The sequence below is a fragment of the Pseudomonas chlororaphis subsp. chlororaphis genome, from assembly GCF_003945765.1.
Lineage (GTDB): Bacteria > Pseudomonadota > Gammaproteobacteria > Pseudomonadales > Pseudomonadaceae > Aquipseudomonas > Aquipseudomonas chlororaphis.
In genome coordinates, this window is the sequence record NZ_CP027712.1 from 2,671,250 (window position 1) to 2,895,401 (window position 224,152).

General features: G+C 63.7%; 208 protein-coding genes and 5 pseudogenes (1 of these 213 only partly in view). 115 read left to right on the plus strand and 98 right to left on the minus strand.

Features of this window, described 5'->3' with window-relative positions; translation table 11 throughout:
- Positions 1–138, plus strand: the 3' portion of a protein-coding gene (locus tag C4K27_RS12340) for an OprD family porin (protein WP_053260659.1). The gene continues 1,116 nt to the left of window position 1, outside the view; 138 of the gene's 1,254 nt are visible here — the last part of the coding sequence; the start codon falls outside the window, past its left edge; its stop codon occupies positions 136–138.
- 59 nt (positions 139–197) lie between these two features.
- Here the strand turns inward: C4K27_RS12340 and C4K27_RS12345 are convergent, their stop codons facing one another.
- Positions 198–2,150 carry a M48 family metallopeptidase gene (locus tag C4K27_RS12345; RefSeq protein WP_053260660.1) on the minus strand — a complete coding sequence of 651 codons (1,953 nt, stop codon included), beginning with the start codon at positions 2,148–2,150 and terminating at the stop codon, positions 198–200.
- A gap of 24 nt (positions 2,151–2,174) precedes the next feature.
- The gene (locus tag C4K27_RS12350) at positions 2,175–2,771 is read right to left on the minus strand and encodes a LemA family protein (RefSeq protein ID WP_007925037.1); all 597 of its coding nucleotides are present in this window, start codon (positions 2,769–2,771) and stop codon (positions 2,175–2,177) included.
- A gap of 275 nt (positions 2,772–3,046) precedes the next feature.
- Between C4K27_RS12350 and C4K27_RS12355 the strand changes: the two genes are divergently transcribed.
- The gene (locus C4K27_RS12355; RefSeq protein ID WP_053260661.1) at positions 3,047–4,690 is read left to right on the plus strand and encodes an ABC1 kinase family protein; all 1,644 of its coding nucleotides are present in this window, start codon (positions 3,047–3,049) and stop codon (positions 4,688–4,690) included.
- 98 nt (positions 4,691–4,788) lie between these two features.
- On the opposite strand, the gene C4K27_RS12360 is transcribed toward C4K27_RS12355, so the two are convergent.
- Positions 4,789–5,145 (minus strand): DUF6572 domain-containing protein, encoded by a 357-nt coding sequence (locus C4K27_RS12360; RefSeq protein ID WP_053260662.1) that lies wholly within the window; start codon positions 5,143–5,145, stop codon positions 4,789–4,791.
- A 10-nt stretch (positions 5,146–5,155) separates the two neighbouring features.
- Entirely contained in the window at positions 5,156–6,424 is a 1,269-nt protein-coding gene (locus tag C4K27_RS12365; protein WP_053260663.1) for an S-type pyocin domain-containing protein, read from the minus strand.
- Between the two features lie 269 nt (positions 6,425–6,693).
- Here C4K27_RS12365 and C4K27_RS12370 point away from each other — a divergent pair, with 269 nt between their 5' ends.
- Positions 6,694–7,032: an FKBP-type peptidyl-prolyl cis-trans isomerase gene (locus tag C4K27_RS12370; RefSeq protein ID WP_037034481.1), complete on the plus strand. Its 339-nt coding sequence runs from the start codon at positions 6,694–6,696 to the stop codon at positions 7,030–7,032.
- A 127-nt stretch (positions 7,033–7,159) separates the two neighbouring features.
- Here C4K27_RS12370 and C4K27_RS12375 read toward each other — a convergent pair whose 3' ends face one another.
- From C4K27_RS12375 to C4K27_RS12380, 3 genes and pseudogenes are all read right to left on the minus strand, one after another.
- Entirely contained in the window at positions 7,160–7,399 is a 240-nt protein-coding gene (locus tag C4K27_RS12375) for a pyocin S6 family toxin immunity protein (RefSeq protein WP_053260664.1), read from the minus strand.
- A gap of 8 nt (positions 7,400–7,407) precedes the next feature.
- Entirely contained in the window at positions 7,408–7,572 is a 165-nt protein-coding gene (locus C4K27_RS31435) for a colicin E3/pyocin S6 family cytotoxin (protein WP_238437597.1), read from the minus strand.
- A gap of 101 nt (positions 7,573–7,673) precedes the next feature.
- Positions 7,674–8,525 (minus strand): annotated as a pseudogene (locus C4K27_RS12380) (S-type pyocin domain-containing protein); the annotation flags it as partial.
- A gap of 2 nt (positions 8,526–8,527) precedes the next feature.
- On the opposite strand from C4K27_RS12380, the gene C4K27_RS12385 reads away from it, so the two are divergent.
- From C4K27_RS12385 to dmeF, 3 genes are all read left to right on the plus strand, one after another.
- A complete protein-coding gene (locus tag C4K27_RS12385) occupies positions 8,528–8,815 on the plus strand; it encodes an FKBP-type peptidyl-prolyl cis-trans isomerase (protein WP_081002259.1) in 288 nt (95 codons plus the stop codon).
- A 218-nt stretch (positions 8,816–9,033) separates the two neighbouring features.
- Complete coding sequence (locus C4K27_RS12390; protein ID WP_053260665.1) at positions 9,034–9,306, plus strand: metal/formaldehyde-sensitive transcriptional repressor; 273 nt, start codon at positions 9,034–9,036, stop codon at positions 9,304–9,306.
- Positions 9,307–9,320: 14 nt separating this feature from the next.
- Entirely contained in the window at positions 9,321–10,277 is a 957-nt protein-coding gene (dmeF, locus tag C4K27_RS12395) for a CDF family Co(II)/Ni(II) efflux transporter DmeF (protein WP_053260666.1), read from the plus strand.
- Between the two features lie 2 nt (positions 10,278–10,279).
- Here dmeF and C4K27_RS12400 read toward each other — a convergent pair whose 3' ends face one another.
- The 3 genes from C4K27_RS12400 to C4K27_RS12410 all read right to left on the minus strand — a co-directional run bounded on the left by C4K27_RS12400 (position 10,280) and on the right by C4K27_RS12410 (position 12,835).
- Complete coding sequence (locus C4K27_RS12400) at positions 10,280–11,254, minus strand: alpha/beta fold hydrolase (protein ID WP_053260667.1); 975 nt, start codon at positions 11,252–11,254, stop codon at positions 10,280–10,282.
- A gap of 91 nt (positions 11,255–11,345) precedes the next feature.
- Positions 11,346–11,693: an antibiotic biosynthesis monooxygenase family protein gene (locus tag C4K27_RS12405; RefSeq protein ID WP_053260668.1), complete on the minus strand. Its 348-nt coding sequence runs from the start codon at positions 11,691–11,693 to the stop codon at positions 11,346–11,348.
- On the minus strand, positions 11,693–12,835 hold the full coding sequence (locus C4K27_RS12410; protein ID WP_053260669.1) for a cytochrome P450: 1,143 nt from the start codon (positions 12,833–12,835) through the stop codon (positions 11,693–11,695). Before C4K27_RS12410 ends, C4K27_RS12405 begins: the two co-directional genes overlap by 1 nt.
- 81 nt (positions 12,836–12,916) lie before the next feature.
- On the opposite strand from C4K27_RS12410, the gene C4K27_RS12415 reads away from it, so the two are divergent.
- From C4K27_RS12415 to C4K27_RS12440, 6 genes are all read left to right on the plus strand, one after another.
- The gene (locus C4K27_RS12415) at positions 12,917–13,690 is read left to right on the plus strand and encodes an ArsR/SmtB family transcription factor (RefSeq protein ID WP_053260670.1); all 774 of its coding nucleotides are present in this window, start codon (positions 12,917–12,919) and stop codon (positions 13,688–13,690) included.
- 68 nt (positions 13,691–13,758) lie between these two features.
- Positions 13,759–14,256, plus strand: a complete 498-nt coding sequence (locus C4K27_RS12420) for a P-loop nucleotide/nucleoside kinase family protein (RefSeq protein WP_053260671.1) — start codon at positions 13,759–13,761, stop codon at positions 14,254–14,256.
- 988 nt (positions 14,257–15,244) lie between these two features.
- Positions 15,245–16,654 (plus strand): circularly permuted type 2 ATP-grasp protein, encoded by a 1,410-nt coding sequence (locus tag C4K27_RS12425; protein WP_009043313.1) that lies wholly within the window; start codon positions 15,245–15,247, stop codon positions 16,652–16,654.
- A gap of 3 nt (positions 16,655–16,657) precedes the next feature.
- Positions 16,658–17,608, plus strand: a complete 951-nt coding sequence (locus C4K27_RS12430) for an alpha-E domain-containing protein (RefSeq protein ID WP_007925069.1) — start codon at positions 16,658–16,660, stop codon at positions 17,606–17,608.
- Positions 17,605–18,402, plus strand: coding sequence for a transglutaminase family protein (locus C4K27_RS12435; RefSeq protein WP_007925070.1), 798 nt, complete (start codon positions 17,605–17,607; stop codon positions 18,400–18,402). Before C4K27_RS12430 ends, C4K27_RS12435 begins: the two co-directional genes overlap by 4 nt.
- 232 nt (positions 18,403–18,634) lie before the next feature.
- A complete protein-coding gene (locus tag C4K27_RS12440) occupies positions 18,635–19,519 on the plus strand; it encodes an N-acetylmuramoyl-L-alanine amidase (RefSeq protein WP_053260672.1) in 885 nt (294 codons plus the stop codon).
- Between the two features lie 92 nt (positions 19,520–19,611).
- Here the strand turns inward: C4K27_RS12440 and C4K27_RS12445 are convergent, their stop codons facing one another.
- The 5 genes from C4K27_RS12445 to C4K27_RS12465 all read right to left on the minus strand — a co-directional run bounded on the left by C4K27_RS12445 (position 19,612) and on the right by C4K27_RS12465 (position 25,914).
- Positions 19,612–20,631, minus strand: a complete 1,020-nt coding sequence (locus C4K27_RS12445; protein ID WP_053260673.1) for a branched-chain amino acid aminotransferase — start codon at positions 20,629–20,631, stop codon at positions 19,612–19,614.
- A 293-nt stretch (positions 20,632–20,924) separates the two neighbouring features.
- Positions 20,925–22,316 (minus strand): dihydrolipoyl dehydrogenase, encoded by a 1,392-nt coding sequence (gene lpdA / locus C4K27_RS12450; protein WP_053260674.1) that lies wholly within the window; start codon positions 22,314–22,316, stop codon positions 20,925–20,927.
- Positions 22,317–22,319: 3 nt separating this feature from the next.
- Complete coding sequence (locus C4K27_RS12455) at positions 22,320–23,618, minus strand: dihydrolipoamide acetyltransferase family protein (protein ID WP_053260675.1); 1,299 nt, start codon at positions 23,616–23,618, stop codon at positions 22,320–22,322.
- Positions 23,619–24,677 (minus strand): alpha-ketoacid dehydrogenase subunit beta, encoded by a 1,059-nt coding sequence (locus tag C4K27_RS12460; RefSeq protein ID WP_053260676.1) that lies wholly within the window; start codon positions 24,675–24,677, stop codon positions 23,619–23,621.
- 1 nt (position 24,678) lies between these two features.
- Positions 24,679–25,914: a 3-methyl-2-oxobutanoate dehydrogenase (2-methylpropanoyl-transferring) subunit alpha gene (locus C4K27_RS12465; RefSeq protein ID WP_007923100.1), complete on the minus strand. Its 1,236-nt coding sequence runs from the start codon at positions 25,912–25,914 to the stop codon at positions 24,679–24,681.
- Positions 25,915–26,111: 197 nt separating this feature from the next.
- On the opposite strand from C4K27_RS12465, the gene bkdR reads away from it, so the two are divergent.
- Complete coding sequence (gene bkdR / locus C4K27_RS12470) at positions 26,112–26,600, plus strand: Bkd operon transcriptional regulator BkdR (RefSeq protein WP_009048410.1); 489 nt, start codon at positions 26,112–26,114, stop codon at positions 26,598–26,600.
- 193 nt (positions 26,601–26,793) lie between these two features.
- Here the strand turns inward: bkdR and C4K27_RS12475 are convergent, their stop codons facing one another.
- On the minus strand, positions 26,794–27,735 hold the full coding sequence (locus tag C4K27_RS12475; protein ID WP_053260677.1) for a polysaccharide deacetylase family protein: 942 nt from the start codon (positions 27,733–27,735) through the stop codon (positions 26,794–26,796).
- Between the two features lie 442 nt (positions 27,736–28,177).
- On the opposite strand from C4K27_RS12475, the gene C4K27_RS12480 reads away from it, so the two are divergent.
- Positions 28,178–28,807 carry a helix-turn-helix transcriptional regulator gene (locus tag C4K27_RS12480; RefSeq protein ID WP_053260966.1) on the plus strand — a complete coding sequence of 210 codons (630 nt, stop codon included), beginning with the start codon at positions 28,178–28,180 and terminating at the stop codon, positions 28,805–28,807.
- A gap of 167 nt (positions 28,808–28,974) precedes the next feature.
- Here the strand turns inward: C4K27_RS12480 and C4K27_RS12485 are convergent, their stop codons facing one another.
- The 4 genes and pseudogenes from C4K27_RS12485 to C4K27_RS31640 form a co-directional block, all read right to left on the minus strand.
- Positions 28,975–29,349, minus strand: coding sequence for a RidA family protein (locus C4K27_RS12485; protein ID WP_053260678.1), 375 nt, complete (start codon positions 29,347–29,349; stop codon positions 28,975–28,977).
- A 101-nt stretch (positions 29,350–29,450) separates the two neighbouring features.
- Positions 29,451–30,716 carry a dicarboxylate/amino acid:cation symporter gene (locus C4K27_RS12490; protein ID WP_053260679.1) on the minus strand — a complete coding sequence of 422 codons (1,266 nt, stop codon included), beginning with the start codon at positions 30,714–30,716 and terminating at the stop codon, positions 29,451–29,453.
- Positions 30,717–30,850: 134 nt separating this feature from the next.
- The gene (locus C4K27_RS12495; protein WP_053260680.1) at positions 30,851–31,816 is read right to left on the minus strand and encodes a threo-3-hydroxy-L-aspartate ammonia-lyase; all 966 of its coding nucleotides are present in this window, start codon (positions 31,814–31,816) and stop codon (positions 30,851–30,853) included.
- A gap of 298 nt (positions 31,817–32,114) precedes the next feature.
- Positions 32,115–32,416, minus strand: a pseudogene (locus tag C4K27_RS31640) (diaminopimelate epimerase); the annotation flags it as partial.
- Between the two features lie 230 nt (positions 32,417–32,646).
- Here C4K27_RS31640 and C4K27_RS12505 point away from each other — a divergent pair.
- Positions 32,647–34,320: an MFS transporter gene (locus C4K27_RS12505; RefSeq protein WP_053260681.1), complete on the plus strand. Its 1,674-nt coding sequence runs from the start codon at positions 32,647–32,649 to the stop codon at positions 34,318–34,320.
- Positions 34,317–35,462 (plus strand): HlyD family secretion protein, encoded by a 1,146-nt coding sequence (locus tag C4K27_RS12510; RefSeq protein WP_053260682.1) that lies wholly within the window; start codon positions 34,317–34,319, stop codon positions 35,460–35,462. Before C4K27_RS12505 ends, C4K27_RS12510 begins: the two co-directional genes overlap by 4 nt.
- Positions 35,463–35,616: 154 nt before the next feature.
- Here the strand turns inward: C4K27_RS12510 and copD are convergent, their stop codons facing one another.
- The 3 genes from copD to C4K27_RS12525 form a co-directional block, all read right to left on the minus strand.
- Positions 35,617–36,477, minus strand: coding sequence for a copper homeostasis membrane protein CopD (copD, locus tag C4K27_RS12515; protein WP_053260683.1), 861 nt, complete (start codon positions 36,475–36,477; stop codon positions 35,617–35,619).
- Between the two features lie 3 nt (positions 36,478–36,480).
- The gene (copC, locus tag C4K27_RS12520; protein ID WP_007922200.1) at positions 36,481–36,843 is read right to left on the minus strand and encodes a copper homeostasis periplasmic binding protein CopC; all 363 of its coding nucleotides are present in this window, start codon (positions 36,841–36,843) and stop codon (positions 36,481–36,483) included.
- 93 nt (positions 36,844–36,936) lie between these two features.
- A complete protein-coding gene (locus C4K27_RS12525) occupies positions 36,937–37,377 on the minus strand; it encodes an acetyltransferase (protein WP_053260684.1) in 441 nt (146 codons plus the stop codon).
- A gap of 239 nt (positions 37,378–37,616) precedes the next feature.
- On the opposite strand from C4K27_RS12525, the gene C4K27_RS12530 reads away from it, so the two are divergent.
- Positions 37,617–38,237 (plus strand): TetR/AcrR family transcriptional regulator, encoded by a 621-nt coding sequence (locus tag C4K27_RS12530; RefSeq protein WP_007922198.1) that lies wholly within the window; start codon positions 37,617–37,619, stop codon positions 38,235–38,237.
- Positions 38,238–38,492: 255 nt separating this feature from the next.
- On the opposite strand, the gene preA is transcribed toward C4K27_RS12530, so the two are convergent.
- The 3 genes from preA to hydA form a co-directional block, all read right to left on the minus strand.
- On the minus strand, positions 38,493–39,767 hold the full coding sequence (gene preA, locus C4K27_RS12535; RefSeq protein ID WP_053260685.1) for an NAD-dependent dihydropyrimidine dehydrogenase subunit PreA: 1,275 nt from the start codon (positions 39,765–39,767) through the stop codon (positions 38,493–38,495).
- Positions 39,768–41,135, minus strand: a complete 1,368-nt coding sequence (locus C4K27_RS12540) for an NAD(P)-dependent oxidoreductase (protein ID WP_053260686.1) — start codon at positions 41,133–41,135, stop codon at positions 39,768–39,770. It abuts the gene before it with no gap.
- Between the two features lie 194 nt (positions 41,136–41,329).
- Complete coding sequence (gene hydA, locus C4K27_RS12545; protein ID WP_053260687.1) at positions 41,330–42,766, minus strand: dihydropyrimidinase; 1,437 nt, start codon at positions 42,764–42,766, stop codon at positions 41,330–41,332.
- Positions 42,767–43,389: 623 nt separating this feature from the next.
- Here hydA and C4K27_RS12550 point away from each other — a divergent pair.
- The 6 genes from C4K27_RS12550 (at position 43,390) to msrA (ending at position 51,249) form a co-directional block, all read left to right on the plus strand.
- Positions 43,390–44,877: an NCS1 family nucleobase:cation symporter-1 gene (locus tag C4K27_RS12550; protein WP_053260688.1), complete on the plus strand. Its 1,488-nt coding sequence runs from the start codon at positions 43,390–43,392 to the stop codon at positions 44,875–44,877.
- Positions 44,878–45,019: 142 nt separating this feature from the next.
- Positions 45,020–46,303: a Zn-dependent hydrolase gene (locus C4K27_RS12555; RefSeq protein ID WP_053260689.1), complete on the plus strand. Its 1,284-nt coding sequence runs from the start codon at positions 45,020–45,022 to the stop codon at positions 46,301–46,303.
- 266 nt (positions 46,304–46,569) lie between these two features.
- A complete protein-coding gene (locus C4K27_RS12560) occupies positions 46,570–47,538 on the plus strand; it encodes an aliphatic sulfonate ABC transporter substrate-binding protein (protein ID WP_053260690.1) in 969 nt (322 codons plus the stop codon).
- A gap of 125 nt (positions 47,539–47,663) precedes the next feature.
- Positions 47,664–49,730, plus strand: a complete 2,067-nt coding sequence (locus C4K27_RS12565; protein ID WP_053260691.1) for an ATP-binding cassette domain-containing protein — start codon at positions 47,664–47,666, stop codon at positions 49,728–49,730.
- On the plus strand, positions 49,727–50,782 hold the full coding sequence (locus tag C4K27_RS12570; protein ID WP_053260692.1) for an ABC transporter substrate-binding protein: 1,056 nt from the start codon (positions 49,727–49,729) through the stop codon (positions 50,780–50,782). Before C4K27_RS12565 ends, C4K27_RS12570 begins: the two co-directional genes overlap by 4 nt.
- 17 nt (positions 50,783–50,799) lie before the next feature.
- Complete coding sequence (gene msrA, locus C4K27_RS12575) at positions 50,800–51,249, plus strand: peptide-methionine (S)-S-oxide reductase MsrA (protein WP_053260693.1); 450 nt, start codon at positions 50,800–50,802, stop codon at positions 51,247–51,249.
- 948 nt (positions 51,250–52,197) lie between these two features.
- Here the strand turns inward: msrA and C4K27_RS12580 are convergent.
- From C4K27_RS12580 to C4K27_RS12590, 3 genes are read right to left on the minus strand one after another with little or no spacing between them, the layout of a single operon-like run.
- A complete protein-coding gene (locus tag C4K27_RS12580) occupies positions 52,198–53,637 on the minus strand; it encodes an efflux transporter outer membrane subunit (RefSeq protein ID WP_053260694.1) in 1,440 nt (479 codons plus the stop codon).
- Positions 53,621–54,787 carry an efflux RND transporter periplasmic adaptor subunit gene (locus C4K27_RS12585; RefSeq protein ID WP_053260695.1) on the minus strand — a complete coding sequence of 389 codons (1,167 nt, stop codon included), beginning with the start codon at positions 54,785–54,787 and terminating at the stop codon, positions 53,621–53,623. Before C4K27_RS12585 ends, C4K27_RS12580 begins: the two co-directional genes overlap by 17 nt.
- Positions 54,777–57,998, minus strand: coding sequence for an efflux RND transporter permease subunit (locus C4K27_RS12590; RefSeq protein WP_053260696.1), 3,222 nt, complete (start codon positions 57,996–57,998; stop codon positions 54,777–54,779). Before C4K27_RS12590 ends, C4K27_RS12585 begins: the two co-directional genes overlap by 11 nt.
- Before the next feature lie 221 nt (positions 57,999–58,219).
- Between C4K27_RS12590 and C4K27_RS12595 the strand changes: the two genes are divergently transcribed.
- From C4K27_RS12595 to C4K27_RS12615, 5 genes are all read left to right on the plus strand, one after another.
- On the plus strand, positions 58,220–58,630 hold the full coding sequence (locus C4K27_RS12595; protein WP_053260697.1) for a PA0061/PA0062 family lipoprotein: 411 nt from the start codon (positions 58,220–58,222) through the stop codon (positions 58,628–58,630).
- Positions 58,631–58,753: 123 nt separating this feature from the next.
- Complete coding sequence (locus C4K27_RS12600) at positions 58,754–59,758, plus strand: PDDEXK nuclease domain-containing protein (protein WP_053260698.1); 1,005 nt, start codon at positions 58,754–58,756, stop codon at positions 59,756–59,758.
- A gap of 100 nt (positions 59,759–59,858) precedes the next feature.
- Complete coding sequence (locus C4K27_RS12605) at positions 59,859–60,299, plus strand: carboxymuconolactone decarboxylase family protein (RefSeq protein WP_053260699.1); 441 nt, start codon at positions 59,859–59,861, stop codon at positions 60,297–60,299.
- A 2-nt stretch (positions 60,300–60,301) separates the two neighbouring features.
- Positions 60,302–61,186 (plus strand): RNA polymerase sigma factor SigJ, encoded by an 885-nt coding sequence (sigJ, locus tag C4K27_RS12610; RefSeq protein ID WP_053260700.1) that lies wholly within the window; start codon positions 60,302–60,304, stop codon positions 61,184–61,186.
- Positions 61,187–61,558: 372 nt separating this feature from the next.
- On the plus strand, positions 61,559–62,602 hold the full coding sequence (locus tag C4K27_RS12615; RefSeq protein WP_053260701.1) for a restriction endonuclease: 1,044 nt from the start codon (positions 61,559–61,561) through the stop codon (positions 62,600–62,602).
- Positions 62,603–62,723: 121 nt separating this feature from the next.
- Here C4K27_RS12615 and C4K27_RS12620 read toward each other — a convergent pair whose 3' ends face one another.
- From C4K27_RS12620 to C4K27_RS12630, 3 genes are all read right to left on the minus strand, one after another.
- Positions 62,724–65,426, minus strand: coding sequence for a DEAD/DEAH box helicase (locus C4K27_RS12620; protein WP_053260702.1), 2,703 nt, complete (start codon positions 65,424–65,426; stop codon positions 62,724–62,726).
- Positions 65,427–65,584: 158 nt separating this feature from the next.
- Entirely contained in the window at positions 65,585–66,967 is a 1,383-nt protein-coding gene (locus tag C4K27_RS12625; protein ID WP_249040642.1) for a site-specific DNA-methyltransferase, read from the minus strand.
- 595 nt (positions 66,968–67,562) lie between these two features.
- Positions 67,563–67,853, minus strand: a complete 291-nt coding sequence (locus C4K27_RS12630; RefSeq protein WP_053260704.1) for a hypothetical protein — start codon at positions 67,851–67,853, stop codon at positions 67,563–67,565.
- 550 nt (positions 67,854–68,403) lie between these two features.
- Between C4K27_RS12630 and C4K27_RS12635 the strand changes: the two genes are divergently transcribed.
- Together C4K27_RS12635 and C4K27_RS12640 are read left to right on the plus strand one after the other, a co-directional pair.
- Entirely contained in the window at positions 68,404–69,378 is a 975-nt protein-coding gene (locus tag C4K27_RS12635) for a hypothetical protein (protein ID WP_053260705.1), read from the plus strand.
- Complete coding sequence (locus C4K27_RS12640) at positions 69,378–70,064, plus strand: hypothetical protein (RefSeq protein WP_053260706.1); 687 nt, start codon at positions 69,378–69,380, stop codon at positions 70,062–70,064. Before C4K27_RS12635 ends, C4K27_RS12640 begins: the two co-directional genes overlap by 1 nt.
- Before the next feature lie 98 nt (positions 70,065–70,162).
- On the opposite strand, the gene C4K27_RS12645 is transcribed toward C4K27_RS12640, so the two are convergent.
- The 9 genes from C4K27_RS12645 to C4K27_RS12685 all read right to left on the minus strand — a co-directional run bounded on the left by C4K27_RS12645 (position 70,163) and on the right by C4K27_RS12685 (position 77,957).
- Entirely contained in the window at positions 70,163–70,633 is a 471-nt protein-coding gene (locus C4K27_RS12645) for a GNAT family N-acetyltransferase (RefSeq protein WP_053260707.1), read from the minus strand.
- Positions 70,634–70,697: 64 nt separating this feature from the next.
- Positions 70,698–71,117: a DUF6691 family protein gene (locus C4K27_RS12650; RefSeq protein ID WP_053260708.1), complete on the minus strand. Its 420-nt coding sequence runs from the start codon at positions 71,115–71,117 to the stop codon at positions 70,698–70,700.
- Between the two features lie 17 nt (positions 71,118–71,134).
- A complete protein-coding gene (locus C4K27_RS12655; RefSeq protein WP_053260709.1) occupies positions 71,135–71,569 on the minus strand; it encodes a YeeE/YedE family protein in 435 nt (144 codons plus the stop codon).
- Positions 71,570–71,778: 209 nt separating this feature from the next.
- The gene (locus tag C4K27_RS12660; protein WP_053260710.1) at positions 71,779–72,435 is read right to left on the minus strand and encodes a DUF2931 family protein; all 657 of its coding nucleotides are present in this window, start codon (positions 72,433–72,435) and stop codon (positions 71,779–71,781) included.
- A gap of 75 nt (positions 72,436–72,510) precedes the next feature.
- Complete coding sequence (locus tag C4K27_RS12665; RefSeq protein WP_081002260.1) at positions 72,511–73,164, minus strand: DUF2931 family protein; 654 nt, start codon at positions 73,162–73,164, stop codon at positions 72,511–72,513.
- Positions 73,164–74,741 (minus strand): phospholipase effector Tle1 domain-containing protein, encoded by a 1,578-nt coding sequence (locus C4K27_RS12670; protein WP_053260711.1) that lies wholly within the window; start codon positions 74,739–74,741, stop codon positions 73,164–73,166. The genes C4K27_RS12665 and C4K27_RS12670 overlap by 1 nt, the downstream gene beginning before the upstream one ends.
- 198 nt (positions 74,742–74,939) lie before the next feature.
- Positions 74,940–75,764, minus strand: coding sequence for a sulfite exporter TauE/SafE family protein (locus C4K27_RS12675; protein ID WP_009043357.1), 825 nt, complete (start codon positions 75,762–75,764; stop codon positions 74,940–74,942).
- Complete coding sequence (locus tag C4K27_RS12680; protein WP_053260712.1) at positions 75,761–77,038, minus strand: NAD(P)/FAD-dependent oxidoreductase; 1,278 nt, start codon at positions 77,036–77,038, stop codon at positions 75,761–75,763. The genes C4K27_RS12675 and C4K27_RS12680 overlap by 4 nt, the downstream gene beginning before the upstream one ends.
- A 34-nt stretch (positions 77,039–77,072) precedes the next feature.
- Complete coding sequence (locus C4K27_RS12685) at positions 77,073–77,957, minus strand: MBL fold metallo-hydrolase (protein ID WP_053260713.1); 885 nt, start codon at positions 77,955–77,957, stop codon at positions 77,073–77,075.
- Between the two features lie 382 nt (positions 77,958–78,339).
- Here C4K27_RS12685 and C4K27_RS12690 point away from each other — a divergent pair, with 382 nt between their 5' ends.
- From C4K27_RS12690 to C4K27_RS12705, 4 genes are all read left to right on the plus strand, one after another.
- Positions 78,340–79,662, plus strand: coding sequence for a sigma-54 interaction domain-containing protein (locus C4K27_RS12690; RefSeq protein WP_053260714.1), 1,323 nt, complete (start codon positions 78,340–78,342; stop codon positions 79,660–79,662).
- Positions 79,663–79,934: 272 nt separating this feature from the next.
- Entirely contained in the window at positions 79,935–81,434 is a 1,500-nt protein-coding gene (locus tag C4K27_RS12695; protein ID WP_053260715.1) for a helix-turn-helix transcriptional regulator, read from the plus strand.
- 135 nt (positions 81,435–81,569) lie between these two features.
- The gene (locus tag C4K27_RS12700) at positions 81,570–81,821 is read left to right on the plus strand and encodes a CsbD family protein (RefSeq protein ID WP_053260716.1); all 252 of its coding nucleotides are present in this window, start codon (positions 81,570–81,572) and stop codon (positions 81,819–81,821) included.
- Between the two features lie 11 nt (positions 81,822–81,832).
- Complete coding sequence (locus C4K27_RS12705) at positions 81,833–82,081, plus strand: DUF1652 domain-containing protein (protein ID WP_081002271.1); 249 nt, start codon at positions 81,833–81,835, stop codon at positions 82,079–82,081.
- A gap of 48 nt (positions 82,082–82,129) precedes the next feature.
- Here the strand turns inward: C4K27_RS12705 and C4K27_RS12710 are convergent, their stop codons facing one another.
- Together C4K27_RS12710 and C4K27_RS12715 are read right to left on the minus strand one after the other, a co-directional pair.
- A complete protein-coding gene (locus tag C4K27_RS12710; RefSeq protein ID WP_053260718.1) occupies positions 82,130–83,524 on the minus strand; it encodes a sensor histidine kinase in 1,395 nt (464 codons plus the stop codon).
- Positions 83,502–84,185: a response regulator transcription factor gene (locus C4K27_RS12715; protein WP_007930717.1), complete on the minus strand. Its 684-nt coding sequence runs from the start codon at positions 84,183–84,185 to the stop codon at positions 83,502–83,504. The genes C4K27_RS12710 and C4K27_RS12715 overlap by 23 nt, the downstream gene beginning before the upstream one ends.
- A gap of 183 nt (positions 84,186–84,368) precedes the next feature.
- Here C4K27_RS12715 and C4K27_RS12720 point away from each other — a divergent pair, with 183 nt between their 5' ends.
- The 5 genes from C4K27_RS12720 to hcnC all read left to right on the plus strand — a co-directional run bounded on the left by C4K27_RS12720 (position 84,369) and on the right by hcnC (position 88,515).
- The gene (locus tag C4K27_RS12720) at positions 84,369–84,707 is read left to right on the plus strand and encodes a YdcA family protein (RefSeq protein WP_053260719.1); all 339 of its coding nucleotides are present in this window, start codon (positions 84,369–84,371) and stop codon (positions 84,705–84,707) included.
- Positions 84,708–84,797: 90 nt separating this feature from the next.
- Positions 84,798–85,337 (plus strand): hypothetical protein, encoded by a 540-nt coding sequence (locus tag C4K27_RS12725; RefSeq protein ID WP_053260720.1) that lies wholly within the window; start codon positions 84,798–84,800, stop codon positions 85,335–85,337.
- Between the two features lie 205 nt (positions 85,338–85,542).
- Positions 85,543–85,860 carry a cyanide-forming glycine dehydrogenase subunit HcnA gene (gene hcnA / locus C4K27_RS12730; protein WP_007930720.1) on the plus strand — a complete coding sequence of 106 codons (318 nt, stop codon included), beginning with the start codon at positions 85,543–85,545 and terminating at the stop codon, positions 85,858–85,860.
- Positions 85,857–87,266, plus strand: coding sequence for a cyanide-forming glycine dehydrogenase subunit HcnB (gene hcnB, locus C4K27_RS12735; protein ID WP_053260721.1), 1,410 nt, complete (start codon positions 85,857–85,859; stop codon positions 87,264–87,266). Before hcnA ends, hcnB begins: the two co-directional genes overlap by 4 nt.
- Positions 87,259–88,515, plus strand: coding sequence for a cyanide-forming glycine dehydrogenase subunit HcnC (gene hcnC / locus C4K27_RS12740; protein WP_007930723.1), 1,257 nt, complete (start codon positions 87,259–87,261; stop codon positions 88,513–88,515). The genes hcnB and hcnC overlap by 8 nt, the downstream gene beginning before the upstream one ends.
- A gap of 130 nt (positions 88,516–88,645) precedes the next feature.
- Here hcnC and C4K27_RS12745 read toward each other — a convergent pair whose 3' ends face one another.
- Positions 88,646–89,251, minus strand: a complete 606-nt coding sequence (locus tag C4K27_RS12745; protein ID WP_053260722.1) for a glutathione S-transferase — start codon at positions 89,249–89,251, stop codon at positions 88,646–88,648.
- 385 nt (positions 89,252–89,636) lie between these two features.
- Positions 89,637–90,104 (minus strand): NUDIX hydrolase, encoded by a 468-nt coding sequence (locus C4K27_RS12750; RefSeq protein WP_053260723.1) that lies wholly within the window; start codon positions 90,102–90,104, stop codon positions 89,637–89,639.
- Between the two features lie 543 nt (positions 90,105–90,647).
- On the opposite strand from C4K27_RS12750, the gene C4K27_RS12755 reads away from it, so the two are divergent.
- Positions 90,648–91,514, plus strand: a complete 867-nt coding sequence (locus tag C4K27_RS12755; protein WP_053260724.1) for a patatin-like phospholipase family protein — start codon at positions 90,648–90,650, stop codon at positions 91,512–91,514.
- A 3-nt stretch (positions 91,515–91,517) separates the two neighbouring features.
- On the opposite strand, the gene C4K27_RS12760 is transcribed toward C4K27_RS12755, so the two are convergent.
- Positions 91,518–92,438, minus strand: a complete 921-nt coding sequence (locus tag C4K27_RS12760) for a MurR/RpiR family transcriptional regulator (protein WP_053260725.1) — start codon at positions 92,436–92,438, stop codon at positions 91,518–91,520.
- A gap of 87 nt (positions 92,439–92,525) precedes the next feature.
- Positions 92,526–92,762, minus strand: coding sequence for a hypothetical protein (locus C4K27_RS12765; protein WP_125738015.1), 237 nt, complete (start codon positions 92,760–92,762; stop codon positions 92,526–92,528).
- Between C4K27_RS12765 and C4K27_RS12770 the strand changes: the two genes are divergently transcribed.
- The 16 genes from C4K27_RS12770 (at position 92,761) to C4K27_RS12845 (ending at position 111,745) form a co-directional block, all read left to right on the plus strand.
- On the plus strand, positions 92,761–94,716 hold the full coding sequence (locus C4K27_RS12770) for a bifunctional 5-dehydro-2-deoxygluconokinase/5-dehydro-2-deoxyphosphogluconate aldolase (protein WP_053260726.1): 1,956 nt from the start codon (positions 92,761–92,763) through the stop codon (positions 94,714–94,716). The two genes, C4K27_RS12765 and C4K27_RS12770, sit on opposite strands and share 2 nt — an antisense overlap.
- 223 nt (positions 94,717–94,939) lie before the next feature.
- Positions 94,940–95,833: a myo-inosose-2 dehydratase gene (gene iolE, locus C4K27_RS12775; protein WP_053260727.1), complete on the plus strand. Its 894-nt coding sequence runs from the start codon at positions 94,940–94,942 to the stop codon at positions 95,831–95,833.
- Positions 95,830–96,654 (plus strand): 5-deoxy-glucuronate isomerase, encoded by an 825-nt coding sequence (gene iolB, locus C4K27_RS12780; RefSeq protein WP_053260728.1) that lies wholly within the window; start codon positions 95,830–95,832, stop codon positions 96,652–96,654. The genes iolE and iolB overlap by 4 nt, the downstream gene beginning before the upstream one ends.
- A gap of 44 nt (positions 96,655–96,698) precedes the next feature.
- Positions 96,699–98,198 carry a CoA-acylating methylmalonate-semialdehyde dehydrogenase gene (locus tag C4K27_RS12785; protein ID WP_053260729.1) on the plus strand — a complete coding sequence of 500 codons (1,500 nt, stop codon included), beginning with the start codon at positions 96,699–96,701 and terminating at the stop codon, positions 98,196–98,198.
- Positions 98,199–98,233: 35 nt separating this feature from the next.
- Complete coding sequence (locus C4K27_RS12790; protein WP_053260730.1) at positions 98,234–99,055, plus strand: TIM barrel protein; 822 nt, start codon at positions 98,234–98,236, stop codon at positions 99,053–99,055.
- Positions 99,056–99,201: 146 nt separating this feature from the next.
- The gene (gene iolD, locus C4K27_RS12795) at positions 99,202–101,136 is read left to right on the plus strand and encodes a 3D-(3,5/4)-trihydroxycyclohexane-1,2-dione acylhydrolase (decyclizing) (protein ID WP_053260731.1); all 1,935 of its coding nucleotides are present in this window, start codon (positions 99,202–99,204) and stop codon (positions 101,134–101,136) included.
- 61 nt (positions 101,137–101,197) lie between these two features.
- The gene (locus C4K27_RS12800; RefSeq protein WP_053260732.1) at positions 101,198–102,208 is read left to right on the plus strand and encodes a bifunctional inositol 2-dehydrogenase/D-chiro-inositol 1-dehydrogenase; all 1,011 of its coding nucleotides are present in this window, start codon (positions 101,198–101,200) and stop codon (positions 102,206–102,208) included.
- Positions 102,209–102,464: 256 nt separating this feature from the next.
- The gene (locus C4K27_RS12805; protein ID WP_053260733.1) at positions 102,465–103,325 is read left to right on the plus strand and encodes a sugar phosphate isomerase/epimerase family protein; all 861 of its coding nucleotides are present in this window, start codon (positions 102,465–102,467) and stop codon (positions 103,323–103,325) included.
- A 226-nt stretch (positions 103,326–103,551) separates the two neighbouring features.
- A complete protein-coding gene (locus tag C4K27_RS12810; RefSeq protein WP_053260734.1) occupies positions 103,552–104,610 on the plus strand; it encodes a Gfo/Idh/MocA family protein in 1,059 nt (352 codons plus the stop codon).
- Positions 104,611–104,752: 142 nt separating this feature from the next.
- On the plus strand, positions 104,753–104,950 hold the full coding sequence (locus C4K27_RS31450) for a hypothetical protein (RefSeq protein ID WP_081002261.1): 198 nt from the start codon (positions 104,753–104,755) through the stop codon (positions 104,948–104,950).
- 54 nt (positions 104,951–105,004) lie between these two features.
- Entirely contained in the window at positions 105,005–105,931 is a 927-nt protein-coding gene (locus C4K27_RS12820) for a sugar ABC transporter substrate-binding protein (RefSeq protein ID WP_053260735.1), read from the plus strand.
- A gap of 85 nt (positions 105,932–106,016) precedes the next feature.
- Positions 106,017–107,597: a sugar ABC transporter ATP-binding protein gene (locus C4K27_RS12825; RefSeq protein WP_053260967.1), complete on the plus strand. Its 1,581-nt coding sequence runs from the start codon at positions 106,017–106,019 to the stop codon at positions 107,595–107,597.
- 70 nt (positions 107,598–107,667) lie between these two features.
- A complete protein-coding gene (locus C4K27_RS12830) occupies positions 107,668–108,690 on the plus strand; it encodes an ABC transporter permease (protein WP_007923642.1) in 1,023 nt (340 codons plus the stop codon).
- Positions 108,691–109,149: 459 nt separating this feature from the next.
- Positions 109,150–109,554, plus strand: a complete 405-nt coding sequence (locus C4K27_RS12835) for a TraR/DksA family transcriptional regulator (protein WP_007923643.1) — start codon at positions 109,150–109,152, stop codon at positions 109,552–109,554.
- Between the two features lie 215 nt (positions 109,555–109,769).
- Entirely contained in the window at positions 109,770–111,395 is a 1,626-nt protein-coding gene (locus tag C4K27_RS12840; protein WP_053260736.1) for a methyl-accepting chemotaxis protein, read from the plus strand.
- Between the two features lie 131 nt (positions 111,396–111,526).
- Positions 111,527–111,745: a hypothetical protein gene (locus tag C4K27_RS12845; protein WP_053260737.1), complete on the plus strand. Its 219-nt coding sequence runs from the start codon at positions 111,527–111,529 to the stop codon at positions 111,743–111,745.
- 20 nt (positions 111,746–111,765) lie between these two features.
- On the opposite strand, the gene C4K27_RS12850 is transcribed toward C4K27_RS12845, so the two are convergent.
- Both C4K27_RS12850 and C4K27_RS12855 read right to left on the minus strand, forming a co-directional pair.
- Positions 111,766–112,158, minus strand: a complete 393-nt coding sequence (locus C4K27_RS12850; RefSeq protein ID WP_169834596.1) for a hypothetical protein — start codon at positions 112,156–112,158, stop codon at positions 111,766–111,768.
- Positions 112,159–112,223: 65 nt separating this feature from the next.
- Positions 112,224–112,454 carry a hypothetical protein gene (locus C4K27_RS12855; protein WP_007923647.1) on the minus strand — a complete coding sequence of 77 codons (231 nt, stop codon included), beginning with the start codon at positions 112,452–112,454 and terminating at the stop codon, positions 112,224–112,226.
- A 545-nt stretch (positions 112,455–112,999) separates the two neighbouring features.
- Between C4K27_RS12855 and C4K27_RS12860 the strand changes: the two genes are divergently transcribed.
- The 3 genes from C4K27_RS12860 (at position 113,000) to C4K27_RS12870 (ending at position 114,796) form a co-directional block, all read left to right on the plus strand.
- On the plus strand, positions 113,000–113,449 hold the full coding sequence (locus tag C4K27_RS12860; protein ID WP_007923648.1) for a hypothetical protein: 450 nt from the start codon (positions 113,000–113,002) through the stop codon (positions 113,447–113,449).
- Positions 113,446–113,643 carry a hypothetical protein gene (locus C4K27_RS12865; RefSeq protein ID WP_007923649.1) on the plus strand — a complete coding sequence of 66 codons (198 nt, stop codon included), beginning with the start codon at positions 113,446–113,448 and terminating at the stop codon, positions 113,641–113,643. Before C4K27_RS12860 ends, C4K27_RS12865 begins: the two co-directional genes overlap by 4 nt.
- Before the next feature lie 118 nt (positions 113,644–113,761).
- A complete protein-coding gene (locus C4K27_RS12870; protein ID WP_053260739.1) occupies positions 113,762–114,796 on the plus strand; it encodes an ABC transporter substrate-binding protein in 1,035 nt (344 codons plus the stop codon).
- A 120-nt stretch (positions 114,797–114,916) separates the two neighbouring features.
- Here the strand turns inward: C4K27_RS12870 and C4K27_RS12875 are convergent, their stop codons facing one another.
- Together C4K27_RS12875 and C4K27_RS12880 are read right to left on the minus strand one after the other, a co-directional pair.
- Positions 114,917–117,052, minus strand: a complete 2,136-nt coding sequence (locus C4K27_RS12875; RefSeq protein ID WP_053260740.1) for a TonB-dependent receptor — start codon at positions 117,050–117,052, stop codon at positions 114,917–114,919.
- Positions 117,053–117,143: 91 nt separating this feature from the next.
- Positions 117,144–117,533 (minus strand): DUF2946 domain-containing protein, encoded by a 390-nt coding sequence (locus tag C4K27_RS12880; RefSeq protein WP_053260741.1) that lies wholly within the window; start codon positions 117,531–117,533, stop codon positions 117,144–117,146.
- 98 nt (positions 117,534–117,631) lie between these two features.
- On the opposite strand from C4K27_RS12880, the gene C4K27_RS12885 reads away from it, so the two are divergent.
- Positions 117,632–118,069 (plus strand): DUF3995 domain-containing protein, encoded by a 438-nt coding sequence (locus C4K27_RS12885; RefSeq protein ID WP_053260742.1) that lies wholly within the window; start codon positions 117,632–117,634, stop codon positions 118,067–118,069.
- 8 nt (positions 118,070–118,077) lie between these two features.
- Here C4K27_RS12885 and C4K27_RS12890 read toward each other — a convergent pair whose 3' ends face one another.
- Genes C4K27_RS12890 through C4K27_RS12915 form a run of 6 tightly spaced genes read right to left on the minus strand, consistent with a single transcriptional unit; the run spans position 118,078 to position 124,132 of the window.
- Entirely contained in the window at positions 118,078–118,446 is a 369-nt protein-coding gene (locus C4K27_RS12890) for a Na+/H+ antiporter subunit G (RefSeq protein ID WP_053260743.1), read from the minus strand.
- On the minus strand, positions 118,443–118,721 hold the full coding sequence (locus tag C4K27_RS12895) for a K+/H+ antiporter subunit F (RefSeq protein WP_007932799.1): 279 nt from the start codon (positions 118,719–118,721) through the stop codon (positions 118,443–118,445). Before C4K27_RS12895 ends, C4K27_RS12890 begins: the two co-directional genes overlap by 4 nt.
- A complete protein-coding gene (locus C4K27_RS12900) occupies positions 118,718–119,206 on the minus strand; it encodes a Na+/H+ antiporter subunit E (RefSeq protein WP_053260744.1) in 489 nt (162 codons plus the stop codon). The genes C4K27_RS12895 and C4K27_RS12900 overlap by 4 nt, the downstream gene beginning before the upstream one ends.
- Complete coding sequence (locus C4K27_RS12905; protein ID WP_053260745.1) at positions 119,203–120,888, minus strand: monovalent cation/H+ antiporter subunit D; 1,686 nt, start codon at positions 120,886–120,888, stop codon at positions 119,203–119,205. Before C4K27_RS12905 ends, C4K27_RS12900 begins: the two co-directional genes overlap by 4 nt.
- Positions 120,885–121,229: a Na+/H+ antiporter subunit C gene (locus tag C4K27_RS12910; protein ID WP_003202835.1), complete on the minus strand. Its 345-nt coding sequence runs from the start codon at positions 121,227–121,229 to the stop codon at positions 120,885–120,887. The genes C4K27_RS12905 and C4K27_RS12910 overlap by 4 nt, the downstream gene beginning before the upstream one ends.
- On the minus strand, positions 121,229–124,132 hold the full coding sequence (locus C4K27_RS12915) for a monovalent cation/H+ antiporter subunit A (RefSeq protein WP_053260746.1): 2,904 nt from the start codon (positions 124,130–124,132) through the stop codon (positions 121,229–121,231). Before C4K27_RS12915 ends, C4K27_RS12910 begins: the two co-directional genes overlap by 1 nt.
- A 244-nt stretch (positions 124,133–124,376) precedes the next feature.
- On the opposite strand from C4K27_RS12915, the gene C4K27_RS12920 reads away from it, so the two are divergent.
- Complete coding sequence (locus tag C4K27_RS12920) at positions 124,377–124,820, plus strand: hypothetical protein (RefSeq protein ID WP_053260747.1); 444 nt, start codon at positions 124,377–124,379, stop codon at positions 124,818–124,820.
- Between the two features lies 1 nt (position 124,821).
- Here C4K27_RS12920 and C4K27_RS12925 read toward each other — a convergent pair.
- Positions 124,822–125,839, minus strand: a pseudogene (locus C4K27_RS12925) (DMT family transporter).
- Between the two features lie 15 nt (positions 125,840–125,854).
- Here C4K27_RS12925 and C4K27_RS12930 point away from each other — a divergent pair.
- The 11 genes from C4K27_RS12930 (at position 125,855) to C4K27_RS12980 (ending at position 137,151) form a co-directional block, all read left to right on the plus strand.
- Entirely contained in the window at positions 125,855–126,418 is a 564-nt protein-coding gene (locus tag C4K27_RS12930) for a helix-turn-helix domain-containing protein (RefSeq protein ID WP_009043403.1), read from the plus strand.
- 172 nt (positions 126,419–126,590) lie between these two features.
- The gene (locus C4K27_RS12935) at positions 126,591–127,793 is read left to right on the plus strand and encodes an SfnB family sulfur acquisition oxidoreductase (protein ID WP_053260749.1); all 1,203 of its coding nucleotides are present in this window, start codon (positions 126,591–126,593) and stop codon (positions 127,791–127,793) included.
- Between the two features lie 10 nt (positions 127,794–127,803).
- Positions 127,804–128,280: an acyl-CoA dehydrogenase gene (locus C4K27_RS12940; RefSeq protein ID WP_053260750.1), complete on the plus strand. Its 477-nt coding sequence runs from the start codon at positions 127,804–127,806 to the stop codon at positions 128,278–128,280.
- Positions 128,280–129,698, plus strand: a complete 1,419-nt coding sequence (locus tag C4K27_RS12945) for an LLM class flavin-dependent oxidoreductase (RefSeq protein WP_053260751.1) — start codon at positions 128,280–128,282, stop codon at positions 129,696–129,698. Before C4K27_RS12940 ends, C4K27_RS12945 begins: the two co-directional genes overlap by 1 nt.
- A gap of 166 nt (positions 129,699–129,864) precedes the next feature.
- Entirely contained in the window at positions 129,865–130,854 is a 990-nt protein-coding gene (locus C4K27_RS12950; protein ID WP_053260752.1) for an AMP-binding protein, read from the plus strand.
- The gene (locus C4K27_RS12955) at positions 130,851–131,627 is read left to right on the plus strand and encodes an ABC transporter ATP-binding protein (protein ID WP_007923895.1); all 777 of its coding nucleotides are present in this window, start codon (positions 130,851–130,853) and stop codon (positions 131,625–131,627) included. Before C4K27_RS12950 ends, C4K27_RS12955 begins: the two co-directional genes overlap by 4 nt.
- Positions 131,627–132,508, plus strand: a complete 882-nt coding sequence (locus C4K27_RS12960) for a branched-chain amino acid ABC transporter permease (protein WP_053260753.1) — start codon at positions 131,627–131,629, stop codon at positions 132,506–132,508. Before C4K27_RS12955 ends, C4K27_RS12960 begins: the two co-directional genes overlap by 1 nt.
- Positions 132,509–132,512: 4 nt before the next feature.
- On the plus strand, positions 132,513–133,562 hold the full coding sequence (locus C4K27_RS12965) for a branched-chain amino acid ABC transporter permease (RefSeq protein WP_053260754.1): 1,050 nt from the start codon (positions 132,513–132,515) through the stop codon (positions 133,560–133,562).
- Positions 133,563–133,588: 26 nt separating this feature from the next.
- Positions 133,589–134,929, plus strand: coding sequence for an ABC transporter substrate-binding protein (locus tag C4K27_RS12970; RefSeq protein ID WP_053260755.1), 1,341 nt, complete (start codon positions 133,589–133,591; stop codon positions 134,927–134,929).
- Between the two features lie 3 nt (positions 134,930–134,932).
- Positions 134,933–135,700, plus strand: a complete 768-nt coding sequence (locus C4K27_RS12975; RefSeq protein WP_053260756.1) for an ABC transporter ATP-binding protein — start codon at positions 134,933–134,935, stop codon at positions 135,698–135,700.
- A 14-nt stretch (positions 135,701–135,714) separates the two neighbouring features.
- Complete coding sequence (locus tag C4K27_RS12980) at positions 135,715–137,151, plus strand: FAD/NAD(P)-binding protein (RefSeq protein WP_053260757.1); 1,437 nt, start codon at positions 135,715–135,717, stop codon at positions 137,149–137,151.
- Positions 137,152–137,257: 106 nt separating this feature from the next.
- Here the strand turns inward: C4K27_RS12980 and C4K27_RS12985 are convergent, their stop codons facing one another.
- The 6 genes from C4K27_RS12985 to C4K27_RS13010 all read right to left on the minus strand — a co-directional run bounded on the left by C4K27_RS12985 (position 137,258) and on the right by C4K27_RS13010 (position 146,709).
- Positions 137,258–138,364, minus strand: coding sequence for a Gfo/Idh/MocA family protein (locus C4K27_RS12985; protein ID WP_053260758.1), 1,107 nt, complete (start codon positions 138,362–138,364; stop codon positions 137,258–137,260).
- Positions 138,365–138,561: 197 nt separating this feature from the next.
- On the minus strand, positions 138,562–142,293 hold the full coding sequence (locus C4K27_RS12990) for an autotransporter domain-containing protein (RefSeq protein WP_053260759.1): 3,732 nt from the start codon (positions 142,291–142,293) through the stop codon (positions 138,562–138,564).
- Between the two features lie 502 nt (positions 142,294–142,795).
- On the minus strand, positions 142,796–143,563 hold the full coding sequence (locus C4K27_RS12995; RefSeq protein WP_053260760.1) for an SDR family oxidoreductase: 768 nt from the start codon (positions 143,561–143,563) through the stop codon (positions 142,796–142,798).
- A 37-nt stretch (positions 143,564–143,600) separates the two neighbouring features.
- Positions 143,601–144,668, minus strand: coding sequence for a phosphotransferase family protein (locus C4K27_RS13000; RefSeq protein ID WP_009043417.1), 1,068 nt, complete (start codon positions 144,666–144,668; stop codon positions 143,601–143,603).
- A 282-nt stretch (positions 144,669–144,950) separates the two neighbouring features.
- Complete coding sequence (locus tag C4K27_RS13005; protein ID WP_053260761.1) at positions 144,951–145,901, minus strand: 2-hydroxyacid dehydrogenase; 951 nt, start codon at positions 145,899–145,901, stop codon at positions 144,951–144,953.
- 268 nt (positions 145,902–146,169) lie between these two features.
- Complete coding sequence (locus C4K27_RS13010; RefSeq protein WP_053260762.1) at positions 146,170–146,709, minus strand: cysteine hydrolase family protein; 540 nt, start codon at positions 146,707–146,709, stop codon at positions 146,170–146,172.
- Positions 146,710–147,164: 455 nt separating this feature from the next.
- Here C4K27_RS13010 and C4K27_RS31220 point away from each other — a divergent pair, with 455 nt between their 5' ends.
- The 14 genes from C4K27_RS31220 (at position 147,165) to C4K27_RS13075 (ending at position 161,881) form a co-directional block, all read left to right on the plus strand.
- Positions 147,165–147,314 (plus strand): hypothetical protein, encoded by a 150-nt coding sequence (locus C4K27_RS31220; protein ID WP_155500338.1) that lies wholly within the window; start codon positions 147,165–147,167, stop codon positions 147,312–147,314.
- Positions 147,315–147,327: 13 nt separating this feature from the next.
- The gene (locus C4K27_RS13015) at positions 147,328–148,404 is read left to right on the plus strand and encodes a nucleotidyltransferase family protein (protein ID WP_081002262.1); all 1,077 of its coding nucleotides are present in this window, start codon (positions 147,328–147,330) and stop codon (positions 148,402–148,404) included.
- Positions 148,405–148,464: 60 nt separating this feature from the next.
- A complete protein-coding gene (locus tag C4K27_RS13020) occupies positions 148,465–149,379 on the plus strand; it encodes a hypothetical protein (protein WP_125738017.1) in 915 nt (304 codons plus the stop codon).
- Positions 149,357–150,328 (plus strand): phosphoenolpyruvate carboxykinase (ATP), encoded by a 972-nt coding sequence (locus C4K27_RS13025; RefSeq protein ID WP_249026050.1) that lies wholly within the window; start codon positions 149,357–149,359, stop codon positions 150,326–150,328. Before C4K27_RS13020 ends, C4K27_RS13025 begins: the two co-directional genes overlap by 23 nt.
- Entirely contained in the window at positions 150,321–151,043 is a 723-nt protein-coding gene (locus C4K27_RS31455; RefSeq protein ID WP_238437511.1) for a sulfotransferase family protein, read from the plus strand. The genes C4K27_RS13025 and C4K27_RS31455 overlap by 8 nt, the downstream gene beginning before the upstream one ends.
- Entirely contained in the window at positions 151,033–151,881 is an 849-nt protein-coding gene (gene kdsA / locus C4K27_RS13035) for a 3-deoxy-8-phosphooctulonate synthase (RefSeq protein WP_053260763.1), read from the plus strand. The genes C4K27_RS31455 and kdsA overlap by 11 nt, the downstream gene beginning before the upstream one ends.
- A 44-nt stretch (positions 151,882–151,925) precedes the next feature.
- On the plus strand, positions 151,926–152,579 hold the full coding sequence (locus C4K27_RS13040; protein WP_053260764.1) for a class I SAM-dependent methyltransferase family protein: 654 nt from the start codon (positions 151,926–151,928) through the stop codon (positions 152,577–152,579).
- Entirely contained in the window at positions 152,579–153,202 is a 624-nt protein-coding gene (gene cysC, locus C4K27_RS13045) for an adenylyl-sulfate kinase (protein WP_125738130.1), read from the plus strand. The genes C4K27_RS13040 and cysC overlap by 1 nt, the downstream gene beginning before the upstream one ends.
- 47 nt (positions 153,203–153,249) lie before the next feature.
- A complete protein-coding gene (locus C4K27_RS13050; RefSeq protein WP_053260765.1) occupies positions 153,250–154,395 on the plus strand; it encodes an MFS transporter in 1,146 nt (381 codons plus the stop codon).
- A 693-nt stretch (positions 154,396–155,088) separates the two neighbouring features.
- A complete protein-coding gene (locus C4K27_RS13055) occupies positions 155,089–155,571 on the plus strand; it encodes a formate dehydrogenase subunit gamma (protein WP_038579753.1) in 483 nt (160 codons plus the stop codon).
- Positions 155,565–157,124, plus strand: coding sequence for a formate dehydrogenase beta subunit (locus C4K27_RS13060; RefSeq protein WP_053260766.1), 1,560 nt, complete (start codon positions 155,565–155,567; stop codon positions 157,122–157,124). Before C4K27_RS13055 ends, C4K27_RS13060 begins: the two co-directional genes overlap by 7 nt.
- The gene (fdhF, locus tag C4K27_RS13065) at positions 157,121–159,997 is read left to right on the plus strand and encodes a formate dehydrogenase subunit alpha (protein WP_053260767.1); all 2,877 of its coding nucleotides are present in this window, start codon (positions 157,121–157,123) and stop codon (positions 159,995–159,997) included. The genes C4K27_RS13060 and fdhF overlap by 4 nt, the downstream gene beginning before the upstream one ends.
- Positions 159,994–160,215 carry a formate dehydrogenase subunit delta gene (locus tag C4K27_RS13070; protein ID WP_053260768.1) on the plus strand — a complete coding sequence of 74 codons (222 nt, stop codon included), beginning with the start codon at positions 159,994–159,996 and terminating at the stop codon, positions 160,213–160,215. The genes fdhF and C4K27_RS13070 overlap by 4 nt, the downstream gene beginning before the upstream one ends.
- 385 nt (positions 160,216–160,600) lie before the next feature.
- On the plus strand, positions 160,601–161,881 hold the full coding sequence (locus tag C4K27_RS13075) for a serine/threonine transporter (RefSeq protein ID WP_009043431.1): 1,281 nt from the start codon (positions 160,601–160,603) through the stop codon (positions 161,879–161,881).
- On the opposite strand, the gene C4K27_RS13080 is transcribed toward C4K27_RS13075, so the two are convergent.
- From C4K27_RS13080 to acnB, 4 genes are all read right to left on the minus strand, one after another.
- A complete protein-coding gene (locus C4K27_RS13080; protein ID WP_053260769.1) occupies positions 161,863–162,522 on the minus strand; it encodes an acyl-homoserine-lactone synthase in 660 nt (219 codons plus the stop codon). The genes C4K27_RS13075 and C4K27_RS13080 overlap by 19 nt on opposite strands.
- Before the next feature lie 30 nt (positions 162,523–162,552).
- Positions 162,553–163,278, minus strand: a complete 726-nt coding sequence (locus tag C4K27_RS13085; protein ID WP_053260770.1) for an autoinducer binding domain-containing protein — start codon at positions 163,276–163,278, stop codon at positions 162,553–162,555.
- A 341-nt stretch (positions 163,279–163,619) separates the two neighbouring features.
- Positions 163,620–163,889, minus strand: a complete 270-nt coding sequence (locus C4K27_RS31740) for a hypothetical protein (RefSeq protein ID WP_053260771.1) — start codon at positions 163,887–163,889, stop codon at positions 163,620–163,622.
- A 358-nt stretch (positions 163,890–164,247) separates the two neighbouring features.
- Entirely contained in the window at positions 164,248–166,848 is a 2,601-nt protein-coding gene (acnB, locus tag C4K27_RS13095; protein ID WP_007923866.1) for a bifunctional aconitate hydratase 2/2-methylisocitrate dehydratase, read from the minus strand.
- Positions 166,849–167,255: 407 nt separating this feature from the next.
- Here acnB and C4K27_RS13100 point away from each other — a divergent pair, with 407 nt between their 5' ends.
- Positions 167,256–167,726: a DUF1289 domain-containing protein gene (locus C4K27_RS13100; protein WP_009043436.1), complete on the plus strand. Its 471-nt coding sequence runs from the start codon at positions 167,256–167,258 to the stop codon at positions 167,724–167,726.
- A gap of 116 nt (positions 167,727–167,842) precedes the next feature.
- On the opposite strand, the gene C4K27_RS13105 is transcribed toward C4K27_RS13100, so the two are convergent.
- Positions 167,843–168,706: a universal stress protein UspL gene (locus tag C4K27_RS13105; protein ID WP_007923862.1), complete on the minus strand. Its 864-nt coding sequence runs from the start codon at positions 168,704–168,706 to the stop codon at positions 167,843–167,845.
- 239 nt (positions 168,707–168,945) lie between these two features.
- On the opposite strand from C4K27_RS13105, the gene miaE reads away from it, so the two are divergent.
- From miaE to C4K27_RS13120, 3 genes are all read left to right on the plus strand, one after another.
- On the plus strand, positions 168,946–169,551 hold the full coding sequence (gene miaE, locus C4K27_RS13110) for a MiaE family protein (protein WP_007923860.1): 606 nt from the start codon (positions 168,946–168,948) through the stop codon (positions 169,549–169,551).
- A gap of 172 nt (positions 169,552–169,723) precedes the next feature.
- Entirely contained in the window at positions 169,724–170,431 is a 708-nt protein-coding gene (locus C4K27_RS13115) for a winged helix-turn-helix domain-containing protein (protein WP_053260772.1), read from the plus strand.
- Complete coding sequence (locus tag C4K27_RS13120; protein WP_053260773.1) at positions 170,432–171,706, plus strand: ATP-binding protein; 1,275 nt, start codon at positions 170,432–170,434, stop codon at positions 171,704–171,706. It abuts the gene before it with no gap.
- Between the two features lie 44 nt (positions 171,707–171,750).
- Here C4K27_RS13120 and C4K27_RS13125 read toward each other — a convergent pair whose 3' ends face one another.
- The 3 genes from C4K27_RS13125 to C4K27_RS13135 form a co-directional block, all read right to left on the minus strand.
- A complete protein-coding gene (locus tag C4K27_RS13125) occupies positions 171,751–172,566 on the minus strand; it encodes a MipA/OmpV family protein (protein WP_053260774.1) in 816 nt (271 codons plus the stop codon).
- A gap of 5 nt (positions 172,567–172,571) precedes the next feature.
- The gene (locus C4K27_RS13130) at positions 172,572–172,817 is read right to left on the minus strand and encodes a hypothetical protein (RefSeq protein ID WP_053260775.1); all 246 of its coding nucleotides are present in this window, start codon (positions 172,815–172,817) and stop codon (positions 172,572–172,574) included.
- A 104-nt stretch (positions 172,818–172,921) separates the two neighbouring features.
- Positions 172,922–173,407, minus strand: a complete 486-nt coding sequence (locus C4K27_RS13135; RefSeq protein WP_053260776.1) for a GFA family protein — start codon at positions 173,405–173,407, stop codon at positions 172,922–172,924.
- 147 nt (positions 173,408–173,554) lie between these two features.
- On the opposite strand from C4K27_RS13135, the gene C4K27_RS13140 reads away from it, so the two are divergent.
- Positions 173,555–173,845 (plus strand): double zinc ribbon domain-containing protein, encoded by a 291-nt coding sequence (locus C4K27_RS13140; RefSeq protein WP_081002264.1) that lies wholly within the window; start codon positions 173,555–173,557, stop codon positions 173,843–173,845.
- Positions 173,846–173,852: 7 nt separating this feature from the next.
- On the opposite strand, the gene C4K27_RS13145 is transcribed toward C4K27_RS13140, so the two are convergent.
- Both C4K27_RS13145 and C4K27_RS13150 read right to left on the minus strand, forming a co-directional pair.
- Positions 173,853–174,419, minus strand: coding sequence for a GNAT family N-acetyltransferase (locus C4K27_RS13145; protein ID WP_053260777.1), 567 nt, complete (start codon positions 174,417–174,419; stop codon positions 173,853–173,855).
- A 134-nt stretch (positions 174,420–174,553) separates the two neighbouring features.
- Positions 174,554–175,441, minus strand: coding sequence for a LysR family transcriptional regulator (locus C4K27_RS13150; RefSeq protein ID WP_053260778.1), 888 nt, complete (start codon positions 175,439–175,441; stop codon positions 174,554–174,556).
- A gap of 136 nt (positions 175,442–175,577) precedes the next feature.
- Between C4K27_RS13150 and C4K27_RS13155 the strand changes: the two genes are divergently transcribed.
- The 5 genes from C4K27_RS13155 to C4K27_RS13175 all read left to right on the plus strand — a co-directional run bounded on the left by C4K27_RS13155 (position 175,578) and on the right by C4K27_RS13175 (position 181,217).
- Positions 175,578–176,417, plus strand: coding sequence for an HTD2 family dehydratase (locus tag C4K27_RS13155; RefSeq protein ID WP_053260779.1), 840 nt, complete (start codon positions 175,578–175,580; stop codon positions 176,415–176,417).
- Between the two features lie 40 nt (positions 176,418–176,457).
- Entirely contained in the window at positions 176,458–177,621 is a 1,164-nt protein-coding gene (locus C4K27_RS13160) for an acyl-CoA dehydrogenase family protein (protein ID WP_053260780.1), read from the plus strand.
- Positions 177,622–177,631: 10 nt separating this feature from the next.
- Positions 177,632–178,981, plus strand: coding sequence for an MmgE/PrpD family protein (locus C4K27_RS13165; protein WP_053260781.1), 1,350 nt, complete (start codon positions 177,632–177,634; stop codon positions 178,979–178,981).
- Between the two features lie 20 nt (positions 178,982–179,001).
- Positions 179,002–180,207 (plus strand): CaiB/BaiF CoA transferase family protein, encoded by a 1,206-nt coding sequence (locus C4K27_RS13170; RefSeq protein ID WP_053260782.1) that lies wholly within the window; start codon positions 179,002–179,004, stop codon positions 180,205–180,207.
- Between the two features lie 194 nt (positions 180,208–180,401).
- Positions 180,402–181,217 carry an HpcH/HpaI aldolase/citrate lyase family protein gene (locus tag C4K27_RS13175; RefSeq protein WP_053260783.1) on the plus strand — a complete coding sequence of 272 codons (816 nt, stop codon included), beginning with the start codon at positions 180,402–180,404 and terminating at the stop codon, positions 181,215–181,217.
- A 19-nt stretch (positions 181,218–181,236) separates the two neighbouring features.
- Here the strand turns inward: C4K27_RS13175 and C4K27_RS13180 are convergent, their stop codons facing one another.
- The gene (locus C4K27_RS13180) at positions 181,237–182,643 is read right to left on the minus strand and encodes a DUF1173 family protein (RefSeq protein WP_081002265.1); all 1,407 of its coding nucleotides are present in this window, start codon (positions 182,641–182,643) and stop codon (positions 181,237–181,239) included.
- 194 nt (positions 182,644–182,837) lie between these two features.
- On the opposite strand from C4K27_RS13180, the gene dctP reads away from it, so the two are divergent.
- The 6 genes from dctP to C4K27_RS13210 all read left to right on the plus strand — a co-directional run bounded on the left by dctP (position 182,838) and on the right by C4K27_RS13210 (position 189,232).
- Entirely contained in the window at positions 182,838–183,827 is a 990-nt protein-coding gene (dctP, locus tag C4K27_RS13185) for a C4-dicarboxylate TRAP substrate-binding protein DctP (RefSeq protein WP_053260785.1), read from the plus strand.
- 89 nt (positions 183,828–183,916) lie between these two features.
- Positions 183,917–184,549, plus strand: a complete 633-nt coding sequence (locus C4K27_RS13190) for a TRAP transporter small permease (protein ID WP_007931261.1) — start codon at positions 183,917–183,919, stop codon at positions 184,547–184,549.
- Entirely contained in the window at positions 184,549–185,832 is a 1,284-nt protein-coding gene (gene dctM, locus C4K27_RS13195) for a C4-dicarboxylate TRAP transporter large permease protein DctM (protein ID WP_007931262.1), read from the plus strand. Before C4K27_RS13190 ends, dctM begins: the two co-directional genes overlap by 1 nt.
- A 187-nt stretch (positions 185,833–186,019) precedes the next feature.
- Complete coding sequence (locus tag C4K27_RS13200) at positions 186,020–186,907, plus strand: LysR substrate-binding domain-containing protein (RefSeq protein ID WP_053260786.1); 888 nt, start codon at positions 186,020–186,022, stop codon at positions 186,905–186,907.
- A gap of 100 nt (positions 186,908–187,007) precedes the next feature.
- On the plus strand, positions 187,008–188,132 hold the full coding sequence (aguA, locus tag C4K27_RS13205) for an agmatine deiminase (RefSeq protein WP_053260787.1): 1,125 nt from the start codon (positions 187,008–187,010) through the stop codon (positions 188,130–188,132).
- A gap of 2 nt (positions 188,133–188,134) precedes the next feature.
- Positions 188,135–189,232: an extracellular solute-binding protein gene (locus C4K27_RS13210; protein ID WP_053260788.1), complete on the plus strand. Its 1,098-nt coding sequence runs from the start codon at positions 188,135–188,137 to the stop codon at positions 189,230–189,232.
- Here the strand turns inward: C4K27_RS13210 and C4K27_RS13215 are convergent.
- The 4 genes from C4K27_RS13215 to C4K27_RS13230 form a co-directional block, all read right to left on the minus strand.
- Entirely contained in the window at positions 189,216–189,488 is a 273-nt protein-coding gene (locus C4K27_RS13215) for an Ada metal-binding domain-containing protein (RefSeq protein WP_053260789.1), read from the minus strand. The genes C4K27_RS13210 and C4K27_RS13215 overlap by 17 nt on opposite strands.
- Positions 189,489–189,542: 54 nt before the next feature.
- Entirely contained in the window at positions 189,543–190,157 is a 615-nt protein-coding gene (locus tag C4K27_RS13220; RefSeq protein WP_053260790.1) for a DNA-3-methyladenine glycosylase family protein, read from the minus strand.
- Between the two features lie 87 nt (positions 190,158–190,244).
- Positions 190,245–190,979: an arsenical resistance protein ArsH gene (arsH, locus tag C4K27_RS13225; protein WP_053260791.1), complete on the minus strand. Its 735-nt coding sequence runs from the start codon at positions 190,977–190,979 to the stop codon at positions 190,245–190,247.
- The gene (locus tag C4K27_RS13230) at positions 190,979–191,449 is read right to left on the minus strand and encodes an arsenate reductase ArsC (RefSeq protein ID WP_053260792.1); all 471 of its coding nucleotides are present in this window, start codon (positions 191,447–191,449) and stop codon (positions 190,979–190,981) included. Before C4K27_RS13230 ends, arsH begins: the two co-directional genes overlap by 1 nt.
- 253 nt (positions 191,450–191,702) lie before the next feature.
- Between C4K27_RS13230 and C4K27_RS13235 the strand changes: the two genes are divergently transcribed.
- Positions 191,703–192,413, plus strand: coding sequence for a methyltransferase family protein (locus C4K27_RS13235; RefSeq protein WP_238437512.1), 711 nt, complete (start codon positions 191,703–191,705; stop codon positions 192,411–192,413).
- Between the two features lie 54 nt (positions 192,414–192,467).
- Here the strand turns inward: C4K27_RS13235 and C4K27_RS13240 are convergent, their stop codons facing one another.
- The 7 genes from C4K27_RS13240 to C4K27_RS13265 form a co-directional block, all read right to left on the minus strand.
- Complete coding sequence (locus C4K27_RS13240) at positions 192,468–192,803, minus strand: hypothetical protein (RefSeq protein ID WP_007931271.1); 336 nt, start codon at positions 192,801–192,803, stop codon at positions 192,468–192,470.
- 58 nt (positions 192,804–192,861) lie between these two features.
- Positions 192,862–194,937, minus strand: coding sequence for a hypothetical protein (locus C4K27_RS13245; protein WP_053260794.1), 2,076 nt, complete (start codon positions 194,935–194,937; stop codon positions 192,862–192,864).
- Positions 194,930–195,697 (minus strand): copper chaperone, encoded by a 768-nt coding sequence (locus C4K27_RS13250; protein WP_053260795.1) that lies wholly within the window; start codon positions 195,695–195,697, stop codon positions 194,930–194,932. Before C4K27_RS13250 ends, C4K27_RS13245 begins: the two co-directional genes overlap by 8 nt.
- A 10-nt stretch (positions 195,698–195,707) precedes the next feature.
- The gene (locus tag C4K27_RS13255; protein WP_053260796.1) at positions 195,708–197,192 is read right to left on the minus strand and encodes a tyrosinase family protein; all 1,485 of its coding nucleotides are present in this window, start codon (positions 197,190–197,192) and stop codon (positions 195,708–195,710) included.
- Positions 197,193–197,452: 260 nt separating this feature from the next.
- Positions 197,453–197,770: a DUF7693 family protein gene (locus C4K27_RS13260; RefSeq protein ID WP_053260972.1), complete on the minus strand. Its 318-nt coding sequence runs from the start codon at positions 197,768–197,770 to the stop codon at positions 197,453–197,455.
- A 190-nt stretch (positions 197,771–197,960) separates the two neighbouring features.
- Positions 197,961–198,095 carry a hypothetical protein gene (locus tag C4K27_RS31585; RefSeq protein ID WP_016702627.1) on the minus strand — a complete coding sequence of 45 codons (135 nt, stop codon included), beginning with the start codon at positions 198,093–198,095 and terminating at the stop codon, positions 197,961–197,963.
- A gap of 140 nt (positions 198,096–198,235) precedes the next feature.
- Complete coding sequence (locus C4K27_RS13265; protein WP_053260973.1) at positions 198,236–199,174, minus strand: alpha/beta hydrolase; 939 nt, start codon at positions 199,172–199,174, stop codon at positions 198,236–198,238.
- 628 nt (positions 199,175–199,802) lie between these two features.
- On the opposite strand from C4K27_RS13265, the gene C4K27_RS13270 reads away from it, so the two are divergent.
- Positions 199,803–201,134: an MFS transporter gene (locus C4K27_RS13270; RefSeq protein ID WP_053260797.1), complete on the plus strand. Its 1,332-nt coding sequence runs from the start codon at positions 199,803–199,805 to the stop codon at positions 201,132–201,134.
- On the opposite strand, the gene C4K27_RS13275 is transcribed toward C4K27_RS13270, so the two are convergent.
- Positions 201,131–202,033, minus strand: coding sequence for a LysR family transcriptional regulator (locus C4K27_RS13275; protein ID WP_053260798.1), 903 nt, complete (start codon positions 202,031–202,033; stop codon positions 201,131–201,133). The genes C4K27_RS13270 and C4K27_RS13275 overlap by 4 nt on opposite strands.
- Before the next feature lie 118 nt (positions 202,034–202,151).
- Between C4K27_RS13275 and mdlC the strand changes: the two genes are divergently transcribed.
- The 6 genes from mdlC (at position 202,152) to C4K27_RS13305 (ending at position 210,525) form a co-directional block, all read left to right on the plus strand.
- Positions 202,152–203,738 carry a benzoylformate decarboxylase gene (mdlC, locus tag C4K27_RS13280; RefSeq protein ID WP_053260799.1) on the plus strand — a complete coding sequence of 529 codons (1,587 nt, stop codon included), beginning with the start codon at positions 202,152–202,154 and terminating at the stop codon, positions 203,736–203,738.
- A gap of 92 nt (positions 203,739–203,830) precedes the next feature.
- Entirely contained in the window at positions 203,831–205,264 is a 1,434-nt protein-coding gene (locus C4K27_RS13285) for an MFS transporter (protein ID WP_053260800.1), read from the plus strand.
- A gap of 9 nt (positions 205,265–205,273) precedes the next feature.
- Complete coding sequence (locus C4K27_RS13290) at positions 205,274–206,212, plus strand: ketopantoate reductase family protein (protein ID WP_053260801.1); 939 nt, start codon at positions 205,274–205,276, stop codon at positions 206,210–206,212.
- Between the two features lie 75 nt (positions 206,213–206,287).
- Positions 206,288–207,763 carry an aldehyde dehydrogenase family protein gene (locus tag C4K27_RS13295; protein WP_053260802.1) on the plus strand — a complete coding sequence of 492 codons (1,476 nt, stop codon included), beginning with the start codon at positions 206,288–206,290 and terminating at the stop codon, positions 207,761–207,763.
- A gap of 131 nt (positions 207,764–207,894) precedes the next feature.
- Complete coding sequence (locus tag C4K27_RS13300; RefSeq protein WP_053260803.1) at positions 207,895–209,148, plus strand: OprD family porin; 1,254 nt, start codon at positions 207,895–207,897, stop codon at positions 209,146–209,148.
- Positions 209,149–209,811: 663 nt separating this feature from the next.
- Complete coding sequence (locus C4K27_RS13305) at positions 209,812–210,525, plus strand: GntR family transcriptional regulator (protein WP_007932043.1); 714 nt, start codon at positions 209,812–209,814, stop codon at positions 210,523–210,525.
- Between the two features lie 6 nt (positions 210,526–210,531).
- Here C4K27_RS13305 and C4K27_RS13310 read toward each other — a convergent pair whose 3' ends face one another.
- Entirely contained in the window at positions 210,532–211,482 is a 951-nt protein-coding gene (locus C4K27_RS13310; RefSeq protein WP_053260804.1) for a PDR/VanB family oxidoreductase, read from the minus strand.
- A 120-nt stretch (positions 211,483–211,602) separates the two neighbouring features.
- Entirely contained in the window at positions 211,603–212,664 is a 1,062-nt protein-coding gene (locus C4K27_RS13315) for a Rieske 2Fe-2S domain-containing protein (protein WP_053260805.1), read from the minus strand.
- A gap of 246 nt (positions 212,665–212,910) precedes the next feature.
- Between C4K27_RS13315 and C4K27_RS13320 the strand changes: the two are divergent.
- From C4K27_RS13320 to C4K27_RS31650, 4 genes and pseudogenes are all read left to right on the plus strand, one after another.
- Positions 212,911–213,012, plus strand: a pseudogene (locus C4K27_RS13320) (tautomerase family protein); the annotation flags it as partial.
- 105 nt (positions 213,013–213,117) lie between these two features.
- Complete coding sequence (locus C4K27_RS13325) at positions 213,118–214,212, plus strand: alpha/beta hydrolase (protein ID WP_053260806.1); 1,095 nt, start codon at positions 213,118–213,120, stop codon at positions 214,210–214,212.
- A 56-nt stretch (positions 214,213–214,268) separates the two neighbouring features.
- Complete coding sequence (locus C4K27_RS13330) at positions 214,269–215,315, plus strand: alpha/beta hydrolase (RefSeq protein WP_053260807.1); 1,047 nt, start codon at positions 214,269–214,271, stop codon at positions 215,313–215,315.
- Between the two features lie 53 nt (positions 215,316–215,368).
- Positions 215,369–216,635: pseudogene (locus tag C4K27_RS31650) on the plus strand ((R)-mandelonitrile lyase).
- A 20-nt stretch (positions 216,636–216,655) separates the two neighbouring features.
- On the opposite strand, the gene C4K27_RS13345 reads toward C4K27_RS31650, so the two are convergent.
- The 7 genes from C4K27_RS13345 to C4K27_RS13375 all read right to left on the minus strand — a co-directional run bounded on the left by C4K27_RS13345 (position 216,656) and on the right by C4K27_RS13375 (position 222,153).
- Positions 216,656–217,549 (minus strand): LysR family transcriptional regulator, encoded by an 894-nt coding sequence (locus C4K27_RS13345; RefSeq protein WP_053260810.1) that lies wholly within the window; start codon positions 217,547–217,549, stop codon positions 216,656–216,658.
- Between the two features lie 100 nt (positions 217,550–217,649).
- Positions 217,650–218,330 carry a phytanoyl-CoA dioxygenase family protein gene (locus C4K27_RS13350; RefSeq protein ID WP_053260811.1) on the minus strand — a complete coding sequence of 227 codons (681 nt, stop codon included), beginning with the start codon at positions 218,328–218,330 and terminating at the stop codon, positions 217,650–217,652.
- Between the two features lie 5 nt (positions 218,331–218,335).
- Positions 218,336–219,409 carry an NAD(P)/FAD-dependent oxidoreductase gene (locus C4K27_RS13355; protein WP_053260812.1) on the minus strand — a complete coding sequence of 358 codons (1,074 nt, stop codon included), beginning with the start codon at positions 219,407–219,409 and terminating at the stop codon, positions 218,336–218,338.
- Positions 219,410–219,517: 108 nt separating this feature from the next.
- Positions 219,518–219,817 (minus strand): hypothetical protein, encoded by a 300-nt coding sequence (locus tag C4K27_RS13360; RefSeq protein WP_007932027.1) that lies wholly within the window; start codon positions 219,815–219,817, stop codon positions 219,518–219,520.
- A 154-nt stretch (positions 219,818–219,971) separates the two neighbouring features.
- On the minus strand, positions 219,972–220,373 hold the full coding sequence (locus C4K27_RS13365) for a GFA family protein (protein WP_053260813.1): 402 nt from the start codon (positions 220,371–220,373) through the stop codon (positions 219,972–219,974).
- Positions 220,374–220,624: 251 nt separating this feature from the next.
- A complete protein-coding gene (locus C4K27_RS13370; protein ID WP_007932023.1) occupies positions 220,625–221,233 on the minus strand; it encodes a hypothetical protein in 609 nt (202 codons plus the stop codon).
- A 383-nt stretch (positions 221,234–221,616) separates the two neighbouring features.
- Positions 221,617–222,153, minus strand: a complete 537-nt coding sequence (locus tag C4K27_RS13375) for a P-loop NTPase family protein (RefSeq protein ID WP_053260814.1) — start codon at positions 222,151–222,153, stop codon at positions 221,617–221,619.
- Positions 222,154–222,409: 256 nt separating this feature from the next.
- On the opposite strand from C4K27_RS13375, the gene C4K27_RS13380 reads away from it, so the two are divergent.
- Positions 222,410–222,754 (plus strand): cupin domain-containing protein, encoded by a 345-nt coding sequence (locus tag C4K27_RS13380; protein ID WP_037004663.1) that lies wholly within the window; start codon positions 222,410–222,412, stop codon positions 222,752–222,754.
- Positions 222,755–222,809: 55 nt separating this feature from the next.
- Here C4K27_RS13380 and C4K27_RS13385 read toward each other — a convergent pair whose 3' ends face one another.
- Both C4K27_RS13385 and C4K27_RS13390 read right to left on the minus strand, forming a co-directional pair.
- Positions 222,810–223,295, minus strand: coding sequence for a MaoC family dehydratase (locus C4K27_RS13385; protein ID WP_053260815.1), 486 nt, complete (start codon positions 223,293–223,295; stop codon positions 222,810–222,812).
- Between the two features lie 75 nt (positions 223,296–223,370).
- Entirely contained in the window at positions 223,371–223,988 is a 618-nt protein-coding gene (locus C4K27_RS13390) for a LysE family translocator (RefSeq protein WP_053260816.1), read from the minus strand.
- Positions 223,989–224,152: the final 164 nt, after the last annotated feature.

Consider the following 224,152-nt stretch of genomic DNA (forward strand, 5'->3'; position numbering starts at 1 on the left):
GAACTGGCCTATGTGGTGCAGCAAGGCCGCTTCAAGGGCCTGGGGGTGAAGCTGCGCAACTATGTGTACCGCTCCGACTTCGCCCGGGGGCGCGACAGCAACCGCCTCTATTTCACCTACGAGGTCGCGCTCTGGTAAGGATCGCGACGCCTGCCCGGGCTGGCGTCAGCCGCTGGGCAGGGGTCGCGGGTCGTGGCTCAGAGCGTGGCGGCCTGGGGGGCGCTGGCAGATGCCTGGGAAGGCGCGGGCTCGGCGACTGCCGGGGGCAGCAGCGGCGGCATCGGGCAATCCAGCACATCGGCCACGGCGCGCATCAGCTCGGCTTCGGCCACGGTGACCTGGCCGTCGTAGCAGACGCAGCGGGCCATGGCCTGCAGCAGCGTCGGCCGTTCCTCGGGCATCAACTGGCGCAGGCGCACCAGGGCGGCATCCAGGTGTTCGAGGTCGACCTCCGCCGGTTGCGGCTGGGCGAAGGGCAGGCCGCTCCAGGCATGAGCCAGGGCCAGTTGGGCCTGCTGCGCGGTCTTTTGCCCGGCACTGGCCAGGGCGCCGAGCAGGACCGCCAGTTCTTCGCTGCGCTGGAACAGCCCCCATTTGTACTCGGGCGCCGGCAGGCCTTCGACATTGCGTTGCACGATGCGCAGCAGCGTCCACTCCAGCAGCTCGACCTGATCGTCGGCGTCGATCAGTTGCCGCAGGTTGTCCATGAACAGCTTGCAGGCTTGCTTGTCCAGCTGCTGCAGGGCCGGTATCGACAGGTCCAGCAGCGGCAGGCGCAGGTTCGGGTCGAGGGCCGCCAGTTGTTTTTGCAGGGCTTGCAGGCAACCGAAGACCTCGGTGGGGCTGTTGGCGTCCAGCTGCGCGAGTTGTCGACGGCGCATCGAGTCGTTGGCGGACAGCAGCAGGCCATAGACCAGCGCCTGGGCGCCGGTGGTGCTGTGGGCGCTGCGCTGGAGCGCCGGGTCGAGGCTGACCAGCGTTGCCTGTGCCGCCAGCAGATGTTGCGCGTTCGGGCTGCCGATGCTGGCAATCGACTGCTTGATCGCATTCAGGTCGAAAACCAGGGCGCTGGTCGCTTGCGACTGGCGGCTGAACACCCCGGAGCTGTCCAGGCCGGAGCGGGCGGGTTCGGCCGGCAGTTCGATGGCTTCGATGGTGGGCAAGCGGCCGTCCCAGCCCGGTTCCAGGCGCCGGATCCGCGCCGAGAGGGGCGGATGGGTCGCGGACTGGCCATAGACGGAGAGGGTGGCCCCTTCACTGAAATACAGGTGGCTGTATTCAGCACTGAAGGCGCTGTCGAGTTTCGAGCTGGCGGCGTAACCGCCGATTTTTTTTAGCGCGCCGGCTAGGCCCACCGGGTTGCGGGTGAATTGCACCGCCGAGGCATCGGCGAGGAACTCGCGCTCGCGGCTGATGGCGCCCTTGATCAGGTTGCCGAAAAAAGTCCCGACCGAGCCCAGCAGGATCAGCGCCAGGCCACTCCACATCGCCAGCCCGCCGACCCGGTTTTGCGCCAGCCGGCCAGCCTGGTTGACCCCTTCGGCCATCGCCTCGCCGGTCAGGCCGATGACCAGGATGCCGTGGACAATCGCCACCAGCCGGGTGTTGAGGCGCATGTCGCCGTTGTAGATGTGGCTGAACTCATGGGCGATCACCGCCTGCAGTTCCTCGCGGTTGAGCACCATGATGGCGCCGCGGGTGACCCCGATCACCGCCTCCTGTGGCGTGAAGCCGGCGGCGAACGCATTGATCCCGGCATCGGGCAGCACGTACACCTGTGGCACCGGCGTGCCCGAGGCCAGGGCCATTTCCTCGACCACATTGAGCAGCCGTTGTTCTTCCAGGCCGTCCGGGTGCAGGTTGATCAGCCGGCCACCCAGGCGCTTGGCGACCACCTTGCCGCCGGCCTTGAGTTCGGCGTGCTTGCCCATGCTGCTGCCGATCACCACCAGGAACACCACCGCGGCGATCATCGCGCTCAGGTGCCAGTCGAAGCTCGGCGACTGCTTCATCTCCTTGAGAAATTGCAGCCAGAGCAGGTTCAGCGCCAGGCTGGTGACGGCCACCAGACACAGCACGGCCAGGGTCATCAGCAGCACCAGGGTGCCGGTACGCCGTTTGGCCCGGGCCTGGTGTTCAAAAAAATTCATCGGACCATCCAGGGTGACAGAAGGTTAGAACGCGACCTTGGGGGCTTCCTGGATCAGGGCGCTGTCGGCGAATTGCAGCAGGCTGGCATCGGCGCCATGGCCGAACAGGCCGGCCAGGATCACCGGTGGGAAACTCTGCTTGTAGCTGTTGTAATCCATCACCGTGTCGTTGAAGGCCTGGCGGGCGAAGGACACTTTGTTTTCGGTGCTGGTCAGCTCTTCGCTCAGCTGTTGCATGTTCTGCGACGCCTTGAGGTCCGGGTAGGCCTCCATGCTCAGGTTCAGCCGGCCCATGGCGCTGGACAGTACGCCTTCGGCCTGGCCCAGTTGCGCCATGTGCTGCGGGTTGCCGGGCTCGGCCGCGACGGCCTTGAGACCCGCCAGCGCGGCATTGCGCGCCGCGGTCACGGCTTCGAGGGTGTCGCGCTCGTGCTTGAGGTAGGCCTTGGCGGTTTCCACCAGGTTGGGGATCAGGTCGTAACGGCGCTTGAGCTGGACTTCGATCTGCGCGAAGGCGTTCTTGAAGCGGTTCCGGCGGGCCACCAGGCCGTTGTAGACGGTGATGACGTAGATCACCAGCAGGGCCAGAACGAGCAGAATCACAATAGTTGAAACAGCCATACGGATGTCCTTATCGGCGTGCGGATTTCAGGGGGCGCCATGGTAACCGAATTCATGGCGGGCGCAGCCATGGGGAACCGTCGGCATGCGCTCTTCGGCAGCGCCTCGCACGCGCAGGCGCAATCGGCGCCAGCGCGTTGTGAATGATTGCCGGCCGCTGTGGTCGGACCTTGCATGGCGTGTCGTCGATCCCGGAGTCCGCGGCAGGCGCGCCACCCAACCCTGGGCCCGCCAGCCACGCCGCGGGCGTCACCTTGTGAAGGATCATCCCGACCATGCTCGAACCCACCTGGACGGCACTCAAACACCATAAGCGGGTGCATCAGATTGTCGCCGTGCTGGCGGCCTTCGGTGCCCAGGACGTTTTGCTGCGCCTGGGCCTGGGGCGCCTGCTGGGCGAGTCGCCAGCCGCTGGTGAAGCGCAGCCGCAGGACTCGACGCCGCAACGGGTGCGCCTGGCCCTGGAAAAGCTCGGGCCGACCTTTATCAAGCTCGGGCAGATCCTCGCCAGCCGCAGCGACATCCTGCCGCCGCACTGGATCAGCGAGCTGGAGGCGTTGCACAGCAGTGCCGCGACCTTGCCCTGGAGCGAGCTGGAAGATCAGGTACGCGACGACCTGGGCTGCGAGCTGGACCAGGTGTTCGCCGAGTTCGACAGCGAGCCCCTGGCCGCGGCCTCCATCGCCCAGGTTTATCGCGCGCGCCTGCTCAGTGGCGAGGCGGTGGTGGTCAAGGTCCAGCGCCCCGGCCTGCGGCGCAAGATGAGCGCCGACCTGCAATTGCTGGAAGGCGTGGCGATGCTGGTGGAAGAGAACGCCACCCTGGCCCATTACCAGCCACGGCAGATGGTCCGGCAACTGGCCCGGGCGATGCTCGAAGAACTGGACTTCACCCAGGAAGGCCAGCACTGCGACGCAGTGGCGGCGAATTTCGCCGAGCATCCGCAGATCGCCATTGCGCGTATCCACTGGCTGCACAGCAGCGAGCGCCTGCTGGTCCAGGAATTTTTACCCAGTCACACGCCGCTGGAACGCCAGGCCCTGATCGAGCAGGGCCTGGACCCGAGCCTGCTGGCGCAGCGCGGGGCCCAGGCGTTCATCAAGATGCTGCTGGAGGACGGCCTGTTCCACGGCGATCCGCACCCCGGCAACCTGCGGGCCATGGATGACAATCGGGTCGGCTTCATCGACTTCGGCATGGTCGGGCGCCTCGACGAACGCCGGCGCCTGGAGGTCATGAGCTTCATGCGGGCCATGACCGAGGGCAGTACCGAAGCGCTGGTGGCGGTGCTGATCGACTGGAGCGGCGAGCAGGTGCGCGACCTGTCCGCCATCGAACAGGCCGCCCGGGAGTTCATGGGCCGACACGGCGGCAAGGCACTGAACATGAGTGCGATGATCGAGGACTTCCTCGGCCTGATGCGCGAATACCAACTGCTGTTGCCGGCCGACCTGCTGGTGCTGTTCAAGGCGCTGATCACCGCCGATGGCGTACTCACCCGGCTCGACCCGCAACTGGACCTGATAGCCACCGCGCGCCCGGCCATCAGCAAGATGCTCAAGCAGCAGTTCAGTTGGAAACTCGCCCGCCGCCTGGGCCTCGACGGCCTGGAACTGGGCCGTGGCGTCGCCGTCGAACTGCCGCAACTGACCCGCCTGCTGATCAACCGCCTGAAACACGGCGTGGTCGACCTGCGCCTCGACATGCCGGGCATCGAGCGCCTGGAAAAATCCCTGCGCCTGGCCTCCACCCGCTTATCCCTGGCCCTGCTGATCAGCGCGCTGCTGATCGCCTTCGGCCCGCAGATCGCCGCGGCCGGCCCGGCCTGGCAGGGGTTGTCGGTGGTGGGCTGGCTGGCGGGAGTGGCGACCGTGGGTGGGGTGGTGGCGTTTGTCTGGAGTTTGTTCAAGCGGTCTTGAGGGGGGAGTGGGGGATCAGGGCTTTGCCAGATCCCATTGGCACTCTTTCAACCGATTGACATTGGTGTCGCTGTCTTTCATTTGGGCGTGGCCCTTGTTCACATGTTGCGTATTTTTTCATCCGCTTTAAGGATGAACTCTAGCCCGATACCAACGTCTTTCAGCACCTCGGTAACGCGGTCAATGAAGAGTTCGCCTTGTTCTGGTAGTTCGTACAGACCGTTGATACGAATGATGGGGGCTTTGTCTTTGGATGGTGGATAGCTCTCTAGGATTTCACCGCTTTCGATGAATGCGATGTAAGTGTTGATCTTCTCTTGCAGCAATAATAGGTGTTCACCTTGTTGGGTTTTATCACCCCATTCAAGGTGGTCCGTGATAACCAGAGTCACGTTATCGGGTTCCCACTCTGGCACTGCAATAATATCTACGACTTTCGTGTCTACGATGGACATGTCTGTTCCCTCAGAGGGCCGGGTCAGGTCGGATGATTTCGACTCTGGTGGATGGAATAGTGGTGCCTCCGGGGAAGCCGGGTTTACCTTTGCCTACAACGGTCGCACCGGTTTTCTCAATTTCCGGGAAAGCCTTTTTCTGGTTCTTGGTCAATGGTGCGATTTCAGAAGATTTGCATTCAACACATGAGATTTCGCCATCAGCATTCCTGCCCATCATATCAATACGTGTGCGCACTCCACTGTCGGTTTTCACTGTGACTTCACGGGCACTTTCGGGCTTGGTCTTGCTGTACTCGTCATAAGACATGTCCTCAAAAGCCTTACCCTGTTTCCTGTTCTTCTCTAGCTGGACATTGAACACGATGTACAGGGGCTGGATTCCAGACCCTGGCGGGAAGACCAGAATGAAGTCTTTGTAATCAGGCGGGTAGAGCGGGTTGACGATGATGCTATCCGCCTGTTCGGTGGGCGGATAAATCCATATCTGGGGAGCTTGTGGTGCAGCTTCTAGCGGGGGAATTCCTGACGTGCTGGATGGGTCAATGGCTGGTGTCCAGGTCAGGGTGATCCCGTCTCCGAAATCGGCCACCTGCTGAGAGCCCTGAGCCTCGAACCGGGCAACAGGGATCATTTCCCAGTCGCTGCGCTTCTCAGTGTTGTATCCGTAGCCTTTCAGCGTGCCGTCAGCCTGCTGTTCTATGTGCAACCGGACACGTGTGCGGCCTTCCTTGAGCGCTTTGAGCTGTTCGGGTGTGTACAGGCTGCTGTCGCCCAAGCTCGATGGCCAGAGCAATGCGGCTATGCCCGCCAATCCACCAGCAACAACACCCGTGGTAAAAAACGTGGTACCCGCACTCGCGCCCGTTGCCGCAGTACCCGTGCTGATTCCAGCACCGGCCCCAGTGCCAACCCCTGTAGCAGCACCAGCAGTAGCAGCCACTCCACCTAATAGAAGTGTTCCAAGTGCAGCAGGTAACGCGTGACCACTGATTTGCTGGAGAGGGATTTTCCCCGTTGCATCCGCTTCGCGTCCGCCCAGCAAAACGAGCTGCCCGTATTCGCTGATGGCATTGGTGGGGATGACACGAGTTGCGTAGTTGATAACCCCATCAGGGAGCTTGCAAGGCTTGGTAAAAGTGCACCCAGCTGTCTGGGGTTTGGCTTCTGCCTTCGGTGGCAGGTCCTTGTATTGCGCCCAGCATTGGGCGCCCAGATCGACGGGCTCTACCCCCTTGTTGCGATAGCCCTTCGGGGCGTTCGGTACGTAGCCACTCATCCGTGTTTGCGTCCACATTGTCCATAAAGAAGCCCCCGTCAGAGGGGGAGCAAAGAGCATTTGCAGTTGGCTTAGGGACGCTATTGGATTTGGCTATGGAGGGTCTGTAGGGACAATCTGAAAAATGGTGGCTGGGCCAGGAGGCATCGATAATGTGCTCTGCCTCAGCCCCCTCCAGGAGCATGCCTTACAAGTCGCGAGGGCGAAAATTTGTTATTTTCCGCACCCTCGGTGGCCACTGCCGGCCGCCGTCAATAGAGAGTGAGTGGATGAGCGATTCGTTGCAGGTGATCGATATCGAAGTGGGCGAGGGCAAGGCGGTGGTCAAGGGCGCTTTGATCACCACCCAGTACCGCGGTTTCCTGGAAGACGGCACGCCCTTCGATTCTTCCTGGGAGCGCGGTAAGCCTTTCCAGTGCGTGATCGGCACCGGACGGGTAATTAAAGGCTGGGACCAGGGCCTGATGGGCATGCAGGTCGGCGGTAAGCGCAAGCTCTTGGTGCCGGCGCACCTGGGTTATGGCGAGCGGTCGATGGGCAAGATCCCGCCGAACTCCAATCTGGTGTTCGAGATCGAGCTGCTGGAAGTCCTGACCCGCGACGACTGATTTCGCCCATCGCCCAGGCCGGGGCTCTGCCTGACCTGGGCGCGTTACGCTTTCTGGTCTGAAAACTCACGCTCTTGTAAACGTGTATCGATTCTCTGGCGCGCGGGTGGGGCTAGAAAATATGTCCCTATGTTTCAACGCCAATGTACAGTTTCAAATCAGTTGGGAGTGTTTGCCCTATGATTTCTGATAGTGCTGTTATTTGCTCATTGGTTAGCAGCCATTCGCCTTCCGCCATGGCGTTAAGGCTGGTATGGCCGAGAGTTTCTACAATTTGCTTGTTATAGATGCTGTCTACATCAAGCTCATATTTGAGCGAGTCATCTTCTGTGCTGTTGAGCAAAAAGCCGGTAATACACAAGTACATAAGTACCTCTATCTTTCTACTGTTCGACCGGGTTTGGCAGGCTTGGTCTGCTCACCCGTTTCAGGGGCGAATTCGCCAAGATGCTTCCCTTGTTTATCGTATATTTCGACCGCGCCATGCTGGCTGTCCCACTCATAAATACGGCCTTTACGATCCTTCCAGCGTTTACGCATTGCCCCCCGCCCTGAACCCTGGTTTTAGAATCCGCTCTTACCGCGTCAGGAAAAGCTGTCAGGTTTTTAGGTGGTGGATAATAGCTATGGTCTCCCGGAACGCTCAGCGAAATATAAATCGGCTGAACATCGGTGCTGGGAAACCAGATAATCGCGTCTTGGTAGTCGGGCGGATGCACTGGGTTGAGCAGTATCTTATCGGCCTGCTCAGTGGGAGGGTAAACCCACACAGGTGGTAGTTGCGGGGCACCTTCCAGAGCAGGAATACCTAGGGCACTGTCAGGGCTCGCCGCTGGCGTCCAAGTGAGTCCAATCCCGTTACCGATGTCTGCGACGTAGTTTTCGCCGTCCTTCTTGGCTTCGATGACTGGAACATTTTCCCAGTCCGTTTTACCGCCTGTGTAGAACCCATAAGCGCTAACGGAGCCGTCCGGCAAGGTCTTTACATTGACTCGCACACGAGTGCGGCTAGCATCAAGCGTGGCGTATTGCTCCTTCTTATAGAAAGCACTGTCAGGTGAAATGTTGGTGTTTGGTATCAACAGGGCAATTGTGCCCCCAACAGCGCCAGCCGCGACGGTTCCGGCACTTTCTAGCAGTGTGAGTAAAATTGATCCGCCAAGACGTTTGGCAATGGCGCTGCCAGCGGCAGACCCGCCCACCAATTGAAGAGAGGCGCCTTGCGCTGTGATTGCAGTCCCGATAGCTAATACAGCCCATAGCCCGTAATCAGCCAGCTTCTCAACAGGCACAAATCCGGCCGGGTTCTTGTGATCGATCACACCGTCAGGCAGGTTGCAACTTTTGGCAAAGACACAACCCATGGTGGCAGGCTTGTCTTGTGTCTTCGGTGACAGGTCCGGGTATTGCGCCCAGCGTTGGGCGCCAAGATCGACGGGTTCCACACCCTTGTTGCGATAGCCCTTCGGGGCGTTCGGTACGTAGCCACTCATCCGTGTTCGCGTCCACATTGTCCATAAAGAAAGCCCCCGTCAGAGGGGAGCGAAGAGCATTTGCAGTTGGCTTAGGGACGCTAGTGGATTCGGTTATGGAGGTCTGTAGGGACAATCTGAAAAATGGTAGCTGGGACCAGGGCCTGATGGGCATGCAGGTCGGCGGCAAGCGCAAGCTGCTGGTGCCGGCGCACCTGGGTTATGGCGAGCGGTCGATGGGCAAGATCCCGCCGAACGCCAATCTGGTGTTCGAGATCGAGCTGCTGGAAGTCCTGACCCGCGACGATTGATCCCGCGTACTGGCCAGGTCGAGGCGCTGTCTGATCTGGCTGCCTTCACGGTCCTCTTCGGTAAATCCCTCCTTGAAATCGTGTCTCCGTGCTTCGCCTGGCGGGGCTGGGCCGTGGGTGATCGACATGCAGTGGCGGACGACCGGTGTCATCAAGCCCTTGCGTAGGCCCGTGGCATCGGCCAGGATAGGTGCCATATAGGTATAGGGGGTATGGGTATGTCGCACACGCACGCACAGAAAGACGATCTGCTCAAACGGGTCCGGCGCATCCAGGGCCAGATGCAGGCCGTAGAGCGGGCCCTGGAGTCCGGCGCGGAGTGCGCCAAGACCCTGCACCTGGTGGCGGCCACCCGTGGCGCGATCAACGGCCTGATGGGGGAAATCATCGAGGCCCATGCCCTGGAGCATGTGGCCCATCCTGAACTCAGCGATGCCGAACGGGCCAAGGGCGTGAACGAACTGCTCGAAGCCATTCGCCGTTATTCCTGACTGGAGGCCACACCATGCGCCCGACCTTGCCAGCGGCAGGCTTGACCCACGACCACCACTTCCTCGGTGCCGCCCACGATGAAAACGCCCGTCGCACCCTGTGGGTGGTGGCGCTGACCTTCGTCATGATGATTGGCGAAATCGCCGCCGGTTATCTCACCGGTTCCATGGCCTTGCTCGCCGATGGTTTCCATATGGCGACCCACGCCGGGGCCCTGGGCATCGCGGCGGCGGCCTACGGTTTCGCCCGGCGCAATGCCGACAATGCGCGTTTCAGCTTCGGCACCGGCAAGGTCGGCGACCTGGCGGGGTTCGCCTCGGCGCTGATCCTCGGCCTGGTGGCCATCGGCATTGCCGGCGAGTCGTTGCTGCGGCTGTTGCAGCCGACCCAGGTGGCCTTCACCGAGGCGACCGTGATCGCCGTGGCCGGGCTGCTGGTGAACATCGTCAGTGCCTTGCTGCTTTCCGGCGGCCACGCCCATCACGACCACGGCCACGTTCATCAGCAGGCTCATGAGCATCCGCACGAGCACTCACACGGGCATGGCCATCACCACGACAACAACCTGCGCTCGGCCTATGTCCATGTACTGGCCGATGCTCTGACCTCGGTCCTGGCCATCGCCGCGTTGCTGGCGGGGCGTTACCTGGGATGGGTTTGGCTCGACCCGGTGATGGGCATCGTTGGCGCGGTGGTGATCGCCCGTTGGGCGTATAGCCTGATGAAGTCCAGCGCGGCGGTGCTGCTCGACACCACGGATGAACAGCTGGCCGGCGAGATTCGCCAGTCGGTGGAAGCCGCCGGCGATGCGCGCATCACCGACCTGCATGTGTGGCAGGTCGGCCCGCAGGCGCGGGCGGCGATCGTCAGCGTGGTGGCGGCCGCCGGTGTCAGCGCCGAGACCATCCGCCAACGCCTGGCGCCGGTCCACGAACTGTCGCACCTCACCCTCGAATATCGCAGCCTGTAACGCTAGGCCCCTGTCTGCACCATAGGCGGGCAGGGGTAATGCCGGCGCAGAAAATCCAGCAGCCGCAGATTGACCTCCTCGGCCTTTTCACTCTGGATCCAGTGCCCGCAATCCGCCAGTCGATGCTGTTCCAGGCGCGGCACCTTGCCGGGCATGCGCTCCATCGTGCGGGCTTCCAGCTGGCCCACCGGGTCGCGGTCGCCGATCATGAACAGAGTGGGTTGGCTCACCTGGCATTCGCCCAGGTGTTCGGTCCGTTGCCAGTTGCGCTCGAAGTTGCGGTACCAGTTCAAGGCGCCGCGAAAACCTCGCCCTGTAAAGGTGCGCCGGTACACTGCAAAATCCTCCGGCGTGCACCAGGCGGGCGGTGCGTGGCGCGCAGGCATGCCCTCGAACAGCAGGGCCGACGGGCTTTTTTCATCCAGCAGGTGTTCGCAGTCGTGCATGAAATGCAGCAGGCTGCGGTCGATGTCGGCGTCCAGTTCCCGCTCGGCGACGCCGGGTTCCTGGAAGTACAGGATGTAGTTGAAACGCTCGGCGAACAGCTCGCGCATGATCTCCACGGCCGGGCGTTTCGGGCGGCCGGCGAACGGCACCGACAGGGTCACCAGGGCCTTGACCCGCTGCGGTTCCAGCAGCGCCAGGTGCCAGGCCACCACGGCGCCCCAGTCGTGACCGACGATACAGGCCTGCTCCTGGCCCAGGGCATCCATCGCCTGCTGGATATCGGCGCACAGGGTCAACACGTCATAGGCCGCCACCTCATCGGGGGCGCTGCTGTCGCCGTAGCCGCGCATCTGCGGGAGCAGCACCCGGTAGCCGGCGGCCGTCAGCGGCGCGACCTGCCGGCGCCACGAATACCAGCACTCGGGAAACCCATGCAGCAGCCACACCGGCGGTCCGTCCAGCGGGCCAGCGGCATGCAGGTGCAATTCGATGCCATTGAGCTTCAGGGCATGTTGGGTGATCTGGCTCATGAGCTTGTCCTCCCGGGTCCAAGCATGACCCTAGCAGAAGCCCGCTGACCCTCTGAGCACCATTCATTGTTCGAATAGGCGCCCAGCAGTGTTACCCGGCATGGGCCCGGCGGCTGTCTGCCGGCGCCTGGTCGCGCCGGGTCAGCCCGTAGTCGCGCGCCACCTCGGCGACCCGCAGCCGGTAGTCGGCGAACACCTGGGTCCGCCCCAGGGCCTGGGCCGTGCGATGGCGTTCCAGGGTGCGCCAGGCTTCCACCGCTTGCTCGTCGCGCCAGAACGACAGGGACAGCAGCTTGTCCGGCTCGCTCAGGCTCTGGAAACGTTCGATGGAAATGAAGCCGTCGATCTCCAGCAGCAGCGGTTTCAGCGCGGCGGCGATGTCCAGGTAACGCTGGCGATGTTCCGGGCGGGGCAGGGCTTCGAATATCACGGCGATCATCAGTGCGACTCCGGCAGGCTAGTGAACAAGGGGATGCGCCCGTTGAGCGAGGGTTTGTAGGTCCAGGCGATGGGCTGGTCGAGGGCCGATTGCCGCAGCAGTGCACCGACCACCGCGCCGGCTATGGCCAGGGCCAACTCTTGGCCGGGGCATTGGTGGCGACCGCTGCCAAAGCTGAAACTGCGCCGCGCCTCGCGTTCGAGCAGCAGGCGATCCGGCTGCGGGTTCAACTGCGGGTCGCGATTGGCCGAGGCCAGCAGCACCAGCACCACTGCGCCGGGCTCCAGCGTCACCCCGGCGATGCGGCAAGGGGCGGCGACGAAGCGCCGGGTGTTCTGCACCGGCGGATCGTGGCGCTGCACTTCGGCCAGCAGGTCGGCGACCCGCTCAGGGGCCGCTCGCAGGTCCGCGAGCAACCGGCGATCGCCCAGCAGGGCGCAGAGGGTATTGCCGATCAGCCCGGCGCTGGCCTCGAAGGTCTGGGACAACAGGCCGATCAGGTTGGCGATCAGGCTGTCGCGATCTTGAGCGCCGAAGCCTGTGACGATCCGTTGCAACAGCGGGCTGAGGGGCGGCTGATCGAGCAGAACCTCAAAGCGTCGAGTCAGCTGTCCGGCTGCCCGGTGGGCGGCATCCCGTTGTGCCCGGTCGCTGGCTGGCGACAGGCAGGCGACAAAGTCCCGGGTCAGCTCGGCAATTGCTGGCAACTGATGCGCGGCAAAGCCCAGCAGCCCGGCGACCACCGCCACCGGCAGGTGGAACTGGCAGTCATGCAGCCTGGCCGCGGTATCGCTTGGCAGGCCCAGCAGCAGGGCGGCGACCCGCTGGCTGGCTTCCTCGGCATGCACCTGTTGCAGGCCCGGCTCGATGGCGGCCCGGGGGCAACGCTGGCGCTCACCGTCGTTCATCCGCATCAGGCGGCCGAATACTTGACCGGCGGCGCCGTCGACTATCGCCCGCGGTACTGGCTCGTGCGCAGGACGTACCCGACACTCGGGATGGGCCAGCACCGCGGCCACCGCTGCGGCGCTGCTGGCCAGCCACATCCCCAGTCCGGGGTCGAAGGCCAGCCCGCCCCGGGCCCGCAGGCTGGCGTAGTAAGGGTAGGGATCGGCGTGGGTAACGGCGGTGATCGGGTCCATGGCGTGCGGCCTTATTCGCGGGGGAGAAGTGTTGCTACTATCGGCAACCTGCGAGGGGCACGATTCGTTCGGGAGCGAAATATGAATGCACAGCAGCACGACAACGCCGTATCCCAGGTCGCCGCGGCCATTGCCGAGCCGGCGCGGACGAAAATGCTCTGCGCGCTGATGGACGGCCACGCGCGCACCAGCACCGAACTGGCAGCGATCGCCGATGTCAGCGCCTCCACCGCCAGCGCGCACCTGGGCAAGCTCAAGGAACTGGCCCTGGTGCGCCTGCATGTGCAGGGCCGCCATCGTTACTACAGCCTGGCCGACAAGCGCGTGGCACAGGCCCTGGAAGCGCTGATGGTGATCGGCCGCAACGCCACGCCCGCGTTCAGTCCGCGCACCCCGGACCGCCTGCAGTTCGCCCGCACCTGCTACGACCATATGGCCGGCACCCTGGCGGTGCAGCTGCATGACCGCCTGCTCGAGGCCGGCTGGTTGCAGGAGCCGCAGGAGGGCGCCCAGGAGTACGTCCTGAGCCCGGCCGGCGAAGGGTTTTTTGTTGGGCTGGGCATCGATGTGCAAGCTCTGGCCAGCCTGCGCCGGCGCTTTGCCTGCCCGTGCCTGGACTGGAGCATGCGCCGCCCGCACCTGAGCGGGGCGCTGGGGGCTGCGTTGTTGCAGGAGGCGATCCGGCGCAAATGGCTGACCCAGGACCTGGACAGCCGGGCGCTGGGCTTGACCGCCCTGGGGCGCAAGGAGCTTGCCAGTCGGTTCGACGTCCAGCTCGAAGAACCGGACAGCCCGGCCCGGCGTGTCGGGAACACTGGCAAACCGGGGCGGCCGGCCGTTACCCAGGCTTCATAGCGGTTATCAACCCCAGGGCTGGCGTTACCGTCAGCCTCCGAATGCAGTCCTGGCTTGGAGTCTTCCGCATGCTCATCGTCTTCAGTGGCCTGCCCGGCAGCGGCAAGACCACCATCGCCCGGGCCCTGGCCAGCCATCTGCGGGCCACCTATCTGCGCATCGACAACATCGAGCAGGCACTGCGCAACGGCGGGCTGGTGGAAGTCGGCAAGGCCGGGTACGACATCGCCAATGCCCTGGCCCGCAGCAACCTGGCCCTGGGCAACCGGGTGGTGGCCGATTGCGTCAATCCGGTCGCCGAGAGCCGCCAGGCCTGGCAGGGCATAGCCGAAGCCGAGCAGAGCCCGCTGCTCAACATCGAGGTGGTCTGCACCGATGTCGCCGAGCACCGGCGCCGGGTGGAAAACCGTGAGGCGGATGTGCCCGGGTTGCGCCCACCCAGCTGGCAGTCGGTGCTCGATCACGATTACCAGGCCTGGAGCGGCGAGCGCTTGACGCTGGACAGTTCGCTGTTGTCGCCGGCGGAGGCGGTGCGGATCATCGTCGGGCATCTGGAAGCGCTTTAACGTCGGTGTGCCTGGTCTGTCGCGGCGCCTGCATCGCGAGCACGCTTCGCTCCTACGGGGTTTTGCGGGGTTTATGGAATAGCGCGGTATGCCCGGTTTTTGTAGGAGCGAGCTTGCTCCTACAAGGGTAGGCAGTAGCAATAATCGATAAACACTGGAATGAAGACTTTGGCGGATAACGTCGGCGAACGTTATTCCTTCGGGCGCGAACCGTGCACAGTCGGAAATGCCCGGTTCAATCCTGTCCGACACTTTTACAAACTAGCGCTGGCGAAAAGCTGGAATTGCGCCAATAGTTGGCGCTATTGGGTGTTTCGTTCGCCGTTGGTGCGTTTTCCGGACCGCTAATGGTGCGCTGTTCTTTCTCTCGGCAGGCCGCGTCAACTCTTGCTTTGTGCAAAGCGATAACAGCTGCTTTGCCAAAAATCCCCGTGTCAGGGCAAAAAAACCTTCCTCGACAGTTTCTGCACTTTTTTCGTTCGCGCCAGTGTTGTGCAAAGCCGTTCAGGCGGCTTTCCGGATAAAACGTTTCAGCGTCAACCGGGGGTGGGGCCCCGTGGTTGAGTGAAAAATGCCGTCAAGCGGGTGTTTTTTCACCCTTGGGGACTTTATTCGCAAGGAGGCGGGGTTTGGGCACAGCGATTGCTACAGCAGATAAACAGCCTTCGGATTCCAGTGAAGTGTGCTGTCGAAGTTTCGGAAAACTTTCAGATTGAAAGTTCACATTAAAACGAAAAAGGAGGTGACGAGTTCCACAACCAATGGACGTCATCGCGGGCGCTCCATTGCCGAAAATCCATACGGGAAGTTTCGCCAGACAACTGGCGTCAATAAGTGGGGGGTATTTCCGCCAGCATCGAGCGGAATATTCAAGCCGCACAATGAGGTGCTCAACAGAACAGTTTCTATCGCACAGCGTAAGGCCCGATTTATTGAAACAGAGAGTTTAAATAAAAAAGCCGTTTAAACCACGGCGAGGAGTTGGGGTATGTCCCGTGCTTTTTTTAACGAAATGTATGATGCGAGTGGTGGCTGCCGCCCACATTACCAGGAGTTCGCCCGCTGGCTGGCGGACACCCCAGTGGAGCTGCTGGACCAGCGTCGGCGCGAAGCCGACCTGCTGTTCCACCGCGCTGGCATCACCTTCACGTTGTACGGTGACGAGCAAGGCACTGAACGGCTGATTCCCTTCGACATCATCCCGCGCAGCATCAAGGCCAGCGAATGGCGGAACGTCGAGCGCGGCTGCATCCAGCGGGTCCAGGCCCTGAACATGTTCCTGGCCGATATCTACCACGGGCAACGCATTCTCAAGGAGGGCATCATCCCGGCCGAGCAGGTGCTGGCCAACGAGGGTTACCAGGTGGCGATGCGCGGCCTGGATTTGCACCGCAATATCTATTCGCACATCTCCGGCGTCGACCTGGTGCGTGACGGCGACGGCAGCTACTACGTGCTGGAAGACAACCTGCGCACCCCCAGCGGCGTGAGCTACATGCTCGAAGACCGCAAGATGATGATGCGCCTGTTCCCCGAACTCTTTGCCGCGCAACGGGTGGCGCCCATCGACCACTACCCGAACCTGTTGCTCGATACCCTGAAAAGCTCCAGTCCGCTGGACAACCCGACGGTGGTGGTGCTGACCCCGGGGCGCTTCAACAGCGCCTATTTCGAGCATGCGTTCCTGGCCCGGGAGATGGGCGTGGAGCTGGTGGAAGGCGCCGACCTGTTCGTGCGCGACGACCGCGTATTCATGCGCACCACCTCCGGTGCCCAGGCGGTGGATGTGATCTACCGCCGTCTCGACGACGCCTTCCTCGACCCCTTGTCGTTCAACCCCGATTCCATGCTCGGCGTGCCCGGGCTGATCGCCGCCTACCGTTCCGGCAACGTGGTGCTGGCCAACGCGGTGGGCACCGGGGTGGCGGACGACAAGTCGATCTACCCCTATGTCGACGAGATGATCCGCTTCTACCTGAGCGAGGAACCGATCCTGAAGAACGTGCCGACCTGGCAATGTCGCAAACCCGAGGAACTGTCCCACGTACTGGCCAACCTGCCGGACCTCGTGGTCAAGGAAACCCAGGGCTCCGGCGGCTACGGCATGCTGGTGGGGCCGGCGGCCACCGCGGCGGAGATCGAAGACTTCCGCGCCCGGCTCAAGGCCCGCCCCGAGGCCTATATCGCCCAACCCACCCTGTGCCTGTCGACGTGCCCGACCTTTGTCGAGAACGGCATCGCCCCGCGACATATCGACCTGCGTCCGTTCGTCCTGTCGGGCAGCGAAACCCGCCTGGTGCCGGGCGGCCTGACGCGCGTGGCCTTGCGCGAAGGCTCGCTGGTGGTGAACTCGTCGCAGGGCGGCGGCACCAAAGACACCTGGGTCGTGGAGGATTGACCGATGCTTTCAAGAACCGCTGCAGACCTCTACTGGATGTCCCGTTACCTGGAGCGCGCCGAGAACCTGGCGCGCATGCTCGAAGTCAGTTACTCGCTGTCGCTGATGCCCCAGGCGGGGCGTAGCGACGGCCATGCCGAGCTGGCGATGTCGCTGCTGGCCGCCGGTACCCTGGACGACTACAACCAGCGTTACGGCGAGCTGAATACCGAACGCATGCTGCATTTCTTCGCCCTCGACGAGACCAACCCCGGCAGTATCTATTGCTGCCTGCGGGCGGCGCGGACCAACGCCCACGCGGTGCGCGGGCGCATCACCGCCGACATGTGGGAAAACATCAACGCCACCTGGCTGGAGATGCGCAACATCGCCAAGAGCGGCCTGGGGCGCTACGGCATCAGCCATTTCTGCGAGTGGGTCAAGGAGCGTTCGCACCTGTTCCGTGGCGCGACCTCGGGCACCATCATGCGCAACGACGCCTATTGCTTCATTCGCCTGGGCACCTTTATCGAGCGGGCCGACAACACCCTGCGCCTGCTGGATGCGCGCTACGAAATGTTCGGCGAGGAGTCGGAGGAGGTCAGCGACAACTCGGCCCGCGGCTACTACCAGTGGAGCGCCTTGCTTCGCGCCTTGTCCTCGTTCGAGGCGTTCAACGAGATCTACCGCAATGCGCCGGGGGCCGAGCAGGTGTCCGAGATGCTGCTGTTGCGCGCCGACGTACCACGCTCGCTGCATGCCTGCGTCGAGGAGCTGGACCAGATCCTCGCCAGCCTGCCGGGCAACAACGGCCGTCCGGCCCAGCGCCTGGCCGCCGAGCTGAACGCGCGCCTGCGCTACACCGGGATCGACGAGATCCTCGCGTCGGGCTTGCACCTGTGGCTGAGCGACTTCATCGCTCAGATCCGTCACCTGGGGCAGACCGTCCACGAATCCTATCTGGAGGTTGTATGAAACTTTCCATACGCCACGACACCACCTACAGCTACGCCGACGAAGTCTGCACCAGCATCCAGTTCCTGCGCCTGACCCCGCAGAACAGCGAGCGCCAGCACATCCTCGAATGGCACCTGGAACTGCCGCGCCTGGTGCGCAGCCAGCTCGATCCCTACGGCAATATCCTGCACGTGCTGACCATGGACGAACCCCATGGCGCCCTGGTCCTGAGCGCCTATGGCCAGGTGGAAATCGACCAGGCCCGGGAGGTGGAACACGACAGCCAGTCGCCGCTGCCGTTCCTGCGCAGCAGCCCGCTGACCAAGGCCGACGCGGCCCTCGGCGCCTTTGCCGCGCAGCATTGCGGCACCCGGCGCGACCGCGCGGCGCTGATCGAGCTGATGCATGCCCTGGCCGCGCACATGGTCTACAGCCCGGGCGCGACCACGGTGGACACCACCGCGGCCGAGGCTTTCGCCGGCCGGGTCGGGGTCTGCCAGGACCACACCCATGCGTTCCTGGCCTGCGCCCGCGGCCTGGGGATTCCCGCGCGTTATGTCTCCGGCTACCTGTGCACCGAAGACGAAAACCACCTGGCCAGCCACGCCTGGGCGGAGGCCTGGATCGACGGCGGCTGGTACAGCTTCGACGTGACCAACCGCCTGGCGCGGCCCGAACGGCACCTGAAGCTGGCGGTCGGCCTCGACTACCTCGACGCCTGCCCGGTGCGCGGCATGCGTCGCGGCGGTGGCGCCGAACACATGCTGGCGCGGGTCCAGGTGAACTCGATGTTCCAGGTCCAGCACCAGTAGCCGCGACCTTTCCCGCACTATCGGGCATGCCGGCCCCGGCATGCCCCACCCCTTGGGGCGCAGTAGCCCTGCGTGGCCCATCATTTGTGCTCTCTGTCGTCGGACTTTCTCAGCGACTTTCGGACTTTTCCTAAAGACAGTCTTTCCCCCCGGTCCCTAGCATGCGCCGCTCCGCAGGCCTGCAACGCAGCAAGCCAGGCTGGGAAAGGAAAGCAACGTTCAAGGGCAAGTCATGAAGAAATACACCACGGTCTTAAGCCTCTTGCTGGCGATGACCGGTTGTACCAGCAGCAACCAAGACACCTCCGAGGCCAGGCTCACGGAGAAAGAGGGCTACGTCCTTTCGAAAGGCGAAAGGGCGGTGGCGAAGAACCATCGGATCCGTTTCCTGGTCCTGCACTACACCGCGCTCGATCAGGCGCAGTCCTTCGAAACGCTGACGCGATCGGAACACGTCAGCGCCAACTACCTGATTCCCGACCGGCCGAAGACCTACAAGGGCCTGCCGGTGGCCGACCAGTTGGTCGATGACCACGACCGGTCCTGGCATGCGGGAGTGAGCCAGTGGAAGAACCGCAGCAACCTGAATGACACCTCGCTCGGGATCGAGATCGTCAACGCTGGCTGGGACCAGGACACCGGCCAGTTGCTGGGCGAGCCCTACAACGAGCGCCAGATAGAACTGCTGATCAGCCTGACCCGGGACCTGGTCAGGAAGTACGACATACAGCCGACGGACATCGTCGGGCACTCGGATATCGCCCCCGGGCGCAAGATCGATCCGGGGCCGTTCTTTCCCTGGAAACGGCTTGCCGAAGCCGGCATTGGCGCCTGGCCCGACGAGCACACCATCGACGACTACCTGACTCGCTTCAGCGTGTCGCCGCCGAGCATGGTCCAGGTCACGAAGGCGCTGCAAACCTATGGTTATGGCTATCTGGACCAACAACCGGAAAGGGTGGTGGAAGCCTTCCAGATGCGCTTTAACCAGGAGAATGTCAGCGGGATCGTGGATATCCGCACAGCGGCCATCCTGTTTTCCCTGATCGACAAATATCACGGCAAGGACAAGGCGAGCGCCATTCTGCTGCCGCCGGAAGTGGCGGCTCTCGGCTAGGGGCACAGGTTTTCAGAGCCGTGTGGCCATCATGAAAAAGCCCGCCGATCACGCAAGTGAAAGGCGGGCTTTTTGCTGCCGGGGGCGTCAGGTCAGACCTTGACGATCCAGCCGGCTGGCGCTTCGACGTCGCCGGTCTGTACCCCGGTCAGCTCTTTGTAGAGCTTCTGGGTGATCGGGCCGACTTCTTTTTCGCTGTAGAACACGTGCAGCTTGTCCTGGTACTCGATGCCGCCGATCGGCGTGATCACCGCGGCGGTGCCGCAGGCGCCGGCTTCCTTGAAGTCCGACAGCTTGTCGATCAGCACATCGCCTTCGATCACTTCCAGGCCCAGGCGGGTCTTGGCCAGTTCGATCAGCGACAGGCGAGTGATGCCCGGCAGTACCGACGGCGACTTCGGCGTGACGAATTTGTTATCAAAGGTGATGCCGAAGAAGTTGGCCGAACCGACTTCCTCGATCTTCGAGTGGGTCAAAGGGTCCAGGTAGATGCAGTCGGCGAAGTGCTTCTTCTTGGCTTCCGAACCTGGCATCAGGCTGGCGGCGTAGTTGCCACCGACCTTGGCCGCGCCGGTGCCCTGGGGCGCCGCGCGATCGTAGGTGGAGATCAGGAAGTTGTGCGGGGTCAGGCCGCCCTTGAAGTAGGCGCCGACCGGAATGGCGAAGATCGAGAAGATGAACTCGGGGGCGGTACGTACGCCGATGTTGTCACCCACGCCGATCACGAACGGGCGCAGGTACAGCGCGCCGCCAGTGCCGTAAGGCGGGATGAAGCGTTCGTTGGCGCGTACCACTTGCTTGCACGCTTCGACAAACTGCTCGGTGGACACCTGCGGCATCAGCAGGCGCGCGCAGCTGCGCTGCATGCGGGCGGCGTTCTGGTCCGGGCGGAACAGGTTGATCGAACCGTCCTTGCAGCGGTAGGCCTTTAGGCCTTCGAAGCACTGCTGGCCATAGTGAAGGGCGGTGGAGCCTTCGCTGATGTGCAGCACGTTATCTTCGGTCAGGGTGCCTTTGTCCCACTCGCCGTTCCGCCAGTGCGACAGATAGCGCTTGTCTGTCTTGATGTAGTCAAAACCCAGCTTGTCCCAATTGATGCTTTCGTTACCCATGACACCCTCTATCGCTTAACAACCGTCGCAACGGCTCAAGGCTTCTGACGTTTTTTGGATGGGCACAACAATACTGCATTCCGGGGGGGCACCGCATCCCGGGCGATGGGAGGGGCAGCAAAAAAACCTGGCCTGCTCATGAACCCTCCTGTCGTCCCGTGGAGCGCCCTGTAGCCGCTGCCGAAGGCTGCGATCGGCCTCGAAGAGGACGTGCTCTTGAGATCCTTGAAGGCCCTGCGGGCCTTATCGCAGCCTGCGGCAGCGGCTACAGGGGTTGCCTCCCGGTGTGGCGTTTACAGATGCAAGGCGTGGCCCAGGGCCCGCAATGCCGCTTCCTGCACCGCCTCGCCCAGGGTCGGGTGGGCGTGGATGGTGCCGGCGATATCTTCCAGGCGCGCGCCCATTTCCAGGGACTGGCCGAAGGCCGTGGACAGCTCGGACACGCCGACGCCCACCGCCTGCCAGCCGACAATCAGGTGATTGTCACGGCGTGCCACCACCCGCACGAAACCGCTTTTCGATTCCAGGGTCATGGCGCGGCCGTTGGCGGCGAACGGGAAGCTCGAGACGATGCAATCCAGGCCGGCGGCCTTGGCTTCGTCCGGGGTCTTGCCGACCACTACCAGTTCCGGGTCGGTGAAGCACACCGCTGCAATGGCCGTCGGGTTGAATTCCCGATGCTGGCCGGCGATCAGCTCGGCGACCATCTCGCCCTGGGCCATGGCCCGGTGCGCGAGCATCGGTTCGCCGGCGAGGTCGCCGATCGCCCAGACATTGCGCATGCTGGTCTGGCAGCGCTGGTCGATGCGCAGGGCCGAGCCGTTCATCTCCAGGTTCAGCGCTTCGAGGTTCCAGCCCTGGGTGTTTGGCTTGCGCCCGACCGCCACCAGCACCTGGTCGGTTTCCAGGTTCAGGCTGTCGCCGTTCGGGTCACGCACCTGCAAGGTGTTGGTCCCGGCATCGAAATCTTCGACGCTGTGCTTGAGGTAGAGCTTGATCCCCAGTTGCTTCACCGATTCGAGCACCGGTTGGGTCAGCTCGCTGTCATAGGCCGGCAGGATGCGCTCCTGGGCTTCGACCACGCTGACCTCGGCGCCGAGCTTGCGGTAGGCGATGCCCAGCTCCAGGCCGATATAGCCGCCGCCGACCACGATCAAGCGCTTGGGCAGGGCCTTGGGCGCCAGGGCTTCGGTGGAGGAGATGATCGGCCCGCCAAGCGGCAGCATCGGCAGGTTGACGCTTTTCGAACCGGTGGCCAGCAGCAGGTGCTCGCACTGGATGCGGGTGTCGGCGCCTTCGATGTCCACGGTCTTGCCGTCGACGACCTTGGCCCAGCCATGGATCACCTGGACCTTGTGCTTTTTCAGCAGGGCGGCGACACCAGTGGTCAGGCGGTCGACGATGCCATCCTTCCATTCCACGCTCTTGCCGATGTCCAGGGTCGGCGCGGCAACGTTGATGCCCAGGGCCGAGCCCTGGCTGTGATGGCGGGTCTGCTGGAACTGTTCGGCGACATGGATCAGCGCCTTGGACGGGATGCAGCCGATGTTCAGGCAGGTGCCGCCCAGCGCCTGGCCTTCCACCAGGATGGTCGAGATGCCCAGCTGGCCGGCGCGGATCGCCGCCACATAACCGCCAGGGCCGCCGCCGATGATCAGCAAGGTAGTGTTCAGAGTCTGTTGCATGAGTTACTCCAGAAACAGGCTGGCGGGTTGTTCGAGCAGGCCGCGAATGGCCTGGATGAAGAGCGCCGCGTCCATGCCGTCGACCACCCGGTGATCGAAGGAACTGGAGAGGTTCATCATCTTGCGGACCACGATCTGGCCTTTGATCACCATCGGCCGTTCGACGATCTTGTTCACCCCGACGATCGCCACTTCCGGCAGGTTCAGCACCGGCGTGCTGACGATGCCGCCCAGGGCGCCGAGGCTGGTCAGGGTGATGGTCGAGCCGGACAGTTCGTCGCGGGCCGCCTTGCCGCTGCGCGCGGCTGTAGCCAGGCGAGAGATTTCCGCGGCGCTGTCCCACAGGCTGCGGGCTTCGGCATGACGCACCACCGGCACCATCAGGCCGACGTCGCTTTGCGTGGCCACCCCGACATGCACCGCGCCGTGGCGGGTGATGACCTGGGCTTCGTCGTCGTAACGCGCGTTGATCTGCGGGAAGTCGCGCAGGGCCACGACCAGGGCCCGCACCAGGAATGGCAACAGGGTCAGCTTGCCGCGGGTGGCGCCGTGTTTTTCATTGAGGTGCGCGCGCAGTTCTTCCACGGCGGTGACGTCGATTTCCTCGACATAACTGAAGTGGGCGGCGCGCTGGGTGGCTTCCTGCATGCGCTGGGCGATCTTGCGGCGCATGCCGATCACCGGGATCTGCTCTTCGTCGTGACGCTGGGCATAGCCGGACGGCGCCGAGCCGCTCTGGGCGCGCTGATTGCCCTGGGCCAGGTAGGCGTCCAGGTCTTCGTGGAGGATGCGGCCGGCCGGGCCGCTGCCTTGCACCAGGCGCAGCTGGATGCCCAGGTCCAGCGCATGCTTGCGCACGGCCGGGGAGGCCAGCGGGCGCTCGTCGGCGTCGCGGGCTACTGGCATTTGGGGCGCTTGTGGCACGGGGCGGCAAGCGGCGGCGGGTTTGCTTTCGACCACTGGCGCGGCTTCGACCTTGGGCGCTGCTACCGCGGGTGCTGCTTCTTTAATAACCGCGGGTTCCTTGACCAGTTGATCGGAGGCCTTGAGGTTGCCGGCGCCTTCGACCTCGATGCTGATCAACACACTGCCCACCGCCATCACTTCGCCGGGCTGGCCGCCCAGGGATAGGACCTTGCCGTGCACCGGGGAGGGGATATCGACCATGGCCTTGTCGGTCATGACGTCGGCCAGCACCTGGTCCTCGACCACCAGGTCGCCGACCTTGACGTGCCACTGCGCCAGTTCTACTTCTGCGATGCCTTCGCCGATGTCCGGCATCTTGATTACGTGCGTGCCCATTCAGACCTCCATGACCCGTTGCAAAGCCGCGCCCACTCGGGACGGGCCAGGGAAATACGCCCACTCCTGCGCGTGCGGGTAGGGGGTGTCCCAACCGGTCACGCGCTCGATAGGCGCTTCCAGGTGGTGGAAGCAGTGTTCTTGCACCAGCGACACCAGCTCGGCGCCGAACCCGCAGGTGCGGGTGGCTTCGTGGACCACCACGCAGCGGCCGGTCTTTTTCACCGACTTGACGATGGTCTCCAGGTCCAGCGGCCATAGGCTGCGCAGGTCGATGACTTCGGCGTCGATCCCGGTTTCCTCGGCGGCCACTTGCGAGACATACACCGTGGTGCCGTAGGTCAGCACGGTGACATCCTTGCCCGGCCGGGCGATGGCGGCGACGTCCAGCGGCACCTTGTAGTAGCCGTCCGGCACCTGGGCCAACGGGTGCTTCGACCAGGGGGTTACCGGGCGGTCGTGGTGGCCGTCGAACGGGCCGTTGTACAGGCGCTTGGGCTCGAGGAAGATCACCGGGTCATCGTTTTCGATGGAGGCGATCAGCAGGCCCTTGGCGTCGTAGGGGTTGGATGGCATCACGGTGCGCAGGCCGCAGACCTGGGTGAACATCGCCTCGATGCTCTGGCTATGGGTCTGGCCGCCGTAGATGCCGCCGCCGCAGGGCATGCGCAGGGTCATGGGCGCGGTGAACTGGCCGGCGGAGCGATACCGCAGGCGCGCGGCTTCGGAAATGATCTGGTCCGAGGCCGGGTAGACGTAGTCGGCGAACTGGATTTCCGCCACCGGGCGCAGGCCGTAGGCGCCCATGCCGACGGCGACGCCGACGATGCCGCTTTCCGAGATCGGTGCGTCGAACACCCGCGAGGTGCCGTACTTGGTCTGCAGGCCCTCGGTGCAACGGAACACGCCGCCGAAATAACCGACGTCCTGGCCGAACACCACCACGTTGTCGTCACGCTCTAGCATCACATCCATGGCCGAGCGCAGGGCCTGGATCATGGTCATGGTGGTCGTGGTCATGGCGGTTTCCAACTGGATATTGTTGTTGTGGTCGTTCATGTCAGATTCCCAGTTGCTGGCGTTGGCGCTTGAGGTGCTCGGGCATTTCCTTGTACACGTCCTCGAACATGGTCGCGGCGCTGGGGATCTGCCCGCCGGCGAGGGTGCCGTACTGCTCGGCCTGTTTCTGCGCGGCGATGACTTCGGCTTCCAGTTCGGCGCTGACCGCGGCGTGTTCCTCTTCGGACCACTGGCCGATCTTGATCAGGTGTTGCTTGAGGCGGGCGATCGGGTCGCCGAGGGGGAAGTGGCTCCAGTCGTCGGCCGGACGGTACTTGGACGGGTCGTCGGAGGTGGAGTGCGGGCCGGCGCGGTAGGTGACCCATTCGATCAGGGTCGGGCCGAGGTTGCGCCGGGCGCGTTCGGCGGCCCAGCGGGACGCGGCGTAGACCGCGATGAAATCGTTGCCATCCACCCGCAGCGAGGCGATGCCGCAACCGACGCCGCGTCCGGCGAAGGTGGTGGCTTCACCGCCGGCGATGGCCTGGAAGGTGGAGATCGCCCACTGGTTGTTGACCACGTTGAGGATCACCGGCGCGCGATACACGTGGGCGAAGGTCAGGGCGGTGTGGAAGTCCGACTCGGCGGTGGCGCCGTCGCCGATCCAGGCCGAGGCGATCTTGGTATCGCCCTTGATCGCCGAGGCCATGCCCCAGCCCACGCCTTGCACGAATTGGGTGGCCAGGTTGCCGGAGATGGTGAAGAAACCGGCCTCTTTCACCGAGTACATGATTGGCAGCTGGCGGCCCTTGAGCGGATCGCGCTCGTTGGACAACAGCTGGCAGATCATGTCCACCAGCGGCACGTCGCGGGCCATCAGGATGCTTTGCTGGCGGTAGGTGGGGAAGCACATGTCGTCGATGTTCAGCGCCAGGGCCTGGGCGCTGCCGATGGCTTCCTCGCCGAGGCTCTGCATGTAGAACGACATCTTCTTCTGGCGCTGGGCGACCACCATGCGGTTGTCGAAGGTCCGGGTCTTGAGCATGGCGCGCATGCCCTGGCGCAGGACCTCGGCCGGCACGCCTTCGGCCCATTCGCCCAAGGCATTGCCCTGGTCGTCGAGCACGCGAATCAGGCCACGGGCCAGGTCGGCGGTGTCGGCGGGTTCTACATCGATTGGGGGTTTGCGCACCGTGCCGGCGTCGGTCAGACGCAGGTAGGAGAAGTCGGTTTTGCAACCGGGACGGCCTGAGGGTTCAGGCACGTGCAGGCGCAGCGGTTCGTACGCTTGGGTCATGGCTTGTCTACGCTCGATCTTGTGAATTTCTTGTAGTGGGCGCGCTTAGCTGACAGTCATTCTTTGGGTAAAAGAAATCTTGTCCTACAACAATCATAGGCCGGGCCAAGGAGAATATTTATCTCTGTTTCGTTGCGCTCAGGATGATTTGCAGATAAAAAATCTGCATAAACATAAAAAACAGGTTGATTTGTCTCATGCGCAAACTGGACCGTACCGACATCGGCATTCTCAACAGCCTCCAGGAGAACGCCCGCATCACCAACGCCGACCTCGCCCGTTCGGTGAACCTTTCGCCCACCCCGTGCTTCAACCGCGTGCGCGCCATGGAGGAGCTGGGGCTGATCCGCGAGCAGGTGACCCTGCTGGATGCCGACCTGCTGGGGCTGCACGTCAACGTGTTCATTCACGTCAGCCTGGAGAAGCAGGTGGAAGAGGCGCTGCAGCATTTCGAAGAGGCCATCGCCGACCGCCCGGAAGTCATGGAGTGCTACCTGATGGCGGGCGATCCGGACTACCTGATCCGCGTGCTGGTGCCAACCATCCAGGCCCTGGAGCGCTTCATGATGGACTTCCTGACCAAGGTCCCCGGCGTGGCCAACATCCGCTCCAGCTTCGCCCTCAAGCAGGTGCGCTACAAGACCGCGCTGCCGCTGCCGGCCAATGGCTTGACCCTGGGGAATTGAGCTTTATTGAGGGCGGGCAGGGCGGGACCGGCCTCATCGCGGGCAATCGAGCGTCGACCGGCCGCTCCTACAGAAGCACGCATATCTTCTGTAGGAGCGAGCGGGCGGCGATCCGACTTGCCCGCGATAGCAATCGACAGGTCGCCATCACTCCCGGAGCGACCCACCGAACTTTCGTTCAACACATAACGCCTCAGTCGTTGTACGCCGCCTCGCTGTTGTCGATCAGCGGGTTGCTCTCCGTCAGCACGATCTGCGCGATCCGGTCCTTGCGCATAAAGCTGACCTTCGGATGGGACTGGGCGTAGCGGATAAAACGCTCCACCGCTTCGACCATCGCCGGCGTGCCGCCGATCCGGTCGTGCAAGCTCACCGACATCATCCGCCGCCGGCTCGCGCCTTCGGCGTACAGGCGATCGAACTCCAGCACCAACTGCTGATAGAACTGCTCGGCGGAGAAGTGCCGGCCCTCGATCAGCACGATGTCGTTATTGCGCAGGGTGTAAGGCACCACGGCGAATTTCTTGCCACGCACCAGGGTAACGAAAGGTTCGTCACGGCTGACATCGTCGATGTGGTAGGTGAAATTCAGCTCCTGCAAGACCTTCAGGGTGTTGGGGCTGCGCCGCAGCCAGTTGGCGTTGTAGCCGACCGAGCGCTGGCCGGTGAGCTTTTGCACTGCGTCCACGCCATCGCCGATGAACTGTTTTTCCTGGGCGTAGCTCATGTTGTAAGAGTCGGCCCAACGCATGCCATGAGCCGCCACCTCGTGGCCACGCTCGGCGATGGCCTTGACCAGCTCCGGGTGTTTCAGCGCGGCTTCGCCGACCACATGGGAGGTGACCTTGATGCCGGTGCGGTCCCACAGATCGAGCAGGCGCCACAGGCCTTCCTTGTAGCCGTAGTCGAACCAGGTGTTGGCCGGCAGGTCGGGGTAACCCTTGGGCAGCGGGGTCCCGGAAAACGGGCTTTCGGCGCCCTCCGGCTGGCCACCGGTCTCGAACTGCATGGAAAACGACAGCACCAGTTGCGAGCCGTCCGGCCAAGGGCGCTCCTGGGCGAACGCCAGGGCCGGCGCCAGCAGGCTGAGGGCGAGCAGGCGCTTGAGCCAGCGCGAGTGTTTGTGGGGGGACATGGTGGCACTCCTTGAGGAAAAAGTGCCGATAGGCTGGCATCAGGCTTTTTCCTGAAACATCCCCTCGAAGCCAGATCACCTTTAAAGAAAATTTACCAATCGAGTCGGGATGGAGCTTCCTGTGCGTGTTCAAGTTCAAGCGCGATGAGCTTGCCCGTTGAGTCGCCCACCGAGCCATAGCCGAGGTCTGGTTCTCCGTTCACAATGGGCCGTGGTCGACTCAATTGCGCAAGGAACACGGGGCCGCGTATTGGCGGACTGGGCGTTTGAGAACGCTCCGATTCTTCTGCTGCTACCGACCAGGAAAAACAGGTCCCGTAAAATACAGGCGCTTGCCTCTTTCTCGAGCGAATCATTCAAAGCCCAAGGCACTGATAAAAGCCATGCATAGGCTGTTATTGTCTTCTCATTGAAATCTTCTACTTTGCTGGACATCTTCGCTATGAAGAAAAACACGACCCCCGAGCAACAGGCGCTGATCAGTCAGCTGGAGCAAATTGCTGAAGGCTTGAGCCAGACCTTCAGCCCATTTTGCGAAGTGGTACTGCACGACCTGCGAGATCCCGAGCACGCCATACTGGCGATTCACAATAATCTTTCCGGCAGGATGGTTGGACATCCCGCTACCGAGTTGGGACTTGCTCGAATTGCCGACCCTGCTTATCCCCAGGTAATTGCCAATTATCCCAATCATTTCAAAGATGGCCGCCAGGCCAAAAGCACATCGATTGGCATCAAGGATTCCACAGGGCGCTATGTGGCCGCGCTCTGTATGAATATCGACCTGACCCTGTTCAGAAGCCTGCAGGGCATGCTCGATCAGTTCGGGGCCTTCAGCGGCGAACGTCCCCATGAGTCGCTTGAGTCGAGCGGGGCAGAGTCGATTCGAGCGCGCATCGATCAGTTTGCCGCACGCATGGCCACCACTCCCCGTGCCCTGAAGGCCGGCGATCGAAGGGCTCTGCTCCAGGAACTGAAGGAGTGCGGTCTGCTGGACATCAGAAAAGCCATGGAGACGGTGGCTTCACACCTCGGCGTATCGCGCGCGACGGTGTATAGCGATACGAAGTGATTGACACCTCATGCGCTCCTGGCCACACGGGGCAGCGTTGACCCGATCGGTAGATTGAAGCGATCGGCGTCAGACGTATCGTCCTCAATCCTGTGGGAAGTCGGCGCTTCCCGATCCAGCGATTGGCGCCAGGCATCGAGGTGCCTTTGCACCTCGACCCCGGTGGGTTACATGCGGGCCACAGCCTCAATCTCGACCAGATAGCCATGGTGCAGTTCTGGTACCGGCACTACGGCGCGCGCCGGACGATGGCTGCCCAACATTTCGCAATAGATCTCGTCGAAGGCTGGCCAATGCTTTATGCCCGCCACATACACAGTGACCTTGACCAAGTCAGAGGCAGTGCGGCCTGCGGCATTGAGAATCGCCAACAGATTGCTGAGGGCTATGTGTGCTTGTTCGGTGAACGAGGCTTCGATGTTGTGAGTGCCATCGGGACTGACGGGAAGCTGACCCGAAATGTACAGCGAGTCTTGGTGAATGACCGCTTGCGAGTAATGGCCGGCAGGAGGGGAAGCGGCATCGGTGCTTACAATTTTCATGAGTAACCTTATGTAGAGGGGAGCCGATGCGGTAGGCGATGCAACCCATCCGCTCCCGGTGTTCGATTGAATGGCGGGGTATGGTTTTTTGTAAGGGGCGGTTAAACGGCTTGCAGGCTTTTCTCGGTATCGTTTGCTGTCTCGATCGGGTCCTCATTACCCTGTCGCCCGATGACAGCGGTAGCGACGCCGCAGCCAAAGACGTTGGTGGCGGTGCGCCCCATGTCCAGGACTGGATCAACGGCGAGGATGAGCAGCAGGCCCGCTTCCGGAAGGCCGATCATCGGCAGGCCCGCAGCCAGGACGACCAGCGAGCCGCGCGCCACCCCTGCAGTTCCTTTACTGATAACCAGCAGCGTCAACAGCACCATGATCTGGTGGGAGAACGTCATTTCGATGTTGTACGCCTGGGCGATGAACATCACGATGAAGGATTGGTACATCATCGAGCCGTCCAGGTTGAATGAGTAACCTAGCGGCAGGACGAAGCTGCTCACGCGCTTGTTGGCGCCGAACGTGTCCAGGGCGGCAATGGTTTTCGGGTACGCGGCCTCGCTGCTAGCCGTGGAGAACGCGATCAGCAGCGGTTCACGCAGGTGCTTGAACAGGTCCTTGATACGGGGCCCGAGGGCCAGATAGCCGGCAAGCGTGATCAGCGTCCAGAGTAGCGCCAAGCCGAGGAAATACTGCCCCACCATCTTGCCAAAGGTCACGACCATATCCAGGCCATGCACGGTGATAGTGGCGGCGATGGTTGCAAAAACGGCCAGGGGAGCCACATACATCACGTAGTCAGTGACCCTGAACATGACATTGGCCAGCTCTTCGAGGATATCCACGATGAACTGGCCTTTGCCCTTGACGAACGCCAGTGCGGATCCGAAGAACAGGGAAAACACAACGATCTGCAGCACTTCGTTGCTACCCATTGCCTCAATGATGCTTCGAGGGAATACATGGGTGAGAAAGAGCGGCAGGCTAAAGGCGGAAGTGTTCAGGCCGCTATTCACTGCGTCACCGCTAACCGCCAGGTTCAGACCCGTTCCAGGCTGGAAAAAGTTGGCAAGGAGCAAGCCAATGGACAGCGATATCAGGGAAGCGATCATGAACCAGGTAATGGCTTTGAAGCCAACGCGACCCATCGAACCGTTTCCCGACATGCTCGCCACGCCGGTAACCAGTGTGGCGAGCACCAGGGGGGCGATGACCATTTTGATCAGGCGTAAAAACACGTCAGTGACCAGGTTCAGGTATCCGGCAACTTCTTTGGCGGCCGCCGTATCGAGTTGACTATGAAGCATGCCCCCCAGAACGACGCCGGAAATCATCGCAATGACAATTGCTTTAACGAGAAGACGGCTTTTCATGTGCACCTCTTTCTTATTGTGGCTATATCTATAGCCATGTTATCGGGCTGAATATGTTCATCGAATTTCGGCAAGACGATGCCGTCAGGCGCTGTTGAACGCCTGATGTTCTTCAATGGATAAAGCGCGCTGTCTTAAAGCTGGAGAAACTTTCCAAACTTGTCGATATCAATGTTGCCGCCGGTAATGATGATGCCGACACGTTGACCTTGAAGTTCATTCCTTAACTTTCTTGCGGCGGCAAGCCCCAGGCATCCGGTGGGTTCAACCACAGTTTTCATGCGCTGGGCAAAGAACTTCATTGCACAAATAAGCTCTTCGTCGGTAACGGTTACAATTCGGTCAACGCCATTCAGGATTATTGGGAAAGTGTAATTTCCAAGGTGCTGGGTTTGCGCCCCATCAGCGATGGTGTCGGGGGTGTCGATGTGAACAATCGCACCTGAATTGAACGATTGTTGGCCGTCATTACCGGCTTCAGGCTCGACCCCGATCAAGGTACAGCCGGGTGACAGCGCGCGTGTGGCAAGGGTTGTTCCAGAGAGCATTCCTCCACCCCCCAGGCCCACAAACAACGTATCCAGTTGGCCCACGCTTTCGAACAGTTCCTTGGCGGCGGTTCCCTGGCCGCAAAGCACGTCCGGATGATCGTAGGAGGGGATCAACGTCATACCGTGCCTGGCGGCCAGGGCTTTGCCGATGGCCTCGCGGTCTTCGGTGTAACGGTCATAGAAGACCACCTCGGCGCCATAGCCTTTGGTCGCCGCGACCTTGGCGGCAGGCGCATCAGTGGGCATGACAATAGTGGCCGGAATTTTCAACAGGGATGCTGCTAATGCGATGCCTTGCGCGTGATTTCCAGAGGAGAACGCCACAACACCGCCTCGGCGTTGCGCTTCGCTGAATTTCGCGAGGGAGTTGTATGCCCCCCTGAATTTGAAAGAGCCGGTACGTTGGTAGTTTTCACATTTGAAAAAAACCTTGGCACCGATTTCATCATCGATCGTGCGCGAGGTCAGGACTGGCGTAGCGTTTGCTACTCCCTCAAGTCGCGTCGAGGCATCGACTACATCTTGATAAGTGGGCAGAGTGATTTGCATAACAAAATGTCCTCAAAGAATTACCACGGCCAAGAAATATCATGGCCAATACCTTCGATATTGGCTTGCTTGAACAGCAATTGAGCACCTGTCAGGTCTTGTAGCGCTAACCCCGTCATAACGAAAAGAGTGATGTCGTTCGCCCTGCGGATGAGTTCGACTTGCCCGTCAGCAGGTCACCCATTTCCGCTTGCGTGGCTGGCACTCTAAAGGGTTAAGACAAATTATCCAGCTTTGGACTATTTGTAAAGTTCTGCTGCAAACCGTCTGTCATCGCGACAGCTCCGTCCAGGCACCATCAGCCGCAGAGCGTTCCGCTGAACACCCGCTCCACCACACCGGCCAGCCGCACCTTACCCTGGCCGTCCCAGCTGACGGTGACCGGGCGGGTGCGCCTCGATCCGCGGACCGAGTGTGGCCACATCGATGGCTTGCACATCCTCGACGAAGAATGTGCAGTGCGGGTTGCCCATGCTGCACGCCGCCGGCTCGCCGGGCAGGGGGCAGGGCCAGGCTGTCGAGGGCCTTCGCCAGCGGAATGTCCTGCCAGGCAAATTGCGCCACGCCCATCTCCACCGCTACCGACTGATCGTTCAGGCGCCAGGGGTTATTTCGTCAGGCTGCGGGCAGTGGGATGAAAAAAAGCCGCAGCGTGATTAGCGGTAAATAAAGTTCGTCAATCGAGCCCCGGGGCTTGCCTGAATCCCCGGGTTTTCCGGCAAACTGCCGGGCAACCCGGAACAACTCTGGATCGTCCATCGTCTGGGCGGACATAGGACAAACTCACCGAATGGCAAGGTCAATAAGTCAATAAATGGCAAGGTCACTGAATGGATAGTTACGCCCCGCGCAACTGGCAACCCCACGAAAAGCCCAGCTTGCCCGGCTCCCCCTCGACGCCGCTGCACCCCACGCACAAGCGCCTGGCCTATGCCCTGGTCGGTCTGCTGGTGGCGATCACCGGCGGCCTCGGCAACTCGCTGGTGATCGCCAACCTGCCGTACCTGCAAGGCGCCCTGGGCGCGACCACCGCGGAAATGGCCTGGCTGCCGGCCGCCTACGTGATGACCAACGTGTCGATGAACCTGCTGCTGGTGAAGTTTCGCCAGCAGTTCGGCCTGCGCGCCTTTACCGAAGTGTTCCTGGTGCTCTATGCGCTGGTGACCTTCGGCCACCTGTTCGTCAACGACCTGAGTTCGGCCATCGCCGTGCGCGCGGCCCACGGCATGGTCGGCGCGGCCCTGAGTTCCCTGGGCCTGTACTACATGGTCCAGGCGTTCCCGGCCAAGTGGCGGATGAAAGCCCTGGTGCTCGGATTGGGTGCCTCGCAACTGGCCTTGCCCCTGGCCCGGCTGTTTTCCGAAGACTTGCTGCAGATCGCCGAATGGCGCGGCCTGTACCTGTTCGAACTGGGGCTGGCGCTGGCGTCCCTGGGCTGCGTGTTCCTGCTCAAGCTGCCGCCCGGCGACCGTTTCCGCACCTTCGAAAAGCTCGACTTCCTGACCTTCGCCATCCTCGCCAGCGGCGTCGCGCTGCTCTGCGCCGTGCTGTCCCTGGGGCGCATCGACTGGTGGCTGGAGGCGCCGTGGATCGGTTACGCCTCGGCCGGCTCCATCGTGCTGATTCTCGCCGGCCTGGCCATCGAACATAACCGCAGCAACCCGATGCTGATGACCCGCTGGCTGGGCAGCGGGGCGATGATCCGCCTGGCCCTGGCGGTGATCCTGATCCGCATGGTGCTGTCCGAGCAGTCCACCGGCGCCGTGGGTTTTCTCCAGGCGCTGAACATGAGCAGCCAGCAGATGCGCCTGCTGTATGGCGTGATGCTGCTGGGCAGCATCGCGGGCCTGGCCACCAGCGCCCTGACCATCAACCCGGCGCACCTGTTGATGCCGCTGATCATCTCCCTGGCGCTGATGGCCGTGGGCTCGGTGATGGACAGCTTCTCCAGTAACCTCACGCGCCCGGCCAACATGTATGTCAGCCAGTTCCTGCTGGCCTTCGGCGGCACCTTCTTTCTCGGCCCGACCATGGTCCTGGGCACGCGCAACGTGCTGACCAACCCGCGCAACCTGGTGAGCTTCTCGGTGCTGTTCGGCATCTGCCAGAACCTCGGCGGGCTGATCGGCTCGGCGCTGCTGGGGACCTTCCAGATCGTGCGCGAGAAATACCATTCCAGCCATATCGTCGAGCAACTGGTGCTGATGGACCCGCGGGTGCTGGGCCGGGTGCAGAGCGGCGGGGCGGCCGTCGGCCGGGTGATCGCCGACCCACAGGCCCGTGAGCTGCAAGGCATCCGCAGCCTGGCCAGCGCCGCCACCCGCGAAGCCAACGTGCTGGCCTACAACGATGTGTTCATGCTGATCGCGGTGATCGCCGTGCTGACCATGATCTGGATCTTCATTCGCAGCCTGTGGCTGATGAGCACGACCAAGGCGGTCGCGCCAGCAACTGCAACCCCAGCCCCGACTCCCGTCCAACCCAGCGGTGCCATTTCTTCATGACCGAACCGACCATCACCACCACCAACGCCATAGCCTCGACCCCGGAAGGCAGCACGCCGCCGTCGATGCCGATCACCGAGCCGCGTTCGCTGCGGGTGCGGATCATCTCGTCCCTGGGGTTCGCCGCGATCGCCATCACCGGCGTATTGATCGTGCTCTATGCCTGGCAGCTGCCGCCGTTCAGCAGCCCCATCGAAAGCACTGAGAACGCCCTGGTGCGCGGCCAGGTGACGATCATCGGGCCGCAGCTCAGCGGCTATGTGTTCGAGGTGCCGGTGCAGGACTTCCAGTTCGTCAAGGCCGGCGACCTGCTGGTGCGCCTCGACGACCGCATCTACAAGCAGCGCCTGGAGCAGTCCCTGGCCCAGCTGGCGGCGCAGAAGGCGGCGCTGGCCAATGTGGTGCAGCAACGCAACAGCGCCGAAGCCACCATCAAGCTGCGCCAGGCGGCGCTGGCCGACAGCCAGGCCCAGGCGCGCAAGAGCGCCGCCGACCTACGGCGTAACCAGGAACTGATCGCCGACGGTTCGGTGTCCCAGCGGGACCTCGACGTGACCCGCGCCGCCAACGCCCAGACCCTCGCCGCGGTGGCCCAGGCCCAGGCGCAGCTGGACATCGCCCGCCAGGACCTGCAGACGGTGATCGTCAATCGCGGTTCGCTGGAGGCCGCGGTGGCCAATGCCGAGGCGGCGGTGCAACTGGCGCGGATCGACCTGTCCAACACCCGGGTCACCGCGCCGCGCGACGGCCAGCTGGGGCAGATCGGCGTGCGCCTGGGGGCCTACGTCAATTCCGGGGCGCAACTGATGGCGCTGGTGCCGAACCAGCTCTGGGTGATCGCCAACATGAAGGAGACCCAGATGGACAACATCCGCGTTGGCCAGCCCGCAAGCTTCACCGTCGATGCGCTCGACCACCGCAAATTCCACGGCCATGTGCAGCGCATTTCGCCGGCCACCGGCTCGGAGTTCGCCTTGTTGCAGGCCGATAACGCCACCGGCAACTTCGTCAAGATCGCCCAGCGGATACCGGTGCGCATCACCGTCGACCCCGACCAGGCAGAAAGCGAACGCCTGCGTCCGGGGATGTCGGTGGTGGTGAGTATCGATACGGCCGCGGAGGGCGACGCCCAGGTCGAATGACCCGACGCTTGTGTAGCCGCTGCCGAGCCCCAGCGAGGCTGCGATCGTCTGCGAAGCAGACGCCAAACCAGGAACCGCGCACAGTCAGTTACACCACGCCGCCAGGTCTACGGGGCTGCGCCCCGATCGCAGCCTGCGGCAGCGGCTACAGGGCTTAAGCGGTGAGAGGCGGCAGGGTGCCGAGCAGCGACACGGCCGTCACCGCGGCGATGCCCAGCAGCCATTCCAGCAGCACGCTGCGGCGCAGGGCGCCCAGGCGCTGCTGGCAGTCCTCGATCCGCAGGCGGTTGAACAGGGCCAGGGCGAACATGCCGAGCACCAGCAGCACCTTGATCAGCAGGATCAGGGCAAAGCCGGACAGCAGCGGCGTCGGCCACAGCTGGCCGGTCAGCACTCGTACATTGATCAGACCCGTGACCAGCAACCCACCTACCAGCCCGTAACCCACGCCGCTGAAACGCCGCAACAGCGGGCCCAGCGGCAGGCCGTCGGGCTGGCGCAGAATCATCAGCAGTACCAGCAAACCGCCCAGCCACAGGCTGACGCAGCCCAGGTGGACGATCTGGTTGAGGATCAGCAACTGGCCGCTGAGGCCGTCGAGCATGGCGCCGTGGCCCACGGGGGCGAGGGTGGCCAGCAGCAGGGCGGCGAGGACCAGTCGTAGCGCCAGCCGCTCACCCAGGCGGGTCAGCAGCAAAACCAGCAGCGCGCCATTGAGCAGCAGATGCCAGCTCCATACCTGGCCGAAAAAAGTCTTGCCCAATACCAGTCGCAAGGTCGCCGGGTCCAGGGCCGCGGCGCCGCTGCCAGCCATGCTGGCGGTGATCAGCAGCAACCAGCAGATGCCCGTGGCCAGGGCCGTCCAGGCCAGCCCGCGGCCGAGTCGGGTCAGGCGGCGATCCAAAGCGGCAACGGGCTCGCGCCCCAACAGCAGGGGCCTGAACACCCAGGCCCCGAACAGCAGCAGGACGGCCGCGAAATGCACAAAGCGGCAGAGCACCAACAGGGTCGACATCGGTTACTGGCCGACCTTGAAGCTGTAGCTGCCTTCGCTAGTGTGGGTATCCACCGACACCGCGTGCCACTCGACCTTGTAGGCGCCCGCCGCCAGCGGTGCCGCCGGGGTCACGACCAGGGTCTTCTTGTCCGCGCCTTCGGTGGCCAGGGCCTTGACGGCGACCGCCGCGCCATCCTTGCTCAGGCTGACTTTAGTGAAGGCCGCCTCGACGCCTTCGGAGAACACCAGGCGCAACTCGCTCGGTGCGCTCACCGTGCTGTCGGCGGCCGGGACCTGGCTTTGCAGGTGGGCGTGGGCGAAGGCCGAGGAAGCGGCAACGAGAGAGGCCAGCAGGGCGCTGGTGGTCAGCAGTTTTTTCAACATGGGAAATACCTGTTCAATGAGTGTCGGGTAGTCGCTGCGCCGATGAGTATAAGGACCGCGGCCGGGTCGCTGGATGAAACATCGGCGCGCTGTTCAAGCGCTTTTCAGGCGCATATGGATGATCGGGAACGGCCGTCCCTGGCCGTCGGTTGCCGAACGGCCGATGTCTTCGAAACCGTAGTGCCGATAAAAACCATGGGCCTGGGGGTTCTGCTCGTTGACGTCGACGCTGAGCCGCGGATGCCGGCTGCGCACATGGTCGAGCAGTTGCCGGCCGACGCCCTGGCCACGGCGGGCCGGTTCGATAAACAGCATTTCCACCTTGTCGCCGGCGGTAGCGATAAAGCCGGCCGGGGTGCCGTCGGCATCCTCCAGCAACCAGGCTTCGAGGGCTGGCAGGTAGGTGTCGCGCACCAGGGGGTAGAGCAGCTGGATGTCGTCTTCGGCGATAAAGTCGTGGGTGGCCCGTACCGAGCGTTCCCACAGGGCGGCGAGCTGCGGATCGTCCGTGGCCCGGCGTTTGCGAATGTTCATGGATAAGCTCCATAGCGGCGTTGCAGGATGGCCGAAACGCTTTGGGTTCGGCGGCGAAAGTCCTGCCTGCATGTCCGTGTCGCGAATCAACGCCTGGACGGAACACTTCAGGTGCCCGGGAATAAGGCGGGAGGGATCCTACCCAATCGGTTTTGCCGGGGAAAGCCGGGCGCAGGAAGTTTCGTTTTTGTACGAAGGCCGATGGTAGTCTTGCAGCAGACTGTTTTCAGGGAGCCCTTATGGGCAATCACAAGATCGAGATCCGTCGCAGCAACGTCGAAAAAATCCTCCTGGCGGCGGAAAAGGTGTTCGCCGAAAAAGGCTTCAGCGGCACGGCCATGGCCGATATCGCCGCCGAGGTGCAATTGCCGCGCTCCAACCTGCATTACTACTTCAGCACCAAGAGCGAGCTGTACAGCGCGGTGCTGCTGGAGCTGCTGGAGCTGTGGAAGCAGGATGCGCTGTGCTTCGAGATGTTCGACGACCCGCGGGTGGTGCTCAGCAGTTATATCCGCGCCAAGATGAACCATTCGCGCAGCCGGCCCTATGGCTCGAAAGTCTGGGCCAATGAAATCATCCACGGCGCGCCGACCCTGGGCGAGGCGCTGGACGCCAGCCTGTACGACTGGGCGAAGATGAAGGAAGCGAAGATCCGCCAGTGGGTCGAAGACCAGCGCATCCTGCCGGTGGAACCGTCGAGCCTGCTGTACATGATCTGGGCCTCGACCCAGCACTACGCTGACTTCGACCACCAGATCATGATCATCAACGAACACCAGCCGCTGTCGGACATGCAGTTCGAAAAGGCGGTGCAGACGGTGACCAGCGTGATCCTGCGCGGGATCGGGCTGGAGCCCTGATACGGCAGCCCCCCTGAGCGTTCGCGTGTAGCCGCTGCCGAGCGCAGCGAGGCTGCGAACGGCAACGCAGTTGTCGCAAAACCTGAATTCGCGGTTTGTCAGATCTTGCGCGTTATCCGGGTTGCGGCCGCTTCGCGCCCGATCGCAGCCTCGCTGCGCTCGGCAGCGGCTACAGGCAGGCGTCAACGTTTACGTCCATCGCGAGCTTGCTCGCGATGGACGTCAGTCCAGCTAATGCTATTTCCCCGGCGAACCTCACACCGCCTCGCGATACGGATTGCGCGGGTCGTGCTGCCAGTCGAGGAACGGCTTGCCGGTGTCCTGGGGCACCATCTCGATGCAGTCCTGCACCGGGCAGGTGATCTGGCACAGGTTGCAGCCCACGCATTCGGCGTCGATCACTTCATATTTATGCGTGCCGTCGGCCTGCTTGAGGCTGGCGATGGCCTGGTGCGAGGTATCTTCGCAGGCGATATGGCAGCGGCCGCAGCCGATGCAGGCGTCCTGGTCGATCCTGGCGATCACCTGGTAGTTGATATCCAGGTACTTCCAGTCGGTGGTGTTGCCCACCGCGCGCCCGGAGAAGTCCTGCAGGCTGTGATAACCCTGGCTGTCCATCCACCGCGACAGGCCGTCCTTCATCTCCTCGACAATGCGAAAGCCATGCAGCATCGCTGCCGTGCACACCTGCACCGCGCCGCAGCCCAGGGCGACGAATTCCGCGGCGTCGCGCCAGGTGCCGATGCCGCCGATACCGCAGATCGGCAGGCCGCGGGTCTGCGGGTCACGGGCGATCTCGGCGACCATGTTCAGGGCAATCGGCTTGACCGCCGAACCGCAGTAGCCGCCGTGGGTGCTCTGGCTGCCGACCATCGGGTTGGCCACCATGCGCTCAAGATCGACGCTGGTGATCGAGTTGATGGTATTGATCAGCGACACCGCGTCGGCGCCGCCGCGATGGGCCGCGCGGGCGGCCATGCGGATATCGGTGATGTTCGGCGTCAGCTTGACGATCACCGGCAGCGAGCAATAGGTCTTGCACCAGCGGGTGACCTGTTCCACGTACTCCGGCACCTGGCCGACCGCCGCGCCCATGCCGCGCTCCGGCATACCGTGGGGGCAGCCGAAGTTCAGTTCGATGCCGTCGGCGCCGGTGGCTTCCACCAGCGGCAGGATGTTTTTCCACGACTCTTCGATGCAGGGCACCATCAGCGACACGATCAGCGCACGGTCCGGCCAGTCCTTCTTGACCTGGGTGATTTCCCTGAGGTTGATCTCCAGGGAGCGGTCGGTGATCAGTTCGATATTGTTGATGCCCAGCACTTCGCGGTTGGCGCCGAAGTGCGCCGAGTAACGTGACGACACGTTGACCGCCGCCGGGTCCTCGCCCAGGGTTTTCCAGACCACGCCACCCCAGCCGGCCTCGAAGGCGCGGACCACGTTGTAGGCCTTGTCGGTCGGCGGCGCGGAGGCCAGCCAGAACGGGTTGGGGGCTTTGATACCGGCGAACACAATCGACAGATCGGCCATTTACGCAGCCTCCACGTTGAGCATGAGTTGGGCATGCATGGCTTCGGCGGCCCGCTTGCCGTGTTGCACCGCCTGGACCGTGAGGTCCTGGCCGAGGCTGACGCAGTCGCCGCCGGCATACACCCCGGGGATGCTGGTGCGCAGCTGTTCGTCGACTTCGATGCGTTCGCCGGCGCGCTTGAGCTCGCGGGCCAGCGGGTCGCTCAGGGCCGCACCGTCGAACGCCTGGCCGATAGCCTTGAAGATCGCGTCGGCGGCCAGCTCGAAGGTTTCCCCGGTGGTTTGCAGGCGGCCCTCCACCAGCCAGGTGCGGGCGAAGCGCATGCCGCGCACCTGGCCCTGGGCGTCGAGCAGCACTTCCTCGGGCGCGGCCCAGGTCAGCAGGCGTACCTGATTGGCCTTGGCGATGTCCTGTTCATGGCGAGTCGCGCCCATGTCCTCGATGCCGCGGCGGTACACCAGGTTGACATCGCGGGCGCCGAGGCGGGCCATCTGCACCGCCATGTCGATCGCGGTGTTGCCAGCGCCGAGGACGATGCAGCGGTCGGCCAGGGGCAGTTGCGTGAGGTCGTCGGCCTGGCGCAGTTCGCGGATGTAGTCGGTGGCGGCCAGCAGGCCGGGGGCGTCCTCATGGGGCAGGCCCAGCTGTTTGCTGGCGGCCAGGCCGAGGCCGAGGAACACCGCGTCGAATTGCTGGTGCAGTTCGGTGAGGCTCAGGTTGTCGCCGAGTCTGTGCCCGTGGCGGATTTCGATGCCGCCGATCTGCAGCAGGAAATCCAGTTCCTTCTGGGCGAAGTCGTCCACCAGCTTGTACTTGGCGATCCCGTATTCGTTGAGGCCGCCGGCTTTTTCCCGGGCCTCGAAAATCACCACCTCATGGCCGTGCATGGCGCAGCGGTGGGCGCACGACAGCCCCGCCGGCCCGGCGCCGACCACGGCGATGCGCTTGCCGCTGGCGGCGGCGCGCTGGAACGGGTGCTGGCTGAAGTGCGCGTTGTCCACCGCGTAGCGCTGCAACAGGCCGATCAGCACCGGCGCGCACTCCTGGGCGTTGTTACGCACACAGGCCTGCTGGCACAGGATCTCCGTCGGGCACACCCGGGCGCAGCTGCCGCCGAGGATATTGGCCGAGAGAATCTTTTGCGCCGCGCCCTGGACGTTGTCGGTGTGGATATGGCGGATGAACGAGGGAATGTCGATCTCGCTGGGACAGGCGTTGACGCACGGCGCGTCGTAGCAATACAGGCAGCGCGAGGCTTCCAGGTGCGCCTGGCGGTCGTTGAGCGGCGGCGCCAGGTCGCTGAAGTGGCCGGCGAGGGTGGCGCCATCCTCCTGGGGATGGGGCAAGTGGTTCAGGGTCTTGATCACGGTTCAGGCCTCACGGTTTTTTGTCGATTGCCTCTGACGGGCATTGTGTTCACATCGAACGCTGTCGCTGTCGCTGTCGCTGTCGCTGTCGCTGTAGCCGCTGCCGAGCGCAGCGAGGCTGCGATCGGCAGCGGCTACAGGGATCGCAGGGACCGCGGGATCACGGGGATCGCAGGGATCATGGGTCATCGGGTTCAGCGTTTGACGGCGGTCGGCTTGTGCGCCTCGGCGCGCTTGCTCAGCAGGTCGAACACCGCCGGATAGGCCGGGCGCTCGATGTAGCGGCCGGCACCGCGTTCGGCGCGCAGGTCGCCGTCGGCCCAGACCAGCTTGCCCTGGCTGATGGTGTGGCTGGGCACGCCGCGCACGGTCTTGCCTTCGAAGATGTTGAAGTCCACCTGCTGGTGGTGGGTCGCAGCGGAGATGGTGCGGCTGCCTTGCGGGTCCCAGAGCACCAGGTCGGCATCGGCGCCGACGCGGATCGCGCCCTTGCGCGGGTAGAGGTTGAAGATCTTCGCCGCGTTGGTGGAGGTCAGGGCGACGAAGTCCTGCATCGACAGGCGCCCGCTGTTCACCCCTTCGTCCCAGAGCACGGCCATGCGGTCTTCGATGCCGGCGGTGCCGTTGGGGATCTTGCTGAAATCGTCGCGGCCGGCGGCTTTCTGTTCGGCGCAGAAGCAGCAGTGGTCGGTGGCGGTGGTGTGCAGGTTGCCCGATTGCAGGCCGTGCCACAGCGCGTCTTGATGGCCGCGAGGGCGGAAGGGCGGGCTCATCACGTAGCCGGCGGCGGTCTGCCAGTCGGGGTGGCGGTACACGCTGTCGTCCAGCAGCAGGTGCCCGGCCAGCACTTCGCCGTACACCGGCTGGCCCTTGCCGCGGGCGTAGGTGATTTCGTCCAGCGCCTCTTGGGTCGAGACATGCACCAGGTACAGCGGCGTGCCCAGGGTTTCGGCGATACGGATCGCCCGGCTGGCGGCTTCGCCTTCGACCTGGGAAGGGCGCGACAGCGGGTGCGCTTCCGGCCCGGTGATGCCCTGGGCCAGCAGCTTGCGTTGCAGGTGGTAGACCAGCTCGCCGTTCTCCGCGTGCACCGTCGGCACCGCGCCGAGTTCCAGGCAGCGCTCGAAGCTCGCCACCAGGGTGTCGTCGGCGGCCATGATCGCGTTCTTGTAGGCCATGAAATGCTTGAAGCTGTTGACCCCGTGCTGGTTCACCAGCTCGGCCATTTCCTCGCGCACCTGCTCGCTCCACCAGGTGATGGCCACGTGAAAGCCGTAGTCCGATGCCGACTTCTCGGCCCAGCCGCGCCACTGGTGAAAAGCCTCCAGCAGCGATTGCTGCGGGTTGGGAATCACGAAGTCGATGATCGAAGTGGTGCCGCCCGCCAGGCCCGCCGCGGTGCCGCTGAAGAAGTCTTCGCTGGCCACGGTGCCCATGAAGGGCAGTTGCATATGGGTGTGGGGATCGATGCCGCCGGGCATCAGGTATTGGCCACTGCCGTCGAGCACTTCGCAGCCTGCGGGGTCCAGATTCTGGCCGATGGCCTTGATCACGCCGTCGGCGCACAACACATCGGCTTTATAACTTTCATCATGGGTAATAACGGTGGCGCCACGGATCAACAGAGACATTCCGAGTTCCTCGCAGGCATGACCGGCTTATGCCGGTTCTAGTGTTTTTGTAATACGCAGGCTGCGGAATGTTTATTCCTGTCAGCGGTGTCAGGAATAAAGACTAGCTGGTGTTCAATCAATCGGCAAGATTATTTTTTATAAGCATATATCGATATTAAGTTATTGAAATATAACGATTTAAATATCAAATCCGCAAAATGGTGCAGCCTTTCACCATTTTGACGCACTTGACAGGATCGAAATATGAGCAAGATTTCCTATGTGAAATCAGCCGCTTGAAGGAGGCCTGTGGCCCATACAAAAGTTTGAAAAAAGTTTGCGTGCACCAGATTGAGTCCTGACTTGATGGACAACTTGCCCGGCATTCGGCCTGAGTGAACCGGCACCTTATCTCGGACAGGAAGTTGTTCAGAATAAAACTGAAGAAACATCAGTTGTTTACATGGATTTTACCGACTGTGGAGCACCGTCGACGGGCAAGCCGGCACGCTTATTGAGTGCCGCCGTCGACAGGATGGCCGGTCGGTAAAAGTCGTCAGTTCTCCGGCCATCGCCGGGCTGGCAGCGCGTCTGCCGGCCCGTTTGATGAGCAAAAATAATCAGAAAAAAGTGGAGCGGCCATGCAACAGAACAGATCCCAAGTGACCGAGCGTGCCGGCCTGTACGAGCTGGACGCCGGCAGCGACGTGCTCGACAGCCCCCGTTACAACCACGATATCGCGCCGACCAGGGTCCATGAGCGCACCTGGAACAAATGGCACATCACCGCGCTGTGGGTCGGCATGTCGATCTGCGTGCCGACCTACACCCTGGGCGGTGTGCTCACCGCCTATTTCGGGCTGACGGTGGGCGAGGCGCTGCTGGCGATCCTGCTGGCCAATATCGTGGTGCTGGTCCCTTTGACCCTCAACGCCTTCGCCGGCACCAAGTACGGCATTCCATTCCCGGTGCTGCTGCGTTCGTCCTTTGGCGTCATTGGCTCCAACGTACCGTGCCTGATCCGCGCCCTGGTGGCCTGCGGCTGGTTCGGCATCCAGACCATGTTCGGCGGCCTGGCGATCCACCTGTTCCTCGGCTCGATCTTCGAGGGCTGGAAGGCCCTGGGCGGCACCGGCGAGGTGATCGGCTTCATGCTGTTCTGGACCCTCAACCTGTGGGTGGTGCTGCGCGGCGCCGAGTCGATCAAGTGGCTGGAGACCCTGTCGGCGCCGCTGCTGGTGGCGGTGGGTGTCGGGCTGCTGGTGTGGGCCTTGCCCAATGTGTCCCTGAGCGAGTTGCTGGCGATTCCGCCCAAGCGTCCGGAAGGCGCCAGCGTCTACAGCTATTTCTTCGCCGGGCTCACGGCGATGGTTGGGTTCTGGGCCACCCTGTCGCTGAATATCCCGGACTTCAGCCGCTACGCGAAAAGCCAGAAGGACCAGATCCTCGGGCAGATCTTCGGCCTGCCGCTGACCATGTTCCTGTTCGCCGCGCTCGGGGTGGTGATGACCGCCGCCTCGGTGAAACTGGTGGGCGTCACCGTCTCCGACCCGGTGAGCCTGATCGGCCATATCCAGAGCCCCGGCTGGGTGGCCCTGGCCATGGCGCTGATCATCATCGCCACGCTCTCGACCAACACCGCGGCGAACATCGTCTCGCCGACCAACGACTTCCAGAACATCGCCCCCAAGCTGATCGGCCGCACCAAGGCGGTGATCCTCACCGGGCTCGTCGGCCTGGCGCTGATGGCCCATGAGCTGCTGAAAAAGCTCGGCCTGCTGGTCTCGGACGTCAGCCTGGAGACCGTGTATTCCAACTGGCTGCTGGGTTACTCCAGCCTGCTGGGGCCCATCGCCGGGATCATGGTGGTGGATTATTTCATCATCAAGAAACAGCGCCTGGACCTGGCCGGGCTGTACCGCGATGACGTGTACCCGGCGTGGAACGGCTACGGCTTTATCGCCTTTGGCGTGCCGGTGGCGCTGACCTTGCTGTCCCTGGGCAGCGATGCGTTCAGCTGGTTCTACAGCTACGGCTGGTTCACCGGCTCGGCCCTGGGCGGCTTGCTCTATTACGGCCTGTGCAGCATGGGCCGCCCGCAGAGCGTGAGCGTCAAGACGCCGGTGTAAAGCGCAAAAGCCTCGCGGGCCAGAAGCGACGCATACCCCGTAGGAGCGAGGCTTGCCCGCGATGCGATCCGCCAGACACCACAGCACTCCAAGACGAGCCCGACCTCGTCAACGACAACCAGAAAAGCCTAAGGAGATCACCATGAACGCTGCCGTCGACGTTCTGCAATCCAGCCACCGGCACATCAACCGCGACCGCCTGTGGCAGTCGCTCATGGAGCTGGCGAAGCTCGGGGCCACGGTCAAGGGCGGGGTCTGTCGCCTGGCCCTGACCGACCTCGACCGCCAGGCCCGCGATCTGTTCGTGCAGTGGTGCGAGGCGGCCGGCTGCACGCTCATGGTGGATGGCATCGGTAATATCTTCGCCCGCCGCCCCGGGCGTAACCCGCAGCTGCCGCCGGTGATGACCGGCAGCCATATCGACACCCAGCCCACCGGCGGCAAGTTCGACGGCTGCTTCGGCGTGCTGGCCGGGCTCGAAGTGCTGCGCACCCTCAACGACCTCGGGGTGGAAACCGAGGCGCCGCTGGAAGTGGTGGTGTGGACCAACGAAGAAGGCTCGCGCTTCCCGCCGTGCATGATGGGCTCCGGGGTGTTCGCCGAGAAATTCACCCTCGAGGAAACCCTGGTCAAGACCGATGCCGAAGGCGTGAGCGTCGGCGATGCGCTGAACGCCATCGGCTATGCCGGCAGCCGCCAGGTCAGCGGGCACGCGGTGGGGGCCTACTTCGAAGCCCATATCGAGCAGGGGCCGATCCTCGAGGACGAAAAGAAAACCATAGGCGTCGTACTCGGCGCCCTCGGCCAGAAATGGTTCGACCTGAAATTGCGCGGCGTCGAAGCCCACGCCGGCCCGACCCCGATGCACCTGCGCAAGGACGCCCTGGTCGGCGCGGCGGCGGTGGTGGCCGCGGTCAACCGCGCCGCCCTCGGCCATCAACCCCATGCCTGCGGCACCGTGGGTTGCCTGCAGGCCTATCCCGGTTCGCGCAACGTGATCCCCGGTGAGGTGCGCATGACCCTGGACTTCCGGCACCTGGAACCGGCGCGCCTGGACTCGATGATCGCCGAGGTGCGCCAGGTGATCGACAGCACCTGCGAAGAACATGGCCTGACCTTCGACATGGTGCCGACCGCGGACTTTCCGCCGTTGTATTTCGACAAGATCTGCGTCGACGCGGTGCGCGAGGCGGCGCAGGGGCTGGGCCTGTCCCATATGGATATCGTCAGCGGCGCCGGGCACGACGCGATCTTTGTCGCCGAGCTGGGCCCGGCGGGGATGATCTTCGTGCCTTGCGAAGGCGGCATCAGCCACAACGAAATCGAAAACGCCGACCCCGACGACCTCGCCGCCGGCTGCGCGGTGTTGCTGCGGGCGATGCTGGCGGCGTCCCAGGCCGTCGCCAAAGGACAGCGCGTTGCTTGACGACATGCGCCTGTAGCCGCTGCCGAGCCTGCGAGGCTGCGATAAGGCCGAAGGCCTTCAGCGGTCTTGAGATCCCCGCGCCCCCTGCGGGGTCGATCGCAGCCTCGCGGGCTCGGCAGCGGCTACAGGGCGATGGGTGATCGGCCAGCACATGCACCTCGGGCCTGCCAGCCGAACCTAAGCTAATGCTTAAAAAGTATTTATATTTGAATTCTTAGATCGATTAGCTTTTAGCGACTTTCCTGGCTCCCAGAAGGTCCGCCCCCATGCGCCTGCCCTTTGCTTTGCGTCGTAGCTTGTCGATCACCGCCCTGGCCGGTCTGGCGCTGGGCATGGCCTTCGATGTGCAGGCCGCTAGCGACCTGCGCATCGGCTACCAGAAATCCTCGACCCTGCTGGCGGTGCTCAAGGCCCAGGGCACCCTGGAAAAACAGCTGGCGGGGCAGGGCGTGAAGATCTCCTGGCATGAATTCACCAGCGGCCTGCCCCTGGCGGAGTCGCTGAACGTGGGCAACGTCGACATCAGCGCCGACGTTGCCGACACCGTGCCGGTGTTCGCCCAGGCCGCCGGGGCCCAGTTGACCTACTTCGCCACGGAAACCCCGTCGCCCGCCGCCCAGTCCATCGTCATTCCCAAGGACTCCACGCTCAAATCCCTGGCCGACCTCAAGGGCAAGCGTGTCGCCGTGACCAAGGCCGCCGGCAGCCATTACCTGCTGATTGCCGCGTTGCGAGAGGTCGGCCTGGGTTTCGCCGATATCCAGCCGGTATACCTGACCCCGGCCGATGGCCGTGCCGCCCTGGAAACCGCCAAGGTCGATGCCTGGGTCACCTGGGAACCCTTCGTCGCCAGCGCCCAGCGCCAGCAAGGCGCGCGGGTGCTGCACGACGGCCAGGGCCTGGCCAGCTACCGGCGCTATTACCTGGCCTCCAACGATTACGCCAAGGCTCACCCCGAGGTGCTGAATCAGGTGTTCGCCGAGCTGCAGAAGACCGGCACCTGGGTCAAGGCGCACCCGACGGAGGCGGCAAAACTGCTCGGCCCGCTGTGGGGCAACCTGGACGTGAGCACGGTGGAACTGGCCAACAGCCGTCGCACCTACAAGGTGGAAGCGGTGCAGCCGGACGCCCTGGGCGAGCAACAGAAAATCGCCGATGCCTTCTACCAGGAAAAGCTCCTGCCCAAGCCGGTGGACGCCCGCGCGGTGCAGCTGTGGAGCCCCAAGCATCTGTAACTGAGCCTTGGCTCGCCTGTGTCGGCGAGCCCCTTCCCACGGGGTAGCCGCCTGGTCGGCCCCAGCCATTTTTCTTCTTTATCACTGCCGGTGACGCGGCTGCGCGTCCGGCGTCAGGAGTTCCCGTGTCTGCCGTTTACCCCCAAGAGGCCTTTGCCGTCCCAGCCGCGTCCGCCCCGCAACCGGCCAGCGCCGAGGTGGTGCTGGAGCTGCGCAACCTGACCAAGCACTACGGCCGCGGCTCGTCCGCGCCGGCGGTGGAGCAGGTCAGCCTCAGCGTGCGCCGTGGCGAAGTGCTGTGCCTGATGGGCACCTCCGGCAGCGGCAAGTCCACCTTGCTGCGGCACATCAACCGGCTGATCGAGCCCAGCAGCGGCGAGGTGCTGATCGATGGCGCGGCGATCAGCCAGCTTTCGGCCAAGGACCTGCGCACCCTGCGTTCGCGGCGCATCGGCATGGTCTTCCAGCACTTCGGCCTGCTGCCCCATCGCAGCGTGCGCGACAACGTCGCTTTGCCCCTGGAACTGCGCGGCGAACCCGAGGCCCTGCGCCAGGCCGCGGCCGATGTGCAACTGCGGGCCATGGGCCTGGAGGGCTGGGGCGAGCACTATCCCCATGAGCTGTCCGGCGGCATGCAGCAGCGGGTCGGCCTGGCCCGCGCGCTGGTCAGCGAGCCGGACATCCTGCTGATGGACGAACCCTTCAGTGCGCTGGACCCGACCATCCGCCGCGACCTGCAAAGCCACTTCCTGCGCCTGGTGCGCGAGCGCGGCATCACCACCTTGCTGGTCACCCACGACCCGGCGGAGGCCTTGCGTCTGGCTGACCGCATCGCGGTGCTGCGCCAGGGCCAGCTGATCCAGCTCGGCACGCCCGGCGAACTGCTGGAGCAGCCGGCGGACGCCGAGGTGGCGGACTTCTTTCAGGAGCACGGCGCGCGCAGCGACACGCTGGCCGTGGCGCCCGTCGCTTCGGCTAAAACAACAATCACTCCGGCGCCCGTGGCCCCGGGGTTTTCCTTCTGGCAGGCGCTGTTGCTGGGGCCGGCGGCCTTGGCTGCCAGCGGCCGTGGCGCCTTGTATTGGCTGGGGTTCGCCCTGGAGTTGGCGGCGGCCAGTGCCCTGGGCCAATGGTTGGCCAGCGCCAGCCTCGGTTGGGCTGGGTTGGCGGTGCTCGGCCTGTCGCTCAGCCGCCTGCTCAGCGTAACCCTGGCCCGCCGTCTGAGCCGCCAGGGTCGTTCCGACTGGCGCTTGCCGTGGCTGGTCCTGCTGCTGTGCCAGGGCCTGGTGCTGTGGCGGGTGCTGGCGGTGGATGCCAGCGGCCCCTGGCTGCAATTTCCCGCCGACCGCCAGGCGCTGCTGGGCACCGCGGCGGCCATCGACCAGTTGATCGGTTGGTCCCAGGTCACCTTCGAAAGCACCTTTGTCGGGGTGATTGTCGCCGTGCGCACGGTGATCGAAAGCATCGAAAGCCTGCTGGGCTGGCTGCCCTGGCCGGTGCCGGCGCTGGCCCTGGTGCTGCTGGCCTGGCGCAGTGCCGGCGCGGCGTTGGCCCTGACCAGCGCGGCGGCCTTGCTCTATATCGGCCTGTTCGGTTTCTGGGAACGCACCATCGCCACCCTGGCCCTGGTGGGTTCCTCGGTGCTGCTGTCGCTGCTGATCGGCGTGCCCGCCGGCATCCTCCTGGCCAAGCGCGCCCTGGCGCGGCGCCTGATCACGCCCTTGCTGGACGTGATGCAGACCCTGCCGACCTTCGTGTACCTGATCCCGGCGGTGGCGTTCTTCTCGGTGGGCAAGACCCCGGCGGTGATCGCCACGGTGATTTTCGCCCTGGCGCCGATGATCCGCCTCACTGCCCTGGGGATCCGGGAAGTACCCAAGACCGCCGTCGAAGCGGCCCTGGCCCATGGCGCCACGCCGTGGCAGATCCTGACCAAGGTCGAGCTGCCCCTGGCCGCCGGCTCGCTGCTGCTGGGGATCAACCAGACCCTGGTGATGAGCCTGTCGATGGTGGTGGTCGCGGCGCTGATCGGCGCCGGCGGCCTGGGCTACGACGTGATGACCGCGCTGCGCAATATCAAGGGCGGCGAGGGCATGTTGGCTGGCGCGGCGATCGTGTTCTGCGCATTGATTCCCGACCGCATCATTCAAGCGACCCTGCGTCAGCGGGATCGCGCTTTCCATCAGCAATGAGGTGTCTCTTGAACAAGTTGTTTTCCCGCACCCTGGGCGCTGCCGCGCTGCTTTTGGGGCTGGCTCTGCCAGCCCTGGCCAAGGACAAGATCGTCATCGGCGAACAGAACTGGACCGGCGCCATCGCCATCCAGAACATCCTCGGCGAGGTGATCAAAAGCCGCCTCGACGGCGACGTGTCTTACCTGGCCGGTGACATACCGGTGCTGTTCGCCGCCGCGGCCAAGGGCGACGGCTCGGTGGATGTGCTGACCGATATCTGGCTGCCTAATCAATCCGCCGCCTGGGCCAAGTACGTCACCGGCGGCACCCGCTCCCTGGTGCCGAACAAGCAGCCGTACCTGGGGGTGCAGGGCTTCTATATCCCCGGCTACCTGCAAGACCAATACGGCGTGAAGTCGGTCTACGACCTGCAGAAGCCTGAAGTGGCCAAGCTCTTCGAACCCCTGGGCGGCGGCAAGGCGCAATTGCTGGTGGGCCCGGCGGGTTGGGAGTCGACCTATATCGGCCAGATCAAGGCCAAGGACTTCGGCTTTGCCGACAAATTCGAATCGGTGTCCACCGAAGCCTCGGTGACCTACGCCAAACTCGCCGCGGCCTACAAGGCCCGGCGCGGTGTGGTGTTCTACGCCTACACCCCGGACTGGATCTTCTCCGCCTTCGACCTGCGCCGCCTGGACGAGCCGGCGTTCGACGGCTATGCCCAGGACAACAAGAAGGGCGACCCGCTGTACAAGGCCGACGGCTGCTGGAAATTCATCAGCCCGACGGTGGACGCCGACTGGCTGAACAAGAGCACGATCACCTGCGCCTACCCGGACGCCCGGGTCTATGTCCTGGCCTCCAGCGCCTTGCAGAAACGCGCGCCACGGATCGCCGCCTTCCTGGAAAATTTCAGCATCGACCCGCAGGTGTTGAACGACCTGATCCTCAGGATCGAGAAGGAACAGCAACCGGCGGCGGAAGCGGCCAAAGCCTGGGTCCAGGCCAACCCGGCGATCGTCGATCAATGGCTGGGCGCCAGCGGCGAGAAAGTCGGAGCGGTGCAGTGAACGAGGAGCTTCGGAACATGAGCGGGATCAAGCAGGCGACCTTCGGCGCGGGTTGTTTCTGGGGCGCGGAAACCGCGTTCCGGGCACTGCCGGGGGTGGTGGAGACACGGGTGGGCTACGCGGTGGAGGCGGGCGATGAGTCGTTGCGGATCGAGGTGGTGCAGGTGGATTTCGATCCTCGGGTGTTGGCTTATCCGAGCCTGATCGAGCACTTTTGGGGGCTGCATGATCCGACTTCGGTGGATCGGCAGGGGGAGCATGCTGGGGGGAAATATCGCTCGGCGATCTTCCACACCAACGCCCTACAGGCCGAACAGGCACGGCAGGCCAAGACGGCCCTGCAAGACTCCGGCCGCCTCAATAAACCCGTGGCCACGGTGATCGTGCCCCTGGGTCGGTTTGAACTGGCGGATGAAGCGCACCAGCGCTACCTGGAAAAGAATGGCTTGAGCAGTTGCCATATCTGAGGCGCTGGCCGCAGGTGGTTTGCTCTTGCTGCAGGTCGGCTTCTGTAGGAGCAGCCGGTCGACGCTCGATTGCTCGCGATAGCGTCGGCTCTGGCGCTGGACTTTTTGGACGGGGTACATATCCGTTCCTGCGGTCACGGCGGCTTATGGTTTCGCCCTTACGGCGAGTCCCTTTTTTTCAAACGCCAAAAAAAGGAACCAAAAAACGCTTGCCCCACCACTCGGTGCCTCGCTAAGGCTCGGCATGCCCTCACTCCGGCATTGATCCGTGGGCCGCCGCAATGGGCCATCCCTGGCCCAGTGCGGCTAACCCGGCGTCCTGCCGGGTTACCCACGGCTCAATGCCTGCGTTCGGCCATCGTGGTTAACGGGGCCAATAGATCAAAAGCCAAAACTAAAACCAAAACAGAGCCAAAGCCAAGCCAAAGCTTGCTGCCTTCGCCACGCTGCAACTCTTGTGTCTGACACGCTTTGTGTAGCCGCTGCCGAGCGCAGCGAGGCTGCGATCGGCCCGCAGGGCCGCTAAACCTGGCGCCTCGCAGGATCTGGGGAAACGCGGTGCCCGCCTGGCGAGTCCTTCGGCCTCGATCGCAGCCTCGCTGCGCTCGGCAGCGGCTACAGAGACCGCATTCCCAGCCAGGCCGGCCGGTAGGCCGCCTCGCGTTGTTTTTGATGGTTTGCCCCATCGGGAGGCCGAGTGGAGGTTCTGCGCAGTGGGCAACTCGGCAGGGATGCCGGGTTAGCCGCCCCAGGCCATGGATGGCCTGTGGCGGCGGCCCACGGATCAATGCCGGAGTGAGGGCATGCCGAGCCTTAGCGAGGCACCGAGTGGTGGGGCAAGAGCGTTTTGCTTACTTTTGCGCTCTTCAAAAGTGAGCCGCCGTAAGGGCGGAACCCTAAGTGGCCGTAACCACAGAAACGGATATGTACACAGGAGCATCGAGCTTTCTATAGCCCTGCCTCTGGCATCAGGCCCCCACTTTTCCACCCCCCACCCAACGCCACCACCAACCCCACACTCGCCTGCAACCGCCGCGTCTGCAGCGCCTGCAACCCCCGCTGCGCCTGCAACGCCGCGGTCTGCGCCGTCACCACCTCCAGATAACTCACCGCCCCCGCCTGATAACTGTTCATCGCCAGGGCCTGCGTATGCTCGGCGGCATTCACCGCCGCTTGCTGGTCCAGGGCCTCCTGCTGCAAATCCCGCAGTTGCCCCAGGTTGTCTTCCACTTCACGTACCGCCCGCAGCACCTGGCCGCGGTAATGGGCGGCGGCTTCCTCGAATTCGGCGTGGGCCTGGCGTTCGTTGGCGCTCAGGCGGCCGCCGTCGAAGATCGGCAGGTTGACCAGAGGCCCCAGCGCCCAGTAGCGATTGCCCGCTGCCAGCAGGTTGCCGCTGCCCTGGGTCTGCCCGCCGAGCAGGCCGGTGAGGCTGAAGTCCGGGTACCAGGCGGCCCGGGCCACGCCGATGTTGGCGTTGGCGGCGAACACCCGGCGTTCGGCGGCGGCGATGTCCGGGCGGCGTTGCAGCAGGGCGCTGGGTAGTTGTTGCGGCACGCTGGGCACGGCCAGGGTCTGCTGGGTGGCGGGCAGCTGGAACTGGCTGGCCGGTTCGCCCACCAGTTCGCCGATCGCGTGTTCGGTGAGATTACGTTGCCCGCGCACTTCGTCCAGTTCGGCCTCGGCGCTGGCCAGCTGGTTTTGCGCGCGGGTCAGGTCCAACTCCGAGGCGATCTGCCCCTGGTAGCGGCTGCGGGTCAGTTGCAGGGCCTGGGCGTAATCGTCCAGGGACTGGCTGAGGATCGCGCGCTGCGCATCCAGGCCATTGAGCTGCACATAGAGCGCCGCCAGCTGCTGTTGCAGGCTCAGGCGCGCCACCGCCAGGTCGTCGGCCGAGGCTTCGGCCTGGGCGTCGCCGGCGGCCACCTGGTTACGAATCCGCCCCCACAGGTCCGGGTCGAAGCTCAGCGAGAAACCGGCGCTGTTGCTGTTGTACACCGAAGGCTGGCTGCCGCCGCGCAACGGCCGGTGGTCCGACTGGCGCTGGCGCAGCGACTGGCCGCTGGCGCTGATTTGCGGGAACAGCCCGGCATGCAGCTGGCTGGCATAGGCCTGGGCCGCGTCGAAGTGCGCCAGCGCCGCCGCCAGGTCCGGGTTGGCCTTGAGCAGGCGTTGTTGCAGGTCATCCAGGCGCGGGTCCTGGTACAGCCGCCACCACTGGCTGGCCAGCTGATCCGCCGGTTGCGCCGGATGCCAGGGGCCGTCGCTGGTCTGTTCGCGGTAGTGGGCCGGCAGTTCCACGGTTGGCACCTGATAGCCGGGCGCCAGGGAGCAGCCTTGCAGGGCCAGCACCAGCAACACCGCAAGCGGTTCAAGCCTTGGGCGCATGTTCACCTCCGGCGTCGGCCAGTTGCACCAGGTCGCCTTCGCGCAGGGCATCGGGCGGGTTGTCGATCACCCGGTCGGCGGCTTGCAGGCCCTGGTCGATCACCAGCCGCGCGCCGAGGTCGAGGCCGATATGGATGTCCCGCAGGTGCACGTGGTTGTGCTCGTCGAGCAGCGCCACCTGGGTGCCCTGGGCGCGGAAGATCAAGGCGCTGGCCGGGATGCTTACGCCCCGGGTGTCGGCGGGCAGGGCCAGGGCGGCCTCGGCATAGTCGCCGGGCAGCAGCGCGCCGTCGGGGTTGTCGGCGACGAACTGGGCGAGCAGGGTGCCGGAGCGCTGATCGATGGCGGTGGAGTCGCCGATCAGCCGCGCACTGAAGTGCTGGCCGGGGTGTTCCGGTACCGTCAGCTCGGCGCTGAGGCCGGGGCGGATCACGCTGGCGTAGTTCTGCGGCACCGGCACGTAGAGCCGCAGCTTGCGGGTGTCGGCCAGATCGAACAGCTGCGGATCGCTGTCGTTGTCGGCCTTGATCAACTGGCCGATATCGGTGTGGCGCGCGGTGATGGTGCCGGCGAAGGGCGCGCGGATGGTCTTGTAGTCCTCCAGGGCCGAGAGCCGCGCGTAATCGGCAGCGGCTGCTTCGGCATTGGCCTTGGCGGCCGCGGCGTTGGAGGTTTTTTCATCGGCCTCCTGGCGCGACACCGAGTGGCTGGCCAACAGGTTCTGCCAGCGCACGGCGGTGGTCTGCGCCAGCCGCGCATTGGCCTGTTCCTGCACCAGCCGGGCATGGGCCTGGGCCAGTTGCTGGTCGAGGTCGGGGCTGTCGATTTCGGCGAGGACTTGCCCGGCCTCGACCCTGGTGCCTATGTCGCTGTTCCAGCTTTTCAGGTAGCCGCTGACCCGGGCATGGATCGGCGCCTTGCTCCAGGCTTCCAGGTGCGCCGGCAGGCGCAGGGTGTCGCCCTGGCGGTTCTGCTGCGGCTGCAACACCAGGACCTGGGGCACGGCGGCGGTTTCGGTCCAGGCGGCCACCGCGCGTTCATGGCGGGTGCGCGCGGCCAGGCCGTTGGCCACCAGCAGGGCGGCCAGGGTCAGGCCGCCGATGCCGAGCCACAGCAGGCGTTTGCGCGAGGGGGTGTGTTCAGGCGACATGGGTACTTTCTCCAGCGACAGCGCGAGTGGGGTGACGCCCGTGGACCAGGCTGAACACCACGGGAACGAACAACAGGGTGGCGGTGGTGGCGAGGATCAGGCCGCCGATCACGGCGCGGCCCAGGGGCGCGTTCTGCTCCTCGGACAGGGCCAGGGGCAGCATGCCGATGATCATCGCCAGGGCGGTCATGCACACCGGGCGAAAGCGCGTGTAGCCGGCCTCCCGCGCGGCCTTCAGGGCATCGCCGTGTTCCGCCAGGCGTTCGCGGCAGAAGCTCACCACCAGGATCGAGTTGGCCGTGGCCACGCCCATGCAGAGGATGGCCCCGGTCAGCGCCGGCACCGACAGCGAGGTGCCACTCAAGAACAGCATCCAGACGATGCCGGCCAGGGCCGCCGGTAGCGCGGTGATGATCACGAACGGGTCGAGCCAGGACTGGAAGTTGACCACGATCAGCAGGTAGATCAGCACCACCGCGCCCAGCAGGCCCAGGCTCAGGCCGCTGAAGGCTTCGTGCAGGGCATCGATCTGCCCGTGCAGGCTGATGGTCGCGCCCTTGGGCCGCAGCGCCTGGCTGTCGTCGAGGACGTGCTGGATATCCCGGGCCACGCCGCCCAGGTCGCGGCCCTGGACGTTGGCGTAGAGGTCCAGGGTCGGCTGGATGTTGTAGTGGGTGACCACCGCCGGGCTGTCCACCCGCGAGATGCTGGCCAGGCCGCCGAGGATCTGCGACTGGCCGTTGCTGCCGGTCACCGGCAGCGCCTCCAGGGACGGCAAGCTGTCCAGGCGGTACTGCGGGGTGGCGGCGACGATGGAATAAGACACGCCGTTCTGCGGGTTGAGCCAGAAGGTCGGCGCCACCTGGGAGCTACCAGCCAAGGAGGCCACCATGCTGTTGGTCACGTCGCGCTCGGTAATCCCCAGGCCATTGGCCCGCAGGCGGTCGACCTTGACCGCCAGCGAGGGGTAGCCGGTGGACTGCTGGATACGCAGGTCGGCGATGCCCGGCACATGTTGCAGGCGCCGTTGCAGTTCCAGGGCATAGGCGCGGTTGGCGGCGCTGTCGGGCCCGGAGATTTTCACATCCAGCGGCGCCGGCGCGCCGAAGTTGAGGATCTGGCTGCTGATGTCCGCTGGCAGGAAGGCGAACTGGCTGCCGGGAAAACTCTCCGGCAGGGCTTCGCGCAATCGCTTCACGTAGTCGGCGGTCGGCGCGTGGCCGGGCTTGAGGGTCACCTGGATGTCGCCATCCTGCGGGCCGATGGTGCCGCTGCTGCTGTAGGCCATGTCGATGCCGCTCAGGGGGATGCCGATATTGTCGATCACGCTGTCCAGCTGCTCCGGCGGAATCACCTCGCGAATCCGCGCCTCGATGCGGTCGAAGGCCGCCGCGCTTTCCTCGATCCGCGTGCCCAGGGGCAGGCGCACATGCAGGGCCAGCGCACCGGCATCGGTGGCCGGGAAGAAGTCCTGGCCGAGGCTCGGCAGCAGGGCGAAGGAGGCCAGCACGCAGGCGAGAAAACCGAGCAGGAAGCGCTTGCGGTTGGCCAGGGCCAGGGTCAGCAGGCCGTGGTAGGTGTCGCGCACGTTGGAGAAGCGCCGCTCGAACCCCTGCTGGAACCCCAGCAACCCGCGCACCAGGGCATGCCGTGGCCGGGCGTGCTGTTCGCCCTCGTGGTGGTTGATGAAGGCGTCTTCCGGGTGATGCCCCGGGCCCGGCTCCGGCACATGGGGCTTGAGCAGGTACATGGCCAGGGTCGGCACCAGGGTCCGCGAGAGGATGAACGAGCTGGCCATGGCGAAGATCACCGCCAGCGCCATGGGGCGGAACAGGTAGCCGGCGATGCCCTGCAACAGGAACATCGGCACGAAGACAATGCAGATGCACAGCAGCGAAACGAACGCCGGGCCGACGATCTGTTTGGCGCCGTCGAGGATCGCGGTCTTCACCGCCTTGCCCTGTTCCAGGTGCCAGTTGATGTTCTCGATGGTCACCGTGGCGTCGTCCACCAAAATCCCCACCGCCAGCGCCAGCCCGCCGAGGGTCATGACATTCAGGGTCTGGCCGCTGGCGGCGAGCAGGGCGATGGCCGCGAGCACCGCCAGGGGGATCGAGGCGGCGATGATCAGGGTCGAGCGCCAGCTGCCGAGGAACAGCAGGATCATCGCGCTGGTCAGCAGCGCGGCGATGATGCCTTCCCGGGCCACGCTGCCCACCGACTGCTTGACGAACACCGAGGCGTCGCCCAACAGCGAAGTCTTCAGCGCCGGCGGCAGGGTTTCATCGATGCGCGGCAGCATCTGGCGGATGCCATCGACGATCGACAGGGTGGAGATATTGCCGTTCTTCAGCGCCGGCATCAGCACCGCGCGGTGGCCGTCGACCCGCACGATATTGCTCTGCGGCGGCGAGCCGTCGCGCACATGGGCCACCTGGCCAATGGTGATCAGCGCACCGTCGACAGTCTTGATCGGCAGGTCGTTGAGCTCGTCGATGGCCGTCGGGCTGTTGTTCAGCAGCACCGTGTACTCGCTGGCGCCGAGCTTGGCGGTGCCCACCGGGATGATCTGGTTCTGCGCCGCCAGGGCGTTGCCCACGTCCTGCGCTGACAGGCCCTTGGCCGCCAGCGCCTGCGGGTCCAGGTCGAGGGTGATCTGCCGCTGCTTGCCGCCCATGGGCGTCGGCATCGCCAGCCCCGGCACCGAGCTCAGGGGCAGGCGGATATTGTTCTGCACCAGGTCGCGGATCCTGGCTTCCGACAGGGTCGGGCTGGAGAAGGCCATCTGCAGGATCGGCACCGTCGAGGCGCTGTAGTTGAGGATCAGCGGCGGGGTGATGCCCGGCGGCATCTGCTTGAGCACGGTTTGCGACACCGCCGTGACCTGGGCGTTGGCGGTGCGTATATCCACCCCCGGCTGGAAGAAGATCTTGACGATGCCCATGCCCGGCAAGGATTGCGACTCGATGTGCTCGATGTCGTTGACCGTGGTGCTCAGGGAGCGCTCGTAGGTGTAGATCACCCGGCCGGCCATGGCGTCCGGCGACAGGCCGGTGTACTGCCAGACCACCGCCACCACCGGAATGCCGATATCGGGGAACACATCGGTGGGCGTACGCAGGGCCGCCAGCGGCCCGATGATGCAGATAAAAATCGCCAGCACGATAAACGTGTAGGGCTTGAGCAGAGCGGTCTTGACCAGCCCGAGCATGCGGTGGACCTCCGAGGGAAAACGAACCTCGGCAGCCTGCCGCGACCCACCTAACACGCGGCTTTCAGCCAGGTGAAGGAAGTTTTAGGTTGGGCCTGAATTTCCTTTCACGGGGATTCATTTGTCCTGTGGCGGGGGCCTCGACAAGCTGGATGGCAATCGGCGCGAGCGCTTTTTCCGCTCCGCCCTGTGTCGATTTTTTTACTGCCGAGGTACCTGCCATGAACGCCAAACCGCTGCTGCTGATTCCCGCCCTGAGCCTGGTGCTGCTGCTCTCCGCCTGCGCCGGCCCGATGCCCAAGGCCGATCCCAACGAAGCCTGGATCAGCCTCGAAGAAGAGGGCTCCAGCGACCTGATGGCCGAACGCGTCGACGGCAAGAACGTCGACGACGGCCGCTACTTCGAAGTCCAACCCGGCGCCCATCGCCTGGACGTGACCCTGTTCGAAGAAGTCGGCGGCGACTCCAACCAGGTCGATTGCCGCGGGCAGGTGAGCTACCCGAGCTTCAAGGCGGGGGAGCATTACAAGCTGGTGGAGTCGACCTTGGGGACTGAGGTGAGGGCGCGGTTGTACGACGGGGAGGGGAAGCAGGTGGCGAGCGTGCGGGATTTTGAGTGTATGCCGGGGTGACAGCGCTGTCGGCGTTGCTCAATCCAGGAAATTTCGCTCAATAGAAGGAGAAGCGGCTGACTGCACGTTGATTGAGGGCCGCCTGATGATGGTGGACTACATCCTTCAGGCAGGACCCATTTTATGAATCAAGCACTGCCATCCACCGATGCGGCCTTCAACGAAGTGGCGCAAATGATCGCCGCCGCGCGCCAACGGGCGATGCGGGCGGTGAACACCGAACTGGTGGAGCTGTATTGGCAGGTCGGCGCCTATATCAGCCGCAAGATCGAGGCGGCGGAGTGGGGCGATGGAGTGGTTCAGCAACTGGCGGATTATCTTGCGCGGCAGCAGCCGGGGTTGCGGGGTTTTACCCGGCGTAACCTGTTCCGCATGCGGCAGTTCTATGAGGTTTATCGAGGCGAGGAGAAAGTGTCAGCACTGCTGACACAATTACCCTGGACCCAGAACCTGATCATTCTTGCGCAAGGCAAGCGGCCAGAAGAGCGCGAGTTCTACCTACGCATGACGATCCAGGAACAATGGTCAACCCGGGAACTGGAGCGCCAGATCAAATCGGCCCTTTTCGAGCGCTCACTGACCCAACCGGCAAAAGTCTCGACAGCGTTGAGACAATTGCATCCCGAGGCGTTGAGGGTGTTCAAGGACGCCTATGTGGTGGAGTTTCTCGACCTGGCCCAGGGGCATAGCGAAGCCGACCTGCACAGTGGGTTAGTGCAGCAACTGAAAGACTTTCTGATCGAAATGGGCCGCGACTTCTGCTTTGTCGCTTCGCGCTATCCCTTGCAGGTTGGCGGGCGCGATTTTGTGCTGGATCTACTGCTGTTCCATCGCGGCTTGAATTGTCTGGTGGCCATCGAGCTCAAGGTCGGGAGCTTCGAGCCGGAATACCTGGGCAAGCTGGATTTCTACCTGGAAGCGCTGGACCGCCAGGTGCGCAAACCCCATGAGAACCCGGCCCTGGGCGTGCTGCTCTGTGCCAGCAAGGACGACGAGGTGGTCGAGTACGCCCTTAGCCGCTCACTGTCGCCCGCCTTGATCGCCGAGTATCAGACACAACTGCCGGACAAGAAGCTGTTGCAGGCCAAGCTGCATGAGTTTTATGCGCTGAATCCTCAGGCGGTTTGAGCCGCCTTATCGGAGCCCGAATTATTTTTCCGCTCCCCCGTCACAAACCACCCACCTGGCCCGTCATGTCGGTGTATCCCTCAATTAACGGAGCCACCCCATGTCATCCAGCCACCCGACCCAAGCCGTCAACCTGCTGCAAACCATCCCCGAAATCTTCGAAAGCCTGGGCCAGGTCCACGGCCTGATCGACGCCCACGGCCTTGCGCGCAAGCTGCACCACCTGGTGGTGCTGCGCGCCTCGCAGATCAACCAGTGCGGCTTCTGCGTGAAGATGCACACCCGCGAAGCCCGTGAAGACGGCGAAAGCAACGAGAGCCTGGACCGCCTGGTGGTCTGGCGCCATGTCAGCGATTTCAGCGCCGCCGAACGCGCCGCCCTGGCCTGGACCGAAGCCCTCACCGTGCTGCGTGAAGACACCGACTTCGGCTCGTTGCGCGCCGCCCTGCGCGAACACTTCAGCGAAGCGCAGATCGCCGCCTTGACGGCCGATATCGGCATGATCAACCTGTGGAATCGCTTGCAGGTGTCGAGGCACTGAGGATGGATCGAATCGATGAAACGACGGTGTTCGAAAGCCGTCGCAGCTTCCTGCTGGGCCTGGCCTACCGCCTCCTTGGCTCGCGCGCCGAAGCCGAGGACGTGGTGCAGGACCTGTTCATCAAATGGCTGGAGGCCGACAAGGCCTCCATCGCTACCCCGGCCGCCTGGCTGACCACCGCCTGCACCCGGCACTGCATCGACCTGCTGCGCTCGGCCCAGCGCTCGCGCCTGGACTACGTCGGCACCTGGCTGCCGGAACCGATCCACAGCCTGCATCACGACTCCCCCGAACAGAACCATGAACTGGCCTCGTCGCTGTCCACCGCCTTCCTGCTGCTGCTCGAACGCCTGACCCCCAAGGAACGCGCCGCCTACCTGCTGTACGACATCTTCGACCTGGACTACCCCCAAGTTGCGCAAACCCTCGGCGTCCAGGAAGCCACCTGCCGCAAACTGGTGTCCCGCGCCAAAGCCAGCCTGGGCAACACCCAAGCGCGCTACCAGCCGGAACCCTCACGCCAGCAACAACTGCTGAGCGCCTTCCACAGCGCCATCACCAGCGGCTCGACCCAAAGCCTGGCCGCCATGCTCTCCGAAGACGTCGAGCTGTGCGCCGACGGCGGTGGTAAAGCCAGCGCCATTCGCGAGACGTTGTATGGGGTGGAGGCGGTGTTGGCGTTTGTGGGGGAGTCGTTGAGCCGGTACTGGCGGGAGTATCAGTGGCAGGAGGTGGAGATCAATGGTGGGCGTGGGGTGGTGTTGAAGGGGGACGGGGAGGTGGTGGCGGTGGTGAGTTTTGGGTATGACGCGGGGGGGCGGGTGAACCGCGTCTTTATCATGCGGAATCCGGAGAAGTTGGGGTTGTTGGGGAGCTCGTTGGCGTGATGCGTGTATTGCACAGCCTTGGGAGGCTGCGGATTAGCAAACCTGGGGTACTAATGCCGATCAGCTAGGCGAAGGTGATCCACTGTAGGAGCGAAGCTTGCTCGCGATGAACGTCAACGATAACCGTGCATTGATTGGATAAACGCAGCCTTTCAAGCCCGTCGCGGACAATCGAGCCTCGGCCGGTCTCAGCCAAAGCGACCAAGTAGGCGATCAAGTAAGCGACCAAGTAGCCCGAATGCAGCTAGTTCTGGACGATGACTGAGCCTCTGGCACTTGCGCTCGACTCAATCGTCCGGTATCAGCTTTACCCACTAAAAGGGCATGGCAGTTCGACATCGGCTCTGAATCAGCAGACAGGGAGAAACACCAATGGCCGTATGGCTGGTCCGAGCGGGGTCCGCAGGGGAGTTCGAAGACAAGTTCATCAGTGAACGCCGCGTCTATGTGACGTGGGATGGGCTGGATGTGGATTTAAGTGCGTTCAAGCAACGCGACCAAATACAGACCGAACTGGCAGCGCGTTACCCAGAGGCGAAACCAAGAACACTACAAAACTGGAGCAGCCAGATCTGGCCTTTCGCTCAGCGCATGCAGGCGGGGGATCTAATCGTATTACCACTCAAAACCCAACCGGTGGTGTATATCGGCAAGCTGGTCGGCGACTATCAATTTGCCGTCGGTGGCCCCGATCCATTTTTCCACTGGCGAGCGGTTGAATGGATTGGCGAAGCAATTCCCCGCTCCAATTTCTCCCAGGATCTGCTCTACAGCTTCGGCGCGTTTATGACCATTTGCCGAATCCAGCGTAATAACGCCGAAGAGCGCATTCGCTCTATGCATAGAAATGGCTGGCAGCCCGAGACCTTGCAGCAATTGGTCTGTGATACGGCTACCGCCTCTGATGAGGTGGCGGTCGAGGAAGCCGAAACCGATCTGGAGCGGACCGGCAAGGACCATATCGTCCGACTGATCGAACGACGTTTTAAAGGCCATCGCCTGACCACTCTGGTAGCGGCAATTTTGCGGGCGCAAGGTTTCAGCGTCTGGCAAAGCCCGGAGGGGGCCGATGGTGGTGTTGATGTGTTGGCCAGTAACGGCGTGATGGGCTTTGGCGGGCAGGCGATTTGCGTTGAAGTGAAGTCGGGTACTGGATTAGTGGATCGTCCGACCGTAGACAAGCTGCTGGGGGCGATGAGCAAGTTCAACGCTAGTCAGGGGCTGTTTGTCGCTTGGGGTGGTTATCGTGGGAATGTGCAGAAGGAGCTGGCGTCCAGCTTTTTCCGCTTGCGGTTGTGGAACCAGGATGATCTGTTGGATCAGCTGTTTATGTATTACGACCGGTTGGATGAGGGCATCAAATCGGAGCTGCCGCTTAAGCGGATTTGGACGGCGGCGCTGACGGAGGATATTTGAGGCTTTAGTGAAACGGGACAGGTTTGCAGCCGTCCCGTTTGTTTTCAGCGTTTGAATAAGGCATTGCCTGCGGGCGAAGCTCATTCTCTGGGCGCAAGAATTAATCGAAATAGATTAATGTCTACACTAACTTATCTGCCAGTTGTTTGAAGACATCTCGACCCAGGTCATCTCGTTCAACAGCAAATAGGAAGAGGCAGAGGCCATTGCTAGTCTTTTCCCACTGATGCCCAATCTGTTGTTTCTCTTTGGAGTCGTCGTTCGTCTTGTAGGGCTCACCTTTGTACTCCACAACTAGAATACGGCCATCTTCCAGCTCTGCTATGAAGTCTGGGTAAAAGTAGTCAGATGCGGTTGGTAACCAGAATGAGCAGCTCTCTTGGCGTTCAATGTTGCGAACCCAGTGCTTAACCTTGGGGTGAGCATCAATCGCCATCGCGCATCGGAATTCCTCTGAGGTATTACCAGCTGGCGTTTTTTCCCGAAGGTCATGGATAACGGGATAGAAGTGCTTGTTGAATTCGTAGCTGCCTTGATAAATGTTCCGTGCTGGATATCTTCCGGCGTCGAATGAGAAACTGTACTGCGCCACCTCCTCTAGCGTCGGTACGGACATGTCAAAGAGTCGCCTTTGGAATCCTTTCTCCATAGCTTGTTTACGCAGACGCTCTATTTCATTCTTGATGGCATCGGCCAGCTGAAATCTAGCACGAACCAGCGCGGTTAAGCCCAGGCCAACATCACTCATAAGGTGGGAAAGCAACTTTGTTAGATAGGCTAGCACCTGTGGCTGAGGCAGGAATGGTTTGCGCACTTGTATATCCAGCCATCGCACTAGGTCTTGTAGGCTGATATGGCTAGTTACCTCGTTCAATTTTAGCTGTTGGGCATCAATGTGGCGGAACTTGACTTTCTCCCCCTGCATATCAATCTCGAAGGAGTTGACTGTTTCGTGAATGGCGAAGCCTGCAAGTTGCACGGGATAGTCCAGTAAGTTCCAGTCGCCTAACTCCGCCAGGGTTTCTTTCTCGACAACTTCAAGGTAACCATCCAGTTTTAGGCACAGCTGAGGAATTGGTGAGAATAAGATCCCTAACTGCGCCGGAGCTCGTAATGCATTTCGAACCGCCCGATGATCAGCAAATTGCTGAGCTACCTTTTCCTTAGCTGCTTTGGCTTTTGGGGGGAGGGACGCAGTAATAAACGTTTCCGCTTGTTTCAGAATCTCGTTATCCACGTTGCCTTTGAGCACCAGGGTTGCGCCTTGTGATGTAGGACGAATTTCAACCTGCGCTTTCAAGTCTTCCGGCCAATTATAAGTTTCAGGTACTGACGGTAGCTCGACATGACAGTCAGGTATTGAGGGAGTAGTGGTCTGGCCAATAATCTGCGCTATGCCATCGGAGCCGCCAGCCAAGGGAAGAGACTGCTGAGGAACAATAATGCCGGCGGTATCCAATCGCTCAAAACCCATGTTCTGAACTAAGCGATCGCGAAGATTGCTGGCAGCCTCTGCAAAGTTTGTTGCCACGATGTGGGCATAGGCTTTGTTTAAGGATGCTTGGTTGCGATCAGTTGCATATGGCATGCGGAGTACACGCCCCAGTAACTGCTCGACATCTTTGGAGGAGTTCACCGATTGGAGGCTGGATAGCACGTAGGCGAAGGAGCAGTCCCAGCCTTCTTTTAAAGCTTCGATAGTTATTATGTATCGAACCTTGCAGTCTGGATCGAATAAATCAACTCCATCTAGTTCTTTTTGGGCGCCAGTAGCAATTGCAACTTGTTCGGGAGAGATATTTTCCTGCTCGATTAAGTGTTGCTTTACAACGTCAACCGTTGCTTCACCACCTTTTGGCATGGCTTGGATAAGCACAATTGGGCGAACGTAGTCGTCTTCTTTTAGAGCCGCAAGTTCAAGACTATCTCGCGTTAGGATCGAGTCACGTAGGCACTCTCGCCATCCTTCTGGATGTTCAGCTAGGACAATAGGCAACTTGATCATCTGCTCCGCACGAAGTTCTTGGGCGGACACGTGGTAGAGAACGTTGTTGCCTGGGACTGGGGTTGCAGTCATTTCGACTACGCAACTTGGGTGTAACCGGCCCAGTGTTTTGAAAAAACGGTCGGTGCGATTGTTGTGTGCTTCATCCACGATGACTAGTGGACGGTGTAAATGCAGCCAGTTTGCAACTGACCACTTAACTCTGCCAAGGTCCTTGGTGGTCAGGAACTTCTGGTTCTGCAGATCGCCCTCAGTAACCTTTTCAAGATTGGCTATCAGTGGAGCAGGTAAGTCACGGAAGTGTTCACCAAGCTCTTCAAAAAATGAATAAACGTTTCGCTTGCTAGTATCACTAACATTGAGGGCCTGTATAGTCGCCACAACGACGATGCAAGCTTTACCTATATCGTGTGGGCCTACTGTCTGTAAACTTTCGAGATCGCAGATACGTATGCGATCTCCGAAATAGTAGGCCAGGGCTTGACGATACGGATGGCGGGCATTTGAGAGGGCTTCAAGTGTTTGAGTCCGGATGGTATCTGAAGGCGTGAGCCACAGCGCAATAGGGGCATCACTGTCGAGAACTGATTTACCAGCAAGTGCCACGGCGTGAGCTGCTAGTAGAGTCTTGCCGCCACCAGTTGGAACGCGTAAGCAGACGCTAGGGACGTTAGAAAAAATCTCTTGGTAAGCTTCAGTGCGCTGTTGCCGCTGCAGTACATGTTTGTAGGCTTCTTGAATAGAAACCTTACGTGTCCTATCAAAAAAATCACTCAGAGCGTCTAAGGCGTCGTTTTGGTACTTTTTTAGTTTGAACATAGTCGGCTCTCAGCGCATCTTTACGTCGTAGGGAATTTGTTTGAAGGTGATGTCTTCGGCATTCATGCGTGCTGAGCCTAGGCGGGTGGTTTCTCCATAAACCACAATGGGGCCAGGGTTCGGTTGTAGATCTCGTAACATTGCAACGACTGCATTTGTTAGGACATTGCCGCCTGCGGGGCGTCGGTCACCGAGGATGCCATTGTAGAGGAGAAAATAGCTGGTTCCGTGATGTTCACCCAATAGTAGAGAGTTGAAATCCTGCTGACCGGGAGCTCCTGTTTCAAGGTGCCAGATGTATGCCGCAAGAGTGCCAAAGCGCACAGAACTGGTGAGTTGGCCTTGCTCGTCGAAAGCAGGTTCGCCCAGAGTAAAGAAGGAGAAGCCCCCCCCCCATTCCAGTTAACGGTATGACTGATACCGCCTAATTCGCCCTCGATGACTTTTTCGAGGCGTGGTACACAGTGCGTTCGTGCGTGATCTCCCATTTCGATGCCGATGTAGCGTCGGCCTATCTTGTGAGCAACTGCGGCAGAAGTACCAGACCCCAAAAATGAATCCAGCACGAGGTCACCTGGATTAGTAGCAATTCGGAGGACTAAGTGAACAAGCTCTTCTGGTTTAGGGGTAGAGAATGGCTCTATTTCTGGTAGGAGTTTACGAAGATGGTCTCGTTTTGCCGACTGGTTGGACCCCGCATCTTCGGCGGGCCACCAAGTTCGAGGGACAACTCCATCCTGAACATCAGTCAGATAACGTTTGATAATAGGCAGCCGGTCCCCATCCTTTCCAAAGTAGACTCGGTTTTCGGCTAGGGCTAGCCTTAGGCTTTCCTGTGAGAATCGCCAGTAGTTGCCTGAGGGGGGCGTCACTACACGCCCGGATGGCAGGGTTATCGGGTATCTCTGCGCGGCACTACCGCTTTTGGCGGTTCCGTTGTCTCCCTGTAACCATGGGCCTCTTGGATCCTTGTCTGGGTTTTTGTATCGAGCATTTTGCTCTTCAGTTCTGTCGAGTAGATTTCTTGTCTTGCTCCATACATCCCTCTGGCGTGCAAACAAAATGACGTGATCGTGAGCGCTAGAAACATCTGTATCGTTTCGGCGACCTTTATCTTTTTCCCAAGCGAAGGAGGCAACGAAGTTTTTCCTGCCGAATACTTCGTCCATGAGAACTTTGAGGTAGTGAGCTTCGTTGTCGTCAATAGTTACCCAGATGCTACCGTCTTCGGCAAGCAACTCGCGTAGGAGTACTAGGCGCGGATACATCATCGACAACCACTGACTATGCTCTAGGTTGTCGTCGTAGTGTTCGAATGCGCTTTTTGTGTTGTACGGAGGGTCGATGAAAATGCATTTCACCTGACCGGCGTAGAATGGGATCAGCGATTTCAAGGCTAAGAGGTTGTCACCTTGTATGATGAGGTTCTTGCTAGCGGCTTGAGTGTCGCCGTAGGTTTTCTCTCGCTTTAGTAGGTGATAAGGCACCTCAAGCGGGATTTCTTTGGCTTGGTTTTTGTTGACCCAATCTAGAAATGGCATTTTGCTTTTGGCCCTTGCTGATGCAAAAAAGGAGCATTGTATCCGCCGCTCGCGTGATTAAAACACTAGTGTTTAGGAGAGGCTGGTGAGGTCGCCGGTTGCAGGCGTTCCTGCACGATCAGGACCTTGAGCGACTCGGGAGAAGAGTTTCGTTGGTACATGACAAACTATCTTGTTAGGGCGGGTCTGGGGGGACGCTTACCCAGTGCAAGCACCTTTTGATACTGATTGGGAATCCTATAGGCGTTAGCTGGCTGGACGTGGAACACAGACCGCAGAAGCAAATGACCACTCCTGCTGCCGAAGGAGCGTTTATGGTCTCCCGCCTGTCCCTCTATTCATTGTCGGATGAGTCCATGAGATTGAGTGTCGTCGAACAGGAGGATGCCTGAGGCTTCTGAAGTAACCAAGCTACCAGGTGGATTCTTGGATGGAACAGGGCTATTTCGGACAATTAAAAAGCCGGCAAAGAGCCTGATGCCAACCAGTTAAGCTGTTCGCACGGTTTCACTCGTGAGGACAGATATGCCGGAGGCCACAACAATGTCGTTTCTCCTTGGAGAGAGAAACGACATTTTTTCTTAACTGACTGGTATTAGGCTTGCTGTTGGCTAAAAGCACGAGTCTCAATCACTGCCAACACATCCCGCACATCCTGCAGCAACAACCGGGCGGTATTGGTCACGGTGCCAATGTCCTTGTCGCTGGAATCTCGCAACGTAATGCAGGCCATCAAGTTCAGGTAGTCGAGGGTGGTGCGCAAACGCTCGCTGGCGCATGCATGTAGATCCGCTAAAGGCGCATGGCTATCGATAAACAGTACAGGCGTGTCGCTGGCGATTGGCGTCAGCGGGATAAAGCGTTGAGGCTCATCTTGAGTCTTCATGGCATTGCTCCTCGTATCGGAAAATACAGCTGCCATTCGCTGCGAATCGAATTGGGTGGCAGCTATGCGCGGGTTCGCAGACCGAAGATACGAGAACTCGGCAGATCCGAAGATCTCCCGCACACAGCCGCCATAAAGAAAGCAAACTCAGGACGCGGTGGGCGACCAGTGTTTTTATGGTGGGCTTAGATTAATCGTATCTGTAGGGCTGCGAAACCCTGTCGCTGATCGAAATCAGCAGACGTGAAAACTATAGGTGTGGGGTGGATTAGGAACAACGGCAGGGCTGTAGGAAAGGTCTCGATTGTGGGTAGGGCGAGGCTGAGTCGTTGATCCTTGCCGCAAGCGAGATGGTTGCTAACACTCCGTAGCGGTTACCGCAGGTCCAGGCCATGGCGCCATTCAGTCGTTGAGGTGTAGCTGGATAATCGGGGTGTGCCGGTTTGGGGGCGCTGCGCGCCCCATCGCAGCCTCGCGGGCTCGGCAGCGGCTACAGGGCGTAAGACTTTGCTATTCTGCGCGCCTTTTATCCATTGCAAGGAGCGCAGGCATGACCCAGTCCGTTGATGGCGGGAGGCGAGTAGGGATAGGGAAGCGGGGTGGTGTGTCTCGCTTGCGGCATTTTCTCTTCCGGTTGGCGCCGGCGCTTTTAGTGGGTTTGGCGCTGAGTGTGTCCACGGCCAGCGCCAACCCGGTCACCACTTATCGCGGCACGCTCGGCGATACGCCGGTGGAGCTGGCGCTGGTGTATGACTCGCAATACGGCGGCGGGATGTCCGGCTATTGGTTTAGCGGGGCCGAGCGCTTGCCGATGCCTTTGGAGCTCACGCCGTATCGTCCGGACAGGGGGCTGTTGATCAATATCATGGATAACCCGACGTTGCCGGCGGCGGCTGTGTCGTTGCAGCCCTTTGCCGAGGGGGCTGAGGCGTTGCAGGGGGCCTTGGTCGATTTGCGCACGGGCGTACAGCAGCCGTTGCAGTTGCAGCGGGTGATGCGTTTTGGCGGGAGTCAGCGCGAGGCCTTTGACGGTGAGCTGTTGCAGCCGGCGGCCGACCAGCAGTTCTACTTCAGTGTGCATGCCGTGCGCAATGCCGGGGAGGACAGGGGGCGGGTGGACAACATCCGGGTGCTGAGCCGGGCCACCGGCGAGGTGGTGCAGGAGGTGGGCGGGCAGTGGTGCATGGCTCCGACCGGGACCCGCACCCTGACCTTCGAGCATTTCGATGCCGATTCCACCCTCGATTTCCAGGTGCAGGGCTACAGCTTGAACGGCCCGTACGGCAGTGTGCTGTGCGCGCCGACCCAGTATTACCTGTACCACCCACAGACCCAGGCGTATCTGCGCCATCCGCAGCTGGAGCAGTTGGCCGCCGAGGGCACGGTGCGCTTTGCCGGCGGGCAGATGGAGTTCAGCAAGCAGGACTTTATCAACTTCAGTGCGGGCACCCAGCGTAGGGACTATTACCGCGTGATCAGCCCTGACCGGCTGGAATTCATTCAGTCTCTCGAGGGGCGTTTCTGATGCGGCGGGTTAATGTTTTTCGTGGGTTGGCGGCGGTGCTGCTGGTGTCGTGGCTTGTGCCGGCGCAAGCGGCCCATGGGGTGTATCAGGGCACCTTGGGCAAGCAGGCCATTGTGCTGACACTGGGCAGCCAGAACGCGCTGTACCAGGGGACCTATGCCTACCAGCGCTATCGCACGCCGATCCGCCTCAAGCCGACCTTCAGTTTCAGCAACAAGGTGCTGGCCATGGACGAGCTGGACGAGCAGGGCCTGCCGGTGGCGCGCTTGCAGTTCAACGACCTGATGGTCAGCCGCCAGAGCGAGCAGGTGCGCGGCAGTTGGACCAGTTATCGCACTGGCAAGACCTTGCCCATCAGACTGAAGCTGGTGGCGCTGGTGGACTCGGACCGTTCGTGGCCGCAGCCGAACACCACGCTGTTGCAGAGCGCGTCCACCAAACGCTGGTATTTCCAGGTGCCGATGCAGGGCAATGACCAGCGGATAACGGCGATCGAGGTGGTGGACAAGGCCAGCGGCAAACCGCTGCAGACCCTGACGCTGGCGGCGCCGGGTTGTCTGTATCAAGGGGTGGATATGTTGCAGGTGCAGGCCGAGGGGCAGAGCCTGCGGCTCAGTTTGAGCGACTGCAGGTTGCCGGGGTTTCAGTGGAATAAGGGGAGTGGGCGGTTTGAGGCTTTGCCTTGAGGTGTTGTCGGTCGGCTTGGTGTCTATTCAGATAGATCGTATTTGCAGGTTTTGCGACTGCTGCGCAGCCGATCGCAGCCTCGCGGGCTCGGCAGCGGCTACAGGGTGTGCGTCGCTGGGCAAAGCTCGCGTTGCATGATCAGGGTGCGTTCTTCGCCGTGGTGTTGTTCGCGCAGGGTGCGAAAGCCCAGGTTGGCGTAGAAGCCTTCGGCGGTGATCGAGGCGGGCACCGTCAGCTGGGTGAGGCCGGCGCCCAGGGCCTGGCGTTCGAGCTCGGCCATCAGTTGGCGGCCGATGCCCTGGCCTTGTCTATCCGGGGCGACGAAGACCGAGCGCACTACATGGCCGTCGAGGCTGGCGGTGCCGACAATTTCGCCGGCCGCTTGTGCCACCCAGACCTGGCGTTTGCTCAATAGCCGGCGCACGGCGTGCGGGCTGAAGTTTTCCTGCACCTGGGCGATTACCGCGGCGGGGTAGTCCCGGGCGTTGCTGGTCTGCAGGGCGGCGATGATCAGGCGGCTGATGGCGTCGGCGTCCTGCGTGTGGGCGGGGCGGATTTCACAGTCCATGTGGAGGAGTCCTTTGAAGGGCAGGTCTGGACACTAGCCTTGGTGGGTCTGGTTCGCCAAGGGCTTAGTGCGTGCGGCGTGCTTCCAGCCACTGAAACAGCAGCATGCCCGCCAGCATGGCCAGGACAAATACCCAGGCCTGCCAATGGGGCGTGAGCAGCAGGGTCAGTCCCGGCCCCGGGCAGATGCCGGCGATGCCCCAGCCGACGCCGAACAGCAGGCTGCCACCGATCAGGCGGCGGTCGATGTCGCGGCGGGTGGGCAATTGCATGCTCGCGCCGAGCAGAGCATTGGGCTGTTTGATGGCCCAGTGGAACGGCCACCAGGCAGCGCCGATGGCGCCGAGCATCACCAGGGCCAGGGACGGGTCCCACTGGCCCGCCAGATCGAGAAAGCCCAGGACCTTGGTCGGGTTGGCCATGCCCGACAGCAGCAGGCCGAGGCCAAACACCAGGCCGGCGATAAAAGCCGTGACCTTGCGCATTTTCACAGACTTCCCGTTCATAGCCCCATCCCGTGGCGCAGCAGCCAGACGGTGATAAAGCCGGTCAGCATAAAACTCAGGGTGGCGACCAATGAGCGCGGCGACCATCGGGAGATGCCACAGACCCCATGACCACTGGTGCAGCCCGCGCTGTAGCGCGTACCCAGGCCCACCAACAGCCCGGCGCCGATCAGGCCGGCTATGCCGCTTTGAAACTCGATCGCCGGCAACACCTGGAACAGCCCCCAGAACAACGGCGCCAGCAGCAGGCCCGACAGGAACAGGGCCTTCTCACTCCAGCCTTCGCTGCCCGGTTGCAACAGGCTGCCCAGCAAACCGCTGATCCCGGCGATACGCCCGTTGGCCATGACAAACAGACCGGCGGCCAGACCAATCAGCGCGCCACCGGCGAGGGCGCTCCAAGGCGTGAAGTGCAGCCAGTCGATGTTCATGGGAGGGGCACCTTGTGCGAGGGAAGGGTGAGTGGGGTTTAGTCTTTGGGGTGGTGGTGCGATATGTCTGAGGTGGTTAGAGGAGGGGGGCTGTCAGTTGGGGAGTTGCCTGTGAGAGTTGCGGTATGCCGCAGAGCATCAGCGCGTCAACTGGGCGATGAGTACTCTCATTACCAAGGCGTCCAGTCAGGTGTGTGAGGGGGAGTTGTTTACCAACTGCCATAGGGAATTCCGTATTTCTCTATATAACGTTTGGACTTCTCGCTGACCTTATAGGCGTAACGCCCATTGTTTTTTCCTTGGTCCGGTCCCAATGGCTCAACTTCTGCTTGGGCCCGGGCTACTTTGACAGGGTGACGGCATTCATCCCTTACCCACACCTGAACGATGCCGCCAGGGGCCAGGCCTAAATAGACCGATGCCATATAGCGTGCAGTCTGATGCGGAGTCTCCGGGCAGCGTCGGTTAGTCGAGGTCCACATGATTTTTCGGGCTTCTTCCGGGATATCGACCCAGGCGCGATAAGTCTGTGGCTCTACGATGGATTGCCAACGCACGTAAATTCGCTTGGGAAGGTCTGCGCCAACTACTGACCATCCACTGCCTCCAACGCTATCCCCCCAGCCTCTGGCCCACTCTTTTTCGTAACCGAGGTCGCCACCCGCAGCGGAGCCGCCACCAGTACGAGTGAATAGTTTGCCGTTGATGTCCTCAACAGCACTGTCCTCGACCCAGACCTTCATGTAGTACGGTTCGATGAAGCCAAGCTCCCACCAGGGATCTTTGGGGTCGTTTTTTCCGGATAGTGGGTCGGTCTGACAGCCAGTCAACAGCAGTGCGCCCAGCAGGGCGATGAACATTCTCATTACCAAAGCGTCCAGTCAGGTACGTGAGGGGACGTGATTGGTGAGCAGCGCGCTTCGATATCAGAAGGGACCTGCCTACCAACTGCCATAGGGAATGCCATATTTCTCTATGTAGCGTTTGGAGTTTTCGGAGAGGGGGTAATAGTGCCCGTTTGATTTACCGAGGTGCGGTCCCAGCGGTTCAATCTCCGCCTGGGCACGGGCGATTTTGATCGGATGACGGCATTCGTCTCTGACCCAAACCTGAACAATGCCTCCCGGGGCCAGCCCCAGATTGACTGAGGCCATATAGCTTGCGGTTTGCTTTGGAGTCGCCGGGCAACGTCGGTTGGTTGCAGTGCGCATCAGCTGTCGGGCCTCTTCCGGGATATCGATCCATACCCGATAGGTTTGTGGTTCTACGACCGACTGCCAGCGCACGAAAATGCGTTTGGGTAGGTCGGCGCCTACTGCGGGATAACCATCACCTCCCACGCCATCCCAGCCTCTGGCCCATTCTTTTTTGAAACCAGGATCGCCGCCTGCTGCAGTCCCCCCTCCTATACGACGAACTAGTTTTCCGCGGATATCCTCTACTGCGCTTTCTTCAACCCAGACTTTCATGTAGTAGGGCTCGGTAAATCCGAGATCCCACCAGGGGGCCTTGGGATCATTTTTTCCGGAAAGTGGGTCTGCGGCTTGGCAGCCACTTAACAGCAGTGTGCCCAGCAGGGCGATGAATGCTCTCATTACCAAAGCGTCCAGTCAGGTACGTGAGGATGTTGCACGCGCACGGCATCCACCGTGGGAGCATTGATATAGACGACTTTAAGGCTACCTCCATCCTGTTTGCCAAGCGGGTGGTTCCAGTGGGCCGAGAGATGGATGTAACGCAGCTTGAGCATGGTTTCCTCGGTTGGAGTCGTACTGTAGTCACCGGCGACGAATCTGTCACAAAGGGCCTGAAGTTCTAGGGGAATGGCATAGTCCGGATCCTGCTCGTCAATAACGTTGAAGCGCACGCCGTTCTCCTTGGCCAACTCATACATCACATGGAGATACACCCTCGATAGTCTGTTGCTCATCGGTCTCTTGAGCTGTACGCCGGCATATACCCGTTTTTTTTGTAAGCCGAGACGGTCCTGTGAATCCTGCGGTAGCAACAGCGGTTCCGGCGTGACGATCTCCAGCCATTGTGCGGGCCAGCCCTCGCTCAGCCAGCGTTTTCTCGCCTGGACCGCTTCCCGGTAAATTGAGGTCTGTGTCACGTCGGTATTGATAGGCACCTCCAGTGCCTGCATCGGGCTGACCAGCACACATTCCTGCGCCTCATCCAAATAGCCTCCGCCGATATCCGAGTGCGCGCCGGGCAGGGCAATCTCGAGGTGGTCGGGCTTGACCCGGCTCAGGGCAAAGTTAGCCCGGTACTCGTCGCGAGCGACCAGTTGGACCACTGAGCGAAAGTAGCGGCGGTCGAGGTGCAGCTTGATGCCCGGGGCAATGGCGCTGCGCACGTTGCCCAGATTGCTCAAGCCGGCAACCGACGGCACTGTGTCGAACAGGCCGATAAATCCCATATCAACATCGTTACCGTACTGTCGATTGAAGCTAGGGCAAAAAGCGTCGGAATGACTGTGCAGAATCAGTTCGAGCGGACCCAGCCAGCGTACGACTTCATTGGCAAAGTGCCGGGCTGCGGCGGCGCCTCGGCTAAAGCCGAAAGCGTCAAAAGTCAGAGATGAGATTTCGGATTCGGGATTTTGCTCGAAGAAGAAAACAATACGTTCCTCGATTTCACGGAATGCCCTCTGCACACACCCTGATATTCCCGTATCGCCACGTCCTGTACCCGAGGTAATCAGGCTGTCCTTCTCGCCAGTCCGCGTTCCGATCCCCTCGACATAGATTGAGCGATAGGCGCGTCTTTGCAGGCCTTCGCCTTCGGCTTTCTGCGGGGAGTAGTACAGCTCCCTCAGCCTTTTGACGTTGCTCACATCATTTCCATAACTACTCTCCGGATCCCTCATATACGGCTTGCAACTGCCATCGAGATCCTTGTCCTCAATAGGATGCTGGGCGCCACACAGCTGGCCCATGGCCGAGTTGCTGGCGTTGTTGCCGGTGCCATCAAAGAACACGCCAATGCGCAGCGCTACCTGGACCTTTTCAGGCGGTGGCGCAGGCTCTTTGGCGTATTTCTCGTACTGCGCCCAGAGCTGTTCGCCGTAGCTGGGCTCTTCGGTTTCGGCGGCGCGTTCAGCGGGGCTCTGGTTGGGATTGGCGGGCCGTAAAACACTGGGCATCGGCCCGGGTCCGTTGCTGGCCATGGCGGGTCCTGGTTCAGGCGAAAGGGGCGCTGGAAACCGTACCGGGAATGGCGGGGCAGGGATTTAGGAGGATTCTGCAAGCGGCGACGCAGTGGCTGATTTGGTTGTAGGAACGGTTTATTGCCAGGATGTTTTTGTCGTTTGAGTGGGCGCTATCGCGAGCAAGCTCGCTCCTGCAGTGGGAGCGAGCTCATGAGCTCAGTGCCAGGCTCCTAGCGCCCCCAGGCTGAGCATCACCGCCGCCAGCATCCCCACCAAGGCAAACAACTGCTGCAACCGCGGCCCCGCCAGGTAGCGGGCGACCTGCCGGCCGGCGATCAGCCCCAGCACTGCGCCAATGGCGAAGGGCGCGCCCACCGCCCAGTGCATCACGCCGCTGAGGCTGGCGGTGATCACGCTGCCGGCGGACACCAGGGCGATCACCGCCAGGGAGGTGGCGACGATGCTTTTGCTGTCCAGGTTGGTGTAGCGGGTCAGCGCTGGGATGATCACGAAGCCGCCGCCGACCCCGAGCAACCCGGAGAGTAGCCCCGAGAGCAGGCCGGTGACGGTCAGCGCGCGGGCGCAGGGCAGGGTCCAGCGCAGCCGGCCCTGCAAGGGGTTGAGTACGCAGGGCTGGAAGGCCGCGCGGGGCGCTGGCTGGCCGTGGCGCAGTTCGCGGGTGGCCTTGAGCAGGATGCGCCCGCAGGCGTACAGCAGCACCGCGGAAAACAGCAGGGCCAGAGGCAGGTTCGGCAGGCGGTGGGCCAGCCACAGGCCCACGGGCGCCATGAGGATGCCGATGGCGGCGACGAAGCCGGCGGCGCGGTAACGCACGATGCCCTCGCGCAGCCCCAGCACCGCACCCACGGCGGCCGCCAGGCCCACCGCGAGCAGGCCGATGGGCGCGGCCTCGACCATGCTCAGGCCGAGGCCAAACACCAGCAGCGGCACCGCGAGAATCCCGCCGCCGGCCCCGGTCAATGCCAGGATCGCTCCGATCAGTGCGCCGAGGCCGGCGCCCAGCAAGCTGTACTCACTCATGATTCCGGCAGGTCCGTCACCAGGCTCGGCCGCGCCAGCCACTCATGGCCCTTGAGCATGCCGCGCCAGTACAGCGGCGGCAGGATGCGTTCCTTCAGCCACCAGGCGCGGCGGGTCGGCTGGCGACCGTCCAGCAGCCAGGCCGGAAAGCTCGGCGCGACCTTGCCGCCGTAGGTGAATTCGGCGAGGACGATCTTGCCGCGCTCCACGGTCAGCGGGCAGGAGCCGTAGCCGTCGTATTGCGCCCGGGTCGGCAGGCGCTTGAGGTTCACCAGCACGTTGGTGGCCACCACCGGCGCCTGCTTGCGCGCCGCCGCCGCGGTTTTCGCGTTGCTGGTATTGGTCCCGTCGCCCAGGCCGTGGATGTTGCTGTAGCGCTTGTGCCGCAGGCTGTACGGGTCGACGTCGATCCAGCCGGCGGCGTCGGCCAGCGGGCTGTTGCGGATAAAGTCCGGGGCGGTCTGCGGCGGCACCACGTGCAGCATGTCGAAGGGCAGTTCGATGCGTTCCTGCTGGCCATCGGCACCGTTGCGCACGAAGGTCGCCCGCTTACCGGGGCCGTCCACCGCCACCAGGTTGTGGCCGAAATCCAGGGCGATGTCGTATTTCTTCACGTATTCCATCAGCGCCGGCACATAGTCCGGTACGCCGAACAGCACGCCGCCGGCATTCAGGAAACGGGTGTTGATCTGCCCCAGCCGGCCGTTGCGCAGCCAGTGATCGCAGGACAGGTACATGGCCTTCTGCGGCGCGCCGGCGCATTTGATCGGCATCGGCGGCTGGCTGAACAGCGCCTGGCCCTGCTTGAGGTTCTGCGCCAGTTGCCAGGTGTAGGGCGCCAGGTCGTAGCGGTAGTTGGAGGTCACGCCATGCTTGCCCAGGGTTTCGCTCAGGCCGTCGATGGCGTTCCAGTCGAGCTTGAGGCCGGGGCAGACGATCAACTGGTCATAACCCAGCACGCGCCCGTCGTTGAGCAGCAGGGCGTTGTGCTCCGGCTCGAAGCTGCTCACCGCCGCCTGAATCCACTTCACCCCCTTGGGGATCAGCGAGGCCATGCTGCGGGCGGTATCTTCGGCGCGGAACACCCCGGCGCCGACCAGGGTCCAGCCGGGCTGGTAATAGTGGGTGTCGGCCGGGTCGATGATGGCGACGTCCAGGTGCGGTTCGCGGCTGATCAGGCTGGACGCGGTGGCAATGCCGGCCGCGCCGCCGCCGACGATCAGCACCTGGTGGCTGCCGTTGACGGCTCGTGGGATGGGGGAAATGGGGCGCATGGCAGCGTCTCCTGGTGGAGTGGCGTTATAGGTGTTAAAGGGCGTTCAGCGGGATCTTCAGGTAGCTCACGCCGTTGTCGTCGGGCTCGGGGAACTGGCCGCTGCGCATGTTGACCTGCACCGACGGCAGGATCAGCACCGGCATTTCCAGGGTGGCGTCGCGGGCTTCGCGCATGCGCACAAAGGCGTCTTCGTCGATCCCTTCATGGATATGGATATTGTGGGCGCGCTGTTCGGCGACCGTGGTCATGTATTGCAGCTCGCGGCCGTTGGGCAGGTAGTCGTGGCACATGAACAGCCGGGTCTGCGCTGGCAGGGCGAGGATCTTGCCGATGGAGCGGTACAGGGTGCGCGCGTCGGCGCCGGGGAAGTCGCAGCGGGCAGTGCCGTAGTCGGGCATGAACAGGGTGTCGCCGACAAAGGCCACGGTCTCTTCACCAACCTGTACCAGGTAGGTCATGCACGCCGGGGTATGGCCGGGGGTGTGCAGGGCGCGGGCCTGGAGGTTGCCGATGGCGAAGCGGCTGTCGTCTTCGAGCAGCACGTCGAACTGGCTGCCGTCGCGGGCAAAGCCCTGGCCTTCGTTGAACAGCCGGCCGAACACCTGTTGCACCACGGTGATCTGGTTGCCGATTGCCACCCGGGCGCCGAGCTGGGCCTTGAGGTAGGCCGCGGCGGACAGGTGATCGGCGTGCACGTGGGTTTCGAGGATCCAGTCGACCTGGGCGTCCAGTTCACGCACCCGGGCAATCAGTTTGTCGGCGGACTCGGTGCGGGTGCGGCCGGACTTGGGGTCGTAGTCCAGCACGCTGTCGATCAGCGCGCAGCGCCGGGTGTCGAGGTCCATCACCAGGTAGCTGATGGTCCACGTCTGGCTGTCAAAAAAGGCTTCTACGCACAGCGATGCGCCGATGATCATGGGGTTCTCCGAGCAATAGGGTGACGCCGGCCGGGACTGGCAGTCGTCCCTAGGCTCTGTACGAAAAGTGGCTGCGCTCGGTCATGCTGCGTTAAAAACAGGCTCGGAATGCTCATGTAGGCCCCTACACTCCGCTTCCTCGCCTGTTTTTGCCTTGCCTGACCTTCGCTCGCCGACTTTTCGTACAGACCCTTGGACTGTCAATAAGCGTGCCAACCGGCGCGCGCTGCTTTTACCGCCCATTCATTGAATTCAAAGGCCTGGGGTGGGCGTTCTGGCTGTCACTGTCAATTGTGGGTGGCAGTCGATTGGCAGTTTCTGGCAGAAAATGGCAGAACCCGGGCCCATGGTTTAAGCTGCCGCGCAATGCCCAGGAGTTGCCATGCCCCAGACCCCGAATGCCCTCGCCAATCCTGAAATGTTAGCCCTGATGTCCTATCTGGAGCATGACGCGCAGCCGACGATCCTGTTAGACACCGACTACAACATCCTCGCCGCCAACACCGCCTACCAGCGCCAGTTCGGTGTCGAGGGCAAGCCCCATGTCGGCGCCAAGTGCTATCGGGTGTCCCACCAGTTCGCGGTGCCGTGCGACCAGGCCGGCGAGCATTGCCCGATGCGCAAGGCCTTCGAGACCCGCCTGCCGGAGCGCCTGCTGCATATCCATCACACCCCGCGCGGGCCGGAGCATGTGGACGTCGAGTTGCGGCCGATCCTCGGCGACACGGGGCAGGTGGTGGCTTACGTCGAGCGCCTGAGTTCGGTGGCGGTGGCTTCGGTGCAACCGCAGCAGAAGGGGCTGGTGGGGCGTTCACCGGCCTTCAATGCGGCCTTGAGTGCCCTGCAGCGGGCGGCGCCGTCGCAGATCCCGGTGCTGCTGCAGGGCGAATCCGGCACCGGCAAGGAGCTGTTCGCTCGCGCCCTGCATGACGGCAGCCCACGTGCCGGCGGGCCGCTGGTGGTGGTCGATTGCACCGGTCTGACCGAGTCGCTGCTGGAGAGCGAACTGTTCGGCTACGAGAAGGGGGCCTTTACCGGCGCCCTGCAACGCAAGATCGGCCTGGCCGAGGCGGCCCATGGCGGCACCTTGTTTCTCGACGAGATCGGTGAAGTGCCGCTGGCGATGCAGGTCAAGCTGCTGCGGCTGATCGAGTCTGGCAGCTTTCGCCCGGTGGGCAGCCTGCGCACCGTGCATTCGGACTTCCGCCTGGTCTCGGCGACCCACAAGCCGCTCAAGGAAATGGTCGCCGCCGGCACCTTCCGCCAGGACCTGTACTACCGCATCAGCGCCTTCCCGATCCGTCTGCCGGCCCTGCGCGAGCGCAGCGACGACCTGCCGCTGCTGATCGACAGCCTGCTGCAACGCCTGGCGCCGGGCGCCGTGCCGCGGGTCGCACCGCAAGCACTGGAGCGCCTGGGTCTGTATGCCTACCCGGGCAATATCCGCGAGCTGCGCAATATCCTCGAACGGGCGCGGCTGTTCAGCGACGACGGGGTGATCCGCGTCGAGGATTTGCCCGAGGAATTGCGCGAGGGTAGCGCCGCCGCGACAACGCCGCCGAGCCGGCGCCGCGCGGGCAAGGACCTGGAACAACTGGCCCACGCCCTGGAAGTGTTCGAAGGCTCGCGCAGCGAACTGGCCAAGGCCCTGGGCCTGAGCGAGCGCACCCTGTACCGACGCCTGAAGGCCCTGGGCATTTCCTGAGCCACGCCATATCGCCCCCTCGATATTCCGCTCCTGCTCAATGCCTGTGTAGCCGCTGCCGCAGGCTGCGATCGAGCGGCACGCTCGTGGCGATCCTGCTGGCGCCAGAGATCCTTCGGGTCTATCGCAGGCTGCGCCAGCGGCTACAGGGATGCGCTTCGGCGGTAAGGGGGTATTAGCTCCAGGGCACGATGGCGATGCGCCGTGGTCGTAGTTTCTGCCCGCCTTTTTTCGACGTCACGCCAGTGGCGCCGGGCCTTTGAGGAGTCGCCATGAGCCAGGACCTACTCGCCACCGAAACCAATCGCCGGCAGTTGCAGCAGATCATTTCCGGACTGTCCGACGGGGTCATCCTGCTCGAGGCGGACCGGCGCATCGTCTGGGCCAACGAGGCGGCGCTGGCCATGCACGGGGTCGAGGAGATCGCCGAGCTGGGCGCTGACGACCAGCAATACGCCGAGCGTTTCGCCCTGCGTTATCGCAACAACCACCCGCTGGCCCTGGACAGCTACCCCATCAATAGGGTCGCCGCCGGGGAGACTTTCAGCGATGTGGTGGTGGAGGTGCGCAGCGGCGAGGGTGAGGAAGAACGTACCTGGGTGCATCGGGTGCGCAGCATGATCCTCACCGACCGCGCCGGCGAGGTGGAATCCCTGGTGCTAATCCTCAGCGACGCCACCGAGTGGGCCAGCGCCGAACAGCGCTTCGAGAAGACCTTCAATTCCAACCCGGCGCCGGCGGTGATCTGCCGCCTCAGCGACCTGCGCTACATCAAGGTCAACCAGGGCTTCCTGGAAATGACCGGTTATGCCCGCGACCAGGTGATCGGCCGCTCGGTGTACGAAGTGGATGTGCTGGAGGGCGCCGAGCGCAAGGACCTGGCCATCGAACGCCTGAACCAGGGCGCGACCATCCCGCAGATGCAGGCCGAACTGCGCCTGCCCGAAGGCGGCAGCAAGCTGGTGATCGTTGCCGGCCAGCCGCTGGATATCAACGAAGAAGACTGCATGCTGTTTTCCTTCATGGACCTGGAGCCGCGGCGCAAGGCCGAGACGGCCCTGCGCCAGAGCGAGGAGCGCTTTGCCAAGGCGTTTCGCCTGACGCCGGTGCCGACCCTGGTCTGCGGCGCCGACAGCCAGCAGATCGTCGACGTCAACGAGGCCTTTCTCGACAGCACCGGTTATGCCGCCGAGGAGCTACTGGGCAAGACCGTGGAAGAAGTCGGTTTCATCGCCAGCCCGCAGGCCTGCGCCAGCCTGTTCGGCGCCCTGGAGAAAAGCGCCGATGTGCGCAACGTCGACCTTCGGGTGGCGAAGAAGGGTGGCGAACTGCTCGACTGCGTGGTCTCGGCCGACACCGTGGATATCCAGGGCAAGCCCAGCTACCTGCTGGTGCTGATGGACATCACCGAGCGCAAGCGCTCCGAGCTGGAGCTGGTGTCGGCGATCGAGGAGGTGATGCGCGATGCCTCGTGGTTCAGCCAGACCCTGATCGAAAAGCTGGCCAATGTGCGCAGCGCCAACCAGGCCGAGCAGCCCAGTGCGTCCTTTACCGACCTGACCGCCCGCGAGCGCGATGTGCTGGGGCTGATCTGCGAGGGCCTGGCCGACAAGGAGATCGCCGCGCGCCTGCAGCTGGCGCCCAGCACGGTGCGCAATCACGTGGCCACGGTGTATTCCAAGCTGGCGGTGCACAGCCGCGCCGAGGCCATTGTCTGGGCTCGCGAGCGCGGGCTGTTCAGCGGCGAGCGCCGTGGCAAGGCTCAGCGCTGACAGGTGCAAATGCACCAGTGCCACCAGTACAAATGGCGCTTTTGCGGCGTGACGGGGTTTCTTAGGCTGGGTGAGGTGCGGTGCCGTGGCTGACACGGGCCATGCACCGAACATCATCAGCTGAAGGAATGCACGATGCGTAGCGAACAGATCAAAGGCGCGGTGGGCACGGCGGCCGGCAAGGCCCAGGGCGTGGTAGGCGAGCTGCTGGACGATCAGCAGATGCGCCTGGAAGGGGCGGCCCGCCAGGCCGCCGGGCAATGGCAGGAAACCTATGGCGATGCGCTGGACAGCGTCTCCCGCTTTGTCCGTGACAAACCCATGGCCAGCGTCGCCATCCTCGCTGGGATCGGCCTGCTGGCCGGCCTGTTATGGCGTCGCCGCTGAGGAAGGCCTGGGTGATTTCCCGGGCGCAGTTGCGCCGCTACATCGAACAGGGCTTCGCGCCCCTGGCCTGTGCCTTCAGCACCGGCTCCGACTCCACCTTCACCCTGCGGATCTACGAACCGCAAAGCGGCCGGGTCGACCTGGTGGTCACCGGCATCGACCCGCGGCTGCTTGAGACTGAGGCGGACGTGCTGGCGATGATCGAGGAGCTGCGGTACGAGTTGCGCAGCAACTCCATCAGCCTGCTGCATCTGTCCTGACCCCCGCCGACATGCTCTTCGTAGGGGAGTGGCGTGGGTAGCTGCGCTTCAGCCCTTGGCGATCAGGCTCGGCCGGCAATCGAGGCTCAGGCGCGCGCCGCCGCGGTCGCTGCTGCCGACGTCGAGCTTGAAGCCGTGCAGGCTGACGATGGCGGCGACGATGGAGAGGCCCAGGCCAAAGCCGCCGTGGGAGTTGCTGTCGTCGACCCGGTAGAAGCGCTGGAACACCGCCTTACGCTCGGCCTCGGGAATGCCGGGGCCGGAGTCGAGGACTTCCAGGCGCGTGCAGCCGCCGTCCTCGACACCGCGCAGAATCACCTCGCCGCCCGGCGGGGTGAACTTGATCGAGTTGCTCAACAGATTGGCCAGGGCCTCGAACAGCAGGGCGCGGTCGCCGGTCAGGCTCGGCAGCGTGGCGGGCACATCCAGGGTCAGGGTCAGTTGGCCTTCCTCGGCCAGCGGCAAATAAAAGTCATACAGCTCGCGCAGCAGCGGCAGCGGGTCGAGCTCGACAAACCCCGAGCGGCGCTGGTGATCCTCGATCTCGGAAATCCGCAGCAAGCCGCGAAAACGCGCCATCAGCCGGTCGGCCTCGGCCAGCACCTGGTCCAGCTGCAAGGCTTCGGGTGTGCCCTCGACCGCCTGTTGCTGCATGCGGTACAGCTGGGCGCGCAGGCGGGTCAGCGGGGTGCGCAGGTCGTGGGCGATGTTGTCGCACACGCCCTTGACCTCGTTCATCAGCCGCTCGATGCGGTCGAGCATGGCGTTGACGATGGCCGCCAGCATGTCCAGCTCGTCGCGGCGGTTGGACAGCGGCAGGCGGTGGGTCATGTCGCCGGCGACTATCGCCTCGGCGCTGGCCTGCAGGGCGCGAATGCGCCGCAGCGGCCGGCGCCGGAGCAGGTGCCAGCCGGCGGCCCCGGGAATGATGGTCAGCGACACGCCCCACAGCAGCGCGTGGAGGATGATCCGCGTCACCGCGAACAGCGAGCCGTTGTCGCGCACCAGGATCAGCCAGCGGCCATCACGGGTGTAGGTGGCCACCGCATCGCAACTGTCGCGGGGCAGGTTGGGGTCGTCGGAGTCGATGCAGCTCTTGAGCTCATGGATCTGCCCGTCCAGCGGCAGGTCGTCGGGGATCTCGCGGATCGGCCCGCTGAGGTAGTGGCGGCGCTCGTCGAACAGGCCATAGGCGTCGATGGCGCGCATGTCGAAGGTCATGCTGGTGGTCAGGGCCTCTTCCAGCTGCTCGCCCTGGAAGCGCGCGAACAGGTGCTGGCGCTGCATCAGCGAGTGCTTGGCCAGGCTTTCCAGATACCCGGACACCTCGTAGTACATGACGCCCATGAGGATGCAGCTCCAGGCCACGAACAGCGAACTGTAGAGCGCCAGCAGGCGGCTGCTGGAGGAGCGCCAGCCCTTAGAGGGGTTCAGCAATGACATAACCCGAGCCTCGCACGGTGCGGATCAGCGGGGTCATGCCGGGCGGATCGATCTTCTTGCGCAGACGGCCGATATGCACGTCGATCAGGTTGGTGCCCGGGTCGAAGTGATAACCCCAGACCTCCTCGAAAATCATCATCCGCGAGAGGATCTGGCCGGTGTTGCGCATGAGGAATTCCAGCAGCTTGTATTCGGTGGGCAACAGGCTCAGCAACTGGTCGGCGCGGGTCGCTTCGCGGCTGATCAGGTTCAGCTCCAGGTCGGCGACCCGCAGGCTGGTCTCGAACTCCTGCACCGTGCTCTTGCGCCGCAGCAGCACCTCGACCCGGGCCGCCATTTCGTCGGAGGCGAAGGGTTTGGTCAGGTAGTCGTCGCCGCCGGCGCGCAGGCCGCGCACGCGTTCGTCGACGTCGGACAGGGCGCTGATCATCAGGATCGGCGTCGACACGCCGATGGTGCGCAGGGTGGTGACGATGGCCAGGCCGTCCAGCTCGGGCAGCATGCGGTCGAGGGTGATCAGGTCGTAGTCGCCGCTGACGGCGCGTACCAGGCCTTCGCGACCGTTATCGACCCAATCCACGTCCAGCCCGTGGCTGCTCAGTTCGGCCACGATTTCGCGGGCTGTTACGGCATCGTCTTCGATGGTCAGAATGCGGGTCATAGGGGCTTACCTGATTGGGATTTCATGACACAGGCCGGCATTTTGCCAAGAAATGGCCGCGGGCTTTCTAAAAAATCTTTCATCTTCGCGCCAGTGCCCTGGCCAACGCAGGGTAGCAGGCGGGCCGGGTCGGGCATTCGTTGATATCATCCAGCTATTACTGGCTGGCAGGGACGCTACGCAATGCACCGACCTCATGACCTCGACTGGAAAGCCCTGGGCGTCTGCCTGTTACTGCTGGCGGCGGCCCCGGCGTTCGCCGCCAATCAACCCTGCTCCGGCAAGAAGGGCGGGATCGCCGGTTGCGACGGCGAGCTGTTTTTGTGCAACGACGGCTCCATCAGCAGCTCCAAGCAAAACTGCGCCGCGCGCTACGGCGACCCGGGCCAGGCGGCGCGTCCGCAAAGCCTGTTGCGCAGCAGCGACGGCTGCTCCTGTGGCAGTGGCAGTTTCTGCACCGGCCCGCGGGGCGGGGTCTATTGCCTGACCCCGAGCGGCAGCAAAAGCTACAAGCGCAAATAACCCGCGCAGACACCGATTGGACAGCCCCGGGCGCCTCTACTAGCGTTGCCGGCACGGCGCCGCCGGGGGCCACTTTCGGGGACAGGACGGATGGACAAACAGCAAGCCAAGCGCCAAGTCATCGCCAGCCTCGAGGCCGGGCGCTCCAAGGGCGAAACCTTTGCCGCGTTCGCCGGCAGCGGGATCAAGGAGCGGCTGCTGGCGTTCTGGATCGCGGCCTATTCCGACCCCGCGCTCTATGCCCGGCACCGGCGCAAAATCCAGCTCCTGCTGGCGGTGATGTTGCTGCAGGCGGTGGTCGGCGCGGTGGCCGGGTTCTTCCTCGGCTCGGCCATCGGCCCCAAGGCTGCCTGGGTATTCGCGCTCTTGGGTGGGGTGGTGCCGCTGCTGTTTGCCTGGGGCTTCCATAAACCTTCGGCGAACGCCTACACCTTCTATGCCCTTCTGACCCTGTCACAATTCCCGCGGTTGTTCGAAGGTTATACCGAGGACCCGTTGGGGACCCTGATCGGCGCGGCCATTACCTTGGGGGTGGTGTTTTTCGCGATGTACGTGCGCAATCTGATCTTTCCGGATTTCGCTTTTATCGGGCCGCGCAAGGTCAAGGGCCGCTACGTGTTTTCCAGTTAGGGCAGGGCGGCGCAAGGCGCATTCCAGAGCCTTGCGCTTTGCTTGGCCCAGATCAATGTTGTTGTTCGACAAACCTACTAGATTGGCCCGGTGTTCAGCCCCGAGGAGCTGGCGTCGCGCAACCGTGATCAGGGTCGATGACCAGGTTCACGCCGATGCACAGCAGGACGCTGGCATTCCTCTTCACTCAAGGACGAATTTCCTGATGCGCCATACCGAACGAACCTTCGATATCCAGCCGCTGCAACAGGCGGATATGACCATCAGCCTCAATGGCCAGCCGGTGACGGCGGCGATTGGTGAAACCGTACTCAGCGTCATCCAGTCCCTCGGACTGCGTCAGGTGGCGCGCAACGACCACGGTCAGCTGGCCGGCGCCTATTGCGGTATGGGCGTGTGCCATTGCTGCCTGGTGCAGATCGACGGCCGGCACAAGCGCCGGGCCTGCCAGACCCAGGTGCGGCCAGGCATGCAGGTACAGACCGAAGTCAACCGCATCATTGCCGCGCAGGAGGTGCTATGAGCCTCAACCCACTGATCGTCGGCGGCGGCCCCGCGGGCATGGCCGCGGCCATCGAATTGGCCGAGCACGGGGTGCGCAGTACCCTGATCGACGAGGCCTCGCGCCTGGGCGGCGTGGTCTATCGCGGACCGCTGCGCGACGGCGTGCAGTTGGACTATCTGGGGCCGCGTTATTGCGAGGCCCTGGCGAAACTGCACGGCGCCTTTTCCGACTGTGAACAGATGATCGATGTGCGCCTCAACCACCGGGTGGTGGGGGCCGAAGGCAAGGGCAGCCTGGTCCTGCTGGATGCCGACGAGCAGTTGCAGGAAGTGGCCTATCCGCAGTTGCTGCTGGCCGCCGGTTGCCATGAACGCAGCGTGCCGTTTCCCGGTTGGACCTTGCCCGGGGTGATGCTGCTGGGCGGCTTGCAGTTGCAGATCAAGAGCGGCGTGGTCAAGCCGCGCGGGCCGGTGGTGATCGCCGGCAGCGGGCCGTTGCTGCCGCTGGTGGCCTGCCAACTGCACGCCAGTGGCGCGAATGTAGCGGCGGTCTACGAGGCCTGCACCTTTGGCCGGATCGCCAAGGAAAGCCTGGCGCTGCTGAACAAGCCGCAGCTGTTCCTCGACGGCCTGAGCATGCTCGCCTACCTCAAGTTGCACCGCATTCCTGTGCATTACGGCTGGGGCGTGGTCGAGGCCCAGGGCGCGGGCGGCCTGGAAAGCGTCAGCGTGGCGCCGTACTCGGCGCGCTGGGAGCCGGACCTGAGCCGCCTGCAACAGGTCGCCGCGCAGACCCTGGCGGTGGGCTACGGCTTTATCCCGCGCACCCAGCTCAGCCAGCAGATGGGCCTCAACCACGGCTTCAGCCATGACGGCTACCTGCGCGCCACGGCCAACGTCTGGCAGCAAAGCAGCGAGCCGCACATTCACCTGGCCGGCGACATGGGCGGGATTCGCGGCGGCGAGGCAGCGATGCTCACCGGGCGCATCGCCGCGCTGTCGATCCTGATGCAGCGCGATGTGCTGAGCAACGAGGAGGCCCTGGCGCGGCGCCAGAAGTACCAGAACAAACTGGCCTCCATCACGCGTTTCCGCGCCGCGGTGGACCGCTACACCGAACGCGGCACCGGGCAGATCGAACTGCCGGCCGCCGACACCCTGATCTGCCGTTGCGAACACGCCACCCGTGGCGATATCGACCGCGCCCTGGAGCAGGGCGTGCAGGACATGGCCAGCCTGAAGATGCGCACCCGGGTGAGCATGGGCGACTGCCAGGGCCGCATGTGCGTGGGCTATTGCAGCGACCGCCTGCGCCAGGCCACCGGGCGCCAGGACGTGGGCTGGCTGCGCCCGCGTTTCCCCCTGGACCCGATTCCTTTTTCTGCCTTCCCTCAACCGAGCAAGGATGCTGTGAATCATGAGTAAGTTCTACGACGTGGTCATCGCCGGCGGCGGTGTGATCGGCGCTTCCTGCGCGTACCAGTTGTCCAAGCGCAAGAACCTGCGGGTGGCGTTGATCGACGCCAAGCGTCCGGGCAATGCCACACGTGCCTCGGCCGGCGGCCTGTGGGCCATCGGCGAGTCGGTGGGGCTGGGCTGCGGGGTGATCTTCTTTCGCATGATGTCGGCGCGCAACAAGCGCCAGGCCCAGGGTTCGGCGGTGCTGGTGGACTCCAGCACGCCGCATATCCTGCCGCAGTCGTTCTTCGACTTCGCCCTGCAATCCAACGGCTTGTACCCGCAACTGCATGAAGAGCTGCGCGAGCGCCACGGCATGGACTTCAAGTTCGAGCGCACCGGGCTGAAGTTCGTGATCTACGACGACGAGGACCGGCTCTACGCCGAGCACATCGTGGCCTGCATCCCGCACCTGTCCCATCAGGTGCGCTGGCTCGACCAGGCGGCGCTGCGCCAGGCGGAGCCGAACGTCAGCCATCACGCCCAGGGCGCCCTGGAATTCCTCTGCGACCACCAGGTCAACCCGTTCCGCCTGGCCGACGCCTACACCGAAGGTGCGCGGCAGAACGGCGTGGACATGTACTTCAACACCAACGTCACCGGGGTGCTGCACCAGGGCAGCCGGATCAGCGGCGTGCAGACGGCGGAGGCGGGGCTGTTCCATTGCGACACCCTGATCAACGCCGCCGGCGCCTGGGCCGCCGAGCTGAGCCTGCAAGCCACCGGCGCGAGCATTCCGGTAAAACCGGTCAAGGGCCAGATCCTGCTCACCGAGCGCATGCCGCAACTGCTCAACGGTTGCCTGACCACCAGCGACTGCTACATGGCGCAGAAGGACAACGGCGAGATCCTGATCGGCAGCACCACCGAGGACAAGGGCTTCGACATCAGCACCACCTACCGGGAAATCCAGGGCCTGGTGCAGGGCGCGGTGCGCTGCGTGCCGCAGCTCGAACAGGTCAACCTCAAGCGCTGCTGGGCCGGCCTGCGCCCGGGCTCGCCGGATGAACTACCGATCCTCGGGCCGATGTGCGGGGTAGAGGGTTACCTCAATGCCTGCGGGCACTTCCGCACCGGCATCCTGACCTCGGCGATCACCGGGGTGCTGCTGGATCGGTTGGTGAATGAGGAGGCGTTGCCGCTGGATATCACGCCGTTCCTTGCCGAGCGTTTCGGCTTGCAGGCGGTGGCGCCGTTGCAGGTGGCGCTGGCCTGAGGCGGGGTTGACGCGGTGTTGCTTGAGCACCGCGTTGCTCTTGAGTTCCTTCGCGGGCAAGTCGGCGATCCGACTTGCCCGCGATTAACGTGAACGATAACGCGGTGTCGCTAAAACACCGCGCGTGGCTTCAAAGCATCGGCGTGCTGACAAACAACGCCAACCCTTCGGCATACTCCGCAAACGCCTTGACCCTTGGAAACCGCGCGGCATCCAGGTGCTCGGCCACCAGCAGCTGGGTAAAGCTCCAGGCCACGGCCAGGCTGATACCGGCCTGATCGATATCGCCATCGGTGGCCAGCGGGCGTTTCTCCAGTTCGTTTTCCAGCTCGCCATAAGCCGCCGCCAGCTGCCCGCGAACCCGCTCCAGCCACGGTTCGTGCCGCTTCTCGGCGGGGCGCAGCTGGTACTCGTAGTAGATCTGCACCGACTTCTCGCACGCCGCCAGCGCCAGGCCGATCAGCCGCAGGTCGTGGGCCCGCGCCTGGGGCGCCGCCGGCAACAGGCTGCGGCCGGCCAGGGCTTCCAGGTAGTCGATGATCAGGCACGAATCCATCAGCACCGTGCCGTCGTCGCAGATCAGGGTCGGCGCCTTGACCACCGGGTTGATGCGCTGGAACTGCTCGAAAGTGCGAAACACCGACAACGCCTCATGCTCGAACGGGATCTCCAGGCGCTTGAGGGTAATGGCGACACGGCGAACATAGGGTGAATCGAGCATACCGATGAGTTTCATTGAGCATTTCCTTGTGCGGAACAACGAGACAGGGGGAGGGCCGCGGCTAATTTAGCGGCAAATGTCCGGGGTTGGCTATCGGGGGCTGGTGATTGCTGTCAATCATCGATGACGGCTATTCCAGGTGCAATAAGACGAGGGTGAAAGTTTTCGGATGGCTGTCGGCGCAACGTTCGCGAGCGATCTGAAAACATGAGGCTGGTTATAAGCGTCGGATGTTGTACAAGGCCCGCCAAGTACTTCTATCTATATACCGTTGATAATGGTTGAAAACCCGCAGCCTGATATTGCGCTGCGGGTTTAAGTGTCCGAAACAGTATTGAGCCAGTTCGACTGTTTCGGTTTGACAGGCTCGATAAAACGCCGTGCATCTCACTGCGCTTGTTTATTTCTCACTCCAGGCGATTGCCTTGTTGAACGCCTCATAGGTTTCCGACTCGATAAACTCCGCGGTCGGAACGATCTTGAGTGATTTCAGCAGGTCCTCGACATCGTCTTCCTGCCCGATTTGAACGAAGAACTGCTGGATACTGCTCATCTCGCTATTGGTCAGGCTGCCCAGGAAGTTCTTTCCCTGGTAGTTCTCGGCTACATAAAAGCTGTAGTTATTGTTGCCGACCCTGGACTTGTATATCGACGTCAAGCCACCGGCGCCCAAGGTGATTTTACCGTCGCTTTCCTCTTTCATCTCTCGGGCGATAGTGTCGTGATCCGTTTCTCCCGCATTCTTGGTGCCGCCGAAAAACTGCGGCATGCCGCCATACACGAGATTGGCGCGTTTAATGGGGAAGTAGAGGTAGCCATTATCCTCGTCTTCGGAATACAGAAGAATTGCGTATGCTTTGTCGGTCATGATGCGCTCCTTGCGTGAGTTTGAACCTCAAACTTCCCTGGCACTGCGAGGGACTTGTCCTGATGCCCATGACCAGCACTTGATTGAACGGCGCAAGCACGAGTGTGCTGTGGAGCATCCGTTACCCAGCGTAGGTGAGCGACGTACCCGGTGCCGGTCTTTCGGATGAAAAGCAGGTCATGGCGCGGGAGCCGCCAGACGGCCTAGGCTCTGTACGAAAAGTGGCTGCGCGCTGGGCGCCTTCGGCGCTACGCAGGCCATGCTGCGCGCTAGACGCCTGCGGCGTTACGCAGAAACAGGCTCGTGCGCGAGTCCGATCGGAATGCTCATTTAGGCCCCTAAAGTCGAATGCGACCCCAGCCGTTCCTCGCCTGTTTTGATTCGCTACGCTCACCCTCCGGGCCAGCCTTCGGCTGTTACTCCCGTTGGTCGTTGCGCCTTGCCTGACCTTCGCTCGCCGACTTTTCGTACAGACCCTGGTAGCGGAGTGCGGCAGCGCTATTGTTTAGGGAGCAATGGCTGAACATCGGCAGGAGAAGCGCTATGCATCCGACCCGAACTGCCCTTGTCCTTGCCGGTGGCGGCAGCCTTGGGGCTGTCCAGGTGGGGATGCTGCGGGCGCTGCTGGAAAAGCATGTGGTGTTCGACCTGGTGGTCGGCGCGTCGGTCGGTGCCCTCAATGGCGCCTACTTTGCCGCCAGGCCCAATGCCCGCGGTGTCGCCGAACTGGCCGATTTCTGGCGTGGCTTGCGCAAGGCCGACGTGTTTCCGTTTTCCTTGATTGATGCGCTGTCTTCCTTGCTCAGGCGTCGTGGCTGCCTGTTGCCCTCGTCGGCGCTGGCGAGCCTGGTGCGCCGGGCGCTGCCGGTGAGCCGCATCGAAGACACCGAACTGCCCCTGCATATCGTCACCACCAACCTGCTCACCGGGGCCGAAGAGCTGTTGTCCAGCGGCAGCGTCGAGCAGGCCCTGCTGGCCAGTGCCGCGATTCCGCTGGTGTTTCCGTGGGTGCAGATCGGCGACAAGCTGCTGGTCGACGGTGGTGTTGCCAGTAACACCCCGATCGCCGCGGCGGTGTCGCTGGGCGCGACCCGGGTCATCGTGGTGCCGACGGGATTCGGTTGCGCCTGCCCACGACCGCCAAGCGGGTTGATCGCCCTGGCCTTGCATACCCTGAACCTGATGAGCATGCGCCAGCTGGTGCGGGACATTGAGCTCCATTCGCCACAGGCGGCGATCCATGTGGTCGCGCCCTTGTGTCCGCTGGGCATTTCGGTGTTCGACTTCAGCCAGACCGAGCAACTGCTGCAACGGGCCCACCAGCAGACCCTGGCCTGGGTCGAAGAGGGCGGCCTGCTGCGTACCGGCGTGCCGGGGGCGTTGCAGGCGCATACGCACGCGGCGGGGTGAGGCTCAGTCCTCGAACCCCGCCTGCTCGTGAATCTCGTCGACCTTCAGTTCCAGGCGGTAGGCCACGGCGATGAACAGCGCCTGGCACAGGCACAAGGTCGCGCTCAAAGAACGGAAGGCGAAGGAGCTGCCTTCGTTGACCAGCAGCACGCTGTTGGCACGCTTGGCCAGGGGCGACAGGTTGCTGTCGGTGATGATCAGCGTCTTGGCCTGGTGGTGCTGGGCGATCCGCAGGCAGTGCTGGGTTTCCTTGGCATAGGGGGTGAAGCTGATGGCGATCACCAGGTCGTTGGGGCGGATGCTGCGCATCTGCTCGCGGTAGCTGCCGCCCAGGCCCGACACCAGGTGGATGCGCTTGTTGGTGTGCTGCAGGTTGTACACCAGGTAGTCGGCCACGGCGAAGGAGCGGCGCACCCCGACCACGTAGATGTTGTCGGCGTTGACCACCAGGTCCACGGCCTTGTCGAAGGCCGCGTCGTCCAGCTCCAGGCCCAGGCGCTCGATGCCCGACAGGGTGGCGTTGATGCACTCGCGCGCCAGGTCGCCGCCGCTGGCCTTCTGCGACTTGTTGGCGATCATGCTGCGGATGCGCTGCTGGTAGTTCTGTACCGGGGTGGTCTTGTGGGTGTAGGCCTCGCGAAACAGCGCCTGCATTTCGCTGAAGCCGCTGAAGCCGAAGCGCTGGGAGAAGCGCACGATGGCCGAGGGGTGCACCTCGCATTCGCCGGCGATGTCGCTGATGCGGTCGACCATGATCCGGTCGCTCTGCTGGCTCATGTAGCTGGCGATGCGCTTGAGCTGGCGCGGCAGGCTTTCGTATTCCTGGGTGATCAGCTGCAGCAGGCGCTCGGCATTGATCGGGGGGCTGGCGAGGTCGCTGTCTTGCGGGCTCTCGGTCGTGGCCGGCTGATCGGTGCGGGACATAGGCAATCCTTCTGTGCTTACTGGCTTGTACTTAATGGGAGCGGGCTGGTTGATCCACTCCCTGACAATAGGTGGGCTGTGCGCAGTCTACAGGGTCGGTGCGGGGAAAATCTTGAGCCGCGCGGCCACGGGGCGCTTGCTGAAACGATGCAGGCTGCCTGGAGCGGCCTTGAAAAAGTTTATTGGAAAAAATATTCCACGTAAAAAATTTATAGAAAAAATATTGATTGGTGCCGGTGAACGATTTAGTCTGCATCCACCAAGAGCGTTCGGCGCCTTCCTCGGTGCCACGCGCAGGCTGATAAAAATAACAGGAGCCAGCATGGGCCAGACTCGTTTTGCCAGTGGGCGTCAATTGGATCTGATCTGCCTCGGACGCCTGGGCGTCGACCTTTACGCACAGCAGGTCGGGGCCCGGCTGGAAGATGTCACAAGCTTCGCCAAATACCTCGGCGGCTCGTCCGCCAACATCGCCTTCGGCACCGCGCGCCTGGGCTTGCGCTCGGCGATGCTGAGCCGGGTCGGCGACGATCACATGGGGCGCTTCCTGGTGGAATCCCTGGCCCGCGAAGGCTGCGACGTCAGCGCGATCAAGATCGACCCGCAGCGCCTGACCGCCCTGGTCCTGCTCGGGCTCAAGGACCGCGAGACCTTCCCCCTGGTGTTCTACCGCGAGAACTGCGCCGACATGGCCCTGCGCGCCGAGGACATCAATGAAGCCTTTATCGCCTCCAGCAAGGCCTTGCTGATCACTGGCACCCATTTCTCCACCGACGGCGTGTACCAGGCCAGCCTGCAGGCCCTGGAGTACGCCGAGCGGCACGACGTCAAGCGCGTGCTCGACATCGACTACCGTCCGGTGCTCTGGGGCCTGGCGGGCAAGGCCGACGGCGAGACCCGGTTTGTCGCCGACCAGAACGTCAGCGCCCATGTGCAGAAGATCTTGCCGCGCTTCGACCTGATCGTCGGCACCGAAGAAGAATTCCTCATCGCCGGCGGCAGCGACGATCTACTCAGCGCCTTGCGCACCGTGCGTTCGCTGACCGCCGCGACCCTGGTGGTCAAGCTCGGCCCCCAGGGCTGCACGGTGATCCACGGGGCGATCCCGGCGCGCCTGGAAGACGGCGCGATCTACCCCGGGGTGCGGGTCGAAGTGCTCAATGTGCTGGGGGCGGGCGATGCCTTTATGTCCGGCTTCCTCAGTGGCTGGCTGGAGGATGCCAGCGACGAGCGCTGCTGCCAGCTGGCCAATGCCTGCGGCGGGCTGGTGGTGTCGCGCCACGCCTGCGCGCCGGCGATGCCGACCCGCGCCGAGCTGGATTACCTGTTCAACAGCCCGGTGCCCATCACCCGGCCGGACCAGGACGCGACCTTGCAGCGCCTGCATCAGGTCAGCGTGCCGCGCAAGGCCTGGAAGCAGCTGTTCATTTTTGCTTTCGACCATCGCGGGCAACTGGTGGAACTGGCGCAGAAGGGCGGGCGCGAGCTCAGGGCCATCGGCCAGCTCAAGCAGCTGTTTATCCAGGCTGTGGAGCGGGTCGAGGCCGACTTGCGCGCGCAGGGCATCGAAGCCGATGTCGGCCTGCTGGCGGACCAGCGTTTCGGCCAGGACTCGTTGAACGCCGCCACCGGCCGTGGCTGGTGGGTGGCGCGGCCGGTGGAAGTCCAGGGCTCGCGGCCGCTGGCTTTCGAACACGGGCGCTCGATCGGCAGCAACCTGATCGCCTGGCCCCAGGAGCAGATCATCAAGTGCCTGGTGCAATACCACCCGGACGACGAGCCGTTGCTGCGCCTGGAGCAGGAAGCGCAGATCAAGGGCCTGTACCAGGCATCCCAGGTCAGCGGCCATGAGCTGCTGCTGGAAATCATTCCGCCCAAGGACCACCCCTCGACTCACCCGGACGTGCTCTACCGCGCTCTCAAGCGCCTGTACAACCTGGGCATTTTCCCGGCCTGGTGGAAGATCGAGGCGCAGAGCGCCGAGCAGTGGCAGCGGCTCGACGAGCTGATCGAGGAGCGCGACCCCTATTGCCGTGGCGTGGTGCTGCTGGGCCTCAACGCCCCGGCGGCGACCCTGGCCGAGGGTTTCCGTCAGGCCGGCAACAGCCGCACCTGCCGCGGCTTCGCCGTGGGCCGGACGATTTTCCATGAACCGAGCCGGGCCTGGTTGGCCAGCGAGATCGACGACGAAACCCTGATCCGCCGGGTGCAGGCGACCTTCGTCGAACTGATCGACGCCTGGCGCACGGCCCGACCCCAAACGCAAACCCGAACGTAAACCTGGCACAAATCCCTGTAGCCGCTGCCGAGCGTAGCGAGGCTGCGATCGGTGGCGCAGCCACCGCAAGCGTTGTACCTGACACTACGCGTTGTCAGGTTTTGCGAGCGCTGCGTCGGGATGCCGCCCAGCTCGATCGCAGCCTCGCAGGCTCGGCAGCGGCTACAGCGGCTACGGGTGGGATTTTTCAGAACTGCTTTAGAAAACAATAAAAGGTGCAGCCATGCCCGCAATCCGAATTGGCATCAACCCGATTTCCTGGAGCAACGACGACCTGCCGTCCCTCGGCGGCGAAACGCCGTTGAGCACGGCGCTGAGCGAGGGCAAGGAAATCGGTTATGAAGGCTTCGAGCTCAACGGCAAGTTCCCCAAGGATGCCAAGGGCGTCGGCGATGTGCTGCGGCCTTATGACCTGGCGCTGGTCTCGGGCTGGTATTCCAGCCGCCTGGCCCGGCGCTCGGTGGCCGAGGAGATCGACGCCATCGCCAGCCATGTGCAGTTGCTGGCGCAGAACGGCGCCACGGTGCTGGTCTACGGCGAGGTCGCCGACTCGATCCAGGGCCAGCGCATTCCCCTGGTGGAGCGTCCGCGTTTTCACAGCCAGCAGGCCTGGCAGGAATACGCCGACAAGCTCACTGAGCTTGCGCGTTTCACCCTGTCCCAGGGCGTGCGCCTGGCGTACCACCACCATATGGGCGCCTACGTCGAATCGCCGGCGGACATCGACCAGTTGATGAGCCTGACCGGCAGCGAAGTCGGCCTGCTGTTCGACTCGGGCCACTGCTACATGGGCGGCGGCGAACCGCTGCAAGTGCTGCGCAAGCACATCGGGCGCATCTGCCACGTGCACTTCAAGGATGTGCGCAAGCCGGTGGTGCAGCTGGCGCGCAACAACCTGTGGAGTTTTCCCGACTGCATCATCAACGGCACCTTCACCGTGCCGGGGGATGGAGACATCGATTTCGCCGCGCTGCTGGACGAGCTGCTGGCCGCCGATTACCAGGGCTGGCTGGTGGTGGAGGCCGAGCAGGACCCGGCGGTGGCGCCGAGTTATGTCTACGCGAAGAAGGGTTATGACACCTTGCGCGCGCTGCTTGATGAGAGGACTGGACAATGAGCCTGCTGGTAAAAAGCGCGGCCAAGGGCCGGACCATGGTGCAGTTGGCCGAGGGCCGGTTGCAGTACGTCGGGTTCGCCGCCTACCGCCTGAGCCTCGGCGAAAGCCTGCCGGTCAATGCCGGCGACCGGGAGTTGTGCCTGGTACTGCTCAGCGGGCGTATCGGCGTCCAGGGCGAGGCGCCGGGGCAGGGCGCGTTCGGCTGGGACAACCTCGGCGACCGGCAATCGGTGTTCGAGGACAAGTCGCCCTTCGCCGTCTACCTGCCGCCCGGCAGCCAGGCCCAGGTCACCGCCCTGAGCGATGTGCAGATCGCCGTCTGCGCCGCGCCCGGCGCTACTGCAAAAAGCTCCGCCACCAACGGCCTCGGCCCCCGGTTGATCCTTCCCGAGAACATGAAGCGCAGCGTGCGCGGCAAGGGCGCCAACACCCGGTATGTCTGCGACATCCTGCCGGACAGCGAGCCGGCCCATTCGCTGCTGGTGGTGGAGGTGCGCACGCCGTCCGGGCACTCCTCCAGCTACCCGCCGCACAAGCACGACACCGACGACCTGCCGCACCAGAGCTTTCTCGAAGAGACCTATTACCACCAGGTCAACCCGCCCCAGGGTTTCGTGTTCCAGCGGGTCTACACCGACGACCGCAGCATTGACGAGGCCATGGCCGTGGAGCACGGCGACCTGGTGGTGGTGCCCAGGGGTTACCACCCGGTCAGCGTGCCCTATGGCTACGAGTCCTATTACCTGAACGTCATGGCCGGGCCCAAGCGGGTCTGGCAGTTCCATAACGATCCGCGGCACAGCTGGCTGCTGGATCTGTGATTTCCAGCATCTGAATTCCAACATTCGAACGGAGAACAAGAACAATGAGTGACGCCCCGGTAATCGGCCATTACATCGACGGTCAGGTGCAAGACAGCGGCGAGCGCTTTGCCAACGTGTTCAACCCGGCCACCGGCCGCGTGCAGGCCCAGGTCGCCCTGGCCAGCCAGAAGACCGTGGACGAGGCCGTCGCTTCGGCGATGAAGGCCTTCCCGGCCTGGTCCGAGCAGTCGGCGCTGCGCCGTTCGCGGGTGATGTTCAAGTTCAAGGAACTGCTGGACCAACACCACCACGAGCTGGCCGAGATCATCACCCGCGAGCACGGCAAGGTGCTGTCCGACGCCCATGGCGAAGTGACCCGCGGCATCGAGATCGTCGAGTTCGCCTGTGGCGCGCCGAGCCTGCTGAAAACTGACTTCAGCGACAACATCGGCGGCGGCATCGACAACTGGAACCTGCGCCAGCCCCTGGGCGTGTGCGCCGGGGTCACCCCGTTCAACTTCCCGGTGATGGTGCCGCTGTGGATGATCCCGCTGGCCCTGGTCAGCGGTAACTGCTTCATCCTCAAGCCGTCCGAGCGCGACCCGTCCGCCAGCCTGCTGATGGCGCGCCTGCTGACGCAAGCCGGGCTGCCCGATGGTGTGTTCAACGTGGTCCAGGGCGACAAGGCGGCGGTGGACGGGCTGTTGCAGCACCCGGACATCGAAGCGATTTCCTTTGTCGGCTCGACGCCGATCGCCGAGTACATCCACCGCCAGGCCACCTCCCGCGGCAAGCGCGTGCAGGCCCTGGGCGGGGCGAAGAACCATATGATCGTGATGCCCGATGCTGACCTCGACCAGGCCGCCGATGCGCTGATCGGCGCGGCCTACGGCTCGGCTGGCGAGCGCTGCATGGCGATCTCCATCGCCGTGGCGGTGGGCGAGGTGGGCGACCGACTGATCGAGAAACTGCGGCCGCGCATCGACCAGCTGAAAATCGGCAACGGCATGCAGGGCGACAGCGACATGGGGCCGCTGGTGACCGCCGAGCACAAGGCCAAGGTCGAAGGTTTTATCGACCAGGGCGTGGCCCAGGGCGCGCAACTGCTGGTGGACGGCCGCGGCTTCAAGGTGCCGGGGGCAGAGCAGGGCTTTTTTGTCGGCGCGACCCTGTTCGACGGTGTGACGACCGAGATGAGCATCTACCAGGAGGAAATCTTCGGCCCGGTGCTGGGCATCGTCCGGGTGCCGGATTTCGCCAGCGCGGTGGCGCTGATCAACGCCCATGAATTCGGCAACGGCGTGTCCTGCTTCACCCGCGACGGCGGCGTGGCCCGGGCCTTCGCCCGCAGCATCAAGGTTGGCATGGTCGGCATCAACGTGCCGATTCCGGTACCCATGGCCTGGCATTCCTTCGGCGGCTGGAAGCGCTCGCTGTTCGGCGACCACCATGCCTATGGCGAGGAAGGCCTGCGCTTCTACAGCCGCTACAAGAGCGTGATGCAGCGCTGGCCGGACAGCATCGCCAAGGGCCCCGAGTTCAGCATGCCGACCGCCAAGTAAAGCCCTGCAACCCGTTGCTCTGGAGAACAAGAATAATGAACCAGCCCCTGCGTTTCGCCCTGAATCGTATGGTTGCCCCACGTTTGAGCCTGCCGGCGTTCATCGAGCTGGCGGTGACCCTGAAAGCCGATGCCATCGAGATCCGCAATGACCTTGCGGGCGTGGAGATCGAAGACGGCACGCCGCCGCAGCAGGTGCGCCAGTTGTGCGCGGCCCACGGCATCCAGGTGCTGTCGATCAATGCGCTGTACCCCTTCGATGTCTGGAACGACGAGCGTCGCGCCCAGGCCCTGAAGCTTGCCGCCTATGCCCGCGATTGCGGCGCCCGCGGCCTGGTGATGTGCCCGCTGAACGACCGCGCCGATGCGCGCAGCGAAGCCGAGCGCGGCGCCGGTTTGCGCACCGCCTTGACGGAGTTGGCGCCGATCCTGCGCGAGCATGGGATTCTCGGTTTTATCGAGCCCCTGGGTTTCGAGGAATGTTCTCTGCGGCGCAAGCGCACCGCGGTGGAGGCGATCCGCGCCAGCGGCGGGCTGGATGTGTTTCGCCTGGTGCACGACACCTTTCACCATCACCTGGCCGGCGAGCAGGAATTCTTCCCCGAGCTGACCGGGCTGGTGCATATCTCCGGGGTCGAGGACCGCGAGGCGCCCCTGGCGAGCATCCGCGACGGCCACCGGGTGCTGGTGGGCGAGGGCGACATCCTCGGCAACGCGGCGCAGATCGAGACCCTGCTCGAGCGCGGCTACAGCGGCCACCTGTCGTTCGAACCCTTCGCCGACAGCGTGCATGGGCTGGCGGATATCCAGCGGGCGATCGGCGCCAGCATCGACCATCTCAAGCAGGCCCTGGCATAACACCGTTCCCTGTAGCCGCTGCCGCAGGCTGCGATAAGGCCGCAGGCCTTCAGCGATTTTGAGGCCTTGCGCGCCCTTCGGTCGCGATCGCAGCCTGCGGTAGCGGCTACAGAGCAGCAACCTTCACCCTATTCAAAGGTGCAGATATGACTACGACACGACTGACCATGGCCCAGGCCCTGGTGAAATTCCTCGACAACCAGTACGTCGAGATCGATGGGGTGCAGAGCAAGTTCGTCGCCGGGATCTTCACCATCTTCGGCCACGGCAACGTGCTCGGCCTGGGCCAGGCCCTGGAGCAGGACAGCGGCGAGCTGCTGGTGCATCAGGGCCGCAACGAGCAGGGCATGGCCCACGCCGCCATCGGTTTCGCCAAGCAGCACCTGCGGCGCAAGATCTACGCCTGCACCTCGTCGGTGGGCCCGGGGGCGGCGAACATGCTGACCGCCGCGGCGACCGCCACCGCCAACCGCATTCCCTTGTTGCTGCTGCCCGGCGATGTCTACGCCAGCCGCCAGCCCGACCCGGTGCTGCAACAGATCGAGCAGTTCCACGACCTGAGCATCAGCACCAACGATGCCTTCAAGGCGGTGAGCAAATACTGGGACCGCATCAACCGCCCCGAGCAGTTGATGACCGCGGCGATCCACGCCATGCGCGTGCTCACCGACCCGGCGGAAACCGGCGCGGTGACCCTGGCCTTGCCCCAGGATGTGCAGGCCGAGGCCTACGATTACCCGGATTACTTCCTGCAGAAACGCGTGCACCGTATCGAACGCCGGCCGGCCACCGCGGCCATGCTCGAGGATGCCGTGGCGGCCTTTGCCGGCAAGCGCAAACCGCTGATCGTCTGTGGCGGCGGGGTCAAATACTCTGGGGCCAACGAGGCGCTGCTGGCGTTTGCCGAAAGCTTCGGCATTCCCTTCGCCGAGACCCAGGCCGGCAAGAGCGCGGTGGTCTCCAGCCACCCGCTGAATGTCGGCGGCATCGGCGAGACCGGTTGCCTGGCGGCCAACCTGCTGGCGAAAGAGGCGGACCTGATCATCGGCATCGGCACCCGCTACAGCGATTTCACCACCGCCTCGAAGTCGCTGTTCCGCGCCGATGTGCAGTTTCTCAACCTCAATATCTGCCCCTGCGATGCGCTGAAGCTCGACGGCGTGCAGCTGCTGGCGGATGCCCGGGAAGGCCTGAACGGGTTGGCCGAAGCCCTGGCGCGCAGCGACTACCAGGCCGCCTGGGGCGAACAGATCGGTCAGGCGCGGGCGCAGCTGGACGCGGAGGTGGACCGGGTCTATCAGGTCGAATACCACGCCGACGACTTTGTCCCGGAGATAAACGACCATATGGACCCGGCGGTGCTGCGCGAATTCATCGAGCTGACCGGTTCCTGCCTGACTCAGAGCCGGGTGCTGGGGGTGCTCAACCAGACCCTGGCCGACGACGCGGTGATAGTCGCCGCCGCGGGCAGCCTGCCCGGCGACCTGCAACGCAGCTGGCGCAGCAAGGGGGTCAACACCTACCACGTCGAGTACGGCTATTCCTGCATGGGCTACGAGGTCAACGCGGCCCTGGGGGTCAAGCTCGCCGAGCCCCAGCGCGAGGTCTACGCCCTGGTGGGCGACGGCTCCTACCTGATGCTGCATTCGGAGCTGGCCACCTCGATCCAGGAGCGGCGCAAGATCAACGTGGTGCTGCTCGACAACATGACCTTCGGCTGCATCAACAACCTGCAGATGGAACACGGCATGGACAGCTTCGGCACCGAGTTCCGTTTCCGCAACCCCGAGACCGGCAAGCTCGACGGCGGCTTCGTGCCGGTGGACTTCGCCATGAGCGCGGCGGCCTATGGCTGCAAGACCTACAAGGTCAAGACCGTGGCAGAGCTGCAGGCGGCCCTGGCCGATGCGCGGACCCAGACGGTGTCGACCCTGATCGATATCAAGGTCCTGCCCAAGACCATGATCCACAAGTACCTGTCCTGGTGGCGGGTCGGGGTGGCGCAGGTGTCCACCAGCGCCCGTACCGACGCGGTGGCCAAACAACTCAACGAACGCCTGGCCAAGGCCCGGCAGTACTGATCGCTCGAATAACAACAGGCTCGAACAACCTATTGCTCGAACAAAAAACAGGAGTGCATTCATGTCTTTGAAACTGGGCGTCATCGGTACCGGGGCCATCGGCCAGGACCATATCCGTCGTTGCAGCCAGACCCTGCTGGGCAGCCAGGTGGTGGCGGTCACCGATATCAATCTTGCGCAGGCGGCGAAGGTGGTGGCCGAGCTGAAGATCGCCGCCGAGGTCTATCCCGATGGCCAGGCGCTGATCAAGGCGCCGGAAGTCGAGGCGGTGCTGGTCACCTCCTGGGGGCCGAGCCATGAAGAGTTCGTCCTGGCCGCCATCGCCGCCGGCAAGCCGGTGTTCTGCGAGAAGCCGCTGGCGGTGACCGCCGCCGGCTGCCGCAAGATCGTCGAGGCCGAGGTGGCCCACGGCAAGCGCCTGGTCCAGGTGGGCTTCATGCGCCCCTACGATTCTGGCTACCGCGCGCTGAAGGCGGTGATCGACAGCGGCCGGATCGGCGAGCCGCTGATGCTGCACTGCGCCCACCGCAACCCGCGGGTCGGCGAGAACTACAAGACCGACATGGCGATCACCGACACCCTGATCCATGAGCTGGACGTGCTGCGCTGGCTGCTGGCCGACGACTATGTGTCGGTGCAGGTGGTGTTCCCGCGCAAGTCGAGCAAGGCGTTGGCGCACCTGCGCGACCCGCAGGTGGTGCTGCTGGAAACCGCCAAGGGCACGCGCATCGACGTCGAGGTGTTCGTCAACTGCCAGTACGGTTACGACATCCAGTGCGAAGTGGTGGGCGAAACCGGCATCGCCAGGTTGCCTGAGCCGTCCCAGGTGCAACTGCGCAGCGAGGCCAAGCTGTCCAACACGATCCTGATGGACTGGAAGGACCGCTTTATCGCTGCCTATGACATCGAGCTGCAGGCCTTTATCGACGGAGTGCGGGCCGGGCAGGTCGGTGGCCCTTCGGCCTGGGACGGCTATGCCGCGGCGGTGGCCGCCGATGCCTGCATCGAGGCGCAGAACAGCGGGCAGATCGTCAAGGTCGAACAACCGCCGCGCCCGGCGTTCTATGGCTGATTCTGTAGGAGCGGCCGGTTGCCCGCGATGGACGTTAACGATGATGCGGTCTGTCTGGAACAACGCGGCGCATCCGACTCCATCGCGAGCAAGCTTCGCTCCTACAGGGGACACAGCAACTTTGTAGCCGCTGCCGAAGGCTGCGATAAGGCCGAAGGCCTTCAGCGATCTTGAGGTCCTACGCGCCCTTTGGTCGCGATCGCAGCCTGCGGCAGCGGCTACAGGTCACCACTTCAGATTCGGGGAGAACAATAAAATGCGCATCGCACTGGACCCCTACATGTACCGCCACCTGCCGCTGGGCCAGATGACCGACAAGGCCGCCGAATTGGGTTATCAGTACATCGAGCTGTCGCCGCGTGAGGATTTCCTGCCGTTCTACAAGGCGCCACGGGTCGACCGGGCGCGGATCAAGGAATTTCGCAAGGCCCTCAGCGACAGCGGCGTGCAGCTCTCTTCGCTGTTGCCGATGTACCACTGGGCCGCCGCCGACGAAGGTTTGCGCGTGGCGGCGGTGCGCAACTGGAAGCGGGCGATCCAGATCGCCGTGGAAATGGACTGCGAGCTGGTCAACAGCGAGTTCACCGGCCAGTCGGACAACCCGCTGGTGTGCGAGAACCAGTTCATGCGCTCCATGGACGAGTTGATTCCGGAGTTCGAGCGCGAGGGCATCAAGCTGGATATCCAGGCCCACCCCTATGATTTCTGCGAGCGCAACAACGAGTCGGTGGACATCATCCGCGGCTTCGACCGGGACTGGATCAACTACCTGTACGCGGCGCCGCACACCTTCTTTTACGACGACGGCAAGGGCGACATCGCCTCGATGCTCAAGTACGCGGGCAGCAAGCTCAGCCACCTGATCATCGCCGACACCTATAACCACAAGGCGTCGTCGAGCCTGCGCTATATCGTCAACCCGCCGGGCGTCACCGCCACCGTGCACCAGCACCTGGACATCGGCCAGGGCGAGGTGGACTGGACGGCGTTCTTCGATACCCTGCGTGAAATCCAGTTCGACGGCATCGCCACGGTCTCGGTGTTCGCCTGGGAAGACCGCCCGGACGAATCCAACCGGATGATGCTGGAGCGGGTCAGCAGCGAACTGTGCTGCTGACACAAACGCAGCCACCTGTAGCCGCTGGCGCAGCCTGCGATCGAGGACAACGTCCTCGCAAAACCTGCTGACGCGCAGGGAGCTGAAAGACCGCATGCGCCGTGGTTGCGACCACTGCGTGGTCGATCGCAGGCTGCGCCAGCGGCTACAGGGCTACAGGGCTACAGGGCTACAGGGCTACAGGGCTACAGGGCTACATCGGGTTCTATATAAGGAGGGCTTTGCGATGCGCATTGGTTTGGTGGGTTACGGCCATGGTGGCCGACATTTTCACGCGCCGCTGATTGCCAGCCTGCCCGGCGCGACCTTCGTCGGCGTGGTCACCCTGTCGGCCGAGCGCCGGCAGCTGCTGGCGGCGGAGCACCCCGGGGTGCGGGCCTTCGACAGCATCGAGCAACTGGTCGCGGCCGGGATCGACGGGTTGGTGATTTCCACCCCGCTGGAGGGCCGTGCGGCGCTGGTGCTGGAAGCCATCGAGCGCGGTGTCCCGGTGGTCAGCGACAAACCCTTCGCCAGCGACCTCGAACAGGCCAAGGCGCTGATCGAGGCCGCGCAAACCCGTCGGGTGCCGCTGAGTGTGTACATGAACCGGCGCTGGGACTCGGACTTCCTCACCCTACGCAAGCTGATCGCCAGCGGTGCCCTGGGCAGCGTCAGCCGTTTCGAGTCGCGGGTCGAGCGCTATGTGCCGCAGGCCGTGGGCAATACCAGCGGCGGTGGGTTTCTGCGCGACCTCGGCAGCCATCTGGTGGACCAGGCCTTGCAGCTGTTCGGCCCGGTGACCCGGGTCTACGCCGAGTTGCAGTACGCCCCCCAGGCGCCGACCTGCGACCACGGGTTTTTCCTCGCCCTGAGCCACGCCAATGGCGTGGTTTCACATGTGTCCGGTAGTTGTCTGCAGAATTGCCAGGGGCCACGGTTCCGGGTCAGCGGTTCGGCCGGCAGTTATACGGTCGAGGGCCTGGACGGCCAGGAGCAGGCGCTGGTCGCCGGCCTGTCGCCGCAGACCGAGGGCGAGCGCTGGGGCGTCGAGGAACACCGGCGCTGGGGCTGGTTCGAGCAGGGCGAGATCCGTGAGCGGGTGGCTTCCGAGCGGGGCGACTGGTTGCAGTTCTATAAACAGTGGCAGGTGGCGCTGCAAGGGCAGGGGCCGCTGCCGGTGACCGCGGCCGAGGCCCTGGCCACCACCCGCGTGCTGGACGCCGCGCGCCTGAGCTGGCGCCAGCGCCAGGTGGTGGAAATGGCCGATTTCCGGCTGCAGAATGAATTTGGAATAAAATTCTAAAATGAGTTGATATAGAAATTATTTTCTAATAAAGTCATTTCCAGGTTGCCGACTAGCAGGGTTTCGCCAGCGTCACGGGCCGATTTCAGATCCGCCTTGAACCGAGTGAAACCCGCCAACAAAAACAAAACAGGTACCGTCGATGAAAACCTTCAGTTCCGTTGTGCACCTGCTTCGCCGCGCATTGCCGCGCTGGCGTCCACTCTCTAGTCGAACACCTCGCCAAACACCCCGGCATGCCTCTGTCGTCCAGTCCCTGGTCCGCCTGCTTTGCGTCGAACGCAAGGGCGCGCTGGTGTGCTGCATGCCCGGCGCGCCGATCGTGCGTCTGCCTCACTGAGTGGTTTCTGCGCCTTATCCATAAAACCTACAAGAATGTGGAGAAAGACCTTTCATGAAGACCAAGACCCGTTTCGCCACGCTTGCCCTGTCCCTGCTGCTGGGCAGCGGCACGGCGTTCGCCGACCTGAAGATCGGCGTGAGCATGTCGCAGTTCGACGACACCTGGCTGACCTACCTGCGTGAATCCATGGACCAGAAAGCCAAGTCGCTGCCGGACGGCGTTACGCTGCAGTTCGAGGATGCCCGGGCCGATGTGGTCAAGCAGCTGAGCCAGGTGGAAAGCTTTATCAGCCAGAAGGTCGACGCCATCGTGGTCAACCCGGTGGACACCGCGGCGACCCGCAAGATCACCGAAGCGGCGGTCAAGGCCGGGATTCCGCTGGTCTACGTCAACCGCCGGCCGGACGACCTGAACCTGCCCAAGGGCGTGGTCACCGTGGCCTCCAATGACCTGGAGGCCGGGCAGATGCAGATGCAGTACCTGGCCGACAAGATGGGCGGCAAGGGCGAGGTGGTGATCCTGCTGGGCGACCTGGCGAACAACTCCACCACCAACCGCACCAAGGGCGTCAAGGAAGTGCTGGCCAAGTACCCGGGGATCAAGGTCGAGCAGGAACAGACCGGGATCTGGCTGCGGGACAAGGCCATGACCCTGGTCAACGACTGGTTGACCCAGGGCCGCCAGTTCGATGCGGTGGTGGCCAACAACGATGAAATGGCCATCGGCGCCGCCATGGCGCTGAAACAGGCCGGGGTGGAGAAGGGCAGCGTGCTGATCGCCGGGGTCGACGGCACGCCCGATGGCCTGCGCGCGGTGCAGAAGGGCGACCTGGCGGTCTCGGTGTTCCAGGATGCCAAGGGCCAGGCCGACGGCTCGATCGACACCGCGGTGAAAATGGCCAAGCACGAGCCGGTGGAGCAGGCGGTGTGGGTGCCGTATCGCCTGATCACCCCGGAAAACGTCGCCCAGTTCAAATAAGCCCGGTTCAAACAGCCCGTCCGTTCCATCAACAACCATAAGCCGGCGGGGTGGCCCAGCTGCCCCGCGGATGGAGTACCTGATCATGTTCGCTTCAGCGACTGCTTCGAGCATCCCGACGGCGGCTATGCAGCCCGCCGCTCAGTCTGCCCAGTCTGTGTCCGAGCAGCAGCCTTACCTGCTGGAAGTCATCAACGTCAGCAAGGGTTTCCCCGGGGTTGTCGCCCTGTCCGATGTGCAGCTGCGGGTGCGTCCCGGCACGGTGCTGGCGCTGATGGGGGAGAACGGCGCGGGCAAGTCGACCCTGATGAAAATCATCGCCGGGATCTACCAGCCGGACGCCGGCGAGCTGCGCCTCAAGGGCCAGCGGGTGAATTTCGAGACGCCGCTGGCGGCCTTGCAGGCGGGGATCGCGATGATCCACCAGGAACTCAACCTGATGCCGCACATGAGCATCGCCGAGAACATCTGGATCGGCCGCGAGCAGCTCAACGGCCTGCACATGGTCGATCACCGCGAGATGCACCGCTGCACCGCACTGCTGCTGGAACGCCTGCGGATCAACCTCGACCCCGAGGAGCAGGTGGGCAACCTGAGCATCGCCGAGCGGCAGATGGTGGAGATCGCCAAGGCGGTGTCCTACGACTCCGACATCCTGATCATGGACGAGCCGACCTCGGCCATTACCGAGAAAGAGGTGGCGCACCTGTTCTCGATCATCGCCGACCTCAAGGCCCAGGGTAAGGGCATCATCTATATCACCCACAAGATGAACGAAGTGTTCGCCATCGCCGATGAAGTGGCGGTGTTCCGCGACGGCGCCTACATCGGCCTGCAACGGGCCGACAGCATGGACGGCGACAGCCTGATCTCGATGATGGTCGGCCGCGAACTGAGCCAGCTGTTTCCGGTGCGCGAGAAGCCCATAGGCGAGCTGCTGATGTCGGTGCGCGACCTGCGCCTGGACGGGGTGTTCGAGGGCGTGTCCTTCGACCTGCACGCCGGGGAGATCCTTGGCATCGCCGGGCTGATGGGCTCGGGGCGCACCAATGTGGCCGAGACGATTTTCGGCATCACCCCCAGCGACGGCGGCGAGATCCGCCTTGACGGCCAGCCAGTGCGCATCAGCGATCCGCACATGGCCATCGAGAAGGGGTTTGCCCTGTTGACCGAGGACCGCAAGCTCAGCGGCCTGTTTCCCTGCCTGTCGGTCCTGGAAAACATGGAGATGGCGGTGCTGCCGCACTATGCCGGCAACGGTTTCATCCAGCAGAAGGCCCTGCGCGCCCTGTGCGAGGACATGTGCAAGAAGCTGCGGGTCAAGACCCCGTCGCTGGAGCAGTGCATCGACACCCTGTCGGGCGGCAACCAGCAGAAGGCCTTGCTCGCGCGCTGGCTGATGACCAACCCGCGGGTGCTGATCCTCGACGAACCGACCCGTGGCATCGACGTCGGCGCCAAGGCCGAGATCTACCGGCTGATCGCCTACCTCGCCGGCGAAGGCATGGCGGTGATCATGATCTCTTCGGAGTTGCCGGAAGTGCTGGGCATGAGCGACCGGGTGATGGTCATGCACGAGGGCGAACTGATGGGCACCCTCGACCGCGGCGAAGCGACCCAGGAGAAGGTCATGCAACTGGCTTCCGGGATGTCCCTGGTCCACTAGCCGGCAAACGTATCAAGGCCATCGGCGAGGTGTGTTCGCCGCCGGCCATACAAGAAGAAGGTGAAGGCTTATGAACGCGATACTGGAAAACAAACCCGCGGCGGCGCCAGCCAGAACGCGCCGGCGCCTGCCCACCGAGCTGAGCATCTTCCTGGTGCTGATCGGCATCGGCCTGGTGTTCGAGCTGTTCGGCTGGATCGTGCGCGACCAGAGCTTCCTGATGAACTCCCAGCGCCTGGTGCTGATGATCCTCCAGGTGTCGATCATCGGCCTGCTGGCCATTGGCGTGACTCAGGTGATCATCACCACCGGCATCGACCTGTCGTCCGGCTCGGTGCTGGCGCTGTCGGCGATGATCGCCGCCAGCCTGGCGCAGACCTCGGACTTCACCCGCGCGGTGTTCCCGTCGCTGACCGACCTGCCGGTGTGGATCCCGGTGGTGGCCGGGCTGGGGGTAGGGCTGCTGGCGGGGGCGATCAACGGCAGCATCATTGCCATCACCGGCATCCCGCCCTTTATCGCCACCCTCGGCATGATGGTCTCGGCGCGTGGCCTGGCGCGCTATTACACCGAAGGCCAGCCGATCAGCATGCTCTCGGATTCCTACACGGCCATCGGCCACGGCGCCATGCCGGTGATCATCTTCCTGGTGGTGGCGGTGATCTTCCATATCGCCCTGCGCTACACCAAGTACGGCAAGTACACCTATGCCATCGGCGGCAACATGCAGGCGGCGCGGACCTCAGGGATCAACGTCAAGCGCCACCTGGTGATCGTCTACAGCATCGCCGGACTGCTGGCGGGGCTGGCCGGGGTGGTGGCCTCGGCGCGGGCGGCGACCGGGCAGGCGGGCATGGGCATGTCCTATGAACTGGACGCCATCGCCGCGGCGGTGATCGGCGGCACCAGCCTGGCCGGCGGCGTGGGGCGCATCACCGGCACCGTGATCGGCGCGCTGATCCTCGGGGTGATGGCCAGCGGGTTCACCTTCGTCGGCGTCGATGCCTATATCCAGGACATCATCAAGGGCCTGATCATCGTGGTGGCGGTGGTCATCGACCAGTACCGCAACAAGCGCAAGCTCAAGCGCTGACTTCTCTGCTTTCTTGTAGGAGCGAACGGGCGGCGATCCGACTTGCTCGCGATGGACGTCAACGATAACGCTTAGCATCTGATGCATGCGGCGCCTGGACGTCCATCGCGGGCAAGCCTCGCTCCTACAGAAGAGCCATACTCCACGGCAGCGGCAGGCCTTTTTCGGGCCTGCCGCTGCCGTTTGTCTTCTAAAAGACCCCGGGCGATGGAATTTCTTGTTATAAACGCACTCCGATAACCGCCGCCAAAGCCAGCCCTGGCGGGCTTTCAGGGCTTATCAGACAAATCTGATGTCATTTCAGTTGCTGACGCCTCGAACCGGCCTTAGACTGCCGCCCCTCGTAAATTGAGTGCCGGGTGGCGCTTGGAATGTATGGCGCCTTTCCGATGCCCCGAAAGGGGGCACGGAAAACAGCTTTAATTCGCCTTAATGCACGTATTTTTTATAGAGAAATCAATGACAAAGGAAAAGTTGCTGGCCATGCCGGCGGATGACTACATGAACGCCGAGCAGCTGGCTTTTTTCACTGAGCTGTTGCAGGCCATGAAGGTCGAAACCCACGAGCGCATCGAACAGAACCGAATCGCCATTGAGAGCCTGGACACCCCGGCCGACCCTGCCGACGCGGCTTCCGTAGAGGAAGAGCGGACCTGGCTGGTCAACGCTATCGACCGCGACCAGCGCATGCTGCCGCAGCTGGAGCAGGCCCTGGGCCGTATCGGCGACGACAGCTTCGGCTGGTGCGACGACAGCGGCGAGCCGATCGGCCTGAAACGCCTGCTGATCAGCCCGACCACCAAGTACTGCATCGAAGCTCAGGAACGTCACGAGCAGATCGACAAGCACCAGCGTCAGGCCTGATCGCCAAGACTTCTTCCCCTCGCGGGCAAGCCCCATCCCAAGGTCGTCGAGACGCCTGGGATCGGAGGCTTGCCCGCGAGTCGTTTGTGGGTGTCTTTAAAGCCCGCGCATTTCTATTGATCTGCTGCAAAGCTGCGACTAATGGACCATGGATAATGGCTTTTTAGTGGCGTTCAATGCAGGCCAAATAATTAGAAAAGCGTGGGGTAATCCAGATGACGCAAGACGGATCTTCGCCGGCTGCCATGGCGCAACCGCTGTCAGTAGTCCAAAGCACCCGGCGCTGGCAGGTTCCAACCCTGCAAAGCAGCACCTTGCTGCTAGTGCTGTACGTCCTGTCCCAGGGGCTGCTTTCTTTCTACCTCGCCGTGCCGCTGATGCTGCTGATCGTCTGGCTGCCGCTCTTGCGCAGGTCCAAGGCAGCAGCGCCGGCGAGCAGCGTCGATAACCGCGAGATCGCCGCGCTGACGCGCGACCTGTCCTGCAGCACCAGCCATAACGCGCTGTCGGCCGCCGGCGTGGCCTATTCGGTCCGGCAACTGGCCGGGCGGGTGCAGTCGCAGCTGGACTCGGCGGCGCGCATCGTCAGCAGCGCCGAGGCGATGATCCACACCGAGCAACTGGCCGCGCAGCTCAGCCAGCAGGCCCTGAGCGCCGCCAGCGAAGCCCATCGCAGCAGCGCCGAAGGCAGCACCGTGCTGGGCGAATCGATCACCCGCATGCACCGCCTCAGCCAAAGCGCCAACGACAGCCGGCAACTGATCGAAGCCCTGAGCCAGCGCAGCGAAGACATCCAGCGGGTGGCGCTGGTGATCCAGTCGATCGCCAGCCAGACCAACCTGCTGGCGCTGAATGCCGCCATCGAGGCGGCGCGGGCCGGTGAGCATGGCCGCGGGTTCGCCGTGGTGGCCGATGAAGTGCGCGGCCTGGCCGGGCGCACGGCCACCGCCACCGACGAGGTCGGGGTGATGGTCGGCGATATCCAGCAGCGCACGGCCCAGGTGGTGGAGCAGATCCGCCAGCTGTCCAGCGACCTGAACACCGGGGTCGAGCAGGTCGAGTCCACCGGCCAGCATCTGCAGAACATCGCCCGGCTGGCGGCCGGGGTGGAAAGCCAGGTCGGCGAGATCGCCCGCGGCGCCGAGACCAACCGCCAGCAACTGGACAGCCTGTTCCATGCCGTGGAGCAGGTGCGCGGCGACCTGGCGGTGAGCGACCAGCAGACCCGCCGCCTGGCCGAGGCAGCGGTGCAGATGGAAGGGCAGGCGGAGATCATCAGCGAACGCCTGGCCGAGGTCGGCCTGGATGACTACCACCAGCGTATCTACGACCTGGCCCAGGAAGGCGCCCGGCGCATCGCCGAGCAGTTCGAGGCGGATCTTGCGGCCAACCGCATCAGCCTCGACGACCTGTTCGACCGCAGTTACCAGCCGATCGCCAATACCCAGCCGGTGAAATACCAGACCCGCTTCGACCGTTACGCCGATCAGGTGCTGCCGGCGATCCAGGAGCCGTTGCTGGCGCGTCACGAAGGCCTGGTGTTCGCCATCGCCTGCACGCCCCAGGGCTATGTGCCGACCCACAACCAGGCGTTTTCCCGGCCGCTGACCGGCGACCCGCAGGTGGATACCCTGCACAACCGCACCAAGCGCAAGTTCGAGGACCGCACCGGCATCCGCTGCGGCAGCCACCAGCAGCCGCTGTTGCTGCAAACCTACACCCGCGATACCGGCGAGCTGATGCACGATTTGTCGGTGCCGATCAGGGTCAAGGGCCGGCATTGGGGCGGTCTGCGCCTGGGTTACAAACCGGAACAGGCCGTCGAGGCCGCGCGCGGCTGAGCCCGAGCGGGCTGGTCATTGTTACCGGCCCTGCAACGGAGCTGTGCCAGGGATGGCTTTTTCCCAGCATGGGAACTCATTAGTATGAGCGACATTGTTAGCTAGCTAACTAGTTACCAGGAGAAGTCCTCATGCAAAGCAAAGTCGATGTCGCAGTGATGATTGGTAGCGGTGTACCGGCCACCTTTCGCGCGGTCGGGCTGAATGTGTGCTGGGTCGTGCTGGTCAATGGCGAGCGCCGCGGCGCGCCGTTCGCCAGCCGCGACGAAGCCCTGGAGTGCCAGGCATCGTGGCTGGCCCAGCTGGCGCGGGACAGGGTCGGGCACCCGCTGTTCAGTCGTTCGGCCTGACGGCGCAGGCACCCGCGCCTTCAGACCTCGCTGCCGATCACCGCGCTTTCGGCCTGGAACAGCGCCACCTGGGCCATCGACAAGGCGCTGCTGGCGGCCTGCGCCTGGGCCCGGGCGGCGGACAATGCCTGCATGTGCGCGTCGGTTGTACGATGCCGGGCGGCGCTTTGCACCATCGCCAGGTGCTCGTTGGCCTTGCGCAGCCGTTGCTGCAGTTGTTCGATCTGTTTGCGCAGCAGCTTGATGCGTTTCTTTTTCGCTTCGAGCACGCCGTCGGGCGCGGCATTGGCCGCTCGGGTGATCGCGGTGCGCAGGTCAAACGGATCGCTCGCCGGGCTTTCGCTGGCCGCCGCGCCGGGCAGGGCGAACTCGGCCAGGGAAGGCAGGCGGGCCGGTGGGTTGAGGTCGATCATCATGGCGCTCTTTATCGGAAGGCTCGCCAATATGTCGGTCGGGCGCGGCAATCCTTTATTGCCGTTCAGAGGTTCAGGGCGCCCTGGTCGACGGCCTGCTTGAGGGCGCGGGCGGCGTCCTTGGCGGCGGCTTCGGCCAGTTCCGCGGTCTTGAACCAGCGGTCCTTTTCCACCTGGTGGCAGCGCACGGTGCGCAGCGGTGGCTTGGCGCGCATCACGATCACGGCCTGGAACTCGCCCTCGACATCCCGGGCCTCGCCATGGATGAAAAACTCGCCTATATCGAATTCCGTCACGTCCGACTTTCCCCTGGAAATTATGCTGGTGAAGCCTGGCCGGTGGCCGGCTTCAAGGTCGCGGCAGTATGGCAGTTGTTGCCGGTCGATGGCTGAGTTAAGTCACGCAAGTGGCTGACCGGCAGGGTGAAAGAGGTTTTTTCAGCGATTTGCTAACGCATGGGTTGCTCTGAATACATAAAGTTGCTCTAGAATTGCCCCGGCAGTCAGAGATTGATGTTTACCTGCAGCACTCCCGTCCCATTAAGGGTGACGAAAGGATCGTGAGGTTTTCCGATCGACAGTGAGTGCGCAGCTTTCTCGGCGGGCTGGAACCACTTCTTCTGCGCTTGATGCGGGCCAAACGGTCCGGTAGTCCTTCCGGTTTTTCTGGGGAGGGGCGCTCCGGTGTTTGCGCCTACGCGTTGGCGGGTGGTGCTTTTTCGGATTGTTTTCATGTGGAGTCACGGCGCCGGTTCGGCCGCCTTTTTCTGCTGTCCGTCGTTTATGCGGGCAGAGTCATTTTCAGTTTCGGGGATCTTTCCTTGGCAGTAAGTAATCTTGATATGCACGCGTTGTTCGTCCTGGGCGACTTGCGCGCAAAGTTGGTCAAACAGTTCCAGTCGCGTTTCGTCTACATCACCGAACAGACGCCGGAAGGCATTTACGTCGCCGAAATCGACACCGAGACGGCGCTGGTCGTGGACGACAAGCCGCGCCTGGAACTCAAGGTCGGCGACCATTTCCGCGCCGCGGTCCTGCCCAGCCGTGAGGGCGGCAAGTTCGAAATCCGGTTTCGCGAGATCAAGCTGGCCGTCTACGGCCTGGGCGAATACGCCTTTGTCAGCACCGCCGACGGCCACGCCATCCTGTTCAAGGAAGGCCACAGCGTGGTGACGGTATTCGCCGCCAACCAGCAGTTGCAGGAAGGCCTGACCAAGACCCTGAAAGCCGTGACCGGCAAGGCCGCCAAATGGCGCAAGGGTGAACTGGTGAGCTTCAAGGCCAGCGAGTGAGCCGCGCCGAATTCCACCAGCAGCATCTTGCGCGCGCCCGCGCCGAGGCCCAGCGCCTGTTCGAACGCAAGGCCGTGCTGCAAGGTGCCTGGCTGGCCTGGGTGGCCTCGCAGCTGTATGTCCTGCAGCCGGCGGCATACGCCAGCATGGTGCGCCGCGAGTTGCAGCGCCTGCAGGAGCAGGGCGAAAACTGAAGTCCCCGTCGAAAGCAGGAACCTCTACTACAGTCAGATGACTCAATTAGTCAGAGGCTTGCGGTCCCAAACCGCGAGACCATCCTGCAACGCTGTGAACAGCCAAAGGGGCACAGGCATGAAAGGACTGCGGACACTGCTGGGCGGCGCGCTGCTTGGCTTGGGTATTTTGCTGGCGCCCGCCGGCGCCTCGGCGGCACCGTCGGTACAGCCGGCACAGGCGCCGATCCACTTCGCCGACCTGAACTGGGAAAGCGGCAGCCTGATCACCGATATCCTGCGCACCATCGTCGAGAAGGGTTACGGCCTGCCGACCGACACCTTGCCGGGCACCACCATCACCCTGGAAACCGCGCTGGCCAATAACGATATCCAGGTCATCGGCGAAGAGTGGGCCGGACGTAGCCCGGTGTGGGTCAAGGCCGAGGCCGAGGGCAAGGTGGCGGCCCTGGGCGACACGGTGAAGGGCGCGACCGAAGGCTGGTGGGTGCCGGAATACGTGGTCAAGGGCGATCCGGCCAAGGGCATCAAGCCGCTGGCGCCGGGACTGCGCAGCGTCACGGACCTCAAACGCTACAAGGACGTATTCAAGGACCCGGAAAGCCCGGGCAAGGGGCGTTTTCTCAACAGCCCCATCGGCTGGACCTCGGAAGTGGTGAACAAGCAGAAGCTCAAGGCCTATGGCCTGACCGACAGCTATGTGAATTTCCGCAGCGGTTCCGGCGCGGCGCTGGACGCCGAGATCACTTCATCGATCCGTCGCGGCCAGCCGGTCCTGTTCTACTACTGGTCGCCGACCCCGTTGCTCGGGCGCTTCAAGCTGATCCAGCTGGAAGAGCCGCCGTTCGATGCCGAGGCCTGGAAAACCCTAACCGACGCCGAGCACCCCAACCCACGCCCCACGCGCTCGCTGGCCTCGAAGCTGTCGATTGGCGTGTCCACGCCGTTCCAGCAGCAGTACCCGCAGATCGCCGAGTTCTTTAGCAAGGTCGATTTGCCAATCGAAGCGCTGAACAAGGCCCTGGCCGAGATGAGCGAGAAGCACACGCCGCCCCGGGAGGCGGCGCGGGCATTCCTCAAGGCGCATCCGGACGTGTGGCGGGCGTGGTTGCCCGGGGATGTGGCGGACAAGGTCAGCGCCAGTCTCGACTGAAGACGCTGTGGCGAGGCTGAGATCGCTATCGCGGGCAAGCCTCGCTCCTACAAGGGATGTGTCGTTCATACGGTCGTTGTAGGAGCGAGCGGGCGGCGATCCGTCTTGCTCGCGATGCCTTTAGAAGCGGCTTTGCACTGCCAGCTCGAAGGTCCGCGGCGTACCCAGGTAGTAAGCCGGCGACACATGGGCGAACTCGGCGTAGACCTCGTTGGTCAGGTTGCGCACCCGCCCGGTGATCGAGGTGTGGCTGTCGAGCTGGTAGGTCAGGAAGGTGCCGTACAGGGTGTAGGAGGGCACAGTCATGGTGTTGGCCGTGTCGGCGTACACCGAGGCCACATAACGCGCATCCACCCCGGTCTGCCACTGCGGCGCCAGGTCATAGGTCAGCCACAGGTTGCCGACCCGGTCCGGCACGTTGGTCGGGGTATTGCCCTTGCGGGACACCACCACGCCCGCGGCGTTCTTCTCGGTGAACGCGTCGTACTGCGCATCGACCCAGGCGAAGTTGCCCTCGAGCAGCAGCTTCGGGGTGACCCGCAGCGAGCTGGCCACCTCGATGCCCCTGGAGGTCTGCTGGCCCACCGGGATGCTCAGGGTCGGATCCAGCGGGTCGGTCACCGCGAAGTCCTTGCGCTCGATGCGGTAGGCCGCCAGGGTCGCCGAGCCGCGGCCGTCCAGGTAATCGAACTTGCTGCCCACTTCCCATTGCTTGCCCGTGGAGACATCGAAGTCCTGGGTGGCGCTGTTGGGCTGTTCGGCGGCAGTGCTGTATTGCACGTAGACGTTGGCACTGGGCAGGAACTGGTAAGTCAGGCCGACCCGGCCGGTGACCGGCTCCCAGCTGCGCTTGAGGTGCCGCGGGTTGCTCGCCGTCACTTGGCGATGGTTGGTCACGTCCAGGTCGATGTGGTCGTAGCGCAGGCCGCTGAGCAGGGTCAGGCGGTCGGTCAGGGCCAGGCGATTCTCGACGAACAGCGCCTGGGTGGTGACCTCGTTGGTCTTGTCGGCGACAAAGCCCTGGCGGGTGCCCGGCAGGTCGTAGAAATGCCCCGGCTGGTAGTTGTTCGGGTCGACGCTGTTGGCCGCCTTGACGTTCAGCGGCGAGTTGGTGGTGCGGTTGACCTTGTACTCGAAGCCGCCGGACCAGGTTGTGTCGAGGCCGAAGAGCGAGCTGTCGTGGCGCAGCTCGAACTGGTTGCCGTTCTGCTCGCCCTGGTGCCGCACCTGATAGGCCGTGGAGCGGTTCACCGCGCTGTTGTCGGCGTTGTACTGGTAGGTTTCCAGGTTGCGGTAATCGCGCTGGCTGTCCAGGTGATAGAGGGTGTTGCGCAGGTTGGTGCTGTCGTTGATCCGGTAGTCGACGATCGAGCGCACCCAGATCGTGCGCTGCTCGTAGCGGCCGTCCTCGACGTTGTAGTTGTTGAAGCGGTTGTGCTTGTCGATCTTCAACTCGCCGGCCTTGGGGTTGAGCACCGGGGTGCCCCAGTACGGGCTGTCCTCGTGTTCGTCCTGGTATTCCACGGCCAGGGTGTGGGACAGGTTCGGCGTCAGGTCGCTGAGCAGGGAAAACGCCAGGCTCCAGGCATCGCGTTCCTGGCGGTCGATGTAGCCGTTGCTGGTGTTGTGGCTGACGTCGAGGCGGGCGTAGTGCTGCACCTCGTCGCCGGCCTCGCTGAGGGCGTGGTTGAGGCCGAAGGCGGTTTGCGTGGTGTCGTAGCTGCCGTAGCTGACCCGGCCCTCGATGGCCCGCTCCTGGCGGTCGGCCAGCTTGGTCATGTAGTTCAGCGAACCACCCACGGAGCCTGCACCGTTGACCAGCGAAGAGGGGCCGCCGAGCAGTTCGACCCGGTCATAGATCCAGGCGTCCACCGGTCGCGCCAGACCGCTGGACACGTTGATGCCGTTGAACATCTGGGTGATCTGGCTATTGCTGAAACCACGGTAGGAGACAAAACCGCCGAATCCCGGCGGGGCGCTGGCATTGACCCCGGGCAGGGTGTTGGCGGCGTCCTGGAAGTTCTGCGCGCCGCGCCGCTCGATATCGTTGCGGTTGGCCACGGCCACCGAGGCCGGGGTTTCGCGGACGCTCAGGCCCAGGCGCGAGGCCATGCCGCTGGACTGGTCGAGGGCCAGGCCGGGTTCGGCGGGTTGCTCGCCGTCGATGGTGATCGGCGCCAGGTCGACGCTGGATTGCGCCCAGGCGCTGACGGACAGGCAGCCACACAGGCTGGCCAGCAGGGGAATGTGTTTCATCGGTAGATCCTGAATGCTTGGCTAGGAAGCAGCCCACGAACAAACACCGTGGGTTAAGGCACGGGGCGGGCTGATGACAAGGGCGAAAGACTCAGGCGAAGGCGGGTGGCGCGCGCGGGTGGGCCGCGGGCCAGGTGAAGCGGGTGGGGACGTCGGCGGTGGCGCGCGGCGCCAGCGGCGGGCTGTGGTGCTGCGGCAGGATCGCCAGGGTCAGGCTGGAGTTGAACGCCGGGCCCATGCCGCCGGTGGAACACAGCGGGCAACCGAAGGCCTTGGACAGGGTCGGCAGCGATTCGTCGACCGGGTTGGAGGAGGCCGGCGCCTGGGTGCGCGGGTCCACCGTACAGAACTGGCCGCCGATCCCGTTGAGCTGCTGGCCGACCATTTGCCCGTGGCCGATGCTGCAGGCGAACACGTTGAACAGGACGCAGCAATAGAGCATCCAGGCAACGAGCGAGCGATCGGTTCGGGTTAATTTCATGGGGCGGCACTTTACCATCGCAGGCGACGAACGTACTTACAAAAACGTGCGGGTGGGTCCATTCTTCAGCGACATTTTTTTGCCATGGACGTTTGCATATGAATGTTTTGATCGCGCAAGGGATGGCCGGAGCCTTTCTGCTGATCAGCCTGATCCACCTGTACTGGGCCGCCGGCGGCAAGCGTGGCAGCGACGCGGTGATCCCCCAGGTGCCGGGCAGGAGGCCGGGCGAGCTGGAGCCGGCGTTCAAGCCCTCGGGGTTCGCCACCTTGCTGGTGGCGGTGGGCTTGCTGCTGATCGCGATGCTGGTGTGCCTGCGGGTGGGCCTGTACCTGCCGACGGTGAGCCACCCGGCGCTGCAATGGGTGATCAGCGCGATGGCCTTGCTGATGTTCGCCCGGGCCATCGGCGACTCGAACCTGGTGGGGTTCTTCAAGGAGGTCAGCGGGTCCAGGTTCGCCCGGCTGGACACGCTGTTCTATTCGCCGCTGTGCGTGGTGCTGGGGGCGGGGTTGTTGGTGGTGGCCTGGAACTGAGTTGTTAGCTAGCTGCCGCTTTCGCTGCGTCGGCTGCTGACCTCCGCCGGTACATCGTGGCCGGCCATGCGCTTGCGGAACAGCGCCGCCCGCGCCAGCAGCAGGGTGGTCACCGGCACGGTGATCGACAGCAGGATCGGGATCAGCCAGGCGTGCAGCACCGGCCCCGATTTCATCCCCGAGAAATACAGGATCGACGCCAGGGCCACGCACCAGGCGCCCAGGGTCGAGGCCAGGGCCGGCGGGTGCATGCGCTGGAAGTAATCCTTCATGCGCAGCATGCCCAGGGCGCCGATCAGCGCGAAGCTACTGCTGAGCACCAGCAGGATCGCCACCGGTATCTCGATCCACCACGACAGTTCACTGACGGCATTCATTCGATCACCTCGCCACGCAGGAGGAATTTGGCCAGGGCGAAGGAGCCGACAAAGCCGAACAGGGCGATCAGCAGCGCCGCCTCGAAGTAGGTGTCGCTGGCGTAGCGGATGCCCAGCACCAGCATCATCAGCATCGCCAGGATGTACAGGTAGTCCAGGGCCAGGACCCGGTCCTGGGCCGAGGGGCCCTTGAACAGCCGGACCAGGGTCAGGACCATGGCCACGGAAAACAGGAACAGGCTGAACAGGATTGCGTTCGTGAGCAGGGCACTCATTCGAAGATCTCCATCAACGGACGCTCGTAGGTCGTCTTGAAGTGCTGGATGAAAGCCGCTTCGTCGTCCAGGTCGAACACATGCAGCAGCAGGATGCTGCGGTCCAGGGACAGCTCGGACCACACCGTGCCCGGCACCACCGTGGTGATGGTCGAGAGCGCGGCCAGGCCGTTGGCGTCGCGCAGCTCCAGGGGGATCTTGACGAAGCGCGAGCGCGGCGGACGGCGCCCTGCGTTGAGCACGCCCCAGGCCACGGCCAGGTTCGACAGCAGCACATCGCGACCGACCACCAGCAACAGGCGCAGGATGGTCGCGGGGCGGCGGATGCGGATCGGCAGCGGGCGCAGCGGCCGCATCATCAAGGGCGCGCAGAACCCCAGCAGCGCGCCGAGCAGCAGGTTACCGGGGCTGACGGACAGGTTCAGCACCAGCCACAGCAGCCACAGCGCCAGCGACAACCAGGGGGCGGGGAACAGGCGCTTCATGGCTGCACCTCCTGCAACGCCGCCTGGGCTTCGGGGCTGGGGACCGCCCGGGTGCCGAGCACGGCCATCACATATTGCTGCGGATCGTTGAGGCTGTCGGCGGCGGCCTGGGTAAAGCGCAGCAGCGGCTCGGCCTTGACGGTCAGTAGCATGCACAGCCCGAGCAGGGCGATGATCGGCACGCACTCGAAGCGCCGCAGCAGTGGCGAGGGCCGCTCTTCCGGGGCCCAGAAGCGCCGGATGCCCAGGCGCGAAAAGGCGATCAGCGACGCCAGGCCTGAGAGGATCAGCAAGGCCAGCAGGCCCCAGGCGGCGCCGGACAGCGGCGCATCCGTGGCCTGGCCCAGCCCCAGCGGGTTGAGCAGGGCGCCGATCAGGCTCAGCTTGCCGATGAAACCCGACAGCGGCGGCATGCCGATGATCAGCAGCGCGCAGGCGATGAAACTCAGGCCGAGGAAGGCCATGGTCCAGGGAATCACTTGGCCGACCACGGCTTTGCGCTCGTCGTCCAGGTTGGTGCCCGGTGGCGGTTGCAGCGACTCCTGGGGCCGGGGCAGGGTTTCGACTTCATCCTCCAGGGGGATCTCGTTGGCCGAACGCGAACGCTCGATCAGTTCGGCCAGCAAAAACAGCGCGCTCAGGGCCAGGGTCGAGCTGACCAGGTAGAACAGTGCGCCGGCAATCAGCCTGGGCTGGGCGAAGCCGATCGCCGCCAGGAGTATCCCGGCCGAGACCAGGATGCTCAGGCTGGCCATGCGCTCCAGGCGTTGCGCGGCGAGGATCGCCAGGGCCGCGCCGACGATGGTCGCCATGCCGCCGTAGATCAGCCAGTCGCCGCCGAAGTAGGCCGAGGCCCCGGCCTGGCCGGAGAACAGCAGGGTCCACAGGCGCAGCAGGGTGTAGACGCCGACCTTGGTCATGATCGCGAACATCGCCGCCACCGGCGCGCTGGCCGAGGAGTAGGCCGGCACCAGCCAGAAGTTCAGCGGCCACATGCCGGCCTTGGCCAGGAACGCGGTGGCCAGGATCGCCGCGCCGGCGTGCAGCAGGCCACGGTCGGCTTCCGGCACCAGCGGGATCTTCAGCGCCAGGTCGGCCATGTTCAGGGTGCCGGTGACGCCGTAGATCAGCGCCGCGCCGATCAGGAACAGCGACGAGGCCAGCAGGTTGATCGCCACGTAGTGCAGGCCGGCGGACACCCGCGCCCGCCCCGAGCCGTGCAGCATCAGGCCGTAGGAGGCGGCCAGCAGCACTTCGAAGAACACGAACAGGTTGAACAGGTCGGCGGTCAGGAAGGCACCGTACAGGCCCATCAGCTGGATCTGGAACAGCGCGTGGAAACTGGCCCCGGCGCGGTCCCAGCGGGCCATGGCGAACAGCAGGGCGCTGACGCCAATGATTCCGGTGAGCACCAGCATCAGCGCCGACAGACGATCGACCACCAGCACGATGCCGAACGGCACCTGCCAGTTGCCCGGCAGGTACACGCCGACGGAACCGGGCACGCCGGTCTGCTGGGTCCAGCACAGCAACAGCACGGAGATGCCCAGGCCGAGCATGCTGGAGAACAGGTTGATCCTGGCTTTGAGCGGGCGATGTTTCTCGCCGAGCATCAGCATCACCGCGGCGGTCAGCAGCGGCAGCAGGATGGGCGCGACGATCAGGTGCGGCATCAGGTTCATTCCTTGGGCTCCCGGCCATCCACATGGTCGGTGCCGGTCAGGCCCCTGGACGCCAGCAGCACCACCAGGAACAGCGCGGTCATGGCGAAGCTGATGACGATCGCCGTGAGTACCAGCGCCTGGGGCAGCGGGTCGGTGTAGTGCAGCAGGTCCTGGGGCACGCCGTCCTTGATGATCGGCTCCTTGCCGATGAACAGGCTGCCCATGCTGAAGATGAACAGGTTGACCCCGTAGGACAGCAGGCACAGGCCCATCACCACCTGGAAGGTCCGTGGCCGCAGCACCAGCCAGACGCCGGAGGCCGCCAGCACACCAATGGCGATTGCAATGACTTCTTCCATCAGGCGGCTCCTGGCTTGGCTTGGGGTTTGACTTGGGCACGCACCGACTGGTGCGCCAGCGCGGTGAGGATCAGCAGGGTCGAGCCGACCACCACGGCGTACACGCCGATGTCGAAGAACAGCGCGCTGGCGATATGGATATCGCCCAGCAGCGGCAGGTCCAGGTGCAGGGTATGGGTGGTCAGGAACGGGTAGCCGAACGCCAGGGCGCCGAGTCCGGTCAGGGTGGCGAACAGCAGGCCGGTGCCCATCCAGCGCAGCGGCCGCAGGCTCATCTGGGCCTCGACCCACTGGGTGCCGGCGACCATGTATTGCAGGATGAACGCCACCGACATCACCAGGCCGGCGACGAAACCGCCGCCCGGCAGGTTGTGGCCGCGCATGAACAGGTAGAACGACACTACCAGGGCGATCGGCAGCAGCAGGCGCACCAGCACCGCCGGCACCATCATGAAGCCCAGGGCGGTGTCGCTGGCCTGGCGCGGGTTGACCAGGTCGGTGACCACGTCGGGCGCCAGCAGGCGCTGCTGGGCCGGCAGCTGCATGCTTTCCTTGGGCGGGCGGAAGCGTCGCAGCAGGGCGAACACGGTCAGGGCCACGGCCACCAGCACGGTGATCTCGCCCAGGGTGTCGAAGCCGCGGAAGTCCACCAGCATCACATTCACCACATTGCTGCCGCCGCCTTCCGGCAGGGCGCGGCTGAGGTAGAACGAGGAAATGTCGTTGGGGGTCTGGCGGGTCAGCATGGCGTAGGACAGCACGGCCATGCCCAGGCCGACGGCGATCGACAGCAGCAGGTCGCGCAGGCGGCGGGCACGGGCCTTGGGCAGGCTGCTGGGCAGCGGCGAAACATCCTCGATCCGCCGGGGCAGCCAGCGCAGGCCGAGCAGGATCAGTACCGTGGTCACCACTTCCACCACCAACTGGGTCAGGGCCAGGTCCGGCGCGGAGAACCAGACGAAGGTCACGCAGGTCATCAGCCCGCAGACGCTGACCATGGTCAGGGCTGCCAGACGGTGGTACTTGGCTTGCCAGGCGGCACCCAGGGCGCAGGCGATGGCCAGCAGCCAGAGGGTGACGAAGACGATGGAGCCCGGGATCTTCGGCCGGTCGCCCCAGCTCAGGCTGCTGTAGAGCATCGGGATCAGGCCGGCCAGCACCGCCACCAGCACCAGCAGGAACAGCTGGGTCTGCAGGCGCTGGGTGCTGATCCGCCCTTCCAGGCGCCGGGCCAGGCGCATCATGCTCACCAGGCTGCGTTCGAACAGGCGCTTGCCGTTGAAGCGGCCGATCAGCGGCGGATAGGCGAAATCACCGCGCACCAGCGGGGCACGCAACAGCAGGTAGAGCACGATGCCGCAGGACATGGCGATCAGGCTCATGATCATCGGCGCATTCAGGCCGTGCCAGATCGCCAGGCTGTACTCCGGCAGGGTGCCGCCGACCACCGGCTGGGCGGCCGCGGCCAGCAGCGGGCCGACCATCTGCGCCGGGAAGATCCCCACCAGCAGGCAGGTGAACACCAGCAGTTCCACTGGCGCGCGCATCCAGCGTGGCGGCTCGTGGGGCGTGTGCGGCAGGTCTTCGGCCGGTTTGCCGAAGAACACATCCACGGTGAAGCGCAGGGAGTAGGCGACGCTGAAGGTCCCGGCGATGGTGGCGATCACCGGCAGGGAGGCCTCGACCCAGGCGGTGGAATTGATGAACACCGTCTCGGCGAAGAACATCTCTTTCGACAGGAAGCCGTTGAGCAGCGGCACGCCGGCCATGGAGGCGCTGGCAACCATGGCCAGGGTCGCGGTGAACGGCATCAGCTTGATCAGGCCGTTGAGCTTGCGGATGTCGCGGGTGCCGCTTTCGTGGTCGATGATGCCGGCGGCCATGAACAGCGAGGCCTTGAAGGTGGCGTGGTTGAGGATATGGAACACCGCGGCCACCGCGGCCAGCGGGCTGTTCAGGCCCAGCAGCAGGGTGATCAGGCCCAGGTGGCTGATGGTCGAGTAGGCCAGCAGGCCCTTGAGGTCGTTCTGGAACATCGCGCAGTAGGCGCCCAGCACCAGGGTCGCGGCCCCGGCGCCGCCGACGATCCAGAACCATTCTTCGCTGCCGGACAGCGACGGCCAGAGGCGGGCGAGGAGGAACACCCCGGCCTTGACCATGGTCGCCGAGTGCAGGTAGGCCGAGACCGGTGTCGGCGCGGCCATGGCGTGGGGCAGCCAGAAGTGGAAGGGGAATTGCGCGCTTTTGCTGAGGGCGCCGATCAGGATCAGCGGCAGGAGAATGGGGTAGAGGGCATGGGCTCGGATGAGATCTCCGGCAGCCAGGACCTGGTCCAGGTCGTAGCTGCCGACCACATGGCCGAGCAGCATGACCCCCGCCAGCAGGCACAAGCCCCCCGCGCCGGTGACCATCAGCGCCATGTAGGCCCCGCGCCGGGCATCGGAGCGGTGGTGCCAGTAGCCGATCAGCAGGAAGGAGAACAGGCTGGTCAGTTCCCAGAAGAACACGATCTGGATCAGGTTGCCGGAAATCACCAGGCCGAGCATGGCGCCCATGAAGGCCAGGAAAAACGCGAAGAAGCGCGGCACCGGGTCTTCCGGCGACATGTAGTAACGCGCGTACAGCGACACCAGGGTACCGATGGCCAGCACCAGCATGGAGAACAGCCAGGCGAAGCCGTCCATGCGCAGGACGAAGTTCAGGCCCAGGCTGGGCAGCCAGTTGAACTCTTCACGGATCACGCCGCCATGGGCGATCTGCGGGTACATCGAGGCCACCGCCACGCTACCGGCCAAGGCGACCAGGCCTGCCAGCAGGGACTCGGTGTTACGTGCGTTGTGCGGCAGCAAGGCCGCCAGACAGCTGCCGATAAAAGGCAGAAGCAGTAGAACTATCAGGGACATAGGCTTCTAATCTGCGGGAAATTGTGATGCATCATACGTGCCGACTCTGTGATCACCAACCTTGAAGCTGTGGCAGGATCCTACAAAACCCCTTCGGCCAGCCGTCAAGGCAGGGGATAAGAACCGGCTTGGCCGAAAGCCCTGGCAGTTTGCCCGGGGTGAATGACAACAAAGCGCTGCGCGCGGTGTTATGGTCGCGCCCCTCGGCAACGGACCCGCTTGAAAGGAAGCAGACAGGCCCTTTATGACCCTCGGACCCTTTACCCGCAAAACCCTCGCCAGCCTGCTGTTGATGGCCTTCGGCGGCTGGATCGTCTGGCTGTGGCTGACCCTGGCCGGGCCCACTGCCGGCATGAGCCGCTTCAAGACCCTGGAACCCTTGTCGATCGAGGGGCAAACAGCGGCGGCCTTGCCCGCCGGCACCGTGCTCTATTACGACACCGGCTTTGCCGAGGGCCATGGCCGTTACCTGGTGTACTTCTATCACAAGGGCGTCATTGCCCAGGAAGCCTTGCCCAAGGCCTTCTGGCCGGGACAGGAGCGGATCAGCCCCTTGTGGTTGTGGAATATCGATCCCGAGCAGGTCCCGGATAAAACCATGACGCGAGAAGACATTGTCGCCGCCATACAGGCCGGCCAGCTGTCCCGGCAGGAGCTGGCGGCCATCCTCCAATCGTTGCCGCGCTAGCTCAGCGTTGCGAGTCCGCGGTCTCATCCAGCCGATCCGCCTCGACCACTTCGCCGCTCTTACCCTTGGTCTTCAACTCGCTGACGATCACCGCCGCGACGATCAGCGCGCCGCCCAGCAGGGCCAGGGCCGGCAGGCGTTCGCCGGCGATGCGCCCGACCAGCCCGGCCCATACCGGTTCGCCGGCGTAGATCAGGGTGGCGCGGGTCGGCGAGACGCTTTTCTGCGCCCAGTTCATCGCTACCTGGATCGCCGCGCTGGCGGCGCCCAGGCCCAGGGCGCTGGCCAGCAGCAGCCAGGAAAAGTCCGGGATGGCTTCCTGGGTCGGCACTACCATCAGGAACGACAGCACCGAGGTCGCGGCCAGTTGTACTACTGTGACCCGGCGCACATCGACCTGGCCGGCATAGGTGCTGATCAGGATGATTTCCGCGGCGATGGCCACGGTGCTGATCAGGGTGGCGATTTCCCCCGGGCTGAAGTCCAGCGCGGCGCCGCTGGGCCCGGAGAGCAGCATCAGGCCGGTGAAGGCCAGCATGATGCCGATGCTCGGCATCAGCCCCGGGCGCTTGCCCATGAACAGCCATTGCAGCAGCGGCACGAAGGGCACGTACAGCGCGGTGATAAAGGCCGACTGGCTGCTGGGAATGGTTTGCAGGCCCACGGTCTGCAGGCCGTAGCCAAGCATGATGGCGGTGCCGATGAAGACCCCGGCCTTGAGTTCGAACAGGGTCAGCCCGCGCAGGCTGCGCAGGGAGAACAGCCCGACGATGCAGGCCGCCGCGGCGAACCGCAGGCCGACAAAGAACATCGGGCCGCTGACGGTCATGGCGTGCTGCACCGTGAGAAAGGTGCCGCCCCAGACCATGGTGATCAGCACCAGCGCGCACTCGGCTTTGCTCAGTTTGAGGAAGAAGGAAGAAGATTTGCAGGAGTTCACCGACGTCATGCCCTTGCGTGCTACCCGGGGCGGCCGCACAATGCGCCGCGAAGTTGGGCAGTATACTGCGCAAACCCATACAGTGAGCAATATAGTGCACAAAGATCCTGGGCAGCGCGCTTCCGTGCTGCAGCATGTCAGTCACAACGTCCGGCGCCTGCGCCACGCCGCCGAGCTGAGCCAGAGCGCCCTGGCGGAAAAGTCCGGGGTCAGCCGGCGCATGCTGGTGGCCATCGAGGCCGGTGAGAAGAATGTCAGCCTCAGCACCCTGGACCGGGTGGCCGAAGCCCTGGACGTGGCCTTCAGCGACCTGATCCAGGCCCCCGATGCCCGCGACCCGAGCCGGATCAACGAGCTGGCCTGGGCCGGGCTGATTCCCGGGAGCAAGGCGGTGCTGCTGGCCAAGGCCAACGCCTGCCGCGAAGTGGAGCTGTGGGAGTGGCGCCTGGAGCCGGGCGAGCAATACCTGTCGGAACCGGACGCCGAAGGCTGGAGCGAGCAGCTGTATGTCTTCGAGGGTTGCCTGACCCTGGTCCTGGGTGAACAGGAGCGGCGCCTGGACAGCGGCGAGTTCTTCATGTTCGCCAGCAACCTGCCGCATGCCTATCGCAACGATGGGGCGGTGGCGGTGCGTTTTGTGCGCAACGTGGTGATCTGAGCACTGTTGCCTGGGCAACAGTGCTTGAACATTTTGCCTGTTTTCAATTGATGCTATTTCTTATGAGTGTAAATCAACTTATTGATTTATAAGACTTATAGTCTTCGGCACGACTTCTGCAATCTCCAGGTCAGAACGGATCTTCCGCATTCGACAGGACCTGGAGTCGGCCATGACAGCCACTGCTCAACCCACCCGAACCGCCCACATCATCCACTCCGACGCCGAGGCCATCGCCGTCGCCCGGACCCTGGCCGAACGTTTCGCCGTCGAGGCCAGCGTGCGCGATCGCGAGCGGCGCCTGCCGTTCGCCGAGCTGGATGAGTTCTCCGCCAGCGGCCTGTGGGGCATCACCATTCCCAAGGCTTACGGGGGCGCCGGGGTGTCCTACGTGACGGTGGCGGAGGTGATCAAGATCATTTCCGCCGCCGACTCGTCCCTTGGCCAGCTGCCGCAGAACCACCTGGGTGTGCTCGACATCCTGCTGCAGACCGCCAGCGAGGAGCAGAAGCGCTATTACTTCGCCAAGGTGCTGCAGGGTTATCGCTTCGGCAATGCGTTCTCCGAAGCCGGCAGCAAGCATGCCGGCGCCTTCGAGACCCGCATTCGTTTCAACGGCGACGGCGCGCGGATCGACGGCGAGAAGTTCTACTGCACCGGTGCCTTGTTCGCCCACATCGTGCCGGCGGTGGCGGTCGACGAAGAGAACAAGGCGTTCATCGCCTTTATCGAGCGGGACAACCCCGGCCTGACGGTGATCGACAGCTGGGACGGTTTCGGCCAGCGCACCACCGCCAGCGGCGGCGTCACCCTCGACGCGGTGCAGGTGCCGCTGAGCGCGGTGATCCCGGCCCATCGCGCGTTCGACGAACCCACCGCCGACGGGCCGATCTCGCAGATCATCCAGGCGGCGGTGGACACCGGCCTGGCAGTCGGCGCCCTGGAAGAAGCCAAGCGCCACGCGCGCCAGTCGCGTCCCTGGATCGACAGTGGCCAGGATCATGGCTGGCAGGACCCGTTCACTATCGCCGCCATCGGTGACCTGGAATGGCGGGTGCACGGCACCGAGGCGATCCTGGAAAAAGCCGGCCTGGCCATCGACCGGGCACTGCGCGAACCCAACGAAGACAGCGTGGCCCAGGCCTCGGTGGTGGTGGCGCAAGCCAAGGTGCTGTCGGCACAAAGCGCCTTGCTCGCCAGCAGCAAGCTGTTCGAGCTGGCCGGCACCCGCTCGGTGCTGGGCAAGTACAACCTCGACCGCTACTGGCGCAACGCGCGGACCCACACCCTGCACGACCCGGCGCGCTGGAAATACCACCTGATCGGCAACTTCCTGCTCAACGGCGTCAAGCCGGCCCGCCACGCCTGGAACTGAGGAATCGCCCATGAACGCATTGAGCCAAGCCACCGCCCATGAAACACCCGCCGATGAACAGGCCGAGCACAGCCACGACGACCTGCGCCGCGCCCGCGAGCTGCTGCAATCGACCCTCAAGTTTGTCCGTGAGCAGGCCAAACCCTGGCCCGGCAGCGGCCTGGCCCGAGCCAGCGACGACCCTTATGTGATCAGCCGCTTTGGCGACCTGCTGATCCGTATCGAAGTCGCCGCCGCCTTGCAGGAACGGGCGCAATCGCTGCTCGCCAGGGAGCACGACGTCGCCGAAATCGGCGTGGCCCAGGCCGAGGCGGCCATCGCCAGCCGCGAGGCCTTGCTCGCGGTGAGCAACGCCGAGTTCGAGCTGACCGGCCGGCGCAGCCCGCTGCCCGCCGCGCAGGGTGAGCCCTTGCGCTGGAAATACCCGTTGATCGGCAACTACCGCCTCAACGGCGTGGTGCCGCCCAGTTTCAGGAGTGCGGTTTGATGGCCCGGGAAATCCGTCTCAACGCGTTCGACATGAACTGTGTCGGCCATCAGTCGCCGGGCCTGTGGGCCCACCCCCGGGATCGCTCCTGGCAATACAAGGACCTCGAATACTGGACCGACCTGGCACGGATCCTCGAACGCGGCAAGTTCGATGGCCTGTTTATCGCCGATGTGCTGGGCATCTACGACGTCTACCAGGGCAACGGCGAGGCGGCGATCCGCCAGGCGGCCCAGGTGCCGGTCAACGACCCGCTGCAACTGATCCCGCCCATGGCCCTGGTCACCGAGCACCTGGGCTTCGGCCTGACCGCGTCGCTGTCGTTCGAGCATCCCTATCCCTTCGCCCGGCGTCTTTCCACACTCGACCACCTGACCCGCGGCCGCGCTGGCTGGAACATCGTCACCTCCTACCTGGAAAGCGGGGCGAAGAACCTGGGGCAGAAAGCCCAGACCGAGCACGACGCTCGCTACGACTACGCCGAGGAATACCTGGAGGTTTGCTACAAGCTCTGGGAAGGCAGCTGGGAAGAGGGCGCGGTGCTGCGCGACCGGGAACGGCGGATCTTCAGCGACCCGAGCAAGATCCATGAGATCCGCCACGTCGGCCCACACTTCCAGGTGCCGGGCATCCACCTCTGCGAGCCTTCGCCGCAACGCACCCCGGTGCTCTACCAGGCCGGGGCGTCGAGCCGTGGCAAGCAGTTCGCCGCCGAACAGGCCGAGTGCGTGTTTGTCGCCGCGCCGTCCAAGGTGCTGCTGAAGAAGACCGTGGCCGATATCCGCCGCCGCGCCGCCGAGGCCGGGCGCGATCCGGCGCAGATCCTGATCTTCAACCTGCAGACGGTGATCCTCGGCGAGACCGACGCCAAGGCCAGGGCCAAGTTCGAGGAGTACAAGTCCTGGGTCAGCTACGAGGGCGCCATGGCGCTGATTTCCGGCTGGACCGGCATCGACTTCAGCCAGTTCAAGCCTGATGAGCCGCTCAAGCATGTGCACACCAACGCCATCCAGTCGGCGGTGGAGGCCTTCTCCACGGCCGACCCGAACAAGGTCTGGACGCCCCATGAGCTGGCGGACTGGGTCGGCATCGGCGGCTTCGGCCCGCTGTTCGTCGGCAGCCCGGAAACCGTGGCCGACCTGCTCCAGGAGTGGGTCGAGGACACCGATGTGGACGGCTTCAACCTGGCCTACGCGCTGACCCACGAAACCTTTGTCGATGCCGTCGAACTGCTGGTCCCCGAGTTGCAGAAGCGCGGCGTGTACAAGACCGAATACGCCCCCGGCACCTTGCGCGAGAAACTGTTCGGCGCCGGGCCGCGCTTGCCGCAGAACCATCCGGGCAGTGCTTATCGCGATCTGGCGGCCTGGCATCGCCAGGAGCAGCAGGTGGCCTCCATCCGGATACCGTCCCTGTAGCCGCTGCCACAGGCTGCGATAGGTCCGAAGGACCTTCAGCGTCAGTGTGATCGTCACGACCTGTCGGTCGATCGCAGCCTGCGGCAGCGGCTACAGGTGCAGTGCAAGCCAAAAAACCAGCCAGCGGACCACCGCACGCTTTTGCCCAAGGAATCGAGGTCAGTCCATGAGCGTGCATGAACTCAAGCGTTCGCCCCCGGCGGACGCGCGAACACCGGAAAATACTGTGCTGCTGCCCGCGGCCCTGGAGCTGTTGCAGCACTGGGCGCAGGTCAGCCCGCTGGCCAGCGCGTTGCGTCACAAGCGCCACGGCCATTGGTACAACTGGCGCTGGATCGACGCCGCGCGGGATGTCGAGCGCCTGGCCGACGGCCTGCGCCAACAGGGTTTCGACGAAGGCTCGCGACTGGCGTTGAGCGGCCTGTTCGAGCCCAACCTGCTGCTCCTGGCCCTGGCCGCGCAACGGGTGGGCGGCCAGGTGCTGACCCTGAGCGACGAACTCGACCCGCAAGCCCTGCGCCAGGCCCTGTGGAACCTGCGCCCCAGCCATGCCTTCGTGCATTCGCGCCAGCAGTTGCTGCGTTGGGTCGCGGCCGGTGAAAACAGTATTGCCCCGCAATTGTTGATTGCCCATCAGCCTGTTCCGCGTCTGCCGCAGGGTTCGCGCCAGCCGGTGCTGGCCTTCGGCGACCTGCTCGGCAGCCGGGAAAAGCCCCAGCGCCAGAACCACTGGCGGCATCCGGCCCATGCCGCGCAGCTGTGGAGCGAGGAGGGCACGCACTGGCCGGAAGGCCTGAGGGTCTTGCTGCACCAGTGGCTGCACAGCGGCCATAGCCTGGCCTTCCCGGAAAGCCGCGGTTCGGCCAGCCGCGACCGCCGCGATGTCGCCCCCAGCGGCCTGCTGCTCTCGGGGCCTTGCCTGCAACGCCTGGCCGACGACATCGAAAGCCGCCTGGCGCCCGTGGGCAGTTGGCGCCGCCGCCTGTGCGACTGGGCCATTGCCCAGCCGCACCGCCCCCTGCAACGGCTGCTGAAGAACCGGGTGCGCCGGCTCCTGGGGTTCCAGCGCCTGGATTACATCTGGCAGGCCCCCGGCAACCCCTCGACACCTTCGGCGCCGGTGTGGCTGGCCGAATTCAAACGGAATATCGCATGAGCGCCGCCGACCCCATCCTGCAAGTCAATGCCATCTCCCTGTCGTTCAAGGGGGTGAAGGCGATCAACCAGCTGTCCTTCGCGGTCGCGCGCGGCGAGATCTGCGCGCTGATCGGGCCCAACGGCGCCGGCAAGAGCTCCTTGCTCAATATCCTCAATGGCGTCTATCGCTTCGACGCCGGCTCGATTGTCTTCGACCGCGAGGCGTTCCAGCGCATCGACCCCTTGCAGGCCGCGCGCCGGGGTATCGGCCGCACCTTCCAGAACAACGCGCTGTTCAAGAAGATGAGCGTGATCGACAACCTGCTCAGCGGCCTGTCGCGGCACACCCGCGCCCGCTTTATCGAACAGGCCCTGGGGCTGCCCCGGGCGCGGCGCGAGGCCGAGGCCCATCGGCAACTGGCCCAGGGCATTCTCGAGTTCCTCGAGTTGCAGGCGCAGCGCGATGTGCCGGTGGGCAACCTGTCCTACGGCCTGCAAAAGCGCGTCGAGCTGGGCCGGGCCCTGATCGCCGGGCCCAGCCTGTTGCTGCTGGACGAGCCCATGGCCGGGATGAACGCCGAGGAAAAACAGGACATGGCGCGTTTCATCGCCGACATCAACCGCGACCTCGGCACCACGGTGGTGCTGATCGAGCACGATATGAACGTGGTCATGGACCTGTCCGACCATGTGGTGGTGCTGGACTACGGGCGCAAGGTCGGCGACGGCACCCCGGCCGAAGTGCAGGCCGACCCCGAGGTGATCGCCGCCTACCTGGGGGCGGTGCACTGATGAGCTTTTTCTTCGAAACCCTGCTCGGCGGCCTGCTGGCCGGCACCCTGTATTCGCTGGTGGCCATCGGCTTCGTGCTGATCTACAAGGCCAGCGGCGTGTTCAATTTCGCCCAGGGCGCGATGTTGCTGTTCGCCGCACTGACCTTCGTCAGCCTGCACGACCAGGGCGTGCCCTTTGTCCTGGCGCTGCTGGCGACGGTGCTGGTGATGATCGCCGGCGCCTGGCTGATCGAGCGGCTGGTGCTGCGGCCATTGGTCAATCGTTCGCAGATCACCCTGTTCATGGCCACCCTGGGCCTGTCGTTCATCATCGAAGGCTTGGCTCAGGGGCTCATGGGCTCCCAGGTCAGGGCGCTGGACCTGGGCATCGACGACGTGCCGCTGTTCCTCGGGCCGCTGATGCTCAGCCAGTTCGACCTGATCGCCGCGACCACGGCGGTGGTGCTGGTGACGGTGCTGGCGCTGCTGTTCAACAAGACCCGGATCGGTGTGTCGCTGCGGGCGGTGGCCGACGACACCACGGCCGCGCTGTCGATCGGCATCAACCTCAACCGCATCTGGCAGATCGTCTGGGCGGTGGCCGGCATTGTCGGGCTGGTGGCCGGGCTGCTCTGGGGCGCGCGCCAGGGCGTGCAGTTCTCGCTGTCGCTGGTGGTGCTCAAGGCTTTGCCGGTGCTGATCATCGGCGGCTTCACCTCGATCGGCGGGGCGATAGTCGGCGGGCTGATCGTCGGCGCCGCGGAGAATCTGGCCGAGGTCTACATCGGCCCGCTGATCGGCGGCGGCATCACCCCCTGGTTCGCCTATGTGCTGGCCCTGGCCTTCCTTTATATCCGTCCCGCCGGCCTGTTCGGCGAGCGCGCCATCGAGCGAGTCTGAACCCATGTCCATTCCCCTGACCCAGGCCACCGCGCCTGTGCTGTTGATCCCGCGCCGCCTGCCCTGGGGCCTGGGCGGCCTGCTGTTGCTGGCCCTGGTCGGCGTGCCCCTGGTGGGCAACGACTATTGGCTCAACGCCATTCTGATCCCGTTCCTGGTGCTGTCCCTGGCCGGGCTCGGCCTCAACCTGCTCACCGGTTACACCGGCCAGACCTCGGTCGGCGCCGCCGGCTTCATGGCGGTCGGGGCCTTCGCCACTTATGGCTTCCTGCTGCGCCTGCCGGAGCTGGGCCTGCCCCTGGCGCTGCTCGGCGGCGGCTTGATCAGCGCGGCGGTGGGCTGGCTGTTCGGCCTGCCCAGTTCGCGGATCAAGGGCTTCTACCTGATGGTCACCACCCTGGCGGCGCAATTCTTCCTGGAGTGGCTGTTCGTCAAGTTTCCCTGGTTCTACAACTACGGCTCCTCGGGGACCATTTCGGCGCCCCGGCTGAGCCTGTTCGGCCATGACCTCAATACCCCGGTCGGGCGTTACCTGCTGACCCTGGCCTGCGTGCTGCTGTTGACCTGGGTCGCGCTGAACCTGGTGCGCAGCCAGGTCGGGCGCAACTGGATGGCGATTCGCGACATGGACACCGCGGCGGCGGTGATCGGCATTCCGGTGGCGCGCTACAAGCGCCTGGCGTTCGCCGTCAGTTCCTTCTACCTGGGCATCGCCGGCGCCCTGTGGGCCTTCGCCTACCTGGGCACCGCCAGCGCCAGCAGCTTCGATATCAATCGTTCGTTCCAGATCCTGTTCATCATCATTATCGGCGGCATGGGCAGCGTGGCCGGCAACTTCGTCGGCGCGGCCTTTATCAGCCTGCTGCCGATCCTGTTGAGCCACGCCGGGCAAGCCCTGTCGGGTGGTGCGGTGGATGCCGGGCAGTTGCAGAACCTGCAGAAAATCATCTTCGGCGTGCTGATCATCCTGTTCCTGATCAAGGAGCCGGAGGGCCTGGTCCGGCTGTTGGGCAATCTCCGTCAACGGCTGGGTCACTGGCCGCTGCGCTTCTGAATTCCACTCCTGAGTAGAGAGAAGATATGCGTGCATCCTTGAAACGTTCCCTGGCCGGCGTCGCGGTGGCGCTGGCGATCCTCGGCGGCGCGGCGCCCGTGGCGCAGGCCGCGGCGGACCAGCAGTTCTTTCCGCTGGCCACTTACCGGGTCGGCGCCTATGCCTCCAGCGGGGTGCAGGTGTGGGCCGGCATGATCGACTACCTGAACTACATCAATCAGGTGGAAGGCGGGATCAACGGGGTCAAGCTGGTCTGGCAGGAGTGCGAGACCGAGTGGACGGCGGAGAAGGGCATCGAGTGCTACGAGCGCTTCAAGAACGGCCTGGATGGCGCGCCGGTGGCGGTCTACCAGCCCAACGGCGCACCGGCGGCCTATGCCCTGAGCGAGCGTGCCGAGGTCGACAAGATCCCGCTGATCACCCTGGGTTACGGCCGTACCGAAGCCACCGACGGCACGCTGTTTCCCTATAACTTTCCGGTGATGCTGACCTTCTACAGCGAGGCGTCGACCCTGGTGAACTACATCGCCGAGCGCGAGGGCGGCTTCGACAAGCTCAAGGGCAAGAAGATCGCCACGGTCTACCACGATTCGGCCTATGGCCGGGAAACCCTCGGCCCGCTGAAACTGCTGGCGCAGAAGTACGGCTTCGAGAACATCCAGATTCCGGTGGCCGATCCGGGTAACGAGCAGTCGGCGCAATGGCGCCAGGTGCGCCAGCAGAACCCCGACTGGGTGTTCCTGCGCACCTGGGGCGTCTCGACCCCGGTGGCGGTGAAGACCGCCGCGCGCTTCGGCTTCCCGGTGGACCACATCATCGGCGACATCTGGGCCAGCTCCAGCGAAGATGTATTGCCGGCCGGCGCGGCGGCCAAAGGCTACCTGGCGTTGACGCCTTATCCTGCGGGAAGCGATTTCGAGATCCACCGGCGCCTCAAGCAACACATCCTCGACCAGGGCAAGAGCGACCTTGCGGACCTGAAGAACTTCGGCAGCGTGTACTACAACTCCGGGCTGGTGAACGCCGCGGTGGCGGTCGAGGCGATCCGCACCGCCCAGGGCAAGTTCGGCCAGCGCCCGCTCAATGGCGAAGAAGGCCGCTGGGGCCTGGAGCACCTGAACATCGACGACGCCCGGCTCAAGGACATGGGTTACCTGGGGTTGATGCAGAACCTCAAGCTGTCCTGCCGCGATCACGAGGGCGGCGGTTCGGCGCGGGTGCAGCAGTGGGACGGCGCCCACTGGACCCTGATCAGCGACTGGATCGCCGCCGACCGCGCCTTGCTGCGGCCGCTGATCGACGAGAAGTCGGCAGCCTTCGCCAAGGAGAAGAACCTCACGCCACGCAGCTGCACCGGGGATGAATGAAGCATGAGCCAGACCGCTCCGGCCGCCACGGCCGACGACCTGTTGCAGGTGCGCGATATCGAGGTGATCTACGACGGTGCGATTCTCGCGGTGGCCGGGGTCTCCCTGAGCGTGCCCGAGGGTGGCATAGTCGCCTTGCTGGGGGCCAACGGCGCCGGCAAGAGCACCAGCCTCAAGGCGATCTCCGGGCTGCTGCGCGCCGAGCGGGCCGAGGTCAGCCGTGGCTCGATCGCCTTTCTCGGCCAGGACAGTGCCGGCGTCGATCCCAGCCAGCGGGTGCGCCAGGGCATGGTCCATGTGCTGGAGGGGCGCCATGTGTTCCCGCAGTTGACGGTGGAGGACAACCTGCGCAGCGGCGGTTTTGTCCGTGGCTTGAGCCGCCGGGAACTGGCCGCCGACCTGGAACGTATCTACGCCTGGTTCCCGCGCCTGAAGACCAGGCGCGGCACCCGCGCCGGCCTGACCTCGGGCGGCGAGCAGCAGATGGTTGCCCTCGGCCGCGCGCTGATGACCCGGCCGCGCCTGGTGCTGCTGGACGAGCCGTCCATGGGGCTGGCGCCGATCATCGTCCAGGAGATTTTCGAAATTGTCGCGCAACTCAATCGCGAGGCGCGGGTGAGCTTCCTGATCGCTGAACAAAACATTAATGTGGCGCTCAAGTACGCCTCCAGGGCCTACGTGCTCGACACCGGGCGCGTGGCCTGGTCCGGCACGGCCGATGAACTGCTGGCCCGGGGCGATCTGCATGACTTCTACCTAGGCAGGCACTGACCCGTGAGAACCCCATGAGCCAAACACCCAACGGACAGGCGAGCGGCGCCACCCGTGATGCCGATGTGCTGATCGTCGGTGGCGGCCTGAGTGGCGCCTTGCTCGCCGCCCAACTGCTGCGCCTGCCGGGCCGGCGCCAGGTGCTGGTGATCGAGCCGCGCAGCGAGCTGGGGCGCGGCGAGGCCTACAGCGCCGTCGAACTGGGCCACACCCTGAACGGCAACGCCGCGCGCATGAGCGTCGACCCGGACAACGCCGACGACCTGACTCAATGGCTGACCGATTACATCGCCGCCGGCGGCTGGCCGGAATCGAAGCAGCAGCCCGTGCCCATCAGCGAGCTGTTTCCTCCGCGCGGAATCTTCGGCCTGTATGTCCAGCAGCGGCTGGCCGAGGCCCAGGCGATGGGCGCCTCGCAGGGCTCGACGGTGGCGCATGTGCGCGCCGAGGTGGTGGACTTGCAGGCCGATGCCGAGGGTGCCTGGCTGACCCTCAACGACGGTCAGCAACTACGCGGTGCCTTTGCCGTGCTGGCCACCGGCATGTTCCCGGCGGCACGTACGCCGCAGACCGAATCCAGCGGCCTCAACGCCGCCGCGCTGGACCCCTGGGACGTTTCGGCCATGAGCCGGCTCGACCCGCAGGCCACGGTGCTGATCATCGGCTCCGGGCTGACCATGGTCGACGCCGTGGTGTCCCTGGAGCAGGCCGGGCATCGCGGGCCGATCGAGGTGTTCTCGCGCCACGGCCTGTTGCCCCATGTGCGGCGCCAGCCACCGGCCTGGGTCGACTTCCTCGCCGAGGATCCCAGCCTGCGCAGCCCGCGCCAGTTGCTGCGCGAGTTGCGTCGGCAATGTCGCCAGGCGCTGGCGGAGGGCGTGGACTGGCAGGCGCCGCTGGACACGGTGCGCGCCCATATCGGGCGCTTGTGGAGCCAGGCCACGGACGTGCAGCGCCGGCAGTTCGTGCGCCATGTGCGGCCGTGGTGGGAAAGCCATCACCACCGTTCGCCGCCGCTGAGCGCCGAGCTGGTGGCGCGTTTGCACGGGGAAGGGCGGTTGCGCATCCAGGCGGCCTCGTTCAAGGGCCTGGAGCCTTCGGCGGATGGGCGTCTGGCGATTGGCATCCGTCGCCGTGGCGAAGCGCAAACCCGCTGGGTCGCGGGGGATGCGCTGATCAACTCCAGCGGCATCGAATACGACTGGCGCCGGGTCGCCCGGCCGTTGCCGCAGCAACTGCTGGCCCGTGGCCTGATCACGCCGGGGCCGCTGGCCCTGGGGATTTGGGCCGACAGCGGTGGCGCGGTGGTGGATGCCGAAGGGCAGGTTGCCCGCCGGCTGTTCGCCATGGGCCCGCCGTTGCGCGGCATGTGGTGGGAAAGCACCGCGGTGACCGACGTGGCCAGCCAGGCCAAGGCGTTGGCCGCACGTCTAGCGGTATTACCCTTGTAGCCGCTGCCGCAGGCTGCGAACGGCTGCGCAGCAGACGCCGCGATCCTGAGGCCGCCAAGCAAGCTCCTGCGGACCTTTTTGCAGCTTCGCCTTGGCTCAGCAGCGGCTACAGGGTCACCCAGCGCTGTTCGGCGGCGGCAAGGCGAATCGCCGCCGCCAGGCGCTCGACCTGCCAGGCCTCGGCGAAATCCGTCCCGCCTTGCCCCTGGCCGCCCAGCGCCATGATCAGCTCATGCACCTCCAGGGTCTTGAGCTCGTTGTAGCCCAGTTGATGCCCCGGGGCCGGGCTGAAGGCGGCGTAGCCGGGCAGGGCGGGCCCGGCCAGCAGGCGTTGAAAGCCGCTATCACCGGCACGGTACAGGCGCAGTTCGTTGAGACGCTCCTGGTCGAAGGCCAGGGTGCCGCGGGTGCCGCTGATCTCGAAACTCAGGTGGTTCTTGTAGCCATGCTTGAGCCAGCTGCTGCTGAAGGTCCCGCGGGCACCGCTGGCGAAACGCAGCAGGGCATGGGCCTGGTCGTCCACGGTGATCGGGCGCTGCTCCTGGCTGCCGGCGCTGGCCGGGCGCTGGTGGTGCACGGTCTGGCTGTCGGCGCAGACCGCCTCGACCTCGCCCAGCAGATAACGCGCCATGGCCAGCAGGTGGCTGCCCAGGTCGGCCAGGGCGCCGCCGGCGTGCTGCGGGTCGCAGCGCCAGGAGAAGGGCGAGGCCGGGTCGGCCATGAAGTCTTCGCTGAACTCGCCCTGGAAGCTGACGATCTGTCCCAGTTCGCCGCTGTCGATCAGCGCCTTGGCCTGCACGATCATCGGGTTGTGCTGGTAGTTGTAGCCGACCCGGGTGACTACCCCGGCGGCCTGGGCCGCGTGCTGCATTTGCTGCGCCTGTTCGACGCTGACCGCCAGGGGCTTTTCGCAATACACCGCCTTGCCGGCCTTCAGGGCGGCCATGGCCATGGGGAAGTGCAGGTGATTGGGTGTGGTGATCGCCACCAGGTCGACCCTGGGGTCGTCGATCAACCGTTGCCAGTCGCCGTGGGCCTGGGCAAAACCCCAGGCCGCGGCGCAACGTTCGGCGCGCTGGCGATCGGCATCGGCCAGCGCCGCCAGGTGCAGGCGCACCGGCAACTCGAACACCGCGCTGACATTACGGAACGCCAACGCATGGGCCCGGCCCATGAAGCCCGTGCCGATCAAGCCTATTCCCAGTTCACCCATCGCCGACCCCTTGCAGAATTGTTGTTGTAAGGAATGCTCTTTATGGAATAAAAATTCCGTAATTGCAATCTATGGAATAAATTTTCAGCGACGCGCCGCTGCTGCTCGGCAACCCGGCCGGGAAAAGCCGAAGGGCGTAAATAAAAAAGGGTGCAATGAACAGTCATTGCACCCATGGGCCGATCACCTGGACAGGGTCAGAACTGGAAGGTGAACCCCAGGTTGACCGAGCTGCCACCGCCATGGTCGGACACCAGCCCGGTGTAGTTCAGCGACACCAGGGTGTCTTTGCTCATGGCCATTTCCGCAGCGGCCTTGACCACCGCGCCATCGCGAGACACCGGCACGCCGTTCACCGCAAAGGCCGCCGCACTGCCGGCAAATTTCAATGAGGTTTCACGATCCAGGTCGCCGTACTGGTGTTCCCAGCCCAGCTCGCCACGCAAGGTCACCGAGCGGGTGGCGCTCACCGGCAATTGCGTATGACCTCGCAGGCCAAGGGTCGAGAGCGTGGCGTCCTGGCTTTGCTTGCTGCCATGCAAGGCTGCTGCCCCGCCGCGTTCCTTGAACGAGTCATTCTGGAAGTTGATGTAGCTGAGGTTGGCGAAGGGCTCGAAAGCCGCCCACCGGGTGTAGCCGATTTCGCCGAACACCTGATCGGTACGCGCGTTGTAGTTGGCTTTTTCATGGCTCGACTGGTTGCCGTACGCCACGTCACGGGAAGTGTCGAAGCGGTGCCAGGTGGTGGCTCCGCCGAGGCGCAGGGCGATGCTGTCGAAACGTTTGCCGCCATAGATCGACAGGTGATAGTTGTCGCTGTCGGCGGAAGTCCTGGAGGCTCCGTTCAGATCGGTCCTGGTGTAGCCGGTTGCCGCACCGACGCGCCAGCCATCGCCGACGTCGGTGTCCAGGCCGAGCAGGACGCCGGTGGTGGAAGTGTTGTAGCGCGTGGCGTTGTGATCGGCGTCGACTTGCCTGTGGCCGCCGAGCAATTGTACCCAGCCACCATTGCTGCTGGCCTGGATATCCATATCGGTATCCAGGACCTGAGCCTGTTGCAGGCGGCCGTTGACTGCGTCACGCAGGTAACGGCTGTCAGCGATCTGCGCAGCGGCGATGTCGGAGTGCACCTGGCCATCGAGCTGGTTGAAGGCTTGTCGCGCCAGTTCCGCCGAGTCGGAGGCCAGGATGCTCTCGTACACCGGATTACCTGCGCTCAATGTGTCGATGGCGCTGGCGACGGCACGCTCGTTACGGGTCAAGGCTACGCTGGCGAACGCGGTCTGGTTGCGGTAGATGCCCAGGTTCAGCTGGTTCGGCTGGTAGTTCAGGCGGGTGTCGAGGAACAAGAAACTGGGGGCGACGGAAGCGAACTGGCCGTTGATACCCTGGCTGGCGCTGAGGATGTTGAACTGCTGGCCCAGGTAGCTGCTGGCCTGGGCCGCAGACAGCAGGTTGGGGCTGTTTTCCATGGAGAGGGTGACCTGTCCGCCGTTGAGAGTAGCCACGCCCGTGCTCTGGAGGGTGTCGGTCTGCCCGTTGGCGGCGACTTCCACCGCGTACACCGAACCCGGGTTGAACGTGACGTCGCCGGTGTGCAGGGTGCCGACCGAATGGCCGGGGGCCACGGTACCGCCGTTGTTCACCAGCAGGGTGCCGATGCTGCCGTTACCCGCCAGGGTGCCGCCGATACGGGTGACCACCTGGTTATTGGCATCGACGGTGCCCACGGCGCTGCCATCGACCGTCACGCTGGAGGTCAATCTGCCGTCCACCGAGAGCTTGCCGCCACGGACCCAGGTACTGCCCGAATAGCTGCTTTGACCGTCGAGTACCAGTTCCCCATCCCCGGACTTTGTCAGGCTGCCGACATAGGTCTGGCCGGTCAGCGGGTCCAGGCCGCGGGTCAGCGTTGCCTGTTCCCGGGCCATGCCGATCTGGTACTGGAATTGATCGTCCGCCGAGGCCCCGGCCGGTAGACCGTTGACCCAGCCTTTGTGCTGCTTGATCGCGCTCCAGGTGGCCTGTTCGGCGGCGTCTTCGCTGCGTCGGGCACGGATCGCTTCGTCGGAGATGTCGTTGGCCCAGATATCGCGGGTGCCGGCGGGCAGCGCCACGGCCAGTGCACCGACGAACTGTCCCGGGCCCTGCATGGCCTTTTTCAGGTTGGGCAGGCCCCAGCCGTTGACCACCCCTGGCACCTGCGGGGTGCCGGGAGCGGCGTCGTGCACCGGTTGCAGGTTGTCGTAGGTGCGTCCGCCCGTCCGGTCGCCGACCGGGGTGTCGGGGCCGTCCGGGGTTTGCAGGGTGGAGGTGGTCAGCAAGACATCGCGGGCCTGGCTCGCGGTCATGTAGGGAAAGCGCTGGATCACCAGGGCCAGTGCGCCGGAAACGCTGGGGGCGGCCGCCGAGGTGCCGTTGGCGTTGGGGATGATCTCGCCTTCCGGTCCTGCGGACGGAATGCCGGAAACCCCCATGACGCACCACCACTTGGAAGTGCCGCAGCGGTTGTAGACCTGGGCGCCGCTCTCGTCATAACCGGTGATGGACAGCCACTTGGATTCCAGGTCCGGCTTGAAATAGGGGAGGTTGGCGTTGGTGTCCGGGTTGGCGCCATGGCTGTCGTTGCCGGCGGAGATGATCTGGATGAACGAGTACTGCCGGCCGGCGTCGGCCATGGCATCCATCCAGGTCTTCTGGCCCGCGTGGGCCTTGTCCCAGAACGGCCGGTAGGCGGCGGTCATGTCCCTGAGGATAGCCTCCGGGCTGTCGCCGACAGTGCCGAAGTGGTTCTCTACGTCATTACGCGAGTTCTGCCCCCAGCTCTGGTTGACGATCGACACTTTTTTCGCCGCCAGCGCGTCGTAGCTGGCCATGAAGGCGTTGTAGTCGAGGTCGTTGGAGCCTTGATAACGGTCGTTGTCGCTGCCGCCGGTGTTGGCCACGAACAGATTGGCGTCGAAGGCGATGCCGTGCATGCCGGTACCATTGCGACTGGCCGCCAGTACTCCGGACATTTCCGTGCCGTGGCCGTCGTTGAAGCTCGGGTCGTACTCACCCGCAATACTGAAGTGCTCACCTTTGTGGAACTCGCCGGCCGGCACCTCCAACCGATAGCGCGGATGGGTTGCGTAGTATTCGCCGGTAGAGGTGACCGCCTGCACACGGTTTTCGCCTGTGGCGTTCTTGCCCTGGAATTCCGAATGTTCACTGAGGATGCCCGAGTCCAGCACGCCGACGTTTACCCCTTTCCCGGTGATACCCAGGGCATAGGCGTAATAGGCGTTGGTCCGGTCCAGGCCGGAGTTGACCTGGGCTTCCGGAGTCTTCCAGGTTTGCGCGTTATTGCTCCAGTTGCCGGTCGCGGCGGACCATGACTGTCCGGCATTGAGTTGTTTGTGCAGGTCCGTGGCCACGCCCGGCTCTATATAGGTATAAGGTTGGGCCGCCGGCAGGTTGGCAATAATCGCTTGGGCGAAGTCGAATATGTTCTGGGTATAACGGCCGGAGTTGCTGAACAGGCGGCTTTTATAACGATCCAGATTGTTGTTGTAATCAAGTGGCTTGCTCGTATCGCCGAGCATTGCACTGATCGACAGGTTTTCCGTCTGCAACTCGTAGTTCTGCTGGAGCAGCGAGTCGAACTTTGTCGATTGTGCGGCAAACTCTTTGGCTGCCAGGTCCAGGGTATTGCCTACACCAAAACGCAAGTTGGTATACACGGCGGTACCCGGCGCGAACGACGCAGCGGCTTTCCTGAATGCAGCCTCCAAGACCTGGGGTGTATAGGGCGAGCCGGTGGGCGGATTATCTGCCAGAGCCATCTGGCCCTGACCCAGCCACAAGGCGATGGCCATTGCGACAGGGCTCAGGGAAGCTGGTTTTAAGCGGTTGCTGCGTTTGTCTGAATCGATACCTGCTACGTCCATGTTCCTTTTCCTTGAGATATGTCCTTGGTCGAAACTGATGTTTCGATCTCTTGTAATAGGCAGGGCTTAAATGATGGGCTGAAACAAAGGTGCTGTTTAGAAGCACGTGGTGTGCTTATTGTTTTTTACTGAGCAATAGCAAGTTCAGTCTCGGTTATCGTTACTGTATCGCTTGATACTCACTAGGTGGTACATATTGGGAAGTCGATAATCAACGAATGGTCAGTTGTTGATCCTCAAGTTGTTTTTCTTTAAGGCACACATCAATCTCCGCTGTTTTCAAACAATGGTTTTCATATGAGTGGTGTTGCAGAAAAATAACTGCGAGAGGGTTATAGCATGACAAATGAGCTTGTAACAAAATATTTATAGAGTGCTACGAGCTTGATACCAGAACTGTGACAGGCTTGGTTTTCTGTTTGAGAAAGGTTGGGGCGAGGTGTGGGTACCGGGCAATAAAAAGGCAGCCCGAAGGCTGCCTTTGTTGTACGGCGAAGGTCGATCAGGACAGGAAACCGCCGTCCACGTTCAGCGATATGCCCGTGGTGTAGCTCGAGGCATCGCTGGCCAGGTAGAGCACGGCGCCGGCCATTTCGCTCGGGTCGGCCACGCGCTTGAGGGGGATCTGCGCCAGGGCGGTCTTGAGGATGGCGTCGTTCTTCACCAGCGCCGAGGCGAACTTGGTGTCGGTCAGGCCCGGTAGCAGGGCGTTGCAGCGGATGCCGAACTGCGCGCATTCCTTGGCGAAGACCTTGGTCATGTTGATCACCGCGGCCTTGCTCACCGAGTAGATGCCCTGGAAGATGCCGGGGGACACGCCGTTGATCGAGGCCACGTTGATGATGCTGCCGCCGCCGTTGTCGCGCATCAGCTTGCCGGCTTCCACCGACATGAAGAAGTAGCCGCGGATGTTCACGTCGACGGTCTTCTGGAAGGCGCCCAGGTCAGTGTCCAGCACGTTGCAGAACTGCGGGTTGGTGGCGGCGTTGTTGACCAGGATGTCCAGGCGCCCGAACTGTTCGCGGATGCCGGCGAACACCTGGCTGATCTGCTCCATCTCGCCGATATGGCAGGCGATGGCGGTGGCCTTGCCGCCGGCGGCGACGATGGCGTCGGCCACATGCTGGCAGCCTTCGAGCTTGCGGCTCGAGACGATCACATGGGCGCCTTGCTGGGCCAGTAGCTTGGCGATGGCTTCACCGATGCCGCGGCTGGCGCCGGAGACGAAAGCGATCTTGCCGTCGAGGTCGAACAACTGAGTCTTGGACATGGTTTTTCCTTATTGTGTGCCTGGCGCGTCGGGACGATCAGAGGCTGGATTTCTTGATGACTTGCAGGCTCATCTGCTCCAGCAACTTGTTCATGTGAATGAACTGCGCGAAGCGTTTGTCCTGGGTCTGGCCATGGAAGAAGCGGTAGTAGATCTGTTGCACGATGCCGGCCAGGCGGAACAGGCCGTAGGTGTAGTAGAAGTCGAAATTGCCAATCTGGATGCCGGCGCGTTCGGCGTAATAGTCGACGAACTGCTGGCGAGTCAGCATGCCCGGGGCGTTGCTCGGCTGGCGGCGCATCAGTTGCACCGGCGCCGGGTCGCCCGCTTCGATCCAGTAGGCCAGGGTGTTGCCCAGGTCCATCAGCGGATCGCCGAGGGTGGTCAGTTCCCAGTCCAGCACGCCGATGATCTGCATCGGGTTGGCCGGGTCGAGGATCACGTTGTCGAAGCGGTAGTCGTTGTGCACGATGCTGGAGGTCGGGTGATCGGCCGGCATCTTGTCGTTGAGCCAGGCCTTGACCGCTTCCCACTTGGGCGCATCCGGGGTCAGGGCTTTCTCGTAGCGGTCGCTCCAGCCCTTGATCTGGCGTTGCACGTAACCTTCGGGCTTGCCCAGGTCGCTCAGGCCGCAGGCCTTGTAGTCGACGCGGTGCAGCTCGACGAACTTGTCGATGAAGCTCTTGCACAGGGCTTCGGTCCTGGCCGCGTCGAAACCCAGCTCCGGCGGCAGGTCGGAGCGCAGGATGATGCCCTTGACCCGCTCCATCACATAGAACTCGGCGCCGATCACCGATTCGTCGGTGCAGTGCACATAGGCTTTCGGGCAATACGGAAAGCCGTCCTTGAGCTGGTTGAGGATGCGGTATTCGCGGCCCATGTCGTGGGCCGACTTGGCCTTGTGGCCGAAGGGCGGGCGGCGCAGGACGAATTCCTGTCCCGGGTATTCCAGCAGGTAGGTCAGGTTCGAAGCGCCGCCCGGAAACTGGCTGATCTGCGGGGTGCCGGTCAGGCCCGGAATATGCGCCTTGAGGTACGGATCGATCAGGTTGGCATCGAGTTCCTCGCCGGAGCGAGTACGGGTGGACTGGTCAGTAAGCGCCATGCTTATCCCTTCTGCTTATTCTGGAGGCCAGAGATTATTGGCTAATCTAATGCGCCCACCTGAGCGCCACAATCGCCGCAGGCCTTTATAGGTGAGCGTGTTGCCGGGCAATCATTGCTTTTGATACAAGCGTTTGAATGGGCCCGGCTTCACTCTAGTCCAGTTCGCCGGGCCTGAATGAGCATTCCGACCGGAGCGGCGCACGGCACTGTTTCTGCCTAGCGCCGAAGGCGCCCAGCGCGGGGCATGGCCTGCGTGGCGTCTGTGGCCACGGCGCCTGATTCAGTTCGGGGCAGGCAGGGCGATGGGGGTCAACAGCGGCTGGCCGCTGAAGTGGGCGACGAGGTTCTTGCCCACCAGCTCCACGGTGGCCTGGGTCGCTTCCGGCGACAGCCCGGCGACGTGGGGCGTCAGCACCACATTGTTCAGGGTCTTCAAGGCGTCCGGTACCCGCGGTTCGTCGTCGAATACGTCCAGGGCTGCGCCGGCGATGCTGCGTTGCTCCAGGGCCTGCAGCAGGTCGGCGGTATTCACCACGCTGGCGCGGGCGATGTTCACCAGGAAACCCTCCGGCCCCAGGGCCTGCAGCACGGCTTTGTCGATCAGCTGGCGAGTGCCTATGCCGCCAGGCGTGGCGACCACCAGGAAGTCCGAGTGCCGCGCCAGTTCGGTCGGGGTCGGGCAGAAGCTGTAGGGCACGTCGCTGCGGATCTGCCGGTTGTGGTAGCTGACGCTCATGTCGAAGCCGTTGGCGCAGCGCTTGGCGATGGCCAGGCCGACGGCGCCGAGGCCGAGGACACCCAGGCGCTTGCCGGCCAGGGACGGGCGCATGACTTTCGGCCATTCGCCGCGCCGCACGGCGGCATCGGCACGGGGGATGTCACGCACCAGCGACAGCAACAGGGCCATGGCATGGTCGGCCACCGACGAGGCGTTGACCCCGGCGCCGTTGCTCACCGCTATGCCACGGTTGCTCGCCGCCTGCAGGTCGACCTGCTCGTAGCCGGCGCCGATCACACAGATGATTTCCAGGTGCGCCAAGGCGGCGATTTCTTCGGCGCTCAGGCCCAGCGGACCACGGGTGAGCACCGCGTTGATCTGCCCGGCATGGGCCTTGATGGCGGCCGCCCGTTCGCTGGGCGTCGGCGCGAGGATCAGGTGGAAGCCCTGGTTTTCCAGAATCCACAGGTAGTCATTGATGGTTTCGACGAGGACCAGAACGGTGGCGGGCATGCGTGTCTCCTGAAGGACTGAAGAGGGACGGACGGCGTACGGCGCAGCGATGGCAACCGGCGTACGGCTCAGGGAGCTGCTGTACCGTGATAAACCACTCAAGCGCTCAAGATTGCGGATTGCAGGGCGCTTTGGCAAGGCGCGGTCGCGGGTTTTTCCCGCGACCGCGGCCTGGAGAGCGTCGCCGTTCTCGAGGGCCTGATCGCCAGCAAGCTTGGCTCCTACAGAAGCAGCGGCGTGCCTGACACTGCTCCTACAAGGAGGGCATTCAGAAGCGAATATCAGCAGTTTTCACTCGCCGGACAAAGGCGCCGTCCAGGGTCGCATTGTGGTGGTCGATGATCGCCCGGGCCGGGAGCGCCGGGGTGTCCATGCAGGTATGGGCATCCTCCGCCAGTACGGCGGCGAACCCCAGGTCCAGGGTGGCGCGGCAGGTGGCGTCGATGCAGTACTGGGTTTTCATGCCGACGATCACCAGCTCATCGACCTGCGCCGCCCGCAGGTGTTCGGCCAGCCCGGTGCCGACAAAACAATTGGGGCGGGTTTTGTCCAGCCGCCGGTCGCTGGCCTCGAGCTGCAATTGCGGCAGCAGTTGCCACGGCGCGCTGCCGGCGGCGATGGGCGAACCTTGCGGGCCGGTATGGCGCACGGCGATCACCGGCGCGCCGGCCTGCCGGGCGCGGTGGATCAACTGGTTGATATTGTCGAGCACGCGCTGCCCCTCGAAGGGCTGCTCTGGTCCGTGAAACAGGCCGACCTGCATGTCGACGATCAGCAGGGCGGGGCGCTGGGCCTGGGGTGACGGCATGGTGTTTCTCCTGTGGGCCAGCTGGACGGAGAAACAAAAGGCCCCGTCCATTGCTGGCGGGGCCTTGGGTTCGACTGTGCTGTTGTCAGCTCATGCAGCGACCACACGACCCGCCGGAAGCGGTCGTGGTGGTCGTGCGGGTGAGATGGCACGGGAAGAGATTCATGGCGCCGATCTTGGGGCTGGGGGTCAGGTACTGTCAATGCGCTGTGCGGCTTGTCTGCAAAGCCCAGGGATCCAGGCAGCCCACGGCGGTGCGCAGACTCAAACGATGGAGCGGGTTCATCCGGTGCTCATTTTCGGTTTTTCGACAAGTTGGATGAGCTTGAGGCAAGAAGCGTCATTGCGTGCGCATGCGTGGATTGCATTGTAAGTATTCATTGAATGCATTGGTCGGAACATTCTGGTTTATGAAATATTTGTGACAGCCCTGGGGTGAGTCAGAAGGATCTGTAATGCGTGGTTCCAAACACAAGGAAGCGTCGAGCGGTTTGCTTTCCGAGCGTTTTATGGCTTTTAAGCAATCGATGGCTGCTGTTGTATTTTATCTTTTGCCATTCGTTTATCGAGTCAATACGCAAGCAGGCATATATGATCGTGGATGAACGAGCAAATAATATGCTGCTGTTGGCCTTGTCCGCCGGTATGGCGTCGATAGATGAGGATGAAACAAGAGGTTATGTCAAATATCTTCTGAGCTGTATCGACAGGCTCTGGTTGAATGAAAATCAGGAGCTTGTTGTGCAGTTCATGCACAAGACGAAGATGGTGTCGTTTGTCGACAGTATTTTTCCATTCGTTGAAAGTTGTCGGCTTTTCAAATTGGCGAAACTTTATCATGCGCTGGTTGCAGTGACCGCCGTCAGGCGTTCAATGCTGGAGCCGGTATTCAAGGCTCTCAAGTCTCGCAATGTTGACGTCATGCCTTATAAAGGTGTGGACTTTATTTATAACTACCGTAGTCGCGCGGCCCATCGCTTTATCTCCGATGTGGATTTGATCGTCAGACGTGATCAGTTGCCTCTTGCGCTTGACGTGTTTGAAAACCAGGGTTTTTTCCAGGCTCAGGTCAGCAAAAACAAGTTGTCGCCCGATGGACAGTCCTTATATGTACAGCCATGGGCGTCGAAGTCCATGGCCGCATGGCGGAACGAGCAGGATATCCGACCGTATATCAAGGTGGCGAAAGTAGAGGCTTTGCAAGTCCATCAGGAAATACTTTCCGAATATACGGTTATTTATCTGTCGGGGCAGCCGATGGTGATTGCCTATATCGATCTGGAGTTTTCCGTGCTGCCGGGGGGCGATGAACTGGATGTCTGGAGGCGGACACGAAATGCCAGGGTCGCCGGCAATGCTTACCCCGGGCTTTGCCGCGAACTCTATGTTTGTTCATTGCTCCAGAGGGCCTGTAGCGTATCGAACATTCTAGAGGGGGCGGCTGTTTATCCCTTCGTGGATGCACTCAGAGTGCTGGTCGCCGGAGGCATCGACTGGGATTACCTCTGGACGCTGGCGCAGAGATACCAGCTCGTTGTAGTCGTTTCTCGCGGCCTGATCGAAGTGGCCGGCATGGTGAGGTCCGCGATACCGGCGCACGTGTTCAGCCGATGCCGTAAAAACCTGCAAGCCCATGAAGCATCCCATGTTCCGCCGCTATTGGAATGGCTGGGGACGATCAATGCTGTCCGCTAGTTGATGGTGTCTGGTGTCTGGTGTCCGGGGTACGGGTTAAACAACAAGGACGATGTGCACATGTGGATCAACACACCGAAGTCGAATGCCGGCCGTCTTTGCGTGATCGGAGGTACCGGTCAGGTCGGACAGTCTCTGATGTCATTGCTGGGAAGCTGCGAAAACTGGGAGGTGGTGTTCTATGTTGAAAGCCATGAACAAGCCTGTCGGCTGGAATGCAGCTTTCAAGATCATCTGGCGCAGAACTGGAAGATATCCTTCGATCGGGCCTCCATAGCTAATAGCCATACCGTTCTTTTTATCGCCGGTACCAAAACTGCTGCGCAGGGCAGTAAAAATGATTTGTTTGCCGACAACAAGAAGATTATCGATCGTTATCTGGAGTTGATGCGTGGGAAAAATATCATCCTGGTGACGAATCCCTGCACTCGGTTGGGTTGGTATGTCGAATCGACTATCGATGCTTTCACCATTGGCGTCGGCGTACAGAACGACTATAACCGCTTGTCTTATCAGAAACCTGATATCGATTATATTTTTGGGGCGCACAATATACAGGAGCAAGTGTTCTACGATGTTCGAGAAGAGTGCGTGTTCGACGGATTTTCCAATGCGCAGCTCTATAGGTATCATCGTGAGACTCAAGATAAATATGTGAGCGCGCAACTGTTTGACTTGCTCAGGGAGGAACTGAGCCAGGATGAATATTTTAAATGGTGGAAGATGCAGCGCTATCACTCGATTGCGAATCTCTCCAGTTATTCTTGTGCTCGCGCGATTGTTCAAACGCTCGATTATATCGGCGGGGCTCGAGCCACAAAGATCCATGGGGAAGTCAGGGTGAGACTGGCTTCGGGTGACAGCGTCTTTGTCGGTGTGCCCATTTGCAATGACCAACTTTATTGCACTTCTCGATCACTTGAATCGTTTTTAAAGGCCAAGGACGAATACTTTGAGAAATACAGGCTGGCGTGAGTTCGATTTGAATTACTATGGTTTGGTCGACTTGAGGGTCTGCTGTACGGGCCAGCAGGATGCCGAACTATTCGAAGGCGTCCTTAAGGATTATCTGCTGCCGTTCCTGCAGTTGAAGCAACCTGCTGGCCAACCTCATTACACAATTGTGTTGCGCCAAGGGGTTTTTACTCAGGTCGGACCCGATTGGCAGCCCATGACGTTCTTGTTGGATGACGCTGTTTCGGACTTTCGTTTTGGCAAGATAAAACAGTACTCCCCGTCAAGGCGCGACATATTCAATCCTCTGAATGGAACGCTATTCAGCATTTCCGGCACCCAGATCGAGATTGTTTATGTGACCGAGGAGGCCTTGATCAAGGATGTTCAGCGGGTCATCAAACAACTGCTGATCACTGAAATAGAAAACACCGGCGGTGCCGTGCTGCATGCCTCCGCTTTTTCGTTGGCCGGTAGAGCCATTTGTTATGTCGGAGAGAAGGGGCAGGGCAAGACTACTTGCTTGTTGGAATCGCTGAAGGCCGAGGGTGCCCGGTACATCACCAATGACCGTTTGCTCCTCATACCGATTGCCGGGGCGTTCCATGTATTGGGGTGGTTCGAGGAGCTGCGGCTGGTTCAGCCCTCTGGCGGCAGGAAGAAGAAGGTAAGGGTCTCGCAACTGTGTGAGCCCTCGCAGATAGAGACGTGGCCGGTGCTGCCCAAACTTATCGTATTGCCCGACTGCCAGAGCAGGCTGGCGGGCGAGAGTGACGATCGGAAGGTGATAGCAGGGCAGTTGTTGACGCCTGTCGATCCACAGCGCCCGAAGTGGCTTGGGTATTCGAAGTCGCTGAGCTTTGACAGCAATGCCTTGCTCGACCCCCTCCCGGTAAAGCGTCTTGAGTGGCAATTCGAGGAGCGAGAGACGCTGCTTAGCAAGATCCGAGAGGTTGTTGCCAGTGTATGACCTCGTGCTGGTCGTCGGTCCTTGTAGGAGCGGGACTACTTTTGTCTTCAACGCTTTGTCGCACAGCGACTTCGTGGGTTTTTTCCAACCCTTGAAGCATCAGATCCGCTGCGCCCTCAGCGGGACGTCGAGCGAGACGCGACTGGAGCGTTATGCAGGGAGGCGCGTTGTGGTCAAGGAGGCATTTGGCCCCTACCGCCTGGAGGAGGCGGACTACGACCCGGTTCGCAAGGCTATCGATATTTTCCAGGCCGAAAAAGTCTTGCTCGTGCTGGTCTTGCGTTCGCCGGTGCAATGCCTGGCGTCATGGGAAAAAGCCTTTTATCCCGACAGCCCTGTCAACGATCAAGTGTTCAACCAGGCCTATCTGAACACCCTGCGACTGCAGCGTAAGTATGCGCAGGTCTTGGACGTTGAAACCCTGATCCTGGAGCAGGAACAACCCTTCATTCGCACCCTGGACGAGATCAGGGCCAGGCTCGGAGGTACGGATGCGAGCCAGCGTTATAGCGACTATGTGAAACCCCGGGACCCGCGTCGATACGAGGTTCGTGGCCTGCTGGACAAGGCGCTGCAGGGCAAGGACTACAACGCCGCTTACGTCTCGAAAGAGGCGGCAAGCGTGGACATGTCGCGAATAGCCGTGGCGTTGCAATGCTACGGCACCGCCCAGCGTGGCTGGAACGAACCGAGCGAGAACTTTCATGAGCTATGAAGTGCTGCATAAGCTGTTTCCTGAGCGTCGCCAAGGGATTCGTGAGAACGAACTGTTTATCTTTGCCGGTCCCTGCGTGGTCGAAAATGAAAGCGTCACGTTCCGGATTGCCGAAGAACTGGCGCAAGTTCGCCAGGCCTGCGGGATTGATATCGTATTCAAGGCGAGTTTCGTGAAGGCGAACCGAACCTCCAAGGACAGTTTCACCGGGCTGGCTCTGGACCAGTCGCTGAGCATCCTGCAGGCGGTCAAGACCCGCTTTGGCTTGAAGGTCCTGAGCGACGTGCACGAGTACACCAACCTCGACGAGATAGCCGACGTCGTCGATGTGTTGCAGACCCCGGCCTTTCTGGTGAGACAGACCGAATTCCTGAGGCGGGTAGCCGCTGCCGGTAAACCGATAAACATCAAGAAGGGCCAGTTCCTGAGTCCGACGGAAATGATCAGTGCCGTCGACAAGATCCTGTCCTTTGGTAATAGCGACTTGTTGGTATGCGAGCGCGGCAGCTCATTTGGCTACAACTACCTGGTCAACGATTTTCGAGGGATGCAGCAGTTGATGCAGAGGGCGCAACCATTGGTATTCGACGCCACGCATTCCGTTCAGCGCCCCGGCGCTTTGGGTGATAGTTCCGGTGGGGACGCCAGGTACGCGCCGAGGCTGGCCAAGGCGGCAGTGGCGGCGGGCGTGGATGGCATCTTTATGGAAACCCACCCGGACCCCGCCGCGGCGCTGAGCGACGGTCCCAACATGATCCCTTTGGCTCTCGTCAAGCGCTTGCTGGGCGAGTTGAAGGAGCTTCATCAAGTGGTCAAAGGGCAATCTGCCTATATCTGATACAGGTCTGATCGTACCGATCAATCCAGCAAAAGGAGCTCGCTGTGAATTGGCAAAGTTGGCATGAGAACTACCGGGATTTTTCGCCACTGCAAGCACGACTTGTGGAAGTCAGTCGGCAGGTCGCGGAGGCGATCGACTCGATGGCGTCACCGCATGTGCAGATATTGAGTCTGTGCGCAGGCGATGGGCGTGATCTATTGCAGGCCTTGTCGTCGGTGCAGGCGGGCAAAGCGGTGGACGCGACCTTGATCGAGTTCGATCAGGCGTTGGTTGACCAGGGCCGAAGAGCATTCGCCGCTCAGGGGTGGGGCGACAGCGTGCGGTTTCGCTGCGCGGATGCGACGTTGTTTTCCACCTACCGGGATTTGCCCAAGGTCGAGCTGGTCATGGTGTGCGGAGTATTCGGCAATGTACGCAACGAGCATGTGCAGAGGCTGATAGGTGCGTTGCCGGGGTTTTGCCGTCCCGGGGCCCGGGTCGTGTGGACCCGAAGCCTCAATGAATTCGACGATGGGGAAGCGGCCGCAGACCACATAAGGCGCTGTTTTGCGCGCTCTGGTTTTCGCGAGGCGGTGTTCGCGCGGACCCCGGAAGGTACATTTGCCGTCGGCAGTTTCATTTATGAAGGGGAGCAAGAATGTCTGCCGGCTACGGGGCAGATGTTCGAGTTTTCTGCATTCTGGGATCGGCACTGATGGCGGATAGACAGATGCTCGCTCAGAACCTGACCTGGCACGGCAGCTCGGTAACGCCCGAGATGCGGGCGATATTGTCGGCGCAACGCCCTTTGACACTGTGGTTCACCGGATTGAGCGCCGCGGGCAAGAGCACGCTGGCCTTCAACCTGGAGAGCTTGCTGGTCGCCAAACGCATTCATTGCTGCGTCCTCGATGGCGACAATGTCCGTCATGGCCTGTGCCGCGACCTGGGTTTCGACAGTCAGGGTAGGACTGAGAATATACGGCGGGTGGCGGAAGTCGCGCGGCTGATGAACGATGCCGGGCTGGTCGTCATGGCGGCTTTCATTTCTCCCTATCGGCGGGATCGGGAGCTGGCCAGGAGCATTATCGGGGTGGAGCGCTTTCAGGAAGTGCATGTCAGCGCCCCGCTTCATGTCTGCGAAAGCCGGGACCCGAAGGGGCTTTACAGGAAAGCACGCAGGGGCGAGCTAAGTGGCTTTACCGGTGTCGATGACCCCTATGAAGTACCGGACTGTCCGCACGTTTACCTAGACACCTCCCGTACTTCTTTGTCTGAGTGTCTCGAACGGCTGTCCGGGTTGGTAACCGTTCGTCCGCACCACGACGCGCAGGGATAAATGCTGTGGCTGCGGGCACTTGGCCACGGAATGGGGCAGGCATCTGATTGATTGCGTTCGTATTGTTTTGGGCTCAGTTCCTGGTCGTTGGCAATCTCCTCATCATGCCGGTGTTATTGCTGGGCGTGCGTGACGGGTTTTCCCTGGACGCCTGTTCAATGGGGCTGTTGCTGGCTGCGTTTCCCTTGATGGCATTGATTGGCAACCTGTTCGTCGGGCGGTTCATCGATAAAGTCGGTCGGCCCCTGAGCCTGCAACTGGGGCTCTGCATGAGTGCTGCCTGCTTTCTCCTCATGTTCTTTGCCGAGAACGGCAGCGCCGCCATTGTCTCGCGGGGCCTGACAGGTCTGTGCATGCCCCTGATAGGGGCGAGCCTGTATGCGGTGATCGCGGATGTCTATGCCGGCCAGGCGCGTCGGCGAGTCACCGCGCTGGTCAGCACCGCCGCTTCATTGGCGGGACTGGTCATTCTGCCGCTGGGGATAGGCTTCTCTACCGCGGCGAGATGGCATTACGTTTTTCTGGCGTTCGCCATGGCCAGCCTTGGCCTGGGAGTGATCAGCTACTTTTCATACTATCGCCGCTATGCCCCCGCGCGGGCGGAGGCGGCCGGTGTCAGGCAAGGTGCCGCGAGGCTTTATCTGGATGATGGGGTATTACGCAGCTATGCCTTGTTGTACTGGTTTCAGGGCTTTGCCTATTTCGCATTGATTTCATGGATGCCGTCATATTTTCAACGGCTGCTGGACGACGGCGAGTCGTCCATGGCGCTGTTTTTCGGCGGAGCCGGGGCTGTGCTGGGGGCATGGTGCCTGACGGCGTTGGCAGGCAGGCGAGCGAAGACGTTCTACGTGGTGCTTGGGATCAACGGTATCGCCGTCCTGAGTCTTGCAGCTTCCACCCTGGGCTTGTGGGCCGCCTGTGCGGCCTGGTTCGTCTACAACGCCTGTCGCCAGTTGTTGTCCGCGCATATCCTCTCGGGAGCGAACGCGCATTGCGGCAATTCCGACCGCGGGACCTTGAACGCGACGATGAACGTGGGATACCAGGCGGTGGGAGCCGTTGCCGCATTCGTCGTCGCGCAACTGCCTTTCGTGCCTGATTCCATTTCGATCATTTGCATCATGGCGACGCTGATGTTGTTGCCGGGTTTTTACTTTTATAAAAGCCTCGGCCGTTCGGATGCATTGTGAGTCATGAAGGGGTGCATGTGAGGGGGTGAGAGATATGGCACCCAAGGCAACGGGTGGGAAGAATACGGAAGTCGCCGGATAAAACAGGATGGCCCCCAAGAATACTGGGCTTTATGAGGCTATTCGGGGGGCGAGTTTCTTTCGGTGCCAAACACGTTGCAGGATGCATACTTAAGAAGAATGAGCGGATGGCTCGTTTCTCGTGGGCTGTTTGGCATTTCGACTACGTGCTAGTCGTTTGCATGAAGTGGCCGGTTTCAAAGGATTACATGTCTATTTGGCGATTCAGTTTGCTATCTGGACGTGGGGCATAGGAAACGAACAAAGACCGAAGCGCTCGCCGGTCCGGCTCGGCCTATTAAAGCGCTGCATCAACGAGCCGGGCGGGCGGGTAATCGATGGGGCCTGTGGACTACGCTGAGCTTGCTTGAGTGTCTTGAACGGGTGCGGGTCAGCGCTCCTGACCAGCAGGTCGCTTTCAGGACACGATGGGTCGCCTGGGTGCAATCGCCGGACCATGGCGATGGGCAAGCTTCCAGGATGCCCCGGACCCGGTGCGCCAAGACACTTGGCCGGAGAGCAAGAATGGCGACCGAGGATCCACGCCTCCGTGACGTGGCCGGGCGCTGCAGCCGAAGACTCCGGACGGCTACCGCTATATAGCGATGTCGTTCGAGATGCCGAGGTACGTTTATGTCTGATGACACGCTTCACCTGCCTCTGATTCACAGCGTATTGGAGCGCGAAAAGGACACTCCCGGTGCCTTGTTGCCCATTCTCCACGCCATTCAGGACGGTTGCGGGTACATCCCCGACACCGCCATCCCCGAGATCGCCCATGCCCTCAACCTCAGCCTGGCTGAAGTGCACGGCGTGATCAGCTTCTACCACGATTTCCGTACCACGCCGCCCGCGCGCCATACCCTGCGCCTGTGCCGGGCCGAGTCCTGCCAGAGCCGGGGCGCCGAAGGCCTGGCCGCGCAGCTGCGCGAACAACTGTTGCTGGACGACCATGGCACCACGGCCGATGGCAGTATCAACTTGCGACCGGTCTATTGCCTGGGGGCCTGCGCCTGTTCGCCGGCCCTGGAACTGGACGGCGAACTGCACGCCCGGATCACCCCCGAGCGCCTGCGCCAGCTGGTGAGTGGCTGCCTGGAGGATGGCGCATGCTGAAGCTCTATATCCCCCGCGATTCGGTGGCCCGTGCCGTGGGCGCGGACAAGGTGGCCGTGGCGCTGGTGCGTGAGGCCGAGCGTCGACAATTGCCGTTGGAGCTGCGCCGCACCAGCTCCCGTGGCCTCTATTGGCTGGAGCCGCTGCTGGAAGTGGACAGCGCCGACGGCCGGCTGGGTTTCGGCCCCCTCACTCCGGAGGACGTGCCGAGCCTGCTCGACGCCCTGGCGGGCGACCCCGGCAGCCATCCGTTGGCCCTGGGGCCGGTGGAGCAGATCCCTTATCTGCAGAGCCAGCAGCGCCTGCTGTTCGCTCGGGCCGGCATCACTCAACCGCTGTCCCTGGACGACTACCGCGCCCAGGGCGGTTTCCAGGGCCTGGCCCGGGCCATCCAGATGGAGGGCGCGCAGGTGGTCGCCAGCGTGCTCGACTCCGGCCTGCGCGGCCGGGGAGGCGCGGCCTTTCCGGCGGGGATCAAGTGGCGCACCGTGCGCGAAGCCGCGGGTGCCCAGAAATACGTGGTCTGTAACGCCGATGAAGGCGACTCTGGCACCTTCGCCGACCGCATGCTGATGGAAGGCGACCCCTTCCTGCTGATCGAAGGCATGATCATCGCCGGCATCGCGGTGGGGGCCAGCAAGGGCTATATCTACGTGCGCTCGGAATACCCGGACGCCATCGGCACCCTGAACGAGGCCCTGCGCATCGCCCGCGAAGCCGGTTACCTGGGGGCGAATGTCGGCGGTAGCGGCCGCCCCTTCGACCTGGAGGTGCGGGTCGGGGCCGGCGCCTACATCTGCGGTGAGGAAACGGCGCTGCTGGAGTCCCTCGAGGGCAAGCGCGGCACGGTTCGCGCCAAGCCGCCGCTGCCGGCCCTGCAGGGCCTGTTCGGCTTGCCAACGCTGGTGCACAACGTGCTGACCCTGGCTTCGGTGCCGATCATCCTGGAGAAGGGCGCGCAGTTCTATCGCGACTTCGGCATGGGGCGTTCCCTGGGCACCATGCCGTTCCAGCTGGCCGGCAACGTCCGCCAGGCGGGCCTGGTGGAACGCGCCTTCGGCCTGAGCCTGCGTGAGCTGGTGGAAGGTTATGGCGGGGGTACCGCCAGCGGCCGGCCACTGAAGGCGGCGCAAGTGGGTGGGCCGCTGGGGGCCTGGGTGCCCCCCGCGCAGTTCGATACGCCGCTGGACTACGAAGCGTTCGCCGCCATGGGCGCGATGCTCGGCCACGGCGGCGTGGTGGTCGCCGACGACAGCCTGGACATGGCCCACATGGCCCGTTTCGCCTTGCAGTTCTGCGCCGAGGAGTCCTGCGGCAAGTGCACGCCGTGCCGGATCGGCTCGACCCGTGGAGTGGAGGTGGTGGACCGTTTGATCGCCAGCACCGACGCCGCGGCCCGTGAGGAACAGGCGCTGCTGCTGCAAGACCTTTGCGACACCCTGCAATACGGCTCGCTCTGTGCCCTGGGCGGGATGACTTCCTACCCTGTCGCCAGCGCCCTCAAGCACTTTCCCGCCGACTTCGGTCTGGCGACCACGGAGGCCGACCAATGATCAATATCTTCGACCCTACCAGTGATATCGACCTCGGCACCCCGGCCCGCGAAAGCGCGGTACAGGTCAGCCTGACCATCGACGGCCGGGAAATCAGTGTCGCTTCCGGCACCTCGGTGATGCGCGCCGCGGCGTTGCTCGGCACCACTATCCCCAAACTCTGCGCCACCGACAGCCTGGAAGCCTTTGGCTCCTGCCGCATGTGCCTGGTGGAGATCGAGGGCATGCGCGGCTATCCGGCCTCCTGCACTACGCCTGTGACCGAGGGCATGGTCGTCCACACCCAGACTTCCAAGCTCGCCAGCCTGCGGCGCAACGTGATGGAGCTGTATATCTCCGACCACCCGCTGGACTGCCTGACCTGCTCGGCCAACGGCAATTGCGAGTTGCAGACGGTGGCGGGGCAGGTGGGCCTGCGGGAAGTGCGCTACGGCTATGAGGGCGCCAACCACCTGGACGAACAGAAGGATGTCTCCAACCCCTATTTCGACTACGACCCGAGCAAGTGCATCGTCTGCAACCGCTGCGTGCGTGCCTGCGAGGAAACCCAGGGCACCTTCGCCCTGACCATCAGCGGGCGCGGCTTCGATTCCCGGGTGGCGGCGGCCGGCGGCGACAATTTCCTCGACTCCGAGTGCGTGTCCTGCGGCGCCTGCGTGCAGGCCTGCCCGACCGCCACCCTGATGGAAAAGAGCGTGGTGGAAATCGGCCAGCCCGAGCGCAGCGTCATCACCACCTGCGCCTACTGTGGCGTGGGCTGCTCTTTCCGCGCGGAAATGAAAGGCGAGCAACTGGTGCGCATGGTCCCGGACAAGAACGGCCAGGCCAACCACGGCCATTCCTGCGTCAAGGGCCGCTTCGCCTGGGGCTACGCCACCCACCCGGACCGCATCACCAAGCCGATGATCCGCAAGCACATCAGCGATCCGTGGCAGGAAGTCAGCTGGGAAGAGGCGGTCACCTACGCGGCCAGCGAGTTGCGCCGCATCCAGCTGAAATACGGGCGCGACTCGATCGGCGGCATCACCTCCAGCCGTTGCACCAACGAAGAGACCTACCTGGTGCAGAAGCTGGTGCGCACCGCCTTTGGCAACAACAACGTCGACACCTGCGCCCGGGTCTGCCATTCGCCCACCGGCTACGGCCTCAAGCAGACGCTGGGCGAATCCGCTGGCACCCAGAGTTTCGACTCGGTGATGCAGGCCGACGTCATCCTGGTGATGGGTGCCAACCCTACCGACGCGCACCCGGTATTCGGCTCCCAGCTCAAGCGCCGCCTGCGCCAGGGCGCGCGGCTGATCGTCATCGACCCACGGCGCATCGACCTGGTGGATTCGCCCCATGCCCGTGCCGACCTGCATTTGCAGCTGCGTCCGGGCACCAACGTGGCGATGCTCAACGCATTGGCCCATGTGATCGTCACCGAGGGCCTGGTCAACCAGCTTTTCGTCGATCAGCGCTGCGAAGCGGCGGACTTCGCCCGCTGGCGCGATTTCGTCAGCCTGGCGGAAAACTCCCCCGAGGTCCTGGGGCCGATCTGCGGCGTGCCCGCCAGGCAGATCCGCGACGCCGCGCGGCTTTACGCCACCGGGGGCAATGCGGCCATCTACTACGGCCTGGGCGTCACCGAGCACAGCCAGGGCAGCACCTCGGTGATGGGCATCGCCAACCTGGCGATGGTCACCGGCAACATCGGCCGCGAGGGTGTCGGGGTCAACCCGCTGCGCGGGCAGAACAACGTCCAGGGCTCCTGCGACATGGGGTCCTTCCCCCACGAGCTGCCTGGCTATCGGCATATTTCCAACGAGGCGGTGCGCGCCGAGTTCGAACAGGCCTGGAACGTGACCCTGCAACCCGACCCGGGCCTGCGCATTCCCAATATGTTCGAGGCGGCCCTGGACGGCACCTTCAAGGCGCTCTACTGCCAGGGCGAGGACATTGCCCAGAGCGACCCCAACACCCAGCACGTGACCGCCGCCCTGACGGCCATGGAGTGCGTGGTGGTGCAGGACATCTTCCTCAACGAGACGGCCAAGTTCGCCCATGTGTTCCTGCCGGGCAGCTCCTTCCTCGAGAAGGACGGCACCTTCACCAACGCCGAGCGCCGTATCTCGCGGGTGCGCAAGGTGATGGAGCCGCTGGCCGGCAAGGCCGACTGGGAAGCCACCATCGCCCTGGCCGAGGCCCTGGGCTACAAAATGCAGTACAACCACCCGTCGGAGATCATGGATGAGATCGCGCGCCTGACGCCGACCTTCCACCGCGTCAGCTACACCGAGCTGGACCGGCACGGCAGCCTGCAATGGCCGTGCAACGATGCCGCTCCGGACGGCACGCCGACCATGCACATCGATGAATTCGTGCGCGGCAAGGGCCGCTTCATGCTCACCGGCTACGTGCCCACCGAGGAGAAGGTCAACAGCCGCTACCCGTTGCTGCTGACCACCGGGCGCATCCTCAGCCAGTACAACGTCGGCGCCCAGACCCGGCGCACCGACAACGTGGCCTGGCACGAGGAGGACCGCCTGGAAATCCACCCGACCGACGCCGAGAACCGCGGCATCGTCGATGGCGACTGGGTCGGTATCGGCAGTCGCGCCGGGCAGACAGTGCTGCGGGCCAAGGTCAGCGAGCGGGTGGCGCCGGGGGTGGTCTACACCACCTTCCACTTCCCGGAATCGGGCGCCAACGTGATCACCACCGACAACTCCGACTGGGCCACCAACTGCCCGGAATACAAGGTGACGGCGGTAGAGGTGGTGCGGGTCAACCAGCCTTCCGAATGGCAGAAGCGTTATCAGGCGTTCAGTGATGAACAGGGGCGCCTGCTGCGGGAGCGTCGTCACGCCGAGAAAGCCGAGGTGCGCCGATGAGCAGCGAAAGCCTGATCAAGATGGCCAACCAGATTGCCCAGTTCTTCGCCAGCGAGCCGGACAAGGCCCAGGCAGTGCGTAGCGTGCGTCAGCACCTGAAAAGCTTCTGGACGCCGGCCATGCGCAGAGAGTTGACCGCCTGGGAGGTGACACACCCCGGCGCGGCGCTGCACCCCCTGGTGCAGGCGGCGTTGAAGGAAGAGGAAGCGCAGATCTAGCGTTTGCCCATGGCGGCAAACCTTGAACCGGACCGCCTCGTTGCAACCAACCAGAAGCCAGGGCCTTGCCCTGGCTTCTGCGTTTGATGGGCACACCTGCTGTCTTCAGGGGCATGCCGATGGGGATGATGATCCGCGCGCCCGGCACGCAGGCCAGTCGAACCCCGGGAGCAGCGCTTGCCACAGATCAATGAAACCTTGTGCCTGACCCCGCAAAACCGCGCTCCAGACATCTGCACCGGCAAACCGTTCCTCAGCTAAGTCTTTGCTTCTGGTGAGTAATCCCGGACAATCGCGCCCCTGTTTCGGCGAGGGCTCTGTCTGTCGGGTACTCCGACGCGCCCTGGCCGAGTGGCAAATGACCGGAATGTGGAGATCCCACCGGATGAATGATCAGGCCAACAGCGTTGATCAACGCTTTGAAGCGGCAGCCCCAGCGACCCTAGCTAGCTGGAATCGCCAAGACACTACCTGGATGCTGGGCCTGTTCGGCACCGCCATCGGCGCGGGCACCCTGTTTTTACCGATCAACGCCGGCCTGGGCGGCTTCTGGCCGCTGCTGGTCCTGGCGCTGCTGGCGTTCCCGATGACCTTCTTCGCCCACCGTGGCCTGACCCGCTTCGTGCTTTCCGGGCGTGACGGCGCGGACATCACCGAAGTGGTGGAAGAGCATTTCGGGATCAAGGCCGGCGCCCTGATCACCTTGCTGTACTTCTTCGCCATCTTCCCGATCCTGCTGATCTACAGTGTGGCCCTGACCAACACCGTGGGCAGCTTCATGGAGCACCAGCTGCACATCATGCCGCCACCGCGCGCCGTGCTGTCGCTGGTGCTGATCCTCGGCCTGCTGGCCGTGGTGCGCTGCGGCGAGCAGGTGATCGTCAAGGCCATGAGCCTGATGGTCTACCCGTTCATCGTCGCCTTGCTGTTCCTCGCGGTGTTCCTGATTCCGCACTGGAACGGCGGCATCCTCAGCACCGCCAGTACCCTGCCTGAGCCTTCGGCGTTCCTGCACACCCTGTGGCTGGCGATCCCGGTCATGGTGTTCTCGTTCAACCACTCGCCGATCATCTCGGCCTTTGCCGTGGACCAGAAGCGCCGGTATGGCGCCCACGCCGAAGAGCGCAGCTCGCAGATCCTGTCCCGCGCCCACCTGCTGATGGTGGCGATGGTGCTGTTCTTCGTCTTCAGCTGCGTGCTGACCCTGTCGCCGGCCCAACTGGCCGAAGCCAAGGCGCAGAACCTGTCGATCCTGTCGTACCTGGCCAACCACTTCAGCAACCCGACCATCGCCTTCGCCGCGCCGTTGATCGCGTTCGTGGCCATCGCCAAGTCGTTCCTGGGCCACTACATCGGCGCCAGTGAAGGCCTCAAGGGGCTGATCGTGAAAAGCGGCCGTCGCCCGGGCGCCAAGGCCCTGGACCGCATGACCGCGGCCTTCATGCTGGTGGTGTGCTGGATCGTCGCCACGCTCAACCCGAGCATCCTCGGGATGATCGAAACCCTGGGTGGCCCGGTCATCGCGGCCATCCTGTTCCTGATGCCGATGTACGCCATCCGCAAGGTGCCGGCCATGGCCCGCTACCGCGGCCAGGCTTCCAACGTGTTCGTCACCCTGGTCGGCCTGGTGGCGATCACCGCGCTGGTCTACTCCCTGAGCGCCTGACCCGGCGGCGGCCCACCGCACGTTGGTGGTGGGTTGCCGCGCAGAAATGCCTGATTCAGCGAAGCCACGGCCGCTGACTGCGTATAAAGCGTGGCGCGGCCGTTTTTCTGGTAGGCCGCAAAGTCCAGGGCCAGCAAGTGGTCGCGGTTGACCCGTTGTGGCTGGCCGAGCCGGCTCAGCGCCACGCCATGGCGCAGGAAATAACGCTCCAGCGCCGGCGTGGTCACCGCCACCACCGAGTTCGCCCCCAGGGCCCAGGCGGTGTGCAGGGTGTGCCAGAACACCCGCATCGGCAGCTTGCCGCCTTCCAGCGCCGAGGCGGCGAAACGCGAGATTTCCCAGGTGTCGTGCTGGCGCGGCAAGGGCCGGTCGCAGAGAAAACCGAACACCTCCGCCAGCAGATAGGGCTGGGTGGTCGGCAGCAGCCGGGCGCAGCCGTGGATCTTTTCCTCGCTGTCCAGCGCCAGGGTGTAGCGGGTGTCGGCGTGATCGAACTGATCGAGTTCCTGCCCGCACTGGCTGGCGCTGGAGGGCAGTCGCCAACCCAATTGCTTGATGAAGACCGCATGGCGATAGCGGCCGAGGTCGTCGCGCAGGGCCGGCGAAAGCTGGCTTTCATGCCGTGAAATCACAGTGATCATGGGGCGATATCCTTATCGTCGGGTGAAGCGTCAGATCAGCCCCAGGACGGCGGCGTAGGCGGCGGCCAGGGTCTTGTTGGCCGCGCCGAATTTCTTCTGGATGACCTTGAGGTGAAAGTTCACGGTATTCACCGAGATGCCCAGGATCAGGGCAATCTCCCCGGAACTCTTGCCGTCGGCCGTCCATTGCAGGATTTCCCGCTCGCGCGCGCTCAGCTCCAGCTGTTCGGCCTGGCTGCTGGGGTGCCCGAGTTCGCCGAGGCGCACGGTCGCCAGTTCGATGATGCAGCGCAGGCGCAGGCGGATTTCTTCCAGTTCCACGGCGCTGATCGCCGTGCATTCACGGGCCACCGACAACACGCTCAGGGCGCTGTCGGGCGTGTGGATGGGCAAGGTGGCGCCCACCCGCAAGCCCCATTCCCGGGCCTCGCCCCACAACACCGAGCCTTTGCCGAACAAGGCGTCGCTCCAGACCACCATTTCCGTGGAGCGCAGGCCGTTGAGGATCGTCGGGTCGATCGCGGCGTAGTTCTGTTGCTGGTAACGCTCCACCCAGGCTGGCGGATAAGAGCCATAGATGTCGATTTTCGGGCGGGTGAAGGGGATCGAATGCCTGACTCCGTAAGCGTAAAAATCAAACCCCAGGGACCGGACCTCCCGTTCCAGCAGCGCAAAGACCTGTGCGCTCTCCTGTTGCTTGAGCATCTCCATGCGCAGGTCGTTCCACCAGTGCATGAAATCCTGTCGTTTCTCCATGGCGTTCGCCTTGATTCCTTGCACGTCAGGGAATCTAGTCCAGGGCAATACGCTGTCAACATTCATGAAATTCATAGAAAACCCCGCAGTTGCCCTGATCCGGCGCTCTGCACCAGGCCATCCGGGTGCGGGGCCGGCAATTGGGGCGGTGGTAGGCGTGGAGGGGGCTCATGGCCAAGGCTGGCCTGCGGTGCTATGTCACTGTGTGGCGGGGTGCCGCAAAGGCACTGGCCTGGCCGATAAGGGCAAAAGACGTCCCCGGCAAAACCGCTGGCGAGCATGCGCATAACTCTTTTCCTTGAGTGTTCTGGCCGTCTCTGGCCAAGGGGCAGGGGACAGCTTCAGGCAAAGCGCAGGCGGGTGATGGGTTCCACAGCGGTGGCTGGCTCGCGGGCTGCGCGGGCGCTCGGCAGCAACTGGGCGAGCCGGGCGCGGTGCACGCCGTCGGCGGCGGTTCTCGATTCCAGGTCGAGAAAATGCCCGCTGCCCTCGATCGCCGCGAAGCTGCGATCGCGCACATGAGTCTTGCGCTGCGGGTCGTTGCCCGGTTGTTCGACGTGCCCGGGGTAGTCGTTGAACGCGTTCTCGATCACACAATGGTTACGCCACATAACACACCTCCATTTGTTGCTTTTGACGGGGCGAAAGAATCCGCGGCAGCTGAGATCCAGCTGTCGTGCGCGGAATGTTTTTATAGTCGTGTGAGCGCTTCGAACGATCGGCGCGGGTTGACAGCTGTCATCCCAAGGCCGTTGCAAGCAGGCAGCGTTCGACATTCGGGCGAGTGCCGGGCGCCGTTGGCAGTGGCGTGATTTTTAGCAAGGGCGGGGGAGGGCTAACAACTACCAGATCTGGTAGGTAAAGACGCCTGGCGTTCTGCCGCCAGAGCGACTAGCGAGCGGATCGCCGGGATAAAAAAACGCCGCGTATCGTCGTGGGATACGCGGCGTTCTTCATTGCCTTGCAGCCTTAGGCTTGAACCACCGGAATCTTGGCGTTTGCGGCAGCCTCACGGAACTCGGCGATCTGGTCGAAGCTCAGGTAGCGGTACACGTCCGCGGCCATGCTGTCGATCTTGCCGGCGTATTCCATGTACTCCTCGACGGTCGGCAGGCGACCCAGGATGGACGCAACGGACGCCAGCTCGGCCGAAGCCAGGTAGACGTTCGCGCCGTCACCCAGACGGTTCGGGAAGTTACGGGTCGAAGTCGAAACCACGGTGGAGTTCGGTTCGACGCGGGCCTGGTTACCCATGCACAGCGAGCAGCCCGGCATTTCCATGCGCGCGCCAGCCTTGCCGTAGATGCCGTAGTAGCCTTCTTCGGTCAGTTGGTGAGCGTCCATCTTGGTCGGCGGCGACAGCCACAGACGGGTTGGCAGCTGGCCCTTGACCTGATCCAGCAGCTTGCCGGCAGCGCGGAAGTGACCGATGTTGGTCATGCAGGAACCGATGAACACTTCGTCGATCTTCTCGCCAGCGACGCTGGAGAGCAGGCGAGCGTCGTCCGGGTCGTTCGGCGCGCAGAGCACAGGCTCCTTGACGTCGGCCAGGTCGATCTCGATGACTTCGGCGTACTCGGCGTCCTTGTCGGCTTCCAGCAGCTCAGGGTTGGCCAGCCAGGCTTCCATCGCCTGGGCGCGACGCTCCAGGGTACGGGCATCGCCGTAGCCTTCGCCGATCATCCAGCGCAGCAGGGTGATGTTCGACTGCAGGTATTCGGCGATCGACTCTTTGGACAGCTTGATGGTGCAACCGGCAGCCGAACGTTCGGCCGAGGCGTCGGACAGTTCGAAGGCTTGCTCGACGGTCAGGGTTTCCAGACCTTCGATCTCCAGGATGCGGCCGGAGAAGGCGTTCTTCTTGCCTTTCTTCTCGACGGTCAGCAGGCCTTTCTGGATCGCGTAGTAAGGGATGGCATGGACCAGGTCACGCAGGGTGACGCCAGGCTGCAGCTTGCCCTTGAAACGGACCAGGATCGATTCCGGCATGTCCAGCGGCATGACGCCGGTGGCGGCGGCGAAGGCCACCAGGCCGGAACCGGCCGGGAACGAGATGCCGATCGGGAAACGGGTGTGGGAGTCGCCACCGGTGCCGACGGTGTCCGGCAGCAGCATGCGGTTCAGCCAGCTGTGGATGATGCCGTCGCCCGGACGCAGGGACACGCCGCCACGGGTCATGATGAAGTCAGGCAGGGTGTGGTGGGTGGTGACGTCGATCGGCTTCGGATAGGCCGCGGTGTGGCAGAACGACTGCATCACCAGATCGGTGGAGAAGCCCAGGCAAGCCAGGTCCTTCAGTTCGTCACGGGTCATCGGGCCAGTGGTGTCCTGGGAGCCGACGGTGGTCATCTTCGGTTCGCAGTAGGTGCCTGGACGCACGCCAGTCACGCCGCACGCCTTGCCGACCATTTTCTGCGCCAGGGTGAAGCCCTTGGTGCTTTCGGCCGGCGCTTCCGGCTTCTTGAACAGGTCCGAAGGTGGCAGGCCCAGTTCGGTACGGGCCTTCTCGGTCAAGCCACGGCCGATGATCAGCGGGATACGGCCGCCGGCACGGACTTCGTCGAGCAGGACCGGGGTCTTCATTTCGAAGGTGGCCAGGACTTCGTCGCTGTTGTGCTTGGTGACTTTACCGGCGTGCGGGTACAGGTCGATCACGTCGCCCATGTTCATCTTCGACACGTCGAATTCGATCGGCAGGGCGCCGGCGTCTTCCATGGTGTTGTAGAAGATCGGTGCGATCTTGCTGCCGAAGCAGAAGCCACCTGCGCGCTTGTTCGGCACGTAAGGAACGTCGTCGCCGAAGAACCACAGCACGGAGTTGGTTGCCGATTTACGGGACGAACCGGTACCGACCACGTCGCCGACGTAGGCGATCGGGAAGCCCTGGCCGCGCATTTCCTCGATCTGCTTCATCGGGCCGGTCTTGCCTTGCTCGTCCGGAACGATGCCGTCACGGGCCATTTTCAGCATGGCCAGGGCGTGCAGCGGGATGTCAGGACGGGACCAGGCATCGGGGGCAGGGGACAGGTCGTCGGTGTTGGTTTCGCCCGTCACCTTGAACACGCGCAGGCTGATCTTGTCGGCCAGTACCGGGCGGTTCTTGAACCACTCGCCGTCGGCCCAGGATTGCAGTACGCCCTGGGCGTGAACGTTGCCGTTCTTGGCTTTTTCCGCGACGTCGTGGAAGGCATCGAACATCAGCAGGGTGTGCTTGAGCTGTGCGGCCGCGACCGGCGCCAGCTCGGCGTCGTCCAGCAGCTCGACCAGGGTCACGATGTTGTAGCCGCCCTGCATGGTGCCCAGCAGTTCAACGGCGCGCTTCTTGTCCAGCAGAGGGGATTTGGCTTCGCCTTTGGCCAGCGCGGAGAGGAAACCGGCCTTCACATAGGCGGCTTCGTCGACTCCTGGCGGAACGCGATTGGTGATCAGGTCAACGAGGAAGGCTTCTTCGCCAGCGGGGGGATTCTTCAGCAGCTCGACCAGGCCTGCAGTTTGTTCGGCGTTTAGCGGCTGGGGAACGATACCCAGGGCTGCACGCTCTTCGATATGTTTGCGGTAGGCTTCAAGCACAGTATTACCCTCATCAGTGGTCCCAAATGGGTGTCCGGGACGCTCATCCCGAAATTGCCGTACTCATGCGCTGCGTGACGTTGTGGGTCGCTTAGCCAGAATTACCGGCAATTCCTTACAGAAGCTGCTTTCAAAGTTTTACGCCTGCAGAACGGGAGCTGATGAGGGTTGGCGCTGGGCTTTCCCCGCTGGAAAGACCCATCGCCAACACCGCTCTGAAGGAACGACTGTGCTCGTGACGCTTTGAAAACAGCTTCTAACGGACATTGGCGCCTAAAAAGGCTGGCTGATTCTACGGCAAAAAAAAAATTAAGGTAAGTTCGCCCCCGAAGTTTGAGGGGTGATCAATGTTAGACAAAGGGCTAACATGCGGACCTGTTTCGCTTTTTTCCGCCAATTGCCTACTTATGCCCAATCAGACCATCAAGACCCCCTGCGTCGGCCTCTGCTCCACTGTCTACGGTGACCTGGTGTGCCGTGGCTGCAAGCGTTTCCACCATGAAGTGATCCACTGGAACGGCTACAACGAGGAAGAAAAGCACGCGGTGTGGCTGCGTCTCGAGCAATTGCTGGTGCAGGTGATGGCGGCCAAGCTGGAAGTCTTCGACCCCCAGCGGCTGCGCGAGCAACTGGAGCAGCGCAAGATCCGCTTCGTGCCGCATCAGTCGGAATATTGCTGGGCCTATCAGCTGATCGCCCGCGGGGCGCGGGTGATCAACCAGCTGGAAGCCTATGGGATGGTGTTGCTGCCGGAGTTTCGCGACTGGGAACTGCCGGAATTGCGCGATGCCATCGATCGGGAGTTTTTCCTCCTGTCGGAAGCCCACTACCAGCGTTATATCGCCCCGGGGTTCCTCAAGGACGCCTTTGGCGCCTGACCGCTAAAAGCATCGCGGGCAAGCCTCGCTCCTACAGAAGCACACATTCATCTGTAGGAGCGAGCGGGCGGCGATCCGACTTGCCCGCGATAGCGTTTTCTCTGCTAACCCATCCCTCAATGCTTGCCGGCCACCTCTTCCAGGTGGTCCATGATGTCCTCCGGCTTGAGCACCAGCACGTCGCTTTCCAGGGCATCGAGCACCACTTCCGCGGTGTTGCCGATCAGCGCCCCGGAAATCCCGGTGCGCGCCACGGTGCCGATGATTGTCAGCGCCGCCTGCAGCTCATGGGCGGTGTGCGGGATCAGCACGTCCGCCGGGCCTTCCTCTATATGCAGGTGGGTATCGTCGATGTCGAACTCGGCCTGGAACGCCTTGCACTGCTCGCGGTAGCGCGCCTCGATGGTTTCCTTGAGCTGGAACACCGGGTCGGACGCCGACAGCATCGGCGACGGATGGGCGCTGATCACATGCAACTGCGCCTTGGCCAGGCTGGCGATGTCGAAACCATGGTCGATGATGCTGGCATGCAGGGTACGGTGCTCGCCGTCGGTGTTGCCGACATCGATGGCCGCCAGGATCACGCCGCCGGTCCAGGGCTTGGCGGTTTTCACCAGCAGCACCGGGCTTGGGCAGTAGCGCAGCAGTTTCCAGTCGGCGGGGGTGAGCAGGGCCTTTTTCAGCGGGTTGTCGGCAAAGTGCTGCTTGATCACCAGGCCACAGCCTTCGGCCTGCTGCACGTCGATGATGGTGCTGTGCAGGCTGTCGTTCCAGGCCTGCTCGGTGGTCACGCTGTAGCCCTCGCTCAGCAGGCTGCTCTTGAGCACACTCAACAGCGCCGAATGCTCGTGCTTCTTGTCGCACACCAGCAGGTGCAGATGGGCCTGGGTCACCCCGGCGATCAGCTTGGCGCGCTTGAGCGCGAGGCTTTCGGAATGCTCGGGCTCGATGACCACCAGGATGCTGCGGATGGCTTGCATGGTCGGGATCTCCAGAGAGGGATGAAGGCTATGTTGCACAACTATAGTTGCTGCGCGTCGCCGTGGCTGTTGACGCACATCAAGCGCCGCGGCTGGTGGTCTGTGGCGCGGCCGGTATAATCGGCGCCCTTCGCCGTGAACCCTTATGCCGTGAGCCCCATGTTATCGATCCCTGAAGTCGCCACCGTCCTGCCTTGCGCGCTCATTTCCTTGAAGGCTGCCCTGAAGGACGAACGACCATGAACCTGCCGGAAATTCACGAGTTCCTCGGCTGCCCCACGCCGGATGCCTGGGTTCAGGCGGCCCTGGCGGATCAGGAAACCCTGCTGATCGACCACAAGAACTGCGAGTTCAAGGCGGCCAGCACGGCCCTGAGCCTGATCGCCAAGTACCACTCCCATGTCGACCTGATCAACATGATGTCGCGCCTGGCCCGGGAGGAACTGGTGCACCACGAACAGGTCATGCGCCTGATGAAGCGGCGCAAGATCGAACTGCGCCAGTTGTCGGCTGGGCGTTATGCCTCGGGCCTGCGCAAGGTGGTGCGCAGCCACGAACCGGTGAAGCTGGTGGACACCCTGGTGGTCGGCGCCTTTATCGAGGCCCGCAGCTGCGAGCGTTTCGAGGCGCTGGTACCGCACCTGGACGAAGAGCTGGGCAAGTTCTACTTCGGCCTGCTGAAAAGCGAGGCCCGGCACTTCCAGGGTTACCTGAAGCTGGCCTATCAGTACGGCGACGCCAAGGACATCGCCCAGGTGATCGAGAAGGTGCGCGCCGCCGAGCGTGAACTGATCGAGTCGCCGGACGTGGAGTTCCGCTTCCACAGCGGCGTGCCTACTCTGTAAAACGGCCCAAGTCGGTTCAAAACTACGGGCAAATTGTAAAAAACTCTTAAAAGCATGAAACATCATTGAAAACCGGCCATCTGGGCCGGTTTTTGCTGTCTGCCCTGGTCTCAGACTTATCCGATGCCGCCTATAATGCGCGCCCCAATTGTGCGCACTCAGACTGGTATTTATGGATAACCCGGGTCTTGGCAAAGTATTGCTGGTGGAAGATGACGAGAAGCTCGCCGGGCTGATCGCGCACTTCCTGTCCCAACACGGTTTCGAGGTCCTGACGGTACATCGTGGCGATGTGGCGCTGGCGGCCTTTCTCGAGTTCAAGCCGAAAATCGTCGTCCTCGACCTGATGCTGCCGGGCCAGAGCGGCCTGCACGTGTGCCGGGAGATCCGCAATGTGGCGGACACGCCCATCGTCATTCTCACTGCCAAGGAAGACGACCTGGACCATATCCTCGGTCTTGAGTCCGGCGCCGACGACTACGTGATCAAACCGATCAAGCCGCCGGTGCTGCTGGCCCGCCTGCGCGCCCTGCAACGGCGCCAGGTGCCGGAACCGACGGTGCGCGGCGCGCTGGAGTTCGGCAGCCTGACCCTCGACCGCAGTTGCCGGGAAGTGCGCCTGGCCGGCGAGCTGATCGAGCTGACTACCATGGAGTTCGAGCTGCTGTGGCTGCTGGCCAGTTCGGCGGGCAAGATCCTCTCCCGCGACGACATCCTCAACCGCATGCGCGGCATCGCCTTCGACGGGCTCAACCGCAGCGTCGACGTGTATATCAGCAAGCTGCGCAGCAAGCTCAATGACAATCCCCGGGAGCCGGTGTGCATCAAGACCATCTGGGGCAAGGGCTACCTGTTCAATCCATTCGCCTGGGAGCTCTAGATGCTGCGGCTGTTTCTGCGTCTGTACATCATCCTGGCCCTGGGGCTGGCGGGGGCCATCTGGGCGGTCAACTACACCTTTTCCGAGCTGTTGCCGGACGCCAACGAAACCTACAACCGCGAGGCCATGCGCGGGCCGGGATACAGCCTGGTCAACCAACTGTCGCCGGTCACGGGGGCGGCGCGCGAGCAGCGGCTGGCCGAGCTGCAACAACACTACGGCATGCGCCTGAGGCTGTTGCAGGCGGATGAGCTGGGCCTGTCCGAGCGCGAACGCCAGCTGCTGGCCGAGAACAAACTGGTGGTGCGCGGCGACTTCAGCGAGTTCATCGCCAACCTCGACGGCGGCCCGCAGTTGCTGAGCATCCGCCTGCCGGAAGAGCCCAAGTGGCTGTATTTCTGGGCCTATGCCTTTCTCGGGGCCAGCCTGGCGCTGGTCCTGTATTTCTGGGTACGCCCGCATTGGCGCGACCTGGAGCTGATCCGCCTGGCGGCCCAGCGCTTCGGCAATAACGACCTGGGCTCGCGCATCCGCCTGCCGCGGCGCTCCAACGTGCGCGACCTGGCGCAGCACTTCAACCAGATGGCCAGCCGCATCGAAGGCCTGATCGCCAATCAGCGCGAGCTGACCAACGCGGTGTCCCATGAGTTGCGCACGCCCATCGCCCGCTTGTCGTTCGAGCTCGACCAGCTCAAGCAGTCCGACCCGCGGCAGAGCCGCGAGCTGATCGCCGACATGTACGCCGACCTCGGCGAGCTGGAGGAAATGGTTTCCGAACTGCTGACCTACGCCAGCCTGGAACACGGCGCCACGGTGATCAACCGCGAGACCATCCAGGCCCGCAACTGGCTCGACAGCGTGGTCGGCAGTGTCGCCCTGGAGGCGGAAGTGGCGGGGGTGCAGATGGCGATCCGGGCCTGTGAGGTCGAGTACATCAGTATCGAACCGCGGTTCATGGCGCGGGCGGTGATCAACCTGCTGCGCAATGCCATTCGCTACGCCGAACGGCGCGTCGAGGTGTCCCTGGTGCAGGTCGGGCAGGGTTATGAGGTCCAGGTCAACGACGACGGCCCGGGCGTGCCGGTGGCAGGGCGGGCGAAGATCTTCGAGCCGTTCTCCCGGCTCGACGCCAGCCGCGACCGCCGCACCGGCGGCTTCGGCCTTGGCCTGGCGCTGGTGCGGCGGGTGTCGCAGTCCCACGGCGGCCAAGTCGAGGTGACGGATTCGCAATGGGGCGGCGCGTCGTTTCGCATGACCTGGGCGCAGGTCGAATAGCCCAGGCAGCTTGCGCGCGATAACGTCAGAACGGCCAACACCGCTTAAAAGCTGTACTCCAGCGTGGTCGCCAGCGACGTCTGCAGCCGCCGCTCGACAATCGGGCTGTCCGCCGCCTCCCGCCCCAGGTACTGCAGCGCCAGCACCGTCGATACGTTCATCTGTTCGTCGACCGGCACGGTCCAGGTCAGGTCGCCGCCCCGGCTGAGAAAACCGCCCTTGGGCCGATAGGCGCCGAAGCGGGTCCTGCCGGCCTGGGCGCTGCTGACGCCATACCAGGTGCGCAGGTAGTCGCCGTCGCCGAACTGGCTGTTGAGGCTGCCCTCGAGGCGCCCGTACCGGCCCTCATACAGCGTGCTGCCGATGCTCAACTGCAGGTGGTTGTAGGCCGAGCCAGTGTCGTGATCATCGTTCTTCTTCAGCGCGTGCTGCAGCGTGGCCCCGAGCTCCACGGTGCCCAGGGTGTAGCCCAGGTGAGCGCCAAACTGCGCGCGGGACTTGATCGAGCCCATGCCGTCGAGATGGTCCGAACCCTTGTAGCCGTGCTTGCGGTCCTTGCGTGCCGCGCTGGGGCCGACCCAGGCGCTGAACGCCAGGTCGCCCCATTCATTGCCCCAGCCAAGGCCCTGTTCGGTATTGAGGAAAACCCCGTAGGGGCTGACGATTGCGCCGCCCAGGATCGGGACGACGCTGCGTTCGTCGCTGCCGCTGTAGCGCGGCAGGCTGGCCACGCCGGCTTGCAGCTGGTACTGCCAGTCCGCGGCGTAGAGCGGGCCGCAGGGCGTCAGCAGGCACAGCGAAGCCAGAGGTAGCGACGCAAGGGACAGGCACAAGGTTTTCGGACGGATCGAGGTCTTCATCGCGGCTAGAAACTCAGCAGGGTGTGGGAGTGGTCGTTGGCTTTGGAATAGGAACTGCCCAGGCCATCGCGCGGGCGCTGGGCGACCTTGCGCGCCGGGGCGACAGGGGCCGGCTTGGCGCGGAGGGCGGTCTCGGGTGGCGTGGCGATTTCAGGCGGCGGTTCGACGCTGGGCTTCGGGGGCGGCGTGCCCTGGCAGCTGAGGCCGCCGAGCAGCACACCAATGAAGAGCGTGAAGAACCGACCGTACATGACGCACCCGTGGGGAAATGGATGCGCTCATGCTAGGGACGCGGGCGCGGGCAATCTTTGGCAGCTTTGTCGCAAAACTGTCAAAGACTGTGAATGCCCGGCGCTTAGCGTTCCAGGTCCAGGCGCTCATGCCACTGAGCAATGGATTCCTCGGGGTAGTGGGCGAATTGCAGGTCGTGGGGATGCCAGTCGATTTCCACCCAGGGCGCCCTGGAGTCGAGCATCAGGTGGGTGTGTTCCGGCGGTATCGGCAGCGGCGTATCAATGGCCGAGGCGAAGGGATGGATCAGCTCCGGCCACTCTGGGCTGAACAGCCACAACCCGGAGCTGCAGCGGCTGCAGAAATGCCGTTCGGCGCTGCTGCGTCGGGCACGTTTGCCGGGTTCCCTGAGCAGCGCGTGGTAGATCGAGATGTGCTGGCGGCCGCGGACTTTCAGGCTGGCGGCGTCGCCGCCGAGGTTGATCGCATACCCGCCGCCGCCCTGGGTCTTGCGGCAGATCGAGCAGTAGCAGCGTTGATAGGGGTAAGGGTGGGCGCTGTCCAGGCTGAAGTGGACAGCGCCGCAATGGCAGGAACCTTCGAGTTGCATGACGACCTCCGATGATCCATGGGCTATGACCGTCAGCCTAGCCGCTGTCGGCTGGAGCGTTCGCCATGGGCGCTGGTCGGCGCCGGGTTGACCCTATAGCTACTTCAGGCTTTTTACTGGCGACTCTCTTTATCAGGAGTGATCGACATGAGCTTTTTCGAACGTTTGCTGGGCGGTCATCGTGGCCGTGGGCATGGCGGCTCCCAGGGCGGGCACCAGGGTGACAGGCATGGTGGCGGACATGGCCGGCACTCCGGTGGCGCAGCGCCGCCCGCGGGCGGCCCGCTGTGTCCGGACTGCGGGGCGAGCAACGCGGCCAAGGCGCGTTTTTGCCAGCAGTGCGGGACCTCGCTGCAACCCGCCGCGTGCCGCCAGTGCGGCAACACGCTGGCCGCCGGCGCGCGGTTTTGCGCGCAGTGTGGCGGGGCGGCGGGCTGAAGCCGGCCTACAGCGCCAGGTGGTAACGGACCTGGGTCGCGTCGTCCGGGTCGATGGCGCGGTGGAAACCCAGGGTCGCGGCCAGTTCGCGCATGCGGTGATTGGCCGGGCAATCCAGGGAGTACATCTGCTTGAAGCCCTGGTCCTTGGCCCGGTCGACCAGATGGCGCATCAGCAAGGCGTCCAGGCCCTTGTGCTGCCATTCGTCGGCCACGGTGACGGCGAACTCACAGGTGTCCGCGTCGGCGCCGATGGTGGCATAGCGGCTGATGCCGATTTCCCGCAGCGAGCCGTTGTCGTGGACCAGGGCCACGTAAGCCACGCGCTCGCAGCCATCGACATCCATCAACTGGCTGAGCAGGGCCTCGCCGACTTCTTTCACCTCACCCAGGAAGCGGTGGTGCCGGGTGGTCGGCGAGAGGTTCTCGATAAAGGCCTTTTCCCGCTCGCGGTCTTCGGCGCGCAACGGGCGGATCAGCACCGGGCTGCCGTCGTTGAGGGCGTCTATCCAGTGTTCGCCTTTGTACCGGGCGAAGGCAGCCAGGGCGGGCGTATGGAGGGCGGTGCTGGTCATGGGCAAGTCTCCGTGAAGGTGCAGAGGTTTGCCTGAACATTCACACCTGTCAGGCGCCGGGCCCTTGATTCAGGTCAACGGGCGGCGGTGTCGCAGAGGGTTTTGCGCCAGGAGGCAGATTGGCCTCCGAGCGATCAGGCCTCGGGCATCAGGGTGGCGATCAGCGCCCGCACGCTGCCAGGCAGGGCCTCCAGCTCACGGACAATGATGCTGCGCTCGCGCACCGCCCAGGCCTCGTCGAGTTTCACCGTCACCAGCTGCATGGTGTGGCTGTGCCGGATCGCGGCCGATTCGGGAATGATGCCGATGCCCACGCCGGCCTCGACCATGCGGCAGATCGCTTCGAAGCTCGACACCTGGATCCGCAGCGACAGCTGCTTGCCAGTGCGCTCCACGTGTTCGCGCAAAAAACTCAGCAAGGTGCTGCCTTCGTGCAGGCCGATGTGCTGGTAGGCCAGGGTCTGCTCCAGGGTCACCGCCGGCTGCGTCGCCAGCGGGTGGTCGACCGGCAGGATCAGCACCAGGTGGTCGGTGCTGAAATGCAGGACCTGCAGGCCGCTGGCCTCCACCGGGCCGGCGATGATGCCCATGTCGGCGGTGCCGTCGAGCACGCCACGCACGATGTCGCGGGACAGGCGTTCCTGCAGGTCCACCGTGACCCCCGGGCGTTTCGACAGAAAGCCGGCGAGGATCTCCGGGAGGAACTCGGTCACCGCCGTGGTGTTGGCGAAGATGCGCATATGCCCGGTGGAATCGCCGCCGTACTGGGTGAACTCGCTTTTCAGGTAGTCCACCTGGCGCATGATCAGCCGCGCATGCTGTAACAGGCGCTCGCCCGCCGGAGTGACTTCGACGCCGCGGCTGTCGCGGTACAGCAGGCGGGTCTCGAGTTGGCTTTCCAGGGCCTTGATCCGCGCGCTGGCCGCCGCCGGCGAGAGAAAGGCGCGCTTGGCGCCCTGGGTCAGGCTCGGCGATTCGGCGATATGGATAAACAGGCGCAGGTCGGCCAGATCGAAATGCATGGGCGGCTCCTGGGAGGGAAGAGGGGCAAAGCTGCGTTCAGCATAACCGAACGCCGGTTTATTGAAATGCAAATTCTCAGAACGCGCAGCGGCTTGCATGATCGGGCTCACCACCACCGCAACAGGACCCGACCCGATGAGCGTGACCGACCCCAGCGCCTGGACAGGCCGTAGCCAGCAAGCCCGAGACCTGCTCAGCGACAACCTGCTCAAGCGCATCGCCGCGACCTTTGGCGAACCCGTGCCGGCCCCTGGCGCGGCCTTGCCGCCGCTGTGGCAATGGTGCTTTTTCCAGGAGCCCCTGGCCGAAAGCGCCCTGGGTGGCGACGGCCATCCGGCCCGTGGCGGCTTCCTGCCGCCGGCGGCCAATCGCAACCGCATGTGGGCCGGTGGCCGGCTGGAGTTCTTCGAGCCGCTGCGTGCTGGGTTCGAGGCGCAGTGCGTGTCGACCATCAGCCAGGTCGAGGAAAAGACCGGGCGCACCGGCGCGCTGTTGTTCGTCACGGTACGCCATGAGTATTCCCAGGACGGTCGCCTGGCGATTCGCGAGGAACAGGACATCGTCTACCGCGAACCGACCCCGCCCAAGCAGGCCAGCGGCGAGCCGCTGATCCAGGGCGACTGGCGCGAAACCGTCGAACCCAGCCCGACCCTGTTGTTCCGCTACAGCGCCGTGACCTTCAACGGCCATCGCATCCATTACGACTTTCCCTACGTCACCGCGACCGAAGGTTATCCGGGGCTGGTGGTCCACGGCCCATTGATCGCCACCCTCAGCCTGCGCGCTTTCTGCCGCGCCCACCCCGGAGCCCGGCTGCGGCGGTTTTCTTATCGCGGCCTGCGGCCCTTGATCGCGCCGCAGTCGTTCGAGGTCGGCGGGCGCATCGTCCGCCCCGGCGTCGCCGAGCTCTGGGCCGGCAACGACGCCGGCCTGGCCCAGCGCGGCGAAGTGCTGTTCGACGCCATCCCGGAATGACCCCATCCCAGCACAATAACCACAGGCGGAGAGCCGTTCGATGAACCCCAACAGCAACGAAGAATTGAATGCCATCCGTGAAGGCGTGCGCGCCCTGTGCGCCGAGTTCGATGCCGCCTACTGGCGCAAGATCGATGAAGAAAAAGGTTTCCCGGAACGCTTCGTCAAGGCCCTGACCGACGCCGGCTGGCTGGCGGCGATGATCCCGGCCGAATACGGCGGCTCGGGCCTGGGCCTGGCCGAAGCCTCGGTGATCCTGGAGGAGGTGAACCGCTGCGGCGGCAACTCCGGCACCGTGCACGGGCAGATGTACAACATGTTCACCCTGCTGCGGCACGGCAGCGAAGCGCAGAAGCGTTTCTACCTGCCCAAGCTCGCCAGCGGCGAACTGCGCCTGCAATCGATGGGCGTCACCGAGCCCACCACCGGCACCGACACCACCAAGATCAAGACCACCGCGATCAAGCATGGCGACAAGTACCTGATCAACGGGCAGAAGGTGTGGATCTCGCGGATCCAGCATTCCGACCTGATGATCCTGTTGGCGCGCACCACGCCGCTGGCCGAGGTCAAGAAGAAATCCGAAGGCATGTCGATCTTCCTGGTCGACCTGCGTGAGGCCATCGGCCACGGCCTGACCGTGCAGCCGATCGCCAACATGGTCAACCACGAGACCAACGAGCTGTTCTTCGACAACCTGGAAATCCCCGCCGACAGCCTGATCGGCGAGGAGGGCAAGGGCTTCAAGTACATCCTCGACGGCCTCAACGCCGAGCGCACGCTGATTGCCGCCGAGTGCATCGGCGACGGCCGCTGGTTTATCGAAAAGGCCAGCCAGTACGCCCGCGACCGCGTGGTGTTCGGCCGGCCCATCGGGCAGAACCAGGGCGTGCAGTTCCCCATCGCCGAAGCCCATGTCGAGATCGAGGCCGCCGACCTGATGCGTTGGCGCGCCTGTGAGGAATACGACAGCGGCGGCAACGCCGGGGCCAGCGCCAACATGGCCAAGTACCTGGCGGCCAAGGCCTCGTGGGAGGCGGCCAACGCCTGCCTGCAGACCCATGGCGGTTTCGGCTTCGCCTGCGAATACGACGTCGAGCGCAAGTTCCGCGAGACCCGCCTGTACCAGGTGGCGCCGATCTCCACCAACCTGATCCTGTCCTATGTGGCCGAGCACCTGCTCGAACTGCCGCGCAGCTTCTGAGGAGCCGAGCATGAGCCATACCCAAGCCTTGGCCGGGTTCCTTGCCGGCCTGAGTTACCCGCAGTTGCCCGACAGCGTGCTGGCGCGCACCGAAGAGCTGTTCCTCGACTGGCTCGGCTCGGCCCTGGCCAGCCAGGGCGCGCATCCGATCCCGTTGTTCGAGCGTTACGCCCAGCAGATGGGCCCAGCCGATGGTCCGGCGCGGATCCTGGTCAACGGCCGCGGCAGCTCGGCCTATTTCGCCGCCCTGGTGAACGCCGCGTCTTCCCATCTGGTGGAGCAGGACGACCTGCACAACAGCTCGGTATTGCACCCGGCCACCGTGGTGTTCCCGGCCGCGTTGGCGGCGGCCCAGGACCTGGGCAAGTCCGGCCAGGAGCTGCTGCTGGCGGCGGTGGCCGGCTACGAGGCGGGGATTCGCATTGGCGAGTTCATGGGGCGTTCCCATTACCGGATCTTCCACACCACGGCCACCGTCGGCACACTCGCCGCGGCGGTGGCGGTGGGCAAGTTGATGGACTTCGACCAGGCGCAATTCATCAACCTGCTGGGCAGCGCCGGGACCCAGGCCGCCGGCCTCTGGGAGTTTTTGCGCGACGCCGCGGACTCCAAGCAGCTGCACACGGCCAAGGCCGCGGCCGACGGGCTGCTCGCCGCCTACCTGACCCGCGACGGACTGACCGGCGCGCGCAATATTCTCGAAGGCGAGCAGGGCATGGCCGCGGGTATGTCCCGGGATGCCGAGCCGGCGCGCCTGTCCGACCGTCTGGGCAGTCGCTGGGCCTTGCTGGAAACCTCGTTCAAGTTCCACGCCTCCTGCCGCCATACCCACCCGGCCGCCGACGCCTTGCTGGCGCTGATGCAGGGCGAAGGCCTGAGCCATGGGCAGATCGTCAGCGTGGAAACCCGCGTGCACCAGGGCGCCATCGATGTGCTGGGGCGGGTGAGCGTGCCGCAGACCGTGCACCAGGCCAAGTTCTCCATGGGCACCGTGCTCGGCCTGATCGCCGTGCATGGCAAGGCCGGGCTTCCGGAGTTCCATGAGCTGGCGCTGAACGACCCGGCGGTGGCGGCGTTTCGCGACAAGGTGTCGATGCTCCTCGACCCCGAGGTCGATCGTGCCTATCCGCAGCGTTGGCTGGGCCGTGTAGTGGTCAGCACCGACGATGGCCGCACCCTGCACGGTGCCATCGACGAGCCCAAGGGCGATCCGGGCAACGGCCTGTCGCGGGCCGAGTTGGCGGACAAGTTCCAGCGCCTGCTGCGCTTCTCCGGCGCGCGTACCCCGGAGCAGGGCGCGGCCCTGATCCGCCAGGTATGGAATCTGCGCGACACCGCGCGACTGAACGAATTGCTCTGAGCCCGCCCCGAGGACGCCTTATGACACTCAATACCGCACAACCCCGGCCGCTGGACGGCATCACCGTGGTCAGCCTGGAACACGCCATCGCCGCGCCGTTCTGCACCCGCCAACTGGCCGACCTGGGCGCCCGGGTGATCAAGGTCGAGCGCCCCGGCAGCGGCGATTTTGCCCGTGGCTACGACGAGCGCGTGCGCGGCCTGGCCTCGCATTTCGTCTGGACCAACCGTTCCAAGGAAAGCCTGACCCTGGACCTCAAGCAGGACGCCGCCGGCGACATTCTTGAACGCCTGCTGGCCCAGGCCGACGTGCTGGTGCAGAACCTCGCGCCGGGCGCGGCGGCGCGCATGGGCCTGTCGTTCGAGGCGCTGCATGAACGCTTTCCGCGGCTGATCGTCTGCGACATTTCCGGGTATGGCGAGGGCGGCCCCTATGAGAAGAAAAAGGCCTACGACCTGCTGATCCAGAGCGAGGGTGGGTTCCTGTCGGTGACCGGCGGCCCGGGCGAGGAGCAACTGGCCAAGGCCGGCTGCTCGATCGCCGACATCGCCGCCGGCATGTACGCCTACAGCGGCATCCTCTCGGCGCTGTTGCTGCGCGGCAGGACCGGGCAGGGCAGCCGCATCGACGTGAGCATGCTGGAAAGCCTGGTGGAGTGGATGGGCTACCCGATGTACTACGCCTTCGACGGCGCGCCGCCACCGCCCCGGGCCGGCGCGGCGCACTCGACCATCTACCCCTACGGGCCGTTCCCGGCGGGGGATGGCGGCACGGTGATGCTCGGCCTGCAGAACGAGCGCGAATGGGCGGCGTTCTGCGACAAGGTGCTGCTGATGCCGGAGCTGGCCGGTGACGAACGCTTCTCGGCCAACTTCAAGCGCTCGGCCAATCGCGAGGCGCTGCGGCAGATCATCGTCGACAGCTTCGCCCGGCTGACGGTGGAGGCGGTGATCGAGCGGCTGGAGCAGGCGCAGATCGCCAGCGCCCGGGTCAACGACATGCAGGGCGTGTGGCAGCACCCGCAGCTCAAGGCCCGCGACGGCTGGCGCGAGGTCGACAGCCCGGCCGGCAAGCTGCCGTCGCTGCTGCCGCCGGCGCGCAATGCCGCGTTCGAACCGCGCATGGACGGCGTTCCCGGGCTGGGCCAGCACAGCGGCGCGATCCTCGCCGAACTGGGCCTGTCCAGCGATGCCATCGAGCAGCTGCAGGCCAATGGCGTGATCTGAAACCCCTCGTTCCTACAGGGGCTGGCACGGATAGGTCCGTTGACGTGGGTGGCCCCTCTGTAGGAGCCAAGCTTGCTGGCGAAGGGGCCCTTGAGATCGGCATCGCCCTCAAGGGCCTCTCGCGGGCAAGCATGCGCCGTCAAGGCACAGATAATCCGGTCCGCGGACCTCGCATCACTTACAAGGAATTCAACATGTCCAACCCTATTGCCCGCTCTGCCTTGTTCGTCCCGGGCAGCCGTCCCGAGCGTTTCGGCAAGGCCCTGGCCAGCGGCGCCGACGCGGTGATCGTCGATTTCGAGGATGCGGTGGAAGAGCCGCTCAAGCGCCAGGCCCGGGACAACCTCGGCCAGTTCCTCAACAGCCAGCCCCAGGTCCGGTTGTGGGTGCGGGTCAATGCCCCGGAACATGCCGAACATGCCGCCGACCTGGGGTTCTGCAAAGCCCAGGCCGGGGTGGTCGGCATCCTGCTGCCCAAGGTCGAAAGCGCCGCCCAGGTGGCGGCCGTGGCGGCCACCGGCAAGCAGATCTGGCCGATCATCGAAAGCGCGCGCGGGCTCTTGGCTTTGGCGGAAATCGCCCGGGCTCCTGCGGTGCAGCGCCTGTCTTTCGGCGGCCTGGACCTGGCGCTGGACCTCAACCTGTGCAGCGGTTCGGCGGCGGCGCAGTTCGCCCTCGACCAGGCGCGGCTGGCGCTGATCCTGCATTCGCGCGCCGCCGGCCTGGTGCCGCCATTGGATGGCGTGCACCCGGCCATCGACGACCCCGAGGGTTTGCGCCAGTCCATTCGCCACGCCTATGAAATGGGTTTTGCCGGCGCTTTGTGCATCCACCCGAAACAGGTGCCGGTGATCCACCAGGCCCTGGCCCCCAGCGCCGAAGACCTGGCCTGGGCGCAACGGGTGGTGGACGCCGGCAGCCACGGCGCCGGCGCCTACCAGATCGACGGCCAGATGGTCGACGCGCCGGTGCTGCTGCGGGCCCAGCGCTTGCTGGCGCTGAAGGAGTGAAAGCAAAGTCCGGCTCTCTTCAAGGTAAGGGGGGAATCTGAAGATGTTTTCCCTCACCATTAGCTATCCAGTACCACCAATTTTCGGTTGAGTACTCAGCGTTGTAATAGATGATTTTTTCTGCTTTGCGTGCCTCATATTTTTCGTCGCTTCGACCAAATACTTCCATTGGGTATGGATTGGGAGTTGTATCGAGGAGCTCGAAGTCGGGGAAAACTGTGTGAAGGCTGGCATCGTATCGAAGGGGTTTGCGGAAAGTCCGTTCTTTCTCCACTAGCATCTCGGCGATCAGGCGCTCATAGCTACTGGCGTAAGGTATCCAGTCGGCAGTAACAGGCATGATTGCAGCGTCGAGTACTTCAGCGTTGATATATCCATTGGATATAGGTTTCAGATATGCCAAGCAGCATACGATAGCCTTCGGAGATCTATCCCAGTTCTTTTTAGCTTGTTCAAACTCTTCGCTTTTCGATTCAAGGGCTGTCTGTGTTTCGGATGGCTTCTGTTGATTTCGTGGTTGTTTTCTTGCTTGCTCACGATAGGCATCCGAGGCTTGCTGGTATAGGTTGGCGGCGGTCAGCGCTTGAGCTGAAATGCCACCTGGCACTTTCAGGCTATCGGCAAGGGCCAGCTCAATTTTTAGTGTCAATTTCAGTCTTTTTGCGCTAGTACAGACGAGTTTATAGTCTTCGACATTATCCAACAGCGTGACAATTACGCTCAGACGCCTTTCATGACTATCCTTAGGGTTGACTTGGTTTTTATGTAACTCATTCAGCCGATTTTTTTCCCAGTCACCCGGCTTTTCCGGTAAGGCTAAGAAGTGATCGCTGAGAGTATGGGAGCCCACTGTGATGGTCTCAGCAGTCCTGTGCAGAAGGTTGATGACTCTATAGTCATTGCGACTTCCGCTGAGTTGGGGGGACCAACTATTGAGTCCAGCCCTCTCCCAGAGCAAATTGAGAAAACCCAGCGCAGACATACTTTTCAAGCGAGAAGAAGATGGGTGCGTAGGAATAAGAGGGGATTGTCTTCGAGGGGCATTACCTCCTGCCCCGGCCTTCCACACCAATGGATAGTCCAGCGCGACTTTCACTCCATTCTCTGTGTTAGAGATAACTTCGTCGGTGTAACCATTCAAGCCGCACTTATTCTTTTCAGGTTTGTAAAAAAAACAACCGATATGGTTCGACGCACTATCAGCGAAACGTACGATATGAAACCACGTCGTACCGTTAGCTCTGGTCGTTTTTCGAATTGTTAAATGGACCTTGGGTGTAGCTTTGCAGCTGCACTCAATAGGTTTCTCTTTAACCCTTGGGTGGGCTTTTTCCAAGGCTTTCTGAAAAGCTGCCGATGTCTTTCCATCGCTGCCTTGCATGCAAAGTGTTTCGCCGGTAGGCAGAGTTACTTTGGTGTTAAACATAGCGTCCTGGCCATTTGAAAAGGTGGTCGCAGTAGATCAAATCTTTTAGGACGGTAGCAAGGCGCAGTCTTGTGCCCTTTCTTGCCTGAAGCGTGTTCGTCTGCGCCGAACGCAGGTATCAAAAATTCAAAATTCTCAATACGCGTGCCCTTAGGCACTCTGCGATCAACCACAACAATAAGAAGGTGAAGTCCATGTTCAAGCTCTCCCGGGCGTTGTTCTGTGCCGCCGCATTGCTGGGCGCCGGTCTTGCGCAGGCCGCCGACCCTATCGTGATCAAGTTCGCCCACGTGGTGGCGGAAAACACCCCCAAGGGCCAGGGCGCCCTGCTGTTCAAGAAGCTCGCCGAGGAACGCCTGCCGGGCCGGGTCAAGGTCGAGGTGTATCCGAACTCCTCGCTGTTCGGCGACGGCAAGGAAATGGAGGCGCTGCTGCTGGGTGACGTGCAGTTGCTCGCGCCGTCCCTGGCCAAGTTCGAGCAGTACACCAAGAAGGTGCAGATCTACGACCTGCCATTCCTGTTCGACAACCTCGCCGCCGTCGACCGCTTCCAGCACGCCGAGGGCAAGCAGCTGCTGACCGCCATGCGGGACAAGGGCATCCTCGGCCTGGCCTATTGGCACAACGGTCTCAAGCAGCTGTCGGCCAACAAGAAACTGGTGGAACCCAAGGACGCCCGCGGCCTGAAGTTCCGCGTGCAGGCTTCCAGCGTGCTTGAGGAGCAGTTCAAGGCGGTGCGCGCCAACCCGCGCAAGATGAGCTTCGCCGAGGTCTACCAGGGCCTGCAGACCGGCGTGGTTAATGGCACCGAGAACACCTGGTCGAACTATGAAAGCCAGAAGGTCCATGAGGTGCAGAAGTACTTCACCGAGACCGACCACGGCCTGATCGACTACATGGTGATCACCAACGCCAAGTTCTGGACCGGCCTGCCAGCGGATGTGCGCGGCGAGCTGGAAAAAATCATGGCCGAGGTCTCGGTGGAAGTGAACAAGCAGGCCGAAGCCCTGAACCAGACGTCGCGGCAGAAGATCATTGACGCCAAGACCAGCGAAATCGTCGCCCTGACTCCCGAGCAGCGCAACGAGTGGCGCGAGGCCATGCGCCCGGTGTGGAAGAAGTTCGAGGGCGATATCGGCGCCGACCTGATCCAGGCCGCCGAAGCCGCCAACCAGGCGCAGTAACGACCTGGATCCCGGCCGCTGCGCTCGCAGCGGCCCATCGGCAGCCGCTATCGGGCTGCACTCCACTGGCACTTTCGCGGAGAACCTCAATGCACAGGCTGAGGCGGTTCTGGGAACATTTTGAAGAGGCGTTCATCGCCTTCCTGCTGGCGGCCATGACGCTGGTGACTTTCGTCTACGTGGTGCTCAACAACCTCTACCCGCTGTTCTACGCCATCGGCGATGCCTGGGAAGGGGGCAGCGCGCTGTTCCTGGGGATCGGCGACTTCCTCATGGAGCTGGCCCAGGACATGGTCTGGAGCGTGGCGCTGACCAAGATGCTGTTTGGCTGGCTGATCTTCTTCGGCATTTCCTACGGCGTGCGCACCGCCGGGCACCTGGGGGTGGACGCGCTGGTCAAGCTGGCCTCGCGCCCGGCCCAGCGCCTGCTGGCGGTGATCGCCTGCCTGTGCTGCATGGTCTACGCCGGGCTGTTCATGGTCGCCAGCTTCAAGTGGCTGATGGCGCTGATCCAGGCCGGCATCGAAGCCGAGGACCTGGACCAGTTCGGCATCCACCTGTCGCACATCGCGATGATCGTGCCCTTCGGTTTTGCCCTGGTGCTGATCCGCTACCTGGAAATCATGTGGCGCATCCTCATGCGCGGGCAGATCAACCTGGGCCTGGCCGATGAGGCGGCCGAGGCCAGCAAGCTTGCCAGTCACCATGAGGATCAGCACTGATGGCCATTCTCTGCCTGTTTCTGATGCTGTTCGTGTTCATGTTCCTCGGCGTGCCGATCGCCATTTCCCTGGGCCTGGCCGGCGCCACCTCGATCCTGCTGTTCAGCCCGGACTCCCTGAGCTCCCTGGCGATCAAGCTGTTCGAAACCTCCGAAGCCTATACCTTGCTGGCGATCCCGTTCTTCCTGCTGTCCGGGGCCTTCATGACCACCGGCGGGGTGGCGCAACGCCTGATCGATTTCGCCAACGCCTGCGTCGGGCATATCCGTGGCGGCCTGGCGATTGCTGCGGTGCTGGCCTGCATGCTGTTCGCGGCGCTGTCCGGTTCGTCGCCGGCGACCGTGGCGGCGGTGGGTTCGATCGCGGTGGCCGGCATGGTGCGTTCCGGTTACCCACGGGAGTTCGGCGCCGGGATCATCTGCAACGCCGGGACCCTGGGCATCCTGATCCCGCCGTCGATCGTGATGGTGGTGTACTCGGCGGCCACCGAAACCTCGGTCGGCAAGCTGTTCATGGCGGGTGTGGTGCCGGGGCTGCTGCTGGGCGTGATCCTGATGGTGGTGATCTACATCGTCGCGCGGATCAAGAAGCTGCCGGCGCAACCGCGGGTGTCCTTCCGCCAATGGCTGAGCACCGCGCGCCGCGCCTTCTGGGGCCTGCTGTTGCTGGTGATCATCCTCGGCGGCATCTACAGCGGCCTGTTCACCCCGACCGAGGCGGCGGCGGTGGCGGCGGTGTATTCGGCCTTCGTCGCGCTGTTCGTCTACAAGGACATGCGCCTGCGCGACTGCCCGAAAGTGCTGGTGGAGTCGGGCCGGCTGTCGATCATGCTGATGTTCATCATCGCCAACGCCATGCTCTTCGCCCATGTGCTGACCACCGAGCAGATCCCGCAGCAGATCACCACCTTCGTCATGGACGCCGGGCTGTCGCCCATCGGTTTCCTGCTGATGGTCAACGTGGTGCTGCTGGTGGCGGGCAGTTTCATGGAGCCTTCGGCCATCGTGCTGATCCTGGCGCCGATCTTCTTCCCGATCGCCATGAAGCTGGGCATCGACCCGATCCACCTGGGGATTGTCATGGTGGTCAACATGGAGATCGGCCTGGTGCATCCGCCGGTGGGCCTGAACCTGTTCGTCACCTCGGCGGTGACCGGCCTGACACTCGGCCAGACCATCCGCGCGGCGTTGCCGTGGCTGATGATCCTGCTGGCGTTCCTGATCCTGGTGACCTACGTGCCGTTCATTTCCCTGGCGCTGCCGAACTGGCTGGGGATGAACTGACGCAACGCCTTTACTTGTAGGAGAGGCGGTTTGCACGATCCTTGTAGGAGCCAGCTTGCTGGCGATGGGGCCTTGAGATGTGCAGCGCTCTTGCGGGCTTGTCGCAGGCAGGCCTCGCTCCTACGGGGCGCTGGACGCTGGCGCTGCGTCGCGGCAGCATGGACGCCTTCATTTCGGGGGCTTGGATATGCGACGTCTGCCTTCCCTGGCGGCATTACGGACTTTCGAGTGCGCGGCGCGGCATGCGCATTTTGGTCGGGCGGCGGCCGAGCTGTGTGTCACCGACAGCGCGGTGAGCCATCAGATCCGCCAGCTCGAAGAGCAACTCGGGGTGTCGTTGTTCGTCCGCGAGGGCCGGCAGATCCGCCCGACCCTGGCGGCCGGGCGGCTGATGCAGAGCCTGCAGCAGGCTTTCGAGCTGATCGGCGAAGCCTGCGACGAGCTGCGCGATCCGTCTTCCCTGGCGGTGCTGCGCCTGGCGGTGACCGCCGAGCTGGCGCAGAAATGGCTGATGAGCCGGCTGGCGGACTTTTCCGCGCGTTACCCGCATATCACCCTGCATCTCTATGAACAGCCGATCGACGCCAGCGTGCCGGGCGAGGACATCGACCTGGCGATCACCTACGGCAGCGGCCCGCAGGACAGCAGCGCCTACTTCGTGCGACCGTTGCCGAGCCTGCAGTTCTTCCCTGTGTGCAGCCCCGGGCTGTTCAACCAGGGCACCCTGAAAAGCCCGCGGGACCTGGCCCGCCATTGCCTGTTGCACGACGATCAGGACGGCAAGACCTGGACCGCCTGGCTGACCAGCCATGCCGGCGATTTGCGCCCGGCGCGCCAGTTGTATTTCGCCCACGCCGGGCTGGCGCTGGAAGCGGCGGCGCAAGGGCAGGGCGTGGCCATGGGCGATAACCTGACGGCCCAGGAAGACCTGCTCAATGGCCGACTGGTGCGGCCCTTCAACGCCGCCAGCATGACCGCCCTGGGGCAGTACGCCCTGGTGTGCGAGCGGGTGCGCCTGGAGCGCCCGGCGCTGATGCAGTTGCTGGACTGGTTCACCGATCAGTTGAGCGATTGATGAGTTGAATTCAACTGTCGCGCAATATTCATCGTTGGTGCCTTGACCCGGCGCGGCGCTAGTTTGGTGGCCATTCCCCAGCACCGACGAGGTTTGCCCCATGGCCCGATTGCTCGACACCACTCCTAAACACGATGGTTTCCGCCTGCCCGGCGAATTCGAAACCAAGGCCGGTTGCTGGCTCGGCTGGCCGGAGCGCACCGACGTCTGGCGCAACGGCGCCAAGCCGGCGCAGAAGGTCTGGGTGCGGATCGTCACCGCGATTGCCCAGAGCGAACCGGTCACCGTCTGTGCTTCCGCCGCCCAGTTCGCCAATGCCCGCCGGCTGTTGCCGCCGCAGGTGCGGGTGGTGGAAATGACCTGCAACGACACCTGGTTCCGCGACAGCGGGCCGTGCTTCGTGGTCAACGACCAGAGCGGCGAAGTGCGCGGCGTCGACTTCGAGTTCAACGCCTATGGCGGCCTCGACGGCGGCCTGTATTACCCCTGGGACAAGGACGACCAGATCGCCGCCAAGATCCTCGAGATCGAAAACCTCGACCGCTATCGCGCGCCGCTGATCGCCGAGCTGGGCGGCATCCAGAGCGATGGCCAGGGCAGTATCCTCACCACCGAGCAGTGCCTGCTCAACCGCAATCGCAACCAGCACCTGGGCAAGGCCGAGGTCACCCGGCGCCTCACCGACTACCTGGGCGCGGAGCAGGTGATCTGGCTGCCGCGCGGCTGCAAGTTCGACGAGACCGACGGCCATGTCGACGACCTGGCGTGTTTCGTGCGCCCCGGCGAAGTGGTGCTGCAATGGACCGACAACCGCGACGACCCGCAGTGGGAAATCTACCAGGAGGCCTACGACATCCTGCGCAGCACCCGCGACAGCCGTGGCCGCGAGCTGGTGGTGCACAAGCTGCCGCAGCCGGACGTGCTGGAATGGACCGCCGCCGAAGCCGAAGGCCTGGACCAGCTGGACAGCACCCATGCGCGCCAGGCCGGCACGCGGATCTGTGCCTCGTACATCAACTACTACGCCGGCAACAGCGCGATCGTGGTGCCGCTGTTCGGCGACCGCAACGACAAAACGGCGTTGGCCACCCTGGCCGAACTCTTCCCCCGGCACCGCATCGTCGGTATCGACAATTCGCGGGAAATCCTCCTCGGCGGCGGCAACGTCGCCTGCATCACCATGCCGCAATACGCGGCTCCCCGGCGCACCGGCGAAGAGGGCTGAACATGAACCTGCACAGGCTGGGCCGCGCGTTGCTGCTGGTGCTGGCGCCGTTGTGCGCCCAGGCGGCCGACGAGGCCGAACCCACGGTCAATCTGTACATCTGGGGCGAGTACCTGGCCCCGGACACCCTGGACAACTTCGAGCGCCAGACCGGCATCCGGGTGGTGGTCGATCACTTCGATTCCCTGGAGACCGTGGAGACCAAGCTGCTCACCGGGCGCAGCGGCTACGACCTGGTGCTGACCGCCGGCCAGCACCTGTCCCGGGCCATCGCCAGCGGCGCGCTCCAGCCGCTGGACAAGCAGCGCCTGCCGCACCTGGCCGGGGTCGGCGAGGAGTTCCGCCAGCATATGGCGGTGTTCGACCCAGGCAACCGTTATGCCGGGATCTATGCCTGGGGCACCACCGGTGTCGGTTATCAGGAGCAGGCGGTCAGCCAGCGCCTGGCGCAGGCGCCGCGGGACAGCTGGGCGATGCTGTTCGATCCGGCGGTGGTGGCGAAATTCGCCGACTGCGGGGTCAGCCTGCTCAACGATCCCAACGAGGTGTTCGCCGCGGTGATGAAGTACCTGGGCCTGGACATCAACCGGCAGAACCTCGACGACTTGAAACTCGCCGAGCAGCAACTGGCGAAGATCCGGCCCTATATCCGCTACTTCGACAACGACCTGAACATCAGCGACCTGGCCAACGGCAACACCTGCGTGGCCATGTCGTGGAACGGCAACGTGGCGATCGCCGCCGGGCAGGCCGAGGCGGCGCACAAGCCCTTCACCTTGCGCTATCGCATCCCCAGGGAGGGCACGCTGATCTGGTTCGACGCCATGGTCATCCCCAAGGACGCACCGCACCCCGAGGCCGGGCTGGCGTTGATGGATTACCTGATGACCCCGCAGGTGATCGCGCCGATCACCGACACCATCCATTACGCCAATGCCATCAGCGCAGCGGATGCCCTGGTCGATCCGGCGATCCGCAACGACCCAGGCACCTACCCGACCCCCGAGGTGCGGGCCTCGCTGTACAGCAAGAACGACAACGGCAAGGCCTTCAACCGTGCGTTGATCCGCGCCTTCAGCCGCCTCAAGTCGGGGCTGTGAGCGCGCGCCAGGCGGCGTAGGCTTGCGGCAGGCAGCGGGCGCAGGGTCGATAACCGGCGCTGCGGGCGCTGGCCTCGTCGGCAAAGAACACCCGCTGGCGGACATAACCGCCGCGGGCAATGGCGCGCAGGGCGGCCGGGCAATCCAGCCGCCCGTAGACCCGGCTGCCACGGTGGCCGCCGAGGGTGCCCGATTGTTCGCTGAGAAAGGTGTTGCCCTGGGCATCGAGCAAAACCCAGCTTTTTTCGGTGTTCATCCGTCCCTCCTGTAGCCGCTGTACCTGCCTGCACCTGCGCGATGAACACACCCGTCAGCGCGCCGGCACCCGCCACAGATACCAGGCCGCCACCGTGCGATGCGGGCGCAAGGACAGGCCGATCTCGATCATCTGCCTGCGGGTCGGCTGCTGTTCCAGGCCCTTCAGGCGCCGGTAGCCCTCGCGCACGCCGAAGTCGTCGGCGGGCAGGATGTCCAGGCGTTCCAGGCTGTAGATCAGCAGCATCTCCACGGTCCAGCGACCGATGCCGCGCAGGCGGGTCAAGCGCTCGATCAGCGCCTCGTCGTCCATGGCCCGGGCCGCCTGGTAATCCGGCACCACACCGCTCAGGGTCGCCGCGGCGATGCCTCGGATGGTGGCGATCTTGCCGGCGGAAAAACCACAGGCGCGCAATGCCTCGAAATCGGTGGCGAGGATCTGCTCGGGGGAGGGGAAGGTTTGCCCATACAACCCCAGGAAGCGCCCGAGAATCGCATCGCCGGCGCGAGCATGCAGTTGCTGATAGGCAATCGCCCGCACCAGCGCCTCGCAGGGTTCGCGGGCCGGCTTGGCCTGGTGCAGGCAAGGGCCGACCGCCTCGACGTGACGAGCCCAGTCGGGGTCAAGCCCGGCCAGAAAGGCGCGGGCCTCAAGAAACGGATCGGGCATGGAGAGTCCTGGACCAAGGGCGTTGCCAGAGATTAACCAGCAATGCCTGGCGCTGCACTCGGTCTCTTGCGCTGGAATTCCGTGAACCTAGATCGAACGCTGATTGACCCGGCTGGACAGCGCGGCGGCGCTTTCCTTGCGTTCCGAGTAGCGGTCCACCAGCAGGTCGGCGCGGCCGCGCAGGAGCAGGGTGAACTTCATCAGTTCTTCCATCACATCCACCACCCGGTCGTAGAAGGGCGAGGCCTTCATGCGGTCGTTATCATCGAATTCGAGAAAGGCCTTGGGCACCGAGGACTGGTTGGGGATGGTGAACATGCGCATCCAGCGGCCCAGTACGCGCAGCTGGTTGACCGTGTTGAACGACTGCGAGCCGCCGCAGACCTGCATCACCGCCAGGGTCTTGCCCTGGGTCGGGCGTACCGCGCCGAGGGTCAGGGGGATCCAGTCGATCTGCGCCTTGAACACCGCCGACATGGCGCCATGGCGTTCCGGCGAGCACCAGACCTGGCCCTCGGACCACAGCACCCGTTCGCGCAGTTCCCGGACCTTGGGGTGATCCACCGGCGCATCGTCCGGCAGGGGCAGGCCGCTGGGGTCGAAGATGTAGGTTTCGGCGCCGAGGAACTCGAGAATGCGCGCGGCTTCCCGGGTCAGCAGGCGGCTGAACGAGCGCTCGCGGGTGGAGCCGTAGAGCAGCAGGATGCGCGGTTTATGCGCGGCTGTTGCCGGGGGTTCCAGATGCTCCGGCGCCAAGGCTTGCAGCAGTTCAAGGTCAAGGGCGGACAGCGGTTCTTCGCTGGGCTTGCGGTCGTCGCTCATCACAGCGCTCCGATGCGGTCGAGGGCATTTTTCAGCTCGGCGGGTGAAAGGTGGTCAAGGTCCAGGGCGAAGAAGGCGGCGAAACGCTGGCGGATTTTCTCCACGGTCTGCTCGAAGGCGGCCTGGATTGCCTGCTCATCGCCCTGGACCTCGGAAGGGTCCTCCAGCCCCCAGTGGCTTTTCAGCGCCGGGCCGAAATACACCGGGCAGGGCTCGCCACTGGCCTTGTCGCAGACGGTGATGACGATATCGGGCGGGCTGTCGGCGAAGACCTCCGAACCTTTGCTGTACAGGCCGGCGGTGCTGACACCGGCTTGTTCCAGGGTGGCCAGGGCGCGGGCGTTGAGCGTGCCGCCGGGGAAGCTGCCCGAACTCACCGCATGATGAGCGGCCGGCGCCAGATGGTTGAACAGGGCTTCGCAAAGAACGCTGCGGCAGCTGTTGGCGGTGCACATGAAGAGGATTTTCATCGGGGCTTCCGGGCAGAGGGGGGAGCCATGACGTTAAACAGTCATTGGCTTGAATATATGGTTATTCGAATATACGGATGTGAAAGCGAGTTGCCAAGCTGCCGATAGGGTTGAGCGACCGAGCGCAGCTGTGCGTCTCGGCGCCGGGTTGGGCAGGGGGGCTGCGCCTGTGTTCTATGCTTCGGGCTTGGCTGCATCCAATGCCGATCTCTTGAAGCGCGATACCGTCGCCTCTCGCCATAGGGAGAAACGTATGCAAAACCCTTCCACACCTCGGGATCCGGACCCGATGTCGCTCCGCACGGCCATCGCCTGTGGGATCGGCCTGCCGCTGGCGCTGCTGGGATTGATTTTCCTGCCGGCCGGCACGCTCGCCTGGTGGCCCGGCTGGATCTTCCTCGCCGTCATGACCCTGGGCTTTGGCGTTTCGGCCCTGGTGCTCGCCCGGGTCAATCCGGTGATCTACCGCGCGCGCAGCCGGGTCCAGGTGGGTACCCAAAGCTGGGACAAAAAGCTGCTGGCGATCATCTTGCCGGCGATGGCGGCGGTGCTGCCGGTCGCCGCACTCGATGCCGGGCGGCTGCATGGCTCGGCTGTGCCGGCCTGGGTGGTGCTGGCGGGGTATCTCGCGGTGCTGGCGGGCATCGCGGTGACCGGCTGGGCGCAGGCGGTGAACCCATTCTTCGAGCCGGGCGTGCGCATCCAGTCCGAGCGGCACCAGCGGGTCATCGATAGCGGGCCCTACCGTTTCGTGCGGCATCCCGGATATCTCGCCGCGCTGGGCCTGTTCTTCGGCATGGCGCTGGCGCTGGGGTCGTTCTGGGCGCTGGTTCCCGCGGCGCTGGCTGCGGCGCTGCTGGTCCTGCGCACGTTATGGGAGGACCAGCTGTTGCAGGCCGAGTTGCCCGGTTATGCCGACTATTGCCAGCGGGTGCGCTGGCGCTTGGTTCCCGGCCTCTGGTGAGCCTCGGGAGCGATTACGCCCGGACGAAATGGCGCTGGTGCAAAAGCCGCTTTGCTACAGCAACTGGTCGATCAGCACCGCGTTGCTGTAGATCAGGCTGCCATCGCTGGCTCGGTGCCCCACCAGATGGAACTGGCCGCGACCGTGCTGCAAATAGACGCGCATCCGGCAGTCGGACAGGGGGCTGTACCCCTCGGGCATGATCAGCTCCATGGTGTCCATGTCGACGTCGACCATGGCCTCCTGTTCATGGGTTTTCTGCAGGCGTTCCTCGGCTTCTTCCAGGCGCAGGTGCAGGGGACCATCGACGTAGAAATGGATCTCTCCCAGCGGCGTGGATTTTTGCCCATCGCTGGCCTTGCACCAGCCTTCGATTGTCAGGGCGCTCATGACGAGACCTCCATTGTGAATAGCGGGGCTTTGTGGTGCGGCCCCATTCTCAATGCCATCACTGTTCAGACCGTTGCGAGGGTCGGTTCGTTTCCTTGGCGGGTACCTGGCGGGCTACCGCGGGTCGCGTCAGGTCTTCCCGGGCCGATGATCGCAGGTGCCAGGCTTTTGCCAGCTTGCGCGCCACCTTGCCCGGCAGCACCGTGGATCCGCTGTGCCGCACCAATCTGGCATGCTCGGCCAGCCCTTCGACCAGTGCGGCCCATTCCGGCCGCGGGTCGTTGACATAGTCCCAGCCCAGCCCCAGCCAGGGGCAACGCCCGCCGATCCAGGCCTGCACGGCGGGTGTCGCGCGCCGGACATAATCAGGGGCCTTGGCCGCCTTGGGTCGCAGCGCGCGCGCCTTGACGGCCGGTATCTGCAAGCGTGGGGTGCCGTCTGCCTCCTGGGTCACCCGCATCGCCCCGAGCAAGGCAATGTCGAAAGGCACCGGCTGGCCCTGGGCGGCATAAAAATACGCCAGGCGCCGGATGCTGTCGTAGTCGGCAACGGCGCGGTACAGGTAGGCGCAGATCACACCCAGCATGGGGTCGGCATGCTTTTTATGGCACACGCCAGCGGCGAACTGGTCGATGTCTTCGGCCTGTAGCCGGCCAGCGGCGAAATCGTCGATCGCGCCGAGCATCGCCAGGTATCTGTCGGGGGCCTTGGGCATGCCATAGGCCTGGAAAATATCGCCGAGGGGGCTGGGCATCACCACGGTGTACTGACCCGCATAAGGCACCACCGGGGTGAAGGTGCCATCGGCCAGCGCCACCAGGACCGGCATCCCCTGGGGATCGCTGGTGGCGCGGAACGTTTCGAACAGTGAGGTGCTGTCCAGTCGCTCGATCGGAGCCCGGGACAGGAGCTTCGCGCCCTCGCCGTAGACGATCAGGTTGGCCTCGCCGGGGTCGCCGATCTGCTTCATTCGGCGGCGAACCTCGGTGGCCGCGGACTTGCGCATATCGGCGGCGGCATCCGCTTCCAGGCGCTGGACCAGCGCCTTGACCTTCTGTTTCTTCTCGGGAAAACGCGGGCTCTGCTGGCGGAGCACCACCAGATCCTGCAGCAGCTCCTTGCTGGAGTCGGGAATGCTGATCATCTGGTCGGCGGGAACCGCCAGGTCATGCTGCTTGAGCCCGAAATCGGCGCCGAGCATACGCTCGCGAAAGGCCGCGTCGCTGTGTACCCGCTCCAGATTGTGCTCGGCGGAATCCGTCGGGCCGGCGGCCGGGCCCATGGTGGCGGCGTTGCCCGCGGCCGGCCAGGGCTGCAACCCGGCGGGGCCCGGCAACGGCTGGGCGGTGTTGTAGAGCACGGCCGGTTCCGGATCGACCAGGCATTGCGGGTTGAGCTTGAGGCGATACTCTTTCGCCCGCTCGGTGGTGCGCGAGCGCACGCACATGCCGAGGGTCGCGGTGGTGATCAGGCCATTGCTGATGGCGGTCGGCTCGATGCCCCACAGCGCATCGGCGATCACCCCGGAGAACACGCATTTGCCCGGAGCGCCGGACATCGGTTCGGACACCATGTAACCCAGTTGCCCGTCCTGGCAGGCGGCCAGGCGGTCGAACCTGGGGTTTTCCACTTGCGTGCCTTGCACGACGATTCCGCGCACCGGATCCAGTCGCGTCAGGTCAAGATTCTTCGGCGCCTCGCGGCAGGCATCGGTGATCAGGGTGATGCGCTGCACGCCGTGCAGCAGCAACTCGGTGTAGAACGAGTCGGCCAGGACGCGGTACTTCTGGCGCAGCGAGTCGCTGAACAGCCAGGAGATCGAGCCGATATTCGCGTCGGTCAGGCCGTGGCCGCAAAACGCCAGGATCAATTGCTCGACCACTTCGGCGCCCGAGGGAAACAGCTCATCCACCGCTTGTTGCACCCGTTCGCGGGTGACCGGATTGCCCTGGCCGTCTATGGGGCCGTCGTCGACGATCCTGACGTTGTCGGCGCCGAAGCCCGAGCGCAGCGCCCAGTCGCCGATCGAACGGGCGGCGAGCACGGCGCCGTCCAGGTAGGCGAAGCGCAGTGTCTGGTTTGGCAACGGCGTCAGCGTGCTCACGCCGATCGCCAGGCAGGTCCGTCTAGTCATGGGAGTGCGCCACCTTGCGCGTAGTCAGGAGCCAGAGATCGAGCCGGGGGAGCATCACCGGCCAGTGCCAGCGCGGCCGATCGCCCGGTGCCAGGCGTTCGACCAGCATGATGGCCCCGGCCACCAGCATCAGCGGAATGTGCCAGGCCCCGCCCAGCAGCGGCACCAGCATCCAGGCCCAGCATGAGGCGATACACCAGGCCCCATGGCTTGCGCCGAAGACCAGGCAATCGCGGTCGGCGGCCCAGCCGAAGAGGCCGATCCGGCGCGTGCGGTGGCCGCGGTTGAGCGCCGCGCGTTGCCAGGGGCTGGCACTCCACAACAGGGCAACCAGCAGCGCCGTGGCCAGCGCCGCGTCGGCGACACTCAGTTGCAGCAACAAGGCGAGCACCATCAGCAGCGGACCGGCGGCCAGCCATAAGGCGCTGTAGCCGAGCAGGAAACCGAGCGCCGCGCGAATGCGCCGGCGCGGCAGGCTGGAACGCCAGACATGCATGAGTGGCATCGCCAGCAGCGGCGGCATCATCGCCAGCAGCATCAGGGCCCAGTCGGCCAGCATGCGCTGCGCCGGGTTCAGGGCCAGCTCGGCCTCCAGCACGGCGGGCCAACTGGCAACGATGGACAGCGCGGAACCGCAGAAGGCGGGCAGGGTGCTGTGCCCGGCGGTGTAGAGACACAGGGCCAGGCCCAGCCCGGCCGTCGCGAACAGCAACGGCCAGGGCGCCCGGGTGAAGCTGAGCAAGACCGGTCCGGGTTGCATGGGGCGTTACTCAGCTGACGATACCACTGCGCTTGAGCACGCTGATCCGCTCCACGGTCACCGGTTTATCCGCCGATACCTGCTCGCCTGGGACCAGGGTCACCCGCAGATAGTCGGGATCGAAATCGCCGGCATCGGTCAGCCGCTGGGCCAGGTCGGTGATGTCGATCGTATAGCCGAGCCCGTGGCCGCCATGGCCACCGTCTGGCCGCGAGGCGACGTTCAGCCCGAACAGCGTCAGGCTGCCGGCATGGCACTCGGGATGCTGCTGCGGGTCGCTGTCTTTCGGCAGGTTGATGTACACCGCAAGCTGCGGCGAGGGCGCGGAGCCGCGCACCGATTCCAGCGCCAGGTAGAGCCGGGTCACCGGCTGGCCCAGGTCCGTCGCGCCCATCGCGGCGATGCCGGTGCTGGTGGCCTGGCGGTCGAGGTCGACCTGGGTGCGTACCGGCGCGCCGCCGACCGTGACCACCGAACGGTTGGCACCGATCGGTTCGATGTTCTGTTGTTCCGGCGCACCCATCTTGACCCGTGTCACGGCCTCTACTCCTGGTTTCACGCCCGTGCCGATGCTCAAGTCGGCATAGCGCGGATGCAATTTGCCATCTTTCAACGTGTCGCGGCCGGTGAATTTCATGCCAGGGTCACTGCCACCGACCGTCGGCATGATGAAACGGCGGTCGGCCGGACCGTCGAGCCAGCGCGGATCGCGGACCATGGTCTTGCCCGGGGTGTTCATCCAGGCCTCCCATAGCCGGTCGACGTTGCAATGGTGCAACCAGAAGATCGGGTCCAGGGCGGCGAGGTACGGGTCGGCCATGAAGCCTTCGCCCCCGCCGATCAGACGATGCACGGTGTTGTGCGGGTTGTTCTCCAGGTCGCCGGTCCAGCGGGCGAACTGGGCGAAATTGCCGGTGACCCCGCCGCCGAAGCCGATGCTGCCGTCATTGCCGACCTGGAAATCGTTCTCCTGCATTGCCGCCAGGCTGAAGGCATCGAGGGAGTTCGGCCGCAGCGTGGTAAAGCCCTGCCGGCGAGGGTATTTCTTCAGCGGGTTGGGGCTGCCGTCAGGCAGGGTGTCCGCCAGGAATGCCTCCGGGGCCCGCCGCGCATCCGGGTTTTTGCTATTGAGGTAGTTCCAGTACGGCAGCGCCCAGTCGTCACCCGTCAGTTCCTTGACCTTGGCCGCGACAATCGCCTCGAAGGCCGCCAGGTAACCGCGGTGCCAGGACAGGAAGTACCAGCTGCCGTGCTGGCACTGGCTGCCGTAGGTAAAGTTGGTCAGGTCCTTGGGCACCGGATCGGAATCGCCCAGGACATTCACCTCGACCCACAACTGCCGATCGAAGCCGTGGATGGCGCCGAGGAACTTCCAGCTGTTGCGGTTGGTGATCGGTAGTTTGTCCAGCTCGCGCATGGCCAGCGCGTAGTTGAGCAAGACCTTGTTGTCCCATCCGGAGCCGAGTGTTGCCACATCCTGTCGGATCGTGTTCATGAATGCACCTTCCTTGCAGCATCAGGCCAGGTGACGCGTATGGCGCCACACCCCTCGCAATCCTTTGCCGCTGGCGACTTCATGTTCACGGCGGAACTGCGCTCATGAGGCTCGCAGTGCCGGTGCGCGCCTCGTCGAAAATGAGTATAGAGGCCTGGCAAAAACGCCATGGCCGATTCCCATTATCCCGATGAACGACACGGGTTCCGGTGGCTTGGGCGGACGGACGGAGGGATTGGCCTGGGTGTAATGAAGGTGGATCACAACGCCTGCAGCAGGCGCTGCAACTGCTGGTGTTCCCAGATGCTCAGCAGTTTGACCGGGTCGGTGCCGTAGCGCTGCCAGGCGTCGAGCGTTTCGACCCGGCCATCCGGCGAGCGGCATTGCTCGCAGTGGCTCAGGGTCTGGCCATGGTTGACCAGGGTCAGGGTCCAGCCTTCGATGTCGAGCCGCACCTGCCAGCTATCGTCCGCCGCCAATACGCGCTGGCTCGATGGGCCCAGGGTGCGGGTGCCGAGGGCCAGTTCTCTGAGCACCTGGCAGATTTCGCGGGCGGTGAGGGTGGGGGTGGCTGGCATGGGACGGTCTCGGGTATGGGCGGCGGCTATTTTGCCATTGTTGCGGGCCGGCATCAGGCGGAATGACTGATGCCCTGGGCTGAAAAAAATGCCCGTATCGCGCGATACGGGCATTTTCCATGGGCCTCCACCTGATCCAGGCGGGGCCGGCCGGGAGGCCATCAGCGGTATTCAGGGGCGGGGGCAAGGCTTACTTGGCGGACTTTCGCACACTGGACGAGCGCCAGGCCTTTTCTTCCCCGGGATGCTGCACGGTCAGGTAGGCCCTCACGCCCAGTCCCGCCAGACAAAAGACCATGCCTGCGATGAATTGAAATGTAGTCATGACATGCCTCCAAAACAATCAACAGGAGACCATCTCATTTAAGCGCTGCCTGGGCCAGCCGGAGTTGTTACAGGTTGTCTAAGGACGAGCTCATCCGGCTGATGCAGGAGGGCGTAACGGCAACGGTGCCGGTTCGTGGTTCAACTGGTCGGCACGCGGGCCGGTTCCGCGGTGGCGACCTTCGCCGGCCGGGCATGCAACAAGGTGTTCAGGGCCTGGCGGTAGCGCTCGCCGGCCAGGCGCATGCTGTTGTTGTGGGTGGCTCCGGGAACCAGCAGCAGTTGCTTGGGCTGTCGCGCGGCGTCGAACAATTGCTGGCTGAAGCGCGCCGGCACGTAGCGGTCGTCCAGGCCGTGGACGATCAGCAGCGGCATGCCGATATGGGCGATCTTGTCGAGGGAGTCGAACTTCTGGGACAGCAGCCAGCGCACCGGCAGCGAGGTATTGCCCAGCTCGGCGGCGATAGCGGCCAGGGAGGTGAACGAGGATTCGACGATCAAGCCGCGGGCTGGAATCGGCGCGCCGTCGCTGGCCGCCTGTTGCCCCAGTTGCGCGGCCAGTTCCACCGCCACCGCGCCGCCCAGGGAATGGCCGTAGATCAGGCGTTTGCCGGCGTCGGGTTGCAGCCTTTGCAATTGCTCCCAGGCGATCCGCGCGTCCTCATAGACGCTGGTTTCCGACGGTGGCTCACCCAGGCTCTGGCCGAAGCCGCGATAGTCGATGGCCAGCACCGAGAACCCCAGGGCGTGCAGTTGCTCGATGCGGAACAGCTGCCCGGTGAGGTTCCAGCGCACCCCATGCAGATAAAGGACGGCCGGCGCATCGGCCCGCTGGGCAGGCCACCACCAGGCATGAATGTTCTGCTCGGGCTTGAGGCTGTCGCCCTTGAACTGCAGTTCGCGTACTCCGGCCGGCAGGCCGCGATACCAACTGGCATTGCCCGGCTCGACGCGAAACACCAGTTCGCGTTCCTTGTGTTCCAGCACCTGGCAGCCCACCGGCAGGCCTATCAACAGGGCAGCCATGCCAAGCAGCGACCACCAGCGAGGTCGCCAGCGCGAGAGGAATAAGGAGGACATGGGCTGTGGCACCGCGTACGGATAAAAACCGCGTTTTAGCAGATGTCCCACCGGCGCAGTAATCATTTCGCCAATCCGTGGCCGGGGATGCTTTACAAAATGTGGCGGCTGACCCCGGGGCAGGGCGTTGGAAGATAAGGTCACAGCCCTTGAGGCGGATTGTCAGTCCATTGATGAGAAGCTGAGCATCTGCCTTCAGGGTTTTGATTTATTGGATCCATTGTTTCTGGGTCCTGTAGCCATTCACGGCCACAGGATCCTCAACAGCCTGCGCCTTATGAGTCTGGTCGATAATCGCCCGCAAATATCAGTCAATTGGTGTTTGATTAAGTCATTGATTTTCGTCTTTTAAATAAAAATACCTGAGCATTTCTCCAGGTATTTCAGCCAATTTTCCATGGATTCTCTAGATTTCACCTCTTGTTAATGGATCCATTGGATGGTTGATTAGCCACCTGGCGATGGCGGGCCCCTCCCGACCGTCCCCCGATAAAAACTACAAGAAGGGTCTCGTCATGAATGGCTTATCAAGGGCGCGGAACTGCCCGGGTTCCGTCCGCCGTCTGTCTGTGTGCACGCCGCTGTTTTCCCTCTCGCTGTCGCCGGCAGGCGGCGTGGAGGTGCGTTCATGACGCTCGACCTGAAGAGCCGCGTGGACAGCGGCCCGATGAGCACCTTCCAATGCCTGGCCATCGGCATCTGCATGGTCTTGAACATGATCGACGGTTTCGATGTGCTGGTGATGGCCTTCACTGCGGCCTCGGTCTCGGCCGAGTGGGGGCTGAACGGTGCGCAGGTCGGCCTGCTGCTCAGCGCCGGGCTGTTCGGCATGGCGGCGGGCTCGCTGTTTATCGCGCCCTGGGCCGACCGGTTTGGCAGGCGGCCATTGATCCTGTTCTGCCTGGCGCTGTCCGGGCTCGGCATGCTGCTCTCGGCCCTGAGCCAGACTCCCCTGCAACTGGCGCTGCTGCGCGGCCTGACGGGCCTCGGTATCGGCGGCATCCTGGCCAGCAGCAACGTGATCGCCAGCGAGTATTCGAGCAAGCGCTGGCGCGGCCTGGCGGTCAGCCTGCAATCCACCGGTTATGCCCTGGGCGCCACCCTGGGCGGGCTGCTTGCGGTGTGGTTGCTGGGCCATTGGGGCTGGCGCTCGGTGTTCCTGTTCGGCGGCGCGGTGACTTGGCTGGTGATTCCCCTGGTGCTGCTGTGGCTGCCCGAATCCCTGGACTTCCTGCTTGCCCGCCGCCCGGCCAATGCCCTGGTGCGGGTCAATCGCCTGGCCGGGCGCCTGGAGCAACCTGAGCTTGAACAGTTACCGCCAGAGGTGCCCAGGCAAGCCGGCGCGCCCAGCTGTTTCGGCCAGTTGCTGGCGCCGGCCATGCGCCGCACCACCTTGCTGATCTGGCTGCTGTTTTTCCTGGTGATGTTCGGCTTCTACTTCGTCATGAGCTGGACCCCGAAACTGCTGGTGGCCGCCGGGCTGTCGGCGCAGCAGGGGATCACCGGCGGGGTGCTGCTCAGCGTCGGCGGGATCTTCGGCGCGGCGCTGATCGGCGGCCTGGCCTCGCGCTGGCCGCTGGGCCGGGTGCTGGCGCTATTCATGCTGATCACCGCCGGCCTGCTGGTGCTGTTTGTCGGCTCGGCCTCGTCGATCGCCGCGGCGCTCGGCCTGGGGCTGCTGATCGGTCTGTTTGCCAACGGTTGCGTGGCCGGCCTCTACGCGCTGTCGCCGGTGGTCTACGACGCCTCGGTGCGTGCCACGGGCGTCGGCTGGGGCATCGGCATCGGCCGCATCGGCGCGATTCTCTCGCCGACCGTGGCCGGCTTCCTGCTGGATGGCGGCTGGCAGCCGCTGCATCTGTACGGGGTGTTTGCCAGCGTGTTCGTGATCGCCGCCGGCTGCCTGTTGCTGCTCAAGCCGGCCCGGGCCCAGGCGCAGCCGGCGATGGCCAGCGCCTAGCCCTGGCCCTGGCCGCTGATGATGGCGTCGGCGACGGTGTCGCAGAACCAGCGCAGGGCGGCGGAGCTGTCGCTGTTGGGGTGCCAGTTCAGGGACACGGCGAACTCGGCCACCGGGAACGGCAGTTCGAGCATCTTCAGCTCGCCCTCGTGGATGAACAGCCGGGCGATCTGCGCCGGCAGCACCGCCAGCAGGTCGGTGCCGGGAATGATTTTCGGCAGCACCGAGAAGTGCGGCACATGCAGGCTGATGCGCCGTTCCACGTGCATGTTTTTCAGTACGTCTTCGACATTGCCGTGGCCGCTGGTGCGGGTCACGGCGACGTGCCGTTCGGCGAGGAACTGTTCGAGGCTCAACTGCTGGTCGATGCGCGGATGGCCGGTGCTCAGCAGGCACACATAACGCTCGTGCATCAGCACCCGGCTGCGCACGCCGGGGACCGGCTGGCGGCAGATCGCGGCATCGACCTTGCCGCTGGCCAGCCATTCGCCGACCTGGTCCACCTGCAGCGGCAGGACCTCGACTTCGGCCAGCGGCGCGTCCTGGTTCAGGCGCGCCAGGATCAGCGGCAGGAAGCCGATTTCGCCGAGGTCGGAGAGGGCGATGCGAAAGCGCCGCTCGGTGCTCGCCGGGTCGAACTGGCGGCAGCTCTGCACGGCGCTTTCGATGCGGGTCAGGGATTCGCGCAAGGGGCCGTACAGCTGCTCGGCGACAAAGGTCGGCTGGATGCCGTCGCGGGTGCGGCTGAACAGGGCGTCGTCGAACAGCTCGCGCAGGCGCGCCAGGCCATAGCTGACCGAGGGCTGGGTGACGAACAGACGCTCGGCCGCCAGGGTCACGCTGCGGGCTTCGTAAAGGGTGACGAAGGTGCGGATCAGGTTCAGATCGATGTGACTCATACCGCCTCTGCTGCTGTTATGGACATAGATAGGTTTTATTTTTGATAGAGATAGTATCGATTTGATCAATTTCTTAGCGGCTGCAAGAGTAACCCGAAACCTAACAACAAGGGTCCTTATGAAAACCGTTCACTCTGCGTCCTACGAGATTCTTCGCGAGCAAGGCCTGACCACCATCTTCGGCAACCCTGGCTCCAACGAGCTGCCGTTTCTCAAGGGTTTTCCCGAGGACTTCCGCTACATCCTCGGCCTGCACGAAGGCGCGGTGGTCGGCATGGCCGACGGTTATGCCCTGGCCACCGGCAAGCCGACCTTCGTCAACCTGCATGCCGCCGCCGGCACCGGCAACGGCATGGGCGCGCTGACCAATGCCTGGTACTCCCACAGCCCGCTGGTGATCACCGCCGGCCAGCAGGTGCGCGCGATGGTCGGCGTGGAAGCGATGCTGGCCAATGTCGATGCGGCGCAGCTGCCCAAGCCCCTGGTCAAGTGGAGCCACGAGCCGGCCTCGGCCCAGGACGTGCCGCGCACCCTGAGCCAGGCGATCCATATGGCCAGCCTGGCGCCACGCGGGCCGGTGTATGTGTCGATTCCCTATGACGACTGGGCCTGCGCGGCGCCGGCCGGGGTCGAGCATCTGGCGCGGCGCCAGGTGGCCAGCGCCGGCCTGCCCTCGGTGGCGCAACTGCAAGGGCTGGCCGAGCGCCTGGCGGCGGCACGTAGCCCGGTGCTGGTGCTCGGCCCGGATGTCGACGGCAGTGGCAGCAACGGCCTGGCGGTGCAACTGGCGGAAAAACTGCGGATGCCGGCCTGGGTCGCGCCTTCCGCTTCGCGCTGCCCGTTCCCCACCCGCCACCCGTGTTTCCGTGGCGTGCTGCCGGCGGCCATCGCCGGGATCAGCCGCTGCCTGGCCGAGCACGATTTGATCCTGGTGGTGGGCGCCCCGGTGTTCCGCTACCACCAATACGCCCCGGGCGATTACCTGCCGGCGGACTGTGAGCTGGTGCACCTGACCTGCGACCCGGGCGAGGCGGCGCGGGCGCCCATGGGCGATGCGCTGGTGGGCGATATCGCCCTGACCCTCGAAGCCCTGGTCGAGGTGCTGCCGCAGAGCGAACGGCCGCTGCCGAGCGCCTTGCCGCTGCCGGCGCCGGTGCGCGAGGAAGGCGGCCTGCTGCGCCCGGAAACGGTGTTCGACCTGATCAACCAGCTGGCGCCGCGGGACGCGATCTACGTCAAGGAATCCACCTCCACGGTGAGCGCGTTCTGGCAGCGGGTGGAGATGAGTGAGCCCGGCAGCTACTTCTTTCCCGCCGCCGGCGGTCTGGGTTTCGGCTTGCCGGCCGCGGTTGGCGTGCAACTGGCGACTCCCGGGCGGCGGGTGGTGGCGATCATCGGCGACGGCTCGGCCAACTACGGCATCACCGCGCTGTGGACCGCCGCCCAGTACGGCATCCCGGTGGTGTTCATCATCCTCAAGAACGGCACCTACGGCGCGCTGCGCTGGTTCGCCGATGTGCTGCAGGTCAGCGATGCGCCGGGGCTGGACGTTCCCGGCCTGGACTTCTGCGCCATCGGCCAGGGTTATGGCGTGCATTCGGTGCATGCCGCGACCCGCGCCGAGTTTGCCGCCGCCTTCAGCGCGGCCCTGGCCGGCAATCGCCCGGTACTGATCGAGGTGCCGACCCTGACCATCGAGCCCTGATTCTCAAAGTCCGGGCTCCCGGCGCCGGGCTGAAGATCCGGCAATGCCAAGCGTACCTTGTGCGTACACCACAACAATAAAAAGAGGTGGCTATGAACACGACTTCGGTCAGTGAAGTGATGGAGGCTGGGCCCCAGCGGTCGAGCCCGGTTTCCGGCAGTGCCGACATCGGCACCTTGCTCGACGACGGGCCCTATACCGGGATGCAGAAGATCGTGGTGTTGCTGGCCGCGCTGTCGATCGTGATGGACGGTTTCGACGGCCAGCTCATCGGGTTTGCCATACCGCTGATGATCAAGGAATGGGGGATCACCCGCGAGGCCTTCGCCCCCGCGGTGGCCGCCGGGCTGATCGGCATGGGCATCGGCAGCGCTTGCGCGGGCCTGTTCGCCGACCGTTTCGGCCGGCGCATGGCGGTCATCGCCAGCGTGATCCTGTTCGGCACCGCGACCTGCGCCATCGGCCTGGCGCCGGATGCGTTGACCGTGGCGGCGTTGCGCTTTATCGCCGGGCTCGGCATCGGTGGCGCGCTGCCCAGCGCCACCACCATGACCGCCGAGTTCACCCCGGCGCGCCGGCGTACCCTGGCGGTCACCGCGACCATCGTCTGTGTGCCCCTGGGCGGGATGCTGGCGGGATTGTTCGCCTCCCACGTACTGCCGCTGTACGGCTGGCGCACGCTGTTCTTTATCGGCGGCAGCCTGCCCATCGTGCTGGGCCTGTTGCTGTTGGCGACGCTGCCGGAGTCGCCGCGTTTCCTGGCGCGCCGGCCGCAGCGTTGGGGCGAGTTGACTGCGCTGCTGGGACGCATGGGCCGACCGATGCCCGAAGGCGTGCGCTACACCGATGCGCTGGAGCAGAAGAGCGAGCAGCAGGGCGGCTTCCGTGCCTTGTTCGCCCCCGGCTACGGGCGCGACACCGTGGCGGTCTGGGTGGCGTTCTTCATGTGCCTGACCGCGGTCTACAGCGCCTTCAGCTGGCTGCCGACCATGCTCTTGTCCGAAGGCTTGTCGCTGGCGCTGGCCGGTTCCGGCCTCACCGCCTACAACCTGGGCGGGGTGATCGGCGCGCTGCTCTGCGCGGTCGCCATGACGCGCTGGGGCTCGTTCTGGCCGCTGCTGATCTGCTGCGCGGGCGGCGCGGCCAGTGCCTTCGCCATGCAGGTCGTGGACGTCAACCAGAACACCAGCCTGCTGATCTTCGGCTTTGGCGTGCATGGCCTGTTCGTCAACGCCGTGCAGTCCACCCTCTATGCGCTGTGCGCCTTTATCTATCCCACCGCGGTGCGCGCCACCGGCACCGCATCGGCCCTGGCGTTCGGGCGCATGGGCGCGATCCTCAGCGCCTTCGTCGGCGCCACGGTGATCACCCAGGGCGGCGCCCACGGTTACCTGACGCTGCTGGGGACGGTGATGGTGCTGGCGCTGATCGCCCTGGTGCTGGTGCGCCGACATATTCCCCGGCGGGCGCCTGGATTGACCCGGGCCCACAAAGAGAGCCTCGCCGATCAACCCTCACAGCCATAAGGAGGTTCGATGAACATCAGCATTCTCGGGGCGGGCGCCATGGGCTCGCTGTTCGGCGGCCTGCTGGCGGAAAGCGGGCAGAGCGTCACGCTGCTGGACATCAACGACACGCACCTGGAGGCGATCCGCCGCCAGGGCTTGCGCCTGGACACCGACGACGGCGACCGGTGCATTGGCGGCCTGAGCGCCTGCCGGCCGGAGCAGGTGACGGGCCAGCCCGACCTGTTGCTGGTCTTCACCAAGGCCCAGCACACCGACAGTGCGCTGCGCAGTATTGCCGGCCATATCGGCGAGCACACGCGGGTGCTGACCCTGCAGAACGGCTTGGGTAACGCCGAAGCGCTGTGCCGCCACGTCGCCCCGCAGCAGGTGATGATCGGCATGACCACCTGGCCCGCCGATATGGCCGGGCCGGCCCATGTCCGCTCCCATGGCCAGGGCGTGGTCCGGTTGCTGTCGCTGGAGGGCGTCGAGCGCCAGGCCAGCACCCAGGTTGCCGCGGTGCTGGAGGCGGCGGGGTTGCACTGCGCGGTGGACCCGCAGGTCTGGACCTCGATCTGGGAGAAGGTGGCGTTCAACGCGGCCTTGAACAGCCTGTGCGCTGTCACCGGCTGCACGGTGGGGCAACTGGAGGCCGTGCCGCAAGGCACGGCGCTGGCCCGGGCCATCGTGCTGGAGGTGCTCGGCGTCGCGCAGTCGGTGGGGGTGGCCACGGATGCGCGGCGCTGCCTGGACAGCGTGGCCTATGCCATCGCCCACCACCGGGCGCACAAACCGTCCATGTTGCAAGACGTGCTGGCCGGCCGGCCCACGGAAATCGGCGCGATCAATGGCGAGGTCCTGGCCAGGGCGCGCCAGGCCGGCATCGCCGTGCCGCACACCGAAACCCTGCTGGGGCTGCTGCGCTTGATCGAGGCGCGGGCAGCCACCGGAGGCAGTCATGCATAGCCACGTAAACCCGGTTCGGCGCCCTGAGTCGCGAGCCCCTCTTTCCTGTGAATCCTGTTCTCAAGGAGTTTTGTCATGAGTGAGTCCACAGCTGTCTACAGCGATCTGCACTTGCAACCCATCGCCGGGGAATGGCGCGCCGGCGCGGCCGGCAAAACCCTGGCGGTGAGCAACCCGTTCGACGGCGCGCTGCTGCTGGAAGTGGCCCAGGCCAACCGCGCCGACCTGGATGCCGCCTATGCCAAGGCCGCCGCGGTGCAGCCGCACTGGGCGGCGCTCGGGCCTTCGGCGCGGGCGGCGGTGCTGCATCAGGTGGTGGCGGTGTTCGACCGGCGCCGCGAGGAGATCGTCGACTGGATCATTCGCGAGTCCGGCAGCACCCGGCTCAAGGCGCAATTGGAATGGGGGGCGGCGCGGGCCATCGCCCTGGAGTCGGCATCGTTCCCGGCGCGGGTCCACGGCCGCATCGTCGAGTCCGATGTGCCGGGCAAGGAGAGCCGGGTCTACCGCAGCGCCCTGGGGGTGGTCGGGGTCATCAGCCCGTGGAACTTCCCGCTGCACCTGACCCAGCGCTCGATCGCCCCGGCGCTGGCCCTGGGCAACGCGGTGGTGGTCAAGCCGGCCAGCGATACGCCGGTCTGCGGCGGCCTGCTGCTGGCGAAGATCTTCGAGGAGGCCGGCCTGCCGGCGGGCGTGCTCAGCGTAGTGGTGGGGGCGGGCAGCGAGATTGGCGATGCCTTTGTCGAGCACCCGGTGCCCTCACTGATCACCTTCACCGGCTCCACCCCGGTCGGCCGCGGTATCGGCCGGATCGCCAGCGGTGGCGCGCACCTCAAGCACGTGGCCCTGGAGCTGGGCGGCAACAGCCCGTTCGTGGTCCTGGCCGACGCCGACCTCGAACAGGCGGTGAGCGCGGCGGTGTTCGGCAAGTTCCTGCACCAGGGGCAGATCTGCATGGCGGTCAACCGGATCATTGTCGACGACAGTCTCTACGACGCCTTCGCCGCGCGCTTCGTCGAGCGGGTCAAGGGGCTCAAGGTCGGCGATCCGCAATCGATCGAGACGGTGATCGGCCCGGTGATCAATGCGCGGCAGTTGCAAGGCCTGCGGGAGAAGATCGAGCTGGCCCGCCGCGAAGGCGCCGAGCCGCTCTACGAGGGCGGGGCCCAGGGCAATCTGCTGGCGCCCCATGTCTACGGCGAAGTCACAGTCGACATGGACCTGGCGCGTAACGAAATCTTCGGCCCGCTGGTGGGGCTGCTGCGGGCGCGGGACGAGGCCCACGCCCTGGAACTGGCCAACGCCAGCGAATTCGGCCTGTCCAGCGCGGTGTTCAGCCGCAACCTGGAGCGCGGGGTGAACTTCGCCCGGCGGATTCGCGCGGGCATGACCCATATCAACGACATCCCGGTGAACGACGAGGCCAACGCGCCCTTCGGTGGGGAAAAGAACTCGGGGCTCGGGCGCTTCAACGGCGACTGGGCGATCGACGAGTTCACCCGCGATCACTGGATCAGCGTGCAGCACTCGGCGCGTCGTTATCCCTTCTGATGCCTTGAGCTGAGGATATCGCCCGGTCTTTCCCAAAAGAGAGACCGGGCATTTTTGCAGCCGATAAAAGGCGGGCCTGGAGTGGCCTGTCGGGGAACGGCTGCGCCTATGCAAAGCGGAGAACAATAATAATGAACACCCCTCACTGCATCCTCGCGCGCTCGCTGGCCGCGGCTTCACTGGCACTGGGCACGGGCCTGCCGGCCTGGGCCGAAGACGGCGGTTTTTTCGAAGATGCCAAGACCGATTTGGTGCTGCGCAACTATTACTTCAATCGGGATTTTCGCGACCCGGGTGCGGCCAAGAGCAAGGTCGAGGAATGGGCCCAGGGTTTTATCCTCAAGTTCAATTCCGGCTACACCCCGGGCATCGTCGGGTTCGGCCTGGACGGCATTGCCATGTTCGGCGTCAAGCTCGACAGCGGGCGCGGCACCAGTGGTTCCGAGCTGCTGCCGGTGCATGATGACGGGCGCGCGGCGGACAACTACGGCCGCGCCGGCGTGGCGGCGAAAATGCGCATTTCCGCCACTGAATTGAAGGTTGGCGAGTTGCTGCCGGACATTCCGCTGTTGCGCTACGACGATGGCCGGCTGCTGCCGCAGACCTTCCGTGGGGTGATGCTCGATTCGCGGGAAATCGCCGGGCTGGGGTTGCAGGCCGGGCAGTACCGTTCGGTGAGCCTGCGCAACTCCTCGGACATGCAGGACCTCTCGGCCTGGGCCGCGCCCGGGGTCACGTCCGATGGCTTCACCTATGCCGGCGCCGAGTACCGTTTCAACCAGCAGCGCACCTTGATCGGCGCCTGGCATGCGCAGCTGGAAGACATCTACCAGCAGAGCTACTTCAACCTGCTGCACAAGCAGCCGGTGGGCGACTGGGTGCTGGGGGCGAACCTCGGGTATTTCATCGACAAGGATGACGGCCAGGCGCGCATCGGCGAGATCCGGAGCCGCACCGCCTATGCCTTGCTCTCGGCCTCTACCGCTGGCCATACCCTGTACCTGGGTTTGCAGAAGGTCAGTGGCGACAGCCCGTGGATATCGGTGTACGGCAGCAGCGGCCGGACCCTGGGCAACGATATGTTCAACGGTAACTTCAGCAACGCCGACGAGCGTTCCTGGCAGCTGCGTTATGACTACAACTTCGCCGCCATGGGCGTGCCGGGGTTGTTGGCCATGGTGCGCTATGGGCATGGCGAGAATGCCACGACCAAGGCCGGGAGCAATGGCAAGGAGTGGGAGCGGGATACGGAGGTGGGGTATACCTTTCAGAGTGGCAGCCTGAAGAACCTTAGTGTGCGGGTGAATAACGCCACTAACCGGCGCAGTTTCAACAGTGACTTTGATCAGACTCGGGTGATTGTGAGTTATCCGTTGTCGTTTTGAGTTTTGCGGCGTTGTCGCGGGCGGGAGCGGTCGGTTAACGCTCGAATTGCCCGCGATGGCGGTAGTGGTTTCGCTGGTGATGTTGGGCGGGGTACATATCCGTTTCTGCGGCCACGGCTGCTTATGGTTTCGCCCTTACGGCGAGTCCCTTTTTACAAACGCCTAAAAAGGAACCAAAAACGCTTCGCCCCACCACTCGGTGCCTCGCCTAGGCTCGGCATGCCCGAACGAAGGCATTGATCCGTGGGCCGCCGCCACAGGCCATCCATGGCCTGTGGCGGCTAACCCGGCATCCCTGCCGGGTTACCCACGGCTCAATGCCTTCGTTCGGCCATCGCGGTTAACGGGGCGTTCAGATCAAAAGCAAAAGCAAGACGGCGGCCTGCCGGCCGGCCTGGGGTGGGTGTGTTTCCTGTAGCCGCTGCCGAGCCTGCGAGGCTGCGATCGACCCCGAAGGGGGCGCACGGTCTTGAGATCGCTGAAGGCCTGCGGCCTTATCGCAGCCTGCGGCAGCGGCTACAGGGGAGGTGTGTCTTCCGTAGGAGCGAGGTTTGCCCGCGATCAGGCCTGTGAGGTCGCCACCGTCGGCACGCCGCTATCCGCATGCCGCCGGCGCAAGGCTTGCGGTACTATGGCCGCCCACGTTTTCTGGAAGTTGCCTGGATGAGTAAGCCCGGTCAATTGGTGCTGGTCGCGTTGCGCAAGATGATCGCCTCGGGCGAGTTGGCGGCGGGAGAGCGGCTGATGGAGATTCCGACCGCGGAGTTGTTCGGGGTGTCGCGGATGCCGGTGCGCATGGCGTTCCGTACCCTGGAGCAGGAAGGCTTGCTGGTGCGGTTTGGCGGGCGGGGGTTCCAGGTGCGTTCGGTGAGTGCCGAGGACATCGCCGGCGCGGTCGAGGTGCGGGGGGTGCTCGAAGGGCTGGCGGCGCGCCAGACCGCCGAGCGCGGCTTGTCGGAGGCGGCGCGGGCGGCCCTGGAGTTGTGCCTGGCCCAGGGCGACCAATTGTTTGCCAAGGGTTATGTGACCGAGGACGACCTGGAGGTCTATCACGACCTCAACATGCGTTTTCACCAGGTGATTGTCGAAGGCAGCCACAACCCGGCGATCGCCGATGCCCTGGCGCGCAACGATCATCTGCCGTTCGCCTCGGTGACCGCGCTGGCGGTGGATCGCCAGGACATGGCCCGCGAATACCGACGCTTCAACTACGCCCATATGCAGCACCATTCGGTGTTCGATGCCCTGGTCAATCGCCAGGGCGCGCGGGCTGAGGCGATCATGCGCGAGCATGCCAACGCGACCTTGCGTTATGCCGAGATCTTCAGCAGCGCAGCGGCGGACGAGCGGATGAAGGTCATTCTCCGCCCCGCCTGAATCCCCTCAGATATCCAGCACCAGCAGCGGCGTTTTCGAGCGCGAGCAGCAGGGGGTGAACTGGTCGTTGCGCGCCTGTTCGTCCTCGGTGAGGAACAGGTCGCGGTGCTCCGGCACACCTTCCAGTACCCGGGTCAGGCAGGTGCCGCAAATCCCTTGTTCGCAGGACATGGCAATGTCGATGCCATGGCTTTCCAGGACCTGTACCACGCTCTGGTCCGCCGGCACTTCAAAGACCCGGCCGCTGCTGGCGACCTTGACCGAGAAACTGCCGTCGGCGCGGGTGTCGACGGGGGTGGCGGCGAAGTACTCGCGGTGCAGGCAGTCCTCCCGCCAGCCCGCGGCCTTGGCCGTGTCCAGCACGTGCTGCATAAAGCCGCCGGGGCCGCACACATAGACATGAACATCGTTGCGCGGCGCGGCCAGGACCTTGGCCGCGTCCAGCACCGTCTCGGGTTCCTGGTCGAAATGCAGGAACACCCGCTCGGCGAAGGATGAATCGCGCAGGCGTTGGACAAAGGCCGCGCGCTCGCTGGAGCGGGCGCAGTAATGCAGCTCGAAATCGGCGCCGCTGTGGGCCAGGCGTTCGGCCATGCACAGGATCGGGGTGATGCCGATGCCGCCGGCGAACAGCAGGCTGCGCCGGGCTTCATGGGCCAACGCAAACAGGTTGCGCGGCTCGCTGATGTGCAGCCGCGTGCCGGGGTGGATCTGCTCGTGCATGGCCAGCGAGCCGCCGCGGGAGGCCGGGTCCTTGAGCACGCCGATCAGGTAGCGATGGCGTTCTTCGGGGTGGTTGCACAGGGAGTATTGGCGGATCAAGCCGCCGGGCAGGTGCACATCGATATGCGCGCCGGCGCTGAAGCCCGGCAGCGGGCGGTCATCGGCACTGGCCAGCTCGTAGCTGCAGATGTCCTGGGCTTCGTCGTTACGGGATACCACCACCACATCGATCATTGTCGGTCCTCCGAGTGCTGCCGCCCAGGGCGGTCACTTCTGTTTCTTTTCTTGGGTAAAAGGCTGGGGAAAGGGCTGGGCGCGGCACCGGTGCACTGCCGGCGTAGCGCCGCGCAGGGCTCAGGCCGTGGCCGTGGCGATCAGTTGTGCTTCGCCGGCGCGTTCCTGGGCGATCAGGCGCTCCAGCACCCGCCGCGACTGCACGCCACCGGCGTCAATATTCAGCTTGAGCAGGTTGCGCGTGGGGTGGGCCAGCAGGTTCTGTTGCTGGCGTTCGAGCATCTCCAGGTCTTCGCTGAAAATCTTGCCCTGGCCCTCGCGAATGCTCGCGGTCAGCGCCTCGTCCCGTGGGTTGAAGTTGCGCGCCATGCCCCAGAAGTACCAGATCGAGGTGTCGCTCTGCGGGGTGATGAAATCCACCACTATGCTCGACGCCTTGAACTGCGCCGGCGCGTTGTAGCCGCCCTGGCCGGCGTGGGCCACGCCGACTTCGATCAGCACATGGCTGGGCGGGGTGAAGCGGCAGATCTGCCAGCGGTCCACCGGCACGTCGTCGGCCAGGCCGTTGCCGCGCAGGGCCATGCGCCAGAACGGCGGGGCCATGATGTTTTGCATATGCCGCGCGGTGACCACCTCGTCACCTTCGACCGTGGTGGTCGGCGGCGCCTCGTCGATTTCCTTCTGGCCGATGCTGGAGGCGTGGACGTAGGTTTCGTGGGTCAGGTCCATCAGGTTGTCGATCATCAGCCGGTAGTCGCACTGGATATGGAACAGCCCGCCACCGTAGGCCCACTTATCGCTGACCGCCCATTCCAGATGATGGATCAGCGCCGGATCGGCTAACGCCTGATCGCCGGGCCAGACCCAGATAAAGCCGTAGCGCTCGACCACGGCAAAGGTCTTGTTGCACGGGAAGCCGCGCACCCGTTGCCCGGGCATTGCCACGGTCTTGCCATCGCAGCCCATCACCAGCCCGTGATAACCGCACACCAGGTTGCCGCTTTCCACATACCCCAACGACAGCGGCGCGCCGCGATGGGGGCAGAAGTCCTCGACCGCCGCGACCCGGCCCTCCAGGCCACGGTAAAACACCATCTTCTCCCCGCAGATCTGTCGGCCCAGGGGCTTGTCGGCGATTTCATCGGGGGTGCAGGCAACGTACCAAGTGTTCTTGGGGTACATGGAGGGCTCTCCTGGGGAGTGATTGTTTTTATTTAATGGATCCATTAGAGGGGCTGCGGTGTTTTGGTGTCAACGATAAAGTCCAGGTTTGAGGTTGATTTATGGGCGATTATCGGACTGATAGCTGTTGTCTTCGTTTTTAATGGATCCATTGATAAGTGTTGTTAAACACCCCCCCAATGACAGAAAAAACGCCAGTGATGAAGGAGGTATGTCGACGTGCGTCGACCCGAGCTGGCGAGCGTGCGGTTGGGCCGGGCGCCAGGCATCGATGCCGAGGATGTGATGGTGGTGATTACCACCACTGAGGCTGAGGAATGGTCATTTGGCGGTGGGCGGGGCAATTAGTCTACCTATGCGTTTCTGGTATCAGTTCTATCCAATCCGTGCCATTTATCAATCAATGGCCGAGGGGTAAGTTGGGGGTCTGCGATTTCCAATCGAGAGCCCTCCATGACCCAGCACCTGATCCGCAAGTACATGCCCGCCGCCGCCAGGGCGGGCACCCTCTGTTTTGCCCTGTGCAGCGGCGCGGTTGTTGAGGCGAGCGAGCGCGGTCCGCTGGTGATCGAGGATCAGGGCAGCCTGATCGCGGGCGGTGGCGTGCACACTCAGCCGGGCACCTTCGATCCCTACAACCCGATGAATCCCAATGGCCAGACCTACCACGGCGACCATGTGTATGCCTTCTACCAGAAGCCGGTTAACGCGCGCCCGCTGCCGATTGTCATGTGGCACGGCGCGGGGCAGTCGGCGAAGTCCTGGGAGACCACGGCCGATGGGCGTGAAGGTTTCCAGAACATCTTCCTGCGTCGCGGTTTCTCCACCTACCTGATCGACCAGCCGCGCCGTGGCGATGCGGGGCGTAGCCTGGTCGAAGCGACGATCAAGCCAGTGGCGGACGAGCAGCTGTGGTTCAACCAGTTCCGCATCGGCCTGTGGCCCGAGACCTTCGCGGGCAGCCAGTTCCCGCCGGGGCGGGCGGCGCAGGAGCAGTTCTTCCGTTCGATGACTCCCAACACCGGCCCTTACGACATCGAGGTGGTGTCCGATGGTGTGTCGGCGCTGCTGGAGAAGACCGGTCCGGCCATTCTGTTCACCCATTCCCAGGGGGGCGGGCCGGGCTGGCTGACGGCGATCAAGAGCCGCAACGTGCGGGCCATCGTCGCGTTCGAGCCGGGCAGCAGCTTCGTGTTTCCCGAGGGCGAGGCGCCGGCGCCGATTCCCAGCGCGTTCGACACCGTCGCCGCGCAGGTCGTGAGCCAGGCGCAGTTCGAGGCGCTGACGCGCATTCCTATCCTGATCCTCTATGGCGACAACATCCCCGCCCAGCCGGTGCGTTTGCCGGCCCAGGACAGCTGGCGCGCCCGGCTCGAGATGGCGCGCCTGTGGCGCGACGCGGTGAACCGGCATGGCGGTGACGCCAGGCTGATCCACTTGCCGGAGATCGGGATCAAGGGCAACAGCCACTTCCCGTTCTCGGATCTCAACAATGTCGAGATCGCGGACCTGGTTTCGAGGTTTCTTGCAGAGAAGTCTCTGGATTGACTATGGGCACGGCGGCTGGCTGCCGTGTTCTTCAAAAGCAGGGCAGGAGTATTCAAATGAAGCAAACGCTGAAGGCCACGCTTATGGCCGCGATGGTCGGGATGTCGGCCGCCGAGGCCGCGGACTACAAGCAGAATCCGTTCACCCTGGTGTACGAGGGTGCGATTAGCAAGAACGAGCCGGGCAAGGTCAACATCCATCCGGTCAGCTACAAGCTCAATGGCCTGGACATTTCCGCCAACGTCTACACCCCGGCGAACTACGACCCGGCGAAGCGATACCCGGTCGTGGTGGTGGCGCACCCCAATGGCGGGGTCAAGGAGCAGGTCGCCGGCCTGTATGCCCAGCGCCTGGCCGACCAGGGCTACATCACCATCGCCGCGGATGCGGCCTATCAGGGCGCCAGTGGCGGCCAGCCGCGCAGCGTGGACAAGCCCGCGTACCGCATCGAGGACATCCATGGCATGGCGGATTTCATCGCCGGCTATCCCGGCGTCGATAACACGCGCCTGGGTCTGCTCGGCATCTGCGGCGGCGGTGGTTATTCGTTGGCCGCGGCGCAAACCGACAAACGCTTCAAGTCGATTGCGACGGTGAGCCTGTTCAACTCCGGGCGGGTTCGTCGTAATGGCTACAACGACTCGCAACTGGACAACATCCAGCAACGCCTGCAGCAGGCTTCGGCGGCCCGTGCCCAGGAAGCGGCCGGCGGCGAAGTGCTGTATTCGGGGGATGCCAACCTGACCGACGAACAGATCGCCCAATTGCCCTTCGCGCTGTATCGGCAGGGCTACGAGTACTACTGGAAAACCCACGCGCACCCCAACTCGACCTTCAAATACACCACCAGCAGCCTGCTGGACCTGATGCGCTTCGACGCCACCCAGCAGATCGAACTGATCCGACAGCCCTTGCTGATGATCGCCGGCAGCAAGGCCGACAGCCTCTACATGACCGAGGATGCGTTCGCCAAGGCCACCGGCACCCAGGACAAGGAGCTGTTCAAGATCGACGGCGCCACCCATATCGAAACCTACTGGGTGCCCCAGTATGTGGACGCGGCCATCAGCAAGCTGACGGCGTTCTACGCCAGGACGCTGTGATCGCCGCAACGGCTCGCCATTTCAATAGGCTCGACCAACGAGGAATTCTCATCATGAACAAGACCCTGTTGGGGCTCGCGGTATGCGCCGCGGCGCCCTTGGCTGACGCGGCCGGCCAGGCTGAAAACCCCAGCGAGCCTTTCGCCACCCAGCAGATCAGTCGTGCAGGTAGCCAGGCTTCGGTCGCGGGCCCGGAGGATTACTTTTCCGGGCGGGTGCGCGTCGATCCGCTGTTTCCCGCCAGCAGCCCGATCAATGCCTCCGGCGCCTACGTGACCTTCGAGCCGGGCGCGCGCTCGGCCTGGCATACCCATCCCGCGGGGCAGCGCCTGGTGGTGGTTTCCGGCGTGGGCCTGACGCAGGAGTGGGGCAAGCCGGTGCAGGAAATCCATCCGGGAGACGTGATCGTCTGCCCGCCGGGCGTCAAGCACTGGCACGGAGCCGCGGCGACGAGCGCCATGACCCATCTGGCGGTGACCGGCGCGGTGGATGGCAAGAGCGTGCAATGGCTGGAGAAAGTCAGTGATGACCAATACAACGCCCGTTAAGCGGTGCAGGCCCGGAGGGATGACAGTGGCCTTCGCGCTGCTGAGCCTTAACCTGGCGATGACGCCGAGCCACGCCGCGCAGAACCCTAGGGAGCCTCAAGCCATGTCCTCCGTACCCACCGCTTCCGAGACGCTGTCCCACAAGCAGCAGGCCATCCCGTTGATCGCGGCGGCCATGGCCACCAGCAATATGCCGCGGCTCAATGCCGCCTTGAACCAGGGGCTGGATGCCGGGCTGACCGTCAGCGAGGCCAGGGAAATCCTGGTGCAGCTCTATGCCTACGCCGGCTTTCCGCGCAGCCTCAATGCCCTTGGCGAGCTGATGAAAGTGCTCGAGGCGCGCAAGCAACGCGGCATCGAGGACGTTCCCGGGCGCGAGCCCAGCGCCGGCATTCCCACGGGCGATGAGCTGCTGGCGGCGGGCAAGGCCAACCAGACGCGGATTTCCGGCGCGCCGGTCCAGGGGCCGCTGTTCGACTTCGCCCCGGTGATCAACCAGTACCTGCAGGCCCATCTGTTCGGCGACATCTTCGAGCGTGACAACCTGGACTGGCAAAGTCGTGAGCTGGCCACGGTCGGCGCGCTGGCCGCCACCCCCGGCGCGGAGCCGCAACTGCGTTCGCACATGGCCGCCAGCATCAGGGTAGGGCTGAGCGTCGGGCAACTGCGGCAACTGGTCCGGGTGCTGGCCGAGCAGGGCGAGGCCGATGCCGCCAAGCGGGCCGGCGAGGCGTTGGGAAAACACCTGGCGGCAAGCGCCGGGCGGCCATGAGGCGGCCCCCGCTCAGGGCATCAGTTCGCGTAACGCAGGGCGTCGCGCAGCAGGGTGAAGGCCGGTGAGCTCTGGCGCCGGCTGGGGTAGTAGAGGTGGTAGCCGGAGAAGGGTTCGCACCAGTCCGCCAGCACGCGAATCAAGCGACCCTGCTCGACATGGGCCAGCACCAGGTCTTCCGGCATATAGGCCAGCCCCAGCCCCTTGAGGGCGGCGTCCAGGCGCATGGCGATGTTGTTGAACACCAGCTGGCCCTCGACCCGCACCTTCAGTGCCTGGCCCTTTTTCTCGAACTCCCAGGAGAAGATGCCGCCGTAGGTCGGCATGCGCAGGTTGATGCAGTTGTGCTGCATCAGGTCGCTCGGCACTTTTGGCTTGGGGTAGCGGACGAAGTATTCCGGGGAGCCAACCACCGCCATGCGCATATCGGGGCCGATGCGCACCGCGATCATGTCCTTGGCCACCTGCTCACCCAGGCGCACGCCGGCGTCGAAGCCTTCCGCGACGATATCGGTCAGTCCGTAGTCGACGATGATCTCGATGTTGAGGTCGGGATGCTCGGGCAGCAGCTTCTCCAGCGCCGGTTGCAGGACCGTGATCGCCGAATGCTCGCCAGCGGTGATGCGCAGTTTGCCCGCCGGTTTGTCGCGGAACTTGCTGAGCAAGGCCAGCTCGTCGTTGATTTCCTCGAACCGGGGGGAGACCACCCGCAGCAGGTGTTCGCCGGCTTCGGTGGGGGAGACGCTGCGGGTGGTGCGCGCCAGCAGCCTGACGCCCAGGCGTTCTTCCAATTGGCGCATGGCCCGGCTCAAGGCCGGCTGCGACATGCCGAGCCTGGCGGCGGCGCGGGTGAAGCTGCGCTCCTGGGCCACGGCGGCGAAGATCGCGAGCAGGTCGTAGCTTTCAGTGGTCATTTATCCGTCCCCGTTATGAACGATGGGGGATTATGCCATCCGGTATGGATAATCGTTCAGTGCTTCATGGCCCTTGAGGGGAGGCGCGGCGTCGAGCGGACTAGACCCGGTCGAGGGCAAAGTCCGCCGGATCGAAGCGCTCGCTCGTGTCCATCCGGATATTGCGCAGGCCCAGGGTTTTCAGGTGCGAGGCATAGAGCGGTTCGGAAAAATAGCTGATCAGGAGCGAGCGACGGCGTGCGCCGCTCGGGTTCAGGCAGCCCGCGTGCAGCAGATCGACATCGAACACCAGGATGTCCCCGGCGGAGCCTGAAAGCTGCACGGACCGCGACTCGTCGGTGAAGTCCAATGGCGGCTCTCCCGGCCCGGGGCGATGGCTGCCGGGGACGATTCGGGTGGCGCCGTTCCCGGGGCCATAGTCGTCGAAAAAAGCCAGGGCGTTGGCTATGTCGCCTGGCCGCTGGGCCGACAGGTCGCGGTGCAGTTGCTGATGGCCGCCACCGGCTAGGGGCTCGCGACCTTCCACCTGGGAGAGGAAGAAGCGTTCCCCGATCAACTCGCCCACCACCGCCAGCACCTGCGGCAGGCGACACACCGCCTGAACCGTCGAATCCGCGTCCAGCAGCGAATGGCGCCAGTCCATGCCACGGGGCACAGGCCATTGGTTCGACGGCATCACGCCTGCGTCGAACACGGCACGCAGCTCACCCAGCCACTCGGCCGGGATCGCTTGGCGCAGCAGCACATAACCCTCTCGATGGAGTTGCTCGCGGTCGGTCATGGTCCCTATGCCTGGAAAAATCGCCCGGGACGGCAGAGGGCAAGGGCAGGGGATGCCGTGTCGTCGATGATCTCCTCGCTGGCCAGGCGGCCGACTATCGCCGCCAGCGTGACGCCAGGGTGCATCGCACACACATACACATCGCCGATATCGGGCAGATAGCCGATGATGGGCGTGCCATCGACCGGCATGGGCCTGAGCCCGACACAGGCCGACTCCAGCTCGATGGACGCAACCCCGTGGAGCTCGTTCCGGATGGCCTGGGCGGTGCGCAGCGCTATCGCGGCTGGCTGGTTTTCCAACGCGTCGTCCAGGTAGTCTTCCGCCGCCAGCAGCGTGCCGTCCGGGCCTTGCCGCACTTCCATTTCCGGGCTGGAGATAAGAGTGCGCACGAGGTCGGGTGGTGAGGCGTAGCGGATCAATATGGCCGGGGAGGCCGCTATTGGCAGGGGCAGGTTCAGCAGCTCGGTCAGCTGCTTGATACCCGTCCCGGCGGCCAGCACGACAACGTCGGCCTCGATACGGCCCCTTGCGGTTGCGACGCCCGTCACCCGCGCACCCTGGGTGGTAAAGCCGAGCACCCGCGTCTGGGTGAGCACCTGCGCGCCATGAGCCTGGGCGCCGGCGATCAACGCCTGGGTTGCTTGCACGGCGTCCAGCGCGCCTTCTTCGGCGGCGTACATGGCCTGCTGCGGGGGATGCTTGAGGTTTGGCTCGAGGTCGAGGATCTGTGAGCGCGACAGCTGGGTTGCCGAAGGCGGGTGGCCCGAGGCGTGCAGCGCTTCACTCGGGTTTGTGCCGTAAGACAGGGCACCGGTCCAGCGCACCTTCAGGCCAGGCAGCTCGGTTTCGAGCCGGCGGTATTCCTGGATCGCCGCACCGCGCAATGAGGCGATGGGATCGGGCCCGTCGTGGGCGGTGTTGATCCAGGCGAATGAGCGTCCCGTCACCCCGGACGCTATGTCTTCAGCCTCCACCAGAATGACCTTCGCGCCTCTGCCCGCCAGGTGATACGCCAGGGACGCGCCCACTATGCCTGCGCCAATGACCACGACGCGTTTGTTTACCGCGTTCCCCATATCAACCTCCATGTTGTCGACCTGATGAGGGTAGGGCATCCAGATAAACGAATACCCTGAGAACCGAGCGGCCTGCTTCGCAAGCTCCCTGTTATTTCTTTTGCACTGCTATTTTTTGCACTCCGCCAACACCACTTTGCAGGTGCCGGGCGTGCCGCCGGAGCGGCCGGCATATCGGATGCAGTTATTCAGGGATTTCTGGCGCGCCATGCCCAGGGTGGAACCCCAGGCCAGGCCACCCTCGCCGGAAGTGGGCAGCGCTTTGGCGTAACAGTTCGAGCCGATGCTGGCGGTCGAATAACGATACTTGGCGGCTTTGCTTGAACATCCCGCGATCAGCGCCAGGTTGATGGCGAGCAGGGAAAACAGGATCCATGACGAGTATGGGCGTACTGCTGTTCTGGTCATTCCGGTTCCCCTGTATCAAGACGGTAGAGGCGTGTTCGCAGTGCTGTTCTATTCAGCTTAGAGGGTATCGCGCCTGGCCCTGGGGCCGTCTGGCGGAGTGGATGCGTTTGGGTGTGCCTTGCGTCGGTTGCCATCCGTGTTTGCCTTATCGCAGTCATGGTTCTTGCGGCCAATTGTCCTGGATTTCGTACCACGAAGCCTTGAACGCCACCTGAATGTGTTTCTGTTTATCCGCGGTGAAGGGTGTATCCAGAGTGCCCAGGGCGATCGAGATCCAGTCGGCGTATTCGCCCTGGCCTCTGGACCAGAACAGCGACGAACCGCACTGGCCGCAAAACTGGCGCAACACCGTTTCGGACGATCGATAGGACTGGAGGCTCCCGGCACCCTGCACGATGCGCAGATCGCTGCGCAACACACTGCCATAGCTGGCGAATGCCGCTCCATGGCTTTTCCGGCACTGGCTGCAATGGCAGTGGGAAAGTGCCTTGGGGCGCGACGAGAGCTGGTATTTGACGGCACCGCAAAGGCAGCAGCCCTGGAAGGTGTCAGTCATTTAAGGGCGTACCTTGAAACGGAAAGGCGCCCATTTAAGCAACCGGTGTCGGGGATGTCGAATGGCTGACTATTGCTGTTCGTTAACACTGGCTTTCGCCCAGAAGCGACGCTCGCCACTGGCTGCTCGAAGCCGAGAGAGTGTAAAAGCGCTTCCTCGAACCCTTGTTGTGATTCCTGAGGGTTTCCTAGTAAGGATTGTCCGTGAAGCGCTTTATTCAAGGTGTTAGGCGCCACTTGTCAGCATAAAGCTCAAGGCGCCCGGGCAAGTAGAGTCAGCCACAGGGCAATACCGAAATCGCCCCTGATCGTATTGCGACTGCCCGCGACACTTGCATAACCGTAGTCCTTGGCCAGAGCAAAAAGCGCTTCCGGACTTACGTTGCCGCCAAAAACAGAAATTGCATTTGAAAATGCTTGCGCAGGAAAGAATATTCTTCCGAACCAGGATGCTCTCACGCCTGCAATCTCCAGGATTACATCCTCATTTGCGGCAGCAAGTTCGTTAATACTGCGATCAGAGACCGACTCTAGACCTGTATCAAGGCTTTTCCCTCTCAGGGCGAGTACGGACGCACCGTATATATGATTGGTAAGCTGGCCGAACTTTCTGCCCGGAACTTTAAAGGTGGAAAACTCCTTGCTTTTCTTATAGATCAGCTGCGCAACTTGGTAATCCAACTCGAATGCTTCTGAAACCGCAGAAAGATCAGTGCGATTTATCGGGAAGATGAATCCAAAATAAGCATCCCTGGTCGCATCAATTTTCTCATGAAGATGCCTCGCCTTTTCCTTGTATAGCAATTCAACGTCTTCGCACGTCACGCTACTCAAGTGAACAACATCCAATGATCTGTTCATAGCAATTCCCTTCGACTATCCCGAGAGATGATATATAGCTAACGATTGAACTCAGGGGCGGGCTTTAGCTCGTCCCTGCGAACGAAGCGAGCAATTTAAGCGCATGGTCATGTTTTTTATTAACGATCAAGTTCCTCCGTGAAAGTGATTGCGAATGTATTACGTATAGTTCGAAAATGGCGTTTCATAATATCGATGTGCGTTTATTTATATAGCCAATCCCTCCAAGGGGGCAGCAAGGGATATTCCCTCCTTTGGCAAGTCAAATGTTGAATCGTCCCTGATTTCCTGGGCACCAGCGAACGATTGCAAAGGGTGGTAAGCCGTCAGGCGTGACTGGCGTGGATTCAACCGGACGTTGCACCGGGAGGGAGATCCTGCATTCACTCCAGGCAGGCTTCAGGTGTCGCCGGCAGGCTATCGAGAAACGCGGCAATCTGCCGGCGGCCGCGCAAGTGCAGCGTGGGAATCTGCGGACCTATGGCCAGGCGTACCGCCTCGATACCCGGGCGGTAGCCGCGATCGAAAGTCCATACGAAGCGCAGGAAGGTCAGGAATGCCCGATCGAGCTTTTCCGTGCAGCCTGCGGCAAGGTCAGGCCGGGGACGGTTCATGATGCTGCGTATGATCACCCGGGTGAAACAGGTGAGCCGTGGCGTATCGAGCCAGATGATCAGATCGGCACGGGGCAGGCGAAGGTCGAAGGTCCGCCGGGCATAGTTGCCTTCACACACCCAGGCAGCCGGTGCTAGCGCCGCGCGGACCCGTTCGCGGAACTGCTCGGCGTCGGGTTCGACCCAACCGGGCTCCCAGAACAGCGTGTCCAGGTGGACCACAGGCAGGTTCCGGCGCTTGCCGAGGGCACGGGCGAGGGTGGATTTGCCGCTCCCGGCATTACCCAGAATTACAATCCGTTGCATGGGCGCTTCCTGTCGCGAAAAAAGCCGGCGATTGTGCCGGTTTTGCATCGCCAGTTAAAGGCGAATAGCGGGGCCGACCGCGCCGGGAATGGAATGTGTGTTGCCAGTGTGGGGCCTGAAGCCGAGAGCAGGATGTCGATCCATCCTGGTCCCCATTGAACGCCTGCTTCCGACCCTTTGTCGCCTGTCGGCAGCGCTCGCCTTTTCGGGGTGTCTACTGCTAGTGAGGCCCTGTAGGTACAGGGAGGAGAGCAGCATGAGCAATGAACAGGTGGCACCGGAAACCAAAGGGGTTGCAGTGCAGGTACTGGCAACCATTGACCTGGGTCCCGAAATCGAGGGCATGGCCGGGCGCCAACTCAGAATGCGCCTGGTGACCATCGAGCCTGGAGGCGTATTCGGGCCGATCCACAACCATAAAGACCGGCCAGGCGTCGTCTACATACTGGAAGGCACCATCACTGACCATCGCGAGGGCGGCGACACGGACTATGGCCCGGGAGTGGGGTGGCCCGAGGACCGGGACACCACGCACTGGCTTGAGAACAAAGGGCCGATTCCGGCGCGGGAGATCTCGGTCGATATTATCCGGCAAGAGTGAGCCCGGGCCGAACATCGATACGGGCGAGCCAGACGCGCGGTTCGCCCAACGCCCATCATTCCCCCGCACCCGCCGCGCCATTGCTCGGGTCGCCCTCGGCCAGCATGCGCATCAGGATTGCCCGCTCCTTCGGCCCTGGCACCAGGCCGCTGGTCTGGCCTTCCAGGACGGTGATGCCGTCTTCGTTGGTCATGCTGATGGCCGCCGTAGCCCGGCCTTGTTCGTCAAGCGCCTGGATGACCCAGTGGCAGGTGATGGTGTCGCCGGCGTACACCGGCTGCTTGAACTGGAAGCTCATGGCCGAGGCCAGCCAGCCGATCTGCCCGCCGATTTCGGTGAGCAGGCTGGCGGTCAGCAGGCCATGGGAAACCGGCGCCCTGAAGCGCCGGGCCGCGGCGAACTCGGCATCGAAATGCACCGGGTTGTAGTCGCGGGACAGCGTGGCGAAGCCCTGGATATTCGCCTCTGAAAAACAGCGGGAGAGGGTGAAGCGGTCGCCTGCCTGAAGCCCTTCGGCGGCGCGCTGTCGGAAGCTTTTCATTGCGGTTCCTGGTCCTTTTGCGTATTCGGGGGAGTGCGGTTTCGAGCCTTTTGGATACCCGTGGAACATACCGGTTCAGCGCAGGATCTGCTCGACGAACAGCAGCACCGCGATGATGATCATCAGCGCCCCCGAGAGCCGGCTGACCGCTTGCGCGGCCACCGGGCGCGTCTGCAACACGGCGCGGGAAGCAAAGCCCACCAGCAGGTAGATCACCGCGCAGCTGAAGGCATGCAGCAGCCCCAGCGCGACGATTTGCAGCGGCACCGGCCAGGCGGCCAGCGGGTCGGTGAATTGTGGCAGCAAGGCCAGGAACAGCAGGAACACCTTGGGGTTGAGGCCACTGACGCAGGCCCCCTTGAGGGTCCAGCGAGCCCAGGACGCAGAGGCTTGGGCCTCCCCGGCGCGGGGCACGGACGGGTTGCGCAGCATATTGATCCCCAGCCAGAGCAGATAGCCAGCCCCGCCAAGGGTCAGCAGCGAGAGGGCCAGGGGATTGCTGGCGATCAGCCCGCCGACCCCGGTGGCCACTATCAGCGTCGCCAGCAGATGCCCGATCAACAGGCCGGCCACCGCGGGTATCACCACTCGCCCGAACAGGCCGGCCGATATCGCGTAGGCCCAATCCGCCCCGGGGGTGATCACAAATAGAAACGACACTGCCCAGAACGCCGCGAAAATACTCAGGCTCATGGCCGTCTTGCCTTGTGCTGCTGGGCGAATGCTGTTTCTGGGCGGTCGACGGTGGTGTTAATCGGGGAGGGCATGCTTCTTTCTCGCAAAGATCAGGTTTGCGGAAAGATTAATGGAGTGCGGTGAGAATATTTTCTCTATTATTCCAGTCCGAATAAGCTTTT

Bases quoted from the DNA above. Each gene is read 5' to 3' on its own strand.
- C4K27_RS13290 (WP_053260801.1), top strand. From the start codon at position 205,274: ATGAACATCAGCATTCTCGGGGCGGGCGCCATGGGCTCGCTGTTCGGC.
- C4K27_RS12370 (WP_037034481.1), top strand. From the start codon at position 6,694: ATGAGCGATTCGTTGCAGGTGATCGATATCGAAGTGGGCGAGGGCAAG.
- C4K27_RS13145 (WP_053260777.1), bottom strand. From the start codon at position 174,419: ATGACCAGCACCGCCCTCCATACGCCCGCCCTGGCTGCCTTCGCCCGG.
- C4K27_RS12625 (WP_249040642.1), bottom strand. From the start codon at position 66,967: ATGCCATTTCTAGATTGGGTCAACAAAAACCAAGCCAAAGAAATCCCG.
- C4K27_RS13150 (WP_053260778.1), bottom strand. From the start codon at position 175,441: ATGCATTTCGATCTGGCCGACCTGCGCCTGTTTATCCATATCGCCGAA.
- dmeF (WP_053260666.1), top strand. From the start codon at position 9,321: ATGCGCCCGACCTTGCCAGCGGCAGGCTTGACCCACGACCACCACTTC.
- C4K27_RS12635 (WP_053260705.1), top strand. From the start codon at position 68,404: ATGACCCAGTCCGTTGATGGCGGGAGGCGAGTAGGGATAGGGAAGCGG.
- C4K27_RS12915 (WP_053260746.1), bottom strand. From the start codon at position 124,132: ATGTCCCTGATAGTTCTACTGCTTCTGCCTTTTATCGGCAGCTGTCTG.
- C4K27_RS13130 (WP_053260775.1), bottom strand. From the start codon at position 172,817: ATGTACGGTCGGTTCTTCACGCTCTTCATTGGTGTGCTGCTCGGCGGC.
- C4K27_RS12700 (WP_053260716.1), top strand. From the start codon at position 81,570: ATGCGTAGCGAACAGATCAAAGGCGCGGTGGGCACGGCGGCCGGCAAG.
- C4K27_RS12560 (WP_053260690.1), top strand. From the start codon at position 46,570: ATGCGCCTGCCCTTTGCTTTGCGTCGTAGCTTGTCGATCACCGCCCTG.
- fdhF (WP_053260767.1), top strand. From the start codon at position 157,121: ATGATCAATATCTTCGACCCTACCAGTGATATCGACCTCGGCACCCCG.
- C4K27_RS12895 (WP_007932799.1), bottom strand. From the start codon at position 118,721: ATGAGTGCCCTGCTCACGAACGCAATCCTGTTCAGCCTGTTCCTGTTT.
- C4K27_RS13285 (WP_053260800.1), top strand. From the start codon at position 203,831: ATGAACACGACTTCGGTCAGTGAAGTGATGGAGGCTGGGCCCCAGCGG.
- C4K27_RS13100 (WP_009043436.1), top strand. From the start codon at position 167,256: ATGCCCAATCAGACCATCAAGACCCCCTGCGTCGGCCTCTGCTCCACT.
- cysC (WP_125738130.1), top strand. From the start codon at position 152,579: ATGGCGGATAGACAGATGCTCGCTCAGAACCTGACCTGGCACGGCAGC.
- C4K27_RS13330 (WP_053260807.1), top strand. From the start codon at position 214,269: ATGAAGCAAACGCTGAAGGCCACGCTTATGGCCGCGATGGTCGGGATG.
- C4K27_RS12620 (WP_053260702.1), bottom strand. From the start codon at position 65,426: ATGTTCAAACTAAAAAAGTACCAAAACGACGCCTTAGACGCTCTGAGT.
- C4K27_RS13070 (WP_053260768.1), top strand. From the start codon at position 159,994: ATGAGCAGCGAAAGCCTGATCAAGATGGCCAACCAGATTGCCCAGTTC.
- C4K27_RS12745 (WP_053260722.1), bottom strand. From the start codon at position 89,251: ATGAAACTCATCGGTATGCTCGATTCACCCTATGTTCGCCGTGTCGCC.
- C4K27_RS13170 (WP_053260782.1), top strand. From the start codon at position 179,002: ATGACACTCAATACCGCACAACCCCGGCCGCTGGACGGCATCACCGTG.
- C4K27_RS13310 (WP_053260804.1), bottom strand. From the start codon at position 211,482: ATGATCGATGTGGTGGTGGTATCCCGTAACGACGAAGCCCAGGACATC.
- C4K27_RS12355 (WP_053260661.1), top strand. From the start codon at position 3,047: ATGCTCGAACCCACCTGGACGGCACTCAAACACCATAAGCGGGTGCAT.
- C4K27_RS12840 (WP_053260736.1), top strand. From the start codon at position 109,770: ATGACGCAAGACGGATCTTCGCCGGCTGCCATGGCGCAACCGCTGTCA.
- C4K27_RS13210 (WP_053260788.1), top strand. From the start codon at position 188,135: ATGAACCTGCACAGGCTGGGCCGCGCGTTGCTGCTGGTGCTGGCGCCG.
- C4K27_RS13155 (WP_053260779.1), top strand. From the start codon at position 175,578: ATGAGCGTGACCGACCCCAGCGCCTGGACAGGCCGTAGCCAGCAAGCC.
- C4K27_RS13190 (WP_007931261.1), top strand. From the start codon at position 183,917: ATGCACAGGCTGAGGCGGTTCTGGGAACATTTTGAAGAGGCGTTCATC.
- C4K27_RS12935 (WP_053260749.1), top strand. From the start codon at position 126,591: ATGACAGCCACTGCTCAACCCACCCGAACCGCCCACATCATCCACTCC.
- C4K27_RS12880 (WP_053260741.1), bottom strand. From the start codon at position 117,533: ATGAAATTAACCCGAACCGATCGCTCGCTCGTTGCCTGGATGCTCTAT.
- C4K27_RS12810 (WP_053260734.1), top strand. From the start codon at position 103,552: ATGCGCATTGGTTTGGTGGGTTACGGCCATGGTGGCCGACATTTTCAC.
- hcnB (WP_053260721.1), top strand. From the start codon at position 85,857: ATGAGCCTCAACCCACTGATCGTCGGCGGCGGCCCCGCGGGCATGGCC.
- C4K27_RS13305 (WP_007932043.1), top strand. From the start codon at position 209,812: ATGAGTAAGCCCGGTCAATTGGTGCTGGTCGCGTTGCGCAAGATGATC.
- C4K27_RS12465 (WP_007923100.1), bottom strand. From the start codon at position 25,914: ATGACCCAAGCGTACGAACCGCTGCGCCTGCACGTGCCTGAACCCTCA.
- C4K27_RS13165 (WP_053260781.1), top strand. From the start codon at position 177,632: ATGAGCCATACCCAAGCCTTGGCCGGGTTCCTTGCCGGCCTGAGTTAC.
- C4K27_RS12850 (WP_169834596.1), bottom strand. From the start codon at position 112,158: ATGATCGACCTCAACCCACCGGCCCGCCTGCCTTCCCTGGCCGAGTTC.
- C4K27_RS12525 (WP_053260684.1), bottom strand. From the start codon at position 37,377: ATGAACATTCGCAAACGCCGGGCCACGGACGATCCGCAGCTCGCCGCC.
- arsH (WP_053260791.1), bottom strand. From the start codon at position 190,979: ATGAGCGACGACCGCAAGCCCAGCGAAGAACCGCTGTCCGCCCTTGAC.
- C4K27_RS12975 (WP_053260756.1), top strand. From the start codon at position 134,933: ATGAGCCAGACCGCTCCGGCCGCCACGGCCGACGACCTGTTGCAGGTG.
- copD (WP_053260683.1), bottom strand. From the start codon at position 36,477: ATGTCGACCCTGTTGGTGCTCTGCCGCTTTGTGCATTTCGCGGCCGTC.
- C4K27_RS13230 (WP_053260792.1), bottom strand. From the start codon at position 191,449: ATGAAAATCCTCTTCATGTGCACCGCCAACAGCTGCCGCAGCGTTCTT.
- C4K27_RS12605 (WP_053260699.1), top strand. From the start codon at position 59,859: ATGTCATCCAGCCACCCGACCCAAGCCGTCAACCTGCTGCAAACCATC.
- C4K27_RS13020 (WP_125738017.1), top strand. From the start codon at position 148,465: ATGTGGATCAACACACCGAAGTCGAATGCCGGCCGTCTTTGCGTGATC.
- C4K27_RS13370 (WP_007932023.1), bottom strand. From the start codon at position 221,233: ATGAACAGATCATTGGATGTTGTTCACTTGAGTAGCGTGACGTGCGAA.
- dctM (WP_007931262.1), top strand. From the start codon at position 184,549: ATGGCCATTCTCTGCCTGTTTCTGATGCTGTTCGTGTTCATGTTCCTC.
- C4K27_RS13355 (WP_053260812.1), bottom strand. From the start codon at position 219,409: ATGGGGAACGCGGTAAACAAACGCGTCGTGGTCATTGGCGCAGGCATA.
- dctP (WP_053260785.1), top strand. From the start codon at position 182,838: ATGTTCAAGCTCTCCCGGGCGTTGTTCTGTGCCGCCGCATTGCTGGGC.
- C4K27_RS12970 (WP_053260755.1), top strand. From the start codon at position 133,589: ATGCGTGCATCCTTGAAACGTTCCCTGGCCGGCGTCGCGGTGGCGCTG.
- bkdR (WP_009048410.1), top strand. From the start codon at position 26,112: ATGCGCAAACTGGACCGTACCGACATCGGCATTCTCAACAGCCTCCAG.
- C4K27_RS12785 (WP_053260729.1), top strand. From the start codon at position 96,699: ATGAGTGACGCCCCGGTAATCGGCCATTACATCGACGGTCAGGTGCAA.
- C4K27_RS12965 (WP_053260754.1), top strand. From the start codon at position 132,513: ATGTCCATTCCCCTGACCCAGGCCACCGCGCCTGTGCTGTTGATCCCG.
- C4K27_RS12890 (WP_053260743.1), bottom strand. From the start codon at position 118,446: ATGAATGCCGTCAGTGAACTGTCGTGGTGGATCGAGATACCGGTGGCG.
- iolE (WP_053260727.1), top strand. From the start codon at position 94,940: ATGCCCGCAATCCGAATTGGCATCAACCCGATTTCCTGGAGCAACGAC.
- C4K27_RS13200 (WP_053260786.1), top strand. From the start codon at position 186,020: ATGCGACGTCTGCCTTCCCTGGCGGCATTACGGACTTTCGAGTGCGCG.
- C4K27_RS13010 (WP_053260762.1), bottom strand. From the start codon at position 146,709: ATGCCGTCACCCCAGGCCCAGCGCCCCGCCCTGCTGATCGTCGACATG.
- C4K27_RS12985 (WP_053260758.1), bottom strand. From the start codon at position 138,364: ATGGGTGAACTGGGAATAGGCTTGATCGGCACGGGCTTCATGGGCCGG.
- C4K27_RS12495 (WP_053260680.1), bottom strand. From the start codon at position 31,816: ATGCAAATCACTCTGCCCACTTATCAAGATGTAGTCGATGCCTCGACG.
- C4K27_RS31220 (WP_155500338.1), top strand. From the start codon at position 147,165: ATGCGTGGTTCCAAACACAAGGAAGCGTCGAGCGGTTTGCTTTCCGAG.
- iolB (WP_053260728.1), top strand. From the start codon at position 95,830: ATGAGCCTGCTGGTAAAAAGCGCGGCCAAGGGCCGGACCATGGTGCAG.
- C4K27_RS12655 (WP_053260709.1), bottom strand. From the start codon at position 71,569: ATGAACATCGACTGGCTGCACTTCACGCCTTGGAGCGCCCTCGCCGGT.
- mdlC (WP_053260799.1), top strand. From the start codon at position 202,152: ATGAAAACCGTTCACTCTGCGTCCTACGAGATTCTTCGCGAGCAAGGC.
- copC (WP_007922200.1), bottom strand. From the start codon at position 36,843: ATGTTGAAAAAACTGCTGACCACCAGCGCCCTGCTGGCCTCTCTCGTT.
- C4K27_RS13360 (WP_007932027.1), bottom strand. From the start codon at position 219,817: ATGACCAGAACAGCAGTACGCCCATACTCGTCATGGATCCTGTTTTCC.
- msrA (WP_053260693.1), top strand. From the start codon at position 50,800: ATGAGCGGGATCAAGCAGGCGACCTTCGGCGCGGGTTGTTTCTGGGGC.
- C4K27_RS13250 (WP_053260795.1), bottom strand. From the start codon at position 195,697: ATGCAACCCGGACCGGTCTTGCTCAGCTTCACCCGGGCGCCCTGGCCG.
- C4K27_RS12570 (WP_053260692.1), top strand. From the start codon at position 49,727: ATGAGGTGTCTCTTGAACAAGTTGTTTTCCCGCACCCTGGGCGCTGCC.
- C4K27_RS12990 (WP_053260759.1), bottom strand. From the start codon at position 142,293: ATGGACGTAGCAGGTATCGATTCAGACAAACGCAGCAACCGCTTAAAA.
- C4K27_RS13315 (WP_053260805.1), bottom strand. From the start codon at position 212,664: ATGTACCCCAAGAACACTTGGTACGTTGCCTGCACCCCCGATGAAATC.
- C4K27_RS12835 (WP_007923643.1), top strand. From the start codon at position 109,150: ATGACAAAGGAAAAGTTGCTGGCCATGCCGGCGGATGACTACATGAAC.
- C4K27_RS12790 (WP_053260730.1), top strand. From the start codon at position 98,234: ATGAACCAGCCCCTGCGTTTCGCCCTGAATCGTATGGTTGCCCCACGT.
- C4K27_RS12885 (WP_053260742.1), top strand. From the start codon at position 117,632: ATGAATGTTTTGATCGCGCAAGGGATGGCCGGAGCCTTTCTGCTGATC.
- C4K27_RS12505 (WP_053260681.1), top strand. From the start codon at position 32,647: ATGGATAGTTACGCCCCGCGCAACTGGCAACCCCACGAAAAGCCCAGC.
- C4K27_RS12690 (WP_053260714.1), top strand. From the start codon at position 78,340: ATGCCCCAGACCCCGAATGCCCTCGCCAATCCTGAAATGTTAGCCCTG.
- C4K27_RS12630 (WP_053260704.1), bottom strand. From the start codon at position 67,853: ATGAAGACTCAAGATGAGCCTCAACGCTTTATCCCGCTGACGCCAATC.
- C4K27_RS12710 (WP_053260718.1), bottom strand. From the start codon at position 83,524: ATGTCATTGCTGAACCCCTCTAAGGGCTGGCGCTCCTCCAGCAGCCGC.
- C4K27_RS12660 (WP_053260710.1), bottom strand. From the start codon at position 72,435: ATGAGAATGTTCATCGCCCTGCTGGGCGCACTGCTGTTGACTGGCTGT.
- C4K27_RS12365 (WP_053260663.1), bottom strand. From the start codon at position 6,424: ATGAGTGGCTACGTACCGAACGCCCCGAAGGGCTATCGCAACAAGGGG.
- hydA (WP_053260687.1), bottom strand. From the start codon at position 42,766: ATGTCTCTGTTGATCCGTGGCGCCACCGTTATTACCCATGATGAAAGT.
- C4K27_RS13240 (WP_007931271.1), bottom strand. From the start codon at position 192,803: ATGAGCGCCCTGACAATCGAAGGCTGGTGCAAGGCCAGCGATGGGCAA.
- C4K27_RS13325 (WP_053260806.1), top strand. From the start codon at position 213,118: ATGACCCAGCACCTGATCCGCAAGTACATGCCCGCCGCCGCCAGGGCG.
- miaE (WP_007923860.1), top strand. From the start codon at position 168,946: ATGAACCTGCCGGAAATTCACGAGTTCCTCGGCTGCCCCACGCCGGAT.
- C4K27_RS12405 (WP_053260668.1), bottom strand. From the start codon at position 11,693: ATGATCGCCGTGATATTCGAAGCCCTGCCCCGCCCGGAACATCGCCAG.
- C4K27_RS13000 (WP_009043417.1), bottom strand. From the start codon at position 144,668: ATGGCGCTTACTGACCAGTCCACCCGTACTCGCTCCGGCGAGGAACTC.
- C4K27_RS13345 (WP_053260810.1), bottom strand. From the start codon at position 217,549: ATGACCACTGAAAGCTACGACCTGCTCGCGATCTTCGCCGCCGTGGCC.
- hcnC (WP_007930723.1), top strand. From the start codon at position 87,259: ATGAGTAAGTTCTACGACGTGGTCATCGCCGGCGGCGGTGTGATCGGC.
- C4K27_RS13005 (WP_053260761.1), bottom strand. From the start codon at position 145,901: ATGCCCGCCACCGTTCTGGTCCTCGTCGAAACCATCAATGACTACCTG.
- C4K27_RS12600 (WP_053260698.1), top strand. From the start codon at position 58,754: ATGAATCAAGCACTGCCATCCACCGATGCGGCCTTCAACGAAGTGGCG.
- C4K27_RS12940 (WP_053260750.1), top strand. From the start codon at position 127,804: ATGAACGCATTGAGCCAAGCCACCGCCCATGAAACACCCGCCGATGAA.
- C4K27_RS12945 (WP_053260751.1), top strand. From the start codon at position 128,280: ATGGCCCGGGAAATCCGTCTCAACGCGTTCGACATGAACTGTGTCGGC.
- C4K27_RS12585 (WP_053260695.1), bottom strand. From the start codon at position 54,787: ATGTCGCCTGAACACACCCCCTCGCGCAAACGCCTGCTGTGGCTCGGC.
- C4K27_RS12390 (WP_053260665.1), top strand. From the start codon at position 9,034: ATGTCGCACACGCACGCACAGAAAGACGATCTGCTCAAACGGGTCCGG.
- C4K27_RS13175 (WP_053260783.1), top strand. From the start codon at position 180,402: ATGTCCAACCCTATTGCCCGCTCTGCCTTGTTCGTCCCGGGCAGCCGT.
- C4K27_RS31450 (WP_081002261.1), top strand. From the start codon at position 104,753: ATGAAAACCTTCAGTTCCGTTGTGCACCTGCTTCGCCGCGCATTGCCG.
- C4K27_RS31740 (WP_053260771.1), bottom strand. From the start codon at position 163,889: ATGTGGCGTAACCATTGTGTGATCGAGAACGCGTTCAACGACTACCCC.
- C4K27_RS12980 (WP_053260757.1), top strand. From the start codon at position 135,715: ATGAGCCAAACACCCAACGGACAGGCGAGCGGCGCCACCCGTGATGCC.
- C4K27_RS13125 (WP_053260774.1), bottom strand. From the start codon at position 172,566: ATGAAGACCTCGATCCGTCCGAAAACCTTGTGCCTGTCCCTTGCGTCG.
- C4K27_RS12475 (WP_053260677.1), bottom strand. From the start codon at position 27,735: ATGTCCCCCCACAAACACTCGCGCTGGCTCAAGCGCCTGCTCGCCCTC.
- C4K27_RS12920 (WP_053260747.1), top strand. From the start codon at position 124,377: ATGACCCTCGGACCCTTTACCCGCAAAACCCTCGCCAGCCTGCTGTTG.
- C4K27_RS12760 (WP_053260725.1), bottom strand. From the start codon at position 92,438: ATGTCCCGCACCGATCAGCCGGCCACGACCGAGAGCCCGCAAGACAGC.
- C4K27_RS12455 (WP_053260675.1), bottom strand. From the start codon at position 23,618: ATGGGCACGCACGTAATCAAGATGCCGGACATCGGCGAAGGCATCGCA.
- C4K27_RS13270 (WP_053260797.1), top strand. From the start codon at position 199,803: ATGACGCTCGACCTGAAGAGCCGCGTGGACAGCGGCCCGATGAGCACC.
- C4K27_RS13080 (WP_053260769.1), bottom strand. From the start codon at position 162,522: ATGATCACTGTGATTTCACGGCATGAAAGCCAGCTTTCGCCGGCCCTG.
- lpdA (WP_053260674.1), bottom strand. From the start codon at position 22,316: ATGCAACAGACTCTGAACACTACCTTGCTGATCATCGGCGGCGGCCCT.
- C4K27_RS13265 (WP_053260973.1), bottom strand. From the start codon at position 199,174: ATGTCCTCCTTATTCCTCTCGCGCTGGCGACCTCGCTGGTGGTCGCTG.
- C4K27_RS12670 (WP_053260711.1), bottom strand. From the start codon at position 74,741: ATGGCCAGCAACGGACCCGGGCCGATGCCCAGTGTTTTACGGCCCGCC.
- C4K27_RS12345 (WP_053260660.1), bottom strand. From the start codon at position 2,150: ATGAATTTTTTTGAACACCAGGCCCGGGCCAAACGGCGTACCGGCACC.
- C4K27_RS13135 (WP_053260776.1), bottom strand. From the start codon at position 173,407: ATGCAACTCGAAGGTTCCTGCCATTGCGGCGCTGTCCACTTCAGCCTG.
- preA (WP_053260685.1), bottom strand. From the start codon at position 39,767: ATGGCCGATCTGTCGATTGTGTTCGCCGGTATCAAAGCCCCCAACCCG.
- iolD (WP_053260731.1), top strand. From the start codon at position 99,202: ATGACTACGACACGACTGACCATGGCCCAGGCCCTGGTGAAATTCCTC.
- C4K27_RS31585 (WP_016702627.1), bottom strand. From the start codon at position 198,095: ATGACTACATTTCAATTCATCGCAGGCATGGTCTTTTGTCTGGCGGGA.
- C4K27_RS12480 (WP_053260966.1), top strand. From the start codon at position 28,178: ATGAAGAAAAACACGACCCCCGAGCAACAGGCGCTGATCAGTCAGCTG.
- C4K27_RS13015 (WP_081002262.1), top strand. From the start codon at position 147,328: ATGCTGCTGTTGGCCTTGTCCGCCGGTATGGCGTCGATAGATGAGGAT.
- C4K27_RS12905 (WP_053260745.1), bottom strand. From the start codon at position 120,888: ATGAACCTGATGCCGCACCTGATCGTCGCGCCCATCCTGCTGCCGCTG.
- C4K27_RS12825 (WP_053260967.1), top strand. From the start codon at position 106,017: ATGTTCGCTTCAGCGACTGCTTCGAGCATCCCGACGGCGGCTATGCAG.
- C4K27_RS12360 (WP_053260662.1), bottom strand. From the start codon at position 5,145: ATGTCCATCGTAGACACGAAAGTCGTAGATATTATTGCAGTGCCAGAG.
- C4K27_RS13235 (WP_238437512.1), top strand. From the start codon at position 191,703: ATGCAAAACCCTTCCACACCTCGGGATCCGGACCCGATGTCGCTCCGC.
- hcnA (WP_007930720.1), top strand. From the start codon at position 85,543: ATGCGCCATACCGAACGAACCTTCGATATCCAGCCGCTGCAACAGGCG.
- C4K27_RS12845 (WP_053260737.1), top strand. From the start codon at position 111,527: ATGCAAAGCAAAGTCGATGTCGCAGTGATGATTGGTAGCGGTGTACCG.
- C4K27_RS13105 (WP_007923862.1), bottom strand. From the start codon at position 168,706: ATGCAAGCCATCCGCAGCATCCTGGTGGTCATCGAGCCCGAGCATTCC.
- C4K27_RS12680 (WP_053260712.1), bottom strand. From the start codon at position 77,038: ATGCGCCCCATTTCCCCCATCCCACGAGCCGTCAACGGCAGCCACCAG.
- C4K27_RS12665 (WP_081002260.1), bottom strand. From the start codon at position 73,164: ATGAGAGCATTCATCGCCCTGCTGGGCACACTGCTGTTAAGTGGCTGC.
- kdsA (WP_053260763.1), top strand. From the start codon at position 151,033: ATGAGCTATGAAGTGCTGCATAAGCTGTTTCCTGAGCGTCGCCAAGGG.
- C4K27_RS13385 (WP_053260815.1), bottom strand. From the start codon at position 223,295: ATGAAAAGCTTCCGACAGCGCGCCGCCGAAGGGCTTCAGGCAGGCGAC.
- C4K27_RS13060 (WP_053260766.1), top strand. From the start codon at position 155,565: ATGCTGAAGCTCTATATCCCCCGCGATTCGGTGGCCCGTGCCGTGGGC.
- C4K27_RS12910 (WP_003202835.1), bottom strand. From the start codon at position 121,229: ATGGAAGAAGTCATTGCAATCGCCATTGGTGTGCTGGCGGCCTCCGGC.
- C4K27_RS12590 (WP_053260696.1), bottom strand. From the start codon at position 57,998: ATGCTCGGGCTGGTCAAGACCGCTCTGCTCAAGCCCTACACGTTTATC.
- C4K27_RS12485 (WP_053260678.1), bottom strand. From the start codon at position 29,349: ATGAAAATTGTAAGCACCGATGCCGCTTCCCCTCCTGCCGGCCATTAC.
- C4K27_RS13115 (WP_053260772.1), top strand. From the start codon at position 169,724: ATGGATAACCCGGGTCTTGGCAAAGTATTGCTGGTGGAAGATGACGAG.
- C4K27_RS12800 (WP_053260732.1), top strand. From the start codon at position 101,198: ATGTCTTTGAAACTGGGCGTCATCGGTACCGGGGCCATCGGCCAGGAC.
- aguA (WP_053260787.1), top strand. From the start codon at position 187,008: ATGGCCCGATTGCTCGACACCACTCCTAAACACGATGGTTTCCGCCTG.
- C4K27_RS12770 (WP_053260726.1), top strand. From the start codon at position 92,761: ATGGGCCAGACTCGTTTTGCCAGTGGGCGTCAATTGGATCTGATCTGC.
- C4K27_RS12675 (WP_009043357.1), bottom strand. From the start codon at position 75,764: ATGAGTGAGTACAGCTTGCTGGGCGCCGGCCTCGGCGCACTGATCGGA.
- C4K27_RS13160 (WP_053260780.1), top strand. From the start codon at position 176,458: ATGAACCCCAACAGCAACGAAGAATTGAATGCCATCCGTGAAGGCGTG.
- C4K27_RS12955 (WP_007923895.1), top strand. From the start codon at position 130,851: ATGAGCGCCGCCGACCCCATCCTGCAAGTCAATGCCATCTCCCTGTCG.
- C4K27_RS12440 (WP_053260672.1), top strand. From the start codon at position 18,635: ATGAAGAAATACACCACGGTCTTAAGCCTCTTGCTGGCGATGACCGGT.
- C4K27_RS31435 (WP_238437597.1), bottom strand. From the start codon at position 7,572: ATGCGTAAACGCTGGAAGGATCGTAAAGGCCGTATTTATGAGTGGGAC.
- C4K27_RS13295 (WP_053260802.1), top strand. From the start codon at position 206,288: ATGAGTGAGTCCACAGCTGTCTACAGCGATCTGCACTTGCAACCCATC.
- C4K27_RS13365 (WP_053260813.1), bottom strand. From the start codon at position 220,373: ATGACTGACACCTTCCAGGGCTGCTGCCTTTGCGGTGCCGTCAAATAC.
- C4K27_RS12445 (WP_053260673.1), bottom strand. From the start codon at position 20,631: ATGGGTAACGAAAGCATCAATTGGGACAAGCTGGGTTTTGACTACATC.
- C4K27_RS12715 (WP_007930717.1), bottom strand. From the start codon at position 84,185: ATGACCCGCATTCTGACCATCGAAGACGATGCCGTAACAGCCCGCGAA.
- C4K27_RS12420 (WP_053260671.1), top strand. From the start codon at position 13,759: ATGCTCATCGTCTTCAGTGGCCTGCCCGGCAGCGGCAAGACCACCATC.
- C4K27_RS12750 (WP_053260723.1), bottom strand. From the start codon at position 90,104: ATGACCGACAAAGCATACGCAATTCTTCTGTATTCCGAAGACGAGGAT.
- C4K27_RS12720 (WP_053260719.1), top strand. From the start codon at position 84,369: ATGCACCGACCTCATGACCTCGACTGGAAAGCCCTGGGCGTCTGCCTG.
- C4K27_RS13390 (WP_053260816.1), bottom strand. From the start codon at position 223,988: ATGAGCCTGAGTATTTTCGCGGCGTTCTGGGCAGTGTCGTTTCTATTT.
- C4K27_RS13140 (WP_081002264.1), top strand. From the start codon at position 173,555: ATGAGCTTTTTCGAACGTTTGCTGGGCGGTCATCGTGGCCGTGGGCAT.
- C4K27_RS12900 (WP_053260744.1), bottom strand. From the start codon at position 119,206: ATGAAGCGCCTGTTCCCCGCCCCCTGGTTGTCGCTGGCGCTGTGGCTG.
- C4K27_RS13120 (WP_053260773.1), top strand. From the start codon at position 170,432: ATGCTGCGGCTGTTTCTGCGTCTGTACATCATCCTGGCCCTGGGGCTG.
- C4K27_RS13380 (WP_037004663.1), top strand. From the start codon at position 222,410: ATGAGCAATGAACAGGTGGCACCGGAAACCAAAGGGGTTGCAGTGCAG.
- C4K27_RS12805 (WP_053260733.1), top strand. From the start codon at position 102,465: ATGCGCATCGCACTGGACCCCTACATGTACCGCCACCTGCCGCTGGGC.
- C4K27_RS12820 (WP_053260735.1), top strand. From the start codon at position 105,005: ATGAAGACCAAGACCCGTTTCGCCACGCTTGCCCTGTCCCTGCTGCTG.
- C4K27_RS12430 (WP_007925069.1), top strand. From the start codon at position 16,658: ATGCTTTCAAGAACCGCTGCAGACCTCTACTGGATGTCCCGTTACCTG.
- C4K27_RS12550 (WP_053260688.1), top strand. From the start codon at position 43,390: ATGCAACAGAACAGATCCCAAGTGACCGAGCGTGCCGGCCTGTACGAG.
- C4K27_RS13260 (WP_053260972.1), bottom strand. From the start codon at position 197,770: ATGCCAGCCACCCCCACCCTCACCGCCCGCGAAATCTGCCAGGTGCTC.
- C4K27_RS12685 (WP_053260713.1), bottom strand. From the start codon at position 77,957: ATGATCATCGGCGCATCGCTGTGCGTAGAAGCCTTTTTTGACAGCCAG.
- C4K27_RS12555 (WP_053260689.1), top strand. From the start codon at position 45,020: ATGAACGCTGCCGTCGACGTTCTGCAATCCAGCCACCGGCACATCAAC.
- C4K27_RS13075 (WP_009043431.1), top strand. From the start codon at position 160,601: ATGAATGATCAGGCCAACAGCGTTGATCAACGCTTTGAAGCGGCAGCC.
- C4K27_RS12755 (WP_053260724.1), top strand. From the start codon at position 90,648: ATGCATCCGACCCGAACTGCCCTTGTCCTTGCCGGTGGCGGCAGCCTT.
- C4K27_RS12510 (WP_053260682.1), top strand. From the start codon at position 34,317: ATGACCGAACCGACCATCACCACCACCAACGCCATAGCCTCGACCCCG.
- C4K27_RS12765 (WP_125738015.1), bottom strand. From the start codon at position 92,762: ATGCTGGCTCCTGTTATTTTTATCAGCCTGCGCGTGGCACCGAGGAAG.
- C4K27_RS12950 (WP_053260752.1), top strand. From the start codon at position 129,865: ATGAGCGTGCATGAACTCAAGCGTTCGCCCCCGGCGGACGCGCGAACA.
- C4K27_RS12460 (WP_053260676.1), bottom strand. From the start codon at position 24,677: ATGAACGACCACAACAACAATATCCAGTTGGAAACCGCCATGACCACG.
- C4K27_RS13180 (WP_081002265.1), bottom strand. From the start codon at position 182,643: ATGTTTAACACCAAAGTAACTCTGCCTACCGGCGAAACACTTTGCATG.
- C4K27_RS12415 (WP_053260670.1), top strand. From the start codon at position 12,917: ATGAATGCACAGCAGCACGACAACGCCGTATCCCAGGTCGCCGCGGCC.
- C4K27_RS12860 (WP_007923648.1), top strand. From the start codon at position 113,000: ATGCACGCGTTGTTCGTCCTGGGCGACTTGCGCGCAAAGTTGGTCAAA.
- C4K27_RS12410 (WP_053260669.1), bottom strand. From the start codon at position 12,835: ATGGACCCGATCACCGCCGTTACCCACGCCGATCCCTACCCTTACTAC.
- C4K27_RS12995 (WP_053260760.1), bottom strand. From the start codon at position 143,563: ATGTCCAAGACTCAGTTGTTCGACCTCGACGGCAAGATCGCTTTCGTC.
- C4K27_RS13350 (WP_053260811.1), bottom strand. From the start codon at position 218,330: ATGACCGACCGCGAGCAACTCCATCGAGAGGGTTATGTGCTGCTGCGC.
- C4K27_RS13300 (WP_053260803.1), top strand. From the start codon at position 207,895: ATGAACACCCCTCACTGCATCCTCGCGCGCTCGCTGGCCGCGGCTTCA.
- C4K27_RS12400 (WP_053260667.1), bottom strand. From the start codon at position 11,254: ATGAGCCAGATCACCCAACATGCCCTGAAGCTCAATGGCATCGAATTG.
- C4K27_RS13215 (WP_053260789.1), bottom strand. From the start codon at position 189,488: ATGAACACCGAAAAAAGCTGGGTTTTGCTCGATGCCCAGGGCAACACC.
- C4K27_RS12645 (WP_053260707.1), bottom strand. From the start codon at position 70,633: ATGGACTGTGAAATCCGCCCCGCCCACACGCAGGACGCCGACGCCATC.
- C4K27_RS12375 (WP_053260664.1), bottom strand. From the start codon at position 7,399: ATGTACTTGTGTATTACCGGCTTTTTGCTCAACAGCACAGAAGATGAC.
- C4K27_RS12830 (WP_007923642.1), top strand. From the start codon at position 107,668: ATGAACGCGATACTGGAAAACAAACCCGCGGCGGCGCCAGCCAGAACG.
- C4K27_RS12580 (WP_053260694.1), bottom strand. From the start codon at position 53,637: ATGCGCCCAAGGCTTGAACCGCTTGCGGTGTTGCTGGTGCTGGCCCTG.
- C4K27_RS12530 (WP_007922198.1), top strand. From the start codon at position 37,617: ATGGGCAATCACAAGATCGAGATCCGTCGCAGCAACGTCGAAAAAATC.
- C4K27_RS12875 (WP_053260740.1), bottom strand. From the start codon at position 117,052: ATGAAACACATTCCCCTGCTGGCCAGCCTGTGTGGCTGCCTGTCCGTC.
- C4K27_RS13255 (WP_053260796.1), bottom strand. From the start codon at position 197,192: ATGAACACGATCCGACAGGATGTGGCAACACTCGGCTCCGGATGGGAC.
- C4K27_RS12695 (WP_053260715.1), top strand. From the start codon at position 79,935: ATGAGCCAGGACCTACTCGCCACCGAAACCAATCGCCGGCAGTTGCAG.
- C4K27_RS12350 (WP_007925037.1), bottom strand. From the start codon at position 2,771: ATGGCTGTTTCAACTATTGTGATTCTGCTCGTTCTGGCCCTGCTGGTG.
- C4K27_RS12870 (WP_053260739.1), top strand. From the start codon at position 113,762: ATGAAAGGACTGCGGACACTGCTGGGCGGCGCGCTGCTTGGCTTGGGT.
- C4K27_RS12435 (WP_007925070.1), top strand. From the start codon at position 17,605: ATGAAACTTTCCATACGCCACGACACCACCTACAGCTACGCCGACGAA.
- C4K27_RS12725 (WP_053260720.1), top strand. From the start codon at position 84,798: ATGGACAAACAGCAAGCCAAGCGCCAAGTCATCGCCAGCCTCGAGGCC.
- C4K27_RS12960 (WP_053260753.1), top strand. From the start codon at position 131,627: ATGAGCTTTTTCTTCGAAACCCTGCTCGGCGGCCTGCTGGCCGGCACC.
- C4K27_RS13220 (WP_053260790.1), bottom strand. From the start codon at position 190,157: ATGCCCGATCCGTTTCTTGAGGCCCGCGCCTTTCTGGCCGGGCTTGAC.
- sigJ (WP_053260700.1), top strand. From the start codon at position 60,302: ATGGATCGAATCGATGAAACGACGGTGTTCGAAAGCCGTCGCAGCTTC.
- C4K27_RS13055 (WP_038579753.1), top strand. From the start codon at position 155,089: ATGTCTGATGACACGCTTCACCTGCCTCTGATTCACAGCGTATTGGAG.
- C4K27_RS12640 (WP_053260706.1), top strand. From the start codon at position 69,378: ATGCGGCGGGTTAATGTTTTTCGTGGGTTGGCGGCGGTGCTGCTGGTG.
- C4K27_RS13275 (WP_053260798.1), bottom strand. From the start codon at position 202,033: ATGAGTCACATCGATCTGAACCTGATCCGCACCTTCGTCACCCTTTAC.
- C4K27_RS12650 (WP_053260708.1), bottom strand. From the start codon at position 71,117: ATGCGCAAGGTCACGGCTTTTATCGCCGGCCTGGTGTTTGGCCTCGGC.
- C4K27_RS12595 (WP_053260697.1), top strand. From the start codon at position 58,220: ATGAACGCCAAACCGCTGCTGCTGATTCCCGCCCTGAGCCTGGTGCTG.
- C4K27_RS12615 (WP_053260701.1), top strand. From the start codon at position 61,559: ATGGCCGTATGGCTGGTCCGAGCGGGGTCCGCAGGGGAGTTCGAAGAC.
- C4K27_RS12490 (WP_053260679.1), bottom strand. From the start codon at position 30,716: ATGAAAAGCCGTCTTCTCGTTAAAGCAATTGTCATTGCGATGATTTCC.
- C4K27_RS13085 (WP_053260770.1), bottom strand. From the start codon at position 163,278: ATGGAGAAACGACAGGATTTCATGCACTGGTGGAACGACCTGCGCATG.
- C4K27_RS12425 (WP_009043313.1), top strand. From the start codon at position 15,245: ATGTCCCGTGCTTTTTTTAACGAAATGTATGATGCGAGTGGTGGCTGC.
- C4K27_RS13375 (WP_053260814.1), bottom strand. From the start codon at position 222,153: ATGCAACGGATTGTAATTCTGGGTAATGCCGGGAGCGGCAAATCCACC.
- C4K27_RS13245 (WP_053260794.1), bottom strand. From the start codon at position 194,937: ATGACTAGACGGACCTGCCTGGCGATCGGCGTGAGCACGCTGACGCCG.